The following is a 221,413-nucleotide window of genomic DNA, read 5'->3' on the forward strand; positions in this document are numbered from 1 at the left end:
GACGGCGAGACGATCGAGCTGGAGGCGCTGGACATCCTCCTGATGGGGATGACCACGGCGGTCGTCGACGTCGACGCCGTCGCTGCCGGGCTGGACGACGAGATGGACCCCAAGGAGATCCAACAGAAGGTGGAGGGACGGTATCCGATCACGCTCGCGGAGTACGCGGCGATCCACCAGTTCCTCGAAACCCGATAATGCGCGTCGCTATCCTCGGTTGTGGCTACGTCGGGATCGAACTGGGTCGACAGCTGACGAACGCGGGCCACGACGCCGTCGGCGTCCGCCGCTCGGACTCGGGCGTCGAGGCGATCGAGTCGGCCGGGTTCGCGGGTGTGCGAGCGGACGTGACCGACGAGGAGGCGCTGACAGCGGTGCCCGACGCCGAGGCCGTCGTCTTCGCGGCGAGTAGCGGCGGTCGCGGCGCCGAGGCCGCCCGCGAGGTGTACGTCGAGGGGCTGCAGACCGCCGTCGACCACTTCTGTGACCGCGAGGACGCGCCCGACCGGTTCGTGTACACGTCGAGCACCGGCGTATACGGCGACCACGACGGCGAGTGGGTCGACGAGGGGACGCCGATCGAACCGACGACGGCAAAGACCGAGGTACTGGCCGAAGCCGAGCGGATCGCCGTCGAGCGGCCCGCAGAGTACGGTGTCGACGGGACGGTCGCTCGGTACGCTGGACTGTACGGCCCGGACCGCTATCGACTGGAACGGTACGTCGAGGGACCGGTGACCGAGGGGTACCTGAACATGGTCCACCGCGACGACGCCGCCGGCGCGGTGGGCTACCTCCTCGAATCGGACCTGGCCCGCGGCGAGGCAGTCAACGTCGTCGACGACGAACCCGTCGCCAAGTGGGAGTTCGCGGACTGGCTGGCCGAGCAGTGTTGCGAGCCCGAGCCGCCCAAGCGAACGATCGAGGCTCGCCTCGCCGCCGAGGACCTCTCGGAGACCGTCGAGCGGCGACTGCGGACGAGCAAGCGCGTCTCGAACCAGCGGCTGCGCGGACTGGAGTACGAGTTCGCGTTCCCGACCTACCGGGAGGGGTATCGAGCGGCTGTCGACGGCTATCTCGCGGCCGACGACGGGACGACCTGAGTTCGAGCGAACGTGATCTTCGGCAGATATGTGTACAAGACACGACGTCTAAATCGACGTCAAAGCGGTTTTCGACGGTGAATTTCGGCATATCGGCGAGGAGTAAGACAGTGAGAAACTACTTGACCCTCGAAGGCGACAGCCCGGGTATGCCACACGCAGCCGCGGGTGGCGTCGGGGCGGTCGCGCCCGCGGACGCCGCCGCGGCGGTCGCCGAACAGGACCCGCTCGTCCTGGCGGCCGCCGTCGTCGGCTTGCTCGCTGTCCTGGTCGCGCTCTGGTGGGGGATCCGACGCCTGCGTCGGCCGCCGGGTGCCGAGTTCGTCGGCCACCTCGCCGGTCGTGACGAGGTCTCGGTCCTGATGCACCCTAATCCGGATCCCGACGCGATGGCCTCGGCGCTCGCCGTCGGCGAGTTCGCCGAAGCGGCCGACGTCGACGCCCATCTCCAGTACTCCGGCCAGATCCGCCACCAGGAGAACCGCGCCTTCGAGACCGTCCTCGACCTGGAGTTCGACCGCGTCGACACCGCTGGCGACCTCCTCGCCGACGACGTGGTCCTCGTCGACCACAACGAGCCCCGCGGGTTCGCCGGCGCCGACTCCGTCGACCCGTTCGCCGTCGTCGACCACCACCCCGGCGACGGCACCGGCTCGGCGTTCACCGACGTGCGCCCCGATCACGGCTCCTGCGCCAGCATCCTCGCCGAGTACCTCGAACAGCAAGGCTGGGAGCCCGTCACCCCCGAAGACGAGGAAGAGCACGGAGACGAGGACGAACGAGTCCTCCCCTCCGACACCGCTACCGGTTTGCTCTACGGTATCCAGTCCGACACCAAGCACCTCACGAAGGGCTGTTCCGCCGCAGAGTTCGAGGCGTCGGCCTACCTCTACGAGGGCATCGACGAGGACCGCCTCGACCGCATCGCCAACCCCCAGGTCGACGCGGAAGTGCTGGAGGTGAAGGCCCGCGCGATCAACGAACGCCACGTGCGCAACGCCTTCGCCGTCGCCGACGTGGGCGACGTCTCCAACGCCGACGCCATCCCCCAGGCCGCCGACGAGTTGAGTCAGCTGGAGGGCGTCACCGCCGTCGTCGTCATGGGCCAGAAAGACGATACGCTGCATCTCTCGGGCCGCTCCCGGGACGACCGGGTCCACATGGGCAAGACACTGCGCGCCGTCGTCGACGAGATCCCCATGGCCAACGCCGGCGGCCACGCCCGCATGGGCGGCGGTCAGCTCTCCGTCGAGCACATGGAAGGCCTGGGCCCCGGCGACGGTCTGGATCGGGAGGAGTTCGTCGACCGACTGTTCGACGCCATGGCCGGCGAGATCTAGCAATTTTTGTGAGGTCTCGATGTTCACTGGGCGGATCGACCGCGAGCGATAACGGACGACGAACGCCCTCGACTCGCTCGCTAACAGTATCGACGACCGCTGGGGACAGCAAGCGACGAACGCCCTCGACTCGCTCGCTAACAGTATCGACGACCGCTGGGGACAGCAAGCGACGAACGCCCTCGACTCGCTCGCTAACAGTATCGACGACCGCTGGGGACAGCAAGCGACGAACGCCCTCGACTCGCTCGCTAACAGTATCGACGACCGCTGGGGACAGCAAGCGACGAACGCCCTCGACTCGCTCGCTAACAGTATCGACGACCGCTGGGGACAGCAAGCGACGAACGCCCTCGACTCGCTCGCTAACAGTATCGACGACCGCTGGGGACAGCAAGCGACGAACGCCCTCGACTCGCTCGCGGTCGCTGAGCGACATATCCGCGCTCTCCGCACGGCCCACGCGGATAGCGGTCGCTCAGACGACTCCCGGCGCGAGCGTGTCTCGCCCGTTCAGTCCACCAGGAACCGCGACCGCACAGTACGGCACCGCGACCGCATCGCACAGCGACCGCAACCGGCCACAAGCCTCCCCAACCGATTCGCTCCTGTCGTCGCTCATCCCTCGCACGATGTCGTCGCGCGCACGAGAGCGCGCGACAGCGCGCGCCGAGGTCAGTAGTCACAAAGCGCGCCGATTTCGATGTGCCCGAACGCAGCCACTCAGCGGTCGGTCGCCTCGTCGAGCGCGTCGCTGGAGGCCGCGCGGACGGCCTCGGGGTCGAGGTCGGTCTCGCCCCAGGCGGGCAGTCGGTCGTCGGATTCGGGCGGTCGGACCGACTCGGCGTAGGCGTCGACCTGGCGGCGCTCGTCGGCCGAATCGTAGTCGAGGCCGTTGAACGCGGCGTCGGTGGCGTACTGGTCGACCAAGCGGCGGGCGGCCGTCCGGTACCGCTCGCGGAGGGCGTCGTAGTCGACGGCGACGCCGCCGTCGTCGAGCGCGGAGAAGAGGGCGGCGGCGACCTCGTCGGCCATGTCCGAGAGCCCGCCGCGGCCGCTGACGGCGCGGTGGTCGTGCTCGTGGATGCCCAGGTCGACCTGTGCGGTCCCCTCGAACCCCGCCGTTCGGAACGCGTCGCCGAGCGTCGCGACCTCCAGCCCCCAGCCGCGAGGCGGGCGGAGCTGGCGTATCAGGTCGCTCGTGGCGGCGAACTCGCCGGCGAGCGCGTAGCGGAAGGCGCCCAGGTAGTCGACCAGGGGGTCGTCGTGGCTCTCGGCGAGGGCAGCGACGGCGGGCTCGTAGAACAGCCGACAGAGACGACCGTAGAGTCGGCCGTTCTCGACGCGGGCGTAGTAGCCCTTGACGAACTCGTAGTCGCGGGCGAGCGGGAAGAGGAGACGAGGGACGTGCTGGGGGCCGTAGGTGGTCGCGTCGGCGTCGTGGACGGCGACGAGGTCGCTGCGGGCGGCGGCGACGCCGAGGGCGAGCCACACGTCTCGGCCCTTCCCGGCCTCGCCGTTGTGACCGTGCTCGCTCAGCAGGTCGCGAACGGTCGGCGCGTTACACCAGAGGATGTCGGCGTCGACGTCCAGCGAGTCGACCCACTCGCGGACGGCCTCTAGCTTCCCCTCGTCGGCTCGCAGCGCGACGAGGACCGACTCGGGGTCCACCGCGCCGAGCGTCGAGAGGACGCGCTCGGCGGCGAGGCTGGCGTGGTCGCGGTCGGTCAGCGGCACGACGACCGTCGCGCGGTCGACCGGCGCCTCGGGAGCCGCGCCGTCGAAATCGTGTAGCGTCGCCACCCGCTCCTGGACGTACTCCATCGAACCCGGCTAGTGACTCGACTCTCAAATACCCCGCCATTCCGGCGAACGTGAGGCCGATAGCCCCTCGCAGTCGTGCGGTCCAGGGCTACTCAAGCGCGGCCACCCCGTGGCAGCCGCCCCAGTCGATGAGCGACGAGGAGTGCGAGCAGGACGACGACGAGGCCGCCGGCGAACGCGCGGAAGATACCGTCGAACGGCACGCGGGCGTCTCGGAGGAACCCGACGGCGTAGGAGCCGCCGGCCTGGACGAACATCATCGTCCCCGAGTAGGCGGCGTAGGCGCTCGCCCGGTGTCGATCGGGCAGGGACCCGAGGAGATAGGTGTCCATGGCCGGGAACAGGCTGTGGATCACGTACCCGAGGACGAGGCTGACGGCGACCACCGGGACGAGACCCGAAACGACCGTGAGTACGAGGACGACGACGACGAACCCGGAGAGCAGCGCGAGGATGTACCGGAGGATGTCGAGGCGGTCGGCCAGCCGGCCCGACAGCGCCATCGCGGGAACGCCCGCGCCGAAGACGACCGAGAGAACCGTCCGAGCAGTCGACTCCGAGAGGGACTTCGTCTCCGCGAGGTAGGTCGGATAGAAGTTGAACACCCCTTGCCAGACGAAGCCCGTGGCGCCGAGCATGACGACGCCCGCGAGGATCAGCCGCCACTGCTCGCGGACCGCGACGAGGAGGTGGCGGTCCTCGGTCCCCGCCGCGGGCAGGTCGGTTCGCCAGGCCGCGACGGTGAATAGGACGGTGGCGACGGCGGTGATCGCAGCCATGATCTGGAAGGTCAGCGGCCACTGCCCGCGCGCGAGGACGGCGGTGACGAACAGCGGTGCGCCGACGGCCGCGAGCTGGGCGGCGGTCCCGTGGACGCCGAGGGCGGCGCCGACCCGCGACGGGAACAGCTCGCTGACCAGCGGGTTCGCGGCGATGAAGTACGCGCCGCCGGCCGCACCCATCAGGAGCGCGGCGGCCTGGAGCGCGCGAATACCGGGAGCGATACTCGCCAGCGCGGTCGCTCCGGTCAGCGTCGCGCCCGTCGCGAAGACGACGTAGTGGCGGGGGACCCGCGTGAGCAGGTAGCCCGTGGGGATGCGCGGGACGGCGCTGCCGACCCAGACGAGCGACGCGAGCAGACCGACGGCCGCGGCGTCGACGGTCAGCGCCGCTCGGAGCGGGTCCAGTAGCGGCGCGAAGACGACCCGGCCGAGGTTGACGACGAACACCATCGCACACAGCGACCCGAACAGCTGGCGGCGCGTCACACCACCGGATTCGTCCGCACCCCTTCAAGCGTTGCGAACTCGGCGGAGCCGTCCGGGTCTCGGCCGGATTTCGACAGCCCGCGTCGGGACCGGGTGTGTGGGATCTATGCATGGGGTTTTTCAGAGTCGGTGTCGTACTCCGGCTTATGAAATCGGTCCGGAAGGGGCTACGCTCGGGCGAGATCGAGAAAGACGTCTACGAGCGCCTCGCCTGTAGCGAGTGCGGCGAGGAGCTGGGGACCGAGAACGACCCCGACGAGCTCGGCACCGTCCGGGTCTGCCCGGAGTGTGGCAGCAAGTGGAAGAAGGTGGGCTGATCGCCGCATCGGCCTCGCCGTAGCACCACCGACAGTCGCCCTTCTGTGGCGTTCACTCGAAGACGGCGTCGAACGAATCGGCCCCGAGCGGCGGGTAGGTCCCCGCAGCGACGTTCTCCGCGACGTGGGTCGGTGACCCCATCCCGACCAGCGAACACGTCACGCCCGGCGCGCTCCGTGCGAAGTTGATGGCCTTCTGGGCGCTCGTCTCGCCCTCGACCCGCTCGGCCACGTCCGCGGGCAGGCCCGCCGCTGCGAGTCGACCTTGGGCCAGCGACGCGCTCGTGAAGACGTTCAGGCCCGCGTCGTGGGCGAACCACAGCGTCGACTGTGCGCCCCCCGAGCCCTCCTGGGCCTCGACGGTGAAGGCGTCGGCCATCACGACGTTGAACGGCAACTGCACCGCCCGGAAGTGCGTCGCCGCGGTTTCGGCCCGTTTGGCCGCCGCCCGCGCCCGCGAGACGATCTCGGCCAGCGAGAGGTAGCTGTCGTCGTCGGCCGGCACGCGTAGCGCCTCCCACGTCGCCACGCCGTACTGGCGGATGTCGCCCTCGGCGGCTCGCTCCTCCAGCCGGGCGAACGTGTCTTCGAGCTGGTCGTACACCGCCTCGGGAGAGCGCTCTGCGAGCTGGGTCTCGGGATTGTGGACGTAGTACAGGTCGATCGTGTCGAGGTCGAGATTCTCCAGCGAGCGGTCGAGCTGGTCGTCGACGTAGTCGGGCGCGATGCAGTGTTGGCCCGCCACGAGGTCGTCTGCGTCGGCGATCCCGGTGTCGACGTACTGCTCGCGGATCCACCGACCCGGGTTCTCGGGGCGCTCGCCGTCGAAGGGGACGAACCCGCCCTTCGTCGCGACGAGGACGGCTTCGCGGTCGACGTCGGCCGCTTCGATGGCCTCGCCGACGACGCGCTCGCTGCGCTGGTTGCGGTAGTTGATCGCCGTGTCGACGACGTTGACCCCCGATTCGAGCGCCTCGACGACCGCCTGGCGGTAGGCGTCGTCGGCTTCGTCGGTCGGGTCGCCGAGGTAGGTGCCGACGCCGACGCTGGAGACGACGCCCTCGCCGAACCGCCGGAAGTACGTGCGGGCGAACTCGTCGCCGAACTCCTCGCGGTAGGCCCACGTGGCGTCCCTGGTGACCATACCGGAGGTCGGGTCGCCGCGGATAAAAGCGTGCTATCTCGGCGAGGCTGTGCGCCAGCGGGCGACTTATGTCGGTCACCCTCGACGAGCGGGGTATGACAGAGCGGATCGAGCCGAGTCCCGAGAACCCGTGGTACTGGTCGGACGGCGACGGACCGACGCTGCTCCTCGGGGGGACAGACAAGGACAACCTCTTCCAGTGGACCGGCGACCGGCTGCACGAGCACCTCGACGACCTGGTCGACGCCGGCGGGAACTTCGTCCGCAACACGATGTCCGACCGCAAGGGCGCGGACGTGTCCCCGTTCGAGCGGAGCGACGGCGGCACGTACGACCTCGAACGGTGGAACGACGAGTACTGGGACCGTCTCGACGCGTTCCTCGACGCGACCGCCGAACGGGACGTCGTCGTCGAGTTGACGCTCTGGGACCAGCACGACCTCGCCGGCGACAGATGGGAGTCCCACGCCTGGAACCCGGTCAACAACGACACGCTCCCCGAGGGGTCGCTGCCTCCGACCGGCGGCGACCACTGGCAGGACCGCATCGCCTTCTTCCGCACCGTCGAGGAGGGCAACGACCCCGTGCTCGCTCACCAAGAGCGGTTCGTCGACCGGATCCTCGACCACACGCTCGACCACGGACACGTCCTCTACAACGTCACCAACGAGGGATGGGCGGGGATCGAGTGGGAACTGCACTGGGCCGAACACGTGCTGGAGCGGGCCGACGAGCGCGGCGTCGACGTCGAGGTCACCAACATGAACATGAGTCCCGAGGACTCCGTCCGGAAGGTCGTCGAGCACCCCGAGGCGTTCTCCTACGTCGAGGTCTCTCAGCACAACCAGCACTTCGCGGGCGCTGACGGGCAGAACCACTGGGACGACCTCCAGACCTGGCGGGCGGAGGTCGAGGACGCTCTCGGCCCGCGTCCGTTCAACAACGTGAAGATCTACGGTGGCTTCGACGGCGGCAAGGAGGCCGCTGGGGACGCCGACCAGGCGGTGCGGTGGTTCTGGCGGAACGTCCTCGGCGGGTGCGCCGCCTGTCGGTTCCACCGTCGGGTCGCCGAGGGCGACGAGGGGTGGGGGATCGGCGGGAGCGAACGAGCGCTGGCGCAGATCCGCTCGGTTCGCGCGGTCGAAGCGGTCGCCGATCTTCCCGCTCTGGTCCCGCGAGAGGATCTGCTGGGTGACGTCGCTCCCGACGAGGCGTACTGCGCCGCCGATCCGGGCGAGGCATACGTCGTGTACTTCCCCGACGGCGGCGAAGCCACGCTCGAACTTGAAGCGGGGCCGTACCGGCTCCGGACGCTCGACGCCGAGTCGGCCGCGTGGACGGACGAGGCGACGGTCGACGCGACCGGGAGCCGTTCGCTGGATCCTCCGAGCCGACCGAATCAGCTCGTGGTAGTGACCCGGGAATCGTAGTCGCCGAGGGGCGGACGGTTCGGGGGCCGGACTACGCCCCCTCGACGTGCTCGGCCATCCACGCGAACTGCTCGTCGACCATCCGCCGGCCGGCGTCGGTCAGCGCGTACTCGTCGTGGATGCCGGACTCCCGGAGTTCGAGATGGCCGTTGTCGACGAGCGTGTCCAGCGCGCCGTAGAACGACTTCGGTTCGATCCGCCCGTCGTAGTGGGATTCCAACCGCGATTTGAGCGCCTGGCCGTGGAGCGGTCCCTCGCCGGCGAGGATGATGCAGATATCCCGGCGACGGCCGCTCTGGAGCCACTTGGTCATGCTCCGACTGTGGCGGCGCCGCGGTTCGACTCTTGCGGTTCCCGGCGAGCGGCCGCGCCGGGGGCCGTCTGGACGACCGGCGATCGAAGCCTACGACTACCACCGGCCCTCAGACTCGACGATGACCGACTCGACCGCGACGAGCGAGGGGATCACCGCCCGCTACGAGGAGACCGAGACCGAGCGCCTGTTGACCTTCGAGCGCGACGGGGCGACAGCGGCCGTCGGCCAGAACGTCGAAGGCTACGCCATGTTGAAAGTCCGGCCGACCGCCGACGGCGACGAACTCGAACGCTACTACGGGTTCGACATGGCACTCGACCACGCCGCCGAACTGCTCGGCGTGGCCCAACACGACCTGCCGGTGCCCGAGGCGGCCGACGACATGGGGATGTAGGCCCGACGACCGAGGGGACCGACCCGCGGACGGCGACCGCACCCCGGCAAACGTATCGATACGTACACCATTCCAAAAGACATATACTGGACACACGAGCGGTAGTCGGTATGACAGGTAACCCCATTCGCACGCTCCTGCTGACGGCGGTCGGTCTGTTGGCAGTCCCGGTCGTCGCCGGTTGGAACTGGGTCGTCGGGGCTCGCGCGCCCGTAGTGCCGACCGGTCGCTCGCCGAGTGCAGAGAGCGACCCTCCCGCGGCCGACGGGTCGGCCGAGGCCCCGGCCGTGATCGAACACGAACGGTCCTGGCCCGACTACCTCCGTGGGTTCGACGCCCATCACGGTCCGGCGGGGTCGATCGACGCCGGCCCGGCCGAGGGGTCGCTGCTCCGTGGGCTCCGGCTGTGGGTCGGATCGCGGTTCCTGCGGGGGTACACCCTCGGAAACGACGTGTACGTCACCCCGCGGGCACCCACTGTCGTTCGAGTCCACCAGGCCGGACACACCCCGGAGTTCGGCGCCGCGTTCGACCCGCTGGCGGGCGACCGTCGCGAGAACGGCGGTCTGCCGGACGAGCCGCTACGGACCGCCGACGTGATGCTCCCGGGCGGGGGTCCACACGTCCTCCTCCGCCTGCGGGACCCACGCGGACTCGCCGGCGCCTACCGGGCCTGGCTCCACGACGGCCACCTCGAGCGGGTCGCCGAGTGAGAAGACAGGGTCGGGACACCACGATCGGCCGGTCACACGGTAGCACAGACCGCCAGCCCGCAAACCGATCGTGCGATCGGTTCACGAATTAACGCGCGACTTTTACCGGCTGGAGTTCCTACTGGTAGTCGATGAGCCACCCACGTGTCACCGGCGTCGGGTTGACCCACTTCGGGGAGCACTCCGAGCGGACGGGTCGGGACCTGTTCGCGGAGGCCGGACTGGCCGCGCTCGACGACGCGGGTGTCGACCCCGACGACGTCGAAGCGCTGTTCTACGGTAACTTCATGGGCGAGCTCGCCGAGCACCAGGGCCACCAGGCCCCGCTGATGGCCGAGGCCGTCGGCCTCGACGTTCCGGCGACACGCTACGAGGCCGCCTGCGCCTCCAGCGGCGCGGCCGTCCGCGAAGCGGTCAGACACCTGCGGTCGGGCGAGGCCGACGTGATCCTCGTCGGCGGTGCCGAACGGATGACCAACATCGGCACCGCGGGCGCGACCGACGCCCTCTCGATCGCCGCCGACGACCTCTACGAGATCCGCGCGGGGATGACCTTCCCCGGCGCTTACGCGCTGATGGCCCGGGCGTACTTCCGGGAGTTCGGCGGGTCCCGCGAGGATCTCGCCGCCGTCGCCGTCAAGAACCACGACCACGCGCTGCCCAACGAGTACGCCCAGCTCCGCACGGAGATCACCGTCGAGGACGCACTGGGAGCGCCGATGGTCGCCGACCCGCTCGGGCTGTACGACGCGTGCCCGATCACCGACGGCGCCAGCGCCGTCGTCCTGACCAGCGCCGACTACGCCGCCGAACACGACCTCGACGCGCCGGTCGCGATCACCGGCACCGGTCAGGGCGGCGACAACCTCGCGCTCCACGACCGCGAGACTCTCGCGCGCTCTCCCGCCGCGAGCGAGGCCGCCGACGAAGCCTACGGAGACGCCGATATCGACTCCGACGACGTCGATATCGCCGAGGTCCACGACTGTTTCACTATCGCGGAAGTGCTCGCGATCGAGTCGCTAGGGCTCTACGAGCCCGGCGAGGGGATCGGCGCCGCACGGGACGGGAAGACCCACGCGACGGGTGAGACACCGGTCAACCTCTCGGGCGGCCTGAAGGCGAAGGGACACCCCGTCGGGGCGACCGGCGTCGCCCAGATCGTCTCGCTAGCGAAGGTGCTGACGGGCGAGTCCACGTGGTCCGACGACGTGAGCGACGCGAGCGTCGGCGTCGCGCACAACGCCGGCGGGACCGTCGCGAGCGCGACCGTCCACGTTCTGGAGGTCCGAGAATGAGCGACAACGCGAGAGACGGCGCCTTCGACGACTGGCTGGACGCGGTCGAGGACGGGGAGGGGTACTACGTCGAGTGCGAGAACGGCCACGGCTGGCTCCCGCCGCGGCGGGTGTGTCCCGACTGCGGGAGCCGCGACCTCACCGAGACGCCGCTGGCCGAGGCGGGCGAGGTGGCGACCTATACCGAGGTGTCGGTCGCGACGCCGCAGTTCAGCGCCGACACGCCCTACGTCACCGCGATCGTCGACTACGGTCCCGTCCGCGTCACCGGTCTACTCCGCGGCGTCGACCCCGACGAGGTCGAGGTCGGGATGCCGGTCGGGATCGAGGCGGGCGAACGGGAGACCACCGGCGACCGCGCGGTCGTCTTCCGGCCGCGATAGCGGTCGGTCGCGGTGCGGCGGTGGTCGCCGTCGGTCAGGCGTTCGACTCGACGGGTTCGCCGCGGACCACGTCGAGGAACTCGGCGGGATGTTCGACGTGCGGGAGGAGTTCGGAGTCGCCGATCGAGACGAGTTCCACGTCTGCGGCCTCGGCGAGTTCGCGGCCGGTCGACAGCGGCGGCATCTCCGTTTCCGTACCCCAGACGAGCGTGATCGGGACGTTCAGGTCCCCGAGGAGTTCCGGCAGGTCGATGTCCGGGTCGAGGTGGCCGCTGACGAACGAGGCTGGCGCGAACCGCGCGCCCGGCTGGTGGGCGCTCTCCCACTCGTAGCGGACCGTCTCCTCGTTGAGCTTCGACGTGTCGTGGTAGCCGTGGTCGTCGTGGAAGTAGCGGATCGAGCGCTCGCTGGCGATCCCGTTGTAGATCGCCTGTCCGACGACGGGCGTGCGGATCAGCGAGCGGAGCCAGACGCGCTGGCCCGGAACCGTGTCGGCGGTGGGGCAGACCAGGACGAGCCGCGAGACGTCCACGTCGCGGGCGGCGTCGGCGGCGTACGCGCCGGTCAGCGACGACGCGACGACGACGGCGTCTTCGCTCGTGTCGGTGAGGAAGTCGCGGACGAAGGTCGTGTACAGCGACGCCGAGTAGGTCAGCGGCGGGCGATCCGAGCGCCCGAAGCCCGGCAGATCCGGCGCGACGACGTGGTAGTCCTCGGCGAGGGTCTCGAAGACCATGCGCCACTCGTTGCTGGTCGCCGCGGCGTTGATGCCGTGGAGGAGCACGAGGTCCTGGTCGTCGGGGTCGCCGGCCTCGGTGTAGGCCACGTCGAACCCGCGCCAGCGGTAGGTGCCGGCGTCGCCCGCGAGCGGCGGGCCGAGTTCCCCGACCCGCCGATCGAGCACCCGGTTGGTCACGGCCGCCGCGCCGACTGCACCGAGCGTCGCACCGACGACTGTTCGTAGTTTCATATCCGTCCGTTGGGGCCTCGGCCGCTTATAAGTGATGTTCAGCGGACAGCCCGCCCGACGTGTCAGTCCCGCTCGCGCCGTTCGGCCACGCAGTCGGCGAGCGGTTCGAGCAGCTCCTCGGCGACCGCGTAGGGGTCGGTCTCGCGGCGCACCACCGCGTCGACGTGTTCGTCGAGCCCGCCGCGGGCGTCGATCTCCGCGGCGAGCAACTCGCGGACGTCCTCGCGGAGGAGCGTCCGGATCTCCTCGGCGTAGCGCGTCCGAGCCGTCGCCGCCAGTTGACCCGACTCGACCAGATACGTCCGGTGGTCGTCCATCGCCGCGATCAGGTCGTCGATCCCCTCGCCGCGGTCGGCGACCGTCTCGACGATCGGCGGGTCCCAGGGCTCGGCGGCCGGGCCGTCACCCCCGTCCACGGTCCCCGACGCCGGAGCGGAGTCGCCGCCCGCGTCGACGCTGGGCTCGGCGAAGCCGTGGTGGCCACCGACCTCGACGTCGCCGTCACGTAACTGGAGCATCTCCCGGAGTTCGCTGACGGTGCGGTCGGCGCCGTCGAGGTCGGCCTTGTTGACGACGAACAGGTCGGCGATCTCCAGGATACCCGCTTTGAGCATCTGTACGTCGTCGCCGCTGCCGGGCGGGACCAGCACGACCACCGTGTCCGCCGTCCGGACGACGTCGACCTCGTTCTGCCCCGCCCCCACGGTCTCGACGATGACCTTGTCCTTGCCGAAGGCGTCCAGCGCCTTCACCGCGTCCGTCGTCGCCGTCGAGAGCCCGCCGAGCGTCCCGCGGGCGGACATCGACCGGAAGAACACGTCCATGTCGCCGACGTTCGATGCCATGCGGATCCGGTCGCCCAGCACCGCGCCGCCGGTGAAGGGCGAGGCGGGGTCGATGGCGATGACGCCGACGGTGAGGCCGGCCTCGCGGTAAGTCGCCGCGAGCTTGTCGACCAGCGTCGACTTGCCCGCACCGGGGCTGCCGGTGATCCCGATCACGTCGGCGTCGCCGGTGTGGGCGTGCAACTGCGAGACCAGGTCCCGATAGCCGGGCGCGCGGTTCTCGATCTTCGTGATCGTCCGTGCCAGCGCCCGGTGGTTCCCGTCGAGGAGATCCGCGATCAGAGGGTCGAGGTCGTCGGCGGCTTCGGATACGCTATCGGAGTCCCCGCTCGTCATCGTCGCTCGGGCGCGTTCGCCCGGATGTACTCGACCATCTCGTCCATCGACGCGCCGGGGCCGAAGATCTCGGCGACGCCCGCCTCCCGCAGCCGACCTTCGTCGTCGTCCGGGATGATCCCGCCGACCAGTACCAGCGTGTCCTCGCGGGCGCCGTACTCCTCGAGTCCGTCCGTGATCTTCGGGACGAGCGTGTTGTGCGCGCCCGAGAGGATAGAGATGCCGAGCACGTCCACGTCCTCCTGGACCGCCGCCTGGACGACCTCGTCGGGCGAGCGGTGCAAGCCCGAGTAGATGACCTCGAACCCCGCGTCCCGAAGCGCCCGCGCGATGACGTGTGCGCCCCGGTCGTGTCCGTCGAGTCCGACCTTGGCGACGAGACAGCGGATCTGCCGTTGGCCCTGTTCTGCGCTCATGCCCCTTCGTTGGACCGATTCCCGTTTCACGTTTGCGGTGATTTTTGCGTGAGCCACGGGAGCGAACGCTCGAGAACACCAGCGTGGGGCCACCCGCGATTTCGAAGCGGGTATACCGACGGCGTCCAGAGATCCGGTATGGCAGTCGCCGACTCCCTGCAGTCGCGGGCGCGGGCGAACCCGCGCCGGGTCACCGCCGTCCTCTCGGTGATCGGATACGTGCTCGTCCTCGGTGCGTTCACACCGTACGCGCCGTTCCCGAAGATTAGCGACGATCTGGTCATCTTCCTCGGAGACGCCATCGCCGTCGTCAACTCGCTGGCGCTGGTCTCGATCCTCGTCGGGGTCCGCTACATCAAGCGCGGCGAGGTCGCGAAACACCGACGGGCGATGCTGACGGCCTTTTCGCTGATCATGATCTTCCTCGTGATGTACCTGCTGAAGGTCGGCGGGGGCTTCGAGAAGTCGATCCTCGCCGAGGGCGCCGTCTACTACGCCTACCTCGTGATGCTCGCGGTCCACATCGTCCTGTCGGCGGTGGCCGTCCCGGTCGTCCTCTACGCCGTCGTCCTCGGGCTGACCCACAGCCCCAGCGAGTTGCGCGACACGTCTCACGCCCGCGTCGGCCGGATCGCCGTCGCCGCGTGGTCGCTGAGCCTCTTCCTCGGCATCGTCACCTACGTCATGCTCAACCACGTCTACGGCTGGGTTCCTCGCGGTCACGAGGCGGCGCTCCTGCTCGCGGTCGGGCCGTCGCTCCGTTCGCTCCGATCCGTCGCTGGCGATTCCGGCGAGTGGAGCGACTGATCCGCTCGCGGTTCGCACACGCGCCCCGCAGCGTTTTCCCCTCGGACGTGCTATCGTACACCATGGCAGAGGACGCCGACCGACCGACGGTGGACCCGATGGGCGACGCCGGGGAACGGGGGTCAGCGCCACACGCCGGATCGGGCGAACGGTCCGGCGGTCACGGCCGCTGTGACTTCTGTCGGCTCCCGATCCCGGGGCAACCGGTCACCGCCGAGCACGGCGACCAGTCGTACGACTACTGCTGTGTGGCCTGTCGGGACGCCGCCAGCGACGCCGACAGGGTGTCCACGCAGTACCACGGATTCAGACGGGTCCCCACGGGTGTGGACCCGCTCGACGAGAGCCTCCCGCAGGGGATCCCACGCAACTCGTTCGTCCTCCTGACGGACCTGGCGGGCACGCGTACCGAGGCGATCCAGGCCGAACTGGTCTGGCGCGCGCTCCGACGGGGTGAACCCGCCGTGTTCGTCTCCTTCCTGGAGCCGCCGATGTCCGTCGTCCAGCAGTTCGTCACCCTGGACTGGAACGTCCTCCCCTATCTGGAGTCGGGACAGCTACAGATCCTCGACTGTTTCACCTACCGGCTCGAGAACCGCGAGCGGATGTACGAGCGGCTCAACGACTGGAACGCCTTCCTCTCGGAGACGGCCGCCGACGCGACCACGCAGGTGCGAGACCCCACGGAACTGGGCGAACTCCACAACCGCCTCGACGACGTCCTCGAAACCCGGGCGATGGAAGACCAGGGGGTCGTCGTCATCGACTCGCTGACCGAGTTCGGGTCGCTCGTCCAGCCGGTCCAGGCGTACGAATTCCTCAGAGACGTGCGCGCGGAAGTATGCAAGAGCCGGTTCGTCCCCATGTACGCCGGCGCGACCGTCACCGGTGCGAACCAGCAGTTCCCCCACGACCTGAACTACGTGGTCGACGGCATCGTCGAGCTGAATCTCGGCGAGGATCTCGTCGCGGGGTCGCTGACGAAGCAGATCCGGGTCCGCAAGATGAACGGCGTCCTCGCGGTCCCGAAGTGGACGCTCTACGAGTACACCGCCGGCGAAGGTATCGTCACCATCGAACGTCGCGAGGAGCTGCCGGACGAGAGCGCCGGACGGGGAGACGCTCGGCCCGACCAACCGAGCGGTGGACCGGCGGGCACCGGACGAGAGAGCGCCGGACAGCGGGCCTCGGGGCAGCGACCGGTCGAAGCCGGCGGGGACAGCGCGGGTGGCGCGTTCGGCCAGGGACCGCCCGTTGGGGGCGGCGCAGTCGACGACTCCGGGACCGGAGACGGCGCCGGGTCCGAGAGCGACGGCGCCGGGTGAGACGCCCGGCGCAGACGGGTCAGTCGGTCCGCGGGAGCACGAGCGCGCCGACGGCGACGAACACCGCGGCGAGCGCGACGAGGACGAGCAGGTAGCCCAGTTGCGGCGCGAGCGGGCCGGTCGGTGGGACCGCGCCGCCGTCGGTCGTCGCGCGGACGCCGCGGGCGAAGTACGTCAGCGGCGACAGCAACGTCGCCGGCTCGAACCAGCCGGGGAGGAGGTCCAGCGGGACGAACGTCTCCGAGAGGAACAGCAGGGGGAGCGCGATGGTGTTGCTCGTCGCGATGACGCCGTCCTGGGAGTCGGCAGTCGCGCCGATGATCGCGCCGATCCCGCAAAACAGCGCGACGCCGACGACGACGTAGGCGACGAGCAGACCGACCGAGGTCGCCGAGATCGGGATCGCGGCGCCGGTCAGTGCGACGACGAGCGCCAGCAACATGAGCGCGGCGAGTCCGATGACGACGACGTTGACGAGCGTCTGTGCGAGCAGCCACTCCGACCGCGTGAGCGGCGTCGTCGCGAGCTTCTCGAAGCGGTTGCCCTCGCGGTGGCGCGCCACCTCGCTGCCGACCCGCGACAGCGGCGTGAACAGTACGACGACGGCGAGATAGCCCGGGACGTAGTAGACCGCCGGCTCGGTGAACAGCCCGCCGCTGCCCGCCTGGGTCTGGACCAGCGCGCCGAAGATGACGACGATGAGCAGCGGGAAGAGGAACGTGAAGAAGACGGCCGTACGCCGCCGCAGGAACGACTGCCAACCCGCGCGGACCGACGCGGTCACTCGGCCGATCCGGCTCATCGGTCACCCTCCGCAGCGGCGCCGTCGGTGTCCGCCTGGGGCGCGTCGCCCGCGACCGACGCGCGCTTCCGCCGGCCGGCGTCGTAGGTGCCGCGTTCGTCGGCGAGTTCGAGGTAGACGTCTTCCAGGTCGGGCTCCGACCAGGTGAGGGCGTCGTAGCTGGCGCCCGCCGCCGCGAGTGCGTCGACCACGTCGCCGATAGCCTCGGGTGCCACGTCGGAGACGACGAGCGAGTCGCCCGCTCGCTGGGCGGGATAGCCGAGATCGAGCGCGGCGGGGTCGGCGGCCGTCTCGACGACGAGTCGGCTCTCGCCGCCGTACTCCGCGACCAGCGTGTCGGGGTCGTCGGCGGCGACGAGTCGCCCGTTCGCGAGTAGCCCGACGCGGTCGGCCAGCCGGTGGGCCTCGGCCATGTCGTGCGTGGTGAGGACGATGGTCGTCCCGCCGTCGGCGAGCGATTCGAGGAGGTCCCACAGCGCGCGGCGACCGGCGGGGTCGATACCGGTCGTGGGCTCGTCGAGAAAGAGGAGATCCGGGTCGTTGACCAGCGCCGAGCCGACGCAGGTCCGCCGTTGCTGGCCGCCCGAGAGGTTCTCGTACCAGGTGTCGGCGTCGTCGGCCAGCCCTACGTCCGAGAGGACCGCGTCGACGTCGCGGGCCTCGTCGTAGAGGCCGGCGTAGTAGTCGAGCAGTTCGCGAGCGGTGAGCCGTGCGGGTGGGTCGAACGCCTGTGGGAGCAGGCCGACGCGCTCGCGGTCCACGTCGCGGGGGTCGGCGCCGAACAGTTCGACCGAGCCCTCGGCGTCGGTCGTCCCGGTCAGCGCGCGGACGAGCGTCGTCTTGCCCGCGCCGTTGGGACCGACCAGCCCGAACACCTCCCCCGCGTCGACCGAGAGAGAGACGCCGGCGAGGGCCTCCATCTCCCCGTAGGACCGGCGCACGTCCTCGGCGACGAGCGTCGCTGTCATAGGCGAATCGACGGCAGCGCAGCGCAAAGGCGGTTCGGTTCCGGGGCGCGACTCGACGGCCGAGAGCGGACGAGGGCGGCGGCGTTCGAATGGAGGGCCGAACGGCGGCGGAGTGGAGGGCCGAACGGCAAGGGGAACTCGGGGGCAGTGGAGGGGTCGTCAGACCGCGCTGGGGGAGGGGTCCGGCGGCGTCTCGGCGCTCCCGTCGTCACCGCCGCGGCGACGGGCGGCGATCGTGAGCGCGCCGGTGCCGAGGCCGAGGAGGACGACGGCGAACGTCAGGACCTCGCCGAACAGCGGGATCTGTGCCAGCAGCTCGACGCCGACGACGCCCACGACCAGCGCGGCCCAGCGGTTGTCCGTGTCGGCCGCGTCGAGGACGCGCGACCCGACGAGGAACTCGCCGTAGACCAGCGCGATCCAGACCGCCAACGCGAAGACGGCGCCGCCGGCGAAGGCCATCGGCAGCCCGACGATAGTCAGCGCCACCGCCAGCAGGACGACCGGGACCGCGACCATCGTCGCCACGCCCGCGGCGACCGAACGGCCCGGCTGGTCGGTCACCGTCTCGACCATCTCGCCCGAGAAGTCGGGGAAGACGACCAGGAGGAGCGCGCCGACGACCAGCGCCGCCAGAGCGGTGACGAAGCTGACGAACGGAGCGGGAAGGATCTCGACAGCTCCGAGGTCGTCGAGGTCGCCGAGAGTGATACCCCACTGGAGGCCGTCGAATCCGAGGCTCTCGTCGTGGGTCACGGTTCCGGCCACCGCGGCGCCCTCGGCGCGGTCGAGCGTCTCGCCGTAGGCCACGTCACCGCGGACCGTCGCGCCTTCGTCCAGACGGACGGTCTCGGACCCGGTCACGTCGCCGTCGACCGTCCCGGCGACGGTGACCGTGCCGGCCGCGGCGTCCACGTCGCCCTCGACGACGCCGTCGGGGCCGACTTCGACGGCGCCCGCAGCCGCTTCGACGGTACCACCGACCCGGCCGTCGACGGTGACCGAGCCCGCGGCGGCCTCCACGTCGTCGGTCACCTCGCCGGTGATCCGGACCGACCCGGCCGCGGCGTCCACGTCGCCCTCGACGGTCCCGTGGACGACCACGTCACCGCTGACGACCTGCAGGTCAGAGATCGTCTCGTCGGGTCCGACGACCACGTCGGCGCCGACCGTCTGATCGGCGACCTGACCGGCTCCGGAGGCGGTCGTGGCCGCGGCCGGAGCGTCGTTCGCGAACGGTACTGCGACCGCCGCACCGGGGACCAGCGCGGCGGCGACGGCGAGCGCACACAGCAGCGCGACGAACCGCGTCGCGCCGGCGGGGAACTCGGTTTGACTCATGCATCTCGACGTAGACACCCCGACACCCTATACGACGGAGGCGAGTTTCCGACCCGGTAGTTCGGGGCAAGTTTTAAGTATCGATTATAATTCGGCGCGCACGTCGCGAACGACGGCGTCGATATCGAAGGTGTCGCGTTCCTTGTCGTAGACGACCTCGTCGCCGGCTTCGACGCGAAAGACGCCGTGGTCGCCCATCACGAGTTCGAAGCGGTCGATCTGAGCTTCCAGGCTCGTGAGGATCGCTTCCTGGGTGTCCAGCGCTCGCTCGCGGAAGCCGCAGGGGACACAGTAGGTCAGCGTGACTGTCGTCATGGGCCACCGTAGGCGGCTCTCGGCGATAAAGATGCGTGCGTGTCGGTTCGGGAGCGGTCGGTACAGGGTATGTACTGAGCGGTGTGGTTGGCGCGTGCTGTCGAGCGTGCCCGCCTCATGGCGGGCCGCTCGAAACAGTCGCGCGAGGGATGAGCACCGCACGCCGCAGGCGCGCGGAGCGCAATCGGCTGGGGAGGTGTGTGGCTGTCTGCGGTGCTGTGCGGAGCGGTTGGGGCCCCTGGCGGATTGAAAGGGCGAGGCGCGCTCGCGCCGTGAGTCGCCTGAGCGGGCACTATCCGCGCGGGTGGTGCGGAGAGCGCGGATATCCCGGTCAGCGACCGCGAGCGCGGCGAGGGCTTTCGTCGCTTGCTGTCGCGTGAGGTCGATCCGTTTCAAGACGAGCGCGTCGAGGGCTTTCGTCGCTTGCTGTCGTCAGAAAGTGCGGTCGCTGTCGCTCGACTTCGTTTCGCGACTCGTTCACCAGAAATCACTGCTCAACTCGCACGGAAACCGACCGGAACTACTCACTCCCGTCCGAACGGTCGCCAGACCAGCAGCGCCACGGTGGCGACGAAGACGACCGTCGAGAGGCCGTACGAGCCGGTCGAGACCGCCGCTGCGATGCCCGATCCGCTGCCGACGACGCCGGTGGCGATGGAGGCTAGCACCGGCCAGCTACAGGAGACACAGGAGAGCAAGCCGAGCACGCCCGTCACGGCCGACCCCGCGGCGTCGAGGACGGTGGCGTACACGAGGTACGCGAGAGTGAGATACCCGATCAGCTTGTAGGGGATCAACACGAGCGAAAGCCCCATGCCGTTGTAGGTGACGGCGGGCGCCCACCCAGGCGGCAGGCTCGTCAGCGCGACGCCGAGCCCGAGCGAGTCGTGGCCGGGGCCGACGAGCCCGCCGGTGTAGGCGAGGACGCCGAAGTAGCCGACGGCGAGGGCAGCGGCACCGGCGCGGTTACGGCCCGACGCGGACGCGACGTCGGTCCGCGCGACCGCCCAGATCGAGGCGTTGATCCAGACGAACGGGTAGACCCACAGGCGCACCCCGCTGGCCGAGAGCAACTCGGCCGAGCCGAGTGCGGCGTAGGCGAGCAGGAGGATGACCTCGGTGTTGAGGATCAACGCGCCCCACAGGAGCGTCTTGCGGGCGGGGCGAAACCGGTCTGTCAGGGAAGTGGTGTCGACGGTAGCCATGGGTCAGATCGCGAGTGCGTCGACGACGATTGCGATCAACAGCGTCCCGAGGTAGGCGTTAGAGGCGTGGAAGGCGCGGAACGCCGCCGACTCGGTGCGCTCGCGGTGCAGTCGGAGGACCGCCCAGAGGAAGACGCCGCCGAAGACGCAGGTCGTCGCCGCGTACACCCACCCCAGCGTCGTCAGCTCCGCCAGCGCGACCGCGCCGACAAGCGTCGCCGCCAGGTAGTAGAGGATGTGCTTGCGAGTGACCGCCTCGCCGCGGACGACGGGCATCATCGGGAACCCGCCTTTGGCGTAGTCTTCCTTGTACGCCAGCGCGAGATTGTAGAAGTGCGCCGGCGTCCAGAGGAAGATGACGCCCGCCAGCGCCGCACCGGGTAGGCCGACCTCACCGGTGACCGCGGCCCAACCGATCAGTGCCGGGAGCGCGCCGGCGAGGCCTCCGATGACCGTGTTCTGGACGGTGTTGGGTTTGAGCACGAGCGTGTAGACGACGCTGTAGAAGAGGATCGCCGAGAGGCCGAGCGCGGCCGCCAGGGGGTTCAGCTGGGCGAACACGGCCAGGGAGGCGACGGCCAGGGTCAGGCCGAACGCGACCGCCCGGCGGACCGGGATCTGGTGAGTCGCGATGGGGCGATCGGACGTGCGGTCCATCTTCTTGTCCTTCTCGCGTTCGAGGACGTGGTTGAAGGTTCCAGAGGCGCCGATGGCGAGGACGCCACCGCCCAGCGTCAGGACCACCGTCCCTACCGTCAGTTCCGGCGCCCCGGTCGAGGCCAGCGCCATCCCGGCGGCGGCGACGAGCGAGAGCAACCACATCAGCCGCGGCTTCATCAGCCGGAAGTACGCCGAGGCGGTGGCGGTCACGCGCGTCCGGAGCGGGAGGTCGGCGGGTGCCGTGGTCGGTTCGGCGGGCGCGGGCGCGTCGCTCTCGTCGGTGGCAGCCTCGTCTACCCCGGGTTCGACGGCCCATCCCTCCTCGGGTGCGTCGAGTGTCTCGGGCTCGAGTTCCCAGGCGAGTGCGACGACCAGAGCGGTGAACAGGACCATCCCGACGACCAGGTGGGCACCGGTCGGGAGCGCGGCCGCGCCGCCGGTGACGACGACCGCGCCGATGGCGACCTGCACGGGGAACAGGACGAGACCGAACGCGAGCGCCACGAGGACGCGCCCGCGGATCGCCGCGCGCTCGCGAACGGCAGCGACGGCCGTGGTGAGAGCGAGGACGCCCACGAGCAGGGCCGCGACGCGGTGACCCCAGGCGACGAGCAGTGCGGGGTCGGCGAGCGTGACCGGGCCGCGACAGACCGGCCACGACGAACACGCACGGGCGGCGTCGGCGACCGCCGCGGTGGCCCCGGCGGCGACGAGCAGGTAGACGCCCATCGCCGTCGCTGCGAGCAGGCTCGGGAACGACGGTCGGAGCGTGCGACTGAACATGAGGATCCGCTGTTACTCGCACTTTGGAGCGTTCGCACTTAGTGTTCGCGCTTCGCGACCGACGCGCGCCCGTGGACCACGGTCACGCTCCCACGGACCCCGCGAGACCGCGCCGAGAGGTCCGGACCGCGCCGGACCGTCCGAACGGGCCGGACACGCTCGGAAAGGGAGTCGTCGGGGGACGCTGGCGTCGTTCGAGCGCCGCGTCGGATTCAGCACGTTAATATGCGGACAATCCCAAGCCACGTTCAATGAAGGGTAAGCGCGTCGCACTCCTGACGCTGTTTGCGGCCGCCCTGGCAGCGGTGGCGATCGAGCCCGCCGCCGCCCAGTCGGCCGACACGACGACGGAACGGCTCATCTGGAACCTGAACAACCAGCTCATGTACATCGCCGTCCCGATCACCATCCTCGTGGAGGCGATCCTCTTCTACACGGTCTGGAAGTTCAGGAACAACGAGTCGCCGCTCCCGACCAAGGAGAACCGCCGCCTGGAGATCACCTGGACCGTCGCGACGGCCATCATCCTGCTGTTCGTCGGCGTCGCCTCCTACCAGGTGCTCGCCGACCCGTTCGTCACGGCCACGCCCGACACGGACCTCGATACCGTCACCGACGGCGAGGAGGAGGAGGCACTGGAGGTGCAGGTGACCGCCCAGAAGTACAACTGGCAGTTCTACTACCCCGAGTCGGACGTGACCAACGCCAACACGCTCGTTTTGCCGTCCGACAGACCGGTCCGGTTGAACATCACGTCGACCGACTGGCTGCACGCGTTCCACGTCCCCTCGATGGGCCTGAAACAGGACGCCTTCCCCGGCCAGTCGAACTACCTGATCACCGAGGCGACCGACACCGGTGAACACCAGCTCTACTGCGCCGAGTACTGCGGCGTCGGCCACTCCCAGATGCTCGGCACCGTCGAGGTCCGTAGCCAGGAGGACTTCGACAGCTGGCTCGCCGAGAACGGCGCCGCGGGCGATTCCGGCAACGCCACCGCCGGCAACGCGACCAGCGCGCTCGCGCCCTGACCCACGGAACGCCCCGTCGGGTTCGACACCGACCGTTCGCGACGCTCTCGATACCTTCCCGAACGCTTTCGAACCAGCCGCGCGCGCCGACTGGTGGGCTTTTCAGCCGGCCGCGCCTACGACCGCGCGATGGAGTATTTCGAAGATCTGACCGTCGGCGACACCGGCGAGTACGGCAGCTACGAGGTGACCGCCGCGGAGGTCACCGACTTCGCCGAGCGCTACGACCCCCAGCCGTTCCACACCGACCCCGAGGCGGCAGCTGACTCCCCGTTCGGCGGCCTGGTCGCCAGCGGCTGGCACACCGCCGCGATGACGATGCGACTGCTCGTCGAGGGGTTCCTCGCCGACGGGGCGACCCGCGGCGCACTGGGCGTCGACGAACTGCGCTGGCGCCGTCCCGTCAGGCCCGGCGACGAGCTCACCGTGAGGACCGAGGTCGTCGACACGGACGAGTGGGACGACGAATCGGGGGTCGTCTCGGTCCGGATCACGACCGAGGCCGACGGGGAGAGCGCCCTCTCGATGGTCGCGCTCGTGCTCTACGAACGGCGCACGTCGCCGTGACTCACGGCGAAGGGATCGGCGAGAACGGTCCGCAGGCCTGCCGAGTTCCGTTCAGTTACCGGCGACGAGCCCCGGCCCGGGTGCGCCCTCGCGTTCGGTGTAGGCGGCCAGGCGCCGTTCGCCGCGTTCGGTGATCCGGTAGACGACCTCCTCGGTCACTGGTTCGACGAGCCCGTCTTCGACCAGTCTGTCCATCCGCCGCTGGGCGTAGTCTGTCGGCATCCCGAGACGGTTCGCGACGAGCGCCAGGTACGTCGGCCGCTCCTCGACGAGGTGCTGAAGTATCGCTGCGTCCGCACGACGGAACCAGTCCGGATGCTGTGACATCGGTATCCCACCGTACCATGATACTTGTTCACACATAACGTTGTCGGCCACGGTGGCCGTGCCGGTGGTCGACGGTCGGTCACCGGGGGCTGGCTCGTCCGAGCGGGCCAACAGAGTCAAACGCGGGGAGTCCTCAGCGGTGGTAGAGCAGTGTCATCGAGCGTCGACGGTCGACCGACGGTTCTCGTCGTGGACGACGAGACGGAGGTAGCGGACGTGCTCGCGCTGAAGATCCGCGAGCGATACGAGACGCGGGTGGCGTACGGCGGGCGTGAGGCACTCGAATCGATGGACGAGACGGTCGACGCCGTCCTGCTGGACCGGCGGATGCCCGACGTCCACGGCGACGACGTGCTGGCGGAGATCCGTGACCGCGGGTACGACTGCGTCGTCGTGATGACGACCGCCGTCGACCCCCAGCTGAACATCCTGGAGATGGACTTCGACGACTACCTCTCCAAGCCCATCGAGACGGAGACGCTGCTGACCACGCTCGACCAGCAGCTCGACAGCCGGCGCTCGAGCGACCCGAAGCTGGAGGAGTTCTTCTCCGTCGTCTCGAAGCTCGAAGTGCTCGAATCGGAGCTGACACCCGCGGAGCTGGCCGACAGCGACGAGTACGAACGCCGCAAGCGCGAGGCCGAGGAACTCGGCCGCGAACTGCAGGAGTCACACCCGGACTTCGACGAGATCGTCGACACCTTCCGCGATATCGGCCGGAACTGAGTGGTGCGGCGAGCGCTCGGGTCCGGCGACTGCGACCTCGAACGGGGGCCCTACAACTCGTCGAGCGCCGTCCGTACCTCGTCCCAGCGGGGCTGGGTCGACGGGTCTTCGGCGGCCCAGGCGTACCGGACTCTCGTGTCGGCGTCGACCACGAAGACGGCGCGGTTGGACACGTCTCGGTGGCCGGCCAGCTCGTCGATGCGAACGCCGTAGCGCTCGCTGACGCCGCCGTCGCTGTCGGTCAACAGCGGAAACGGGATGTCGTACTCGCGGGCGAACGCCCGGTGGCTGAACGCGCTGTCCCGGGAGATCCCGAGGACCGTCACGTCCTCCCGCACGTCGAACCAGCCCAGGTTCTGGATCCCGCATAGCTCGTCGGTGCAGGCCGGGTGGAAATCGAACAGGTAGAACGCCAGGACGACGGGTCCCTCGCGGGTGTGTTCGGCGAGCATGTACTCGCGGACCACCTCGCCGTCCGTCCCGGGCAGGATGAAGTCGGGCGCCGCGTCTCCCGCTGTGAGCATCGTACTCCCCGGTTCGGAGTGGCGAGGCTTAAACGAACGGGGCGCGGACAAGCGATAGAGCTTTTCCCCGCCGGTCGATAGCGAACGAGTACGATGCTTCAGGGCGCGACGCTGGCGCAGGCAGGGATCGACGCGGCGGCTCTCAAACCCGCCGAGGTCGACGTCGAACGGGGCGCCGACCTCGCCGTGGACACGCTCGCGGTCGACTACGAGGGTCGCGAGCACCTGCCGTCGCCGGAGACGCTCTCGTCGCTGGCCGACGAGAAGACGGTCCGCGTCACCACGCCCGTCCGCGCCGACGGCTTCGACCCGCTCGGCGACCGCGACCTCGCCGAGTCGCTGCCCGAGTCGGTCCGACGGGTCCTCGTCGCCGGCCACTCCGCTTACCTCACGGAGGCCGAAGGTGAGCGAGCGGTCGCGCCCCGACTCCGCGAAGCAGCCGACCGCTCGCACGACCCGTGGGTCGGCACCGAGGGGATCGAGCGGATCGCGCTGGCCGTCGGCGGTACGCAGTTCGAACTGCTCGGGCCGGCCACCGACCGGCGCCTCCGCGCGCTCCGGGGAGCGGGCTACGAGGGCGAGATAGCCCTCTACGCCCCGACCGTCCTGACCGACGAGGAGGACGCCGTCCTCGACGCGCTGGGCGAGTACGCCGCCCGCCGCGCCCCCGTCCGCTCGGCGCTGCCCGACGACGCAGCCACCGACGCGGCCGCCGACGGGCGCGCCCGCGAGGTCCTGTCGCAGGCCGTCCGCGACTACGGCCTCGTCGGGGGCGCCGAGACGGTGGCCGACCGCGTCGACGAACTCCGCGAGGCGGGCGCCGACCGGATCGTCGGCTACCCCGCCCGCGGGCTCGACCCGTTCCTGTGACCCGCGTCGCCGTCGTCGGCGGCGGCGCTCTGGGAGTTACCGCCGCCCGCGACCTGGCCGCCCGCGGCGCCGACACCGTCCTCTACGAGCGCGACGACCTCGCGAGCGGCGCCTCCGGCCGCGCCGCCGGCATCGCCTACGACGCCTTCGCCGAGGACGTCGACGCTACCGTCGCCGCTCGCGCGGTCGAGCGGTTCCGGTCGCTGGCCAGCGAGGGCGCTATCGAGTTCGTCGAGCACCCGTACGTCTGGTTCGCCCGCGCCGGGGACGACCCCCGAGCCACCGCCGTCCGGGAGAGCGCACAGCGCATGCGCGCCAACGGCCGCGACGTGGAGACGCTCGACCCCGACGGATTCGCCGACCGGTTCCCGGCGCTCGCGAGCGTCGACGTGGCGACCGCGGCGCTCGCCCGCGACGCCGGCTACCTCGACCCCGCGACGTACGTCACCGCGATGGGCGAGCGCGCCGAGTCGGCCGGGGCGACCGTCGAGACGGGCACGCCCGTTCGACTCGCCGCCGACGGGACGGCCGTCGAGACGCCCGTGGGGACCGAACGGTTCGACGCCGTCCTCGTCGCCGCGGGCGCCCACACCAAGCGGCTGCTCGCCGGTATCGACACCCCGATTCCGATGAAACCCTACCGCGTGCAGGCGCTCGTCACCGAGCCACTCGACGACCACGAACGGGTTCCAACCTGCTACGACGCGACGGAGAGCCGCTACGCCCGCCCCCGCGAGGGCGGTCTGCTCGTCGGCGACGGCACCCAGGAGCGGGAGTTCGACCCCGACGACTACGACGAGGCCGCGGACGCCGAGTTCGAACGGGCGTCGCTGGCGTGGCTGTCCGAGGTCCGCTCGGAGCGGACGACCGACCCCGAAATCGCCCGCTCGTGGGCCGGCCTCTGTACCGCCACGCCGGACCGAGACCCGCTACTGGGAGAGGTCCGCGGCGGGCTGTACGTCGCGACCGGCTGGCACGGCCACGGTTTCATGCGCGCGCCGGCGCTGGGCGAGCGGGTCGCCGACGAGATCCTCGGTGGGGACGGGGTCGGCCCCTTCGACCCGACCCGCTTCGACGGCGACGAGGAGTTCTCGGTCGTCGAAGGGATGACCGTCGACGACTGAGACGGGGCCGCGACTGCGCGGCTACCGCTGGTCGTCGTTCGACTACTCCTCGTCGTCGGCGTCTTCGTCCTCGCTCTCGGACGCGTCGGCCTCGGCGTCCAGTTCGTCGGCGTCGGTCTCGTCGTGGACCTCGTCGACCTCGTCGGCTTCGAGCGCCTCGTCGACCTCGGAGTCGACGGGTTCGGCCTTCGGAACGCGCACTTCCAGCGTGCCGTTCTCACGCAGCGTCGCGGTGGCTGCATCGGCGTCGACGCGCGCCTCGGCGGGGAGTTCGACGTGGCCGTCCAGCGCCAGCCCGCGGCCGGGGTAGCGCATCTCGAAGCCCTCGTGGAATCCGCGGAACCGGTCGATACGGACCTCCACGAGCCCCGAGTCGAACTGCACCTGCACGTCCGACGACTGTGCGCCCGGTGCGTCGAACACCGCGAGGTAGGCGTCGTCGCTCTCCAGCAGGTCGACCGGGAGCGGGGTCCGTTCCTGGGCGCGGCCCATCGCCCGCCCGACGTTCTCCAGTACGGTGTTGCCCAGCGACTCGCCGATGTCACGCAACGTGTTCATATCCGTCGGTTAGTGCGGTACGGCCTTCAGGATTGTGCCCGCGGCCTCGGGACAGAAGAGAGTCGGCGACGGCCCGCGGACGCCCGCGGGCCGCTACAGTTCGATCGCTTCGAGGCAGTCGGTACCGCCACAGACCGGACAGGAAAGGTCGGAGACGCCGTGGTCGTCGGGCACGTCGTAGGTGTAGTGGTTCTCGAACATGTCGAGGAAACAGTCGTCGTCCGTACACTTGACCTCCTTCGTCGGTGGCATACCCGCCTGTTCGGACGGCCGACGGAAACTGTTTTCGACCACTCTCCGGCCCTCGTCCCGGCGGTTCCGAGAAGCCGAACCTTCATATCGAACGAGTGAGAGACGGGTGGTATGGGTTCGCGTGTTCTGGGCGTCGATTTCAGCGGTGCGGCGGACGCGGGGCGGTCGCTGTGGCTGACGGAGGCGCGGTCGACGGCGGACGGGTTGGTCGTCGACGACTGTTACAGCGCGGCCGACGAGTGGGGCGTCGACCGCGAGCGCGCCCACGCCGGCCTCGCCGAGCGGGCGACCGACTTCTCGGTCGTCGGGCTGGACTTCCCCTTTAGCCTCCCCCAGGCGTTGCTCGAGGAACACTGTGGCGGCGTCTGGACCGGCCTGGTCGAGTGGCTGACCGGCGACGGACCGGCGGATCCGGACAGCTTCGCTTCGACCTGTCGGTCGACCGCCCGCGCCCACACCGGGGACGGCACCGCGCAACTGCGTCGGGAGACCGACCTCCGGCGCGCGGCGCTGTGTCCATACGACTCGATCGTCCAGTACCAGACCTTCCACGGGATCCGCAACGTTCTCGCGAGGCTGGCCGACGACCCCGCGGCCACCGTCGCGCCGATGCAGTCGGATCCGGCACCCACCCGCGTGGTCGAGGTGTACCCCGCGGCCACCTTCGGCTGGCTCGGTCTCTACCGCGAGGGGTACAAGGGCGACCACCGCGACCGACGCGCGACCAACGTATCGGGTATCGAGGCCTGTAGCGTCGATATCGGCGACTTCCGCGACACCTACGAGGGGAGCCACGACGCGCTGGACAGCCTCGCCGCCGCGGTCTCGGCCGGTCGGGTGGGCGCCGACCCACCGCGCCACGGCCCCCGCGAAGAGGGCCACATCTACGTCTGAGCGGGCGACTCCCGCTCGCGCGACGGCACTCGGAGAGTCGGACGCCGCTCAGGCGTGTTTCGGTAGCGTGACGGTGAACACACAGCCGGTCGGGTCGTTGTCGGCCACTTCGATCTCGCCGCCGTACTGATCGACGAGCGTGTGGGCGAGGTACAGCCCGATGCCCGTCCCGGGGCTCTCGGGGCCCATCTCGCCCTTGCCGAAGATAGAGTCCTTCTGCGCGTCGGAGATCCCGGGACCGTTGTCGCCGAAACGGACGCTGACCTCGGTCGCCGACTCCGTCGCGGCGACGCTGACCCGCGGGTCGGTCGAGTCGTTGTGTCGGGCGGCGTTGCTCAGCAGGTTGCCGAACACCGACGAGAGCAGCTCGTTGGCCCTGACCGAGACCCGCGGGATCGGTCGATCGACCGCGATCGTCAGCTCGTCGTAGCGTCGGTCGGCCTTCTCGACTTCGTCGTCGAGGATCTGCCGGAGGTCGACCCCGGTCAGCGAGAACTCCGCGTCGCCGCCGATCGAGTCGACGAAGTCCCGGGCGATCGTCGTCAGTTCGTCGATGTGGTCGCAGGTCCCCTGGATGCGCTCGACGTACTCCCGCGCGTCCTCGTCGTCGACGTACCGGTCGATCCCGTCCGCCCAGGCCATCAGCAGCTGGATGTCGTTGTTGATATCGTGGCGGACCAGCCGGTTGATCACCGCGAGCTCGTCCGTCCGGTTCTCCAGTTCGCGCTCGCGGCGCTTCTGTCCGGTGATGTCGCGAGTGATGAGCTGGAAGGAGTCGGTCTCGCTGCCGACGCTGACCGGCGCGGCGACGTTGTGGAAGTGACGGACCCCGAAGCCGTCCTGGAACGTGACCGCCGACCCGGCCGTCAGCGCGCGCCGACCGTGTTCGATACGGCCGGCGGCGGTCTCCTTCGGGAGCACGTCCGAGAGGTGTTTGCCGACCAGCTCCGAGCGGGTCGTGTCGAACGACCGGGCGGCGGCCTCGTTGGCGGCCGCGATCGTCCCGTCGCGACCGACCTGCGTGATCTCGTCGGGCGTGTTGTTGACCAGCAGTTCGTACTTCTCGTTTGCCCGGCGCTGGGCGACGACGTTCTCGATGCGGTTGGCCAGCAGTTGCAACTGGCCCTCCTCGGCGATGTCGTCTTTCCGGAGGTAGTCGTCGACGCCCGCGCCGATCGCCCGGCTGGCCGTCCGTTCGTCGCCTTGCCCGGTGAGGAGGATGAACGGGAGCCCGTACTCCGCGTCGACGCGCTCGTACAGTTGTAGGCCGTTCAACCCGGGCATCTCGAAGTCGCTGACGACGCAGTCGACCGACCGGTCGGCGAGCGTCGAGAGCGCGTCCTCGCCGTCCTCGGCCTTCCACACCGAGATGTCCGCCGCCTCCCCCAACCGGTCGGAGACGATCGTGCGAAAGAAACCGCTGTCGTCGACGAGTAACACGTCGATCGACGACGTATCCATCATACGGACCCATTCGCGACCGGAGTGTTATAGCTGACTGCCGGATTTTCGCCCGCGATAATCGAAGGCGCTCGAGTCCCCCGACTCCGAGTGGGGCTCACCACCGAACCGGCGCCCTCGACCGCAAGCCCGGGATACTTGAGTCCGGAGCCGAACGCGGTCGTATGAGCGACGAGCACGGCGGGTTCGAGGGGGTCCGCGACAACCTCGACGGGAACCCGATGTGGCAACTGCTGGGGTACGCGACGGCGTACTGGCCGCGGTTGACCGTCGGGGTGTTGGCCTCGGTCCTGACGCGACTCGCGCGGCTGGTGCCGCCGATAATCGTCGGGACGGCCATCGACCGCGTCATCCGCAGCTCGGGCGAGCCCGGCCTGCTCACTACCGTCGGACTGCTACCCCAGGGGACCATCGAGGGGGAGGCCGCGCGGCTCGCGCTGCTCGAACGGCTGGTCGTCATCGCCGCGCTGGCCTATCTCGTGCGGTCGGTGACCCGGTTCGTCTCCCGGTACCTGTTGCAGTCGACCGCCCAGAAGGTCCAGCGGGACCTGCGCGACGACAGCTACGACCACATCCAGCGGCTGTCGATGGACTTCTTCGCGAACCACCAGACCGGCGGCATGATGTCGATCCTCAACAGCGACATCAACCGGTTAGAGGCGTTTCTCAACACCGAGTTCCGCCAGCTCATCAGGGTGGTCGCGACCGTCGGCGGCATCGGGGTCGTGCTCTACGTGGGCTACTCCGAGAAGCTCGCGCTGATCGCGCTGGCGCCGGTCCCGTTCATCGGGATCGCCTCGTGGTACTTCCTCAGCTGGATCGAGCCGCGGTACAAGTCGATCCGCGAGACGGTCTCGCGGCTCAACACTCGCCTGGAGAACAACCTCAGCGGCGCGCCGGTCATCAAGGCCTTCGACCGCTACGAGTTCGAACACGACCGGGTCGCCGACCAGAGCCAGACCTACCACGACGAGAAGGTCGGGGCGTTGCGCATCCGACGGGGCTTTTTCGCCGCCCTGCGGCTCGTGACGGGCGTCGTCTTCGTCGTCGCGCTGTACGTCGCCGGCCGCGACATCATCTCGGGGGCGCCCGGCGCGCTCTCGGCGGGGACCGTGGCTATCTTCTTCCTCTATCTCCGCCGGCTGTACTCCCCGATGCGCCGGGTCGGCAAGTCCGCCAACAAGTACCAGCTCGCCAAGTCCAGCGCCGAGCGGGTGTTCGGCCTGCTCGCCCAGGAGCCGACGGTCACCAGTCCGGAAGACCCCTACGAGCCGGCGTCGGTCGACGGCGCGGTCGCCTTCGAGGACGTGACCTTCGCCTACGACGACCAGCCGGTCGTCCGTGGCGTCGATCTCGACGTGGCGCCCGGCGACACGGTCGGCCTCGCGGGGCCGACCGGCGCGGGCAAGTCAACCCTCCTGAAGCTCGTCCCTCGCTTCCACGACCCCGACGAGGGGACCGTCCGGGTCGACGGGACGGACGTGCGCGAGTACGACCTCCAGACGCTGCGCGACCACGTCGCCGTCGTCGAACAGCAGCCCTATCTCTTCTCGGGGACCGTCGCCGAGAACGTCGCCTACGGTGACCGCGCGGTGCTCGACGGCGAGGGGGCGGACGAGGAGTCGGCCCGCCAGCGCGTCCGCGAGGCGGCCGACGCCGCCGAGGCGGGCGCGTTCATCGAGGATCTCCCGGATGGCTACGACACCCAGATCGGCGAGCGCGGCATCAAGCTCTCGGGCGGCCAGCGCCAGCGGGTCGCAATCGCCCGCGCGCTGCTGAACGACCCGGAGATCATCATCTTCGACGAGGCGACCTCCGACGTGGACACCGAGACCGAGGAGCGCATCCAGGAGAGCCTCGACCGACTCGTCGAGGACCGCACCGCGTTCGTCATCGCCCACCGGCTGTCGACCATCCGCGACGCCGACAGCATCGTCGTCATGGACGAGGGGGAAGTCGTCGAACGGGGGAGCCACGACGACCTGCTCGCCGACCGCGGCGACTACGCCGACCTCTGGTACGCCCAGGCCGACGAGGGGCCGGTCAGCGCCGACGACTGAGCGGGCGCGTGCGTCCCCGGTCGAGCGGCCGCCGGGACGTGGGAGCGCACCCATCACCAAACTAATATATCGGGCGGTTGAACCAGGGGGCATGTCAGACGGTCCCGAACCGCCGGCCTGGGTCGTCGAACAGCCGGGGCTGACCGCCGTGGCGCTGGTGAGCGTCGTCCTGGCGCTGTCGGTGCTCCTGCCGTACCTCCAGTTCGTCCTGTTCGGTGTCGTCCTCGCGTACATCCTCTATCCGCTCCAGCGACGCCTGGAGCAGTACGTCCGGCCGATGGCCGCGGCGATGGGCGTGGTCGTGGCCACGCTGGTCGTCGTCTTGCTCCCGCTGGTCTACGTCCTGACGATCGCCGTCCAGCAGTCGTTCGGGGTCGTCCGGGCGATCCGGCGCGGCGAGCTCGACGTGGAGACGGTCGAGCGGCTGTTCGAGTCGAACGGCTACGCGGTCGACCTGATCGCTCTATACGAGACCAACCAGGGCCGGATCGCCGCGGCCATCCGGGAGGTCACGAACGGCGCGGTCGACCTCGCCGGCAGCCTCCCGGGACTGTTCATCGGGCTGACGATCACGTTGTTCGTCCTGTTCGCGCTGCTGCGCGACGGCGAGCGCCTGCTCGCGTGGGTCGAGTGGGTGTTGCCGGTCCCCGACGAGGACCTGGCCGAACTCCGCGCCGGACTGGACGACCTCATGTGGGCCTCCGTCGTCGGGAACGTCGCCGTCGCGGCCATCCAGGCGGTGATGCTCGGCGTCGGCCTCTTCGTAGCCGGCGTCCCGGCGATCGTCTTCCTCACGGTCGCTACCTTCGTCCTGACACTGTTGCCGCTGGTCGGCGCGTTCGGCGTCTGGATCCCCGCGGCAGCGTATCTCGTCGCGGTCGGGCGCCCGCGGGCCGGCGCGGCGCTGGCCGTCTACGGCCTGTTCGTCACCTTCTCCGACTCGTATCTCCGCCCGGCGCTGATCGGCCAGACCGCCGCGTTCAACTCCGCGATCGTCATCGTCGGCATCTTCGGCGGGCTCGTCGCCTTCGGCGCCGTCGGGCTGTTTATCGGCCCGGTCGTCCTCGGCGGCGCGAAGCTCGCCCTGGACTGTTTCGCCAGCGAACACGCCGGGGAGTTGCCCGAGGAAGCGAGCGTCGAGCCCGCCGACAGCGAGACCGACGCCGCCGGGGGGAAGGCGGACGCAGGGTGAACACCGATCGCGGGACGTCCGCCGGCCACCGACGGGCAGTCGCGGAGAGCGAGCGAAAAACACTCTTTATACGCCTCGAGCGGGTATCGAGGGTCAATGACCCGAGACCCCGCGACGCTGGACGTGACCATCGTCGACGGGTACGTCGACGAGCCGGCCCACTTCGGCGTGCCGCCCTACATCTCGACGTACCCCCGGTACACCGCGGGGGCGCTCGTCGACGCCGGCGTACCCGAAGAACGGATCACCTACCACACCATCGACGGGCTGCGCGACGAGACGCGTCGCTGGACCGACGTTGCCGACGCCGATCTCATGATCTACGTCGGCGGCATGACCGTCCCCGGCAAGTACGTCGGCGGCACCCCAGCCGAACCCGACGAGGTCCGTCGACTCACCTGGGAGGCCGACGGGACAACCCTGCTGGGCGGGCCGATCCGCTTCGGCGTCGGCGAGGAGAACAAGGGCGCCGAGGAGACCGAGCGCGACGACCTGGACTACGACTTCGTCGCGAAAGGCGACGTGGAGGCCGCCGCTCACGACCTCGTCCGCGAGGGGCTCGAAGGCTTCTCCGACCGGATGCGTGACAACGAGGAGATCGAGCGCTGGGCGCGAGCCGGCGCGTTCGTCGTCGAGCATCATCCCAACCACCCCGACTACCTCATCGCCGAGATGGAGACCTCGCGGGGCTGTGCCTACCGCTGCTCCTTTTGCACGGAACCGCTGTACGGCGACCCCGCCTTCCGCACCGCCGAGTCCGTGGTCGACGAAGTCGACGCCCTCTCGGACCACGGCGTCCGGGATTTCCGACTCGGCCGTCAGGCCGACATCCTCGCGTTCGGCGGCGACGGCGAGGCGCCCAATCCCGACGCGCTCCGGGATCTGTACGGCGGCATCCGCGAGGTCGCGCCGGATCTTCGGACGTTACACCTCGACAACATGAACCCGGTGACGATCACGGACTACCCGGAGAAGTCGCGGGAGGGCATCCGGGTCATCGCCGAGCACAACACGCCCGGCGACACGGCCGCGTTCGGCCTGGAGTCGGCCGACCCCGTCGTTCAGGAGGAGAACAACCTCCTGGTCACCGCCGAGGAGTGTCTCGAAGCGGTCCGGATCGTCAACGAGGAGGCCGGCTGGCGGCCCGGCGGCGACCGCGACTCGGCGCCCAACTTCGGGTCGGACGCCTCGCGGCGCCTGCCGAAGCTCCTGCCGGGGATCAACCTCGTCCACGGCCTCGAGGGCGAGCGCTCGGAGACCTTCGAGCACAACAGGCGGTTCCTGCGGGACGTGCTGGAGGAGGGTCTGATGCTCCGCCGGGTGAACATCCGGCAGGTGATGGCCTTCGAGGGGACGGAGATGAGCGACACCGGCGCGGAGATCGCTCGCGACCACAAGCAGCAGTTCAAGCAGTACAAGCGGGAGGTCCGCGAGGAGGTCGACAACGCGATGCTCCAGCGGGTGGCGCCGCCCGGGACGGTGCTCCCCGACGTGCACCTGGAGTACCATCAGGACGGCAAGACGTTCGGGCGCCAGCTGGGCACCTACGCACTGCTCGTCGCGGTGCCGGGCGAGCGCGAACTCGGTCGAACCGTCGACGTGGCGGTCACCGACCACGGCTACCGCTCTGTGACCGGCGTGCCCTACCCGCTCGACCTGAACGCGGCGTCGATGGACGAACTGACCGCGGTCCCCGGGATCGGGAAGCAGACGGCGGGCAACGTCGTCGTCGACCGCCCGTACGACGCCGTCGACGCCGTCGACACCGACGCGGACCTCCGGTCGTTCGCGACCGTCGACGGCGAGGCACCGACCGCGATCCCGGGCCTCGGCGACCGAGGGGGCGGCCCCGGAGCCGGAGCCGGAGATCGCGAGGAAGCGCCCGAAGCGAGCGACTGACGGCGACCGCGGTCGACCGCGCACGGACGCGGCTGGCGGTCCGGGAGGCGGATCGGACGGTGGTGCCTGCACCAGCGAACAGAAAGTTCTTGCCCGCCCCGGTCGCTACCTGCACCAATGAGTGACGTCGAGGTGAGCGTCGTCCTCCCGGCCTACAACGAGGAGGCCACCATCGAGCGGACCGTCGAGGTCACGCTGGAGACGCTCGCCTCGTTTCTCCCCGCCGGCGCCTTCGAGGTGATCGTGGCAGAGGACGGCTGTGACGACCGAACGCCGGAGATCGCGACGCGACTGGCCGACGAGGACGACCGGGTCCGCCACGTCCACAGCGACGAGCGACTGGGGCGGGGCGGCGCGCTGGAGTACGCGTTCGAACGCGCCGCGGGGACGACGCTGGTCTACTTCGATACGGACCTGGCGACGGACATGAAACATCTGGAGGAGCTGGTCGAGAGCGTCCGGTCGGGCGAGTCCGACGTGGCGACGGGCTCGCGGTGGATGCCCGAGAACCAGGCCGACCGGCCGACCAAGCGCGCCGTCTCCAGTCTCGGCTACAACACGCTGGTCCGCCTCTTTCTGCGCTCGGACATGCAAGACCACCAGTGCGGGTTCAAGGCTATCTCCCGGGAGACGTTCGACGCCTTGCGCGGGGAGGTCGAGGACGAACACTGGTTCTGGGACACCGAAGTGCTCGTCCTCGCCCAGCGGGGCGGGTACAGCGTCCGGGAGTTCCCCGTCGACTGGGAACCGAAGGGCGACACGAAGGTCGATCTGGTCCGGGACGTGTTCGGCATGGGCAGCCAGATCCTCCGGACGTGGTGGCAGCTGTCGGTGAGTCCGCGGATCTCCCGGCGCGTGAGCATGGCCGCGGGGTCGCTGCTGGTGATGCTCGCGCTGGTCGTCGCGGTCGGGGTCGTCTTCGACCTGCAGGCGGTGTTCGACGCGATGAGCGGTGCAGACCCGGTACTGGTGGTCGCCTCCGGCGCCGTCTACCTCGCTTCGTGGCCGCTGCGAGGGCTGCGCTACCGGGACATCCTCGACCGGCTGGGGTATCCCAGCGACACGTGGTTCATGACCGGCGCGGTGTTCATCAGCCAGACGGGCAACCTCGTCTTCCCGGCGCGGCTGGGCGACGGCGTGCGGGCCTACGTCGTGAAAGCGAGACGGGACGTGCCCTATCCGAGCGGGTTCGCGTCGCTGGCCGTCGAACGCGTCTTCGACCTGCTCGCAATCACGGTGCTGGGCGGCACGGTGCTGGTGGGGCTCGTGGCGACCGACGGGACTGAACAGATCGCCGAGGCGATCGCGGCGGAGATCCCGCCCGTGCAGATCGGCGGCGAGACCATCGACGCGGGGGCGGCCGCCCGGACGGCGCTGCGCGTCGCGGCCGCCGTCGGCGGCGCGGCCGTCCTCGGTGTCCTCGGTATCCTCGCCAGCGCCCGCCTGGGGGACGACTACGTCCACCGGGCGGTCGGAGCTGTCAGCAACGACTCCTACGCCGACTACGTGGCCGGCGTCATCGAACAGTTCGTCGGCGACGTGCAGGCGGTCGTGGGCGACCGCGGCGCCTTCCTGCGGGTAGGCGTCGGCAGCCTCGTCATCTGGGTCGTCGACGTGGCGACGGCGCTGGTCGTCTTCGCCGCGTTCCCCGGCATCACGCTGACCCCCGCGTTGGTCGCCACGGCCTTCTTCGCGGTGAGCGTGGGGAACCTCGCGAAAGTGCTTCCCCTCTCGCCCGGCGGGATCGGCCTCTACGAGGGCGCGTTCACGCTCATCGTCTTCGGGCTCACGAACGTCGCGGCGCCGGTCGCGTTCGCCATCTCCATCGTCGACCACGTCGTCAAGAACGCCGTCACCATCCTCGGCGGCCTCGCCTCGATGGCCTGGCTCAACGTCTCACTGACCACCGCCGTCGAGGAGAGCCGCGAGGCCAGCGAGGTCGAGGCCGCCGCCGCGACCGAGGACTGACCAGCGAGCGCGCACTGCTCAGTACGGGTCCGTCACGAACGGCCCGAACGCCCCGGCGACGGCGTGGACCAGCGCCGACTCGCGATCGATGGTCCCCCCCGTGAACACGCCCGCCGCACCCGCTCGCTCCTTGAGCCTCTCCGTGTCGAGTCGGTCGTCCAGCACCGGCCCCAGTTCCTCGCCCGACCGGACCCGCTCGGCGACGTCGTCGGGGAGTCGTAGCGCGGGCCCGCCACCCCGTTGGAGGGTCTCGCCGTCGGTGACCGCAGCCCACATGACCAGATACAGCCCCGGTCGCTCGTCGAGCGTGGCGACCCCGCCCTCGATCCCGACCCCGTAGTCGGCGCCGGGGTCGGCTTCGAGCGCGCGGGCCGCACGGTTCTCCGCGCCGGTTAGCGTCTCCGTCCGGCCCCGCGGCTGTTCGGGGACGCCCGAGTCGACGGCGACGGCCACCACTTCGGCCCCGTCTTCGAACGACTGTCCCGCGACCCGTTCCGTCGCCCCGGCCTTCACCGGATTCTCGCTCCCGACCGCGACGCGTGTCATACCCCGATCCAGCCCAGGGACCCGCTTGCCCGTTTCGTTCCGAACCGGATACCGCCATATAAATGCGAGATAGTGACGTGTGGAACACGTTCACACACTGCCCGAAACCCCGTCTGCGTGCCGTTTCGTCGAGGGAGGCATCCCGGTAGCGAAAGATTTATAATAATAACTCCGCATGATCGTTCCACCACCGAGCGAGTCCGGGATTCTCCGTCGCGTTCTACCCGGATCGACACGCCCCCAGCAATGAGCGACTCTCGACTCAGAACCCAGCGAACAGACGTACAGGAAGACGAATCGACCGAGGAGCGGACCGACGAGGCCTGCCCGGAGTGTTCCGGCCACCTCGTGATGGACGAGGAGCGCGGGGAGACGGTCTGCGAGGAGTGCGGCCTCGTCGTCGAGACCGACGAGATCGACCGCGGTCCCGAGTGGCGGGCCTTCGACGCCAGCGAGAAAGACGAGAAGTCCCGCGTCGGCGCGCCGACGACGAACATGATGCACGACAAGGGCCTCTCGACCAACATCGACTGGCGCGACAAGGACGCCTACGGCAACTCGCTGTCCTCGAACCAGCGCCAGAAGATGCAGCGCCTGCGCAAGTGGAACGAACGGTTCCGCACGCGGGACTCCAAGGAGCGCAACCTCAAGCAGGCGCTGGGCGAGATCGACCGCATGGCTTCGGCCCTGGGCCTGCCCGAGAACGTCCGCGAGACCGCCTCCGTCATCTATCGGCGCGCGCTCGACGAGAACCTCCTGCCCGGCCGCTCCATCGAGGGCGTCTCGACGGCCGCCGTCTACGCCGCCGCCCGGCAGGCCGGCGTCCCGCGCAGCCTCGACGAGATCAACGAGGTCTCCCGCGTCGAGAAGTCCGAGATCGCCCGCACCTACCGCTACGTCATCCGCGAACTCGGCCTCGAAGTCGCGCCTGCGGACCCCGAGAGCTACGTGCCTCGCTTCGCCTCCTCGCTCGAACTCTCCGACGAGGCCGAACACCGCGCCCGCAAACTCCTTCAGAACGCCAAGGAACAGGGCGTCCACTCCGGGAAATCGCCCGTCGGCCTCGCGGCCGCCGCGGTGTACGCCGCCGCCCTGCTGACCAACGAGAAGACCACCCAGGCCGCCGTGAGCGAGGTCGCCGACATCTCCGAGGTCACCATCCGCAACCGCTACCACGAACTGCTCGAAGCCGAGCAGGGTCTCCCCGCGGTCTGACTGGACTCGCGCTTTCGCTCCCGTCGGCCCGCGATTCACCTGCGACCGCACCTCCCGAACCCGTCCGCCAGCCGCGTCTGTGACCGGTCGAAGCGCCATCGATAATCAGGCCTGATAACCGCGGGAGTACGTTTAATTCGGTCGCTGCCACCGATCGGCGTATGGCTTCCGATTCCGGTGACCTCGGCACCGAGGCACTCGACGTCCACTCCGGGGCAGGGGACATGACCGTCGACGAGCTGGGGACGGCGATCGACGAGCTGTTGCGAGCCTCCGAGAGCGTCTCCCAGAGCTCCCAGCAGATCAGCGACCTCGCCAACGAACAGTCCGAGAACATGCGCGAGGTCGCCGGCGAGGTGTCGAACCTCAGCGCGACCGTCGAGGAGGTCGCCTCCAGCGCGAGTCAGGTCCGGCAGGTCAGCACCGAGGCCCGGGAGCTGGCCGACGACGGCCGCGACATGGCCGACGACGCGATCGACGCCATGGAGTCGGTCGACGAAGCCAACAACGAGGTGTCCGACGACGTGCGCCAGCTCCGGGATCGCATCGACGAGATCGACGAGATCGTCGAGGTGATCAACGACATCGCCGACCAGACGAACATGCTCGCGCTGAACGCGAGCATCGAAGCGGCCCGCGCCGGCGAGGCGGGCGAGGGGTTCGCCGTCGTCGCCGACGAGGTCAAGAGCCTCGCCGAGGAGTCCCAGCAGAACGCCACCGAGATCGAACAGCTCGTCTCGAACATCAAGGACGACACCGAGAGCACCGTCGAGAGCATCGAGCACGCCAACCAGCAGGTCGAGGAGGGCATCGAGCAGGTCGACGACACCGTCGACGTGCTCAGGGACATCGACGCGGCCGTCGAGGAGGCCGCCCAAGGCGCACAAGAGGTCGCCAGCGCCACCGACGAGCAGGCCGCCTCCACCGAAGAGGTCGCCTCGATGGTCGACTCGACCGCCGAGAGCGCCGAGAAGGTCGCCGGCGAGATCGAGCGCATCGCCGCCGCCAACCAGCAACAGACGGCCCAGATCAACGAGATACAGAGTCTCATCGACGATCTCCAGCGCTAGCGCAACTGCGGTCGACGGGGGCCGGGAACCCGGCGACCCCGCGACGTCCGATCCGGTCGCTTTTTTCCGCCGCTCGCGGTAGGGAGCGACATGGCAATCGACTTCTCGTCGTTCGTCCTCGCGGCCGCGACCGCGGATCTCTCGGACGAGCCCGCCGCGCGCGACCACGCCGACGCCGTCGAGTTCCGTCTCGACCTCGCGACCGACCCGCTGGACGCGCTGGCGGGCTACGACGGCGAGTCCCCGCTGATAGCGACCAATCGACCGACCTGTGAGGGCGGTGAGGCGGCCGACGACGCGGCGCGCCTGGACGCGCTGGAAGTCGCGGCCGAACACGACGCCGTCGGGGCGATCGACGTGGAACTGGCCGCCCTGGAGCGCGGCGACGCCGCGGCGGTCGCCGACCACGCCCGCGACCACGGGACGGCGGTGATCGTCTCGACGCACGACTTCGAGGGGACGCCCCACCGCGACGCGATGGCGGAGACGCTCTCCGAGGCGAGTCGCCTGGGTGACGTGGCGAAACTGGCGGTGACGGCCGAGGGCGCCGGGGACGTGCTAGACCTGCTCGGCGCGACGTGGACAGCGACCACCGCCGGCGAGACCGTCGCGACGATGGCGATGGGCGAGGCCGGCCGTCACTCCCGGGCGGTCGCGCCGCTGTACGGGTCGAAAATCGGCTACGCGCCGGTCGACCCCGCCGACGCGACCGCACCCGGCCAGTACGACCTGGCGACGCTGGCGACGCTCGTCGATCGGCTGGGCGGCGAGTAGGCGACTGTGCGGTGGGCGGGCGATCCGCCGGTGCGTACGCAACTCGAACGCTTACGAGCCCGCCCGGCCTATCGGGGACCGGCAAGATGGGGATCGATGGCGTCGCCTGGAACGGTGCCGTGGGCTGCGTGGCCATCGTCTCGCTAGTGCTCGCCGCGCAAGTGGCCGTCGGGAAGCTGGTCGCGCTCGCGACGTACTACGGCGTCTCCGAGACGGTCGTCGGACTCACCGTCCTGTCGGTCGGCACGAGCCTCCCCGAACTCGCCTCGCACGTCGTCGCATCGTCGCGGATCCTCCTGGGCGTAGGGGACCCGCGGGTGCTCTCGGCGACCGTCCTCGGCGGCAACATCGGGTCGGACGTCGTCCAGCAGACGCTCGTGGTCGGGCTGGTCGTGCTGGCCGTCGGCGGATTCCGGTTCTCCGGTCGGTTCCTGCGTCGCGGGTATCTCCCGATGATCGGGACGACCTTGCTCACGCTGGTCCTCGCGTGGGACGGGATGCTCACGCGAGTCGACGGGCTCGTGCTCGTCGCGTTATTTCTGGCGTACACGTCGTTTCTCTACCGAACGCGAAGCGAGATCGTCCAGGAAGGGAGCGACGCGAACCCCTCGACGGCACCGACGCGGGACGCTGCCGTCGCGTTCGTATCGCTGGCCGTCGTCGTCGTCGCCGCGCACGTTCTCTTCGAATCGGTCGGCTTCTTCGTCGAACGGACCGGGCTCGAGGGGTCGCTGATCGGGGTGGTCGTCCTCGGTGTCGGTGCGGCCTCCCCCGAGATGACGACCGCCATCGTGGGCCTTCGCGAGGGCGCCGAAGGGATCTCGCTCGGGACGCTCATCGGAAGCAACATCACGAACCCGCTGCTCGGGATCGGGCTGGGGTCGCTGCTGTCGACCTATCACGTCCCGCGGCCACTGGTCTACTGGGACCTCCCGATGGAGACGGTGACCGCGGCGATCCTCCTGGCGTATCTACTGACCAAAGACGACGTCGGCGGTGCCCTCGGCGGCGTCGCCGACCGACTCGGGTTCGACGCGACCGGGGCGCGACTGCGAGCAGTCGAGGAGCGCTACCTGGGACGGGTCGGCGCCGCACTCCTGATCGCGCTGTATTTCGGCTACCTGTTCGTCCGTGTCTCCTACTTCGTCGACGATTTCTGACTCGCCCGGTGGCCGACTACCCGAAACGAGACGCGGCCCCGGTTCACCGGACCACGAGCAGACCGAGCGGGGCGAGCAACAGCGACAGGAGGAAGGCGGCGAAGTACGCCGGTCGGTCGACGATCTCGGTCTGAACCGCCTCTACGAGGGCGCTGTAGCGCGGATACCAGAGCAACGCGAGGAGCGAAACGATCGTTCCCGCGGCCAGCACCGCGAGGACGATGCGGACGCCGACCTGGCTGTCGAGCGCGACCGCGACGAGTAGCGTGTCGACGAGCGTCCCGACGTTCGCCCCGAGGACGAACGGCATGATCTCCGTCCGCTTGATGTGGCCCCGGTTGTACAGCGGGACGACCACCCCGAGCGAGAAGGCGACGCTCGTCGTCAGCCCCGTGACGAGGACGCCGAGTCCGAACGAGACCCACTTGTCGTTGAGCCTGGTGATGTAGCGCCGTCGCAGCCGCTCTTTGTCGAGACTGTCGAGGATCCCGTCGAACAGTCGGAGGCTGACGAATATCAGTGCCAGGGCGCCCAAAAACGCCACTCCCGGGCCGAGGTGGACGACTGCGGTGTCGGCGAGCGTCGAGACGACGTCGGGGACGTTCGGCTCGGGGCCGGTTACCTCGCCGCCGCCGGTGTCGGGCCGGTCGACCAGCGGGACGAAGACGGACCCCAGCGCCAGCACCGGCAGATAGATCGAGTGAGTGAGCAGGAACGTTAACAGGCCCAGACGCATCGAATCCCGGACCGACTCGATCTCCTCGTTGAGGTAGTCGGCGGCGCCGACGAAGACGACGACGGCCGCGCCGCCGAGTCGCGACCCGACGATCATCAGATAGAGGTGTGACGGGCCGACGAGCCCCGAATCGAACAGCGAGAGCGATAGCGCTGCCACCACCGACCCGTTCGCCAGCACGTACGAGGCGAACCAGCTGAGGCCCAGCGCCGAGGGGTTCCCGACGACGACCGACCGGAGCGTTCGTCTGAGCACGGGCCTGAGCGCGTCGGTGGCCGCCCCCAGCAGTCGGATCGCGACGAGGAACAGACAGAGCGTGACGACGACCCGGACGACCAGTCCGATCGACCGACCGGAGCGTCGCTCCCGCTTGGTCTCCCGGCTCATTGTCTTCCGACCAACGGTACGGCCACGCGGGGGATAGCGTTCACGAGATCCGGGGGAGACGGCGAGTACACCGCACGAGATCGGCAACTACGCCGCACGACTGCGCGGGGTGCCGTCCGAACGCGGTCGACCGACGGGACGTTCCGGTCGGGCCGATCGGCCGCGATCCGGCCTCGGAGGCCCGATCACGGCCGGAGTCGGAAGGTTGAAACCGTGTGACGACCCAACTCGCACAACCAACAGTGAGTACACGGAACCGAACGCGGCCGCTGCTGGCAGTCCTGCTCGCGTTTCTCTATCCCGGGCTCGGCCACGTCTACCTGCGCGAGTGGCTCCGCGCGCTCGTCTGGTTCTTCCTCAACGTGACGAGTTTCACTCTGCTGATGCCTCCCGACGCCGTCCCCGAGTCGTTCGGCTGGTCGGAACTGGTCGCGGCCGCCGAGAACGTCTCGCCGGAAGCCGCGCTGGCGCTCGCCGCGATCACCGTCTTCAGCATGGTCGACGCCTACTGGATGGCCAAACGCCAGAACACCGAGGTCGAAGTCGAGGCGGGCACGACCTGCCCCAACTGCGGCCGCGACGTCGACCAGGACCTCGAGTTCTGTCACTGGTGTACCGAACGGCTCAAGCCCGAGTCAGCGTCCGACTCGGAAGAGAGCGCCGACGACTCCGGCGCGAACGCCTGAACGGTATCGGCCGACCGCGAGTACCGCCGGCCGCTCACCCCGTCGGCGTCCGCTCGTTCGTCGGCCCGCTGACGAGTTCGTCGTAGAGCGTGACCAGTTGCTCGCCGACGGCCTCGAGCGTGAACCGCTCGGTCGTCGCCGCCGCGCCCGCGCCGATCCGCTCGCGTTCTCCCTCGTCCTCGCAGAGTTCGGTGATCGCGTCGACGAACTCGTCGGTCGTCTCGACCTTGCGGCAGTCCTCGCCGTCGTCGAGCCACTCGTAGGTCGGAATCGCCCGGACGACCGGCGGCACGCCGCAGTGCATCGCCTCCAAAAGCGCCATCCCCTCGTTCTCGTTGCGCGAGGGCCAGAAGAACACGTCGCCCGCCGCGGGCGCCCCCCGCGGGTCCTCGATGTAGCCGGTGAACGTGCAGTTGTCGGGCGAGTTCTCGACGAGGTGTCGGGTCTCGCGAGGCTGGAGGAACCTGTCGACCGTCCCGCCCGTCGGGTTGAGGTAGCCGAACCAGGCGAAGTCGTACTGCGGAAGCCGGCGGGCGACCTCGACGAACGTGTCCAGACCTTTGCGCTTGATCACGTGACCGAACATGAACACGACCGGCGGGTCCAGATCGTAGCGGTCGAGGTACTCCTCGCGCAACTCGGGGTCGTCCCAGCCGGCGAAGCGCTCGCCGTCGAAGCCGTTCGAGACGACCGTCGCCGGCGTATCCGTGTACTCGGCGATCACCTCGCGGTTGTGTTCGGAGGGACAGACGAGGTGGTCGGCCTGGTCGTAGGCGTAGGCGAGGAACGGCTTCAACGGCCGGGCGAGCGCGTTCGAGAAGACGAAGCTGTCCCGGAAGTCCGCGGCCGTGTTGTGGGTGTGAAAGAGGACCGGAATCCGCCGCCGGCGGGCGCGCTTGGCGTAGTAGATCGAGCGTGGGCCGGCGTTGTTGAGGTGCAGGAGGTCACAGTCCAGCGTCGGCTCGGTGGTGTAGTCGATGCCGCGGTCGTCGAGGATCGCCCGCTGGTTGTTGACCGACTGTGCGAACCCGCCGGTGACGACGCCTTCGCCCTCGAAGTAGTGGCTGACTTTCATGTGAAATCCCCGTGAAACCGCGCGGCGACCGCCTTACTTTTCGATGATGCTCTCTTCGATGGCCTCGCCGAAGTGGCGGGCCTTGTCGCCGTAGCAGACGCGGACCTCGTCGCCCTCGGCCAGATCGGTGACCGCCTTCCGGCCGTCGGCGGTGGCGACTTTGATCGTCTCGGCGTTCTGCAGCAGCGTCTCGATGCGGTCGACGCCGTCGTCGGTCTCGACTTTCGCGCTGACCCGGAACATCGGCCGCTTCTCTATCTTGACGCGGCCGACGATGGCCTCGCGGGTGCGGCCCTCGGTGTCGACGACCTGCACCTCGTCGCCGCTCCGGAGTTCGGAGAGGTACTTCGTACCGCCGTCGGGCGTACGGACGTAAGCGTGGACCGCGCCGGCGTTGACGCGGAACGGCCGCGAGGCGACGTACGGCGACTCGGCGGTCTCGGCGTGGACGAAAAAGAGGCCGCGGCTCATCGAGCCGACGAGCATCCCCTCGTCGTGTTCCATCAGGTTGCCCGTGTCGATGCAGACGCGGTCGGCGGAGCCGGTCCGTTCGATCTCGGTGATCTCGGCGGTCGTGAGATCCAGCTGTTCGCGGCTCATCTCGTCGCGGACCTCGACGGTCTCGCGGATCTCGTCGACGTTGTCCGTGTCCAGCAGCACGGAGTCGGCGCCGATCTCCAGGGTCTCGTAGGCGGTACGGGCCTCCTCGGCCGTGGTGACGCCCGCGACGAGGTTCGTCTCGTCGCCGATACGCGCGATGAGGTTTTCCAGGGGGATGATCTGCCAGTTCTCGCCGACGACGATGGTGTAGTCGGCGGCGGTGGCGACTTCCTCGGCGAACTCCTCGTAGCGCTCGTCGAAGATGCGGACGTAGCCGGCGCTGGCCTTGCCGTCTTGGCGGAGTACGGACAGATCCGCCGATCCAGACAGGTCGCCGGGGATGTCCATCGAGCCGTCGCCCTCGCCGTCTTTGCCGACGACGGCCGCGTCCGGCTCTTCGGTCTCGTCGCCCTCGGCGTCCATCACGTGCACGTCGCCGTTGGTGAACGCCGCGATATTGACGGCGCCCAGGTCGCGGACCCGGGCCACGTCGGACTCGTCGACGAGGACCCAGTCGACGCCCGCCTCCAGCCCCGCCGTGATCCGGCGCTTGCGCGCCTCCCAGTCGCCGACCTCGTCGTCGGCCTTCAGCCACACTTGCCGTGTCATGTATCCACGCTCGCCCCCGTCCGATTTGAACGTGGCGGAAGCGGCGCTACTCGGCGGATAGTCGAACGACACCGGGACCCGTCACCCGGCGGAATCGATCACGCCGTCGACCAACACGACGACGCCCTGCAGCCCGATCACGAACCCGACGAACAGGGCGGCGATCCACAGCGCGACCGCGCCGAGAACGGCGTCGCCCCCGCCGGACACACTCGCCCAGGCGAAGACGGTTCCGAGACCAGCGATCGCCGCTCCGACGGTGAGACGACCGGCGGCGCGTATCCGGAGGAGGATCGACTCGGCCACGTCCATGCGGACGGGCTGGTCAGTGACACTGAAAAATCGTTCCGTTCTCGTCGGTCGCGACGCGGACCGCACCGGTGTGGGCGCCGCGTCACCCGCGCGACGCCTCACCGGGCGGTGCTCGCACCCCCTTCGTCCGCGGCTTCCTCGGTCGAGCGCTCCCCGCACTCGACGCAGACGTAGTCGTCCCCCCGCTTGACGACCGCCGCACCGCACTCGCACTCGATACGAGCGTTCCGGCCCGCTCGCGGAAATCGTGACATACGGTATCGTGTTACACTCCGACAAACATAATCATTTGCCATTTATAATCGACGAAGCGAGCGGGCGTTCGGTTCGGAACGCCTGTGGGGTCCAACGGTGCGCGAAGGCCGGCGAGCCGGAGCGGATAGCGGCGACGAACGACTCAGGCCACCTGCCAGCCGCCGTCGACGTGGAGGAGTTCGCCGGTCGTGTAGCCGGCGGCGTCGCTGGCGAGGTAGCAGACCGCGGTCGCCACGTCGTCGGGGACGCCCGCCCGGTCCATCGGAATCGACTTCAGAAAGCCGCTCTCGCCGCCGCCGGCCGCCGACCGTTTGGCTTCCTCGGTCCACCCGTCGAGGAACTCGGTGGCGATCTGGCCGGGTGCGACGGCGTTGACGCGGATCCCCGACTCGGCCAGCTCCAGCGCGGCGCCGCGGGTGAGCATCCGGACGGCGCCCTTGCTCGCGTCGTAGCCAACCTGGCCGTGCTGGGCCAGCGAGGAGCTGATCGAGGCGGTGTTGACGACCGCGCCGGGCTCGTCGCGGTCGAGCATGTCCGTCGCGGCGACCTGCGTACCGAGGAAGACACCGCGGACGTTGACGCCGAGCATGGCGTCCAGGTCCGCCGCGTCGAGGTCGGTGATCGACCCGCCGCGGAACAGCCCGGCGTTGTTGACCATCACGTCGACGCCGCCCAGCTCGCGGGCGGCCGCGACGACGCTCTCGACCTCGCTCCGGTCGCTCACGTCGGTCTCGACGAACTCGGCCTCGCCCCACGAGTCCTCGATAGCCTCGTCGGTCGGCGTCTCGGTACTCAGGTCCTTGGGCTCGCGGCGCACGTCGGCGACGACCACGGTCGCGCCGGCCTCGGCGAATTCGAGCGCCGTAGCGCGGCCGATACCGGAGCTTCCGCCCGTGACGATCACCACTTCGTCGCTGAAGTCGAAGGTCGCAGTTCCCATGGACCGAGTATCGACCGAGAGCGGCAAAACCGCACCGGCGGGAGTGGCGCCGGAGAGCGGCGACCGTCCGTCTCGGGGGTCGCGGCCGCACCGACCTGCGAGAATCGCCACAAGGCTCTTTCGGGAGGCGTCCCCACGGTCGAGTATGCAGGAGGCCTGGATACAGCTCCAGTGTCCGGAATGCGACGAACAGTGGGAAGCCAACCCCGCCGACCTTCACGAACCCGACGAGGCGTTCGTCTGCAAGGACTGCGGGGAAGAGCGACCGCTCTCGGAGTTCGCCAAGACCGCCCGCGACTTCGAGATATTGGAGGAGTTCCACGGGGAGTAGGGCGAAATTTTCGCCCGAACGAAAAGCGACAGTTATCGACCCGCCGAACTGCGACGGGATGCCCGAACTCGACGCGGTGGTGTTCGACCTCGACAGCACGCTCTGCGTCTCGACGCAGTCCGACGCGGAGATCCACGAGGCGATCTTCGAGCGCACGGGGATCTCGAAGTTCTTCGAACCGGCCGACCTCCACGCGGTCGACTGGTCGGCGCTGCCCGAGCCCGACTCCGAGCGCGAGCACTACGAGTACATGTATCGTGCCGTCGCGAAGGAGGTCGGCGCCGACCCGGATCACGCCCCAGCACTGGCGGACGCGACGGTCGAGGTGATCGACCCGTCCGCGGTGGCGTTCCGAGAGGGTGCAGCGGACGCGCTCGCTTACGCTCGCGACCGGTGCGACCTCACCCTGCTCACGAACGGCAGCGAGGACTCCCAGCTCCCGAAGGTCGACCGACTCGGCGTCGGCGACTGCTTCGAGACGGTCGTCTGCTGCGGGCCGGGCACCGGGATCGAGTCCAAGCCACACCCCGAACCGTTCGAGCGGGCCCTCGACGCGCTCGGGACGGCGCCCGAGCGGACGGCTTACGTCGGCGACCGCCACGACGGCGACGTGGTCGGCGCCCACGTCGCGGGGATGCAGTCGGTGTGGGTCCCGACGGGCGTCCCGGGCGAGGACTACCCCGAAGACCCCGACCCCGCGCCGACCCACCGACTCGACTCGATGACCGAGCTACCGAGCGTGCTCTGAGACGGTCCGGGTCCCGTCGCTTCCCCCGACTAGTTCGAACCGGACCGCGAGCGCCGGCGGCCCCTCGAAGACGAACCGGTAGTCGCCCGCGGGAAGCGGCTCGCAGACGACGAACTTCCCGGTCGAGAACCCGCCCGCGCTCGCGCGGAACGACCACGCGAGACCCTGTCCCGGATCGTGGACGAGCGCGGTCGCGTTGAACCCCGCCCGTTCCTCGGGGAACAGCGTGACCGTTTTCCAGGCACCGCCGGCCCGCCGCTGGAGCGCGTAGCGGTTCCGGGTGTCCGTGGTCCGCCGGTCGTCCGCGACGTTCGTCAGTTCGAACGCGATCGGCTCGCCCCGTTCGACGACCGACCGGTTCGCGGTCAGTTCGAAGCCGCCCGCGCTCGCCGGGAGCGCACCTGGGGATCCGACGCCCGGCGTCGTTTCGTTCCCCGAACACGCCGACAGCGTCTCGACGGGCGGCGAGTTAGCCGCCTCGGCGCCGGCGAACGGTCCGCCAGCGAGACACGCCGGGAGCACGACCATCGCGAGCAGGGCGAGCAGCGCCAGCGAGCGAGTGCCGCGGTCCATACGTCGACGGAACGGCGCCGCCCACCTGAAAGGGTCCCGGGCTGAAAGCGCGATTTACGCGCCCCGCGGCTTCAAGGGGGCGTCGTCCCGGCGGATATCGTGCCCGAGGAGGCGACGGAGTCGTGAGCATCTTCCCGCTGCGGTCGGAGCCCGACGTGGACGACCGGGAGCCGAAACTGGTGGACCTCGCGGAGGCCGACGCCGAGGCGGTGTTCGACGCGCTCGGGTCCGAGACCGCCCGCTCGCCGTTGCTCGAACTCCACGAGGAGCCGCGACCGGCCTCGAACTCGCCGAGGCGGTCGACACGACGGTCCAGAACGTCCAGTACCACCTGACGAAGCTCGTCGCGGCCGACCTCGTCGAGGCGGTCGACACGTGGTACTCCGACAGCGGGTCGGAGATGACCGTCTACGCGCCCGCCGACGAGTCGCTCGTGCCGTTCGCCGGCGAGGAGCCCGAGTCGTCGCTGCGCCGGCTGGTCGAGCGACTGGTGGGCGTGGTAGGGGTGCTGGCTGTCGGTGGGGTCGCCGTCGCGCTCGCCGTGAGCGGGCGTGGCGGACCGGAACGAGTGTCCGGCAACGCGACGACGGATCTGAGTGCGCCGGTCGCGGACTCGGTCGGAGCGGGAACCGACCCGGTCGTCGCCGCGAGCGCTTTCGTCGCCGGTGGACTCGTCGCGCTCGCTGCGCTGTTCGTCGTCGAAGGGCCGTAGAACCGCGTGGTCGAACGCGGCCGAACCGCTCAGGCCTCGACGGGGAGGCCCGCGCGCTCGGCGGCCTCGTCGGCCGAAGCGTCGTCGTGGAGGACGGCGGCGATGGCGCGGGTGATGGCTTCGGGGTCGTCGTGCTGGAAGATCGACCGACCCATCGAGACGCCGTCCGCGCCTGCGTCGACCGCGCCGCGGACCATCGAGAGGGTTTCCCGGTCCGTGCCCTTCGAGCCGCCGGCGATGACGACCGGGAGGGCGGTCGACTCGACGACACGGCCGAAGGTGTCCGCGCTCCCGCTGTAGGCGGTCTTGACCACGTCGGCGCCCAGTTCCTCGGCGAGCCGGACGGCGTGACCCAGGTCCTCAGCGAACAGCTCGGGGTCGTCGTCGCGTACGTCGTGGCCGCGGGCGTAGGCCATCGCGAGCGTTGGCAGGCCGTAGCGCTCGGCCACGCTGGTGACTTCGGCGAGCTGGGATATCTGGTCGGGCTCGTGTTCGCTGCCGACGTTGATGTGGAATGAGACGGCGTCGGCGCCGGCGCGGATCGCGTCTTCGACGGTACCGGTCGTGCGCTTGTCGCTCTCGTCGGGACCGATGCTCGTCGAGCCGTTGAGGTGGGCGATGTACCCCGCGTCGTTCTTGTTGGGGTGGACGCGGTCGGCGACGCCGCGCTGGGTGAGCACGGCGTCGGCGCCGCCGCGCGTGACGGCGTCGACCGTCGATTCGATGTCGACGAGGCCTTTGACGGCCCCCAGTGTGATCCCGTGGTCCATCGGGACGATCAGGTGCCGGCCCGCTGTCCCGATGCGGGCCAGGCGCGCGTCTTTCCCTGCGGTCATGTTGTGTGAGGGTGTGGCAAGTACGGTTATGTGCGTTCCGGTTGCGGACGGTACTGCGAGTCGGACGGATCAGTCCGAGCGCTCGGCGGCGGCCAGCTCCCCGCCCGCGAGCGCGCCCCCCTTGAGTTCGCGGGCCTTCGATTCGAGCCGTTCGGCCGTCTCGGCGACCGACCGGTCGCTCTCGGCCCCCTCGGCGACGATGTCGACCAGCGCCGACCCGACGATGATCCCGTCGGCACCGGCGGAGACGATGCGCTCGGCGTGTTCACCGGTCTTGATACCGAAGCCGACGGCCTTGGGCACGTCCCAGTCGTCGACCCGAGCCAGCGACTCCTCGGTCTGGTCGGAGACGTCGTCGCGCGCGCCGGTCACGCCGAGTCGCGCCTGCACGTAGACGTACCCCGAGACGTTCTCCTGCATCCGCTCTAAGCGTTCGCCCTTCGTCGTCGGCGCGATGATGAACACCAGATCCTGGCCGAACTCGTCGCAGGCCGCTCGGAGCGGTCCGGCCTCCTCGGCGGGGAGGTCGACGACGACGAACCCCTCGATACCGACCTCGTCCGCTCGCTGCGCGAACGCGCGCGGTCCCGTCTCGCCGGTCTCGGGGTGTGTGTACTGGGCGATCAGGTTGTAGTAGGTCATGCACACGAGCGGCACCTCCACGTCCAGCTCCTCGACGAACTCGAAGTACCGGTCGGGCGTCATCCCGCCCTCCAGCGAGCGGACGACCGCTTCCTGAATCGTCGACCCCTCGGCGATCGGTTCCGAGAAGGGCAGACCGAGTTCGATCACGTCCGCGCCGCCGCGTTCGAGGGCTTCGACGTACTCGAGGGACTCCTCGTAGGTCGGGTCGCCCGCGGCGACGTAGGGGACGAACGCCGGCTCGTCGGCGAAGACGCGTTCGAGCGCCATCTACATCCCCCCTCCACCCGCCGCGTCGCGAAGCACCGACATGTCCGGCGCCACGTCGAGGTCGCGCTTCTCGGTCTCTTCCAGGACGGTTTCGAGGTCCTTGTCGCCGCGACCGGAGACGTTGACCACCACGAGGTCGCCCAGTTCCTCGTGGTGCTGTTCGAGGTAGCCGAACGCGTGGGCGGTCTCCAGCGCCGGGATGACGCCCTCGTCCTGGGAGAGCCGGTGGAACGCTTCGAGGGCGGTGTCGTCGTCGACGTTGACCGCGTCGACCCGGTCCTGGTCGACGAGGTGGGCGAGTTCGGGACCGACGCCCGCGTAGTCCAGCCCCGCCGAAACCGAATGGGACTCCATGATCTGTCCGTGCGAGTCCTGCAGGAGCTTCGTGCGCGCGCCGTGGAGGACACCCTCTTCGCCGGTCGACAGCGACGCGGAGTTGGGCGCGACGCCTTCCTCCTCGTCCACGGAGAGCGACGAGCCGCCCGCCTCGACGGCGTACAGTCCGACCTCGTCGTCGCCGACGAAGTGGTGGAAGGTCCCCATCGTGTTCGACCCGCCGCCGGCGCACGCCAGCACCGAGTCCGGCAGGCGCCCGGCCTTCTCCCGGACCTGCTCGCGGGCCTCCTCGGAGATGACGGACTGGAAGTCCCGGACCATCCGCGGGAAGGGTGCGGGACCCACCACGCTCCCGATGACGTAGTGGGTGGTCTCGACGGTGGTGGCCCAGTCGCGCATCGTCTCGGAGATGGCTTCTTTGAGCGTCCCGCGGCCGGTCGTCACCGGCGTGATCTCGGCGCCGTTGATCTTCATCCGGAAGACGTTGGGCCGCTGGCGCCGGATGTCCGTCTCGCCCATGTAGACCTCACAGGGCATGTCCAGATGCGCGGCGGCCATCGCCGTCGCCGTCCCGTGCTGGCCGGCGCCCGTCTCCGCGACGATCCGCTCTTTGCCCATGTACTTCGCCAGTAGCACCTGTCCGAGGGCGTTGTTGAGCTTGTGCGCGCCGCCGTGGAGCAGGTCCTCGCGCTTGAGGTACACCTCGGTGTCGTACCGGTCCGAGAGCGCGTCGGCTCGCTGGAGCGGCAGGGGCCGCCCGCCGAAGTCCGCCAGTCGACGCCTGAACTCGTCCATGAATCCGTCTTCGTTGTCGAGAACGTACCGCTCGTAGGCGTCGGTCAACTCTTCGATCGCCGGCATCAACGACTCCGGCACGAACTGTCCGCCGTACTCGCCGAACATCTTGTCTGTGCTCATTGGTGTGTCTCCGTCTCCGCGTCCGCTGTCGCGTCCGATTCCGCCGCCACGAGCCGTCGGGTGTTGGCTTCCACGTCGCCGCCGCCCGCGGCGTCCATGATCGCCGATCCCACCAGCAGGGCGTCGGCGCCCGCCGCGCGCATCGCCAGTGCGTCGTTCGTCGTCGCTATGCCGCTCTCCGCAATCAGGGTGACGTTTTCCGACACGTCGGAGGCGACCGCCTCGAACGTCCCGAGGTCGACCTCGAGCTTCGCCAGGTCGCGGTTGTTCACCCCGACGATCCCGGCACCCGCGTCGAGCGCCCGCTCGACCCCCCCAGCGGTGTGGGCCTCGACGAGCACCTGGAAGCCCCGCTCACGCGCCGCCGAGAGCAGGTCTGCCAGGTCGTCGGTCCCGTCCTCGTCGAGAAAGCGGACGATCAGCAAGAGGACGTCCGCCTCGGCGGCGTCGAGTTGGGCCTCGCGCACGACGAAGTCCTTCCGAAGCACCGGCACGTCGACCGCCGCGCGGATCCGTTCGAGCGCGTCGGTCGACCCGCCGAAGTGCTCGGGCTCGGTCAGCACCGACAGCGCCGCCGCGCCGCCCGCGACCATCGACTCGGCCAGTTCGACCGGGTCGTCGTCGCGCTCGCCCTCCGTCGTCGGACTCGTCGGCTTGACCTCTGCTATCAGTGGGACGCGCCCGTCGGCCTCGGCGGCCTCGAACGCCTCCGGCAGCGAGCGAGCGTCCACCCCGACGCGCTCGCCGCCCTCGCGCTCGCGTGCCGTCGCGCGCTCTCTGGCCGCGTCGAGTATCGACCGCACTTTCGGTGCGATATCTTCACCAGTACTCATTACTGTCCACTAACGGACAGAGTTGTACATAAGGTTTGCGTCACAGTGGCGCGGTCGACCGGTGGTGTGACGGGGCCACGCCGCTTCCGCGACCGGAAGGTTCTCCGCGCGACACGCCGATCCGGGAGACAACCATGACAGATCCCGACGGCTACCTCGGCGACGAGGACCGACGCGCTGTCGCGGGCCGGGCGACCGCGGACGACCCGGTGCCGGTCGTGCTCGCGACGGACATCGGCACCGACGTGGACGACACGTGGGCGCTCGCACAGCTCCTGCGGACGCCCCAGCTCGACTGTCGACTCGTGTTGACCGAGACCGGCGACCCGACCTATCGCGCCAGCGTCGCCGCGAAACTGCTGGAGCGAGCCGACCGGACCGACGTGCCGATCGGTCTCGGCCCCGACGGCCGCGAGATGGACGCGGCCGAGCGAAATCAGGCGCCGTGGGTCGACGAGTACGACCTCGACGGCTATCCCGGGACCGTCCGCGACGGTGGCGTCGAGGCGTTCACCGAGGTAGTGAACCGGGCGGACGACCCCGTCACCGTCGTCTCCATCGGTCCGACGCCGACGCTCGCGACGGTCGTCGAGCGCCACCCCGAGATCGCACGGGAGTGTCGGTTCGTCGGGATGCACGGCAGTTTCTACGAGGGCTACGACGGCGGCGAGCCCGACGCCGAGACGAACGTCCGCGTCGACCCTCCGGCGTTCCGGACCGTCCTCGCGGCGCCCTGGCGCGACGTGCTCCTGACGCCGCTGGACACCTGCGGGCACGTGACTCTGGACGGCGGGCGCTACCACCGCGTCTGGTCGGCGACCGACGACCCGCTCGTCCGGGGCGTCGTCGAGAACAACTGCGTCTTCGCCACGCGCGTGTCGTGGATGCCCTACGACGACTTCACTCGTCGCTCCTCGACGCTGTTCGACTGTGTCGCCGTCTACCTGGCACACGACGAGTCGCTCGTCGAGACCGAGTCGCTGCGGTTCGACGTGACCGACGACGGAGTCACCGAGCCCAGTTCCGACGGGGAGTTCGAAGCCCGGGTCGCCCTCGAGTGGGGCGACCGTGACGCCTTCGAGGCGTCCCTGGCCGAGCGACTGCTGACGAGGTAGTCGCCGTCGCCGTCGGCACGTTCACGACCGGTGTGGCATCTCGATCGCCCGGTCCCTGGAGCGACGATCTCGTCAGAAGAAGCTCCCGAGGACGACCATGTAGAGGATCACGGTCGCGGCGTAGGTGACTCCCAGCGCGACGACGGCCTTGGCGTGGAACAGCCACAGGTCGTCGCGTTCGGTCTCCAGGGCGGCCTCGTAGCGTTCCCGCTCGGCCGGCGTCGGATCGTGGCGCTCGCCGACGTGGAGGTCCCGCGCGTGTTCGCTCCGGAACGGGTGCCCGCAGTGGGGACAGGTCGCCGCGGGCTCTTCGTCGGCCGGCACCGTGGTGTCGCGGCTCGGACGAAAGGTGGGCGCGCGATCGACACGCCGTGACGCGGTCGTCTCGGTGTGTCTGGTCTCGCTGGCCATGGTCTCAGACGAACGGCGGCGGTCCGTACGGTTGTGTGATAATCCATAGGGACGTCATCGTGTAAAAGACCATCACCACCACGGAGGGGTACTGGCTCCGGATGGCCGCCAACACGCCGGGGAACAGCTCGAAGGCCAGCGAATGCGCGACCCAGATAGCCAGCACGTGCCCGACGAGGACGAAGAGTAGTTTCGCGGAGCCGAACCAGCCCGGCAGGACGAGCGCGAGCGGCGCGGCCGGCGGGGCGAACGGGCTCGTCACGACGGCGGCGAGTGCGGGCACGAGCCCGAGGAAGTAGCCGAGGAAGTGCGCGAGGTGGTAGCCGGCGGCGATGGGCAACAGCGCGGGCGCGAACCACCGCTCGATGGCCCGGGCGGTGACGTAGGTGTCGGCGGTCTCCCGCACCCGCCGCGCTGCCAGCCGGTAGACGCCGAGAAAGAGGCCGAACCCGACGAGGAGGGCGCCAGCGTAGACGGCGAGTGCAGGGACGCCCGCTTCGACGACAGGTTCGACCGCGGCCGCCCACGTCGGCGTCGCGACGAGCCCGTCGTAGGTCGTCACCCACAGCAGCGCGACGACGAACGCGACCTCACCGGGCCGGTCCGGCAGAGGATCCTCCGTCGGCGCAGTCCCCGGGATCCGAAGCGAAAGCGAGCCGTCGGCGCCGTACTGGATCGGTGCGAGCCGTCCGTAGGCGGCGAAGACGCGGCTGATCGGGTCGACCCGGTCGAACCACGCCGTCCCCACGAGCAGCGATCCGGCGACGGCCACCAGCGTGTACGTCAGGACGACCCCGGCGAGCAGTCGCGGGTTCTCCCCGACCGGACTGACGACCTCCAGCCAGACGAGCGCGAGCAGGCCGACGACAGCCGGCCAGACGCCCCACGACACCGGGACAGAGACGCCGGCGACGAGCGGGTCGGCCTCGCCTTCCGCACCGCCGTCACGTGCAGCGTCGCCGTCGCCGCCAGCGCGTCGACGCTCGCGGATCCACCGGAGCGCCGAAAGCGGCGCGCGCCAGGGGTTCAGCGCCGGCCAAGAGTTGCCGACGAGATACGTCGTGGCAGTGTAGCCCGCCCACCAGCCGACCCAGACGACCAACAGCGCGAAGTTTCGGACGCCCTCCTGAGGACCGACGAACCCGGTCACCAGCACGATCAGAAGGACGCTCACCGAAAGTGCGCGGACGAGCGGACCCATCGCCCGACGGAGTCGCGTCGGCGTCGGGACGACCAAGCGCCACCAGTTCACCCCGCGCATCGCGTCGTGGTCCGTGAGCAGCGTCGTAAAGAGGAAGGAACCGCCGACGACGACACCACCGGTGAGGACCGTCAGCCACGTCGGGACCGTCGCCGAGGCGACCGACCCGCCCAGCGACCCCGAGTGCGCGGCGGCGCGACCGGCGAGCGCGAGGAGCGCGACGGCCGCCGCGACGAACTCACCCAGCGCTCGTTCGCCCCGACTCGGTCGGTTTCCCGTCATGCGTTGCCCACCCTTCCGACCCGAGCCTGTTAATTACTACCGTGGATCGGGCGTTCGATCGGAGACCGGACGGCGACTGCTGGGGCCGCGGTTCGTCGCGCGACTCCGCTGGCTCTCGCACAGGAGAACGCGGCGCTTTTTGCGGTCGACGCCCAAGGGCAGTCATGGCCGAGAGCGACGAAGGCGGCTACAACCGGAAGTGGGCGGCACTGGCGGTGTTGCCCTTCCTCCTGCTCGGACTGGCGGACGTGGTCCTCCTGCTCTGGTGGGGGATCAACCCGCTGTGGGGCTTCATGATCCTCCCGCCCATCCTCTTCATGAGCGTGCTCGCCTGGATCGCCTTCCGCTCGGGCTTCGTCGGCGATCGCGTCGCCGACGACGAACCCGCGCCCGGGGACCTCGACTACGACTGACCGTCCCGATCCGCCGGCCGCCCGTTTCGGGCCGGCCGCGCGGCTTCGCCCGCGAGAACGATATCACGGTCGTCGGTAGGCGGTCGAAAGCGCCGCCGCTCGCAGAGCGAGCGTCGCCGGCCGAAGGCGGCCGGTCTACGCGAACAGGTCGTCGACGGCGCCGCGCGCGGCGAGGGCGGCGTCGTCGGCGACGCGGTCGGGGTCGCCCGACGCGTCGGGCGCGTTGAGATACACGTCGACCTCCAGGATCCCGTCCTCGAACGTGACGGTCACGTCGAGGTCGTCGACCGCCGACCGGTCGAATCGCGAGAAGACGACGCGATCGGCGGCCTCGGCCGCGGTCTCGACGACTTCCTCGTCGGATGGGTCGTCGGACGCGGCGTCGGCGCCCCCGTCGGCCGCCGCGTCGTCGGTCGGCATCTACGCGCCGCCGGCGCCCGGACCGCCCGGACCGCCCATGCCGCCGCCCTGAAGCATGTTCTGGAGCTCCGTCTGGAGTTCCTCGAACTGCTCCTGGACGCGCTCTTCCTGCTTTTCCAGCGTCTCGACGCGCACTTCGAGGCTGTCGACCTTCTCGTCGAGGTCGTCGTTGGCCTCGTCGTACTCGGTCTGGACGAGCAGCTCACCGACGCGGCGGTACATGCCCGCATCCTCGTCGATGTCCTCGAGCTCGTCGAGGGCCGTCTGGGCCTCCTGGAGCTGTGTCTCGGCCTGCTGTTTCTGCGCGGCGACCTGCTGGGCCTTCTCCTGCAGATCCTGCAGTTCCTCGAGTTTCTCCTGTGCTTCAGGCGGCAGATTACCCTGCATACATCTCCGTGGGTGACCCGTGGTGAAAAACCCCCGCTTTCCGGTCGGGCCGGGGTCGACCGCCGGCGCGGCCGACCCCCGCCCGACCGACCGTCGCCGGTCACCGCACCGGCGCGGCCGTCAGTTGCTTCGACCGTCGACTTCGGTGACGTGGTCGAGCCACTTCTCGACGGTCGGCTGGCCCCAGTAGCGGACCGTGTCCGAGCGGTCGTCGTAGTCGACGACGCCCGCCGCGTCGAGCCGCGGGAGATGTGTCTCCACGAGTTCGGTCGCGAACTCGTCGTGGCTGCGTCCACGGGGCTCCCCCAGTCCCACCGGCTCGCTGGCCGCGAGCAGCATCGCTAGTTCGTCCACCGTCGCCGTGCTCACGTCGCCCTCCATGAAGAACTGACACACCTCGCGGCGCCGCCAGTCCGAGAGCGCTTCGAACACCGTGTCGATGAACGGCCGATCCCCCTCCAGGTCGTCGACCGCAGGCTTCGTGCGACCGCGTCCTCCGTCAGTTGACCCGCTCCGTTCACTCATACCCGTCACCCTACTAATGCCCACTCTGCATAAAGAATATCCGCCCTAGAAGCCTAGGTCACCTGTCGTTCGGTTCACTTGTTGGTATAACTGTATGTATCCTGGGTTGACTGGTCGGTAGTCAGGGGCCCGGTCACTGGGAGTCGAACATCGCTTCGAGGACCCGGCGGTGTCCCTTGCGCAGGTGCTGGAGGAACGTCGTCGAAGCGATGTCGAGCGACTCGGCGAGCGTCTCGGAGTCCGCGTCGCGGGGCCACTCGTAGTAGCCGTTGTAGTAGGCGGTCTTGAGGACCGCCCGCTGGCGGTCGGTCAGCCTGGCGCCGACGTCACCGTGGCCTGGCCACCAGGGGGCATCGGTTCGGTGGCGCTCGCGTTTGGCGGCCAGGCTCACGTCGGGGAACCGCGCGTCCATCGCCTCGGTGACCCGCCGTACGTCCAGATCCGCCGGGGCCTCGACGAGCATGTGACCGACGCCGTCCTCGACGATGCCGCGCTTGCCGCGCGCGCCGGCGTCGGCGAGGTACCGGAAGACGGAGTCGGTCAGCGTCATCTCGAGGTGTGGACCGTCCTCGTGGTCGAGTTCGCGGATGTCCTCGGCGTTGGACAGCTCGCGGGCGGCCGCCGCACCGACCGCCGGGTCGGCCCCCTCGACGGTGAGGTAGCTGACGACGCGGTCGTCGCCGGTCCGGACCGCGTGGTCGATCTCGAACCGGCAGTCGTGCTCGCGGCTGGCCGCGAACAGCGGCGTCTCGCCGCGGACCTCGAACTCCAGTTCGAGGACGGAGTCCGACTCGAGGAGCCGCCGGTACTGGGCCGCCGCCAGGGCGAAGCCGACCGCCTCGCCGAGCGTTTCGAAGCCCGACAGCTCCCGCTTGCTGAAGGCGTTCGGACGCTCGGCGTACACTGCGAGGAGGCCGTGAGTAGTCGACCCGTGACGGCACCGCGACCATCGACCCGAAGCCGCTCTCGACCGCGGCCTCGCGCCAGGGCTCGAAGACCGGGTCGCTCGTCACGTCGTGGACGACCTGCACCTCGCCGGTACGGTAGGCCTCCCCGGCCGGGCCGCCGCCCCGGTCGTCGGCCGCCACCGTGACCGTGATCTCCTCGAGGTAGTCGGCGGCGATCCCGGCCCAGTGGGTCGGCGTCACCTCCCGCCCGGAGGTCTCTCGCTGGCCGATCCAGGCGAACTCGTAGTACTCCGAGCCGGCCAGCCGCTCGCAGACGCTCTCCCTGATCGCCTCGCTGGTCGTCGCGCCCGTCAGCGCCCGGACGCTCTCCTGGACGAGCTCCTGGATCTCCGCGAGCGACTCCAGCTCGCCGCGCTGGCGCTCCAGCTCGGTGATATCCCGGGCGATACTGACGGTCCCCTGTACCTCGTCGTCGGGGCCGTAATACGGCGCGAACGTCAACTGGACGGTCGTCTCGACCGGGTCGCCGGCCACCGTCTCCTCGACGACCCGGGCGCGTTCGGTGTCCAGCACCGCGCGGCGGTGGGATTCGAGACGCCCCGCGAACCGGTCGTCGAACACCGCCTCCGGTGTCGACCCGACGATCGAGTCCCGGTCGTCGTCCATGGTCTCGACCATCGCCTCGTTGACGACCCGGTAGCGGCCGTCGACGTCCTGCATCGCGATCGGGTCGGCGCTGCTCTCGATGACCGCGCGCAGCTCCTGCTCGCGAGCCTGGAGCTGCGCCTCCCGTCGCGTGCGGTCGGTGATGTCGATGGCGACGGCGATCGCACCGGCCGGTGCCGCGTCGTCGGCGCCACCTCCCGCGAGCTCGGACTCCGAGAGCGGCTCGAAACACGCCTTGTACGTCCGGTCGTCGATCGTGGCCGTCGCCGCCGCCGTCTCCCCGTCGAGCGCCCGATGGAATCCGTCGACCAGGTCCGGACACACCGGCTCGAACGCGTCGACGGGCTCGCCGAGGAACTCAGACCGGTCGCAGACGAGCGCGTCGAAGTCCAGCCCCTGACAGTGGTCGATCCGACCCTCGGCGTCGACGACGACCATCATCACCGGCAGGTCCTCCACGATAGTCGAGAGCCGCTCGCGGTTGGCCGCCAGCGCCTCCCGGTGGCGCTCGCGCTCGGTCACGTCGCGGACGACGTTGACGACCGCGACCACTTCGCCGTCGCGCTCGATCGGCGCCAACCGGTTCTCGACGTACCCCATCCCATCGTCGAGTCGGACGTGCGAGGTGATCGTGTGGCTTTCGACCTCGCCCGCGAACAGGTCACGCAGCGCCCGCATCCCCTCGTGGAAGATCTCCCCGTCGACGATCCCGTGCTCGCGCAGGCAATCCACGTCGTACCCCTCGACGCGCTCGGTCGGGATCCCGGTAAAGCGCTCGAACCCGTCGCTGGCCGCCCGGATCGTGTACGAGCGGTCGACGACGTACACCGCGTCGGCGGCGGCGTCGACGCTGGCTTCGTAGAGCGCCCGCTCCGTCTCGAAGGGGTCCGCGGAGCCCGACAGCGACACCACGACGGCCGTCACCGTTCCCTCGCGCTCGACCGGACGGACGGCGACTGTCACCTCCCGCCCGCTCGCCCGCAGCGGCCCGCGCCCGATCGTCCGCGCACCCGTTTCGATCGCCCGCTCGAGAGGGTCGCTCGGGCAATCGACCACCGTCGCGATCGACGAGCCCCGTGGGTCCCCTTCGACCCGCCCGGCGAACGGCTCGTTCCAGACCTGGACGGTTCCGTCGAGGTCGCAGACGGCCGCCGGGTCCTCGACGGCGTCCAGCAGTTCGGCGACGACGGGGTCGGCCACCGACTCGCGACCGTCCACTCGCTCGCTCACGCTGGCCCCACCCACCCGTGCTCGGTACCCATGGTTACTGGGAGTACGATACGCATCGAGCGGTATAACTTGTGGGCCTGAGCCGGCTCGCCGGCATCACTCCGCACCGCGAGCAGCGCCGCAGTCCTCGGCGACCGACACCAGCGACAGCCAGGTGTTACAGCCGGCCCGCAGCGCCACCAGGTCGGCGGCGCGCACCGTCACTGTTAGCGTCGCGCCGTCGCGTTCGAGGCTAGCGGTGGTGCGGTCGCCCTCGATGTCCCCGACTTCGACGGCGACGGCCCGCTCGACGCGGCGGGCGCGCTCGGCGTCGGGATAGTCACAGTCGAAAACGGCCTCGTGGTCCACGGCTGCGCGCTACTTGACGTCGACTTCTTTGATGTCGCGGCTGCGCTCTTTCAGGAGCACGCGGTGGCCGCAGTACGGACAGCGGACGCCACCGTACTCGTCCAGTTCGACGTCGCGCTTACAGCGGGAACACTTGTAGCTCATTCGTCGTCGTCGGCCAGCGCCGCGCGGATGGACCGGGTGACCGTCCGGCCGCCGGGGGTCGTCGGGCTGTACGCGCCACCGGTGAAGGTGTGACCGCAGTAGCCGCATTCCCAGATACCGGTTCCCTGGCGGTCGACGCGGTCCTCGCCGCAGCTCGGGCACTCGTGGTCGTCGTTCATCTCGCCCTCGATCTCGGCGACGCGGCGGCGGGCGACGCGGCCGTACCGCGCGCCGAACCGTCCCGCGCTCCCGGTTCGTCCCTGCTGTTCAGCCATAGTATCGTACCGTCCGGCAGTTGGCCGTATAAACCCTGCGAGTCGCGCTCGATTCGGCGGCGTCCGGCACCGCCCGCGCGTCAGTCCTGCAAGTCCGCTTCCCGCAGCGCCTCGTTCAGGTCCTCCCGGACCACTTCGCCGAGGTCGCGCTCGCGGGCCGTCGTCACGACGCGGTTCTCCTGGACGGAGGACCCGTCGCGGATGAGCAAGCGGACGTTGCCGTTCTCGCCGGCGCGGGTGGCCTTCGCGCGGACGCCCGAGCGGGAGCCCGAGCCGCCGGCGTCGATGGGACCGGGGATGATCTTCTTGACGTGGGGGTGACCGGCGACGGTCTGGATGGCGCGCTGGCCCGCCCGCCCGCCGACGAGCGTCGAGTGTGACCCGCCGATCTTCTCGCGGGGCGGCGTCTCGACGACCTCCAGCGGCGCCTCACCCCGCCGCGAGAGGACGGACTCGACGGGGTCCTCGTCGTCGCCGACCCGGTAGAAGTCGTGGTGTAGCTGGCCCCGCACCGCCCGCAGCACCTCTCGGTCGCCGGTCGCGTACACCTCCTCGGGGCGCTTGCGTCGCACCTCGTCGGCGACGAGGCCGGCGAAGTTCCGCAGTTCGATCACGCCCGTCTCCTCGCCGTCCTCGGGCGTGGTCGTCACCTCGCGGACGCCGGCGACCTCCTCGTCGGAGAGGGTCGTCACGCGGGCGCGGTCGCGGTCGAGTTCCAGCACGACGGCGTCGGCGTTGTCGGAGCGACAGACCAGGCAGTAGTCGCCCGGTCGCTCCAGCGACGAGCCACAGCGCCGACACTCCATGTATCCCCGATTTCCCGTCGAGCGGCAAAAGGAGCGCGGAAGCGTGGCTCTGTGCGGAGGTGTGACAGGCCGAAGGGTCGGCCGCGACGGACTCAGAGGGCGTCGGGGTCGCACTTCAGGTACTCGCGCAACACGACCGTGGCGTAACTGCCCTTGGGCAGCGTGAACTCGAAGCCGAGCGCGTCGTCGTCGCCCCGAGCCACGGCCAGATCCGTCCGCACGAGGATCGCCCGTCGGGTCCCGGTCGACTCGAACTCGCCGGGGAGCTCGAAGTCCGCGGGCTCCAGATCCAGGGCGTCCAGCACGGCGCGCTCGATCTCGCCCATCTCGCCGTCGGCCAGTTCCGTCTCGGTGCCGACCAGCGGCGCGGTGACGAACGCCCGGCCCCGTTCGCAGTGGCGGCGGACCGTCGAGACCCGGTCCTCTGTCACGCGCTGGGTGCGGTCGGTGTCCGGCAGCGCGACGCCCTCGGGCGCCTCCGAATCGGCGAAACACACCACGTCGCCGGCGACGGGCTCGTGGAACGGGAGCCCCCGCTCCAGGCGCTCGGAGAGCATCCGGTTGAACGCGAACGACTGAGCGGCGTTGACGAACAGCCGCTGGAGATTGGAAGGGACCGCTTCGAGCGCTGCGCGGTAGTCCTCGTCGCCGAGGTCAACGTCACTGCGCTCGCCCCCGCCCCCTCGCTCCGCCTGGCGCTCGACGAGCCGATGACACATCGACCGCTCGAAACCCAGTCGCTTCGGCAGCCTATCGAGCGCCCCTGCCCAGTCTTCGGTCTCGTCGACGTACGCCCGGGCCTCACGCGTCGACTCGGGCTCGCGCTCGGCGGGGTTGCCGACGTAGGCCAGCACCGCGCCCTTCCAGTTTCCGCGGAGGATTTCGAGGCCGACCTCGTGGGTGACCGGGCGCTTGCTGCCGAAGCGCTGCTGGCCGAAGAAGTTGGGGACGCCGACGGTCACGGGGTCGTCGGCCGTGGTCGTGGCGTCCGACTCCTCGGATTCCGTCGCGTCGTCGCCGTTCGCGAACGCCCGCAGGTCCGCGGTGGTCGCGTCTGCGTGCTCGGCGGCGTCGGCTTCGACTCCCCGAACGGTGATCCCGAAGGCGTTGCCCGCCAAGTCACCGAACAGGACGGGGCGACCGGTCCGGCCGAGCAGTTCGATATCTGCGTCGCGGATCTCGACCGCTCGCAGCTCCTCGGGGTCGGCCTTCTCGACGGAGAACAGCTGCGTCGTGACGGCGTGTTTGTCCTTCGTTCCCGCCCAGGAGACCCGTTCGCGGGAGATACCGAGGCGGTCTGAGAGTTCCGAGGCGAAGTCGTTGGTGTCCCAGCTCCGCAGCGTGACCCGCGCGAGCACGTTCGGGTAGGCGCCCGGGTCGGCGTCGAGCGGGTCGGGGTCGAACGCCTCGACCTCGGTGACTCGGAAGTCCTCGGGCGACTCGCGGAGGTGGCCGCCCACGCCGGGCGCGTCGCTGACGTAGTAGTCCATCCCGACCGCCCGCTCGACGGGGTGTGCCTCGCGCATCTGTTGATCGTGTTCCGTCGTCGCGGTACCTGTATCTGCCTGATCGGAGCGACGAGTCGGCCGAAACGGAACTCCGCCCGCGGCCGCGAACTCGACCGCAGCCGCGAACTCGACCGTAGCCGCGAACAGCGTGAAAGCCCCCGCGCGCTGCGGTCGATGGCCTTGCTGCGCTCCTCGCTCGTTGCACTCACTGCGGTGCTCGCTGCGTCCGTCTTCCCGCAGCGCGCGGCCCCTTTCATTCCCACCCGTTCGGCTGATCGGACAGTCTATGCGGGCGGGAATGAAAGGGGCGACCGTCTCGACGAACCCCGACGAAGCAAGCACTGGAGCGAGTGTAACGAGCGAAGCGCGCAGCGAGTCGCGGGAGTCGAGACGGTCGGGGCTTTCACGCTGTTTGCGGTTCCAGTCCACTCCGCGGTCGTGGTCGAGTCACTCTCGGTTCGCTGGCGGTCGTGGACACTCCGCTCACACTCGGACGAAACGAACAGGTGGCCGGCGCCGAAACGAACGGACAGATGCAGGTCACGCGAGCCGGCGTCGACGTCGAGACGCGCGCACCGACGGGCCAGACGAACGTCTACGTGCTCGGCTCTGACCCGGCACTCATCGTCGACCCCGCCACACGGAGCGACGAACTCGACGCCCTCGCGGCCGAACGCGGTGTCGGTCACGTCGCGGTCACGCACCACCACCCAGACCACGTCGGTGCGGTCGCCGACTACGCCGACGCCCACGACGCGACCGTCTGGGCGCGAACCGGCCGCGCGGACGCCTTCGAGGCCGCGACAGGGGTCGGACCGGACCGGACGTTCGCCGAGGGGACGACGATCGAGACGGGTGACGGCGCAGTCCGCGTCGTCGACACGCCGGGACACGCGCCCGAACACGTCGCGTTCGCGGCCACCGATGGCGCCGAGTCGGTCCTCGTCGGCGGTGACCTCGCCGTCGCCGAGGGAAGCGTCGTCGTCGGCGCACCCGGGGGTGACGTGCGCGCCTATCTCACCTCGCTCCGGCGCGTCTACGCGCGCAGTCCCGACCGTCTCCTGCCTGGACACGGTCCGACGGTCGAAGGGGTGGCCGTCCGCGAGACCGCCGCGCGGCTGCTCGCCCACCGACTCGACCGGGAGCGCCGGATCCACGAGGCCGTCCGGGACGGCGCGGAGACCGTCCCGGACACCACGACCGCCGCCTACGAGACGGATCTCTCGGAGGTCCGCGACCTCGCCGAGGCGACCGTCCGCGCCCACCTCGAGAAGCTCGCGGTCGAGGGGTCGGTCCGGTGGGACGGCGAGCGAGCGGCGCCCGCGGAGTGAGCGGACGGACTCGTCATCGGACCGCTCGCGACGCGTTTTTGCCCGTCGACCCGGTAATCCGTCCATGGAGAGTCTCGAAGCCGAGCGCGAGCGAGCCGAGGCGCTGGACGTGGCCGAGCTGGCCGACGCCATCGAGGCCATCGGCTTCGAGTGCACCCGCTGTGGCGCCTGCTGCAAAGCGGTCGACGGCTGCGAAGGTGAAGACGCGGACGAAGAGAAGAGAGCGGATACTGGCGGCGAGGGTCACGACCACACCGCGACCGTCTTCCCCGACGAAGTGCGGGAGTTACAGGCGACCGAGGACTACGACTGGCGGGACGTGGCGCGACCGATGCCCTACGGACTCGTGGAGGGCGAAGATGGGCCCCAGGGCGAGACGTTCGAGTGGGCGCTCCAGACGGACGACTGCGGCGACTGCACGTTCTACGCGGAGGACGACGACGGCGTCGGCGCCTGCACGGTCCACGGCGACCGCCCGCTGGTCTGTCGGACCTACCCGTTCAGCGTCGCGCTGGGCGGGACGAGCCAGCCGATGGGTGAGGCCGTCGACGAGGAAGGGATGGTCCGCGCCCACGAGTGCGAGGGACTCGGTCGAGACATCTCTCGCGAGGAGGCCGAGGAACTGGCGCGGGCGCTCAAGGAGCGAGCGATCCGAGAACTGGACGAGGCGGTCGCGGTTCGGGACAGGTATCGGCCGGTCGAGCGGGACTCCGGCGAGGTAGTCGTCTTCGATTCGGAGGGCCCGAAGCGACCGGACGGGTCACGGGTCGAGTGAGCGCGAGATCGCTCCGAACCGGGCTCCGAACAGCCTTTCTCGGGGATCGGGCTGGCATACTTTCATAAAACAGGGGGTCTATGACCCACTCGGAGGTCTACATCGTGGAAATCTCAGATAAGCTGCTGTGTCTGTTCAGTGCGGACGTGTCGGACGACGGCGACCGGTACGTCGTAGAGGTGCCGAAACGGGAGATCGAGACGGGTGGGGTCGAGCCGGGGGAGACCTACCGCGTCGCGCTCATCTCCTCGGAGGTGGACCGAACCGAAGACACGGACGAGGACGACGTCCCCTCGGAACCCCAGCCGCCGGTCGAGCCCGGCGAGATCCGCTACGTCGAGATCGAGGACATCGGCAAACAGGGCGACGGCATCGCGCGCGTCGAGCGCGGGTACGTCATCATCGTCCCCGGTGCCGACGTGGGCGAGCGCGTCAAGGTCGAAGTCACCGAAGTCAAGTCCAACTTCGCCGTCGGCGAGATCATCGACGAAGACCTGTGAGTTCTCCGGGGGCCACCCGCCCTCTCGCATCCCGCCGCGACAGCGACGGCCGTCGCGACCCCGACGCTGGTACGGCCGGTTAACCAACGGCACCAACTACCCCACAGCGGCGCGCCGTAGGCCCACGTTACGACCACACATGAGCGGGGTAATCGCAAGAAGGGAGCGGGTTTTACCGATCGTACCAAACCCGCTTTAGGGGAACGGTACCTGCCTCGAAGTATGAGCGCGACCACCGCGAGCGCGACGGGCGAACGACGCACCCTCACCGAGAAGCAGCACCGGATCCTGGAGTACCTCCGGGACAACGCCGATACCCAGACGTACTTCAAATCGCGGCTCATCGGCGACGAACTCGACCTGTCGGCCAAGGAGGTCGGGTCGAACATGACCACCATCCAGAACAGCGACACCGACCTCGACGTGGAGAAGTGGGGCTACTCCTCGTCGACCACCTGGAAGGTCACCGCCTGAGCGAACGCACTCTCGCGCTTTTTCACGCCCGCCAGCCGTCGCTGGCGGGTCGACACGCTCACGGACGACGCTTCGGTTCAGGGGTCGTAGGAGACGATATCGTCGGCGTCGGCGGCTAGCTCGGCGGCCTCCGGGCCGAAGGAGTCGGCGTGCTGGACGAGCAACAGGAGCAGCGCCTCCGGGCGTTCGAGCCGGTAGCCGTCCTCGCGGGAGAGCAGGCCGGCCTCCTCCAGCTGGCTGGCGTACTTGCTGACGGTGGGCGCGGAGACGCCCAGCCGTTCGGCGAGAGCGGTCCCCGACGCCTCGGGGTCGCGCAGGAGCGCGATGACCATCCCGCGCGGCGTCTCGCGCCGGAGGTACCCCAGCGCTACCCGTTCGAATTCGGAGAAGCGGCCGGCGGGAAAGTACCGTCGGTACTCGCCGTCCTCGCGGCTCTCGACGGCGCCGTCCCGTTCCAGCCGACGAAGGTGGTGCTGGGTCTCCCCCGTACCCAGTTGCAAGTCGTCACGGATCTTCGAGAAGTGTGCGCCGGGTGTCGCGGCGACGTACCCGACAAGTGCGTCGGGCGCGTCGCTGTCGCTCTCCTTCGCGAATCCGACGAGCGGACTGGTCGCCCCCAGCGCAGCGAAGCGACGGAGCGTCGCTCGCTTGCTCTCGTCGACGTCCCCCTCTCGCGCCATTATGGGTCTTTTGGCGGTGGGGTGGTAAAACGGCTTCGGCTTCTCTAATCTGCGACCGCCTGGGCCCCGGTAGACGCTCTACCGCCCGAATTCCGCCGAACTGGTCACTGACGGTTACCTATCAGGTGACGAAATGGTACGTATCGTGCTCGGAAGCGATCGGCGCCCGAAGCGGGAGGGCGCGGGCGCCGAAACCAGACGACAGGGTCGGCTTACTCGGTCTCGGTCTCCGGTTCGCGCTCGGTGTCGGCGCTGCTGGCGCTGGCATCGCCGCTCCCGTTACCGCCGGGACCGCCCACCGGGCTCCCCGAAGGGTCCATCTCGGAGTCCATCTCCTCGATGACCTCGTCGGGGTCGCGGATGTTCGTCGCGTCTTTGCCCTCCTTGATCGCCTGGGCCTCCTGTTCCATCTCCTCGACGTCGACCTCGGCCTCCTGGTCGATCTGGCCGAGGATTTCCTCGATGTCGTCGAGGCCGATGAGTTCGCGCGTCTCGGCGTCGAAGTCGAGTGAGTCGAGCTCGCTCTCGCCGTCGACGTTCGCCATGTCGTTGACGTCGCTGCCCGAGAGGTGCTTGCCGTAGCGACCCACCAGCGAGGTGAGCTCCTGGGGCATGACGAACGTCGTCGACTCGCCCTGACCGATGTTTTCGAGGGTCTCCATCCCCTTGTCGATGATGGCGCGCTCGCCCATCGACTCGGCAGATTTCGCCCGCAGCACGGTCGAAATCGCGTCACCCTGCGCTTCGAGGATCTGCGATTGCTTCTTCCCCTGGGCGCGGACGATGTCGGACTGCTTCTCACCCTGGGCCTGCTCGATGGCAGAGCGCCGTTCACCCTGCGCTTCGAGGATCATGGCGCGGCGTTTGCGCTCCGCGGAGGTCTGTTGCTCCATGGCCTGCTGGACGTCCTTCGAGGGGTTGACCTCGCGGACCTCGACGCTCTCGACGCGGATGCCCCACTCGTCGGTAGGCTCGTCGAGTTCCTTGCGGATCTTCGCGTTGATCTCCTGGCGCTTGTTGAGCGTGTCGTCGAGTTCCATGTCGCCCAGCACGGCCCGCAGCGTCGTCTGGGCGAGGTTCGAGACGGCCTTCTTGTAGTTGTCCACTTCGAGAAAGGCCTTCTTGGCGTCCATGACCTTGATGTAGACGACGGCGTCGGCGGTCACCGGCGAGTTGTCGCGGGTGATCGCTTCTTGACGGGGCACGTCCAGGGTCTGGGTCCGCATGTCGAAGGCGTAGGTCTTCGAGACGAACGGCGGCACGAAGTTGATACCGGGTTCGAGCAGTTTCCGGTACTCGCCGAAGACCGTCAGCGCCCGCTTCTCGTAGGCGTTGACGATCTCCACCATCTGGTACACCATCACGACCGCGAGCAGCAACAGGATCACCGCTACGATCGGAAGGGCTCCTCCGAGGCTCTGCAACACTGGTACGGGGATCATGCGATCAGACTTCGTACCACCCCGTCAAAAGTGTTGGGTCAGCGACCACAGATGCCAGGCCGCGGTCCGGCGATCGCGAACAGCGAGGTCGACCGTCAGCGCGGGCCGACCGAGAACGCCCCGCCGGCTCAGGCCGGGTCGGTCTCGAACTCGCGTTCGTCGTCGGCGTCGGGCTCGTCGCCAGCCGAGTCGTCTCCGCTGGCGGAACGGCTCGAATCGCGTTGCCGTTCCCGCTCGAGTTCGCGGTCGATCTCGTCGATCCCGCCAGTGAGCGGTTCGACGGTGACGACGTTGCCGCCGCCGGGGTCGACGACCATCACTTCGGTCCCCTCCTCGATCTCGCCGTCGACGCTCCGGGCGCGGTAGTAGGGGTTGAATCCCCCCTCGTCGAGTTTGACTTCGCCGCCGGTCTCGGTGATCCGCTCGGTGACGCGACCGGTCTCCCCGCGCAGCGAGTCCGAGTCACTGGTCTGGGGACCGCCTTTGCCGCCGTAGAAGTCGAACTGGCGGTAGACGTAGAAGGTGCCCGCGCCCGCCGCCAGCACTAGCGCGGCGAGGATGAGCGGCGCGAGTACGCCCAGTCCCGGCGGGAGCAACAGCCCGACCAGCCCGGCGACCAGCAGCGCCACCCCGAGGACCATGAAGTGCGCCCCGGGGGCGAACGCTTCCGCGATGGTCAGCGCCGCGCCCGCGAGGAGGAGGAACAGCGGGAGGTTCGCTCCGATCCACGTCAGGACCGAAGTCTGCCCGATCCACTCGATCATACCGAAGATTCGGTCGCCTTCGGGAAAACACTTCGCCTCGGACCGGTCTCGGCGGTCGAGCGCCGGAATTCGGTCAGAACCGCACGAACACCGCGTAGACGACGGCCGTCACCGCGGCGACGCCGAGCGTGACCGCGCCGATGGTCTCCGGAGTCAGCTGCGTGACGACGCTGGCGAACACCAGCAAGACCAACAGAGCGCCGACGGCGACGAACACCGCGCTCTCCAGGCTGGGCGTGTCCGACTCGACCGGCAGGTCCGGCGTCACCGACCCGGCGACGTTACCGCCCTCGCCCTCGTCCCGACCGTCGCTTTCGGACTCGGACTCGGACTCGGACTCCGTCCCGCCGAACGCGACGGTCGGACCGTCGTCGCCCTCGCCGACGGTCACGTCCCATTCCTCGCCCTCGGCGTCGAGCGTGTCCGCTTCGTCCACGTCACCGGTGTCGTCGCCCACCTCGTCGACGGAGAAGCGCCACTCCTCCTCGTCGTCGCCGGCCTCGTCTGCCATATCGCTCCGTAACGGCCGGCCACCAATAGGACTTGTCGTCGCTCGACGCCCCGGACGCCGTTTGTGTAGTTTCGGTTATAGACTCGTCGTTCGCAAACGTTTTTTCAGCCTGGAAGTACGTCTTCGGGGTATGCGAACCTGCCCTCCAGCAGGGCGGTGGCCGCCTCGGCGCGGTTCACTGTCCGCACCACCGCGGTACGGAATCGGACGCGAGTCGACCGGGCGCGAAGCGATTCGCGCCCGGACCGAGCGCCGGCGAGGTGACGATCGGTGAGCGACCCGGCCGTCGTCGCCGACGGGCTGACCAAGCGCTACGGCGAGGAACTGGCCGTCTCGGACCTGTCGCTGACGATCCCGTCCGGCGACGTGTACGGCTTCCTCGGGCCGAACGGCGCCGGCAAGACGACGACGATGCGGATGCTGACCGGACTCACCGAACCGACCCGCGGGACCGCGACGGTCGCGGGCGCCGCCGCCGACGACCGCCCGGTGCTGACGGAGCGGATCGGCTACCTGCCCGCCGATCCCCCGGTGTTCGACGAGTTGACCGGCCGCGAGCACCTGCGATACGTGGCGCGACTGCACGAACTCCCGCCGGAAGCGGCCGGCGAGCGGATCGACGACATGCTCGCGCGGTTCGACCTGGCCGGGGACGCCGACCGCCGGATCGGCACCTACTCCACGGGGATGCAGAAGAAGGTCGGTGCCATCGCGGCGCTACTGGGCGACCCCGAGGTGGTCTTCCTCGACGAACCGACGAGCGGGCTGGACCCCCGGGCCGCGCGGACGATGCGCGACACCGTCGCCGCGGTCGCCGAGCGCGACGTGACCGTCTTCCTCTCCTCGCACGTCCTCTCGGTCGTCGACGAACTCGCCGACGCCGTCGGCGTCATCGACGACGGCGAGCTCGTCGCCGAAGGCGCCACCGAGGAGCTGAAACGCCGGGCCCGCGACGACGGCGAGGCGGACCTCGAAACCGCCTTCCTCGACATCACGGAGGATGCCGATGTCCCCGACAAACGAGTCGAGGCCTGAGTCGACGCGGGCGACGGGGAGCCGGACCGCGTCGCCGAGCCGTCGCGGGCGGTTCCCGTCGCCGACGGTCAGCGCGACCGTCGCGCGAGTCGAGTTGCGGCGGATGTTCCGCCGGATCCGCGCCCAGGACGTGTGGCTGGCGCTGGTCGTGCTGGGGTCGCTGGCCGTCCTCGCGGTGCTCCCCGTCGCGTTCGACGCGGCGAGCGCCTGGGGTACGACGCTGGCGAGCGGTGACGCCGCCCCCGCCTCGACCGTCTCCCTGCTCGTCGCCAGCGGCTGGGTGTTCGTCCTCGCGATGGGCGTCGTCGCGGGCGTCGGCTCCTACGGCGAGATCGACGAGCCCGCCGGGATGTTGACCGTCCGACCGCCGAAGGACGTCGCGGGCGGCCTGCTCCTGATGAACGCCGTCGGCTACGTCCCGTACGTGGTCGTCCCGTTCGGCGTCGGGTTCGCCGGCCTGGCCGCCGGCGCGGGGACGCCGCTGGTGCTGGTCGGCGGGGCCACCGCGACGGCCGCGCTGCTGGCGAGTGCGATGGCCATCGGCTATCCCGTCGGGCTGGCGCTGAAAGGCGCCGTCCGCCGGTCGAAGTGGCTCTCGCGGCTCAAGCCCGCGATCGGCACGGTCGTCGCGGTCGCGTACTTCTGGGTGATGTTCGCCGGCCACCTCCCGGCGCTCGTCGACGCCCTCTCGCCCGTACTGGACGGCCCGCCGCTGACCTGGCTCGGCGACCTCGCGCTGGTCACCACGCCGGGCGCCGACGCCTCCGCGGTCGGCGCCGCGGCCGCGCTCGGTCTCACCGTCGCCGTCGTCCCCGTCGGCGTCCTCGCGACGGTCCGTGGGGCCGAGTTCGCGTGGTTCACCGACGAGCAGCGCGACGGTGGTGACGAGGCCGAACCCGACGGGGCGTCGGGTTCCGGGTCCGGCACGGTCACCCCGACGGGGTCGACCCGGCTCGGCGACGCCTTCGGCCTCGTCTGTCGTCGACGGGGCACCGCTGGCGTCGCGGCGACGACGCTCGTCCGGGCCTACCGGGCACCGCTGCAGTTGCTGTTCGCCGCGGTGCCGCTGGTGTTCGCGCTCCCGATGGTCGAAGGGGCGTTGGCGACCGGAACGGTCCCGTCGTACGCGCCGTGGTTCGCGATGCTGTACGGCGCGTGGGCGGCCGGCGTCGCCGCGCCGCTCAACCTCCTCGGCAACCAGGGAGCGACCCTCCCCGGCCTCCTGACCTCGCGCGCGAGCGGCCGCGAAGTCGTCCACGGGCACGTCCTCGCCGTCGTCGCGCCGGTCGCTCCCGTCGCAGCGGTGCTCTCGGGCGCGGCGGCCCACGCGACCGGCCGTTCGCCCCCTGAGGCCGTCGGCTTCGCGGGACTCGCGCTCGTCGTCGTCGCAGGCGGCGCGGTCGTCGCGGCCGCGCTCGGCGCGCGGTTCCCCCGGTTCGACGGTATCGACGTGACCGCCGACCGGACGGCGACGCCGCCGAGCAAGGCCGCCTTCGCGCTGTACTCGATCCTCGCCGCCCTCGGCGTCAGCGCCGCCGGCGTCCTCACCGACGAACTCTACCGGGTCGTGATCCACTCCCTGCTCGCCCCCCGGCTCCCCTTCGGCCTCTCGCTGTCGGTCGCGGGCCTCGAACGGGTCGCGCTGGGCGTCGCCGTCGTCCTCGCCGCGGCCGTCCCGGCGGCGTACGTGCTCGCGGTGCGACGAGTGAGCGACTACCACATCGAATAAGAATCGAGCGGCGAAAACGGAGGGGGCGCCTGGCGCTCGCTACCGGATCTTCGTCCCGGGTTCGGCGTCGCCGTGGGTCGTCAGCAGGTCGGCCTCCTCGCCCGCAGCGAGCACCATGCCGTTGGACTCGACGCCGAACAGCTCCGCCTTCTCCATGTTCGCCAGCAGGACGACCTTCGTCCCCGGGAGTTCGTCGAGGTCGTGTAGCTGTTTGATCCCGGCGACGACCTGTCGGGTCTCGACGCCGATGTCCACTTCGAGGCGAGCGAGCTTGTCCGAGTCCTCGATGGGTTCTGCGGACTCGACCCGCCCGACGCGGATGTCGATCTCCTCGAAGTCGTCGAAGCCGATGCGGTCCTCGGCGAGGGCCTCTACGTCCATACTCCCCTCGTCGCCCTCGGCGGCCTCGTCGGTTTCGGTTCCGTCGTCACCCTCGGCGTCGTCCTCCTCGGCCGCCGCGACTTCCTCGACGCGCTCGTCGAGCTTCCGGTTCAGTTCTTCGACCCGGTCCTCGTCGATCTTCTCGAACAGCTCGGTCGGCTCGCCGAAGTCGGCGGGCGGCGCTTCGAGCGCGGCGTCGAGCGTCGCGTCGGCGACCGATCCCTCCGCTTCGAGCTGGTCCCAGAGCCGCTGAGCGGTGTCGGGCGTCGCCGGGTAGACGAGGACGGCGACGGCCTTGGCGATCTGGACGCAGTCGCGGACGACCGGCGCGGCCTCGTCGTCGTCTAAGTTCCAGGGCTCGTGGCGCTGGATGTACTCGTTGCCGAAGCCCGCCAGCCTGACGGCGGCCTGCGTCGCCTTCCGCACCGAGTAGTCGTTGATGGCCGCCTCGAACTCCGCGATGGCCTCCTCGATGCGCTCGCGGACCTCGCTCGACACGTCCACGTCGGGCGTGCCGCCGAGGTTGCGCTCGGCAAAGAGGAGCGAGCGGTAGGCGAAGTTACCGACGTTGCCGACGAGTTCGCCGTTGACCCGCTCGCGGAAGCGGTCCCAGGAGAAGTCGATCTCGTCCTGGAAGCCGCCGACGGTGGTCAGGTAGTACCGCAGCGTGTCGGGGTGGAACCCCTCGTCGAGGAACTCCCGGGCCCAGATCGCTCGATTGCGGCTCGTCGAGAACGCGTCGCCGTCGAGGTTCATGAACCCGCTGGCGACCACGGCGCGGGGTTCGTTGAAGTCTGCGCCGCGCAGCATCGCCGGCCAGAAGACGGTGTGGTGCTGGATGATGTCCTGACCGATGATGTGGACGATCTCCCCGCCCTCGGGGTGGTCGTCGGTGCCGTGGTTCTTCCAGACGGCCTCCCAGTCGTACTCCTCGGCCCCGACGCGCTCGGTGTACTGTTTCGTCGAAGAGACGTACTCGATGGGCGCGTCGACCCAGACGTACAGGACGAGGTCCTGCCCGCCGTCGTCGCCTGGGTAGTCGACGCCCCAGTCCAGATCGCGAGTGATACAGAGGTCTTCGAGTTCGCCCTCGATCCACTCGCGGGGCTGGTTGCGGGCGTTGTCGGTGCCTTCGAGGCGGTCGATGAACCCCTGCAGGTACTCCTGGAAGTCCGCGAGGCGCAGGAACTCGTGCTCGCGGGCGCGGTACTCGGCGGGGTTGCCGGTGATGGCGCTGACCGGGTCCTCGATCTCGCCGGGTTCGAGGTGCCGTTGACAGCCGTCGTCGCACTCGTCGCCGCGGGCGTTCGCCCCGCAGTAGGGGCAGGTCCCCTCGACGAAGCGGTCGGGCAGCCACTGGTCGGCGTCGGGGTCGTAGGCGACCTGGATCTCCTTCTCGTGGACGTGGCCGCCGTCGATCCACGACTCGACGAACGACTTCGTCATCGCCTGGTTCGTCTCGTCGTGGGTGTGGCCGTAGTTGTCGAACTCGACGTCGAAGCGGGGGAACGTCTCCTCGTACTGCTCGTGGTAGCCCAGCGCCAGCTCCTCGGGGTCGACGCCCTGCTCGGCGGCCCCGACGGCGATGGGGGTGCCGTGCATGTCCGACCCGCAGACGAAAGCGGTCTCCTGGCCGAGCGTCCGCAGCGCTCGCGAGAGCACGTCGCCGCCGACGTAGGTGCGCAGGTGGGCGATGTGCAGGTCGCCGTTGGCGTAGGGCAACCCGCAAGTCACGACCGCGGGCTCGTCGGTGGGGAAGTCGTCGTGGCTCATACTACTCGATACCTCCAGTCGGCTCTTTAACGCGGTGATTCGCTGTCATCGTTCGATCGCGTGGTTCGGGGCTCGCTCGCTGGTGGAGTGACGGTGCGGTCGGATGCCGGCTTTCCCCGTCCCACCGCCCAGACCGTCCGGCCTGGTCGGGATATGAGCCCGCGTCGGTGCGATGGGTCCACCCGGCGCTAAAAGGAGGTTCGCATACGCATACGGCGGGTGGACGGGACTGCCATCTCACTCGTGTCTGTGGCGCCTCGTCGTATAAATGTTGCCGCCCACGGATCAGTCGTCGACCGAGACGCCGCCGAACAGCGCGAAGCCGGTGACGACGAGGTCGACCTCGTCGTGTTCCTCCGCGCGGCGGGGCCGTTCGTCCTCGGCGGCGCCGAACAGCGGGAAGACGTCGACGCGGACGTTCCACTCCCGGGGGACGATCAGGTCGACGCCGCCGAACAGCGCACTGGCGTTGATCGTCGCGGGTGGATGCTCGACGACGGCGTCACGCAGGTCGAGTTCGACGCCGCCGAACGCGGCGGTCAGATCGGCGCCGTGGAACGCCTGCGAGGTCGAGCGCTCGTCCCGGCCGCCGAAGACGGCCACCGAGGTGAGAAAGTCCGACTCGCGGGCGACGGCGCGGGCGCGGTACTGGCCGACGATCAGCGAGAGCCCGAACAGGACGAGCAGGACGGGCCACAGCGAGAAGACGGTCTCGGCGGCGAGGTAGTCCAGCGCGACCAGCTGCCAGCCGCCGGCGACGAGTACGACCATCAGGGGACCGACGAGGTTGCGGAAGCCGCTCGCGACGATAGCGAACAGGCCGACCAGCACGAACAGCGACGGCGCGTAGACGAGCAGTCGGCCGGTGTCGTAGACGCCGGTCGTGCGAGCGAGCAGGACGAGGCCCAGCAGCGCGACGACGACGCCGACGACGATCTGGGACGTGATACGTCTGTATTCCATACCATCGGTACGACGGGTGACACGATAAAGCCAACCGAGCGCGTGGCTATCACGCAGCCACGTGGTGGGATGGCGACGAGGAGGGAGCAAGCGGGCCGGGGTCGCGGTCACTCCCAGGTGACCTTCACGAGGAAGGCGAGCGCGAGCAGTTCGAGGACGTTGAGCGCCATCATGCCGCGCTGGGCGACCGGAGCGGCGCCGCTGACCCAGCCGTGGAAGGTGCCGTGGAAAAAGAGGAGGTAGACCGCGAGGAGGTTCTCCGCGAGGAGGAAGGCACCGAAGACGAGGAGACCGAGCGTGTGGCTGGCGCCGTAGGCGCGGTAGTTGCGTCCCCAGACCGCGGTCAGCCCGACGAGGAGCACGACGTTGGCGACCACGGCCAGGCGGGCGGCCTCGAACCACAGGCTCATTGCTGAGTCACCTCTTTGCGACGCGCCCGCATATAGGCTGTCCAAATTGTCTCCGGACTCCGCGGGCCGGCCGGTCGTCGGGTCGCTCGCGGTCCCGTGGCCGGCGGTCCGTCGGTCGATAGGCCGTTCGGCGAGTCGGCCGTCGGCGGGTCTCTCGGTCGGCTCTCTGTCGGTCGTTGAGTCATGAATCGTCCTCCAGAACGGTTCCCAGGACCTCCTCGACGGTGTCCCAGTTGGCGCGACACTGCTCGGTGGGCAGGTAGACGGCGCCGTAGTCGTCGCCGCTGGACTCGACGACGTTGTTGTCTTCGAGCACCTCCAAGTGGTGGCGGACGGTGGTGTAGTCCAGGTCCAGGTCCTCGGCGAGCTGGTTTGCGTTGCGCGGTCGCTCGTCTATCGCACGGAGGATGCGCGCCCGGTTCTCACCCCCACGGGTGCTGGCGAACACGTACCACAGCACCCCTTCCATTACCCCGAAGGTGACCCGGACCCCTTGTAAGCGCACCGGCGGCGGCGAACTGCGGCGACGGAGCCGGTCCGCGATACCCTCGTGCGGAGCCAGCGCGACTCAGAGGCTCGCGACGCCGCCGCGGACGACGACGATCCAGACGAGGAACCGACCGACGCTACCGACGAAGGTGGCGGCGGCGAACTTCAGGTAGTCGTCTTCGAGGACGGAGAAGGCGTACACGGAGAGGGTGTCGGGGAACGCGGGGACCGACAGCGCCAGCGCGAGGCCGGCGTAGCCGTACTTCTTGGAGAGCTGGACGACTTTCGTCTGGGACCACTCGATGACGTCGAACCGCGAGCGCCGCAGCGCCCGGATGACGGGCCCGGACTCCTTGGCCTCCTGGCCGATGTGGAACGCGAAGACGCTGCCGCCGGCCTTCCCGATGCTGGCGACGAGGACGACGAGCGCCAGGTTCGCCCACAGCGGCAGGCCGAGCCGGAGCTGATCGGCCAGCGGCAGGACGATCTCGGAAGGCAACGGGAGGATGAAGGTGATCAGAAAGGAGTAGACGAGGACGATGAGCAGGCCCGGGGGGCCGGTCGCGGTGCAGACGGCCTCGACGAGCGTCCCGGAGGGGTCGCTACAGGTACTGCCCAACAGGAGCGCGGGGACCTCGACGGGGAACACGACCGGCGGTAACGCGCGGGGTATCGTAAACTTTCATATTTGCCCTACGTAGGTCGGCGTCCGTCGAGGCTCAGTACCAGTCAAGGTCCGCGACGAACGAGCGCAGCATCGAGCGAGTGACGTGGGGCATGCAGACGACGCGCATCTCGTCGGCGCCGGTCTTCGAGACGCGCCAGCCCCGCGAGCGCAGTTCCTCCGTCATCGGCACCGACAGGTCGGCGGCCACCAGCGGCAGGTCCGGCTCGACCACGTCGTGACCGCGCGCGGCGAGCTGGTCGGCCAGCCACTCGGCGTTGTCCATCGACCGGTCGTACTGCTCGCGGTACCCCTCCGGCCACAGCGCTTCCATCGCCGCGACGGCGCTGGCGACGCCCGCGCCGCTGCGAGTGCCCGTCAGCGTCACCTGCGACGTCGACTCAAGGTAGGGGGTCCGGATGGCGAGTTCGTCCAGCAGCGACCGGTCTCGGACCAGCAGCCCACCGGCCGGGATGGCGGCCTGGCCCATCTTGTGCGGGTCGATCGTCAGCGTGTCTACGTCGGCGTTCTGGAAGTTCCACGCGTGGTCGGTGAAGGGGAGGACGAACCCGCCCCAGGCGGCGTCGACGTGACAGAGCGCGTCGACCGAGTGGGCGAGGTCGGCGATCTCCGGAATCGGGTCGACGTAGCCGTATTCGGTCGAACCGCCGACGCCGACGACGCAGACGGTGTCCTCGTCGACGAGTTCGGCCATCGCCTCGGGGTCGGCCCGGTGGTCGGTCGTCGGCGCGGTGCGGTACTCCACGCCGAGCACGTCCGCGGCCTTGGTAAAGGAGAAGTGCGCGCTCGCGGGGGCGACGACGTTGGGGTCGTCGGTGTCGGCGCGGTTGCGCGCGATCCGGACGGCCTGGATGTTGGCCTCCGTGCCGCCGCTAGCGACGTACCCCTCGGGGTCCGGGTGGCCGGTCACCTCGCCCAGCAGGTCGACGGCGCGTTCTTCGAGGATAGCGACGCTCTGGTAAGTGCCGGGGTCGCCGGGGTTCGTCGCGAGGAATCGTTCGGCCGCCTCCCGAGCCGCGGGGTGGGGTTCGGTACACATCGACGACAGGACGCGCTCGAAATCCTGCGGCTCGGCCAGCTGCATACCCCATCGCAGGGGAGCGACTCGTTTAGCTCCTGCGGTGTCGGAACCGTCGTTCAGGGACCCGAGGCGGCCACGTCGTCGAGGTACGCCGTCAGGTCGTCCACCACCGTCGGGTCGTAGGTCACGACGCCGGTGAACACCCCGGCCGCGCTCTCCTCGGCGATCATCGCGCACTTGTCGTCGTCTTCCCCGGCGCCGTCGAATGCGACGACCCAGAAGTCGCTGATCTCCCCGGCCTCGTCGCGGTGGATGTCGACGCCGTCGATCGGCGGTGGCTCCCAGTCGGGGTCGCCGTAGACCGCGACGGAGAGGTCCGTCCGCCCCGCGAGCCGCGCGTACGTCGAGACCTGCTCCTCGAACGCCGACAGCGACTGGAAGGTCACGTAGAGGGCGCCCCGACCAGCTCGCCAGGCGCGGTCCTCGATCTCGCGAGCAGTCGCCACCATCCGGCCCCTGTCGTCCATCTCGAAGGACGCCCCCGAGAGCAGCGCGACCAGGTCGCGGTACGCGGACGCCGCGGCGGTCGCGTCCCAGGGTGGCGCTCCGGAGCGGTCCCGCAGGTCGTCGAACCCCGCCGCCGAGATGGCGCCGAGGTACTCGTCGCCCCGTCTGACCACGAGATACCCCGACGATTTCGGGACGGGCAGCGGCTCGTGACGCAGTTCGACGTCGAACCGGTCGAGGACCCCGGTCAGGTCGTCGTACGGTTCCGGGCCGAAAGTCGTGACCGTCTTCGGCGGGCCGAGCGCGCGGTCGCGCAACGCCCGCAGCGGCGGCTCGCCGTCAGCCGCCATCGTCCGCTCCCGCGTCGTCGGCCGCAGCGAGCAGTCTCCCGAGGTCGACGGGCGCCTCGCTCGTATCGGCGGCCAGCGCCGCGTCGAGCACCGTCTCCCCTACCCGCGAGAGCCCTTCGCACGTAACCCGGCCCCCGTCCGGGTCGTAGTCGACCAGTCCGGCCGCGTCCAGTGCCGGCAGGTGAACGTGGTGGAGCCCTGCCCGCACGTCGTCACGGGCGACCGTCCGGTCGGGCCCCGGCCCGGCTTCGACCCACCCCGTCACCAGATCCGCGAGCGTCTCGAGCGACGCCGACTCGTGCTCTCGGAGGTAGTACAGGACGACCCGTCGCTCCGGATCGGCCAGCGTCCCGAACACGCGAGATTGGTCTCCTCCGTCGCCAAACATCATGATTAAACGTACCTCTCTGGAATCAAGAATCTGTCGGGAACGTCGATTTCAGCCCGAATCGCGGACTCACGCGGCGGTTCTGACGCTCACTGGTCGGTGATCCGACCGCGACGTCGGGATCGAGCGACCGGTGGCTCCACCGGCGACGACCGGCACGGATGCCGGGTGCCATCCCATCGGGCGCCACGTCGAGCGAGCAGTCCCTGGACGGACAGGCGGCGATCGTGACCCGTGACCGGCGGGAGTCCCGGGACCGGCGAGGCGACCGCCCTCGCGCTGGCCGAGGGCGGCGCCGACGTGGGCGAGGACGACGTGGCCGTCACCACCATCGACCCCGCCGAGGTCCGCAGCGAGTTCGCCAGCGAGAGCGGCGAGTCCTTCGAGGAGCGCTTCGAGAAGGGTGAAGCCTCGGAGCCGACCGAGATCGCCGACGCCGTCCGCTTCGCCGCCGAGCAGGACCCCTCGATGGTGTCGGAGATGGACCTGTACCGGCGGGACAAGCTCACCTTCTTCTGAGACGGACTGGTGCGAGCGGTTACCGGGTCGACCGCACGTAGTCCTGCGGTCGAGCCCGGAGTGTCTCACAGCGATCCGTTCGAGTCAAACCCGACCGCACGCGCATCCCTCTCGATCCTCGACACCACGACGGTCCCACGGGGTCTCACCGTGGTCGCCGTGGACGGTGACGACCCGGTCGCGCCGCGCGGGCCCCGCGGCCCCGGGACCGCAGCGTGTTCCGATGGCCGATCCTCGCCCACGATGGAATACATCAACCTTTATAATATTCAGTAATGTATTTACAAAAGTACGTCAATAAATAGATAACAAGAACGGGTCGCAGTCGGGTGGACCGGAGTGGGACAGTCATTCGATGAAACGGCGGCGTGTGCTTTCGGTGCTCGGGGCGAGCGCCCTCGGCTGCTACGGAGTCGGCTCGGCAGCGGCCGACGATGCGGGACGGGCGGACAGGGAAGTCACCGAATACGACGGCGACGGGAGCATCGAGAGTCCGGAGGAGTTGGGCGAGGCGGTCGCGACCGACGCCCTCTGGGGCGCGAGGACCGATGTGTCGTTCACGGGCGCGTACAGTCACGCCGAGGTGTTCTCCGACGAGGAGTCCCTGCAGGGGTTCCCGACGGACTCTTCCGCGGCCGTGGGTCCGTGACCGTCTTCGGCCCCGGAAACGGAAACGGAAAGTAGGCGTTTGGAGAACGCGCGCGGTTCGCAGCTCGGGACCCGTCACATCGAACGAAGGCAACTCAGCATGAGTCGACTATCACGGTTGGCCGGGACCGCACTCGTGGTCGCCCTCGCCGTCCTGTTCGTGGCGGTGGGACCAGTGGCGAGTGTCGAACGTGCAGCGACGGGGGCCGGGCCGACGGCCGGACGGGCGGTCGTGGACGGGGGCGTCCAGTCGGGGGTGCCGTCGACGAACGTCACGCGGCGACTGACCGTCGACGTGGACGAGGGGTCGGACACGGCGACGCTGTCGGTACTGGTCGCGTACCCGGCCCGGTCGTCGGCGGAAGCGGACGCGGCGGGCAACGACAGCCAGGATCCGCAGTGGTTCGACGGCGAACGGCGGATTCGCGAGATCTTCAATCGAACTGCCGACGACGACGGCCAACTCACGTCAGTCTCGCGGTCGGTTCGCCACGAGCCCGAGTCGTGGGTCGGGGCCGGCGACCCGACGCCGACCCACGGCTGGGTGCTCCTCCGGTACGAGGCGGCGTGGGAGGGGTACGTCCGGCCGGGCGAGGACCTCGTGGTCGGCTCGACGTACTCCCGGACGCTCGCGAACAGCACCGCGGGCGACCGGTGGGACCTCCGCCTCGTGCTCCCCGGTGAGTGGGAGCCCTCGGTCGTCGGCGGCGATCCGGTCGTCGAGCCGGCCGGACAGACCGAACGGCGGTACCAGTGGACGGTTTCGGGCAACGCGACGGGTCGATTACTGGTCGTCGAGTCCCCCGTCCCCACGGCGACGACCGCCGCCGACGGCGCGCTGGGGCCGGCCGGCGGAGTCGTCGTCACGACGGTTTCGGTGGGGGTCGCGCTCGCCCGCCGCCGGTCGCGGCGGGGCTGACGCGGGGGTTCGGAAGAACGGTGGGACGACGCCTGGTTTCAGCGCACGTCGTCGAGCAGCAGCTTCTGCTCGACGCGCTTGACCCCGTGTTGCACGTCGCGGACGGCGTCGACGTTCGCGGAGATGGAGGTGACGCCCTCGTCGACGAGGGGGTCGACCGTCTCAAAGAAGTCTCTGACGAGCATCAGCGACGTCGGGCCGGTGGAACGAAGGCCTGGCCGACGCGCCGGGCGCCCCGAGAGCAGGACCGCGCTCTCCGCGGGAACTCCCGTGTCTGTCGGTCACGACCAGGGACGCTCCCGGGGACGTATCGCACCCTCGCGCCGCCGCTCGCGCCGTCGAGTCCACGGCCGGCCCACCGCGCCGTCGATACCGATGCTATCGGACGTATTTTTCGAAGACGGTCGCCTCGACGCGTCGGAGGTGTTTACCGACGGTCGCGCCCTCGACGTCCAGCGTGTCGGCGATGTCTTCGTGGGTGGCCTGCCGGGGCGTCTCGTAGTATCCAAGGTCCAGCGCCGTCTCCAGCACCTCGCGCTGGCGGTCGGTCAGGTCCGCGAACACGCCCGCGGCGTCGGGCCGGTACGGGCCGGTCGAGAGGAGTTCCACGTCGATCTCCTCGGGCAGGTCGAGCGCTCCGCCGGCGAGGTCCGCCTCCTGGCCGACGATAGTGACACGCTGGCCCCCGTCTCCCGTGTACTCGATGGGCATCTCGACGACGAAGGACTCGCTTTCGGTGTGGGACAGCAGTTGCGTAGTCAGCGACGTGGCCTCGACACGACTGTAGCAGTAGCCGGTCTCCACCCCGGAGACGGCGAACTCGCGGACGGTCGGTTCGGCGGCCATGATCTCGCGGTACCGGTCCAGGTCACCCTCTATCTCCGCGAGCATCACCAGCGAACCGTCGGGCATGGACTTGACGACGTGAATGGCGCGCCGATGGACGGTCTCGTCCTCGGCCAGTGCCGCCTCGACGGGGTGGAGCGCCGCCGGATCGGGATACAGCAAGATCCTGAGGTACCGCATCGACCGGAGATCCGTCGGCCGTAATAAAACCGGTTGGGATACGTCGGAATAGGGCTTTGGTTCTTGCTGGTCACCCCACCGTATGAGCGAGACGGCAGGCGGGCCCCCGACGCCCGACGGGGTACCAGTGCTGGGAAACGGGTGGGCGTTCGCACGCGATCCGGTGGGGGCGCTGTCCTCCTGGGGGAACCTCGGCGACATCGTCCGCATCGAGATGCCCGGCCGGGAGATGTACGTGGTCTACGCCCCGTCGGCGATCGCTCGGGTCCTCCGAGACGACCACGACCGGTTCACCATCGGCCCTGCACAGCGGGAACTGTTCAGCGGCGTCGAGGACCACGCCGTGACGACCACCGCGGGTGAGCGCTGGGAGCGGCTCCGTCGGGAGCTGGCCCCCGCGTTCTCTCGCGAGCGCGTGCGGACATACGGGGACCGAATGGTCGCGGCGACCGAACGGTACGCCGAGACGTGGGACGTGGGCGAGCGGCTCGATCTCACGACCGAGATGCGCCGGCTGGCGGTGACGATTCTCGGGGATGCACTGCTTGCCACCGACCTCCGGGGCCAGACGGACAGGGCGATGGCCGCGGCCGACGCGCTCGTCGCCCGCGCGAACTTTCGTCGGCCGGGACTCGCGTTGCCAGGGTGGGTGCCGACGCCGACCGACTGGCGGTTCGACCGGGCGGTCGGCGCGCTCGACGACCAGGTCGAGGCGCTGCTCGCCGACCGACGAGGGAGCGACGCGAACGACGCCTGTGCCGTGTTGCTGGCCGCTCACGAACGGGGCGCCCTCTCGATGGCGGAAGTGCGACACAACGTCGTCGCCTTCCTGCTGGCCGGACACGAGTCACCGGCGGCGGCCCTCTCGCTCGCGCTGTGGCTCCTCGACGAACATCCCGAGGCCGCGACCGCCGTCCGAGACGAGTACGACGCCGTGGCCGACGGCGACGGTCTCGACGGGGCTGATTTCGCCGCACTCCCGGAGACGCGAGCCGTCGTCCGCGAGACGCTCCGTCTCTACCCACCGACGACCGGGGTCAACAGACAGGCCGGGGAACCGGTGACGCTGGCGGGGTACGACCTGCCCGCCGGGTCGCAGATCCTCATGCCACAGCGCCCCGTCCACCGCGACGAGCGGTTCTGGGACGACCCAGGCAGCTTCGACCCTGGCCGATGGTCGCGGGACGTGGAGCGTCCGGATTTCGCGTACTTCCCGTTCAGCGGCGGTCCACGGCGGTGCATCGGAGATGAGTTCGCCCGGCGAGAGCTCGTGCTCGCACTGGCGACTCTCGTCGGTCGCGTCGAGATGGAGGTACACATGGACGGCCCGCTGGCGTTCACGCCGTCGATACAGCTTCGCCCGACCACCGATATCCACGCGACGGTTCGGCCCCGCCCGTGAGTCGATCGGTCGGCCTCGCGCGTCGGGCGACGGGTCAGTCCCGCACCGAATCCAACAGCAGCTTCTGCTCGACGCGTTTGACCTCGTGTTGCACGTCGCGGACGGCGTCGATGTTGGCGGAGATGGAGGTGACCCCCTCGTTGACGAGGTGGTCGACCATCTCGGGTTTCGAGGCGGCCTGGCCGCAGATGCTCGTGGCCACGTCGTGTTCGCGGCAGGTCTCGATGGTCTCGCTGATGAGCTTCAGCACCGATGGGTGGAGCTCGTCGAAGATATCGGCCACGCGGCCGTTGTTGCGGTCGACGGCGAGGGTGTACTGGGTGAGGTCGTTCGTGCCAAAGGAGACGAAGTCGATGCCCGCGTCGGCCATCGACTCGACGCCCAGCGCGGCGGCGGGCGTCTCGATCATCACGCCCCAGTCGCGTTTGTCGGGGTCGATGCCCGCCTCTTCCATGAGTCGGCGGGCCCGGAGCACGTCCTCGGCGTCGTTGACGAGCGGGAACATGATCTCGACGTTGTCGTAGCCCAGCTCGAACAGCCGGCGGAAGGCGGCCAGTTCGTGGGCGAACAGGTCGGGGCGGTCGAGGCTGCGGCGGATGCCCCGATAGCCGAGCATCGGGTTGTGTTCGGCGGGCTCGTCGGCGCCGCCCTCGAGCTGGCGGAACTCGTCGGTGGGCGCGTCGAGCGTGCGCACGCGAACGGGCCGGGGGTAGAACTCCTCGGCGACGCCCCGCACCCCGTCGACGATCTCGGAGACGTACTCGTCGGCGCTGTGGTCTTCGATGTAGCGCTCGGGCGTCTTGTTCGTCGAGAGGATCATGTGCTCCATCCGCAGGAGGCCGACGCCGTCGGCGCCGGTCGCCGCGGCGCGTTCGGCCGCGTCGGGGATGGAGACGTTGACCTTGACCTCCGTCGCGGTCATCGGCTTGACGGGCGCCTGCGGGCGGACCTCCTCGACGGGCTCGCGCTCGTCGCCGCCGGTGGCGTCGCCCTGTTCGACGGTGCCCTTGTCGCCGTCGATGGTGACGACCTGGCCGTCGTGGAGCGTCTCGGAGCCCTGTTCGGTGCCGACGATGGCGGGGACGCCGAGTTCGCGGGAGACGATGGCGGCGTGACTGGTCATGCCGCCCTCGTCGGTGACGATGCCGGCCGCGCGCTTCATCGCCGGGACCATGTCCGGGGTGGTCATCTCGGCGACGATGATGTCGCCCTCCTCGACCTTGTCGAGGTGGTCGAGCTTCCGGACGATCCGTGCCGGGCCGGAGACGCGACCGGGGCTGGCGCCGATGCCGGAGAAGACGACGTTACCGTCGCCGCTCGACCCGCCCGACTCGGCGCTCGCACCGCCGTCGGCGACGCCCGCCACGTCGCCGACGCCGTTGGAAGCGCCCTCGACCTCGCCGGCGTCCTCGTCGATGGTCGTGATGGGGCGCGATTGCAGGACGTACAGCTCGCCGTCGGCGATGGCCCATTCGACGTCCTGAGGGTCGCCGTAGTACGATTCGATCTCGTCGCCGAGGCCGACCAGGCGGTCCAGTTCCGCCTCCGAGAGGACCTGCTCGTCGCGCTTGTCGTCGGGGACCGGGCGCTCGATGGTCTCGCCGGTCTCCTCGTCGCGGACGTGCATGACCTTCTTCGTGGCGACGGTCGCGTCGCGCAGCTGGCCAGTCCCGCGGTCGAGGACGTACTTGTCGGGGGAGACGGCGCCCGAGACGACCGCTTCGCCCAGGCCCCAGGCGGACTCGACGATCGCCTGCGGGGCGCCCGTGGTGGGGTGGCTCGTGAACATGACGCCGCTCTTGTCGGCGTCGACCATCAGCTGGACGACGACGGCGATGTTGACCACGTCGTGAGAGAAGCCCTGTTCCTGTCGGTAGTAGATAGCGCGCTGCGTAAAGAGGGAGGCCCAGCAGTCCCGTACCTTGTCGAGCAGGCCCGAGCGGGTGACGTTGAGGAACGTCTCCTGTTGGCCGGCGAACGAGGCGTCCGGGAGGTCCTCCGCCGTCGCCGACGAGCGGACCGCCACGGAGGCGTCGCCGTCCTCGACGGAGTCGTAGGCTTCGAGGATCTCCGCGCGGATGTCGTCGGGCATCTCCGTCTCCTGGATGAGCTCCTGGGCGCGTTCGGCGGCCCGCGCGAGCGCCTGGGAGTCGTCGACGGAGACGTCGACGGCCTCGAACAGCTCCTCGTCGATACCGGTCTCCTCGATGAACGACCGGTACGTCTCGGCCGTCACGACGAACCCGGGGGGCACCGGCAGACCCGCCGATGTCAGCTCCCCCAGGGATGCGCCTTTGCCTCCGACCGAGTCGAAGTCCTCGGCCGTAACGTCGTCCAGCCAGAGTAATGCCATGACCGTATCCACAGTGTCGCCGAGGACGCTCAAGAAGTTTCCGGCCCCGTCGCCGATAAAAACCTTGCGCTAGAGGCGGTAACAGCGCCGGTATCCGGAATATTGTTTCGATTCCGAGTACCCGAGACGCGGTCTCACGGGTTGCCGTCACACGCCGTCGGTCGCCCGGCCGTCGGTCGCCCGGCCGTCGGTCGCTCCGCCGTCGGTCGCTCCGCCGTCGATCGGTCCGATGGACCGGGTCAGGCCTCGATGATGTCGTCCTCGTCGGACTCGGGGATCGTCAGATCGCCGTCGAGCGTCGTGACCGCCCGCCCGCCGACGCGGGGCGCCGTCGCGCCCTCCTCGCCCTCACGGGTATCGACCAGTACCCGTCCCGGGCGGTCGAGGAAGTGGCCCTGTTCGAACACCAGCGGGTCCTCGGTGTCCAGCGCGGCCTGATAGCGCAGATAGGCGCCCACCGCGCCGCTGGCGGTTCCCGTGACCGGGTCCTCGGGGATGCCCGCCAGCGGTGCGAACGACCGCCCGTGCAGGGTCGCCTCGCCTTCGAGCGTGTCGAACGTAAAGGCGTAGAGTCCTTCGGTGTCCGTCTCCTCGCAGAGCGTCTCGACGGCGTCCAGGTCGGGCTCGACCGCCGAGAGCTGTTCGAAGTAGCCCACCGGGACGACGAGGAAGGGCAGGCCGGTCGAGGCGCGGGCGATCGGCAGGTCCTCGCCGACTTCCGACAGCGCAGGGGTGTCGAGGCCGAGCGCGTCGGCGACCTCGTCGAGCGATACGTCGACCTCGCGGATCTCCGGCGGCGACTGCGTGAGCCAGACGGTACCGTCGGCCTCGACTTCGACGTCGAGGGTGCCGACTTCGGTCTCGACGGTGTGGGTGCCGTCGGCGACCTCGTCGCGGTCGGACAGCGACGCGACCGCTGCGACCGTGGCGTGTCCACAGAGGTCGACCTCGCGCTCGGGCGTGAAGTAGCGCAGCCGGTAGTCGGCCTCGTCGCTCGACCCGACGAACGCCGTCTCGCTCGCGCCGAGTTCCGACGCGATGGCGGCCATCTGGTCGTCGGCGAGGTCGGCCGCCTCGGGGACGACCCCCGCCGGGTTGCCGGCCATCGGTTCCGTCGTGAACGCGTCGACGAGCTGGACGCGGCGCGTGTCGGTCATGTGTATCCCGTTGCCTACCTGCACAATAAGATGCCGGGTGAACGGAGCGCGACTGTGCCGACGGCACTGCGACCGCGACCGTACCGTGTGACTGGTGGTGGCGCAAACAGCGTGAAAGCCCCCGCTGGCTCCGGTCGAGGGGCTCGCTGCGCTCCTCGGGCTCCGCCCTGTGGTGCTTGCGTCTCCCGTCTTCCCGGAGCCAGCGGCCCCTTTCATTCCCACCCGCACAGACGGGTCACCAGCCGACATGGGTGGGAATGAAAGGGGCGGCCGTCTGCACGAACCCCGGCGATGTAAGCACCGCAGGGAGTGCAACGACCGAGGAGCACAGCGAGCCGCGGGAGTGCAGACGGCCGGGGCTTTCACGCTGTTCGCAGTCTATGAGTCACGTCCGCGGTCGGCGGTCGCGGTCTCGGATTCACCCGCAGCCCCGGCGATACGAATCCTCACCCAAACCCAATCAGATCGGGTCGAGTTCGCCGGAATCGTCGGTGATGAGGTCGCTGATCTCGTCCTCGCGGGTGTCGGCCTGTTGCTGGATGTTGGACTTGGCGTCGACGGCCTGGTCCTGGAGGGCGTCGATGCGGTCGACCCGTGTGACGTTCGAGAGCAGCACCGCCACGGAGAGCGTGTCCGCGCGCTCGCGGGGGTCGTCGCCGGCCAGGACTTCGACGCTGTCGGTCTCGCGTTCGAGCCACTCGCGAGCGCGACGCATGCCCTTCTGGGAGAACTCCGAGGGCGGCCCGGAGACGACGATCAGCGAGCGCTCGGCCGAATCGATCTCGGCGGGGATCGTCAAGCGGGACTTGACCGCCTTCCGGACGAGGCCGTGGACCTTCATCGTGAGGTCGCTCTCGTCGTGGCCCTCGTCGTGGCCGTTGGTGAACCGGCTGATGAGCCCCTTCTCCTCCCGGGTGCCCGATTCGAGGCTGGAAGAGGCGAAGGCGATAGAGCTGACGCCGCCGGTGGCCAGCGTGCGTTTGACGTCCGAGGAGTCCATCGCGGCCTCGGAGATCTGCGAGCCGTCGAGTTCCCCCGCTGCGAGCAGGGTGACGACGCGGCGGGCGATCTCCTCGTTGGTGCGGTCGTAGCCCATCTCGACGGAGTCGCCGTGCTGGCGCCAGGTGTCGTTGTCGAACAGGATGAGGTTCTCGGTGGCCTCGGTGAACGACGTGAGCGAGCGGGCGGCGTTGAACGCGGGCCGGCCACCCTCGTCGGCGCTGGGGAGGACGCCCAGGCCGTACACCGGCTCGGCGTAGCGGTCGCTCAGGGTCTCGGCGAGGACGGGCGCGCCGCCGGAGCCGGTCCCGCCGCCGAGGCCGGCGACGACGAGGAAGCCGTCGATGTCGTGGATCGGGACGCCGTCCATGGCGCGCTCGATCTCGTGGTGGTCCTGCCGGGCGATGATCGCACCGACTTCCGGGTCGGCGCCCGCGCCGCGACCCTTGACGCGCTGGTCGGTCTGGCCGATGAGGATACGGTTGTCGCGGGGCACGTAGTCGAGCTTCGCGAGGTCGATCTCCGCGGAGTTGACCGCGAGCGCGAAGCGACACAGCGACCGCCCTGTGTCGGACTCGAACGCGAGCAGTTTGTCCACGACCTTCCCCCCGGCGTTACCGAAGCCGATCACGGCGAGATTCATGTACGCCCGTCCGGCGTCGGTTTCGTTAACTATGAGCCGCTTTCTCGCGCCGCCGCGACCGCAACGTCGGCTTACTCCCGTCGACGGACCGCCGGAGGGGAGGCGGATCCGACGGTACGAACAGGGAACCCGCAACCGACGGGCGACCACATGACTGAACCCGACGACAGGCCGTCGCCGACCGGACCGGACACCTCGTCACGACACTCGTCGGCCACCCACGCAGACGTTTCAGCGCGCCCGTCCCAGCTCGGACCGTCGCTCGCTCTCACCGACCGGTACGCGCACCCCAGCGACAGCGCGCCGACTCGGCGCTCAGCGACGACGCCCGCGTCGCCCGCGTCCGTCGTCCCGGACGTACCGGAGCGCACCGTAGAGCGCCTCGACGTCGACCCTCCCGTCGGTCTCCCTCAGTCGCTCCCGGAACTTGGTCGGAGTCATGATCAATGTTAACGTAGTCCGTAGCCAGTCATAAGCGTTCCGTCGACGGGGGCGCACAGCCGTCGGACGATCACTCACGACAGGTCAGGCGCCTCGACGGCGGATCACCACCGCCGCGAGGAGACAGAGGCAGCCGAGGGCCAGCGGAACGAGGGAATTGGTCCGCCAGTTACAGCCGTCGTACCACGACAGCGCCAGCGACGGGAGCTCGACGCCGAGGAGTCTGACTCCCCGAGGGTCGACGCCGACCGCCTCGTAGACGGCGCCGTCGACCCCCGGGCAGGCCCGCTGGGTCGAACCGCCGACTCTCGCCGTCAGCGCACAGAGGGCGACACCGACGACCGCGAGCGCGTACTCGGTACGGTCGGAGACGTTCACGCCCACGTATCCGCGCCTCGGACACGTATTCGTGGCGGCGAGCCGAACGCGAGGAGCCGATCAGTCGGCGACGGCTTCTTCGGAGCCCGTCGCCGCGTTGGGGTCTTGGACCCACAGGTCGCCGAACATCTCGTCTTGGGTGAGCCGGACGTGGCCGCGGTGGGCCAGAAAGAGCAGACCGAGGAACGTGAGCACGCGCGAGCCGCCGGTGTCGGATATCTCGCGGTAGAGCACTTCGTCGCGGCCTTTGTCGTACTGCTCGCGTAGCGCGTCGTGGACGTCGTCGATGATCTCGTCGACGTGTTCCTCGTGGGCGGTGTCGGTCACGTCGGCGGCGCTGGGCTCCTCGTCCATCCGGAAGTCGTCGCCGCTGCGGTAGTCGAGTTCCTGCGTGCCCCGGTCGAAGCCGCCCGGCGAGTCGCTGGTGTCGTACTCCCGGGACTCTTTCCACCAGTTGTCCCGCTCGGCCTCCCGCAGATCGCGGACGAGTTCGTCCAGCGTCTGGGGCATCCCGCGGGCGCGTCGCCGTTCGAGCCGGCGGTCCATCTCCGACTCCAGCGCGGCGAAGGGATCGGGCCCCTCGAAGCCGTCGTCGGCCATCTCGCCGCCCTGTTCCCAGGGCTCCTCCCACGGTTCTTCCTCCTCGTCGCTCCCGTCGTCGAGCATCGCGTCGCTCTTCATCCGCAGGAGGACGCTCGCGTAGAAGAGCGCTCGACCCGAGGTCCGGAGGTCACCCTCGTCGAGGCGATCGAGGAACTTGTCCGTCACGGCGACGATGTCGATGTCCCACGGGTCGATCTCGCCGTCCTCCGCGAGGTTGACGAGGACCTCGACCGGTTCCTCGTCGTCCTCGTCGGCGCTCTCGGCGGTCGAAGCGGCCGCATCCGCCTCGGCGTCGACCGTCGGGTCGGGCTGACCGTCGACGGATGGGTCACCGGTGACGAACTCGCTGGCGTCCGCGTCACCCGGCTCCTCTCCGGTTTCGCTGTCGCCGAACAGGTCCTCGGCATCCTCGCCAGGCGGCGTCCGATCCTCGTGACCGGCGATGTTCAGGGGGATGTCGTCGTCGCCGTCTCGCGGGTCGTCGCTTCGCTCGCGGGTCGCTTCGCTCCCCGCTCGCGTCTCCGAGGCGCTTCGCGCCTCGCCCTCCTCCCCGCTCGACTTTTTCGAGTCGCTTCGCGACTCGCTAGTCATCCGCGGGCACCCCCTCCGAACTCAGGTCGATGCCCGTCACCGCGGAGATGTTGTCGCCCTGCATCGTCACGCCGATGGCCCGCTCGGAGCGTTCGAGCATCGCCGAGCGGTGGGAGACGACGACGAACTGCGCCTTCCCCGCGAGTTCGTCGACCATCTCGCCGACCAGGTCGGCGTTCTTGGCGTCGAGGAAGGCGTCGACCTCGTCGAGCGCGTAGAACGGCGCGGGGTTGTGGCGCTGGATGGCGAAAATAAAGGCCAGCGCGGTCAGGGACTTCTCGCCGCCGGACATCGCCGCCAGCCGCTGGATCGGCTTGTCCGCCGGCTGGGCCTTCATCGTCAGGCCGCCCTCGAAGGGGTCCTCGTCGTCCTCCAGGTGGAGCTGGCCGCTCCCGTTGGAGAGGCGCTCGAAGATGTCCCGGAACTGCTCGTCGATGGCGTCGTACGCCTCCATGAACGTCTCTTTCTTGTTCTGCTCGTAGCGGTCGATCCGGTCGCGGATACCCTCCGCCTCCTCGACGAGGGTCCCTTTCTTGTCCTGCAGATCGTCGAGTTCGTCCTCGACGCGGTCGTACTCCTCGATCGCGAGCATGTTGACAGGTTCGAGCGCCTCCATCTCACCCTCCAGGCGGGCGATCTCCGACTCGACCTCGTCGTGGTCGGGGATCTCTTCGGGGTCGTAGTCGCCGACCGCGGCTTCGAGCTCGTCGACCTCCCATTCTAACCGGTCGGCCTCGTCGCGCCGTTCGTCGAGGTCGCTCTCGACCGCGCCGACCGCTTCTTTCTTTTCGTCGCGCTCGGCGCGCGCTTCCTTGAGGTCTCCCTTGAGGTCGTCGCGCTCGTCTTTCAGATCGGCCAGCTCCGATTCGAGTTCGGCGACGGCTTCCTCTTTCTCCGCCAGCACCGCTTCCTTCTCGGCGATCTCGCTCTCGAAGCCCTCGATGCGCTCCTGGTGTTTCGCCTTGCGGTTCTGCGCGCTCTCGATCTTCTCCTGGAGGTCGTCGATGGCGTCCTCGGCGTACTCCTTCTCCAGCTGGAGCTCGTTCAGCTCGCCGTCCAGGTCGTCTATCTGGGCCTCCAGGTCGTCGATCGCGGCGGTGATCTCGTCGGCGCGACTCGTGAGATCCGGCAGCTCCGAGTCCGCGACCTCGCTCTCCAGGTCGTCGATCTCGGACTCCAGGTCGTCGATCTCGGCCGTCTTCGCCTCGATGTCGGCCTCGATGTCGTCCATGTCTTGCGAGACTTCGTCGCGCTCGCCCTCGATCTCCTCGAGGCGCTCCTCGAGGTCGGAGATCTTCTCGCGGACCTCCGCGCGCTCGGTCTCGCGCCGTTCGATGTCCGTCTCGATGTCGCGGACCTGCTCGGCGGCCTCGCTCTCCTTGTCGCGGGCGTCGTCGAGGCGGCCTTCCACGTCACGCAGGTCCTCGCGAACGGACTGGCGCTCGTCCTCCAGGTCGTTGATGTTCGCGGCGATCCGTTCGAGCTGCCCCTGGCCGCCCGAGAAGGAGTAGCGAGTGCCCTTCGAGGAGCCACCGGTCATGGCGCCGGACTTCTCGACCAGGTCGCCTTCGAGCGTGACCATCCGGAAGTCGCCCATCAGGTCGCGAGCGGTGTCCATGTCGTCGACGACGAGCGTGTCGCCGAGGACGTACGAGAACACGCCCGCGTAGTCGCGGTCGAAGTCGACGAGGTTGGCCGCGAAGTCGACGACGCCGTCGTGGCTCGGCTGGCTCGGGAGCGAGCGGTTCTGCATCTGCGTGATCGGCAGGAACGTCGCCCGACCCGCACCCCGCGATTTCAGGTAGTCGATACACCGCTGGCCGATCCCGTCGTCGTCGACGACGACGTGGGCCAGGCGGCCCCCGGCGGCTGTCTCGCAGGCCACCGCGTACTCGGGGTCGACGCCGCCGAGCTGTCCGACCGTCCCGTGGACGCCGTCGATGCCGCCGTTCAGGATGGTCGTCACCGCGCGTCCGTACGAGGAGTCGCCGTCCTGGCCGGCCTTCGCTTCGAGTTCGGCGTACTCCTGCTGTTTGGCCGTGAGTTCGTCCTCGATGTCGTCCAGGTCGTCCTGCAGCGCCCGGCGCTCCTCTTTGAGGTCCGAGACCACCTCGGCGATGGTCGACTGATTCTTCCGGGCCTTGTCCAGTTCGCCCTCCAGGTCGTCGATTTCGGCCTCGATCTCGGGGATCCGCTCTTCGAGGTCCCCGATTTCGGACTCGGTCTCCCGTTGCTCGTTCGAGCGCCGCCGAGCCTCGTCGAGCAGGCGGTCCTGCTCGCGCTGGAGGTCGTTCTTCTCCGATTTCAGCGCCTCCAGGGCCTCGCGTTTCTCTTCGAGTTCGTCTTTGACCTCCTCGAACTCCTCGCCGACCTCGTCGATACGGGCCTGTACCTCTTCGAGTTCGGACTCCTTCTCCTGTACGTCGGCCTTCAGCGAGGATTTCGAGACCTTGGTCTCTCGGATGTCCGATTCCAGGTCGTCGATGGTCTCCTGCTTGCGGTCGATCTCGACGAACGCCTGGCGGCGCTCGTTCTCGGCGTCGTCGATGGTCTCCTCGGCCGACGCGATCTTGTCCTCCAGGCGGGAGATGTCGCCTTTGACCTCCTCCATCTCGCGTTTGATCGCGAGCTGTTCGTCCTCGCCTTTGCGCTCGATCTCGGCGTTGAGCTCGTCGAGTTCCTCGTCCAGCCGCACCACACGGCCCTGCCGTTCGTCGAGTTCCAGTTGGAGATCCTCGAGTTCGGCTTCGAGTTCCGCGACGGCGTCGGTGGCCGCGGCGAGTTCCTCGCGCTTGTCTTCCAGCTCGGCGGCCTTGCGGTAGCTCTCGTACTCGCCTTTCTCCTCGCGCAGGTCTTGGTACTCCAGGGCGGTCTCCCGTTCCTCCGAGAGCTGGTCGAGGCGGGTCTCCTTCTCCTCGATGCGGAGTTGCGCCTCCTCGATGCGCTCCTCGACCACGTCGAGTTCCTCGAAGGCCGATTCTTTCTTCTGGTCGAACTCGGCGACGCCGGCGATCTCGTCGATGATTTCGCGGCGGGCGCCGGGGGTCATGTTGATGATCTCGGTCACGTCGCCCTGCATGACGACGTTGTAGCCCTCGGGCGTGACGCCCGCCTGGGCGAGCAGGTCGCGGATGTCCGAGAGGTTGACCGAGCGACCGTTGATGTAGTAGTACGAATAGTAGTTGTCGTCGGTCTCCTTGACGCGGCGTCGGATGGAGATCTCGTCGACATCGCCGACGTTCTCGGTGCCGGCGGCGGTGACGACCTGCGACCGCGAGAGCGTGCCGTCTCCGTTGTCGAGGATGACCTCGACGCTGGCTTCGCGTTCGCCGCCGGTGTCGGCGTCGTCGTCGGCGTGACCGGGGTTGTAGATGAGGTCCGTCAGTTTCTCGGCGCGGATGCCGGACGTGCGCGCCAGCCCCAGCGCGAAGAGGACGGCGTCGATTATGTTGGACTTACCGGAGCCGTTGGGGCCGCTGACGGTGGTGAAATCCTCGTAGAAGGGGATGCGAGTCTTCCGGCCGAAACTCTTGAAGTTGTCGAGTACGAGCTCTTTGATGTGCATGGTGCTCGCGATGGAGCGGGCCTAGGCGATGATGATGTCGCCGGGGCCGCTCTCCGTGCTATCCGCTTCGTCGTTATCCTCGGTGTTAGTCCTATCGGCCTCGGCTTCGTCTGGAGATTCCGACGATTCGGCGGGCTCGTCGGGAGTGAACCCGATGTCCTCGTCGACCGCGTTCTCCAGCTCCCGAAGGCGGACCTTGCACTCGACGAGTTCGTCCGTCAGCCCCTCGACGGACGCCTCGAGTTCCTTGACGCGTGATTCGAGCTCCTCGACTCGGTTACCGCACATATCACTACGAGTGGTTTCCCCCGTGATAAACCTACGTCAGACATTCGCACCGAGCGTGATAGGTACGGCCTACCCGTGGCGGTTGCGTCGCCGCCCCGGACCGGCCAGCGGACGGCCGCTCCGTCGCGGACCGGTCGACGGGTCGCGTCCGTTCCCGACCTCGACACGAAACCTCGGTCGTCGGTCCGCTCTCCATCCGACGAGCGCCCGAGCGACGCGTACGGATCGGAAGCTGCTCGTACCGGAGACCGCCGTTCGGTGACGGTATCGACCCGGATGGGTCACGACACGGAACCCGAGCCGACCTGCAACTGGATGTAAAGAATTTTCAAACAGTGTTTTGAATCGACATTATAGCCCGGAAAATAGCCGCCCTGGCTGTCGTGGCACTGGTCCTCCTGTCGGGATGCAACGCCTTCGGCGGGTCGGGGACTGCGAGTCCTTCGACGCCGGGAGCGACCGACGCCGCGACGGATACCGAGGCACAGCCCGATGGAGACACCGCCGCTCGGACCCAGACGGTCGAGGATGGGATGACGACGGCCACCGCAGGGTCGACCACCACGGTGACGGGGACACCAAACCCGACGGCTACGGCGACACCGACCGCATCGGCTACGCCGACGGCGACCGCCACGGCGACCGCGACGCCGACGGCCACACAGACCCCTACCCCAACCGCGACGCCCACCTCGACGCCCACGGCAACACCGACACCGACGCCGCCGCCGGGGCTCGAACCGCTCTCGACCATGGACCTGCCTCCCGGCGTGTACACGGAGAACGTCCACACCGACGACGTCGGGATCGCTTACCGGAACAGGCTCGACGAGATCTCGTACGTCGTCGACGCCGAAGTGAGAAATTCGAGCGCGAGTCACCTCACGACGCGAACCGAGAACGACAGCTGGGCGACGCACATGCACTTCGGCCGCGACACGGGGACGCCGATAACCGTGTACCGCACCGACGAAGGGTTGGGATTCCTGGCCCACTCCGGCTCCGGCGCCACGGTCACGATATACGGGACCGGGCCGACCGGAGCGAGAATGTTGGGTGAGTCGGTAGTCGATCGCCCACGTCGCGTCGTCTCCTCGTACATCGACGCAGCCGAGTGGGAACCGCTCGGCGTCCGGGAGACGGACGGCGGCAAGCGGGTGGTGCTAAGCGCCGCGTCGGTCGGTGACGAGACGGCCCACTGGGAGATCGAGACGATCCGATCTATCGACGGTTCGATCGACGTGAACGGCCAGGGGCTGATCACCAACGGCTCGTTCACGTTCACCGTCGAGCAGGACGGCGAGACGGAGACTCGGACGTTCACCGTCGAGACCGAACGGCGCTCCGATGGGTTCGTAACCGAACCGTCCTGGCTCTCCGAGTCATCGCGTGCCGAGGCGAGCGCCGAAGCGGCCGACAAACTGCTCGCAGTGGACCTCACCGACGGACCCGCACTGGACCCCGGGACGACCCTGCACGTCAACACGTCCGACGAGTTGCAGAATCTCGGCTCGGTGACCTTCGACGAGCGTGTCGGGCCGGGACAGACGTTTTACGTCTACCGGACAGCGGATAACGGAACGACCACGTATCACACCGCCGTCGGTAAGCGACCGACGCTGCCCGAGAACGCGACGGCGTTCACCCAGAGCGTCTTCGTCTCGGCGAGAGTGGGCGACACCGGTTTCGAAGCCGGGGTCGAGATATCCGGGGACTCCGAAACGGAAGCGGCCGCGGAGGTCGCGCCTCCGGACCGGACGGGAGCGGCGGACCTGCCGGACCGCTCGCCGACGGAATCGGACGGGCGCATCCTGCTCGGCCTCGCGGCGCTCGCACCGGTCGGGTTGGCCGCGCGACGACTCGATCGGGACTGACGCGCCGAACCGTCCCACTGCGAACGGGCGTCTGGCTCACTCCCCACCGCCACGGCGACGGAACGCACCGAGCCCGCCCAGTCCGCCCAGTCCGCCCAGCGCCGCGACGATACCCAGGCCCGGGCCGTCCGCGGCGGACGCCGTCGGCCGGTCGGTGGCCGATCCGTCGGTCGACCTCGCCGTCGCGGTCTCGGTCCCGCTGGCGTCGCGCGTCGGGCTGGCGGCGGTGGCCTCGGTCGCGTCCACGCTCGGCCGCACCTGTACTTCGGTCGTCGCCGTGCCCGTCCGGCCATCCCCGTCGATCGCGGTCAGGGTGACGGTGTACCCGCCCCGTTCGGCGTAGGTGTGGGACGGTCGCGGTTCGGCGGCCGTCTCGCCGTCGCCGAACGCCCAGGTGTAGGCGACGATATCGCCCAGCGGTGCGCTCGAGTCGCTCGCGTCGAACTCGACGAGGTCGCCGGCCGCGGGCTCTGTGGGGCTGTACTCGACGACGGGTTCGGGCGGGGCGCCCTCGCCGCCGTCGCTCTCGCCGACGTTGCCGCCGAAGCCGTCGATCGGCTCGCCGGCAATGCTCGCGCGGTGGAATTCGACCATGTCGTCGATCGCCGGGGTCGGCGTGTGGCCCTCGCCCTCGTAGATCTTGAACGCGGCCGACACGTCCCGGTCTTCGTAGACCGACTCGCAGAACGGGAGCCGGTCCCGTTGCATGTTCGGCCCGTACACGTCCAGAGCGACCGCTTGCTGGGTCTCGCTCCAGGCGTCGTCGTACGGGAGGGTGTCGTTGGTGTCGAGCGCGCCCATGTAGAGGAACTGGTTCACCTCGCGGAAGGCGTCGAGATCGAAGGGGGCGCCGGTGAGGTCCTCGACGTCGGCGACGCCGATCTGGTAGTTCAGCGTGTGGCCCTTCGCCTCGGAGAGGGGGAGGACGGCCATGCCGTTGATACCGCCGGCGGTGACGGAGACCACTTCCTCGGGCTGGAGCGCGGCGAAGCGGTTGACGAAGTTGCCCGAGGCGGAGAAGCCGTTGAGCAGCATTCCGTCGTCGGCGACGGGGTAGGACTCCTCGCGGAGCCGCTCGCGTGCGTGTTCGATCATGTTGACGAGCTGGCGGTCGACGCGCTCGAGCGGGCCGTCGTCGATGCGCATCGTCTCCGTGTCGAGCTGGTGGACGTAGTGGCGCCAGTCGACGGGGTCGGACTCCGGGCGCGGGAACGCCGGGACGAGGAAGGGAACGGCCAGTCGCTCGCTCAGCTCCCGGCCGCTGCCGCCGTTCCACTCGCCCTCGGCGAGCTTCCGGGCGCGGTCGACGTGTATCGCGAGGTCGTCGCTCGACGTGCCGGTGTTGTTCGGCTCGACGAGAACCGGCCCGCCGGCCTCGCGTTCGGTCGACTGCGGCGCGGAGAGGAAGTACGGGTAGTTGAAGCCGGCGTCGGGGTCGGCGTCGACGCGCGTGACGGGGAGCCCGTCGACGAAGGTCACGTCGTCGGCGACGGTGATCTCGGCCTTGTCCATCGCCAGCGCCTCCCCGTCGCCGGGGTAGACGCTGACTTCGAGGAGCAGGTCCTCGGTCAGGAGCGTGTCGAACGTGACCGCGTGGTCGGTGTAGCTGCCGGCCGGGAGCTCCCGCCGGGCATAGATCGTCTCGTGGCCGTCGGTCGCGACGGTGATCGTGACGTCTCTCGGGGCGGTCAGTTCGGCGATCACGACCCCCCGGCCGTCGGTCGTCTGGTCCTCGAACGAGAGGGTCACGTCCGCCGGGCTCGCTCCGACGGTACCGCCGGCGAGGCCTCCGGCGCCGACGCCCAGCGCCCCGACGGCCGCCCGGTGTAACACGTCGCGGCGACTCCTCGTCGACCGGCGGCGCGACGGCCCGTCGCGACCGCCGGCGTCGTCTCCGTCGTTCATACGACCGTCTCCCCGAACGGGTGCAATCAAGCTTCGGGTCGAAGTACCAACGTTGAATCTCGGGCTCCGGAGCGCTATATAGCGGTCAGTGGCGCGCTCGGGGTGGCGCGGTCGGCCGCAGGGCGAGCGCGAGCGCTGGTCGTTAGCCTTTAGCCCCGCGGTACCGAACCGCGGGTAATGACCGCACAAGCCGTCGAGACGGGGGACCTCGCGACCGTCATCGGACTGGAGGTCCACGTCCAGCTGGAGACGGACACGAAGATCTTCTGTGGCTGCTCGACCGACGTGGGCGACGACGAGCCCAACACCCACACCTGCCCGACCTGCCTGGGCCTGCCCGGCGCGCTCCCGGTCGTCAACGAAGGAGCGGTGGAGGCCGCCGTCAAGGTCGGCAAGGCCATCGACGCCGACATCCCCGAGGAGACGACCTTCCACCGGAAGAACTACTACTACCCCGACCTCCCCAAGAACTTCCAGATCACCCAGTACGACGCGCCGCTGTGTGCCGAAGGGGAACTCGAATTCTCCGTCGAAGGGGAGCGCCGGTCGGTCGAGATCCGCCGCGCCCACCTGGAGGAGGACCCCGGCAGCCTCCAGCACAAGGGCGGCTCCATCGACACCGCCGACTACACGCTCGTCGACTACAACCGCGCGGGCACGCCGCTGATGGAGATCGTGACCAAGCCGGACTTCCGGTCGCCGAGCGAGGTGCGCTCGTTCCTCGCGAAACTCACCGAGGTCCTCGAATACCTGGGCATCTTCGACGCCACCCGCGACGGCTCGTTGCGTGTGGACGCCAACCTCTCGATCGTCGACATGAGCGACGTGGACGCCGACGAGATCGACGCGTCGGTCCTCGAGGAGGCCGACCCGAACCGCACGGAGGTCAAGAACATCTCCAGCCACAAGGGCGCGGAGAAAGCCCTGGCCTACGAGGAGACCCGCCAGCGCAACGCCATCCAGCGCGGCCGCGTCGTCGAACAGGAGACCCGCCACTGGGACGAATCGAAGGGCGTCACCCTCTCGATGCGCTCGAAGGAGGAGGAGAAAGATTACCGGTACTTCCGCGAGGCCGACATCCCGCCGCTGCAAGTGAGCGACTGGAAGGCGAAACTCGATATCCCGGAACTGCCCGACGCCCGCCGCGAGCGCTTCCAGGCGGAGTACGGGCTCAACGACGAAGCCGCGGACAAGCTCACCTCGACGAAGGAGGTCGCCGACTTCTTCGAGGACGTGGCCGAGCGGTTCGACCCCGGCCTGGCCGCGACGTGGGTGGCCGACGAGCTCCTCGGTGAGCTGAACTACCGCGACATGGCGATTACGGACGTATCGGACCGGTTCGACGAGATCGAACGGCTCGTCGAACTCGTCGCCGACGACGAGATCACGACCAAGAACGCCCGCGAGACGGTCCTCCGAGACATGCTCGACGAGGGGGACGCGCCCGACGAGATCGTCGACCGGGAGGACCTGGGCAAGACCAGCGGCGACGAAGTGCAGGCGGCGGTCGCGGACGCTATCGAGGAGAACCCCGACGCCGTGGAAGACTACCACGACGGCGACGACGGCGCCATCAACTTCCTCGTCGGGCAGGTCATGGGCAAGACCGGCGGCTCGGCGGACCCCGGCGACGTGAACCAGCTGCTGCGGGAAGAACTGGACGGCTAAGCCCGGTACGCGCGGTAGTCCCGGGCCGATATTTTGGGGGCGTTTCTATGCGCTCCAGTTCCGCGGTGGCGCGCGCTGGCTCGCGTCTCGTCGCGAGCGGTAGACGTGCGAGGGACGACCGAGCGAGTGGAACGAGTGAGAGAGTCGGCTGGGGAAGGACGTGGTTGCGGTGTGGAGTCGTGGGGCGGGACTTTCAACCGCCCCGTTCGATTTTGACCGACCCTGACGACCGATACTGAATTGATCGAACTCGACCACCGACAGCCGGAAAGCTCCGAGCCGTTCGAGGCGCGCGCCCCGGCGTTCAGTCCATCGCCGATTCCTCGCCGTCGACGGTGTCGCCCGTGCCATCGGTGGGTGCCGTCGGTTTCTCGTCGTCCAGCACGCCTTCCTGCCAGCCGCCGCGGTGGAACCAGAGGACGCCGACGGCGAACGAGGCGACGGCGGAGGCGGCCATCGCCCACCAGAGGCCGTTCACGTCGACGGGCGCGACCGAGACGGGGTCCAGTGCGACGGCGTAGGCCAGATAGACCGCGACGGGGACGCGGAAGACCCACCGCGAGAGCAGCGAGAGGACGAACGCGACGCTCGTCTGACCGGCGCCCCGGAACCCGCCCTGGACGACCATCAGGCCACCGAAGAAGGCCCAGAACGGAGCGATGATGCGCAACAGGGTGACGCCGGCGTCGATCACGGCCTGCTCGCCGATGAACACGCCCATCGCGATCGCGGGGAACGCGTAGACGAGGCCACCGGCGGCGAAGAGGACGGCCATCGCGCCGGCGGTGGCTTTCCAGGTCACGTCGGTAGCGCGGTCGGGCTGGTCGGCGCCGAGGTTCTGGCCGACGCCGGTCGCCGCGGCCTGCCCGACGGCGCCCGAAACGGTCCAGGAGACGGACATCAGGCGGATGCCGATGCCGTAGGCGGCGGTCGCGACCGCGCCGAAGCGGGCCACGAGCGCGGCGAAGGTCACCGCCGCGAGCGAGCGGGTCAGCCCGTCGAACGTGGCGGGGTAGCCAACGCCGACGAGTCGGCGGAGGATGCCCCAGTCGGGGGAGAGGTCGCCGACGCGCAGGCGGATGCCCCAGCCGCCGTCGACCAGGATGTAGAGGCCGATGACGGCCGCGACGCCCCGCGAGATGAACGTCGCGATGGCGGCGCCCTGGGCGCCGAGGCCGAGGAAGGGCCCCCAGTCGAGGATGAACACGGGGTCGATGACGATGTTGAGGCCGGCGCTGGCGGCGACGAGCCACATCGCCGTCCGGGTGTCGCCGGCGGCCCGCAGCGACGAGCGGAAGACGAAAAAGAGGAAGGTGAAGGGGATCGCGAGGAAGACGAACTCGATGTAGGCGACGGCGGCGTCGAAGACCCTCCCCTCGGCGCCGATCAGGGCGACCAGCGGGCGGCGGACGAGGAAGCCGAAGGCGGCCAACACCGCGGCGACGGCGACGGCCAGCAGGACCGACTGGGCGACGGTGCGCTGGGCGCGCCGTTCCTCGTCGGCGCCGATGTGCTGGGAGACGACGGCGTTGGTGGCGGCGGTCAGCCCCATCGCGACGGAGATAAAGAGGTAGGCGGTCGGGAACATCAGCGAGACGGCGGCGACGGCCTCGGCGCTGACGCGGCCCACCCAGAACATGTCCGCGAGATTGTACGCGGTCTGGAGGAGGTTGCCGGCGACGAGCGGCCAGGCGAGGCTAAAGAGTCGCGGGGTCACCGGCCCGGACGTCATGTCGACGCGGCTCTCCGACGGCACTGTCCACGCTCCGGACCGCCCGACCGTAAACGTGTCCGTCCCGCTCGGCCCGCGGGGGCCGACGCTTTCGACGCGCGTATCAGAACGTCCTTTGTCGTCCGGTCCCGAGCATCGATAATGGCTATCGGACAGGCGCTCGCGGCGGCCGCCGTCGGGGGGTACGGGTCGGGGGACCTCGGCGCGGTCGTCGCCCACGCGGGGACGACCCACGCCGGGACGCCCCACTGGCTCCTCGGCGCGGTCACGCTCCTCGGGATCGCCGCCGTGATCGCCGGCTGGCGCACGGTACGCGAGGGCGAGCGCAGCGACCGGTTCGGCGCGGGCCTGCTCTCGGCCGGCGCGATACTCGTCATCGCGGGGACGATCGGGCTCGTCGAGGTCCAGATCGCACCGGCAGCGACGCCGGACTGGACGCGGCTGTTCCCCGCGATAAACGCCGTTTCAGCCATCGTCGTCGCGCTGGGCAGTCTCGTCGTCGTCCGCTGGAAGTGGCCCGAGCGCCCCCGATACGTCGGCCTCGGGCTCCTGCTGGCGGCGTGGATCGCCTACCCGACGCTACTACCCCAGGAGGGGCTGACGAACCCGCTGGGCTATCTGCTGGCCGCGGCCGTGCCCGCCGCCGTCCTTTACGTCTTCTACCGCGACGCCGGCCCGTCGTTCCCGGGGGTACTCACCGCGCGGGTCCCCGGGGTCGTCGCGGTCGTCACCTTCGGGCTGTTCGGCGTCTTCTACCTCTTTTCGGCGGGGACGCTCTCGGTCAACCCCGACCTGACCGCCGACATGGTGGGCCAGGGCTTCGTCACCCCCTACCAGGTCGCCTCGCCGCTCGTGTACTGGCCGGCGCTGGAGTTTTACTTCCCGGCGATCCCCCTGTCGGGGTACGTCTCGCTGGGGTCGCTGTTGCTGGTGGCCATCCTCGGCGGGCTGGTCGCGAGTAACGCCGCGCTGGCCGCGCGACAGCTCACGACCGCCGGGAGCCTCGACTCCCCGCAGGCGATCGTCGGGACCATCACGACCGCCGGCGCGACCGCCTGCGGTTGCTGTGCCCCCGCGGTCTACGGCGCGGCCGGCGCCCTCTTCGGCGCGGCCGCCACGCCCGTCTACTGGGCCTTCATGGACCCCTCGTCGCCGGTCGGCGGGCTCTTCTTCGCCGCGAGCGTCCTCATCTTGACCGGGAGTGCGGTCCGCGCGAGTCACGAACCGGCCTGTCAGATCCCGTCGGTCGACCGGCCCAGCGGCGAGCCCAACGCCAGCGACTGAACCGAGGCGGGTTCGAGCCCCGAGGTCAGTCCGCCGGGGCGCTCGCGGTCGGAGCCGTGTCGGCTTCGGCGCCGGCCGGAAGCGTGACCGTAACGACGGTCCCGATCGGGTCCCTGTCGTCGAACGCGAGGCGTCCGCCAAGTCGAGTCACGCCCCAGTTGACTGCCCAGAGACCGAGTCCGCTGCCGTGTTCGAGCGGCGACTCCTCGCCGGACTCGATAGCCGCTCGCTCGTGGTCGGGGAGCCCGGCACCGTTGTCCGCCACGGAGATCCGAACGGCGCGCTCGTTGGGGACGGCGCGTGCACTCACGGTGACGACCGGCGTCGGCGCGTCGTTGTGCTCGACGGCGTTCTCGACGAGGTTGTCGAGGACCTGCGAGAGAAGCGTCTCGTCGGCGGCGACCGTGAGCGAGTCCGGGGCGTCGACCGAAAGCGTCGCCGTCGGGTCCGTCGCGCAGTAGCCGTCGACGACGCGCTCGGCGACGGGCCCGACGGCGAGCGACGGGTCAGTGTTTAGCGATCGTGCCATCATCTCCTCGACTTCGTGAGCGCGGTCGCCCAGATCGGCGAGGTCGTCGGCGGTGTCGAGGATCGACTCCGCCATGTCGGTGTGGTCGCCGTCGCGTTCTGCGATGATCGACGCCCGGCCGATGATCGTCGAGAGCTCGTTACGGAGGTTGTGCCGGACGACGCGGTTGAGCACGCTCAGCCGCTGACCGCGGACCCGCTCGCCGGTCACGTCACGCAACACGACGGCCTCGCCGGGAGAGCGACCGTACCGATCGGTCACCGCCGAGACGGTCGCCTCGAACCGTCGAGTCCGCCCGTCGACGTCGAGGGTCACCGCTCCCGGTTCGGCGAGGGTCGCGCGGTCGACGCCGACGACGGCGGCGAGACGAGCGCCGACCGGTTCGGAGCCGCCGCCGAACGTCTCGACCGCCGTCTCGTTGGCACGGACGACCCGTCCCCGGCGGTCGACGACGAACACCGGCTCGTCGAGTTCCGAGAGCACCGTCCGCGGTCCGAGCGTCCCCGCGGCAGGGGCTGCGTCGTCGAGGCCGCCCCGCGTCACCGCGAAGGCGGCGGCACCGGCGCTGAGAACGTATCCGACGGTGGTGAATCCCACGAGCGTCTCCGCGGGGACCGTCCCACTCATCCCCGGCGTGAGGAAGTGCCCGACCCAGGGCCACGCGGGGACAAAGGACAACGCGACGGCCAGGCGCCTGTCGAGGTGTTCGTACCGGGCGACCGTCACCGCCAGCAGCGCGATGCCCCCGAGCATCACCGCGCTCGCGAAGTAGAGGCCGGCCTGCTCGAAGGTCGTCGCCAGCGCGACGACGGCGGGGAAGCGCGGCGTCCCCGTGATGCCACCTCCGTTCATCGCCCCCGCGGTCGAGGGGGCCAGAATGGCCACCGTCCCGCCGGCGACGCCCAGGGCCACCGGCGTCGCGAACGCGACGCGACGGGCCCGGGAGGCCAGGTGCGGGAGACCGTAGTACTCGACGACGAACCACCCGAACGCGACCGGGATAGCGAGATAGGCGACGAGCCACACGACCGACAGTCCGGTCGGGTCCCCGGCCGCCAGCGAGTCGGCGACCGCCAGCGTCCCGACGACGCCGACGAGCGCAGCGAACGGCCGTAACGCTCGCGTCCCGTCGCTCCGGTACACCGAAGCCGCGGTGGCGAGCAGCGCGGTCCCCGCCGCGGCCATCGTCAGGCGCAACGCGTCCACGGCTATCACTCCGACCACCGCCCGTGGCCCCCTCGCGAGACCGGTCCCGCGAGCGGCCCGTCCGTTCGACGCATGGACGTGTCGACGCGGATCGGCCACATAGGCGTTGTTCAAATTCCGTTGTGGATCCGGGCAAAAAGACCTCGAGAAGGCTCGAAGCGCGCACTCTCGGACCGTCGTCCGCTTGTCACATCGCGGCGGCAACCACGCGGCACCATGGCCTCGCGGGCACGGCCATCGCCCCGCTCTCGACATCCCCGGCCGTTATATCCGCTCGAATAAAAATGTCGGCATGGACGAATTTCTGCTGACGGGGGAGCCCGCGAGTCTCGGTGTGCAGTTCGCGGGCCAGGTGGACGACTCCGACCGGACGCTGGCGGACGTGGCTCCGGAGTCGCTGGACCCGTCGCCCGCGGTCAGGGCGTACGTTCGGGAGTGTGAACCGCTCGTCGCCGAGCACGCGCCCGGAATCCTGGACGAACTCGACGCCGTCGCCGACGAAGCAGACGTCGAGCGCGAGGGGGTCAGGGCCGTGGCGCTCGCGGCCGACGCCGACCCGGGCTGTTCGCTCGTCGGCGTCCCCGGCGAGCACACCGGGACGGGGAGCGCGCTGTTCGCCCGCAATCACGACTTCTACCCCTCGTTCCGGCGCTACTCGAAGCTGTACCGGACGGAGCCGGCCAACGAACTGGCGAGCGTCGGCTGCGCTCACGGGTTCGCCGGCCGGCTGGACGGGGTCAACGAGGCGGGACTCGCCGTCGGCTTCGCCGGCGTCCCGACCGGCGAGTACGAGCCGGGCGTGATGTGGCCCCTGGCCGTCCGGACGGTGCTCGACACCTGCGAGACCGTCGCTGGGGCGATCGAATACCTCGAATCGGTCCCGCAGGCGCGAAACGTGAACTTCCTCGTGGCGGACGAAGACGGCGACGTGGCGGTCGTCGAGTCCCGGTGGGGTCGAGACCCGGTGGCCGGGCGGCGACCGAGCCCTCGTCGCGACCAACCAGTTCGAGTCGGCCGCGATGCTCGCCCACCAGTCGATCGACCGGACACCCGCCGATTGCTCGCGGTATCGCGCCGTCGAGGCGTGGGCCGCCGAGCGCGAGGGCTCGGTCGGTCCCGCGGACCTGCGGTCGCTCGTCGGCGACCCCGAGGCGGGCGTCGCGTGGAGACTCGACGAAGCAGGCGACGACCCTCGGTCGACCATCTGGTCCTGGGTGGTCGACACCGGCGCCGACAGCGTGTCGTTCGCGCGTGACTCGCCCGCCGACGTACCGTACGAGTCGGTCACGGTGCCCGAGCGCGGCGACGACTGACACGGCACCAGAGTGGGTCCTCCGCACGTGCCCACGCGCGACGCACCCGCTCGCAGACGCACACACGCGCTCTCGGCCGCGGGCGCTCGATCGCACGCACACGCCCGCTGTCGCCCGATTTCGCCCGAAACCTTTAGGGCGAGGACCCACCTATCGTCGCCCATGATCGCAGCCCGCGGAGCCGGAGGTGGCGCCCGGTGGAACTGATAATCACGGAGAAGAACAACGCCGCGCGACGCATCGCGGAGATCCTGAGCAACGGCGAGGCGACGACGACCCAGCGCAACGGCGTCAACGTCTACGAGTGGGGGCTGACGACCTGCGTCGGCCTGTCGGGCCACGTCGTCGGCGTCGACTTCCCCGAGGAGTACGGCGACTGGCGCGACGTGGAGCCGGTCGAGCTGATCGACGCCGACATCGTCAAGTCGCCCACTCAGGAGAACATCGTCCGCACGCTGCGCCAGCTCGCCCGCGAGGCCGACGAGGCGACGATCGCGACCGACTACGACCGCGAGGGGGAACTCATCGGCAAGGAGGCCTACGAGCTGATCCGCGAGGAGACCGACGCGCCCGTCAAGCGGGTGCGCTTCTCGTCGATCACCGAGCGCGAGGTGAAAAGCGCATTCGACGAGCCCGACGACATCGACTTCGACCTGGCCGCCGCGGGGGAGGCTCGCCAGGTCATCGACCTCGTCTGGGGCGCCGCGCTCACCCGGTTCCTCTCGCTCTCCGCGCGGCAACTCGGCCATGACTTCATCTCCGTCGGGCGGGTGCAGTCGCCGACGCTGAAACTCATCGTCGACCGCGAACGGGAGATCCAGGCGTTCGACCCCGAGGACTACTGGGAACTGTTCACCGACCTCGCCAAAGAGGGCGAGACCTTCGAGGCGCAGTACTTCTACGACGACGACGGCAGCGAGGCCGAGCGTATCTGGGACGAGGACGACGCGAACGACGCCCACGAACGGTTGCGCGAGGCCACGAGCGCCGAGGTCACGTCGGTCCGCCGGCGCACCCGCACGGACAACCCGCCCGCGCCGTTCAACACGACCGCCTTCATCTCCGCCGCGGGCTCGCTCGGCTACTCGGCCCAGCGCGCGATGTCCATCGCCGAGGAGCTGTACACGACGGGCTACATCACCTACCCCCGGACGGACAACACGGTCTACCCCGAGGACCTGGATCCCGAGGAGCTGCTCGACGAGTTCACGATGACCCACGAGTTCGGCGACGACGCCGAGTCGCTGCTGGAACGCGACGAGATCGAACCCACCGAGGGCGACGACGAGACGACCGACCACCCGCCGATCCACCCCACCGGCGCGGTGCCCGACCGCGACGAACTCGACGAGGACGAGTGGGAGGTGTACGAACTCGTCGTCCGCCGCTTTTTCGCGACGGTCGCCGAGGCCGCGACGTGGGAGCATCTGCGCGTCGTCGCCGCCGCCAGCGACTGCCAGCTGAAAGCCACCGGCAAGCGCCTGCTCGAAGCCGGCTACCACGACGTCTACCCCTACTCCTCGGCCAGCGAGTCGTTCCTCCCGGCGGTCGAGGAGGGCGACGCCCTCGACGTGACCGACGTGGAACTGGAAGCCAAACAGACCCAGCCGCCCCGTCGCTACGGCCAGTCGCGGCTCATCCAGCAGATGGAGGACATGGGCATCGGGACGAAGGCCACCCGCCACAACGTCATCGAGAAGCTCTACGACCGCGGGTACATCGAGTCGGACCCGCCGCGGCCGACGTCACTGGCGGAGGCGGTCGTCGAGGCCGCCGAGGAGTTCGCCGACCTGGTCGTCAGCGAGGACATGACCGCCCAGCTGGAGGCCGACATGTCCGCCATCGCCAACGGCGAGGCGACGCTCGACGACGTGACCGCGGAGTCGAGGGAGATGCTCGACAGGGTGTTCGAGGAGCTTCGCGACTCCCGCGAAGAGATCGGCGACCACCTCCAGGAGTCGCTGAAGGCCGACCGCCGCCTCGGCCCCTGTCCGGAGAGCGACCACGACCTGCTCGTCAGGCAGAGCCGCCAGGGGTCGTACTTCGTCGGCTGCGACGGCTTCCCCGAGTGTCGCTACACGCTCCCGCTACCGAGCACCGGCGAGCCGCTCGTCCTCGAAGAGACCTGCGAGGACCACGGCCTGAACCACGTGAAGATGCTCGCCGGCCGAGACACGTTCGTCCACGGCTGTCCCCAGTGCAAGGCCGACGAGGCCGACGACACCGAGGACGAGGTCATCGGGCTCTGTCCCGACTGCGGCGACGAACACGAGGGCAACCTCGCGATCAAGCAGCTGCGTTCGGGCTCGCGACTCGTCGGCTGTACCCGTTACCCCGACTGCGACTACTCGCTGCCCCTGCCCCGACGGGGCGACATCAAGATCACCGACGACTACTGCGAGGAGCACGACCTGCCCGAACTCGTCGTCCACAGCGGCGACGACCCGTGGGAACTGGGCTGTCCCATCTGCAACTACAAGGAGTACCAGGCCCGCCAGGCCGTCGACGACCTCGAGGATCTGGACGGCGTCGGCCCGGCGACCGCCGAACGGCTGGAGACGGCCGGGGTCGAGGAACCGAACGACCTCCGCGAGGTCGACCCCGACCGCCTCGCCACGGAGATCCAGGGCGTCAGCGCCAGCCAGATCCGCGACTGGATCGCCCAGCTGCCCGAGGTCGACCCCGGCGAGGACGACGACCCCGACGACGGGTCCGAGGAGGGCGACCGCGACCTCGTCGAGAGCGCCAGTCCCGCCGACGAACCGGCCGAGAGCGACTAACACACACGTTTCTACGGGTCACCCGCCCCACTCGCGCCCGGTGGCTGTCCTCGACCGCACCTCGTGAACCATCGGCCGCACTTCAGAAGCCGACGTGACTCGTCGAACTCGGCCCGCCCTCGCCCTCGTCGATCTGCCCCTCGTGTTCGAACTCGTACTCCTCGTCGACGAGGAACACGTCGCCGTCGTCGACGGCCACCTCCACGTCGGGTAGCGTCGTTCCGGCGGCTTCGCCGTTGTCGCACTCGCCCGAACACGCGTCAGGAACCACCTTTTTCGCCTCGGGTTTCCTCGGTCGCCGGAGGCGACCTGCGGGAACCACTCGGCCAAAAATCTGGCCCAAAAAAGCCGGACGACTCGCTCGTTTCACTCGCTCGCGTCCGGTGAGTGTCCTCGACCGCACCTCAAAACCCGACGTGACTGGTCGAACTCGGCCCGCCCTCGCCGTCGTCGATGCCGCCCTCGTGTTCGAACGTGTACTCGTCGTCCCCGAGGAAAATCTCGCCGTCCGCGACGGTCACCTCCACATCCGGGAGTGTCGTCCCCTCCGCTTCCCCGTTGTCGCAGTCGCCCGAGCAGGCGTCGAACATCGACCCGTGTTTGGGGCAGACGATCTCGCCGTCGCGCATGGGGACGCCGCGGCCGGTGTCGAAGCGCTGGGCCTCGTGCGTGCAGCGGTTGATCCACGCCGCGACGCCGCCCTCGTCGTCGACCGGCGCGCCGCCGTCGGCCGCCACCTCGTCGTCGCAGGGCACCACGATTATCTCCTCGTCCATGTCGAAGGAGTTGGTCGCCGTGAACAGGAACGAACCCTCCTCGCGCACCGCCTCGACCGTCGTCAGTCGCGCACCCTCTGGCATCACCCGTGGATTGGACAGCGACGAGTTAGGTCTGGCGGCGGAGATCCGACGATCCCTCCACGTCGGCGCGCGCTGTCGCGCGCTTTCATGCGCGCGACGTAGCCGTGCGAGGGATGAGCACCGCACGCCGCAGGCGCGCGGAGCGCAATCGGCTGGGGAGGTTCGTGGCCGTCTGCGGTGCTGTGCGGGGCGGGTGCGGTTCCTGGCGGACTGAACGGGCGAGGCACGCTCGCGTTCACTTCAGTCGCTCGGCGACCGCGAGCGGGGCGAGGGCGTTCAGCGCTTGCCGTCGAGTGCGGTAGTGGCTTCAGTTAGCGAGCGCGCCGAAGGCGTTCAGCGCACACCGTCCCCGCCGGTCACACCGGATCCTCCTCCCCCACAGCCTCCTCGACGATCGCGATCTCCTCGTCGGTCAGCCCGTACAGTTCGTAGACGATCTCGTCGATCAGGTCGTCGGTGCGTTCGATCTTCGCCTCCAGTTCCTCCGCGCGGGCCATCGTCTCGCGATAGCTCGCCAGCCCCTCCTCGACATCGGCGACCCGGGGGAGCGTCAGCGCGCGCAGGCGGTCGACCAGCGAGTTGGTCTTCGTCGCCGTCTCCCGGAATTCAGCGAACCCTCCGGCCTCGTCGACCGCGACGGGCACGAACGCCTCGATCAGGTCCGCCTCCGTTTCGGAGAGGTCGGTGATCTGAGGGAACTGGGACCACATCGATCCACAGTTCAGCCACGAAGTGCCGCTTGAGCCGAATCGAAGAATTTCACCGGAGAGAACCAATTTCAAGAAGTTCTAAGTATGCTGCAACAAGACACTACCCTCATCTCACGATGTCGGATCAGTCTCGTATTTTCAGAGTTGCCTGCGCGAACGAGAAGGCGAAGACCAATCTCCAACGAACCGTGAAAGACGGGGTCAGTGAGGAGATCTATCAGCCACACACGAGTGTAGATGGACTCGAGGGAACAGTATCGATCTGGGGAATTCCAAATCCGAGTTCCACGTGGGACGATCTCGACGCCGGCGATTACATTTTGTTCTATACCGGTGCTGAAGACGAGGATGGTGTTCGGAAGTACAGCTACGGTGGCCGAGTGCTCGCGAAAGAGGAGAATCCCGAACTCCGTCAGGAACTCTGGGAAGTCTACACCCGTGTCTGGGGAAGTGAGGGAAAGGAATCCGACGATCCCTGGGATTACATCATTTACTTCTCCGAGACGTTTCCGCTCGACATTCCGAGCGAGGAACTCCACGGGTTCGACGGCCTGACCAAGACGTACATCCAGCAGTCGTTCGTTTCCTACGGCGACGACGGTCACGACACCATCCGTGAGAAGTTCGGGTCCGTCGACAAATATATCGAAGCGCGGCGGACAGACGCAGGTCGGAATAAAACCGACAACAGCGACTCTGCGACGAGTCCCGACTTTGGAGACAAACTCACTCTATCTCCTGTCGATATCGAACTCCCCTCAGATCTGTTCTTCAAAAACCCGGAACGCTTGGAAAGTCAGATCGAAGCCGCGCTGAACTCGGGGAAGCACGTGATCTTCACTGGCCCACCGGGAACCGGAAAAAGCCGGTTGGCGCGCTCCGTGTGCGAGCAGGTTCAGGACTTTACAGAAGTCGATGGTTACACATTCACGACGGCAACTGCCGAATGGAGCACGTTCGATACGATCGGGGGATACGCTCCGACAGGAAACGGCGAAGAGCTGTCGTTCGACCCGCGACTCTTCCTCCGCTGTTTCCGAGATCAGGAAGGCACTGCTCAGAACAAGTGGCTAGTCATCGACGAACTGAACCGAGCAGATATCGACAAGGCGTTCGGTCAGCTATTTTCTGTTCTCTCGAAAGACTCCGTCGAGCTGCCATACGAACGAGAGAACCGTGTGCGAATCGAGTGGATAGACGAAGAAACGCCGGACAGCACGGTCGAACGAGTGGTTAAAAACAGAGACCGATTTCCCGTTACCCCCTCGTGGCGGTTGATCGCGACGATGAACACGTACGACAAGACATCGCTCTACGAGATGAGCTACGCGTTCATGCGACGGTTCGCTTTCGTGCGAGTCAGCGCGCCGAGTATCCCGGAATCAGACAGTGATATCGAGGATCTGATGCATCAGTACGCGGACTCCTGGGAGATGGACGTCGAAGACCGAGACCGGCCTCGACTCATCAGTATCGGGCGGATCTGGCGGAAGATGAACCACGCTATCGACGACCGTGCTATCGGGCCAGCAATCGTCAAAGACATGCTCGAATACACGAGCCAAAACGAACACATCCACCTAACGGACCGTCTGACCCAGGCGATTATCAGTTTCATCTTCCCGCAACTCGAAGGAGTCCCGAAGCGTGAACAGATCGTCGAACAGATCGCCTCCGTCGATCAGGTCGACGAGCGAGAACTCGACGATGCTGCGAGAGATATGCTCCAAGTGACCTTCCTCAGTAATGAATAGGGAAGCACTCCTGAACAGCCTCACGCAGGATATCCTCGCGTACGCGATGCACGGTGCATTTCCCGAGCAAGCAGTCGCCCGGTCGATCAAACCGGACGCGCTCGACCAGCGCTTCGAAGACTACGAACTGCTTCTGGATCTGCACTTTATTCTCCAAGACGAAGTCCTTGATTTCGTCCGAGCGCTGCCGAAACGACTCCGTAACGTACGGACCGAGACGGAGACGGTAGCGCGGACCCGTAGAGGCGGCGTAGACGGCCACGTCGATTGGAGTGCGACGGTAAAGAAGCGATATACCGAGAGCCCTCGCGACGCATCACTGTTCGTCTGTACGAATCGGTCCGAAGACTACGATATCTCCGAAAACGTCGTGCTGAAACACCTGCTCTCGGTGATCCACACGACCGTCGTAGAGGCTGAAGAGTACCTCCGTGGCGAGTACGAGTGGGTGACCGAGACGTGGAAGGGGAGCGAAGCGCTGATAGACGAACTAAGGCGGGTCGTGGAACGGAACGTCCACGTGCGACGCATTCGAAGCCCGGAGGTATACGAACCGACCGAGCAGATGCTAACGACGGCGGAGGGCTCTCGACAGGCGATCTACCGAGAGGCAGCCGAACTTCTCCGTAATCGAGCGTCACTCTTCGCCGGGGACGAGGACGCACTTCACGACCTCCTCGACCGGACAGCCATTACTCCCGACGACGACCACGCGCTTTTCGAACTATTCGTCCTGTTTCGGTTCGTCGCCACTATCGAAGACATTCAGGACAGCGACTTCCAGTTCAAGACGATCGCGACGGGAAGACAGGAGATCGCCAGGCTAGAGGGTAAGAAAGACATCGTCCTCTATCACGACAACTCCGCAGCGGATCGGGATCTGTCGTTCGTCTCTGACGTTCCAGATGCAGAGGAGCGGCTGCTGTCCCGGACCGAGAAAGTCCAGACGGTTGCACGAAACGTCGCGAACAGTTACTTCACCGACCGTAGCTTCAAGAACCACACCGGCCGACCGGACGTGATCGTGATGGAGGTCATCGACGAGGACGCCAACAGGAACGAGTACCTCATCGCCGAGGTGAAAAATAGCCGGCGGACAGATACGATTCGCGAAGGGATCAAGGAAACCGCAGAGTACCTGGCTTTTCTCCGTGTCAACGACGAATTCGTCTTCGGAAAATCTACATCAGAAGAGTACTTCGGGACTGGCTGGAACGGACTGCTCGTCACGCAGGACTTAGATGAGAAAACCGCGTCACTCGACGAGCAGGCGGGCAACGAGATCAAGATCCTTCAGGCGTCGGAACTCGAATCGCGCCTCGGTGACGTTCTGGAGAATATCGTCTGATTCGAACGGAATACCAGATCTACAGTGTGATTTGAGATAGCAAACGCTCTCGGCTACTCCCATCCGAAGCCGTTTTACGGTCCGGCGAGGTGACTGAGAGTATGCAGAGGCCGTGGGACGACTGGGACCACATCCTGAAGGTCGACCCGGACAAGGATCTCGTCGACGGCGAGACGTACGCCGACGTCGTCACCTGTGGCACGGACGCCATCGAGGTGGGCGGGACGACGGGCGTCACCGAGGAGAAGATGGCAGACGTGGTCGAGGCCTGCGCCGAGTACGACGTGCCGCTGTACGTCGAGCCCTCGAACCCCGCCAACGTCGTCTACCGCGGCGGCGTCGACGGCTACCTCGTGCCCGCGGTGCTCAACGCCGGCGACATCGCGTGGCTCTCCGGCGTCCAGAAGGAGTGGGTCCGCATCGACGACGACATCGACTGGGAGCGCACGTTCACCGAGGGCTACATCGTGCTCAACCCCGACTCCGCCGCGGCGACGCTCACCCAGTCCGACTGCGACCTCGATCCGTCGGACGTGGCCGCCTACGCCGAGGTGGGCGAACGGATGCTCGGCCAGGAGATCGTCTACGCCGAGTACTCCGGCACGTTCGGCGACCCCGAGATCGTCGCCGCCGCGGCCGACGCGCTCGACGACGCGACGCTGTTCTACGGCGGCGGTATCCACGACTACGAGTCGGCCAACACCATGGCCGACCACGCCGACACCGTCGTCGTCGGCGATCTGGTCCACGACGAAGGCGTCGACGCAGTCGTCGAGACCGTCGAGGGCGCGAAAGACGCCAAAGCGGCGACCATCTCCGAGTAGCTCACCGGCCACCGCTCGCTCGCTTCCGACGACCGACACCGGCTAGCGCCGCCACAAGGTTCAACTGGGCCCGGTCCTGCGCTCCAGATGGTGTGATACCATGTGCCACGAATACACTGCGCGCGGCTGGGACCGCGAGCCCGCCGAGCCCGAGACCGAATCGGACGACGAGCTGCCGGAGTTCGCCAACGAAGCGGGGAGTGAGGACACGGAGGTCCTCACCGACGGCGGCGACGAGTCGTAACCCATCGCGATCGTTTCGAGCGTGCGACGCCGCCACCGACCGGTATGCTTTTCGGTGGGGTGAGACGGGCTGACCCGGAAGGACTGTCCTTAAGTCGAGGCCCCCAGAAGCCACGCACATGGACGACCGCACCTACACGGCCGCGGCCGAGCCGGGCGAGACCGTTACGGTCGCCGGCTGGGTCCACGAGATCCGCGACCTCGGTGGCATCGCCTTCCTCATCCTCCGGGACACGACCGGGAAGATCCAGGTCAAATTCGAGAAAGACGAGATGGACGACGACCTCGTCGAGACCGGCCTGGGCGTCCACCGCGAATCGGTCGTCGCCGTCACCGGCGACGTCGAAGAGGAACCGCGCGCCCCGACCGGCGTCGAGGTCACGCCCGACAGCCTCGACGTGGTCGCCGAGGCCGACCCCGAACTCCCCTTGGACCCCTCGGGGAAAGTCGACGCCGACCTCTCGACGCGACTGGACAACCGCACCCTCGACCTGCGCAAGGACGAGGTCCAGGCCATCTTCGCCATCCGCGCGGAGGTCCTCCGTTCGGTGCGCGAGGCGTTCCGGAACCTCGACGCGACGGAGATCAACACGCCGAAGATCGTCGCCACCGGCACCGAGGGTGGGACGGAGCTGTTCCCGATCACCTACTTCGGCCAGGAAGCGTTCATGAACCAGAGCCCGCAGCTGTTCAAGCAGCTGATGGTCGGTTCCGGCCTCGAACGCGTCTTCGAGATCGGTCCGATCTTCCGCGCCGAGGAACACAACACGCCGCGGCACCTCAACGAGGCGACTTCGATCGACTTCGAGTCGGCCTTCTACGACCACACCGAGGCGATGGACGCCTGCGAGACGGTCGTCAAGGCCGCCTACGAGGGCGTCGCCGAGAACTGTCAGGACGAACTCGAAGCGCTCGGCCTCCAGGACGAATTCGAGGCACCGGAGGGCGAGTTCCCGCGGCTCACCTACGAAGAAGCCATCGAGCGGATCAACGCGACCGGCGAGCTCGACGAGCAACTCGTCTGGGGCGACGACCTCCCGACCGAGGGCGAGCACGCCCTCGGCCAGGACGTCGGCGAGCACTACTTCATCACCGACTGGCCCTCCGAGATCAAGCCGTTCTACATCAAGGACCACGACGACGACGAGCAGCTCTCGACGGGCTTCGACATGATGCACCCGACGATGGAGCTGGTCTCCGGTGGCCAGCGTGAACACCGCTACGACCACCTCGTCGACGGGTTCGAACAGCAGGGCCTCGACCCCGAGCAGTTCGACTACTACACGAAGATGTTCAAGTACGGCATGCCGCCCCACGCCGGGTGGGGTCTCGGTGGCGAGCGGCTCGTCATGACGATGCTCGGCCTGGGCAACATCCGCGAGGCCGTTCTCTTCCCGCGAGACAGGCAACGGCTCTCGCCGTAGGCGAGAACGTCCCTGTCGAGCGGGAGCTCGGAAGTCGCAGCCCGCACAGGAGCATCGCGACGAGCAGGAACGTCTTCCGGCGTTCTGCCGAGCGAAGCGAGGCAGAATCCGTCACGAGCGAAGCGAAGTGACGGCATTCCCGCGAGATCGCCAGCGTTTGTCGCCGTAGGGGGCGAGGTCGCGCAGCGACCTCGGATACGCGAACGGCGAACGAAGTGAGCCGTGAGCGGCGACAAACCTGGGAGCCAGCGAGACGAACACAGTGAGTCTCGCAGGATCGCCAGCGCCTCTCTCCGTAGCGCCGCTCGATCTCGCCGCGGTCCGAAACCACCAACGGCTGTCGCCGCGAACACGCAGCCGTCAACGTTTTTCAGTGCCACTCCCCAAGCCAGCCCGTGGAGTGGACGGCCTACACGTTCGAGTGCGCGGACGGGCGGGCCCGGGAGGCGCTGGTGGGCTGGTTCGACGACCGCCACCCGATGGACCCACCAGACGACGGAGACTGCGTCCACGGCGACCTCGTCGACGGAGAGGGGGCCGAGCGGCCGGCGGACCTGGCGTGGGTCGGCGAGTACTGTTACGCCCTGACCGACGACCCCGTGCCCGGTCTGCTCGTCGAGAGCGCCGACCGGTGGGAACGGGCGGCCGTCGGGACCTTCGACTCGGAGACGGAGACCTGCACGGAGGCGGTGCTCTACGGCTCGGGCGGCGACGACCGCCCGACCGAGACCGCCCGCTACGAGGGCGAGGACGGCCTCGCCGGACAGGACATGCTCTACCGATTCGCGATGGTCCACCGGTTCCGCTTTCGCGCGTTCGCCCACGCGCCGCCGGCGCCGATGCTCACCGAGATCTTCGGTGCGTTCGACGCCGTCGCCGGCATGGGCTGGGAGAGCGACCTGCTGGCGGAGTTCGAAGCCGAGACCGGCGTCGAACCCACCGCCCGCGGCGTCGAGTTCCTGGCCGACGACCCCGTCCTCGACGACGGGGAGTTCCACGAGACCGCCGAAGAAGAGTGACCGGTGGGGCCGACGGTGACCGGCAGGCAGACGAGAGGCGGTCAGACGGTCGCGGTGCGGTCAGTCGTCGGCCGGCGCGGCACGGCTCTCGGTCTCCGTCGTGAGCCCCGAGCCCGCGACGACGTCCTGATTCGCGGCGACCCAGCGCAACAGGAGGAACGCGAAGATGTACTTCGCACCGATGTCGAGCAGGGAGTATCCCCAGGAGGTGAGGCCGACCGACTCGACGAGCGCGAGCCCCTCGACGCCGACGGCCCAGATGATCGGGTAGCCCAGCCACAGCACGACGGTCAGGGCCCGCAGCGTCCCGAATATCTCGCCGGTACCCGCGGCGGCCGCCGACCGCGGCCACTCGACGAGTACCGCGTAGAGGACGACGACGAAGAAGGCGCAGCTGATCCCGTAGAACACCCAGCGGAGCGCGTACGACGACGTCACCAGCGCGGCGGCCAGTCCGGTGATACACATCCCGATGTCGGCCGCGACGACCGTGAACAGGCTCCCGAGGTCGGCGTCGGCGAGGAGCCCGAGCGCGAGCAGGATCATCGGCGTCGAGAGCGCCCACGTCAGGTACCGGCCCCACTGGCTCAACACCTCCTCGCCGGCCAGGGCGTGGCCCGCAGGCATCTCGATGAAGCCGACGGTCAGCCCCGAGACCAGCGCCGTGTAGCTCGATATCGAGACCAGCGGGATCAGCAACGTCGCACCCCACACGAGTTTCGCCCGCGGCTCCTCGACGTTGCGCCCCATATAGACGAACAGCAGTATCGACAGCCCTGCCAGCGCGATGTTCGCCCACAGCGACGAGGACAGCAACACGTCGTTGTTTATCTCCTGAAACACCTCGGACTGCGTGGCCTGCAACACGGCCCCACCAGGTGTGGTCGGTGACATACGTCCGGCAGTTCGGGCCCTGTGGTATTGTACCTCGTGCCAAACTATGCAGGGATCGACCCGTGGAACCACCCGGACGACCGCGCGAGCCACGCGTCGGCCGCGGGAACGCCCGTGACCCCGCAGGTCGTTCGTGTCGCTCGCGTAGACTACTCCCCGACCGCACCGACCGCCTGCGACCGCATCTGCGCCCATCTTTTTCCAGCGGGGGTTTCCTCGGTCGCTTCGCTCCCTGCGGGAACCCCGCGGCAAAAACATGGGTGAAAAAGCGGGACCTCACTCCGTTCGGTCCCGCGAGCCGCTCGCTCCGCTCGCGGATGCTCTGTCTCCAGTTACTCCCCGACCGCACCGACCGCCTGCGACCGCATCTCGCCCATCATGCTGCCACCTTTTTCCCGGGTGGCTTTCCTCGCTCCTTCCAGTCGCTGCGGGAACCCACCCGGCAAAAACGTGGGCGAAAAAGCGGGACCTCACTGCGTTCGGCTCCGTGAACCGCTCGCTTCGCTCGCGGACCCTCGACAGCTACTCCCCGACCGCACCGACCGCCTGCGACCGCATCTCGCCCGTCATCTGGATGCCGTTGGCGTCGATGCGGCGGACGATCCGCCGGGCCTGCGAGCGAGAGAGGTACTTGTCCTCGGCGGCCGCGCGGGCGACGACGCCGAAACTGCTCGTGACCGCGCCGCCCAGGCCCTCGGCGAGGCGACGGACGCGGCGGTCCTCGGAGACGACGGCGACGGCGTAGCGGTCGTTCGGGTCGACGTGGGCGACGACGCCGGCGAGCATCGCCGCCTCGTGGGTGCCCTCGTCGATACCGACGACTTCCACGGCTTGCTCGTGGGCGGCGTCGGGGACGGCCGTCGACACGTCCGTCTCGTCGAGAAACGACTCCAGCGCGCTCCGGGCGGGCTCGGTCGTCACCTGCCGCTCGACGACCCTCGGGACGACCAGTCGACCGTCGAGACTCTCCAGCAGGTCGAGCTCACCCACCTGACCGAGCGCGTAGAGACTCGTCGGCCCGACGTAGATGCGTCCCATCAGAGCTCCTGGGCGGTGTAAGCGTCGTCGCTCAAGTCCTCGGCGGCCAGCTGGGTGGTGAGGTTGCGCTCGTGGGCGATCTCCAGCCACTCGCCCAGCGAGACGCCGGCGATCCGGGCGGCCTCCGCGACGGAGGCGTCGCCCGTCTGGTAGCGCTCGACCGCGCGGCGAACGCGCAACTCGGCCAGCCCCTCGCGCAGGGCCTTGCGGATCGTCGTGCTACGGTCCTCGTCTAGCAGTTCGGCGACCGCGTCCAGTTCCTCCTTCTCGTCGGTCGGGAGCCGCGCACTGACTGACGGCATACTCGAGACGATGTCTGACAGCGGATACAATAATTCTGTGGGTCGCGACCGTCGAGCCGACACACCGGCGTCTGCGGAGCCGGGGAAGGTAGATACAAATGCCGGGCCGACATCGATCCGATATGGCACGCGACGCGACCGACGTCGTCGACCCCGACGACGAGGAGGAGAGCCCGCTCGTCGGCGTCGCGACGGGAGCCGTCACTTTCCTGACGCTCGGGGTGGCGTTCGCGCTCATGTTCCTCGGCGTCGACTACTTCTGGGTTGCGTTTCCGGTCGGCTTCGGCGGCGGCATGCCGCTCGCGATCGCGCTGGCGAAGTACTACGAGTCCGAACGCGAGGCCGACCGCGGTCGCGAGCGGGAAGGCGGACATCGTGACCGCGGCCGCAGTGACGAGGCCGACGCGGCGCTGGCGGAACTCCGGGATCGCTACGCTCGCGGCGAACTCGGCGACGAGGAGTTCGAAGCCCGCGTCGAGCGCCTGCTGGAGACCGAATCCGTCGACGACGCCGAGACGTTCCTCGGGGTGTCCGAGGGCGACCGCTCGACGGAGCGCGAGCGGGCGTGAGCGCCGGGGCCGCTCGGAGACCGGAGCGCTCGGAGGACGAAACTGATTACAGGCGCCGTGCCGACGAGCGAGTATGACAGCGGTGGCACGAGCGTTCGTTCCCGGCCACGTGACGGGCTTTTTCACCGTCGACAGGGCCGAGGACCCGACGAAAGCGGGGTCGCGCGGTGCGGGGCTGGCGCTCTCGGAGGGCGTGACCGTGACGGTCCGGCCCGCCGAGACGGTCGCGGTGACGCTGAACGACGCGGTCGTCGAGATCGAGGCGGTCGGACGCGTGCTCGACGCCCTGGAGGCGACCGTCGCGGTCGACGCGGTGACGGACCTGCCGGTCGGCTCGGGCTTCGGCGTCTCCGGCGCGACGGCGCTGGGGGCGGCGCTGGCGACGAACGAGCTACTCGACCGGCGACTCTCGACGTACGAACTCGCGACGATCGCCCACGGCGCCGAGGTCCAGGCCGGCACCGGCCTGGGCGACGTAGTCGGACAACTGCACGGCGGCGTCCCGATACGGCTGGAGCCGGGGAGCCCACAGCACAACAAGATGGACGCGGTGCCGGCCCGCTCGCGCGTGGAGTTCCAGACGTTCGGCGAGCTATCGACGAGCGAGGTGATCGGCGGCGACACCGAGGCCATCTCTGCGGCCGGCGAGCGGGCGCTGTCGCGGCTCGTCCAGGAGCCGACGCTGGAACGGCTCCTGGCGTCGTCCCGACAGTTCTCCCGCGAGGCGGGTCTGGTCACCGACCGGGTGTACGAGGTCGTGACCGACGTGGCCGAGGCCGGCGGTGAGGCGACGATGGGGATGCTGGGGCAGACGGTCGTCGCGCTCGACACCGGCCTCAGCGACGCCGGCTACGACCCGACGAGCTGTCAGATCGACCCGACCGGAGCCACCGTAGTCGCGCCACCGAACGACCGGACGCTGCCGGAGTGACACTCCCTACCGCCCGCCAGCGGCGGACCGTAGTATTCGGGTATTCGTTTTTCGACCGTGGCATCCAAGGGTTCGTCCGGGCCGACGATGCGCATCGTATCGGTCCCACCTCTCCAACCCCGGCTTCGCGCTTTCCACCCCACCCGCCCGCTCCCGTCCGGAGCGGGCCCCCGTCACCACCCACGCATGCGAAAACGCGAATCACTCTACCTGCACGCGCTGTTCGCGCTCCTCCGACAGGAGTTCGACGAGGAGCGCGACGCGGATACCGGTCCGGTCGACGAGTACGACCGCATCGGGGTCACACCGACGGCGGTCCACCGCTCGAAGGCCGCACACGAACGAGCGCTGTTCGCGCTCTCGGCGGAGCTGAGCGCGACCGCCGCGTCGGCGATAGACGAGACAGACCACCCCCGTATCGACGCCGGGGGTTCGAACCAGTATGCGCGGTAACCGGCGACGCTGGGGTTCGCCTCCGGTGTCCCCGCTCGCGTCCAGCGGCACAAGGTACTTGCCGCTATACCCGTGGGGTCCCCGATAAGATGGCCCCACCCGCCGACCGACCGACCGAGCTCGAGTTCCGGGTGACCAGTTCCGACTACCCGTTCGTCAGCGGCTCGGAACGCGGTTCCTGCCGGTGGATACTCCGGGAACTCCTGCCGCGGTCGGACGGCGAGTATCTGGAGTTCTTCGAGGTCCGCGACGCCGCTCCCGCCACCGTCGAGCGGATCACCGACGCCGAACCCGTCGAGGAGCGGCTGGTCGACCGCCACACCGACAACGGTGTCGTCGTCTGTCACGTCGAAGACCACACGACTTGTGTCGCGACGACGCTGGCCGACGAAGGGGCGTTCCTCCGGGACCTCTGGGCCGAGGACGGCGACGGCCGCGTCGTCGCCGAAGTTCTCCCGTCACGCGACGCGGGGACCGTCGTCGACGCGCTCGACGACGCGCACCCGTCGGTCGACCTGGTCGCCAAACGCGACCGTCCTCGGGAGGGGCCGCTCTTCCTCCGCCATCGGGTCCAGGACGTACTCGCCAGAGAACTCACGGACCGACAGCTGGAAGTGCTGGTGACCGCCTACCGGGTCGGCTACTTCCAGCGGCCTCGAGAGACGACCGGTGCCGAAGTCGCCGACGCTCTCTCGATCTCGCCGTCGACGTTCTCCCAGCACCTCCGAGCCGCACAGCGCAAGCTCCTCGCCGCCCTCTTCGAGGAGTGCGGTCCCGCCGCCGGCCACCGGATCGACGCGGAGTGAACGGCCGCCCCGCCGGCGTCTCGGACGGACGGTGCTCGGACCCACCCGGAAACGTCGGCTTTTCGGCGCTCGCCCGCGAGCAACCGGTATGACCGACGCCGACGGTGACGTCGACATCCCCGAGAGCCACCCGCGCTACGAGTCGCTGCTCACCCGCCACCGTATCGAGGCGGGCGTCGAGGCCGGTATCACCTCCCGCCAGGGGCTCGTCGCCCAGGGCCGCGGCGAGGCCTTCGATTACCTGCTCGGCGAGCGGACGCTCCCCTCGGCCGACGCCGCCGAACGAGCCGCCGCCGCCCACCTCCTCCTGGCCGACCACCCCGTCCTCTCGGTCAACGGCAACGTCGCCGCCTTGGTCCCCGGCGAGGTCGTCGACCTGGCCGAGGCGACCGGATCCGATATTGAGGTGAACCTCTTCAACCGCACCGACGAGCGCATGGAGCGGATCGCCGACCACCTCCGCGAGCACGGCGCCGGCGAGGTGAAGGGCCTCACTGCCGACGGGACCATTCCGGGACTGGACCACGAGCGGGCGAAGGTCGACGCCGACGGCATCGGCGACGCCGACGTGGTCCTCGTCCCGCTTGAGGACGGCGACCGCGCCGAGGCGCTGGGCGAGCTGGGAAAAGTCGAGATCGTGATCGACCTCAACCCGATGTCTCGGTCGGCCCGCGCCGCCGACGTGCCGATCGTCGACAACGTCGTCCGCGCGGTCCCGGCGATCACCGACCACGCCCGCGACCTGGCCGACGCCGACCGCGGGCGGCTCGAATCGGTCCTCGCCGCGTTCGACGCCGACGAGGCGCTTTCGGTCGCCGAGCGGGCGATCCGTGAAGGTGGCGACGACGAGAACGGGACGTGAGGCCGCCGTCCGCGTCCGTCCGCGACCGACGGTGGCGAACGCTCAGGCCAGCGGTTCGTCTAGTCCTTCGTTCACCCGGTCTTCGAGCGTACCCGACCGAACGAGGTCGGCGACGGTGGCCATCTCCTCGGCGAGCGGGCGGTCGTCTTCGAGGGGAGGAACGCGCTCGCGGACGGCCTCGTAGGCGGCGCCGCTGCCGCGTCCGGGGGCGAGGTCGTCGTCGACGAACTCCGCGGCCTGAGCGGCGCAACAGAGTTCGATCCCGAGGACCCGGGCGACGCGGTCGGCGGTCTCTCGGGCGCCCCACGCGGCGGTGGCGCTCATGCTGACGTGGTCTTCCTGGTTGCCGCTGACGGGCGTGTTGTCCGTCGCGGGGCGGCCCGCGGCGCGGCACTCGTCGACGAGCGCGGCCGCGGTGTACTGGGCGATCATGTAGCCCGACCGGACGCCGGGTCGGCTCGTGAGGAAGGGCGGAAGGTGTGGTTCCTGGGTGTTGGGGTTGAGCAGACGGTCGACCCGACGCTCGCTGATGGCGGCCAGGTCCGTCAGGGCCGCGGTGAGGTAGTCCAGGCGGTGGGCCAGTGGCGCGCCGTGGAAGTTCCCACCCGAGAGGACCGCGGCGTGGTCGGTGCCGCTGGCGCGGGCGGCCCCGGCCGTGGCCCCGTCGTCGGTCCGACCGGCGATCGAATCGCGACGGAAGACGAGTGGGTTGTCGGTGGCGCTGTTGAGTTCCGTCTCGACCGCCCCCCGGAGGTGGCCGAGGGCGTCGCGGACGGCGCCGTGGACCTGCGGGAGACAGCGCGTCGAGTAGGCGTCCTGGACGCGGTCGCAGTTGCGGTGGGAGTCGACGATCTCCGAGCCGGCGGTCAGCCGCCGGAGGTTCGCCGCACTCGCGGCCTGGCCCTCGTGAGGGCGAACCGCCTGGATCGCCGGGTGGCTCGGCACCGTCGAACTCAGCGTCACCTCCGTGGTCAGCGCGCCCGCCGCGTCCGCGGCCCGGACCAGCCGTTCGGTGTCGACGACTAGCAGGGCACCGAGTCCGACCGTCAGCTGGGTGCCGTTGACGAGCGCCAGCCCCTCCTTGGCCCCCAGCGTCAGCGGCTCCAGCCCCGCGAGGGCCAGCGCCGCCTCGCCGTCGAGACGCTCACCGCCGTCCGCGGTCCGGACGTCGTCGGCGTTCCCGTCGACCCGGGCCGCCCCTTCGCCGATCAGGACGAGACTCGCGTGCGCCAGCGGCGCGAGGTCGCCGCTGGCGCCGAGGCTCCCGGTTCGCGGGACGACTGGGTGGACGCCCTCGTTCAGCATCGTCACCAAGTGGTCGACGACGACCTCGCGGACGCCCGAGTACCCGGCGAGGAGGGCGTTGACCCGGGCGAGCAGCATCGCGCGGACCGCTTCCGTGGGAAGGGGGTCGCCGCTGCCGGCGCTGTGGCTCCGCAGGAGGTTGGTCTGGAGCTGTGCGACCTCTTGGCGGGGGATTCGCTCGTCGACGAGTTCGCCGAAGCCCGTGTTCACGCCGTAGACGGCCTCGTCGCTCTCGACCACGTCTGCCACACGCTCGCGGGCGGCGCGGACGGCCTCGCGGGCGTCGTCGGCGACGGCGACCTCGGCACCGCCGCGGGCGACCGCGACCACGTCCTCCGGGGTCAGCGACTCGCCGTCGAGGACGACCGTCGACTCAGCCACCGGACTCACCTCCCGACGCGCCGGCGCGACCCTCGCCGCGATGGCCGCTGACAGCGCGGTCGGTCTCCTGCCGCGTCATGCGACGGCTTGGTGTGTGGCGGACAAAAGCGCGGCGGCGGGGGTCGGGCCGGCGACGGATCGGCCGAACCGGGTCGACCGAGCCGGGTCGGGACCGGACTACGGCGCAGCGACGGTGACGTTCCTCTCGGTCCCGCTGGCGGTCGCGTTCGCGACGAACGAGTCGGGGCCACCGAAGACGACGACCGTCTCTTCGCCGATCCGTGTCGACCGGAGGCTGGTCGCGTTTCGCGATTCGAGGTCCGTTTCGAGGTCGTCGACGGCGGCGGCGAGTTCGTCGGCCTCGGTGGTCGAGTCCATGCGCAGGACCCAGGCGACGCGCGGTTCGACGCCGATCCCGAACCGGACGATCCTGTCCGTTCCCCAGCCGGCCGCCGCGGTCGCGGCACGGTCCGCGGACAGGCCGGTCCGCAGCCAGGCGCGCAGTCGGATCTCGCCCGCCCGTTCCACGTCGGGCGCGTCGGCGCCGTCGACGCTCACGTCGAGGCTTCGCGGCGGTTCGGCGTCCGGCGCGAGCCCGTGGAGAACCTGCTCGGCCGTTCGTGGCGGCGGTCGGTACACGGCCGAGACGTTCGCCGGCGAGTCGATCCGGCCCTCGACGTACCGGGCGGCGAACAGTGACTCGGCCGCCAGTGGACGGAACGCCTCGCCGGCGTGGTCGTAGAGACACTCGCGCATCTCCAGCGGCGTGCGTCCGTTCCAGCGCTTCTCGTAGCGCTGGGCGTACTGTTCGGTGACGTAGACGGGGACGCCCTCCTCGATCCCGCCGACGATCCTGCCGTCGAAGGCGGCCGCTTCGAACTCCGCTATCTCCCACTGGAACGAGTGGACGTACTCGTGGACGAGGATCAGCTCGACCGTCTCCGCCGAGAGGTTTCCGAGCGTGATCGTCACGCGGTCGGCGCCCCCGGACGCGGGGAAGAACGTCCCCACGCAGCCGGATTCCGACCCACGACCGGACTCGTAACCGAGCGCGCGCTGGGCCAGTGACGGCTCGATCGTATCGAAATCGTACGCCCCCTCGTCGGTGACGACGACCTCGGGGGGCTGTTTGTCGATGCCGAGCAGCCGCTCGACGCGCCGGAAGACGACCGTGGCGTTGACCGGCAGGTCGCCGCCGGTGACGGTCACGCGCTCGCTCTCGCCCACGCCGCCGGGCTCGCTCGATTCGACTTCGGTTCCGGTCGGCGACGGCTCCCCGTCCCCGGAGGAGGCGGTCGGCGACACTCCGGGCTCCGACTCGGTCGCGGTCGGTGTCGCTCCCGGCCCCACGTCCGTCGGGGCCGATGTCGAGTCCGGCGTCGTACTCGCGCCGAAGGGCGCTCCGCACCCGGCGAGGACGAGGAGACACGCGCACAGCAGCGTCGGAAGGGGTCGTCGGGTAGCCATATCGCCGGATAGGATTGTGGTGTGAAAATACTGTCGGAGCTACAGTTTCGGCTACGGGACGGTGACCGTCACGTCGCCGTCGGAGCCGGTGGCCTCCCCGCCCGCCGCGAACGACTCGGTGCCGGCGAAGACGACGACGGTCTCGTCGCCGACGCGGGCCGTTTCGACGCTCGTCGCGTCGCGCGACTCCAGCGTCGTCCCCAGATCGGCGGCTGCCGCGGCGAGTTCGTCGGCGTCGCTCTCGGAGTCCGCGCGCAGGACCCAGGCGACGCTCGTCTCGTCGCCGCGCTGGAAGGTGAGGAGCTCGTCGGCGCCCCACCCGGTCGCGGCGGTCTCGACGCGATCGGCCTGGAGCCCGGTGTAGAGCCACGACCGGAGTCGGAGTTCGCCCGCCCGCTCGCGAGCGTCACCGATCCAGCGACCGCGCTGTCGGACCGACACCGAGAGGTTCGCGACCGGTTCGGTCCCGGGAGCGAGCCCGTGGATCACCTGTTCGGTCGTTCGGGGCGGCGCCCGGTACACCGCCGAGAGGTTCGCCGGCGTGTCGAGCCGCTGCTCGAAGTGCAGCCCGCCGAAGTAGTAGCGGCCGGCGAGCCCGCGAGTGCCGTCGTCGATGCGGTCGTAGATGCACTCGCGGATGCCCAGCGGCGTCGTCCCGTTCCAGCGCTTGTCGTAGCGATCGGCGTAGCGGTCGGCGACGTAGACGGCGCTGCCCTCCGAGAGCGCGTGGTCGACGGCGTACCGTTCGACCTCGCCGACCCGGTCGAACCCTGCGACGGCGTCCTGGACGATGTGGACGAACTCGTGGGCGAGGACGAGTTCGACCGCGTCGGCCGAGAGGTCGCCGGGCGCGACGGTAACGGTGTCGGTACTCGCGAAGGCGGGATAGAACTGACCGCACTGCGAGACCGCCCCGTCGCCGCTGCGGTAGCCAAGCGCCTCGGTGGTCGGAGTGAGTTCCCGTGAGGAGAAGTCGATCGGCCCGTCGTCGCTCACCCGGACGGTCGGCGCCGGCGCGTCGACACCCATCAGTCGCTCGACCCGCTGGTACACCTCGGTCGCGTTCACCGGAAGCTCCCCACCGCTGACGACCACCCGATCGCTCTCACCGACGCCCGCTGGCTCGCTGCTCGCCGGTGGCGTCGAGGTGGGGGTCGGTGTCGGCGCGGGGGTCGGAGTGGCGGTCGGCGTCGAGGTGGGGGTCGGTGTCGGCGTGGCCGTCGCAGTCGGTGACGGCGATACCGTCGGCGTTGGCGACGGGCTCGGCGTCGGTGTGGCAGTCGGCGTCGGTGCGGTCGCGGGCGTCGCGGTCGGCGATGCCGGCCCGTTCGCGGGCGTCGTTCCGTCGTCGGTCGGCGCGGGCGTCGACCCGCCACCGAGGAGCGTCGAGCACCCGGCGAAGACGAGGAGCGCTGCGAGGAGGACGGTCGCTGTCGAGCGGCGGAGACCCATCGTCGTATCGTTCGGCTGTCACCCATAAATACTACCGGTCGGGGGGACGGCCGCCCCCTCACTCGGTCCGCGCGGCCTCGGCGAGGTCGACGGCGAGGGCGGCCGCTTCGGTCGCCGTCTCGCCGAAGACGTACGCGACGGGTTCGATGCCGAAGGCTCCCTCGTGATAGGCGACCCGAGGGACGCCGCCGCGCTCGCGGAACCCCTCGCGCAGACGCTCGTCGCGCCCCTCGTAGTCGGCGCCGAACTCGAAGGGGTCGATCCCGCGCTCGCGGGCGGCGTCGAGCAGCGCCTCGGAGGTCGCGAGATTGAGCGCGCCCCGTACGTCGGGGTCGACGGCCGTCGCGGCGCGGATCGTCTCGGCGACGCGCTGGGAGGCGCCGAACTCCGGGTCAGCGGGGAGCACGACCCTGCCGTTGACCGCCTGGAGGCGCCCGGGGACGGCGGCCACGTCGGTCGCGTCGGCGGCGTCGGGGACCGCCGTCCCGACGTTCGTGCCGACGTTGGGGACGTGCTCGGCCATCCCCGGTTCGGTGGCGATCCGACGGGCGGCCCGCCGGACGGCGGCCAGCGCCTCGCGCTCGGCGAGGACGGCGTCGTCGGTTCCGCGGACACACAGGTCACATCCCATCCCCTCCAGCGCGGGCATCTCCTCCTCGTGGACGGCGCAGATGGGACCGCGGTCCTCGAAGACGCGAACGAGGTCGAGCAGTTCCGAGAGCGCCTCGTAGCCGTCCATCGAGCCGTCGGCGAACCCCTCGGCGATAGCCTCGACGGTCGTGACCATCCGCTTGTCCTCGGCGAAGCGGTCCTCGACGCTCACGTCGCCCCGGAGGTACTTGCTCACCGCCGCCTGGGTCAACCCGAGGCGGTCGGCGATCTCCTTCTGGGTGAACCCGCGGTCGTGCAACGACGTCGCCAGCATCGCCCGCGCGGTCGGGAGGAACCGCTCGACCACGATCTCGCTGGGCAACCGCAGTGACATGGGCCCGCTTGCCCCGGCCGCCGTATAAGCGCGTTGTAAAACGGCCATCTCGGGCGGCCGCCGGAGCGGCGAGCGCGTGCGGTCGACCGTCGGGTTCTACGGCCGAGGGATACCGAAAGTCGTTTTACCACTGACTGGTAACACTGGTTAATATGAGCCAGGAAGGCTTCGACAAGTTCAGCGACGTGGGCGAGGCGGAAGTCACGCGAGCGATCGGCCAGGAGTGGACCGAGGAGTTCATGGACTTCTCCGACAGCGACGTGATCGTCGTCGGCGGCGGCCCCTCGGGCCTGATGGCGGCCAAAGAGCTGTCCGAGCGGGGCGTCCAGGTGATGGTCGTCGAGAAGAACAACTACCTCGGCGGCGGCTTCTGGCTCGGTGGCTTCCTGATGAACAAGGTCACCGTGCGCGACCCGGCCCAGCAGGTCCTCGACGAACTCGACGTCGACCACAAGCAGTCCAAGGATTCGGAGGGGCTGTACGTCGCCAACGGCCCCGAGGCCTGTTCCGGCCTCATCAAGGCCGCCTGCGACGCGGGCGCGAAGATGCAGAACATGACGGAGTTCACCGACATCGTCATCCGCGAGGACCACCGCGTCGGCGGTATCGTCATGAACTGGACGCCGGTCCACGCGCTCCCGCGCGAGATCACCTGCGTCGACCCGATCGCCGTCGAGGCGGATCTGGTCATCGACGCCACCGGCCACGACGCGATGGCCGTCAAGAAGCTCGACGAGCGCGGCGTGCTGAACGCGCCGGGTATCGGCGAGGAGAACAGCGGGATGGACCAGACCGGCGACGACACCTACGGCGCCCCCGGCCACGACTCCCCCGGCCACGACTCGATGTGGGTCGGCGAGAGCGAAGACGCGGTCGTCGAGCACACCGGCCTCGCCCACGACGGGCTCGTCGTCACCGGCATGGCCACCGCGACGACCTACGGTCTGCCGCGCATGGGCCCGACGTTCGGCGCCATGCTCGTCTCCGGCAAGCGCGCCGCCCAGGTCGCCCTCGACGAACTGGAGGTCGACGCCGACCCCGTCGACCTGACGAGCCGCGACGCCGCGGCGTCCGCCGACGACTGAGGACCCACTTCACGTTCTGATCGGGTCGCTCCGACGCCGTTCGCGACCCCTGACCTTTTCTCGCAGTGGCCCGGACACTGTTCAGTGACAGACGAACCGGAGTACTGTCTCCTCTGCGGCGAAGAACTCCAGACAGACCTCGCCGCCACGAACAGCCGGCAGTGCTGTCTCAACGCGACGCCGATCGCGGGCACCTGTCCGGAACACGGACCGGTCGGGCCACATTACGCGACGACCGAGCCGGACTGACGGGGCCACCGCCGACGGGAGCCGTCGGAACACAAGGGATTTACTGCGACCCGTCAACGATCGGACAAAGTGCGACGGAGAACGATCCTGGCCGGACTCGGGACCGCGGCGGTGGGGTCGCTGGCGGGCTGTTCGGGGGGATGTTCGCCCACGGGCGGGGACCGTACCGCCTCCGAGGACGACGCGGCGACCGGCTGGCGACAGGCCGGGGGCGGTCCCCGCCACCGTGGTCGGGTCGACGCCGAGGAGCGGCCGCCGGCGGATCCCTCGGCGACGACGCTGGGTCTCGGGCCGGTGACCGACGGGGAGGACACGCGCCACTCGCCCGCGACCGCGCCGGTCGTCGCGGACGGGCGGGTGTTCGTCGCGAAGGGGACGGGGAGCGAGTGGGTCGACGACCCGCCCGGCGGGGTGTACGCGCTCGACCCCGACAGGGACGACCCGGTCTGGTCGGTGGCGGTTCCCTCGGGCGTGACCGGGCCGCCGGTCGCGGTCGGCGACACCGTCGTCGTCGGTGCCCGCGACGAGTCGCTGACCGCCTACGACGCCGAGACTGGCGAGCAGCGCTGGCGCGTCGACCTCGGCGGGGTCCCGGGTACGCCCGTGGTCGCCGGCGACCGCGTGTACGTCGGCACCGACGCCGGCCGGCTCGCGGCGGTCCACCCGGATCGTGCCGGGCGGTGCGCCAGCCGGTCGCTGGTGTCGGCGGCGGCCAGGCTCACGAAGGGCGGGCGGCCGATCCCGGTGGCGCCGGCCGTCGACGGCGAGACGGCGTATCTCCTCGTCGACGGGCGGGCCGAGAACGTCTACAGCGAGCGGACGGCCGAACTGGTGGCGCTCGACCTCTCCTCGGGGGGCGAACGGTGGCGCTACACGGCGGAGACGGCGGACCCGCTCGCCGCGCCGACGGTCGCCGACGGCGTCGTCTACGTCTCGCTGGGGGGTGCGGTCCACGCGGTCGACGCGAGCGAGGGGACCCGCGAGTGGCGCTTCGCGACCGGCTTCGACCGGCCGAGCCGGCCGGCCGTCGGCGACGGGAGCGTCTACGTGAGCGCGAAGAACGTCTACGCGCTGGACGCCGCGACGGGTGCCGAGCGGTGGCGCTACGTCAACACGTACGCCGATCGGGGGACGGACCGGGTGCCGCGACAGGACGCGTCGGTCGTCGCCGGCGACCGGGTGTACGTCGGCCTGGGCGCGCTGGACGCCGAGACGGGCGAGCGCGTCTGGGGACAGCTCGGCAACCGCGCGGACTCGTCGTACTTCTGGGGTGACGACCGCGAGGGGAACGCGGCGCCCGCCGGCCCGGCGGTGGCGGGCGAGTCGATGGTCGCGACGCTGCGGTCCGGACGGGTGGTGTGGTTCGAATGAACCGGCGGGCGTACCTCGCGACCGGGGCGAGCGCCGCGGCACTGGTCGCCGGCTGTTCGCTCGGCGACGCGGGGGTCGACCGCACCTGCTCGGTCGACCCGACGCGCAACCCCGGCACCGCGGGCTGGCCGACCGCGACGGGCGACTGGCGGAACACGCGGTCGGTCCTTCGGGCGGCGATGCCGGAGCCGCCGCTGTCGGTCGGGTGGACCCACGCGGTCGGCGGCCACATCGGCATCCCCGCGCCGACGGTCGCCGACGGCACCGTCTACACGACCGACATGGACGCGACGCTGTACGCGGTCGGGGCCGAGGAGGGGCAGACGCGCTGGAGCGCATCGGTAGCCGATCCGGGCCTGCCGGTCGTCGCGGGCGACGCGGTAGCGCTGGGTGCGGACGACGGCCATTTCGGGGCCGTCGAGCGAGCCGACGGGCGCGAACGCTGGACGGCGGCGCTTCCCACCGCCGGCCGGTTCCCCTACAGGCGACCGACCGTGGCGGCCGGGGCAGTGGTCGTGCCGACGCGACTCGGGCTGGCGGCGTTCGACCGCGCGAGCGGCGAGGTGCGGTGGCGCTACCGGACCGGGCTGTCGACCGCGTCCCATCCCGTGGTGGCCGACGGGACCGTCTACGTGGGCGGCGCGGACGCGTACGTCCACGCGGTCGACGCCGCGACCGGCGAGCGGCGATGGTGGACCGAAACGGCGGCATCGGTCGAGACGCCCGTCGCGGTCGCTGGCGGCGCGGCCTACGCCGGGACGGTCGAGGGGACGGTGCTGTCCCTGGACGCGGCGAGCGGCGAGGTGCGGTGGCGCCGCGAGGTCGACGACCGCCCCGAGCGACTGGCCGTCGACGGCGGCCACGTCTACGTCGGCACCGCCGGGGGACTGGTCGCCCTGCGGGCCGACTCGGGCGAGCGCTGCTGGCGCTACGGCGGCTTCACTCCCTCCTACGCCGGCGGGCTGGCGGCGAGTCCCGACCGGGTGTTCGCGACGGACACCGGCTCCGACGGCGATATTCCGCGGACGCTCGTCGCGCTCGACCCGTCGAGCGGCGAGGTCGCGTGGCGCTTCTACGGGGCGGCCGACCGACTCAGCAGCGGCCCTGCCGTCGTCGACGGGGCGATATACGTCGGCGGCGTGGTCGAGGGCACGCTCTCGCTGATCGAGCTCTCCTGAGTCGGAGGGGTGACTCCGAGCGGGCGGTCATCCCCGGACCGACTCCGAGCGGGCGGTCACCATCGGACCGGCCGGACGCCTCAGGCCGGCTTCCCGAACGCAAAGAGCGTCATCGGGGTCTGGCCGTCGGCGTGGGGCGCGAGGTAGTCGGCGACCTCGGTGTCGAAGAAGGTGAACCCGCGCCCGCCCAGCGATCGATGGGCGTAGGTCGCGAGATACAGCCGCCCCAGAACGATCCCGGCCTCCAGTTGCGCGAGCCGATACCCCCGGTTGCCGAACTCCGAGACGACGGCGTCCACGTCGGCGACGAGATAGACGTTCACGGCGGCGTCGCCGACCACGTCCTGGCCGAGCGCGAGGTGGCCCGCTCTCTTCCGGTCGGTCTCGCGGACCCACTCCAGTTCGTCGGCGCCGGGGTGGTACTCGTAGACGCCCGAGTCGACCCCGTCGACTGCGTGGACGAGGCAGTAACAGTCGACGAGCCCGCGCAGGTCGCCGGCGAAGGCGTCGGCGGGGACGCCCCGGAGCGCTCGGTCCATGACGGTCGCGAATTTCCGGGCGCTGATGGGCTCGTGGCTGTACTCGCGACAGGAGCCACGACGTTCGATCGTGTTCCCGGTCGGGCGAGCGGAAGCAGTCTCGGCGTCGACGGGGTCGAGGGCGGTCCGCTCGCCGTCGTCCGCCGGCCGGGCACCCAGCGACGTGTCGGCGACCTCGTGGGCGAAGACCGAGCGCCAGGTGTCGGCGGCCTCGCCGTCGGCCAGTCGACTCCCTCGCCAGGCGTCGACGATCAGCGGGTAGTCGACGGGGTCCTCGGAGAGCGGGCGCTCGTCGGGGTCGATCGGGTCCACCTCGGGCGTCTCCGCGGCGTCGGAGACCGGCGAGCCCGACCCGACGGGGGCGAGCGCCAGCGGGGCCTCGTCGTCGGGGTCGAGCCCGAGCAACTCGACGACCGGATCGTCGGCGAAGCCCGCCACCACTTCGGCGCGGTGGCCGCCGCCGTGGGCGACCGCGAGCAGGTTCGCGAGGATCGTCCCGGCGTCCCAGAAGGCGTGGCGATAGGTCCGGTCGCGATACTTCCAGGCGTTGCGCCACCACTGAGAGGTGGCGACGAACGTGACCGGCGCGTCGGCGACGCCCGTCGAATCTCCTTCCTCGTCCCGGTCGCCCGCAGCCGCTGCGAGGACTCCCCGGTAGTCGCCCTCGCGAAGCACGTCGAACGCGCCGGAGTCGGGGTCGAAGTGGTAGACCCCGGGCGAGAACGCGCCGCAGTCGCCCGCGACGGCGTAGATATCGACGTGATACAGCGCGCCCGTACAGGCGGCGGCGCGATACCGGTAGCGCTCGCCGCCGGTCTCCGGCTCTTTCGTGATCCCCGCGGCGTACTGGCAGAGCGTCCCGATGTCGGGGTCGTCCTCAGTATCGTGTGCGGCGGCGGGCGGCGCGGCGCCGTCGGTCGCGACCGCCGCGAGCGCGGGCGTCTCCGGCGGGTCGGGGTCGTCGTCGGGCGAGACACGGGGCAGGCCCTCGTAGAGTTTGTACGGGCGAGGGCGGTTGGACTCGTCGAGTTCGAACTCCATCTCGCGGAGGCGCTCGGGGGAGTAGCTGGTCCGCTCGTGGTACTCGCGGGCGTCGACCATGCCGGCGGTTCGACCGGGCGAATCTAACCGTTTGGGGTGGCACGGGAGGCGCCCACGGGCCCCGAGTGGTCGCCGAGACAACACTATCGGTCGGGCGATCGAAGGGGGCGTATGGAACCAGACACGACGGTCGCGCTCGCCTGCCAGGGCGGGGGGAGCCACACGGCGTTCGCGGGCGGCGCGCTGGCCGAGCTGTTCGAGGGACTGCCGGCGGGGTACGCCGTCGAGGGGCTGAGCGGGACCTCGGGGGGAGCGATCACGGCCGCGGCGGCGTGGGACGCGCTCCGTGCGGACGGCCCGACGGCGGTCCCCGAACGAGTGGCCGATCTCTGGGCGGACGTCGCGGTGGATTCGGTGACCGAACGGACGGTCAACGACCTGGGCGTGTGGACGGTCGAACTCGCGGCGGCGGGCGCGCCGCTCCCGTCGGTGAGCCCGTACGCGAACCCGGCGGCGTGGGCCGGCCGGGCGCAGTTGCGCGCGCTCGTCGAGCGCCACGTCGAGTTCGGCCGGCGGGTCGAGCCGGGGGACCCGCGGCTGTTCGTCAGCGCCGTCGACGTGCTCGACGGTCGGTTCCGGACGTTCGACGAGCGCGCGGTGACGCCCGAGGTGTTGCTGGCGTCGGCAGCGGCGCCGCAGGTGTTTCCGGCGGTCGACCTCGACGGCGTCCCCCACTGGGACGGGCTGTTCGCGCAGAACCCACCGATCGAGCCCTTCCTCGTCGAACCGGACGACGTGGCGGACAAGCCCGACGAGATCTGGGTGGTCCGCGTCAACCCCGCCCGTCGCGAGAGCGAACCGCGGAGCGAGCGGGCGATCGCCGACCGCCGGGACGAGCTGGCGGCCGACATCTCGCTGACCGAGCAGATCGACTTCGTCGAGCAGGTCACCGAGTGGGTCGAGGCGGAGTGGCTCCCGCGTTCGGCGTACAAACCGGTGACCGTCCGACAGCTCGTCCTCTCGAAGCCGCTGTCGCTGGCCTCGCGGGTCGACCGCGACCCCGACCTGATCGACGACCTGTTCGAGCGGGGGCGGGCCGCCGCCGTCGACCTGCTGGGCGAACTGGACTGAACGAGTCGGGCGAGCGCCGCTCGGACGGCCGCCGGTCGCTCAGTGGACCGACCAGATCCCGCGGGTACGGTCGAGCCAGGCGCCGACGACGACGTGCGGGACGGCGACGCAGGCGACGAAGACGCTGTAGACGGCCACCCAGCCGACGGCGCTGGCCGGCGGTTCGGGCAGCCAGACGACCAGACCGGCGAGGACGGCCAGCGCGCCGACCCACGGGAGTGCGCCGTCGCGGGCGACTCGTCGGAGAGCGTCGCCCAGGGTCGCGTCGGGGGCGTCGTCGGTCATGCGAGCGACCTGTCGGGTCGCGTACCAGCAGGGAAAGTAGACGCCGACGGCGACGACCGGCGGGACGAGGGCGAAGTAGGCGATCAGCAGTCCCACCTCGGCTGTCTCGGCGCGCCAGGCCGACGGTTCGGCGGTCGACCGCGTGGCCCCGAGGTAGGCGACGACGAGACCGGCGTAACAGCCGCCGACGAACGCCCGACGGACGGGATCGAACAGCGGGCCGATCGCGGGGTCGCTCGCGAAGAAGCCCGCCATCGCGTAGGCGACGGCGCTGAACACGCCCGGCGCGGCCAGGTACGGGACGACCATCACCGCGCCGCCCCGTACCGCTGCGCCGACGACTCGCGCCCGCCAGGTCCCGAGCCCCTCGTCCGAACGGACGCGTCGACGGACGGCGATCCCGCCGTGGCCGGCCTTGAGGACCGTAATCGCGACGGCGACGACCAGCCCCGCAACGGGTGCGACCGCGAACAGCCACAGCGCCGCGGCCAGCAAGCCGACGTACGCGGCGAGATATCGGGCCTGCAGCGACTCCCCGCGACCGCGGAGGTTGGCGACGTGTTCGAAGCCGCCGTGGTAGAGGCTGACCGTCCCCATCAGGCCCAGATACACCGCAGCCTGCGCTTCCAGCGGGACGCCCACGCCGGCGTAGCTGACGACCGCGAACGCGACCGTCAGCCCGAGGAAGACGGCTCGCGACGCCCGCAGCAGGCGCCCGGTCGGTCCCGTCCGTTCGGCTCCCGGTAGCGAGAGCCCTGGGTCGGCGTACGCCATCGGCGGATGTGGGGGTCTGTCAGGGCTTAAAAACCGGCCGGCGTTCCAGCGGGCTGGGAACGCGGACGGGGCGTGATGGTCGGGCGGTCCTCGGTCCCGGGTATGGCACGGGAGTCGACCGGGGACGCGACCGCTCGCGACTCGGGACCGACGCGGGAGACGACCCCCGACGGGCCGGACCTGTCGGACGAACCGCTGGCGTGCGAGCGCGTCACCGTCGTCGGCGGCGGGTTCGGCGGGCTGGCGACCGCGCCGCTGCTGGCCGAACTCGGCGCCGACGTGACCGTCGTCGAGCAGAACGAACGGCTCGGCGGCGTGGCCAACCGGATCGAGGTCGAGGGCTTCACCTTCGATACCGGGCCGTCGTGGTACCTGATGCCCGGCGTCTTCGAGCGGTACTTCGAGCACTTGGACCGCTCGCCCGCCGACTACTACGACCTCGACCGGCTGGATCCGCACTACCGCGTCTTCTGGAAGGACGGCGATCGGGTCGACGTGCCCGACGACCCCGCGGCGGTGGCCGACATCTTCGAGTCCTACGAAGAGGGGGCGGGCGCGGCCTTCCGCGAGTACCTCGACGAGGCCGCGTTCACCTACGAGGTCGGGATGGACCGGTTCGTCTACGAGGACCGCCCGCGCTTCCGGGACTTCCTCGACCCCGACGTGGCGAAATCCGCACGGGGTATCGCGCTGCTGGGTTCGATGGCCGACCACGCCGCCGACTACTTCGACGACCCGAAGCTCCGTCAGCTCGTCCAGTACACGCTGGTCTTCCTCGGCGGCGCACCACACAACACCCCCGCGTTGTACAACCTCATGGCTCACGTCGACTTCGAACTCGGGGTGTTCTATCCCGAGGGCGGGATCTACAGCGTCGTCGAGGCGCTGGTCGAACTCGGCCGCGAGCGCGGCGTCGAGTTCGAGACGGAGACGGCCGTGACGGCCCTCGAGGAACGGTCGCGCGGACTGCGTGTCGAGACCGACGCCGGCGCCCACCGGGCGGATCGGGTGGTCTGCGGCGCCAACCCGGCCCACGTCCAGCGCGACCTCCTCGGTCCCGAGTACGGCCGCGACGACGACTACTGGGCCGACCGGACCTACGCCCCGTCGGCGTACATGCTGTATCTCGGCGTCGAGGGCGAACTGCCGGAACTCGACCACCACACGCTCGTCCTCCCGACCGACTGGGACGACCACTTCGAGCGGATCTTCGACGACCCGGCCTGGCCCGAGGACCCCGCCTACTACGTGAACGTCCCCTCCCGAACGGACGAGACGATCGCGCCCGAGGGCCACGAGACGGTGGTCGTCCTCGTCCCGATCGCGGCGGGGCTGGACGACTCGCTCGAGCGACGCGAGCGGTTCCGCGAGCAGGTCCTCGGCGACATCGCGGCCCACACCGGGGTAGACCTCCGCGACCGGATCGCCGTCGAACGGGTGGCCTGCGTCTCCGAGTTCGCCGAGTGGGTCGACGCCCCGCAGGGGACCGCGCTCGGGCTGGCACACACGCTCCGCCAGACCGGGCCGCTACGGCCCTCTCACCGTGGCGATCCGGACGGGCTGTACTACGTCGGCAGCTACACGACGCCGGGGGTCGGCGTCCCGATGTGTCTCATCAGCGCCGAGCACACCGCTGCGGCGGTCCGCGAGGACGCGACCGAGCCGGGGCGGATGCCGCCGCTGTGGTGAGCGGGGGCGTCCCGTCGCCGGTCACGCCGGTTCGATCACGAGCATCTCGGTCGCGCCGGGCTGAAACTCGTAGGGCACCGCCCCGAACTCGACCGCGTGGCCGTCGGCCCGGAGCGCGTCGGCGACGGGCTCGACGAACGCCGAGCGGGTCCGGTCCAGCGAGTGCAGCGGAAACACGCGCACCTCCTCGCGTGCGACGCGAGCGAGATCGCGCAGTGCGGCCTCGTGGAACTCCCGGTCGAGCCGGTCGTCGTAGACGAACAGCAGGTTCGCCGCGAGCGCGAGGTCGACGCTGTCGTCCGCGAGCGGGAGATCCGGCAGCGCGCCCGCGACGTACCGCTCCGGACGGGTCGCGTAGTCGGCGAGGAAGCGCTCGGCCGCCGCGCGGAGGTACCGCCCTCGGGCCTCGACGTCGCCGTAAAAGTCCCAGACGAACAGGTCCCGTTTCTCGCGGAGCTGATCGAGGTTGTACTCGATCGCCGTGTCGAGTCGCGGTTCGAGGGCGTCGGGCGGCGAGCCGTAGAGGGGATCCGTGGCGACCACGCGCTCGGCGAGTTCCGCCGCCGTCGCCGTGAACGCACCCGCACCCCCACCGCAGTCGAGTAGCGCCCGCCCTGCGATGTCCTCGGCGCGCAAGTCGAACATCCGCCGGTACTCCGCGAACGTCCGACCGATCGTCAGGAAGTCCGCCTCGACATCGAACGTTGTCTCCCCCATAGTCGTACGCTATTGTATTAGCGTGTACAATAGTGTATTGATTTTCGGACATAGACCCCGGATCCATCTCGCAAGCAGATGGACAGACGGCCTATGCCAAGCGGGTGCGTACCGCGATACATGCCCGAGACTGCGGCCAGAGAGCGGGACTACGTCGGCTGTCCGGCACCGGCGTGCAACCGCAAGGACAGGCGCAGCGTCATCAGGGAACACCTCGCGGAGATGGACGACCAGCGCCACGAGCGATTCGACGGTAGCGAGGTATAGCGGTCGCGCGAGCGCGTGTCGGTCGCGAGCCGCAACGCGTTTTACCCGGTGGTACCACGCGTTCGTATGGTCGAGGCAGTCACGCTCTACCGTGCGCCCACCACCGAGGCCGACGCCGACGCGGTCGCCGGGTGGCTCCGCGAGCGCGTCGACGCCGACGTGCGGGTGCGCGACCGCTTTTGCTCGGTCTTCGGCGCCGAAGACGGCGGCGAGTCCGAGGACCTCGCCGAGTCGTTCGCCGAGGCGCGGGTGCTCTCGCCGTACGAACGCGAGACCGGCAATACGATGGTCGGGATCGTCCGATACGAGGAGCGAGCTATCGAGAGCCCCGAACGCGGCGGCGGCGTCATCTACGACGGGCTGCAAGTACAGGAGATCCTGAACGGTCTGGTTCCGGACGGCGAGCGCGGGCTCGGTCACCTGCACGTCCCACTGCTGGACCGCGTCGTCGGCACCTGGGGCGACCACGACGGTCGCTGGCACAAGCGGGTGAACGTCCTCGGCCAGCCCGGCCTCGTGTCGGTCCCGGGCCTCTACGAGGCCCCCGCCAAGCCAGAGCAGTACTACAAGGAACAGCAGAAACACGCGCTGCTGTCGGGCGGGGCACCTCCGCGAGAGGTGCTGGAAAACGAGGTCGACGGGGAGTTCCTGGTGGAGTCCGACCCTCGGACCTCCGAAGCGCTGCGGGGCTACGTCCTCCAGTGCTACCACTATTTGGAGACCGGCGAGAGCTTCTGCGACGAGGAGGACTGCCGGCTGGCGAATCCACACCGTCAGCCCGGAGTGATTCGGGCACAGCTCCGCGAGCCCGAATTCTGTCCCGAACACGCCGAGCGGTATCGACAGTAGAGCGACCGAGAGTCGGAGCGTAGGCGTCGTCTACGCCAGCGCGATCCCGGCACCGACGGCGATACTCGTCAGCGCCAGGCCGGCGAGCGCGACCGTCGACAGCCGGTCGCGGTGTTCGTCGGTCTCGTCGGTGTCGAACCCGCCGCGACCGGTCAGGACGCCGACGCCGACGGCGACCGCCGAGAGGCCGCCGGCGAGCGCCAGCGTCGTCCAGAGTTCGAATCCGTGCTGTGCGACTTCCCGTGCGGCCGTCCCGGCGAGCAGCACACCGGTGGCTATCGGGGCCGCGCCTGTCGTCTTGGTGGAGGGCATCGTTCGGAATTCAATCGCGATTCACAAAAGTGCGGCGACGTGAGAGCCCTTCGGTTCGCTCGCTACCGAAGCCTCGACCGCACCCGACCGCACTCGACGGCGCGCGTCGAACGCTGCCATCCGACACGCACAAGGCGCCCGCCCGTGCACCGCCGACCGTGACAGACCGGAACTGGGGTGCGCTGGCGGTGTTCGCCACGGGCGCCCTCCTCGGCGTCGCGATCGTGGTCAACTACGCCGTCAACAGGCCCGGCACCTTCGGCCTGAACTACCGCGTCTACCACGTCGCCGCCGAGACCGCACTCACCGGCGGTGACTTCTACGCCGTCACGCCGGCCGACAGCGGCTACCACTACGTCTACCCGCCCGCCGCCGTCCTCGCCTTCCTCCCCTCGGCGCTCGCCGAGTCGTGGATCCCCGGCTTCCTCGCGATCACCGCCGTCTCCGCCAGCGCGAGCGCCCTGGCCACGCGCCTGCTCACGGGCTACGTCGAGTCACTTGGCTACGCCGTGAGCCGGCTCGAACGGGGTCTGCTGTTCGCGTTCCTGCTCGCGTCGGCGTCCTCGGCGCCCTCGCTGGGCTACGGGCAGGTGAACCACGTCCTCGCCCTCGCGCTGGTCGCCGGGTTCGTCTGGCTCGCCCGCGACCGGGAGACCAGGGCGGGCGTCGCGCTCGCGGTCCCGGCGTTCGTGAAAGTCTTCCCCGCGGTCGTCGGCCTGTGGCTGCTCCGCCGGCGCGCCTGGCGCGCCATCGCGGCCGCGGTCGGGACCGCCGTCGGCCTGTTCGGACTGGGACTGGCCGTCTTCGACGTCGACACCACGCGGACGTACGTCACCGCCGCCCTGCTCCCCCAGCGCGAGACGGCCGATTTCGTCGGCGGGCTGGCGCCCGGCCGGAGCTACGTCACCCTCCGCCGGCCGCTGTCGGTCCTGTTCCCGACCGTCGACCCGATCTGGTACGCCGTCGGCGCGGCGGCGATCCTCGCGCCCGTCCTCGCCGCGCTGTACTACCGCCCGCGGACCGTCACCGACCGCCACGTCGCCGTCCACGGGACGCTGGTCGCGACGGTGCTCGCCTTTCCGTCGCTGCTACTGTACTACGCCTACACGGCGTTCTCGCTGGTCGTCCTCCTCTACGACCTCCCCGCGGGCCGGGGTCGACAGCTGTTCGTCGCCGGCGCGCTGCTGGCCAACGTCTCGCTGTCGTACGGCAACCTCCGGGAGACCGTCCGGGCGCTCCCGCTCGACCCCGCGACGAGGCAGGCGATACTCGACGCCGCGCTCCCGGTGCTTCGCCTCGGCACGCCGGTGCTGTGGGGGAGCCTGCTCACCCTCGCCGGCTGTCTCGTCTACCGCGTCGAGTCGGGGGCGCTGTCGGTCCCCGCGCCGCTCCGCGCGGTGCTCGACAGCGAGTAGCCCCAGCACCGGTCGCTCACGGCCGCTCGCCCCAGGCCAGCCCCAGAAACCCCAGCCCGAACTCGTCGAAACCGTGGTCGGAGCACCTCGAGAAGACGGCGTCGCGGGCGGTCGCAACCCGTCGCTCCAGACTCTCGACGGGCGAGACGCGTCCGTCGCCGGGCGCAGCCAGTCGGACGAACGCGCGGAATCCCAGATTCAGCGGCGCGGCCACCCGCCGCTCGGAGCGGCCGGCGTTGAGCAGGGCGATCCGCCCGTCCGGACCGAGCGCCTCGATCCACCGCTCGACGGCCGGCCGCGGGTCGGCGAACATCCCGACGACGAAGGTCGCGAGCACCGCGTCGACGGGACCGTCGACCGGGGGCCGCCGCGCGTCGGCCTGCACGAGGTGGACGTTCTCCCAGCCCGCGCGGTCGACCCGCTCGCTCGCCCGCCGGAGCATGCCGCGGGTCACGTCGACGCCGACGACCCGCCCCTCCGGGCCGACGCGCTCGCGCAACTGCGAGAAGTTCGCGCCGGTGCCACAGCCCATCTCGACGACGGTGTCGCCCGCCTCGAGTCCGAGCCGGTCGGCCGCCCGGTCGCGCCAGGAGTCGACGCCCGGCGCGGTCGCCAGCCAGTCGTAGGCGGTCGCCCAGCGGCCGTAGAACGCCTGGGTCGCGCGGGCGTCGTTCGTCATTACAGTTCCCTGACGACGCGGGCGGCGGCCGGGCCGTCGGTCCCCAGCACGTAGACGATCGGTTCGACGCCGAACCCGCCGGTCTGGTAGAGCACGTCGGCGTCGGGCGAGTCGGCGAGCGCGTCCGCGACCGCATCGGTCAGGTCGGCCTCGGCGTCGAACTCGACGGCGACGTAGTCCGCCTCGGTGAGCGTCTCGACGATGTCGGCGTCGTAGCGGACGTTCAACGCCGCTCGGGCGTCGCTCCCGCCCGCCCGCGCCGCGAGCAGCACGCTCGCGACGTGCTCGCTGACGCCGAACTCCGGGTCGCCCGGGACGGCCGTCGTCCCCTCCAGGTCGAGGATCCGGCCCGGCACCGCCGCCACGTCCTCGATACCCTCGGCCTCCGGGAGGCACTCGACGAGGTTCGAGCCGACCGCGGGCACGAGTTCGGGGAACTCGTCGGTGTTCTCCAGGATACGCACGCCCCGCCGCAGCGAGGCGAGGACCTGCTCGGCCGCGCGAACGGTGCTCTCGGGGTCGTGGATCGCGAAGCGGTCGTCGCCGTACTCGGCGAGGCCGGGCATCTCCGCCTCGTGGAGCTGGGCGAGCAGGTCCCCCTGCTCCAGCTGGCGGACGAACACCTCCGCCTCGACGAGCGCCTGGACGGGGCTCATCTCGCCGCTGGCCAGCCCCTCCGCGAGGCGCTCGACGAGTTCGCGCAGCCGGCGGTCCGAGAGCAGGCGGTCGTTGCGCTCGACCTCGCCGTGGACGTACTTCGAGACGGCGCTCTGGCTGATGCCCAGCAGCTCCGCGACCTCACTCTGGGTCAGTCCGCGCTCGCGCAGCGCCTCGGCGAGCATCGACCGGAACGTCGGCAGGAACTCGTCGACGACGACCTCCTCGACGAACTTCATCGGTCGGTCACCGCCGTTGTCGACGGCATCTCACTGGTCCCCGCCGAACTCGCGGTCGCCCTGAATCTTCGACGCCTGGGGCCCGGACTGGTCCTGGTACTTCGAACCGCGGCCGCTCCCGTACGGTCGTTCCGCTCTGGACGTGAGTTCGGTGAAGATGAGTTGGGAGATGCGCATATCCGGCGTCAACGCGACGGGCGCAGTACCGAGATTCGAGAGTTCGAGGGTGATCTGCCCCCGGTATCCGGGGTCGATGATCCCCGCTGTGGCGTGGATGACGATGGCGAGTCGGCCCATCGACGAGCGGCCCTGTACGTGGGCGATGAGGTCCGGCGGAATCTCGACGCGCTCGTAGGTGGTTCCGAGTACGAAATCACCCGGGTGGAGGATGAACTCCCCGTCCTCGTCGACGACGGTCTCCTCGACGTACTCGTCGACCTCGCGCTCGCTCGTCGGGTGGATGCAGGGGATGTTGGCGTGCTGGAACTCCAGAAAGGTCCGGCCTAACCGCAGGTCGACGCTGGCGGGCTGGATCTGGAGGTCCGGGTCGTCGAGCGGCTCGACCACTAGATCTCCCGTCTCCAGGCGTCGCAGAATATCGGCGTCCGACAGTATCATACAGAGGTCTGACCCCCCTCGGGGTAAAACATCACGATTGGCGGCGGTGGGCGCGTCGAGATTTCGACGGCCCACCGTGTTCGGCGTTACACCGGACTCAGCGCGCGGACCCGCCGCGGCCACTCGCTCAGCGAGACGTAGTAGCCGGCGAACAGCGAGTACACGACGACGGCGGGGCCCAGGAAGTTCCGCCAGCCGGCCACCCAGATGCCCATCGCGGTGACGACGACCGCGGCCAGCGGCGTCGCCCACAGCGCGAGCAGGTCCCACTCCTCGCGCCGTATCGCCGCCCGGATCCCCAGGGCGGCGAGGACCAGCAGGGGCGTGAGCGTCGTGACGGCCCGGACCGTGTGACCCGACGACCAGCCGGGCATCACCGGCGAGAAGAACCACAGCCCGCGCAGGACGGCGATAGCGACGACGTGTTCGGCGTTGGCGACGAAGAAGTCGAGGACGCCGCTGGCCGCGGCGGGGTCGTAGCCGTAGACGACTCGCTCCGGCGTGACGATTATCCCCTCGCGCCAGTGGTACAGCATCGACCCCTTCGCCCAGCCGAACTGCAGGCGATAGGCGATGGCCGCGGCGAGGACGCCGACGATGCCGAGGTTGACCTTCGCCGGGAACCCGAGATCCAGCCGGCGGTCGCTGGTCGCCGGCAGCAGGTCGTAGAGCAGGTACGCGCCGACGATGGGCAGGCCGTTCGGTCGGACCAGCGCGACGAAGCCAAGCGATCCGAGCGCGAGCAGGCGGTTGCGGGTCGTCGGCGTCGTGTGGTAGTGCGCCAGGCGCCACAGTGCGAGGGCGAGCGCGAACGTGAGCATGAACTCCGACTGCGGACGGACGACCCACCGGTACACCTCCCACTGGAGGGCGAGCGCGACGCCGGCGACGATGCCCGCCGACCGACCGGCCAGGTGGCGACCGGTGGCGTAGACGAGGACGCAGGCGAGCGCCGAGAGCACGACCTGGACGCCGACCCAGCCGTGGACCCACTCGCCGGTCGCTCGCAGCCAGCCGCAGTAGGGCAGCCAGTAGCCGGAGTACGCGAGCGCCCGGGTCCCGAACAGGGTCCCGGCGGAAAAGTCGTTGCACCACGCCACGTAGCGGGTCGCGTCGCGGACGACGTGGGTTCCGATGCGAGCCCACACCCAGCCCCGGAGGGCGAGTGCGATCAGGAAGATCAGCGCGGCGTCGCGCGTACTCGCCTCGTCGGGGAGGGGCTCGGCGAGGACGTCGCGGACGCTGGAGCGGCGGAGGACCATCGATAGGGTGGCTGACACGACCCTCCCTTGAAAACCTTCTTCATGCTATCGCAGTGTCCGATCGGGGCGGGCGGGACGGGAGCGAAACGCGGTCTCGGGGCCGCCTATCCGTCCGCGAGTTCGTAGACGAACCGCTCGACGCGAGCGGGCGTGGCTTCGGCCGGGCCGCTCTCGGCGACGGCGTAGGGGCCGACCACCACGCCGGTGAACCCGCCCGCGACCTCCGTCGAGAGGTACTTCGGGCGCGCCTCGGCGACGACTTCGCCGTCGACGCGGAACTCGTAGGTCTCCGCCGTCGCGTCGACGCCGAGGGTCACTCGCTCGCCGACCGGCCCGCGGGCGAGCACGTCGGTCGCGTCGCCGATCGTGACGCGGACGACGGCCACCGATCCGTCCGCACCGTCGCTACGCTGGACCCCGACCTCGTAGTGGTGCCCCTCGTCCATGACGAGCGCCAGCCCCGCCTCCTCGCCGGGGTCGGGGTCGAACGCCAGGTCGGCGCGGATCCGGCAGTCGAAGTTCGTCTGCCGACGGGCGAGGAACGTCGTCCCGGGTTCGTCCAGCGACTCGGGACCGCCGCGGAGGACGAGCCCGTCGTCGGTGAACGCGTAGCGGTCCCGGTCGGGCGTCCGCCGGTAGCACCACTCGTGGCTTCGTCCCTCGGAAAAGTCGGTGTCGGTGTGCTCGACCGGGTCCGACCCGGCGCTCGCAGGGGTGGCCTCGCCCGGCAGCGCGGCCGCGTCGATCTCGGACGGGAGCGCCCCGTCCGCGACGACGGGCCAGCCCTCGTCCCAGGACACCGGCGCGAGGAACGTCTCGCGACCCAGATGGTGCCACCCGGGGAAGCCGCCGCGCGGGCGGGTGCCCAGGCAGACCAGCCACCAGTTCCCGTCGGCGTCGGTCACGAGGTCGGCGTGGCCCGTCGCGTGCACGTCGCGGTAGAAGTCGTCGCGATGGGTAAGGATCGGGTTGTCGGGATGGGACTCGAAGGGGCCCGTCGGGTCGTCGCTCCGGCCGACCATCACGGAGTGGCCGGTGCTGGTCCCGCCCTCGGCGACGACGAGGTAGTACGTTCCGTCGCGCTCGTAGAGGTGCGGCGCCTCGGCGTGGGGGTCCTCGTGGCCAGTCCAGACGGTGCGCTGTTCGCCCAGTTCGCCCGTCTCGGGGTCGATCTCGGCCTGCTCGATCCCGCGGTCGGTGTCGGTCGTGAAGTAGGTGAAATAGCAGGTGTCCTCGTCCCAGAACAGGTCGGGGTCGATGCCGGGCGCGTCGACGGAGACGGGGTCGGACCACTCGCCCGCCGGATCGTCGGCGGTGACGACGAAGTGGCCGCCGCCGCTCGTGTTCGTCGACGTGACGTAGAACGTGCCGTCGTGGTGGCGCAGGGTGGGCGCGAAGATCCCGCCGGATATCCGCGCCTCGCGGGTGTCGAGTTGCGACTCGCGCGTGAGCGCGTGGCCGATCGGTTCCCAGTCGGTCAGGGTCTCGCTCCGGTAGAGCGGCAGGCCGGGGAAGTACTCGAAGGAACTCGTCGCCAGGTAGAACGTCTCGTCGACCCGACATATCGAGGGGTCGGGGTGAAAACCGGGGAGGACGGGATTCGATGGCATGACACACCGCTCGACGCGGCGGGTGGTAACTCCTGCGGACCCTCGTCGGTGCCGGGTCGTCATTGGCGCCTGACCGCCGCCACCGAACGGTCGCCCAGCGGGGGATGGAAAGGCAGATACGGCGCCCGGTCGTCCGGGGAGCCATGAAACAGGCCATCGTCGCCCGCGCCGACCTGGGGATGGGCGAGGGGAAGCTCGCAGCGCAAGTCGCCCACGCGTCGCTCATGGCCTTCGAGGACGCCGACCGCCGAGCCGCCAACGAGTGGAAGGGCAGCGGCCAGAAGAAGGTCGTCCTCCAAGCGAACGGCGAGTCACAGCTGTTCGAACTTGCCGACGAGGCCGAGCGCGAGGGGCTGCCCCACGCCGTGGTTCGGGACGCCGGCCACACCCAGTTGGAACCCGGGACCGCCAGCGCGCTGGCCGTCGGACCCGCCCGCGACGACCTCGTCGACAAGGTCACCGGCGACCTCTCGCTGTACTGACCCGGTTCGACGGACTCGAACCTCGCCGGCAACTCGCGTCTATTCCTCCCGTGGCCGCGGCCATCCCGCACGCGAAGCTGAAATTACCTCCCCGTGGCGGCAACTTCGCTTAACACGGCAGCCGGTCTGGATCCGCGTATGGTAAAGTGGATGGCCGTCGCGTACGGAATCGTCGGATCGCTCGTAATCGGGCTCCTCGGCGGGCTGGGCCTCCCGTTCACCGACGCGACGCTCCCGACGGTCGGAGCGGGGTTGACCGGCCTCATCGCGGGCGCGATAGCCGGATACGCCGCCCGGGAAGGACTGGGTAGCGGCGCGCTCCACGGGTTCCTGGCGACGACGATCGGGGGCATCATCGTCGCGCTGGTCCTGCTGTTCGCCGGGACCCTCGTGGCCGGTATCTTCGGGTTCAGCGCCGGTGTCGTCGCGCTGATCTGGGTCGCCGCGACCGGGATCCCCGGTGCGGTCGGTGGCGCGATCGGCGGCGCCGTCGCACCCGAAGCCGAAGCCGCCGGCCAGCCCGTCGCCTGACGATCCCAACCGCTCGCTCGACCCGGAGTAATCCGAGCGTATCGAGTCGGATCGACAGATCACGGTCCGGTTCGGGGGAGAGCGCCGCAGTTCGCCGATCGTTCGCCGTCCGTTCGCCGGAGCCGATGCCACCAGTTAAGCCCGCGTAGCCGAGAGAGAGGGTATCGCCATGACCGTGCGACCCGTCGCGACGCAACGCAGTTCCGACCGACCGCCGACCGGCGGTCCGACCCCGACCACCGATCCGACCTCGACTGCCGATCCGACCTCGACAGGCCCGCAAACGCCGCCTCGAGACGGTAGCGGAGGGCCGCTCTGATGTACGAGACGACCGCCGTCGCTCGACTCACCGGTGCGGTCTCCCTGCTGGTCGCGCTCGCGGTCTGGGGGCTCGGATCCGCGCTCGCCGCCGGCGGGACGACCGCGTCGACGTGGGCGCTGGGGCTCGCCGTCATGTTCCCCGTCAGTGCGCTCGCGCTCGGATACGCCGGCGGCCGCGCCCCGCCGAGGACCGGGTCGGAGTACGCCCTCGGGCTCGTCGTCGCCGTCGCGGCCGCCTCCGTCGCGTACCTCGCCGCACTCGCGGTCGGCCTCCCGCTGGTCGCCCCCCTCGTCGGGGCGAACCCGCTCTGGCTCCTCGTCGCCGCCGCCGGCTTCGGCCTGCTCGCGGCGGCGCTCGCGGTCGTCGACGCCCGATACGTCCGGCGCCCGCCCACCGCGACCCGCCTCGAAGCGCGATACCTCGACGACCCCGTCGGCGACGACTGACCGGCCCGGCCGAGACCCCGGACCGCGACCGACGCGACCTCGGCCCACGGCAGCCGCGGTCCGGTCGCGACCGCTACTCTGTGGAAAGGCCTATATATAGCAACTCCTAACTGGAGGTTAGTCACGACGACTCAGTGACGCACACTATGCAGGATCAGAACCAGCAGGCGTACGACCGCGGGACGTCGATCTTCTCGCCGGACGGACGCCTCTATCAGGTCGAGTACGCCCGGGAAGCGATCAAGCGCGGCACCGCCAGTGTCGGCGTTCGCACCGCCGACGGCGTGGTACTCGCGGCGGACCGACAGGTACGCTCGCCGCTCGTCGAGGAGGAGAGCATCGAGAAACTCCACCGCATCGACGACCACATCGCGGTCGCGAGCGCGGGCCACGTCGCCGACGCGCGCCAGCTCGTCGACTTCGCACGCGAGCAGGCGCAGGTCAACAAGCTGCGCTACGACGAGCCGATCGGCGTCGAGTCGCTGGCCAAGGAGGTCACCGACTACATCCAGCGCTACACCCAGAGCGGCGGCGTCCGCCCGTTCGGCGTGGCGCTGGCCATCGGCGGCGTCGACCCCGACGGGACGCCGAAGCTCTTCGAGACGGACCCTTCGGGGACCCCCTACGAGTGGAAGGCGACCGCCATCGGCGGGAACCGCGAGGCGCTCCAGAGCTTCCTCGAAGACGAGTACCGACCGGAGATGGACCTCGATTCGGGGGTCGCCCTCGCGCTGGAGACCATCGCACAGGGCGAGGACGACGAGGCGGTCGACCCCCAGGCCGCCGAAGTGACCGTGATCGACACCGAGACCCACCGGGTCCGCTCGCTCGACCCCGATGAGATCGCGAGCCACCTCGACGAACTCGACGGCGGTGAGACCGATGAGTAGATTCACCGACCCGCTGACCGGCGCCGACGCCGTCGGCGACCCGACCGCGCCCGAGCTCACCGACGGGTTCGGCGAGGCGGGCGAACCCGGCGGCGCGAACGCGGGAGACCGCGACGAGGGTACGGTCAACAAGACCGGGACGACCACGGTCGGGATCGCGACCGACGACGGCGTCGTCGTCGCGACGGACCGGCGCGCCTCCCTCGGTGGGCGGTTCGTCTCGAACAAGTCGGTCCAGAAGGTCGAGCAGGTCCACCCGACCGGCGTGCTGACGCTCGTCGGGAGCGTCGGCGGCGCCCAGTCGTTCATCCGGACGCTCCGTTCGGAGGCAGACCTCTACGAGGTGCGCAAAGGTGAGTCGATCAGCATCGGTGCGCTCGCGACGCTGGCGGGCAACTTCGCCCGCGGCGGGCCCTTCTTCGCCATCAACCCGATCCTCGCCGGCGTCGACGAGGAGGGCAGTCACGTCTACAGTATCGACCCCGCCGGCGGCGTCATGGCCGACGACTACACGGTGACGGGCTCGGGCATGCAACTCGCCTACGGGACCATCGAGGGCGAGTACGACGAGGCGATGAGCATGGCCGACGCTCGCGACCTGGCCGTGCGAGCGGTCGAGGCCGCCAGCGAGCGCGACACCGGCTCGGGCAACGGTGTCTACGTCGCGGAGGTCACCGGCGACGGCGTCGACATCGAGGGCTTCGACGACACCGACGCGGCGCTGGCCGAGCGGTAGCGTCGAACGCGTTCGGATCCGGATTCGATTCCGAGAAAGGCGCGAACGGCCGCGGCGGCTCAGCTGTTGAGGAAGTAGACCTGTTTTCTGGCGTCGTGGAAGCTGTAGCGCGAACCCACGAGGCCGGACTCTTCGAGGCGGTTGAGGGCGTAGCGGACGGTTCGGTCGGGCAACAGCGACTCCTCGGCCAGCTGGCCCTGCGAGAGCGGGGCGTCCGTCTCCAGTACTTTCGCGACCAGTTTCGCGCTCGGAGGGAGCTCGCGGAGCCGCTCGCGGAACTCCGCTTCACCCAGTGCCTCCTCCGCCGCCGGCTCGTCTATCGTCGTGCTCATACTGCTCCGTCTCGCGAGAGCACTGGTAAAAGTTGGCTATATGGATGACCAAATAGTCCAAACCATATAAGGTCCCCTAGTATTTTCGCCCGTTCGTCGAACGCGTCGCCGGTAGGCGGCGGTTTCGGCCGGATCCGCGATCCGAAAGGCGGCCGCTACCGTGGCGGGGTACACCTTTTCGATGCCGCGGACCGACGGTCCGATATGTCGTCGATCCCCGAACCGTACCACGAACTGTTCGAGAAGGAGACCTACGCGCACTTCGCGACGCTGACCCCGGAGGGAGTCCCGCACGTCACGCCGGTCTGGATCGACTACGACCTCGAAGCCGACCGGGTACTGGTGAACACGGCGCGCGGGCGCCGCAAGGAGCGCAACGTCCGGGCGGACCCTCGCGTCGGTGTGAGCATGGTCGACCCGGACGACGCCTACCGCTACTGTTCGGTGGTCGGGGAGGTGACGGCGCTGACCGACGAGGGCGCCGAGGACCACATCGACGACCTGGCGGCCCGCTACTTCGGCGTCGACGAGTACCCCAGCTACGACGAGGACCCGGGTCCCAGAGTGATCGTCGAGATCCGACCGGACGAGGTGTTCACGGCCTGAAAACCGCCGCCGTCGAGCGGACGGCCGTCGGAGGGACCGGGATCGGTCGACCCGGTCGTCCCCGAGCGTTTTCAGTACTCTTTTGCCCCCCGAGGGGGCAAATCCGGTATCGTGAAGGGTCAGGAGTGGTACCAGCAGGAAACTGTCGTCGAGTCCTACGAGGACAAACGGTTCTCCCGTGGTGGGGGTCGGCTCACCGACCGACTGGAGAAGAAAGCGGTCGGTGAGGCGCTCGCGCCCGTCGCGGACCGGAAGATCCTCGAGATCGCCTGCGGCACCGGCCGCTTTTCGGTGATGCTCGCTCAGCAGGGCGCGGACGTGGTCGGGCTGGATATCTCGGCCCCGATGCTCGGCGAAGGCCGGCGGAAGGCCCGCCAGGCCGGCGTCGACGACCATCTGGAGTTCCTGCGCGGGGACGCGGCCCGCCTGCCGTTCCCCGACGATCACTTCGACTCCGTGTTCGCCATCCGGTTTTTCCACCTCGTGGACGAGCCAAAGCGGTACCTCCGCGAGCTCGCCCGGGTCTCCAGCGATCAGGTCGTCTTCGAGACGTACAACCGGTTCTCCGGTCGCTCGCTGTACAACTGGGCGCTCCCGATGGGGTCGCGGCTGTACTCCCGGCGCGAGGTCGACGGCATGCTCGCGGCCGCCGACCTGCGGCTGACCGACGAGACCCACGAGTTCGTCGTCCCCTTCGGCCTCTACCGGAAACTTCCGGGCGGCGTCGCGAAGGCGTTCCGCACGGTCGAGGAGGGGCTCGACCGCACGCCGCTGGGCGACAGCCTCGCCTCGATCTCCTACTGGTCGGCCACCGTCGAGTGAGACGAACGGTCCGGTCCGCGGTGGCTCTGCCCGCTCGGCGGCGTCTGACTCGGAGTCGCACGGCTCCGTTCGTCCCACGGCTTTTATACGCGTCGAGCTTGCTACGGACTGTATGCAGCTCTCGGTGGTGGTTCCGACGCTCGACGGCCGGGAGCAACTCGCCCGGACGCTCGACGCGCTGACCGGGCACGTCGCCGCGGCCGAAGTGGTGGTAGTCAACGGCCCGTCGACCGACGGGACGACCGGGATGGTCCGCGAACGCGACGACGTGGACGTACTCGTCGAAGTCGCCGACCGGACCGTCACGGCCGCGCGCAACGCCGGCATCGAACAGACCACCGGCGACGCCGTCGCGCTGGTCGACCAGGGCCTGGCCGTGACCGACGAGTGGTACGGCGCCCTGGTCGAGGGGCTGGCCGACGCCGACGTAGTCTCCGGCCCGGTCCACGAGCGACTTCGCGGGGGGATGACCACGGAAGAGGTCGAGTCCGACGCGCTGGCCGGCCGCGAGGTCACGTACTTCAACGGCGGCAACGTCGCCTTCTCGCGACCCGCGCTCGACGCGCTGGACGGCTTCGACGAGTACCTGGAGATCGGCAGCGCCCGCGACGGCGCCCACCGGCTGGCGAACCTCGACTACGCGGTGACCTGGCAGTCCGGGATGGGCGTCGCCCGCCAGGTCGGCGCCGACGGCGGCGGCCCGACGAGCGACCCCGGCTGGAAGTATCGCTCGCTCGCCTACCGACTCGTCAAGAACTACGGCGTGCGCCCGCGCGTGGCCGCGCGGATGGTAATCCACGCCGGCCGCGACGCCCTCGACTCGCTACGGGACGTGGCCCGCGGCGACGGCACGCCGTCGAACTGGCTCGGCACCGGCCGCGACGTGCTCTCCGGACTGGCGGTCGGATCGAAAGACGGCGCCTGGGCGCGCCTGCTCGACCGGTCGTCCCGTCGCAACCCCTACGGCCGCTCGGCCCGCTCGGACCGCGCCGTCGCCGTCTACGACAGTCGGTAGTCGTTCTCGACGCGAATAGAGGAGCCGCTTCACGGGAGTCACTACTGTTGACCCGCGGGTGCGAGCGCCTCGAAGACGCGGGCGGGGTTGTTCGAGAAGACCTTCGTCATGGCGTCCTCGGGGACGTCGAGGGTCAGTACTTCCATGACGGCGACGTTCGGGTGGGCGGCGGGCGAGCCGCTGCCGAAGCAGACCCGGTCGGGGTGTTCCATGATCGCCCGCTCCAGCGGGTCGCGGTAGCGGACGAAGCTCGTATCGAGGTACAGCGACGAGGCGTGGTCGAGCAGGTCGATGGCGCGCTCCATCAGCTCTCGGTCCAGTGGATGGCCGCCGAAGTGCGCGAGGACGACCGGGAAGTCGTATTCGAGGAGGGTGGCCTCGACGGCTTCCGGCGGGAACTCCCGACCGCCGTGGACGATGGTCGGCAGGCCCACGTCGGCCAGGCCTTCGAGCACTTCCTCGTCGGGGAGCCCGTCACGGGGAGGATTGAGCTTGAAGCCGACGAATCGGTCGTCGTAGGCGTACTGCTCGACGTCCTCGGGGGAGGTGTGGTCGTCCCCGCGACTGGCGGTGAGATTCCGGAGTTTCGCTGCGGTCGTGTCACCGGGGTCGCGAGCGCCGTTGATGCGGGCCACCGCGACGAACGGTCGGCCGACGCTCATCCGGGCGACGGCGTTGTTCGCCGGCAGGTAGTCGCCGTCGCGTCCGCTCGGGAACACCAGCGACCTGACGACGCCGGCCTGGTGCATCTCCCGTTCCAGCCGTTCGGGGTCGCCCAGCCCCTCGCGCTGGCGGCGGTCCTCGTCCGGCTCCAGCCGCGCGTGCACGTCGACCACCCGGAACCCGTGCTCCAGCTCCAGCATTCACCCTACCTTGTGTGGAGGTGGTTGAAACGGTTGTCGGAGCGAACGGGCGGTCGGACGAGCATTCGGGTCCGTGGCAGTCGGGTCAGTCGGTGAGGCGTCTGGTGAGTCGACCCAGTGCGAACCCGAGCGTCCCGGTGAGAGCGGCGTAGACGCCCGCGACGAGCAGGTAGACCGCGACGATGACCCACATATGACCCGCGAATATCCCCGGGCGAGAGTGCGGAACGACGTAGGCGGCGACGAGGACGAAATTCACCCCGAGACAGCTCGCCAGCCCGAACCGGTAGTAGCTGACGACCAGCCCGACCGAGAGCGCCGCGAGCCCTTCGACGGGGAACGACCCCGGGACCACGACGAACGGGACTCGGACTCCCAGGCTGAACGTGGGCGAGACGGTCGCGCTCCGGACCAGCAGGATGGCGGCCGCCGCGCAGGTCGTGGCGTTCCAGAGCCGGCGGCTGTGTCGCTCGTTGGTCTCGAACACCCAGGACGGGAGGCTCCGGGCGGTCACGCTTCGTGTAACTCCACCGACCGTTGTAGCTCTTCTGGGCGGTCGCGGCCGGGAACTCCCGACGGCAGTGGTCTCACGACACCCGACAGCGCCGCGACTGCCGCCCTCACCAACTTCCGGTGCCAGAACACGTCGCCCTCGTCAGGCGCTCAGTCATCCTATTTAAACCCTTCCCGGGAAATCGAGTGGTGACCCCTCACACACCGCTGGCGGTGGTTGTGGGGGGTGCTTGGAAAGTTTTATATAGAACCGCTAACGATGAATAGATGAACCTCAACCATGTCATCTGGCCAGCGACGCATGGGTGGACAGCCGATGTTCATCCTCAACGAGGACAGTGAACGCACGCAAGGGAAAGACGCCCAGAGCTCCAACATCACGGCCGGCAAGGCCGTCAGCGAGTCCGTACGGACCACACTCGGTCCGCGCGGCATGGACAAGATGCTCGTCTCCGACAGCGGCGACGTCGTCATCACGAACGACGGCGCGACCATCCTGGACGAGATGGACATCGAGCACCCGGCCGCCCAGATGATCTCCGAGGTCGCCGAGACCCAGGAGACCGAGGTCGGCGACGGGACGACCACCGCCGCGGTGCTCGCCGGCGAACTGCTCAGCCAGGCCGAGGACCTGCTCGACGACGACGTCCACCCGACGACCATCGTCGAGGGGTACTACGCGGCCCTCTCGATGGCCCACGAGGCCATCGACGAGATCAAGCTCGACGAGGAGCTCGACGACGACCTCCTCGAGACCGTCGCCCGCTCGTCGATGACCGGCAAGGGCACCGGCGACGTCTCCGCCGAGCGCCTCGCCGAGACCGTCGTCGACGCCGTCCGCCGCGTCGAGGACGACGCCGGCGTCGTCCGCGACAACATCACCGTCTACACCCAGACGGGCTCGTCGTCCTCGGCCACCCGTCTGGTCGACGGCGTCCTCATCGACGAGGAGCCGGTCCACGACAACATGCCGCGCTCGTTCGACGACCCGCAGATCGCCTTCGTCAACGACGACATCGAGGTCCGCGAGGCCTCCATCGACGCCGAGTACAACGTCTCCAGCGTCGACGATCTCAACACCGCCATCGAGGCCGAGGAGTCGGAACTGCGCGGCTACGCCGAGCACGTTCTCGACCTCGACGTCGACGTGCTGTTCGTCGACGGCGACGTCGCGGACCAGGTCGCCGCCATCCTCGCCAAGAACGACGTTGCCGCCTTCGAGGTCGGCGACGACGAGGGCGAGGAGCTCGCCCACGCCACCGGCCTCTCCCGCGCGGCGGGCGTCCAGGAGCTCGAAGCCGACGACCTGGGCTCTGCAGGTTCGCTCTCCGTCGAGAAGTTCGGTGACAACTACGTCACCTTCCTCGAGGACGGCGACGCGGGCCAGTCGGTCACCGTCTTCGCCCGCGGCGGCACCGAGCACGTCACCGACGAGCTCGAGCGCGTGCTCGGCGACGCGCTCGACGTCGTGACGGCCGCCCTCGACAAGGGCGGCGTCGTCCCCGGCGCCGGCGCCACCGAGATCGCCGTCGCCGACCACATCCGTAGCGAGGCCGCCAGCGTCGAGGGCCGCAAGCAGCTCGCCGTCGAGGCCTTCGCCGACGCCGTCGACGTCCTCCCGCGCACGCTCGCCGAGAACACGGGTATGGACCCCATCGACGCGCTCGTCGATCTGCGCGCCGAGTACGAGAGCGAGGGCATCGCCGGCATCATCTCCGAAGGCCAGACCGGCGTCATCGACGACCCCGTCGACCTGGGCGTCCTCGACCCCGTCGCCGTCAAGGACGAGGCCGTCGAGTCCGCCGCCGAGGCCGCCACGATGATCGTCCGCATCGACGACGTCATCTCCGCGAGCTAATCGGCCGATCCCCTACCACCGAAATTTTTCGCCGTCTCGACCGAGGAGCCGAGCGTCTCGCCCGTCCGTACGCGAGTCCCAATTTCTGCAGGTCCAGCTTCGACGGAGAGCCTACGTCGACCACGACGCGACCGAGGAGGAAGTCGAGCCGGTCGGACCGGAGATCGTCCCAGTGACGCGGTCGGGCCCGGCCACGGCCCGCGAAACCGAGGGCGGCCCTCGCCCGCTGCTCGCTCAGTCGTCTTCGTCGCTCGCCCAGCGCTCGGAGACGTCGTCCTTGGCGATCGTCCGGAGGCGCTGGACGCCGCCGAACTCGTCGATCACGGCGGCGACCACGTCGGGGACCCGATCCGCCCAGGTGTCGTCGGCGAGCATCCGGTCGCGGATGTCGCTGCCCTCCAGGCGGTCGCGGTCGAACATCGGGGAGTCGCGCACCTCGATGCCCCGTTCCTCGAACAGCTGCACCACGAGGGGGTTGTTCGAGTAGGCCACGTCGAAACTGGGGGACATGCTCTGGATGTGGCTGACCCAGACGGCGTTGCGGTCGATGTCCTCGATAGGGACGACGTATGTCGGGACGTCAACGTCCTGGACGGCCTTGCTCACCATCATCACGCGCTCGCCCGCGGTGAAGGGGTTGCGGACGGTGTGAGACACGTCCGCGCTCCCGATCCCGAGGACGAGTTCGTCCACCTCGTCGACGATGTGGTCGACCATCGCCCGGTGGCCGTCGTGGAACGGCTGGAAGCGCCCGATGTAGAACCCGCGCGTCATACGCCACCGTGTGCGGAGCGACCACATTAACCCCCGTCATCTACCCACGGCTCTAGCCGTGGGCTTGAGCGGTGGACTCCCCGTCTGCCGACAACGTGTCGTAGGTGGTGTACTCACCGTTCAGGGTGACTCGCCCGCCCGGACGGCGGGCCGTCTCCGGCCGACCGTCGGGGACGGACGGACGGTCGTCGCGCCTCGCGGCCGGCGGCCCCGAACCGGCGGCGACGCCCGCTCGACCGGCCCGCGTGGGAGTGCTAGACACGCCCTGTTTTTTCGGGACTGTTCGGTAGGAGCCGTGTACTCCGAGCCCACCGATACCACCCACGTCCGGCGATTTGAGCGTGTTATCGGGACGTGCTGTGGGAGAAAGTATATCAATAAACAGCCCTTGGCTTCTGATGTCAGAATCGTTTATATGAGTGAGAATATCGACACCGACGATCCGTCCGCCGACGACGCGGACGAGACCGAGGAGGTCGGCGTGGCCGACGAGACGCCGGACTCGACCCCCGACGAGCGGGGCGACGAGCCGGGGTCGCCGGGCGACGCCGAGAGCGGCGACGAGTCGGGCGTCGGCGAGTCCGGGGACGGCGGGTCCGCGGTCACCGTCGACGGCGACGACAGCCTGGGTAGCACCGTCGAGATCGACGCCGACGAGGCCGCCGTCGAGGACGCCGCCGAAGATCTGCTCGGCGGGCTCGACGTCGAGACCACCGCCGACATCGAGGTGCCCGACCGACTGGTCGACCAGGTCATCGGGCAGGACCACGCCCGCGACGTGGTGATGAAAGCGGCCAAACAGCGCCGTCACGTGATGATGATCGGCTCGCCCGGGACGGGCAAGTCGATGCTGGCCAAGGCGATGAGCCAGCTGCTCCCCAAAGAGGAGCTGCAGGACGTACTCGTCTACCACAACCCCGACGACGGCAACGAGCCGAAGATCCGCACCGTGCCGGCGGGGAAGGGCGAACAGATCGTGGACGCCCACAAGGAGGAGGCGCGCAAGCGCAACCAGATGCGGTCGTTCCTGATGTGGATCATCATCGCGATCATCATCGGGTACGCGCTGCTCATCCAGGGGTCGGTCCTGTTGGGCATCCTCGCGGCCGGGGTCGTCTACCTCGCGTTCCGCTACGGCTCGCGCGGCAACGACGCGATGATCCCGAACCTGCTGGTCAACAACGCCAACCAGCAGACCGCGCCGTTCGAGGACGCCACCGGCGCCCACGCGGGTGCGCTGCTGGGCGACGTCCGCCACGACCCGTTCCAGTCCGGCGGCATGGAGACGCCGAGCCACGACCGCGTCGAAGCCGGCGGCATCCACAAGGCCAACAAGGGCGTGCTGTTCGTCGACGAGATCAACACGCTCGACATCCGCTCCCAGCAGAAGCTGATGACGGCCATCCAGGAGGGCGAGTTCTCCATCACGGGCCAGTCCGAGCGCTCCTCGGGCGCGATGGTCCAGACCGAACCCGTCCCGACGGACTTCATCATGGTCGCCGCGGGGAACCTCGACGCCATGGAGAACATGCACCCCGCCCTGCGCTCGCGTATCAAGGGCTACGGGTACGAGGTGTACATGGACGACACTATCGAGGACGACGCCGAGATGCGGCGGAAGTACGCCCGCTTCGTCGCCCAGGAAGTCGAGAAAGACGGTCGTCTGCCCCACTTCGACGAGGAGGCCGTCGAAGAGGTCATCCTCGAGGCCCGTCGCCGTTCGGGCCGCAAGGGCCACCTCTCGCTGAAGCTCCGCGACCTCGGTGGGCTGGTCCGCGTCGCGGGCGACATCGCCCGCGCCGAGGACAAGGAGTTCACCGAACGGGGCGACGTGCTCCAGGCCAAGCGCCGGTCGCGCTCGATCGAGCAGCAGCTCGCGGACAACTACATCGAGCGCCGCAAGGACTACGAGCTCACCGTCAACGAGGGCGACGTGGTCGGTCGCGTCAACGGCCTCGCGGTCATGGGCGAGGACTCCGGGATCGTCCTCCCCGTCATGGCCGAGGTCACTCCCTCGCAGGGCGCCGGCGAAGTGATCGCCACCGGGCAACTGCAGGAGATGGCCGAGGAGGCCGTGCAGAACGTCTCGGCCATCATCAAGAAGTTCAGCGACGAGGACATCTCCGAGCAGGACGTCCACATCCAGTTCGTCCAGGCCGGCGAGGGCGGCGTCGACGGCGACTCCGCCTCTATCACGGTCGCGACCGCGGTCATCTCCGCGCTCGAAGACGTGCCCGTCGAGCAGAACCTCGCGATGACCGGCTCGCTGTCGGTCCGGGGCGACGTGCTCCCGGTCGGTGGCGTCACCCACAAGATCGAGGCCGCGGCCAAGTCCGGCCTCGACACGGTCATCATCCCCAAGGCGAACGAGCAGGACGTGATGATCGAAGACGAATTCAAAGACGAGATCGAGATCGTCCCCGTCCAGCACATCTCCGAGGTGCTGGAGGTCGCGCTGGCCGGCGAGCCCGAGAAGGACTCGCTGGTCGACCGCCTCAAGTCCATCACGGGCAAGGCGCTCGAGCAGCGCGAAGTCGGTCAGACCGGCGGCTCGCCGAGCCCGCAGTAGTCGCGGCACCTCGATCCGCACCGCGCCGTTCGAACCGCGAATTCGCTTTCTTCGGCTCCGAAACGACTTTCGACCGTCGAGTCTCAACTGAGGGTGTGACGCTACAGCCGGCCGTCGTCGGCGCGCCCCTCCAGACGTTGCCCGTCCCCGAGACGGATCTCGCGGGGTTCGCCTGGCTCGTCGCCGTCGTCCTGACTGGCTTTCTCATCCTCGCGCGGCTCTCCCAGGGCGTCGTCGACGGCGACGAGGGCGGCGACGAAGCCGACGGCCATAGAGAGGGCGACGATACGAACCCGAGACGGCCGCAGGCGCCGAGTCGGCCGGGGTTCGACGGTCGCGACCGCCGCCCGACGGACCGAACGACGGCCGACGGCGAGCACGATCCGGACGAAGACGCTCCGGGGTCGTCGTCGGTCGCGCACCCGCTGGCGCCCGACGGCGCACTGGAGTCGACCGAGGACGGGGGGCGGCCCGGAGCCGTCGATGGGGGCGTGGGGGAGCGACCGATCGAGCCCGCAGTCGCGCACAACGCCCGAGAGGACCCGGCGATGTCGCCCGGACTCCTGTTGCTGAACGTGGCGCTGACGCAGGGACTGTTCGGCGCGCTCCTCGCGGGCGGCGCCTGGTACTTCGGCGTCCCGCTGGACGTGCTGGGGGTCGGCGGCGACGCGCTCTCGACGGGACTGCCGGCGATCGCCGTCGGTGTCGGCTTCGGGGTCGTCCTCTGGGTCGGCAACGAACTCGCCTCGGGGCTGGCGGCGTCGTCGGGCGCCGACTACGACGAGGGACTGCGCGAGTTGCTCGCGCCGGAGGGCGTCCGCGGCTGGGGGCTACTCCTGGGGGCGACGCTACCGACCATCGCGGTCGTCGAGGAGTTCGTCTTCCGGGCGGCCGTGGTCGGCGCGGTGACACCGGTGGTGGGCACGTCACCGTGGGTCCTCGCGGTCGTCTCCTCGATCGCGTTCGCGCTCGGCCACGGCGCCCAGGGCCGCGTCGGCGTGCTCGTCACCGGCGGGCTGGGCATGGCGCTCGCGGCCGGGTTCGTCCTCACCGACAGCCTCCTCGTGGTGGTCGTCGCCCACTACCTCGTCAACGCGCTGGAGTTCCTCGCCCACGAAGGACTGGGGCTGCCCGACCCCGTCTGGTCGTGACCGATCGGTGAGCGGGCCAGGGTGAAGCCGCGTCCGCTCGCTTTTTTACCCCGTCTCACGGCCCTCTCGATGGTACCGAGCGTGTCATCTAACCGTTGTCGAGCGGTCGTTTCACGCCGCCAGGCGGCAGATCGTTCGCTCAGTACGCATGTCCACTTATCAGCTGTTTCGAGTGAACGAGTCGCGGAACGAAGTCGACCGATAGCAACCGCACTCGCTGGAGATAGCAGGCGATGAACGCCCTCGGCGCGCTCGCGGTCGCTGAACGAGATATTCTCGTTCACTGCGTTCACTCGAATAGTGCTCGCTCAGCCGACTTCGTTCGCTTCGCTCACCGCGAGCGCGTCTCGCCCGTTCAGTCCACCAGGAATTCCTTGCACAGCACCGAAGACGGCCACAACCCTCCCCAGCCGATTCGCTCGCTCCCTTCGGTCGCTCACTCATCCCTCGCACGGCGCCGGCTCGCGACCCTCGCAGTACTCGGGCACGCTCGCCAGCGCGCGCCACCGCAACTACTCACTACGTCACCTCTACCGAGCATCCGCACGCCGCAGGCGCGCGGTTCGACGCGGCGAGTGCGCGAAGCGCACGAGCCGCGCTTTTTCACCCATGTTTTTCGCTCGGGGGTTCCCGCAGCGACCGCAGGGAGCGAGGACACCCCCGAGCGAAAAAGATGGTCCCTAGAGCCCTTCGAGCGAGCGGAGGCGTTGCTCGACCTCCGCGGGGGCGGCGCTGGGACCGTCGCGAACGCGATGATCCGGGATCAGGAGCGGTGCGGGGTTGTCGGCCAGCGCCGACCGGGCGGTCCGGACGTCCTCCTCGTCGTCGGGGTCGCTGTCGGGCGTCATCCGGACGAGTTGCGCGACGCTCACCTGCTCGCCGTGGGGGATCTCCCGAACGGTCTCCAGCACCGCGCGTCGGTCGGTCGGGACCGTCAGCGCGACGGTCACGTCGGTGAAGTCGTCCTCGGCGCCGGCGAGGTACTCCTCGATCCGGTCGAGCAGCCCGTGGTCGGTCCCGGCGTTCTCGTCGGGCGCGTTCGGGAACGACAGCGAGAGTACCCGGCCCTGTGCCTCTCCGAACTGAACGTACCGGTCGAGGTACGACGACTCCCGCGCGTAGATCCCCGCCTCCTCGTTCATACCACCGTCTCCGTCCGGTCGGAACTTGAAGATTTGTTCCGCAGGCGGGGACGGCCAGTCGACGGTCGGTCCACACGTGGGTTCCGAGGGCGCCGATCACCCGGGCAGGTCGGCGTCGGCGTCGACGGTGTGGTCGGGTTCCGGCGGCAGTTCCCAGTCGGTCGTCAGTTCGAGCAGCTGGACGAGCATGTTGGCGGTCGCGCCCCAGACGGTGAACCCCCCGACGTGGAAGAAGTGCAGGCGGATCTCGCCGTAGTGGGGATGGTCGCGGCGCTCGCTCTCGTAGTTGTCGGCGTCGACGAGCCCGGCGACGGGAAGGACGGCCACTTCGGCGACTTCCTCGTCGTTCGGGAGATACTCGCGGTCGGCGACGCGAGCGACGAACGGACGGACGAGGTAATCGGTGATCGTCCGGATGTCGTCGAGACGCCCGACGATCTGAGCTTCCTCGGCGCGGAGGCCGACTTCCTCGCCGGCCTCTCGCAACGCGGTCGCGAGCAGGTCGGTGTCCTCGGGCTCGCGGCCGCCACCGGGGAAGCTCATCTGGCCGGGGTGGTCGCTGAGGTGGTCGGCGCGCTTGGTAAACAGGACGTGGTCGGCGCCGTCGCGGGTGACGACCGGCGCCAGGACCGCCGCCTCGCGCTCCTCGCCGGTGAGACGGTCGCTCCCGTCGGCTCGCGACCCGTCGGCCGGCAGGCCGACCGGGTCGCGCTCTCGCACCCGCGACAGGTCCATACGCGGAGCAACGGGGCGGGTGGTCTTAACTGACGGGTTACCTTCGAAGGAAGGACCCGACGCGGATCGAGCGCGAGCTCACACGTCGTCGAGTCGCTCGCGCAGCTCGGCGGTGTCGACGCCGGCCCAGCTTTCGAGGTCGTAACAGACTTCGACGAGCGCGTCGGCACGGTCGCCGTCGCCGGCCTTCGCGACTTCGACGGCCCGGGCGTCGAGCCGCTCTCGAGCGGCCGCCGCGGCGGTCTCGCGGTCGACCGACCGCGCCTCGACGTCCATGATGTGCGGGAGGTCCTCGGCGTGGTCGGGCAGCGTCGGGAAGGCCGTCGGTCCCGCGACGAGTAGCGTCGTTTCGTCGCGCTCGACCGGGACGAGGTGATAGCGCTCGACGGCCGCCTCGACGGCCGCGGCGACGGCGTCGGGGTCGGGCTCCTCGCCGCGCTTGTACGCCAACTCTTCGAGCGCGCGGTGGAGTTCCTCGCGGGTGAGCCCCCCGAAGAGGTCGACCACTCCCGCGAGTTCGTCGGCGACGAGACTCATACCCGGGGCCACGACGCCGGCCCATTTCAGCGTTCGCCTCCGCTCGTGTGACGGCGTTCGGTTCGGTGTGCGAGCTGAGCAGTGATCTCTGGTGAACGAGTCGCGAAACGAAGTCGAGCGACAGCGACCGCACTTTCTGACGACAGCAAGCGACGAAAGCCCTCGCCGCGCTCGCCTTGAAACGGATCGACCTCACGCGACAGCAAGCGACGAAAGCCCTCGACGCGCTCGTCTTGAAACGGATCGACCTCACGCGACAACAAGCGACGAAAGCCCTCGACGCGCTCGTCTTGAAACGGATCGACCTCACGCGACAGCAAGCGACGAAAGCCCTCGACGCGCTCGTCTTGAAACGGATCGACCTCACGCGACAGCAAGCGACGAAAGCCCTCGCCGCGCTCGCGGTCGCTGACCGGGATATCCGCGCTCTCCGCACCACCCGCGCGGATAGTGCCCGCTCAGGCGACTCACGGCGCGAGCGCGCCTCGCCCTTTCAATCCGCCAGGGGCCCCAACCGCTCCGCACAGCACCGTAGACAGCCACACACCTCCCCAGCCGATTGCGCTCCGCGCGCCTGCGGCGTGCGGTGCTCATCCCTCGCGCGGCTGTTTCGAGCGGTCCGCCAAGAGGCGGACACGCCCGACAGCACGCGCCACCGCAACCGCCGACCGCTCACTCCATTACCTCTACTGAGCATCCGCGCGCTGAAGGCGCGCGGTTCGACCGAGCGCGACCGGAGGGAGCGCTCGGCCTTTTTTACCCATCTTTTTTGCTCGGGGGTGCCCGCAGCGGCCTTCGGCCGCGAGGACACCCCCGAGTCAAAAAGATGGTTTTTGAGGGTCGCGCTCCAACGCTGTGACATGGCAACACACGAGGCCACGGTCGAGGGCGTCGGCGTCGGCGTCGGCGACGACGGCCCGGGCCACCCGGTCGTCCTCCTGCGCGTCCGCGAGGAACTGGTCCCCATCTTCGTCAGCGCCGACCAGGCCCAGTCGATGCAACACGCCCTGGACGGGACGCCCTTCGAGCGACCGCTCACCCACGATCTGTTCGTCGACATGGTCGCCGAGTTCGGCGCGGCTATCGATCGCATCCGCATCGACGACCTGGCCGACGGTACCTTCTACGCGAAGGTCGACACCGAGCAGTACGGCGACGAGGGGCGTTCGGAGATGGTCTTCGACGCTCGCCCCAGCGACGGCATCGCGCTCGCGCTCCGCGTCGATTGCCCGATCATCGTCTCCGACGAGGTGATCGACGAGGCCGGCCGCGACCCCGACGAACTCGGCTTCGTCGACGAGGAGGAGGCCCGCCGCGAACACGACATCGGCGAGGAAGGATTCGACTTCGGCGACGACGAGGACGACCCCGACTTCGGCGACGACGACCCGTTCTGAGACGGAGTATCGCGGGACAGTCCGGGATCGACGCACGCGGTCGTGCAGTCGACCCGGAAAGCGCTTGCAACAATCCGTATGAGGGGGTTTTCCGTCTCGAACCCCGAAGAGAGGTATGGGATCCGACGGCCTCATCGAACTCGACCAAGAGACGTGGGTCGTGCTGGCGAAGTACAACCTACTGTTGGCGACGCTGTTCGGTGTCCTCGCGCTCGTCTCGCGGACGATGCTCGACGGGAACCAGCCGATGCTCGTCGAGAACGGTGCCCTCGCCGTCCTCTTCGGCGCCGTCCAGACCTACGCCTGGCTGTCGGCGTGAGCGGGGCAGTACTCGGGACAGGGTCGCCCCTTCTGTAACAGTTATCGGCTCGCCGGTCGAACTCGGATCAGATGGACATCGCAGACCGGTACGCGCGCGTCGTGACCGAGCGGAGCCTGTTGGTCGTCGTCGTGTTGTTGCTCGCGACGGGCGCCGTGGGGGCCGGCGTGGGGTCGGTCGACACCGGTCTCACGATCGCGAGTTTCGCCAGCGACTCGACGGAGGCCCAGAAACTCGACTACGCCGAGACGAACTTCACGACCGCAGGCGAGAACACCACCGTCGCGCAGGTCGTCGTCCGCGGCGAGAACGTCCTCTCGAAGGCGTCGCTGGTCGAGACGCTACGCCTCCAGCGGACGTTCCGCGAGAACGCGACCGTCAACGCCTCGCTCGCGCCCGGCCAGTCGACCGCCGGGATCGAAAACCTCGTCGCGACGGCCGCGATCCGCGCCGAAGCCGCGAATGGGGGTGGCTCCGCTGCCGGTCGGGCCGGCACCCCGCCCGCGTCGCCGTCGCTCGACGCCCAGATCGAACAGCTAGAGGGGATGTCACCCGCGGAGGTCGAAGCGGTCGTCGCGCAGGTCCTCGACCCCGAGCGCCAGACCGCGGGGCCGGTCGACCCGTACACGCTACTGGCGACGAGCTACGAGGCGGGGGCGACGAGCGCCGACGGGCGGGTCACCTTCGTCTTCCAGAACGCGCCCGAGAGCGCCGACGGGCTACCCGAGTCGACGGTCGAAGGGCAACTGGCGATGGCGGCGCTGACCGACGAGGGGGTCACCTCGACCGACGCGTTCGTCTTCGGGCCGGCGGTCGTCGACGAGCGGTCGGGCCAGGCCACCGGCGAGAGCTTCGCGCTCATCTCGCCGGTCGCACTGCTGCTCATCCTGATCGTCCTCGGCGTCGCCTACCGCGACATCGTCGACGTGCTGCTCGGACTGGTCGGCGTCGCGCTCGTGCTCGTCTGGATGGGCGGGTTCATGGGCTGGGCGGGCATCGGCGTCACGCAGATCCTCATCGCCGTCCCGTTCCTGCTCATCGGCCTCTCGATCGACTACGCGTTGCACGTCGTGATGCGCTATCGGGAGGCCCAGGCCGACGATCCGGATCGGACGCCTCGGGAGGCGATGCGCGTCGGGCTGGCCGGCGTCGTCGTCGCCATCGGTGCGGCGACGTTCACGACGGCCGTCGGGTTCAGCGCCAACGCCGTCAGCCCGCTGCAGTCGATCCGGGAGTTCGGCATCACCAGCGCCGCGGGCATCGTCTCGGCGTTCGTCGTCTTCGGCGCGCTCTTGCCCGCACTCAAGCTGCTGACCGAGCGCGCGTTCGGTCGGGTGGGTCTGGCGCGCCAGCGACGCGCGTTCGGTCGCGAAGGTCGCGTCGGCGAGGTGCTGCGCGTCGGCGCGACCGTGGCCCGGCGCGCGCCCGTCGCGGTCGTCCTCGTCGCGCTGCTGGTCAGTGCCGGGGGCGGCTACGCCGCGACGAACATCGACACCTCCATCGACCAGGTCGACTTCCTGCCGCGGGACTCCCCCGAGTGGATGGACTCGGTGCCCGAACCGTTCCGGCCGGGCGACTACGCCGTCCGCGAGCAGGCGATCTACCTCAACGAGCAGTTCGTCCGCTCGCAGGACCGCTCGGAGGCGGTCTTCCTCGTCGAGGGACCGGTGACCGACCCCGACACGCTCGAACGGCTCGCCGCCGGCCGCGACCGGCTCGCGAACGCCACGACGCCGGTCACGCTGGCGAACGACGAACAGCGGGTCGCCGGGCCGCTGGAGACGATCCGGGCGGTCGCCGAGCGGAACGAGACGGTCGCCGCACAGTTGGACGCCAGCGACGGGAACGGCGACGGCGTGCCCGACCGCGACCTCGCCGCGCTGTACGACGCGGTGTACGCCGCCGCGCCGACGGAAGCCAGCGCCACCGTCTATCGCGAGGGCGGCGAGTACCGCGCGCTCCGGACGACCGTCGCGATCCGCGGCGGCGCCGACACCGGCGTCGTCACCGAGGAGATGCGCGCGGTCGCCGACACCGTCGAGTCGGGCAGCGCGCTGACGGTGACGGCGACGGGGACGCCGATCGTGCAGGAACTCGTCCAGCGGGGGCTGCTCCGGACGCTCGTCGAGGGATTCCTCATCACGCTGGGCGTCATCACGCTGTTCCTGACCGGCATCTTCCGGGCGCGCTACGGCGCGGCGTCGCTGGGGGCGGTGGTCGTCGTCCCGGTCGTGTTCGCGCTCGCGTGGCTCGTCGGGACGATGTACCTGCTGGGTATCTCGTTCAACACCGAGACGGCCATCATCGCCAGCATCGCCATCGGCCTGGGCGTCGACTACGCCATCCACGTCGGCGAGCGGTTCGTCCACGAACGGGAGACCGCCGGTTCGTCGGAAGCGGCGCTCGACCGCACCCTCCGGGGGACCGGCGGCGCCCTGCTGGCCAGCGCGGTCACGACCGCCAGCGGCTTCGGCGTCCTCCTGCTCGCCTTGGTCCCCTCGCTCCAGCGGTTCGGCCTCGTGACGAGCCTCGCAATCGCCTACTCGTTCGTCGCGAGCGTGCTCGTCCTCCCGAGTCTGCTCGTGCTCTGGGACCGCTACACCGAGGGGTCGGCGGACGTGGGTGAGGGCGAGGAAGCGGTCGCGGCCGCGGACTGAGCGGTTGCGGTGCGGTGGCGATGGCTGAGCGGTTGCGGTAGCATCCGGCGCGGAGCGCCGGTTCACCGGACGCGAGCGACCGTAGGGAGCGAGCCGTCCGGCAGTCTCGTGAGAGTAGCGAACGAGACCTCGTCAGAGCTTGCTCTGACGGTGTTTTTCCCCACGTTTTTGTGGTAGCGGGGGACCGGAGGTCCCTCGGACCATGCGAACGGCGCGAAGCGCCGTGAGCAGACGGAGGATCCCCGCAGCGCGCCGGAGGCGTGCGAGGGGCTCTCCGCCGCAAAAAGTGGGTTTTAGTCGTCAGCGATGACCCGGTCGTCGCTGGTGGCGACGAGGCGGTCGATGGCGTCGACCATCGCCTCGACCGAGGCGCGGGTGATGTCGGAGTCGCTGGCGGTGACGGTCACGTAGTCGTCGCCGCGGGACATCTCCACCTCGACGGTGACGATGGCGTCCGTGCCGCCGGTGATGGCGTCGACGTGGTAGGACTCGAGATGGGTATCGAACGAATGCCCGAGCGCCGCCTGGACGGCGTTGATCGCGGCGTCGACGGGGCCGGATCCGATCTCGGCCTCGGTGCGCTCCTCGCCGTCGACGACGAGGGTGACCGTCGCGGTCGGCGTCGCGCCGCCAGCGACGGTGGTGAGTTCGGTGATCTCGACCCGCCGGTCGTGCTCGCTGTCGGTCACGTCCTCGGCGATGGTCAACAGATCGGCGTCGGTGACGCGCTTGCCGCGGTCGCCGATCTCCTTGACGCGGGCGACGATCTGCGAGAGTTCCTCGTCGGTCACCTCGAAGTCCTTCTCCTCGAGGGCGGCCTGCACGCCGGCGCGGCCGGCGTGCTTGCCGAGGGCGAGCCGGCGCTCGCGGCCCACCTTCTCGGGCGGGTAGGGCTCGTACATCGCGTCGTCTTTGAGCGTGCCGTCGGTGTGGATGCCCGACTCATGGGTGAAAGTGTTCTGCCCGACGACCGCCTTGTTCGGCGGCAGCGGGATGCCCGTCGCGTTGGCGACGAGTTCGGCCAGGTCGTAGGCCTCGGTGAGTTCGAGCGTCTCGACGCCGTAGCCGTGCGAGAGGGCGATCGCCACCTCCTCGATTGCGACGTTGCCCGCCCGCTCGCCGATACCGTTGACGGTCCCGTGGACCACGTCGGCGCCGGCGGCGATCGAGGTCAGGGCGTTCATCACTGCCAGTCCGAGGTCGTCGTGGGTGTGAGCGCTCACCGGCCCGAGTTCGGACAGGCGCGAGACCGCTTCGAGGGCGCCGTCGGGGGTAGCGTGGCCCACCGTGTCGGCCCAGCAGATGCGGTCGGCGCCCGCGTCCAGGGAGGCGCCCAGGAGTTCTTCGAGGTAGTCGAGATCCGCCCGGGAGCCGTCCTCGCCGATGACCTCGACCCACAGGCCCTGGTCTTTGGCGTACTCGACGAGTTCGACGGTGTCGCGGACGTTGTCCTCGCGGGTCGTGCCCACCTTGTCGGTGATGTGGCGGTCGCTCGCGGGGACGACGAGGTTGATGCCGTCCACGTCACACTCCAGCGCGAGGTCGATATCGCGCTGGATGCCGCGACAGAAACTGGTGACCGTCGCGTCCAGATCGAGTTCGGCGACGCGGGAGATTGTCTCCCGTTCGCCGGGGCCGGTGCAGGCGCTGCCGGCCTCGATGAACCCGACGTCGGCGCGGTCGAGCGCGCGTGCGATCCGGGCCTTCTCGTCCGGCGTCAGGGAGATACCCGGGGCTTGCTCGCCGTCGCGCAGCGTCGTGTCGAGAAACTGTACGTCTCCGACGTCAGAGAGGTGAGTCGTCTCGGGATGGTCGCCGAATAGCGTGGTCCCTTCGCGCTCACCGGAGCCGTCACACATGACGGAGAATTTCGCGGCCAGCCGCCGTGAGGCGACTTCCTCTATCCTCCGTGTCGGTATAGTCCGACATCGTACTCCAAGGTGAAGCGAGCGCCCCTAATTAAACCGTCGGGTTCGGCGTCGAGGGCCGCGATCCGTGGGGGCGCCGGCGGTCGCGTCCGTCTCCGGCGGCCGCTCACTCCCCGTCGAGGTAGACTCGGTCGCCGGCTTCGACGCCGGCGGCGGCGCCGCCGGGGAGTTCGACGAACCGATCGGCCTTGGCGACGCCGGTGCCGCGCCACGGGCGGAGCGTCTTCACCTGGACGACCTCCTCGTCGCGCAGCCACACCACGTCCAGCGGCGTGCGGACGAACAGCATGTGTACGTCCCGGTAGCTCGTCCGGCCGAAGTCGAACACGAGGGCGTACCCCTCGGGCAGCGAGGACTTGCCCATCAGCCCCTTGACCTTCTGCAGTAGCGAGTCCGCCCGCTCTACGTCCGTCGCGAGGGTGCGGGCGTCGCCGTCGGCCGGCTCGTGGACGAGGCGCATGGCTCCATGCTGGTGAGAGGGGGACAAAACCGTTGCCCTCAGTCGTCGGTCGCGGCCGCCGAGGCGCGGCCGTCGGTCGCGAGCGTCGCGGTCCCGTCGCTCGCGCCGTCGGGCAGGCTGAAGCGATCGAGCGCTGCTCGGAGGTCGTCGGCGCGGTCGGCGACCGACCGCACGTCGGCCGTGACCGTCGAGACGGAGGCGGTCTGTTGCTCGGCCGCCGCGGCGACCGACTCGGCCTCCTCGCGAGTCTGTTCGCTGATGGTCGCCACCTCGTCGACGACGGCGACGACGTCCTGGGTCGTCTCGGCCTGCTGGTCGGTCGCCGCGCTGATCTCGCGGACGCTGTCGTCGAGTTCGTCCACGTCGGCGACGATCTCCTCGAAGTCCGCGAGCGCGCCCTCGATCGTGGCGACGCTGTCGCCCACCTCGCCGCGCATCTCCCGGACGGTCGCGGCCGTCTCGGCCGATTCGCGCCGGAGTTCCTCGACGAGGTCGCCCACCTCCTCTGCGGCGTCGCGGGTCTCCTCGGCCAGTCCCTTCACCTCGTCGGCGACGACCGCGAAGCCGTCGCCCGCGTCGCTCCCGCTCCCGCCCCCGTCGCCGCCGGCGCGGGCGGCCTCGATGCTCGCGTTCAGCGCCAGCATGTTCGTCTCCTCGGCGATCCCGTCGATGAACGAGACGATCTCGTCGACGTCGGCCATGCGGTCGGCCAACCCCTCGACGGCGTCGGCGGTCCGTTCGATCCGCCCCTCCAGATCGTCGAGTGCCGCGATGGCGTCGGTCGCGGCGTCACGCCCGGACCGGCCGCGCTCGGCGGTGGTCCCCGCGGTGTCGGCCACTTCGTCGGCCGAAGCGGCGATCTGTTCGACCGTCGCCGAGAGGTCGTTCAGCCGCTCTGCGACCGACCGGACCTGCTCGCTCTGGCGGGTCGCGCCCGCGGAGATTTCCCCGGTCGAGGTCGCGACCTCGTCGCTGGCCCGGTCGAGTTCGTCCATACTCGCGGCCACGTCGTCGCTGGCCGCCGAGACCTCGTCGGCGAACGCGCGCACGTCACCGACCGTCGCCCCCAGCGTCTCGACCAGCCGGTTGTAGTTCTCGCAGATCTCTCGGTACTGTGCGTCGTCGCCGGCGATGTCGTCGGCGTCGAGCCGTGCGGTCAGGTCGCCGTCGGCGGCGCGGTCGGCCGCGTCCCCGAACGCCGCGACCAGCGTCTCCAGCCGCTCGGAGCGCCGTTCCAGATCGGCGGTCATCGACTCCAGTTCGGCGGTGTGCTCGCGGAGGTTGTCGGCCATCCGCGAGAGCGACTCCCCGAAGGCGCCGGGCACCTGCTCGTCGAGGACGGGTGCGTCGAACTCCTGTTCGGCCAGCGCGTCCGCCTGCGCCGCGACGAGCTCGATGTGGGAACTCATCTCGGCGAACGAGCGCGTCAGACTCCCGACCTCCGAGGGGTCGTCGCTCCGTGGCACCGGCACGTCGACCTCGCCGTCGGCGATCCGGTCGGCCGCTGCCTCCAGTCGCCGGACGGGGACCACCACGTCCTCGCGCGTGATCCACACCGTGTTCGCGAGCGCCAGCGCCGCCCCGACGAACAGGACCGCACTCAGCGCCACCCTGGCGACCCCCGTCGTCACGAACGGGACGAGCGCCTGCGAGACCGATATCAGAAATTGAATCCCGGCCGCCGCGAGGACCGTCCGCTGGACCGACCGGTCGACCCCCATGGTCGTTATCCACCGTCGTATGAACTGTTTGTACCACGCCACAGCGCGATCGTACATGTGCGATCGGTCGATCAGCGGGCGTATAAAAGCGGCAACCAAGTTTCAGCATCTGAGAACGCGAGGTGGTCCGCCGCGGCGGTCACGAGGCCCGGTCGACGACCGCCGCTTCGAACTCGACGATCTCCGGGCTCGTGATCCCGACGCCGACGATGCCGTCGGCGCCGGTTCGGTACCGGGGCTCGGCTGCGCCGACCGCCGTCACGGTCACGTTCGCCGGCGCGCCGTCGCGAGTCACCCGGACGGTCATCTCGCCGTCGGCCACGCTGCCGCCCGTCGAGAGCGCGTAGCGGACCGGCGAATCGCCGGTCTCGGGCTCGAACTCGCTCGACCCGACCTCGTAGGAGCTATCGGGGTGCGGTCGCGGGTTCGGCCGCGGCGTCGCCCCGGGCGGCCGGTCGTCGAGGTCGATCTCGACGCCGTACGCCGAGCTATCGGCGTTCCTGACGGTGTGTGCCCTGAATTGTTCCGCGTAGACGTCCTCGACGACGGTACCGTCGTCCAGAGTCACGGTCACGTCGCGGACGACCAGCGCGTACTCGTCGACGGCCGACCGCGGGACCGAGAACGCGCCCAGCGACCGCGAGCCGTTCAGGTCCGCGAGGTCGACCGTCAGCCCGCCGTAGCGGAGACAGTCCAGATCGTGGTCCAGGTCGGGAGTGGGGGTCGGCGTCCCGAAGCCGCCGCCCGAGCCGAAGTCGCCGTCGCAGTGGTAGACGTTGGTCTCTGCGAACGCGACCGCCATCGTGGCGTTCGCCGACGCGACCCCCTCGGGGAGCTCGCCCGCGCGGACGACGTACTCGACGGTCGTGGTCTCGCCGCCGAGCGCCGGCGTCGGCGTCCCGCGGTCGGGCGTCGCGGTCGTCGGCGTGTCCGTCGTCGAGGGGCGGTCCGGCGCGGGCGTGTCGGTCGGTTCCGGCGTCTCCGCGTCGGCCCCGGGGCCACCGAGACAGCCCGCGAACGCGACGAACAGTGCCAGCCCGACCGCGACGATGCGCGCGTCCATGCCTGCCGATCGAGAGGGGACCGGCACAAATCTTCTGCTCGTGTCGACGGCTCGAAAATCTCTAACGGCTCGCCGCCCTGGCCGGACCATGGAGAAGACGCCTTCCGGCACGTCGGTCGGCGTGGACGACCCCTACGCGCACGTCGACCGGTGCGACCACTGCACCGACGGGGGCCGATGCCGGTTCGCCGTCGAACAGGGCGAGCGCGACCCCGAGTTCGCGAACGCGCGCAGCCGCGAGGAGTTCCGCTGTCCGGTCGTGGGTGCGCTCGACGAGGAGGGGCTGACCGGCCCCTGGGAGTGGGCCGACTGCCCGCACTTCCGCTGTCGCAACAGGGACCGGGAATGCGAACGCTGCGGCCTCGAAGAGCACCGAATGGCCCACGACGACGAGCGACCGCTGCTGGAGGAACACCACCTCTCGTATCGCTCGGGGTCCGGCGACGAGGACGATCCGAGCCACGAGATTTCCGTCTTCCTCTGTCGGTGGTGTCACGCGAAGGTTCACGACTCGTGGGCGAGCGTCGACGAGGACGCCAATCCCGACCCCGAAGCCATCGCGGAGCGCGAGGGGCGACGCTCCCGCGAGCAGTCCGAGCTCGGCTTCCAGTCCGCGGCCGACCGGTTCGACGTCGACGGGAGCCAGGCGGGTGTCGACGACGGCGGCGAGGGGGCGTCGGACGACGGCGCGGACCAGTTCGAGCGCTGACACGCGGAGCGCTTATTTCTCTGCCGCCACCAGTGTCGATAGGATGGCCCTCCGCGAGTACACCGACGACGAGTACGAACGGCTCCAGCGGAGCGAACGCGAACTCACCGGCAATCGCGAGCGGGCGGACGTGACGGACGTGGCCGTCGTCGACGACACGGCCACGCTCACCCTCGGGTTCGAGTGGACGTCCGAATCGGACTCGGTCAGTTACGACCTCGACGACGCCCGGGACGTGATGGAGCTGAAGGCGGTCGCGGCCGACGCGGGCTACGAGTACGACCAGCTGTTCCACCTCGAGGGCGAGACGATCCCGGTCGTCTACCTCGAGAACGGCTGGGTGCCGGCGGCAGCGCTCCCCGGCGGCGGCCCGGGCACCGCGGACGAACCTACCCAGCAGGGCCCTTCGCTCGTCGACAGCGCCTACCGCCGGCTCAGCGAGCGAGTGGACGACATCACGGCCCGGTCGGTCGTCCTCGGGGTCATCGTCACCAAGAAACTCCTCATCGTCTCCGCGCTCGTCTATCTCCTCGTCACCTGACCGTCGGTCGCCCGACCCCCGACAGCGACCACTCGGGACGGCGGTCCAACGCTCGCGACTCAGACCCCCTCGTCGTCCTCGACGGGAACGATCGGCGGCGGGTCGCTCACCCGCACCGACAGCGACGCCGCGGCCAGCCCGCCCAGCAGAACGACGAACCAGTAGTTCGACAGCCGGAAGAGGAAGACGGCGGCGGTCGCCGTCGGCAGGTCGACGGGCGCGATCGCGGCGGTCACGCCCGCCAGTGCCACCTCGAACCCACCGAGGCCGCCGGGGAGCGGTACGACGTTCAGCAGAGTGACGACCGGGACGACGAACACGACCATCGCGTAGGGCACGGGCTCGCCGATGGCGTGGAAGCTCGTGTACATCGGCAGGAGAAAGCAACACCAGCCGACGACGGCGAGCGCGACGGCCGTTCCGACTCGGCGCCGGTCACCCGTCAGGTCGTCGACCGCACCGGCGAACCGCTCGACTGCGTCCTCGATCGGTTCCGGTGCGAGCGCCGTCTCGGCTCGGGCCGAGACGCGTCCGACGGTCCGGCGGAGACCGGCGGCTACCCCGAGCGCGATGCGTTCGAGGGTCGCCCGTCGGTAGGCCGCGAGGGAGGTGAGCGCGAGGACGACGGCGGTCACCGCGACCATCGCGACGAGGACGGTGCGGAGCACCGTCCCGCTCGGGCCGCGCCGGGTCGCGACCAGCAGCGCCAGCCCGGCGACCGCGAGGACGAGCGACGCGACGACGTTGAGGAAGGCGAACACCGACGCCGCGGCCAGCGTCGATTCGTAGGGCGCCGCCGTCTCGCGGCTGAGCGTGTACGACATGAGGACGGGCCCGCCGCTCTGGCCCATCGGCAGCACCTGTTTGAGGAACTCGCCGCTCAGGTACGCCGAGCGGTAACGCCGGCCGCGAACGGAGTGGCCGGTGCTCGCCAGCAGGCGCCGCACCGCCTCGCTCCAGGCCGCGAGGGCGGCGACGACACCGAGGAACCCGACCGACAGCACCGCGAGATCCGCCGACGCCAGCTCCGCCAGTACCGCCTCGGGTCCCACCGCCCAGAGGAAGCCACCGACGGCCAGGAGCGCGACCGCGAACCCGGCTATCAGGCGGGCGCGACGTGACACGAGGGGAACGGACGTGACCGACCGGTAAAAATCGTCCGGCGGGAGCCGGCGTCGGGAGCGAGCGGCCGAGTGTCGCAACCGACACTGGCCGGCCAGTCCTGCGCGTTCCGGACGGCTTTTACCGGCCGGCGAGTTACGGGCCCCTAATGACCCGCATCGACGTGATCGACAACCACGGCCAGTTCACACACCTGGAGCAGCGCGCGCTCCGGGACATGGGCGTGGACGTGGAGATCGTGGACAACGAGACGCCGCCAGAGGGGATCGACGCCGACGGCCTCGTCCTCTCGGGCGGCCCCTCGATCGACCGTATCGGCAACTGCCCCGACTACCTCGACCTCGATATCCCGGTGTTGGGCATCTGCCTGGGCCACCAGGTCATCGCGACGGAGCTCGGCGGCGAGGTCGGCGAGGGCGACTACGGTGGTTACGCCGACGTGACCGTCGACGTGCTCGACGACGCCGACCCCCTGATCGGGTCGCTCGCACCGAGCACGCGCGTCTGGGCCAGCCACGCCGACGAGGTCGTCCGCGTCCCCGACGGCTTCGCCCGCACCGCCGAGAGCGACGTCTGCGGCGTCGAGGCGATGAGCGACACCGACCGCGATCTGTACGGCGTCCAGTGGCACCCCGAGGTCGCCCACACCGAACGCGGCGAAGAGGTCTTCGAGAACTTCCTCGCGATCTGCGAGTGACCCCGCGGGCGAGCCTGCCGGGAGCCGCCGGTCGCGGGACGCCGGCGTGCCATGTCGTCGCACGGACGTGTGTTTCTGTCGAGAATATCGGCCCGCAAGCGCCTGATCGGGGCGCTGACGGGCGTCTGACGGAACTCCCACGTTTGAAGTGATCGTACGGTCATTGATGGATCAGGTTAGCCATGACGACAACTCAGGGCAATCTCGCGAGCCTGTCGCGGTTCGTCTTCCGCGCGCCCAGCTGGTACTCCAGCATCGGCTTCGCCCTGCTCATCGCGGCGGTGGCCGGCGTCGCGGCGTTCGACTCCCGGTTCGTCTTCGAGGACGCCTGGGAGGGGCTGTTCTACATCGGCGTCCCGACCGTCGCGGCGAGCGTGTTCACGCCGTACGTCGACCGCAAACTCGGCGGCCAGCTCTCGCGCAACCAGGCGTCGCTACTGGCGCTTGCCTGCGAGCTCATCACGATCGCCGTGTTGACCGCCGCGGCGTTCGTCGCGTTCGTGACGCCGCTGGGCCAGGAGTTCGTCGTCGACGCCCTGCTGGTCGCGCTGGCGTCGATCTTCGCCCTGCGGCTGTTCGTCATCATGGCCGTCTCGCGCCAGCGACTCCCCGTCGCGTCCGCCGCCGCCAGCATCCAGACCGTCTCCGCAGCGCTGTTGCTGTTCGTCTACAGCGGCACGATGCGGTACATGGAGTTCGGCGGCGGGCCGATCGCCCGCGCGTTCCTCTTTCGCCCCGACGAGGCGCCCGCGCGCATCGCCGAGATGCAGTACGTCGACCCCGGCAAGTTCGGCCTGCTCGCGCTCATCTGCGTCGTCTACGCCGCCTGCGTCTGGCTCTTCCTCACCGTCATCGACCAGCCCTGGAAGCGCAGTCTCGGCGTCAGCGTCCTCGACTTCGTTCGCGGGTTCATCGGTCACGTCGCCGAGGGGAGCCGCGAACTGGAGGCGTTCTTCGAGGACATCGGCGAGGACGCCATCGTGCCCGTCTCCGTGCTCTCGGTCCGCCGGTCGGGGGGCGGCGAGAAGGCGCGGTTCGTCCTCCCGATGCTCCACCCCGGCCCGATGGGCGACATCGGCGGCGGCAACCTCCCCCGGCGGATCGCCGAGCAGGCCGACGGGCTGGCGTTCCCGCCCCACGCGACCGCCGGCCACGACTTCAACCTCGTCACCGAGCGCGAGGTCGAGACCGTCATCGGCACGGCCGAGACCGCCTACCGGCGCATCGAGTACGACGCGACGGCGACTGAGTCCGTGCGAGTCGAACAGGGCGAGGCCACCCTGACCGGCCAGGCCTTCGGCGACAGCGCCTTCCTCGCGTCGACGTTCGCGCCGGGGTTCGCCGACGACGTGGAGTACGCCGTCGGCCTCTCGGCGGTCGCCGAGGCCCGCACCGGCGACCTGTCGGAGGTGATGCTCGCCGACGCTCACAACTGTAACAACGGCCTGGCCGGCGAGGACCTCGGCCACGTGGTCCCCGGCAGCCAGCGCTCGTTCGACATGATCGACGGCGCCGGCGAGGTCGGCTCCCGGCTCGCCGCCGCGACGCGCAAGCCATTCGAGTGCGGCGTCGCCTGGGACGAGACCGACTGGGAGCCCGAGGAGGGGATCGGCCCGCTGGGCATCCGCGTCGCCGTCTTCTCGGTCGACGGCCAGCAGACCGCCTACGTCTTCGTCGACGGCAACAACATGGTCCCCGGCCTGCGCGATCGGATCGTCGACGCCGTCGACGCCGTCGACCGCGTCGAAGTGCTCACCACCGACACCCACGTCGTCAACACGATGGAGGCCGAAAATCAGGTCGGCGACGTCCTCCCCGAGGCGGAGGTCGTCTCGGCCATCGAGGACCTGGTCGACGAAGCGAAGGCCGACCTCGAACCCGTCGAGGCTGGTATGGAGACCGAGAGCGCCGAGGTGACCGTCTTCGGGAACGACCGCACGGAGATGCTCGCCTCGACGGCCAACGCCGCCGTCTCGATGGGCGCGCCGCTGGCCGGCGCCATCATCACCGCCGCGCTGTCGATGTCGGCGTTCATCTTCCTCGTCGCGCGGCTCTGAGCGGACGCAGCAAGCCCTCGCGATGGTGTCCGCTCCGCCGTCAGCGCTCGCGACTCCGCAGGCGAGACCGAAACGACGAACACGGAGTCGGCCGTAGTCGCCGGCGTGAGCCGTTCGCTGACAGACGTCGCTCCCGCCGCCCTCGTCCCGGCCGCCTGGGTCCTGACGCTGGGCGCCCACGTCTCGCCGCTCGTGTCGCGTCACGTGCTGTTGATCGGCCTCTCGGTGATGACGGTCATCCTCGGGGCCTTCGCCGTCGTCGCCCGGGAGAAGATGACCGGTCCGGTCCTCGCGGTCTGGCAGGGGGTGATCGTCGTCGGATTCGTGATCACCCTCGTCGGCGCCGTCGACCTGGCGCTCACGCCCGACGCCGACCCCGCCCTCGCGGTGACGCTGTACGGCTGGATGGCCGTCCCGGCGCTGGCCTACGTCGCGACCGCCGCCGAGATGGAGCCGCCGTTCAACCGGATCTACCTCGGCGGTGCTATCCTCGCACTGGCCGGCGCGGCCACCTACGGGCTGGCCGGCTCCGGCGTGGACGCCGCCGTCGGCATCGCCGCCGTCGGCCTCGGCCAGACCGCCGGTATCGTCACCGCCGTCTACCAGAACCCCGGCACCGGCGGTTGAGCGCGAGTGGCGGTGCGAGCTTCCGGCGTCCGAACGCTTTTGCGACTCACTCGCGCCACACGAGTATGCGGATCCTGTACGTCGACTGCGACTCACTCAGACCGGATCATCTCGGCTGTTACGGCTACCACCGCGACACCTCGCCGACGATCGACCGGATCGCCGCCGAGGGCCGCCGGTTCACCAACTACTACGTCTCCGACGCGCCGTGTCTCCCCTCGCGGACGGCGTTTTTTACCGGCCGCTTCGGCCGTCACACCGGCGTCGTCAACCACTCGGGGGTCAACGCCGACGTACGCCACCGCGGCAGCGCCCGCGGCACCTCGACCGACGGTCGCTACCGCACGCTCCCGCGCGAACTCCTGAACCGGGGACACACGACCGCCCTGGTCAGCCCGTTCCCACAGCGCCACGGCGCCTTCCACGTCCTCGACGGGTTCGAGACGTGGCACGACACCGGCGGCGGCGGCGCCGAGCGCGCCGAGGTCGTCGCGCCTTACGCCGAGTCGTGGCTCGACGACCACGCGACCGACGAGGACTGGTACCTCCACGTCAACTTCTGGGACCCCCACACCCCCTACGACACCCCCCAGGAGTACGGTAACCCCTTCGAAGACGATCCCGCGCCGGCGTGGCTCACCGACGAGCGCATCGCCGAGCAGTACGAGAGCTACGGCCCACACAGCGCCCGCGACCTCCACCACGGCTACCTCTACGGCCGCGGCCCCCAGAAGCTGGAACGAACGCCGGACGAGATCGCCGACCGCGAGGACTTCCGTCGCTGGGTCGACGGCTACGACGTGGGCGTCCGCTACATGGACGACTACATCGGCGGGCTCGTCGACCGGCTGAAAGCGGCTGGCGTCTACGAGGAGACGCTGGTCGTGATCTCCGCCGACCACGGCGAGAACCTCGGCGAACGCAACGTCTACGGCGACCACCAGACCGCCGACGACAAGACCTGCCGCGTCCCGCTGATCGTTTCCGGTCCCGACGTGGAGCCGGGCGTCGACGACGACCTCCACTACCACCTCGACTTCGCGGCGACGCTCGTCGACCTCGTGGGCGGCGAGGTCCCCGCGGGGTGGGACGGCGAGTCGTTCCTCCGCGCGCTGGTCGACGGCGAGTCCGACGGGCGAGAGTACCTCGTCACCAGCCAGGGCGCCTGGGCCTGCCAGCGCGGCGTCCGCTTCGACGACTGGCTGCTCGTTCGCACCTACCACGACGGCTGGAAGGCGTTCGACCCCGTCGAACTCTACGACCTCGACGTCGACCCCCACGAGACCGAGAACCTCGCGCGCGACCGCCCCGAAGTTGCCGAGCGCGGCATGGCCCTGCTGGAGCAGTGGCTCGCCCAGCGAGGGATCGACGCCGCTACCGGCCGAAACGGTGGGAACCCGGACGCGCCGCGGGCGCTCGCCGACCCGCTCCTCGAGGAGATGCGGGAAGGCGGGCCGACCTACCTGCGCGACGCGACGGACAGCTACGCCGAGCGCCTGCGCGAGACCGGCCGCGAGGGCCACGCCGACGAGATCGAGCGCCGCGACGGCGTCGTCGAGCAGTCGCCCGCCGAGTACCTGCGGTAGGGGCCCCTCGCCGCCCGGACCGACACCTGGCCGCTCGGACCGGCTCCGCGTCGGCCCAACCAGTTGGTGTGGCTGGCTTTGACGGTCCGGTGCGCAGATCCGATATGACGGCCGGAACGCTGACGATAAACTGGCTGCCGGTCGGCCTGCTCGCCGGCGCGGCGGTCGGGCTAGTCGCGACGCTTGCCATGGACCTACCGATGAACCGTCTCCCGGAGGGCCCGACCGCCCCGCGGGTGGCCGCCGGGACGCTCTCGGACGCGTCGCTCGAATCGGCTCCCGACGGCGTCGCGACCGCCGCCCACTACGGCGCCGGCGTCGGGACCGGCGTCCTCTTCCTCGCCGCCGTGAGCGCCGCTCGGTGGCTGCTCGACGGGACCGCCCTCGCCGTCGTCGCGGCCGCCGCCGCACTCGGCGTCCTGATGAACTGGTTTTTCTCGTTCGTCGTCGTCCCGACCTACGGCCGGGTACCCGACGACCGGGTCGGTCGCGTGCGCCGCGACTGGGCGCTGTCGGCCGCCGCGTACCTCGTGGTCGCGAGCGCGCTCGTCGCCGGTGGGTTCGCTACTCTCTGAGAACCGCGCCCGACCGATCGACCGTTTCAGCGGCGCTCTCGGTCGTCCATGGCCGTCCGGAGTCGTTCGATCCGTCGTTCGGTCGGCGGATGCGTCCCGAGCAGCCGGCGGTAGATCAGCCGTCGCGTCCGGTCGAAAAAGCGGTGTTCCTCCCACGGCGGCGGGACGATCGAGAAGGCGGCGGCCGAGGACGCCCGCAGGTCTCGGTCGGGACGGTGACGGAGTTCGGCGTCGAGCGTCTCCAGCGCCGTCGCGAGCGCAACGGGGTCGCCCGTCATCGCCGCGGCGCCGTCGTCGGCCGCGTACTCCCGGGCGCGAGCGACGACCGCCGTACAGACTCTGCTGATCGCCGCCACGAACCCCGCGAACAGCGTCACGACCGGGTTGAGACCGTACCGCCTGAACACGCGGTGGGCTCGCGCCCGCGGGAACGACAGCGCCGTCAGCACCGCGGCGTCGTAGTTGGCGACGTGCGATAGCTCGTGGGCCAGGACGGCGTCGAGTTGCGCCTCGTCGAGCGCGTCGACCAGCCCCGTCGAGACGACCAGCGTCGACCGCGAGGGCAGGTATCCGACCGCCGCGGCGGTCGGCGTCGGCGACTCGGCGAGCCGCACGTCGGGCGCCGGCACGTCGGCCTGCGCGGCCAGCCGGGCGACGCGCCGCTCCAGCGTCCGCAGGCGCTCGTCGTCGACGGCGTCGGCGACCGCTTCGAGGTCGTCGAGGACGGCGGCGCTCGACAGCTCGTCCCGCGCGGTCACGACGAGGTGGAAGCCGGCGGTGACCGCCCCGCCCGCCCAGGCGAAGGCCGGCAGCAGCGTCGCCCACCGGTACGCGCCGGCCAGGACGGACACGCCGACGAGCCCGCCGGCCGCCGCCGCGACGACGACCGCCGAGCCGACGAGACCGAGACGGTCGGCGGCCGCCCGCAGCGTCCGCGCAGTCTCCAGGGTAACGACGCGCGCGACGGCGATCCAGCCGACCGAGCCGTGGGCCACGTCGTCGGCGTCGGCGTCGAAGTCGGTCGCGCTCCAGCCGCCGCCCTCCTCGCGGTCGCGCGCGACCGCCAGCAGCGCCAGTGGGTACGCCGACGCGATCAGCACCACGAGCACGAGGACGAACGTCCACCGAGGGAGCCCCGACCGGACGATCGCTCGATAGGTGACGAACAGCGACGCGATCACGACCGCACCCGACGCGTACAGCCTGACGAGCGCCGTCCCGTCCGCGTCGACGGGGTCGCCCCGCGCCCCGCGGTAGACCGACAGCGCCGCCAGCCCGACGAGCGCGCAGACGCAGACCGCGAGCGTGACCCGCGTCGCCGGGTCGGCGACGACCGGCCGCAGAAACGTCTCCGCGGCGGCAAGCACGCTGTAGGCGACGACCGCGAACACGACGACTTCCAGCGCGACCGCGACCAGGGCCACGACCGCGAGCACCGCGACCACCGCGACCATCCGCGACGTTACCCGGAACCGTGATCGGAACGTCGTGGAGGGCATCGTCGGAGGTTGTATCGGCTGTCACTTCAACGGCCGGGGCCGAGTCGGACCGCGTAGCGGCGACTGGTCGAGTTCGCGTCGACGGAAACGCCGAGGAGGAGATTTGAACTCCTGAGTCCTTGCGGAGACCTGCTCTCGAAGCAGGCGCCTTGGCCAGGCTAGGCTACCTCGGCTCACTTCCCGCTACACGCAGGTCGACTTTATCCGTTACGGTTCGTCCCGCTCGCGTCGGGGAGTCGGCGAGCGTGAGCAGGCGGACGGTCGCCGGGGCTTGCGCGACTCCGAGGGCCTCGCGAGATCGACTGTCTGCCGGTTCCGCCGTTTCCACTCGCACCACCGCGCTGGCCACCCTTTCGCCGTTCACCACTCCCACCGCCACCGACGGTACCGACCAACTGCAGGACCGCCACCACCACGCCGAAGACGCCCAAGCCCGCGACCGTCAGGAACACGACCTGAGCCACCGTGTCCTGGATCGACCCGCCGCTGCTCGCCGCCAGCACTCCACCGCGCACGACCGCCGACTCGCTCCCCGCCGACGCCACGACCGACTGTGCGGTCGCCGCCTCGCCGCCCACGGTCCCGCCTGCCAGCAACGCCAGCGACGCGTTCATCATTCCGGCCCCTCGGTCAGTGGCGTCTCCGTTCGCTGTAGATCCCGAGGCGGACGTGTTGCCGACTGCCTGACCGCAGGGGGGCTCGTAGCTACGAGCGTCGAACCCCTCACGATTCTATTTCCCAGACTGTCACACGACGGACGCGTCCCGGAACTTCTGGTGGAAGTAGCCGTCGAGTTCACTCGCTTCGGTGAGAGCTAACACGACCACGTACGGCCGATGGGTCGGTCGCGCGACGATGAGGTGTCGTGCGGGCATGTCTGTCGTCGACAGCTCGTCGAAGAGGTTCTCCATCGTCAGGTCGACACGGAGAATCGCCTCGTATATCGTTCCCTTGTCGGCACTCGTCGGCGACGCGTGCGCTTCGAAACTCGCCTCGTCGTCGTCCACGTCGGTGATGAACGTCGACGCGATGCCCCAAGAGTCCTCGCCGGCCGCGTCGTAGGCGCCGTCGGCTATCTCGGGGACCCAGTCGACGGCGTCGAAGAAGGCGAGCACCGCATCGTCGACGCGCTCGACGGCGTCGAATGCCCAGCACTCCTCAGGATCGGGCGGCGTGATCGTCCGCTCGCACGTGCCGTCGTCGGAGAAGTCCGCGCGAACGACGTTCCCCCTCACGAAGTCCGACATATTTTTTGCCTGGCTCGGGGCAAAGTCGTCGTACCGCACCCACCGCGGCCCTTCGTCTTCGTTGAACCAGAGCATTACTTGCTCTTCCGGGTGGATACGAATGATCCGAAACTCCGGTGCATCGTCTGGAACGTCGACGGCGTCACCGGCCGAAGCAGCCGACCGATTCGCGCTCGCTGGCGCGGTTGGCGACGGACCACCTTCCGCTCTCGGTGGGGACGTGTCGCCGGTCTCGAGTCGGTCTGCAACCAGTGGTTGCTGGTCGAGCGAGACGGCGTCGGCCAGCCCGATCCCCGAAACGCGGTACGCGAGCGGTGGCCGCTGGGCCATCTTGTAGTAGAGATCCCGCATCTGACAGGAGAGTTGCCGACAGACGCGTCGACGAAACTGGTCGTCACACGGGATATCGAGCGTCTCCGGGAGCAACTGGATCTTGACGTCGTAGTCTTCGAGGCGGTCGCCTCGCGATTCCATGACGGGACCGTCTTCCGACTGGTAGACCACCAGCGGTGCCGAGGTCTCGGTGACGGCGGAAACGCCGGGGGAGAACCTGACGCGGTACACGATCGATTCGATGGCACTGGGCGGGCAATCGATTGGCGGGTCCTGCACCGCGTCGTAGAACGGCCGAAAGTGCTCGGCGAACGCGTCCTCGGAGCGGTCTTTCAGGCAGTCGATGGCGTCTCTGAGGTACTCCGGGTCTTTCTGGGTCGGGACGAACTCGGCGTCAGTCTCCCAGTGGACTTCGTAGAGCGCGCGACGGTGGAGTCGCTGCACGTGCTCGACTGTCGCGTCGTCACACTCTCCCTGTGGTGGAAACCGCTCTTGCAGGTGGCGTTCGATCGTGCCGTCCCAGCTCACCAACACGTGATGCGTTTCGTCGGCGTGGTCGACGAGCTGTACCAGTGCACCGTCCTCCCCCGTGTCTTCGATCGAAGCGCGCAACATGTAGTATCTCCCTACCGTTGAGTCGTGTATCCGGAGTCCTCGGTCGTGACGATTGGCGACCCGTGGATTCCCCATTGGTTTCCAGGCCGCGGTGGGTGCCGAGGAACACGTTCCCATCCCACTTGGTATCCGCTTCACCTGTAGATAGTTTCACATTACGTATTCTACGTAATATGTATTTTGAAATGAATTCTCTCGGGCCGGAATCCGACAACCCCCTCGACGGCAGAATCACTCGTCTGGCCGACTGATCAGGCCATCTGCCAACGTCGTGGGTTTCCCGTAGCCTTCAATGTCCACGTCGGCCGGTGGCTCTTCGCCCATGTTGCGGTAAATATCCCGGGTCTGGCAGATGAGGTTGTTCACGCAGAGGTCGCGGAAGTCCTCTGGGTAGTCGAACTCACGATTTATTTCTCTAATAGGGGCCATCACGAGTGTCATTCTGGTAGTGTTTGGGGGGCATTCGAATTCCGCCCCGGATTTATTCGTCTCACCATCCTCCCGATAGTATAGACGGACATCTGGATCAACGTGCGGGATCGACAACTCTTCGTCGTAGCAAAATGACTTCATTACCATAACTACATTTCCGCAGATATTCTCTTCATTTTTGAACTCGTCTGTGTGAACGAGGGCCTTGTAGAAATCACGGAACTGTTCGGTAAACTCCTGGATTGGCAGATTCTCTAGTGCTTCAATTGCTCGCGGTATCTCTTCGGGGTTCCACGCGGCTGAGAGTACGTCGCAGTCGGTTTCCCGGTGGACATGATACTTTGCACGAGCTTCCACCTGTTGAAAAATCCGCTCCTGCTCGTCGGTTCGATTCTCCGATCCTAATGGGTAGTCGTTTTGACGGTGTGTCTCGATCGACCCGTCCGGTTTGATTTCGACGCGATGGAGTGAGCCTGAGTTGTCGATGACTTCGACGACGATACAGTCTTCTTGCCGTTCGTAGAGTTCAGCTTTCACGGTTAGTGTTGATTACAGCCATCAGCTCAGTTGATGGCTCTGAAATGGGCACATCTGAGTGAACGGTACCCCGGATATAGCTCGGATTGATCTTATTGGTCTGGCCGACTGATCAGGCCGTCTGCCAACGTCATGGATTTTCCGTGTCCCTCCATATCGACATCCGTTGGTGGCTCTTCGCCCATGTTGCGGTAGATGTCCCGGATCTGGCAGATGAGGTTGTTCACGCATAGATCGCGGAAATCTTCGGGGTACTCAATCTCACGGTTGACCGCTTCTATGAGGGTAGGCAGGGTACCATCTTGGTGGTGTCAGACGGGCAGTCTGTGGAACCGCCAACAGTATTGGTTTCTCCATTTTGACGGTAGGTCACCCCGACCTCTGAATTTACGTGTGTGATTTCCAGTTGTTCGTTGTAACAGTATGCTTTAGTGACGAAAATGACGTTACCGGTGAAACTGTACTTCTCTTTGGCGACATCCGGATCCAGTAGAATGTCGTAGAAATCACGGAACTGCTCGGCGAATTCGTCGATCGGGAGATTCTCCAGCGCTTCGATACCCTCGACAATCTTGTCAGGGGCCCACATCGGTGGGAGGGTGTCGTATTCGGTCGCTTGATGAGCGTGAAATTTCGCGCGGGCCTAGACCTGCTGGAGGATTCGTTGTTGTTCGTCAGTGAGTTCCTCAGATTCGAACGGGTAATCATTATAACGGTGCATACCGATAGATCCATCGGGATACACTTCGACTCGGTGAAGCGACCCACTATTGTCCACTACTTCGATCACAACCCGGTCTTCCTGCCGTTCGTACAGTTCAGCTTGCATAATTCTGTTTCAATTCTCTGTTGCAGTGCTTAATATCATAACGACACTCATTCGAACTATCCATCGTCTTCAGTTTCCAGGTCTGTATTTTCGTGTTCTTCCCCGTGCGGATTTGGAGGTTTGCTAATATTTTCATCGTTGTCGTCGGCACCAGATTTGGTCTCCTCTCCACCACCTTCGGCCGAATCCAGATAGGACTCTTCGATGTGTTTCTTCCGTTCTGAAGCCCAGTCAACAGCTTCTCCTACGTGCTCCTCACCATCCTTTTTATCCCAGACATGTTCTACCGCGGCCTCTGCTGCAGCGTCAGTCCCGCCTTTTTTAACACCACTCGAGAGAGCGCGGACTGGATCGTCTTTGATCGATTCCGCCCCAGCTTTCACAATTCCAGAGATACCGCCGCTCTTTGCTCCGGATTTCAAGTGCTCTTCGGGACCAGATTCGTCTCCGACGTCATTCCGGTCGAGATCACCTAACTTTCCATAGAGCGCCTTATCTAATTCGTCGTTCGCAGAGAGGGTATCGATGAGTTCGTGTTTCCGCTCGCGGTCCAGTTCCATCCATTCTCCGCTGTCCATCTTTTCGACATCCCCAAGAGAGAAATTCTCAGCCTCATCGTCAATTTCTCCGATCCCTTCGGGCCCCTTCTCACCAGCTCTGGAAACATCCGCGTCATCTGCTTCACCACTGCCCAACGCGTCCGAAACTGTATTGGAGACGACCTCCGGCGACTCCTTGACGAACTCGACGGCACCGCCGATGCTGGCGTACTCGCCGAGCGGTTTCTCCGTCCGTTCGTCGAGTTCGTGGGAGGCCTTCTCGTTCACCGGAGCGACCGAACCCCTCTCGATTCCGCCGAGGACCCCGCCAACCACTGTCACCTCGGGATCGCCGCCGAAGCAACACCCCCTAACACGTCCCCCGAGATGACACCGCTCGCTGTCTTTTTCGCACCCTCCGAGACGTAGTCTTCGGCGTCGGGGCCGCCGTAGGCGTCGATGGACTCCGCGATGATCTCTTCGCCGCCCTCGTCCTTGACGAAGTCGACGACATCTTTGATCTCGTCCGTCTCCATCGCCTCCAGCGAGGACCGACCGTATCCTTCCACACGGTCCCAGGTCATCTCGTTCTTGCCGTACCCGCCTCCGATTTCTGGGTCCGCTTGGTCCACGTCGCTCCAGTCCATCTCGATATCGCGCAGGTCGATGCCGTCGGTCCCGCCGATGGACGAGGGAGATGGCTCGTCGGTCTCACCGCCTCCGGTCGAACCGAGTCCGACCGCCGCTCCCAGGCCCCCAGTTCCGTCTGGCATCCCGACCCTGTCGAGACCTGGCTCGGCGTCTCCCCTACCCCGTCCGATCGGAGAGAGACCATCGGGACAGCGACCGTCCCCGAGGAACTACGCTTTCTCACCAATGGCGACCTACGAGGGACTCGTAGGGTTAGTCACCAACGATGGATCTATGGTTTGACGCGTTCTGATAAGCCAGAGAACGGTTCCCTGCCGATCAATTGCTGTCCCACGAACGCGATCGGCACTTCGCAGACGATGGATCGTCACCGTGCTTACTGCTTGACGCTCTCTTCCTGGAAGTCCCGGTGGAAATTGTCGACACGCTCGCTCGCTTCTGTGAACGCCAGCACGGCGACGTAGGGTTCGTCGACTGGTCGGACGACCATAATATCTTGTGCCGGGTCCTCAGACGTTCCAAGTTCCTCGAAAAGACCCTCCAGGCTCCGCTCCGCCCGGAGGAACTCGTAGAACACCTCGTCTTTGTCAGCAGTGGCTGGTGAGACTCTGACCTCTACTCGGTGAGGGTCGTCTTCGGGGTCCGCTTCGAGCGAGGTCCCAATGCCCCACTGGTCCGCGCCCGGGGCGTGTTCGAACGCGCCGTGGACGATGTTGGGTACCCACGCTACGTTCGCGTAGAACGTCAGCGTCGTATCGGCTTTCAGCTTCGCGACTTCGATCTCCCAACAGTCCTCGGGTGCTGGCGGTTCCAGTGTCGCTTCGCTCGAACCGCCGCCCACCAGCGTCGCGAACACCAGATTTCCCGGGACGAACTGCTCGAACGATCGGAGTTGGTTGGACTCCACCGTATCCATCCGCACCCACAACCGAGCGTTAGCCTCGACGTCGACCCACAGCATCGCGTCGTAGTCGGGACAGACGCGGATGATTCGATACGTGCCGGCCGCCGTTTCGGAGCCGTCAGTTGCTTCCGTCCCGGTGGCATCGGCGCCGGCTGTGGATCGTTCGTCGTCAGATCCGTCGGCTGGGGAGGTACCGTTGGTATCGTCGTCCTGTTCGGCAGGCTGGCCGGACGCGGGTGGTCGCGGCTGGTCGTCGTCCTTGCGATAGCCGCGATACTGGCGGACGTACCTGGGTAGGACTGGGAGATCCCAGTCAGGCCACTCGCCTTCGACGAGTTGCGTCGCACGCTCTTTGAGGTCGTCGTCGAGGACGACTTCGGAAATGTCGATGGCTTCGACGTCGACGCTGGCGACCTCGCGGGCGATCTCATGAACCCGGTCGCGGCCAACTTCTGCGAGCATGTCCGCAGAGATGTACGGTTCTGGCTCGTCGGGCCCGAGGTTTTCGAGCGCTTCTTTCCCCCCCTCTTCGATGCGTTCGAACGTCTCTTGGTCGATTTCCAGTAAGACGTGGTCGACGGTGGCGTCTTTTTGCGCCTGCGAGAGGTCGAGGTCGTCCGGCACCCAGTCGTCGAGCGAATAGCCGTGTTCGGGGTCGTCGTCGGCCATCAGGGAGTGCCAGCGCTTGAATTCGCGCCCGCGCAATCGTCGGAAAATTTTTTCACCCTCGTACAGTGGCGCGTCCTCGTCGCGGATTGCGTCAAAGCGGCGAAGCAGGGCGTGACCAAATTCGGTAGGCTCACCGGTTCGACGGACGTGGGCGATGATCCCCTGAACACGAGCGTGTCCTAGATCGTTATAGATATTCGATATCAGATGTTCTGCCGTTTTCTTGCCTTTATGCACCCCTTCATCGGAAATCTGTCGGTATTTCTCTTCGCCTTTTGTGTTGTACTGCTCGTACCCGTATTCACCGACCAGCGAATATGCAATTAAATACAAATCGATATCGTCATCTGAAATGTCTGCAATATCGTGTTGCCGAAGAAGGTTTGCCACGGCAGGGGCGACTCGGCGTTTGAAGTGACTCATTCGGCGTTGCTTTCGCTCGAATTCGTCGAGGTCACCGTCATCGGAGAGGCTATTTGCTATGGAACGAGCATGATGCGCGACGAGATCTTCATCTATGAACTCGGAAAAGTCCGTATGGACCAATCGATATGGATGATAATACATCGTTTTAATTAAACATCTGCACCGAGTTTACGTAGGTCGGATTTGAGTTCCTCTTCCCATGCTTCTTTGGTTTCGCTGTCATCGATCCATCCCCTCTCACCTTCACCGGTTTGGTTTCTGCCCATCTCCTCTTTAGGTGAGTTTTTATACCAATCTTCGATACAATCTTTTGCTACATCATCAACTTCCACGCGATCGTGATCATCGGCAACTTTTTGAAGTGTTTTTGCCGTGTGTTGGTGTCCTTCGACTGTTAATTGATCAGGATTTTTGAGTGCGTCTTTGAACGTGGATTGTCCGTCGCCATCTGTGAGCTTGACACCAGATTCGTCCTCCCTCCCGGAGATAGTCCCAATGGCTCCACCGGGAACTTGATACTCGTCATCACCCATTACGACACCTTCCTCGGGATCAAACCTGTCGTCGCACATCCCGTTTTTCTTGACGGTACGGATCGCATCCGAAATGACGATTTCGTCTTTGTCGACGGTTTTTTCCACAACCATTCCAGTCCCCCACTCGGTGGCGTATCCTTCCGCGGTAGATTTCGAGGCGGACGTGTTACTGACTGCCTGATTGCGCGGGAGTTCGTAGCTCTCGGCATCGAAATCTTCGAGGACCTGCCGTGCCATGTCACCGGTGCGGTGAGTGAGTCCTCGCTGGAGATCCAGCGTGATCTCGCCGGTTTCCTCGTCGACGCTGGCGGCGTCTATTTTCTCGTGGTTCTCTTCGATAAACCTGTGACTCGCCTGCTGATACACGTCGAGGGCTTCTTCGGCTTCATCCGATAGCTCCATTCCCTTACCGAAGTCGTGCTCTTCATAGGGCGTATATCCCTCCATACCGCCCGATTGCACTGGTATTGCCCCGCTTGGCTTTTCATCGATATCGTGGTGTTCTCGGACCATCTTTTCCCAGAGCTGTCCCCCGGGATGACTGCTCCCGTCGGATTTCCAGACCTCGTGTGCTAACTGCATGTCCTTGGCCGTGAGTTCCCCGTCTATCTCGATGTACCCGTCGTCGTCCAGTGCGAGTCGTCGACCCTCGTCTGTATCCACGGTCCTCAGAGCCATCTCGCTATCGTCTGGGTCGAGTGTGCGGATCTGTTGGTCCAGCTTCTTCCGTTCCGCTTCCGCAAGTGCCGGATACGTCGTTTCACTCACCACCTCCTTTTGGGTATGTTCATTTGTGGGCAGCTCGACAGTGTCGCTGAATTCGATGTTGGTGAGTGCCTCGTGACGGCCACCCTCACCGACCACCGAAGGATTGTCGAAACCATCACCGTTACCCCCGGAATCAATACCCATCGCGATGCTACCGCTATCGAGCACTGACGACCGTTCGTCGTCGCCGAATCGCCCGCCGACGAGCCCACCACTTAGCCCGACACGATCGGCGAGCGTTCCCGGCATCGATTGGCCGCTACTGGTCCCCCGGCTTGTCGCGTCTCCTCGTCTTTCCGCCCCACTGCCACCCCCGCCACCACCGTCACCGACCGAACTGAACAACTGCAGGACCGCCACCACCAGCACGCCGAAGACACCGAATCCGGACACCATCAGGAACATCATCTCCGCGATCATTCCCTGAATCGACCCGCCGGGATCGGCAGCCAACGCCCCGCCGCGAACGACGCCCAACTCGCTCCCCGAACCGGGTTGGGTCTGGGACTGGTCGACGACTGCCCGGGCGGTGGCAGCCTCGCCGCCGACCGTCCCACCAGCCAGCAGTCCAAGCGAGGCGTTCAGCATCCCCGCGATGAGCACGCCCGCGACCAGCAACACGACCGCCAACTGGAAGGCGATCTCCGCGATCTGCCGGGCGTACTTGAGCGGGCCGATGTCGACGAGCCAGAACGAGAGCAACAGCGGGAACAGCGCGTAGATCGACACCAGGACGAACTGCCGCAGCGCCAGCGCCAGCTGTCCCAGTAGCAGCGAGAGGAGAAGGAGTATCGAGACGAGGCCGCCGGTCAGCGCCGCCCGGAGGACCGACGAGAGCGACTCCGTCGGGGACCCCAGGTTCACCGTCACGTCGAGCGAGGCCAGGTCGGCCAGCAAGTAGTCCTGCAGGGCGTTGACCAGTTCGAACGCCCACGCGAACAGGCCCCTGGCGAACAGCGTCCCGTCGCCCGGCGGGTTCACGACGTAGATGAGGACGATAGCGACGAACGTCCGCTCGGTGAACCGGTGCAGGTCCGTCGCGGACGACCGCGGGAACAGCTGGCCGAGCGCGAGCTGCGACAGCGCGAGCTGCGACAGCGCCATCACGGCGAGCAACGCGAAGAACAGCCCGGTCGAAAGCTGATACACGCCCTCGACGGACGCGAGCATGTCCGGGTCGAGCGTGAGCGCCTCCCGTAGCACGGCCGCGTAGATGTCGAGGAGCACGTCGAGTCCCCGCCTGGCCGCGTCGAGATACACCGACGCGTACCACGTGAAGGCCTCCTTCACGTAGCCCGCGATATCGATATCGAGGAGACCGCCGAACTGGAGGAGGACCGAGGACGGGCTCATCTCTCCCCCTCCGCGACCGTCGACGGTCGGGCCGAGCGGTCGTGCCCGGCGAGCGTGGTCTCGCACATCGTCAGGTCGCCCCCCGCACGACCGCGAGGACGCTGACAGCCAGCGCCGTGCCGATCGTCCCGAGGAACGTCACGAGGTCCGAGAGCGCGCTCCTGAACCGGTCCCCGTCGACGGTCGCGGGACCGCTCCCGTCGTCGAACGAGAGGTCCGCCCCGGACGCGTCGCCGGGCGTCCCCCCGTCGAGGTCTGCGATGACGACGCCGATGGAGAGGACCGCAGTGAGCACGATCCCGGCCAGGAGGAGATGGGCCGTGACGGAGAACAGTTGCTCGGCCAGCGCTTTCGCGTGTTCGGCCGGCCCGACGTCGACGACCCAGAGAGCCATCAACAGCGGGAAGACGGCGTACACCACGTAGACGAGGTACATCCGGACGGCGAGGACGAACAGCAGCCCGAGGCCGAACAGCAGGAGCACCACGACGACGGGCGTGAGCGCGAGCGAGACGAACAGTGACCCGCTGTCGAAGAGTCGCGCGACTAGCTCGGCACCCAGGCGCATCCGGAAGGGATACCGATAGAACTCACCGGCGATCGCGTTCGTGAGCGCGACGGCGAAGCCGATCAGTTCCCGGGAGACGAGGACCGCGACGAATCCGAGGAGCACGCGGCGTAGCCAGCGCTGGACGCCCGCACCTTCGCTCTGCGGTCGCAGCTCGGCGGTCAGCAACTGGCCGAACGTCGCGACCAGAACGATCGCGAGATAGAGGCCGAGCGTCGTCCACCACGTCCCGTTCAGCGCCGCCACGTACGTCGGATTCCTGAAAAAGAGGAACCACTCGAGGCCGACGCTAAAGACGGCGTCGAGCGATCCGAGGACGGCCCGGAGAACCTGTTCGAGGGACCACTCGATAGCGGACCGAAACGCTCCGAAGATATCGATCCCCGGTATCTGGAGCGGCGCGACCCCGACGGGTATCGCGACGGCCGTGCGACCAGATCCGCGGGGAGCGGGCGGCTGTCGCGGGACCGCTGGAGCGTCGCCGAGACACCGACTGCGGGCGAGAGCCGCGCGGACGACGCGGCGTAGCCGGTCACGCCCCACGTTCGCTCACCCCGGTACCGAGCGCGTCTCGCAGACGGGCCAGCGCGTGGCCTTCGGACGGAACGGCGTAGAGAGCGACGAACGGGCGCTCCATGACGTTCACGAATACGAGGTGGACGGGTGCTACCGCGACCGTGTCGGTCCCGTCGTACCAGCGTTCGAGCGACTGCGCTCCCGCTCGCAACGCTTCCCAGCGGTCGAGGCCCTCGACCCACTGTGGAATCGTCTGTAGCTCACAGACCGGATCGCCGGACGAGTCCCGCCGGAGACTGACACCGACCCCGGTGTTCGAATCCCGGGCGAGCCACGTGTCGACGACCGGCCCCGGCGGCGCGCCGTGGGTAACGAACGCGAGCGTCGTCTCTCGGACCGTCGACACGGACCGGAGCGCCCAGGGTTCACCGCCGTCGGCTGCCGGTTCGAGCGTCGCTTCGACTACCGCCCCGGGCGAGAGCGACCCCGTCAGCGGCACCTGTTCGTCGTCCCCCGGACAGGTCCACCGAGGGACACCGGCGTCCACGTCTCGGAGGAGCGCGGTCCGTTCCCCGTCGAATCCGAAGACCCGGAACTGGCCGTGACGAGCGTCGCCGTCTCCGTCGGTATCTCCGTCTCTCATGCGTGAGTCGTGCTCGACCGCAGTCGGTTCGCTCGCGCCGGGACGGGGGCGCCCCGTCTCCGACCGCTCGTCCCGACAGATCGTTCAGTCCAGCTGGCCACGTTCGCTCCGCGGACCTCGGGGAGGCGGTCCCGTCGACTCGTGCGCGGGGACGTCGTCGGGGTCGACGATCTCGTTGTCCACGAGGAACCGCCACGCGTCCAGGTCGCCGTCGACGACGTGGTGTTCGAAGTCGTTCGACAGGACGCGCATCCGTAGCTTCCCGATGCCGGTGACGTAGAGCAGCGACTCGGAGTAGCTGGCGGAGTTCCCCGCCTGTGCCTGGAGCACGAAGTTGCGCTCCCGCTCGGTGAATCCGAGCGCCTCACACGCCTCCTCGCTGAGGTCCTGGTGGCGCATCAGCGCGCGGATGTCGCACTGGTCGTAGATCTCCTTGGCCTTCTCGCTGTGCATGAACTCGTCGACGGTCTGACTGATGAGCGTCAGCCCGCTCCCGTAGTGGCGGCTGTGACGGACGAAGAGGTTCAGCATATCCAGCGACTGGTCGTGGCCGAGCATGTAGTGCGCTTCGTCGATGACGACGATCATGTTGCCGTCGTTGTTCTTCGCACGCTGGAAGAGCCAGTCCAGAACGATGTGCATCAACAGCCCTTCGTTCCGTCCGTCCGCGACGTTCGACAGGTCGAACTGAACGACGCGTTCGTTGAGCCTGACGTTCGTCTCACCGTTGAGGTTGGCCCGCTGTCCGCCCTGCTGGAAGTCTTCGAGCCCCAGCAAGACGCTCTGGGCGTACTCTGCGATCCGCTTTTGACTCTCCGCTGACCGGCGTTGATCCCGGGACGCCGAGAGCGAAGCCAGAACTGACTCGCTTTCGGGTGGAGGGTCGATGAACTCCTCCGGTGAGAGCCCGTCGGCCAGGTTCCGGAGCACGTCCAGGACGTCGTCGAGGGTCGGGCTCTCGTTACCGTGCGTCTCCGGGTCCTTCGTGATCCCGTACCGAAGGTACGCCAGCCGGATCGCACGGCGGAGGACCCCCTCCTCTTCTTTGTTGAGTTCGCGCCTGCCCTCGAAATGCGACTCGAACATCCCCATGACGCTGCGGATCTTCTCGTCGTAGGGGTTGCTGTCGGTCGCCTCTAGATTGTCGGCCGCCTTGATCTCCAGCGGATTGATGATAGTGCTACTGTTGATCGTCACTTTCTGGCCGTCGACCGCGTCGACGATATCGCCGAACCCTCCCACGGGGTCGATGATGAGCACTTCGGCGTCGGGGTCGATCATCAGCCGTCGCCACATCGCCAGCTTCGCGAGGTAGGACTTCCCCGACCCGATCTTGCCGGTGATGAGCATGTTGTGGCCCGACCGCTGGAAGCGGTCGACGACGACAGGGCTGTTCGTCGCCGAGTGGAAGCCGAGCAACACGCCCGACGGTTCGACGACGGTCGGGTCGGTGAACGGGAACGCCGTCGCCAGCGCCCGCTGGTCCATCACCTGTGTTTTCCGTATGGGGTCGTCGGCTAGCGGTGCGATGGCTCGCTGTGACTGGCGCTGTCTGTCGAACAGCGTCGCCAACCTCGCGTTCGACTGGGCGAGGTGTTGTTTGAGTTCCTGGGTCCCCTCGTCGAGGGCGTCTTCGTCTTGCGCGACGACCTCGAAGTACAGGCCGAAGTCGAAGAGTTTCGCCGACCCCGCGGTCAGCTCGTCCCGGAGGCGATTGATGTGTTCGAGTTTCTTCTCCTCTTCGAGTGTGTTGACCTTCCCTTTCTCCCGTTTCTCCTGGAGTTTCGTCGACAGCCGTGTGGCACGGACGTTGAGTTTCTGTTTCATCGTCTGGCTGTCCCGGGGCCAGATCTGCTGGGACACCCGCACCTCGGCGCCTTTCGTCGAGAGTCCGGTGGTAAAGAGCGTATCGAGCCACCCGTTCGCGACTCGACTCGGATAGTCCGAGATGATCAGCACGCGCGCAAGTTTCTCGTTCCTGTTCCCCCCGAGACGCTTGATGTAACTTTTCGATTCGACGATCCGGTTCGGGGCGACGCTGAGACGTGTCGATTCGCTCCTGTCGTCGGCGTCCGGAACTGCCCCGGTGGTCGCCCGTTGGTCCATCGACCGCTCGTATTCGATCTCCTCGAGTTCGTCCCGGAGCGCCTCCCCCGAGACGTCTTCGCCCCTCCGTTGTAGCCGTCGCACGGCCTCGCTTACGAACTCGTTTTCGGCGTCTCGAACCCCTTCGGCCGTGCCGTCAGACGCCGACGCCCGAGTGCCCGACACCCCCTCCGATCGGCCGACGGTATCCGCGATCCGTCGTCGGATCGCTCCGGGGGACGCGTTCAGAAAGATCGGTGTCGAACCGAGTATCATAAAGACGGACACGAGCAGCACCAGCGACGGGAGCGCGCCGTAGGTCTCGACGAACTCCCCCATTCCGAACAGGTCGTAAATGCCTCTGACGAACGACGCCTGAAGCGGCCACGCGACCGCCTCACTCATTCGCGACCCCTCCGGTCGACGCCGACGGATCGTAGTAGCTGCGCGACGACCGTCTGTCGAAGCCGGGGCGAACCGGTTGCTGGTTGTTGTAGTAGTGATAGAGGACGCTCAGGACCTCGTCTCGGTCCCGGAGCCGTTCGGCCTGGATGTCCAGTCGCTGAAGCGAACCCTGAATTCGACCGAGTCGCGCGTTCAGTTCGCGAACACATTGCGTTCGAGTTACGTCCGCCCCGTCGTCGCCACCGAGGAACTCCATCACCGACGCCAACGGCGGGAATCGGTCGGCCAGGTCCGTCAGAACCCCTCCCGAATCTGCCTGTAATTCCTGTATCATGTCTACCGAGACGGGTGCGACGACGTAGAACCGCCGCTGTTTCATGTCGTTTTTCGTGATGAACTCGTCGAGCCAGCGAGGGTAGATGCTCCGACCGACGTCTATCAACTCGCTGGCGGCGCGCGCGTCCTCTTTTCGCTCGCGGATCTCGTCCAGCCGCTGGACGTGGTCGGAAATGTCGAACCGAGTCGGATACGAGACGATCTGGATCGGGAAATCGAGCGCCCCCAGAAACGCCGACTGGTACGTCTCCGCGATCTGGCTCTTCTTCTCGGCCGTGTGGATCGACCAGCTCCTGGGCTCGACTCGGAGTATCGCGACGTACTTCTGTTCGTCGACGACCACCATCCCAGCGCCGTCGACGCCTTCGGGGACCCAGTCGTCGTCCGCTTCCAGGACGAATTCGAAGTTCAGCATGTCCTGCGTATAGTTCGGAACTTCGAACACGCCCCGTTCGGTCGGGTCCGTGGCCTGTGCCGGCGGCCGAGTGTCCCGATGCGCATCCGGGTCCCCTTTCGGCGACTCGGGACTCCCGTCGTCTGCGGACCCGACGCTCTCGTCGGACCGCGCGTCGTCTCCCCCGACGGTGTCCTCCGCGTCGGCGTCACCCCCGAACGACGGCGTCACACCGACGAAGGCGCCGTCGGTCTCGTTCCCCGCTTGCCCCCTCGTCTGGCCGTCCTCGTCCGATTCCCCTCGGTCCTCGTCCTGCTGTGTGCTATCTCTTCGGTCCGGCATAGTTCGATCCCGTTGCAGGTCCCGCTCGGTGTTCCGCTCCGTGCTACGTTCGGTCGTCGTCCGCTTCGGAGGCGACCAGCGTTTCCGCGTACGCGACATCGTCGCCGGGGGACTCCTGTCGGATCTGCTCGTGCGTGTGGATCCGGTCTCGATACGTGACTGGGCCCCTGTTTCGCTCCGCCGGCTTGAGATAGTACACCGACGGCATCAATCGCCGCCGAGCGGCCGCCGGAGCCCATTCGACCGGCGTTTGCCCTTCCGGCGTTCGGACCGCGACGACGACGACACCGACAGCGGCCACCCCGATCAGCAACAGCGACCACACGAACGATATCTCCTCGATGTAGAGCGTCGGCAACACCAGCACCATCGGTACCGACCCCAACACGACGAGTTCGTCGAACGTCAGCCCCAGCATCACGGTCGTCCTGAGGATTTTCCCCGGCACCCTCGCGGTTTTCATCGTCTCTACCACATCGATATATATTCTCTCTAATATTTCTTTGGATGTCGAACGGACGAACTCTCTCGAAGTGCATTTCACGGCGACTTACGAGCTCGCTGTCGTTCGTGCGAGCGGCCGACGGGAGGACAGCCGCGCCTTCCGAAAGAACGGCGTTTCACGAACGTACGGGGCGAACGGCCACGCTTTTCCCCGCAGAGTCTCCGACGTAGCCCGCGTCGATTCGGCCGAACTGCGGTCGGGTGCGGTCCCGCTGTCGGCCGGTGAATCGGTACCCGGCCGAACTGACCGCGGCGGTGGTCGGATCGGCGCTCTCGTCCCCCGCTGCCGGCCACGGCTTTCGCGGCGCCGCCGACCGCACCGTCAGAGCCCACCATCGGTCGAGTCAAAAGTCGTCGTCGTAGTACTCTTTATCTTCGGTTGTCAACAACTTCCCCGGCAGCTCCTCGTCGATGTCGGCGTAGGGTTCGGGCGGTTCTTCACCGACGTGACGGTAGATATCACGGATCTTCGCCATCATGTGCTCGACGAGGAACACCTGAAAGCCGTCGGGAAACTCGTAGTCACCCTCCCGGAACTCCATGGGCGGCAACGTGATCGTGAATTTCTTCGCTGGATATCCCGGTGACGTGTCGTACTTCGACATCCGCGAGTCTCGGTGGGTCGTCTGGACCTCACCGTCTTTCCGATACTGGATGATCGGCGTCGGCACGAACTCGATGTCGTTGTCCTCGTCGACGATGTATGGCTGAGTGATGATCTGCGCAGTCTCTTCGGTCACGTCCTCGAATCGTTCCGGCGCAGTCACCATCTCGTAGCACGTCTCGAACTGCTCGGCAAAGTCGTCGACGTGCATGGTTTGCAGCGCTTCGATCCCGCGTTCGACCTCTTCGGGAATCCACTCCGGATTCACGATCTCCGCCTCGGGGAACTCCCGCTGGGCAGCCAGTTTCGCCCGCGCTTCGACCTGCGTCATGATCCGTTGTTGTTCGAACGTCCGCCCCTCGCGATATTTCGGGTAATCATCCGCGTAATGTTTTTTAATTTCACCGTCCCACCCGACGTGTACTACGTGACCAATCTGTCTTCCATCAAATATTTCCACACCAACTTCTGTATCGTTCTGGCCGAGAATTTCTACTTCCATAATAGGTCCTTTCTGCTTAGTTTTCGCGCTATCACTCGTTTCATTCTGTACCACGGGTTAGTCGTCGTTTCTTTGTTTGAATTCACTATCATCCATAGTCCCATCACGAGTGTCCGCCCCACCACTCTCACCGAGACTGAAGTCGAGGTCGTACCACTCTTCGCGCATTTCGCTGGTGAACGAGTCGACGGTGGCTCGCCCGGCTTCGCCCAGACTCCCGGTCTCCCGGAGTTTTCGCGTGAAACTCGCCGCGCCACTCCCCGCCAGCCCTTTCGCGGCGCCGCCGACCGCCCCGCTGACCGCGCCGACGCCCGCACCGACCACAGTCCCGACCGGGCCGGCGACCGTCCCGGCCGCACCGCCCGACACCGCGCCGGTGATCGCGCCTTTGACCGCGTCGCCGGCTGCCGACTCCAGGTGCTTGTTTTCGGTATTCCCGCCGGCCTGCTCGTAAATCTGCTGGAGGTCGTCCACCTGCTCGTCCGACCACTCGTCGGACAGCGCGTCCTCGAAGTCGTCGGCGGAGTCGGCCTCCGACAGCGAGATGTCCTGCTGGTCCGGCGTCGGCTGACTCGACGGTGTCGACACTTTGTCGTCGGTCGCTGGCGTCGCGTCGCCGCTGGGCCCGCTGGACGACTCCGATTCGCCGCCCGACCCACCGGCCGTGCAAGCGGTCGATTTCACCCTCCCACCGAAGCGCGACGCGACTACCGACATTGCTCACCGCGTCCCGTCGTCCAGCCACCAGGAATCGCTCGTTCGGGTGTCATCCTGTCGTCGATTGGCGCTCCATCCAGCCCTCGTCGCCGACAATATGCAACTTCCCGATACCCTCGACACGGTACTCCTCGGGCGGGTCCTCACCCATGTTGAGGTAGATATCCCGGATTTGAGCCATGACGTGCGAGACGACGACGTCTTCCATCTGATCTTCGTAGACGAAGTCCTCAGCCAACTCCACTTTGGGGAGATGGAGCACTAGCGTTTCCTCTGTGGGCCAGGACGGATACGACCCCACGACACGATCCTGGCCGGTCTCGAGCTGGTACTCGACGACGAGATCCGCGACATCAACCAGTTGGTCGTCGCTGAACCGGAGTGGCTTGTTGACGACCGCCGTCGGCTCGTCCATCTCCGGATCCTGAACGTACTCTTTGGGGTCCTGGATCGCTTCGTAGAACTCCCTGAACTCCTCGTGGAACGCTTCGACGTCGTAGGAGGCCAGCGAGCGTAATCCCGCTTCGACGTGGGCCGGATCCCACATCGGATGGAGGATCTCTGCGTCCGGGAACTCCTGTTGCGCCGCGTACTTAGCTCGTTCTTCGACCTGGGTCATGATCCGCTGCTCGTCCGGTGTGCGATTCTCGGGCTGAAGAGGATAATTCTCGGTAGAGTGCTTATGAATTGTCCCACCCCAATTAATTGATATAGAGTGGCGGTTGTTGTTCTCGTCGAAGACTTCAACGCCACAGCCTTGATCATCTTGGCCGAGAATATTGGCTTCCATTGTTAATCGAACCTCGTTCCGTCGTCAACAGCATCTCCTGAGTCGGTGGCGGTCTGGTAGGACTCCCGCCCCAGCGTCTCGACCTTCTCGAGTCCGGTCTGTGTGAGGTCAGCGCCAGCTTTGAGCGTGTCCGCGGCCCCTTCGCGGACGCTTCCCTGCTGAATCGCCCGCTTGCCAGTATAGGCGACGGTCCCCGCCATGCCAACGGTGGCGAGGGCACCTGCGACCGGCAACGAACCCAGACCCGCCGCCGCTACGGCCGCCCCGCCGACTGCGCCGCCCGCCGGACCCATCATCTCCGAGAGTAGTTTCCGACCGCTACTCTTGTCGATGCTCCGGTCGGCCACGTTCGCGTCCCACATCGCCTCCATCATCGTCTCGTTCGCGTCGTCGTAGCCGTGGTTGTTCATGAAGTCTTCCTTGTCTTCGGCCGCCTCGAAGGGGTTGACGTCCTCGGACGCGTAGCGCTGGCGGCTCTGATCAGGGTCCGGGTCGCGGCCACCAGCGAACGCCGCAGTGTCGGGCTGGCTCCCGTCTTCGTACTGCGAGATCGCCGTTTGATCCGGCTCCGACGCTCGCTCCCCGCGCCGCTGAAGCCGGCGACCGGCCCGCTCGTCCCCGGCGTGTCCCGTCCGTACTCGTCGATGCCGGGATTATCGAGCCGGTCACCACTGGTGGTGTCGGGCAACTCCCGCGAGTCCGTACCGGACTGGCTCCGTGTCGCCTCGCCGGCCGAGCCGGATCTGGAACTGGCCGTCCCACCGGCCGGCTCGGGACTCCCGGCCGCTGTCCCCGAGTTCGACCCGCTGGACTTGCCACCGCTCCCGCTCCCGCGACCGACCACCTGCTTGCCCTTGCCGACCGCACCGCCGATGCCGCTCTTGATCGCGCCGCCCACGCCGCCGACGCCCGACATCGACGCCGCCACTGTCATTGCTCACCGTGTCGCGTTACCCAGTCGAAAAAGGTCGCTCGTTCGAGAGTCATCCAGATGTCGTCGGTTGGGCCTCCATCCACCCCTCGTCGCCGACGATGTGCAATTTCCCGATCCCTTCGACGCGATACTCCTCGGGCGGATCCTCGCCCATGTTGAGGTAGATGTCCCTGATCTGTGCCATGACGTGCGAGACGACGACGTCTTCCATCTGGTCTTCGTAGACAAAGTCCTCGGCCAACTCGACTTTCGGCAGGTGGAGCACCAGCGTTTCTTCGTCCGGCCAGGATGGATACGAGCCGGCGACCCGGTCTTGTCCGTTCTCCCGCTGGTACTCGACGACGAGATCTGCAACGTCCACGACTCGGTCCTCGCTGAACCGTATCGTCTTGTTGACTACCGCCGTCGCCTCGTCCATCTCCGGATCCTGGACGTACTCTTTGGGGGCCTGAATCGCTTTGTAAAACTCCCTGAACTCCTCGTGGAACGCTTCGACATCGTAGGAGGACAGCGAGCGTAATCCCGCTTCGACGTGATCGGGGTCCCACATCGGGTAGAGGATATCCGCGTCTGGGAACTCCTGCTGGGCCGCGTATTTAGCCCGTTCTTCGACCTGAGTCATGATCCGCTGCTCGTCCGGTGTGCGGTCCGCTGGATTATGTGAGTATGCTTCTTGTTGATGTTCTCTAACACCGCCATCCCAGTTTAGCGCAAGCCAGTGACGGTTTGTTCGCTCATCAAAGACATTAATGCCGATTCCTTGCTCTCCATCTGCACCCGTGATTTCTGTTTCCATCGTTATTTGATGTTGTCATTCGAGGAATCAGTGCTAAAGCCGCTCGACTCCTCAGATCCGCTGACCGTTTCGTATGACTGCCGACCCAACGTCTCGACCTTCTCGAGTCCGGTCTGTGTGAGGTTAGCGCCAGCTTTGAGCGTGTCCGCGGCCCCTTCGCGGACGCTTCCCTGCTGAATCGCCCGCTTACCAGTGTAGGCGACGGTCCCCGCCATGCCAACGGTGGCGAGGGCACCTGCGACCGGCAACGAACCCAGACCCGCCGCCGCTACGGCCGCCCCGCCGACTGCGCCACCCGCCGGACCCATCATCTCCGAGAGTAGTTTCCGACCGCTACTCTTGTCGATGCTCCGGTCGGCCACGTTCGCGTCCCACATCGCCTCCATCATCGTCTCGTTCGCGTCGTCGTAGCCGTGGTTGTTCATGAAGTCTTCCTTGTCTTCGGCCGCCTCGAAGGGGTTGACGTCCTCGGACGCGTAGCGCTGGCGGCTCCGGTCGGGGTCCGGATCGCGGCCGCCAGCGAACGCCGCAGTGTCGGGCTGGCTCCCGTCTTCGTACTGGGGGATCGCGGTTTGAGCCGGGGTGGACCCCGACGCGCCGTTGGGCGACTCCTCGCCCCGACTGGCCGCAGGAGTGTCCCGAGACGGAGTGCCGGTTTCGGGCGGGACGGTCGGTCCGCTCGTCCCGGTGGGCGACGGCGACGTGACGCTATCGCGGACGCCGTCGAGACTCCCGACCGACGGGTTCTCCGGCGTGTCCGCCCCGCCGTGGTTCAACGGGTCGGCGGAATCGCGGTCGGGCGTGGTTCCGCCACCGGCGTCCTCGCCGCCCGCGGCGGCCCCACCGGCGGCGGCTCCCGCGGCCGACCCGGAACTGCCACCGGAGCCGGACCCGCTTCCGATTCGCTTGCCGAGCGCGCCCTTCCCCTTGCTCGCGACGCTGCTGCTCGCGCGCTTCACCGCGCTGCCGACGCCGCCGACGCCCGACAGCGACGCGGCCATCGACATCACGAGGGCGCCGCCGAACAGGACCGCGACGACCGCGACGGTCTGGGTTATCGCGTTCCGGACCGTGTCCGTCAGGCTCGCCGACGCGCCGAGCGTCCCCCCCTCGGCGGCGCCGGCTCCGAGTGACGCGTTCGCGGCGGCCGTCGCGGCTTCGCCACCGCCGCCGCCCATGGCGATCTGGACGGACACCGCCATAATCCCGGCGACGACGACCCCCGCGACGAGCATCAGTCCCGCGGCTTTGAACACCAGCGCCGACAGCTGCTTGCCGTACTTCAGCGGCCCGACGTCGACCACCCACATCGCGATCAGCAACGGGTACAGCGCGAAGGCCACGTACACCAGGATCTCGCGCACGACCAGCAGCATGAGAAACCCGATGAGGACCATCAGTATCGAGATCGAGGAGAACAGCCCGATCACGACGACGACGACGAGACCCGCGATGCCGCTCCCGGCCGACGCCAGCGAGATGGTCCCGAAACAGGAGTCCGGACCGCTGAAACAGCTGGCGTTGCTCAGTAGGGCGTTCTGGATCGAGTTGACCACCGTCACCGCCCAGGCGATCAGCCCCTTCGAGAACAGTCCGGAGTCGCCCGGCGGGTTGACGACCACCAGCGAGACCGTCGCGGCGAAGCCCCGCCCGGCGAACCGGTAGGGGTCGACCCGCTCGGACTCCGGGAACAGCTGGACCATCCCCAGCACCCCCATCGCGAGGATCGACAACAGCGCGAAGTAGATGGTCATCGAGAGCTCCCAGATCGGCTGGAGGTCGCTCATCGGGTCGAGCCCGATCTCCAGGAACGCGCCGACCAGCTCGACGACGCTGCTGATCAGGACCTGGAGGAGGGTGTTGATCCCCTCCAGGAGTTTCTCGAACGCCCACTCGAAGACCGCTTTCAGCGGCCCGAGAACGTCTATCTGCATCCGTCGACACACCCCGTTTCTCCCCGGAGCCCCGAGTCGACGATGGAGTCGCTCCCGGGACTGTGCGTGGCGTTCACTCGACACTCGTCTCGGACGGTCGCCCCGGGACTGCGGCGTAGACCGGCGGACGACTGCCTCCGTGGGGCACGGGTTCCCCGTTCGCCCGAGCGAACGGGGACTCCGCCGACCACCTCGGCCCGACCGGGACACCGCCGCTGGCGCCCATCTCTCCATGGGCCCGCGTCGAGCGGTCGACGGCGTCTGGTAGGGTCCGTGCTGGTCATCTGTCAGAGTTCGAGTTCGATCGTTCTGAGCCAGAAGTAAATGAGGACGACCGGTGACGCGAAGACGCCGGCGAAGACGAGGTCCTGGGCGTGTCGGAGGACGGCCGTCTCCGGCAGGAACGTCCGTGATTCGGTCGCCCGACCGTGAAAGACGGCGCCGGGATTTCGCCAGGAGTCACGCTGGGCGGTCACCCGAACGAAACTGCCCGTGAGTTCGGTCTCGACCACGCCGTTCGTGTCGGTCGTCGCTTGGGAGTCGCCGAGGCCGAACAGTGACAGGTCCACGCCCGAGAGCGGCGCGCCCGTCTCCGGGTCGGTCACGGTGACTCTGATCCCGTCGGAGCCAACCGCTTCGATGTCGATCGCCGGCCGAACGTAGGGGACCTCCGAGTCCACGTCGACCGTGATCGAGTTTCCGTGGATCGTCTCCAGTTCGGTCGCGGGCGAGGCGGCTCGTCTGACCACGATAGTCCCGTAGAACAGGGGTCGGCGCTGTTCGAACGCGAAGTTCGAGCCCAGCGACGCGGTTCGCATCTCGCCCAGATAGGACTCGTGGCCGACGACCTCCGGGTCCGTCTCGGCGCCGTCCGACGACCGTATCACCGGTCCCGGACGCCCGCCCGAGGAGTCGACCGCGGGACCCGGTACGTCGGGGACGAGCGACGCCCGAAGGACGTTCTTCGGGCGATCGTTCACCGAGGTTCCGTCTTTCGAGACTCTGTAGGTCCGGCTGTACTGTCGGTGCGTGAACACCTGCCAGGACCCTGCGATTCGGTGCTCGCTCCCGAACCGGACCGACGACAGCAGGGGGCGGCTGCGGAGATCCGACCGGGAAACCGACTCCCCCGACCGCGCCCCGTCGAACGACAGCACGACGGCTTGCGTTTCCTCGCCCGTGTTGACGACGGTCTGGTCCACGTCGATTCCCCCGCTGTCCGTGACCTGGACGTCCCGCCGATCGGTCGCGATGGTGGTGAACGTCCGGTTGGCTTCCCTGAAGGAGACGACGTCCCAGTCACCTGCGGACTTGGTCTCCGACCCGTCCCCGGTGTCGGGGTCCCAGTCCCCCCGAGTCACGTTCACCGTCCGGACGACGGTGAAATTCCCCTTCAGAGTGAGCGTGCGCTCACCGTGAATCCCGGAGAGGTCGTATTCGAACGTCTCGCTTCCGGGGTTCGAGCGCCCGGTGTAGTTCTCTTTCGCGAGCGGCTCCCGCCTCCCGTCGAGTTCCAGCGTCCGCGTCTCGACGAACGTGCGACTGTAGGAGTAACACGTCCGCTCCCCGTCGACGTATTCGGTCTCGTTGTCGCTGTCGACGTCCGCCTCCGAGAACGACGTATCGGTACACTCCCCGTCGTCGTACGGCGTGTGCGGGACGAAGAGATAGTCCGCGAAGTACCGGATCTGTCCCCGGGCGGCGATGTAGTACGGGTAGTTGCCGCCGGTCAATCGTGGTTTCGCGCCGCTGTCGAATCCCATAAACGTCGCGTGGGCCTGCTTGAATCGGCGACCGGACCTCGGCGAGCTATGGGGAAACACCAGCGAGGAACCGACCCGGCGGCTCAGTGACGCGTGCTGGTCGGCCCGGTACTCCTGGAACCGGCCCGTGGTCGTCGAAAACCCCATGTCGGCGACTTCGGCGTATCTCGCCGGATCGATGGTACCCCTGTTCGGGTCGGGTTCCTCGGGCATGTCCGGGTCCCGGTCGGCGTCGTCGGAGTAGTACAGTCGCTCCGGGCCACCGGGGATATCGGGCGCACTCGTGGGGAGCGCCCCGACGACCACGACGGGCGTGACGACTAAGACGGCGAGAACTCCGACGGCGGACCACTTGTATCCGGATGATCGACGCATCGGCGAGTGTGGAAAGCGGGGATCCGTTGCCCGACTCACGCGGTCAGACCGAGGAGCGACCCCAGGAACCGCACTGCCACCTGGATCACGCCCACGCCGGCGACTGCGACGAACGAGTTCCGGATGCGCTTTTTCCCTTTTTGTGTCGACTCCGTGTCCGTTCCTGCGGTCATGTACTCGAAGAGCCCGTACGCACCGTTCGGAACGGCCACGGCGAAGATGACCACCGAGAGGAAGTCCGCGATCTGCCTGATCTGGTTCGTGAGTTCATCTTCCGCCGACGTGTCGTCCTCGCTGTCCCCGCTGTCCCCGCTGTCCCCGCTGTCCTGTGCAGCGGCGGCTCCCGTCAGCACGAAGAGGGCGACCGCTGCGATCAACACGTACTGTAACCACGTTCTGCCCCTGCCCGACCCCTGTTTTGCAGCGAACATACGTCACTGACCGATCGTTGCGTGTCTAATTTAAAATTGTTGTCTTGTGTTCGCCGAGTGAATGTCACGCCAGCCGCCACGAACGGCGTCGGCCGACCGTCGCGGCTGTGCCCGACGGATCCGGGACCAGTCTCAGTCACCGAGGGGGAGTGTCCGATCGCAGGGCCCTCCGGACGGGTCGACGAGCCCGTGTTCGACCGCAGCAGAGAGGTTCGCGACGGGGACGGTTTCGATTTCACCCCGTGTCCGCCGCTGGCCCGGTGGGACCAGCAACGTGGCGCGCCCTGTCGTTACGGCGGCGTCCACTTTCGCACCGAGCCGCCGCACTCGTTCGATAGATCCGTCCTCGTCGAGCCGACCGGTCGCGGCGACGCTCCCGTTCAGCCGACACTCCGTCCGGAGGGCGACGAAACCGAGTGCGACCGGCAGTCCGCCGCTCTCCCCGGAGAGGTACTGCCACGCGTCCGGGACGATGGGTTCGACGTAGTACCCGCCCGCCCCGCCGTCACCGGCGACGAGCCCCCTCGCGCTCCGGAGCGAACGCTGGAACCCCCGCCCGTAGTCGAGTTCGGTCACGTCGACGTGGATGCCGCTCGCCGGAACACGAGTCACGGAGATGTGAACCAACCTCCCGGCGGCGGATTCCGTATCGTACGCGAGTAGCGGAACGATCGCCGTCCGGTTCAGGGCACGGGTCGAAGCGGTGACGCTGCTCACCTCCCGCAGGTCTCGGACGTCGGTCGCCACCCCCTCCACGTCCCGTTCGACGGAACCGACCCGGTGGTCGACAGCGGCCGTCCAGCTCGCGTTCGCCACCACGAGGAGAGCGAGGAGGTATCCGAGACGGTTCCGGTCCACGTTCGCCACGGAACTTTCCCGACGAGCAACAAATGCGTTTTGGGAAGCGGCTCGGTCCTGGCCCGAGACCTCGTACCTCCCGCCGGTCTGCACTGAACGGAGTTCACCCGGTCGCAGCTGGTCGCTCGAACCACCCGGTCGTTCCCCGTCAGCGGACGGAACCGGACTCGACGCGGAACCGCCTGTGAACGAGATACGCCACACCTGTGACCTCGGCCAAACCGGGTGGGGTCACCGCCGAAGCGACGACGTAGATCCAGACCAACTGTGCCCGGTCGCTGTCGCCCGACCACACCGTACTCCCGTCCCGATAGAGGAGGACTGGCAGGGTCAGCCGGCAACCGACGTATCCGACTCCCAACCCGACCGCGACGAGGAAGAGTCGAGCGGAGCCGTTGTTCGTCGCGAGCAGAAGCGTCCCGAGGGCACCCAGCCCTGTCACTGCGAGCGCGGCCAGTAGCGTGACGATCAGCCGCCCGTCACTTGGATCGGTGGCGCCGGACCGTCCCGAGCGGTCGTCGGGCGAAGGGGGACGACCGGCGGAGTGCTCCGGCGCGGCGGAGATTCCGAACCCCGTCGGCTGGACGCCGATCTCCCAGGCTTCGTCGCGGTCGAGACCGCTCTCGCCCTCGTCGCGCCCGCTCATAGCACCGTGATTGCACCCAGGTGATCGAGGCCGACGACCAGAAACAGGAACGCGTACGCGACGCCGCGCCGTTCCCTACTGGTCGACGCCGCCCGGTTCGCGTACCCGAGGACCGCGCTCGTGCACAGAAAGAACAGGCCGAGCGCGCCGTAGAAGCCGATTACGACGCTGATACCGGCGAACGCCCCGACTGCTACGAGTCCGGCCAGCAGCTCGGACGCGTACGGTCGCCGATCTCGGTCACGGCCGGACGACCGATGCGACGCTGTCGACGACAACGGCGCGTCGACCTGTCGCCGCCGTTCGCGCGACGGGCGCTCACGTTTCCCGCGTTCCTCGCCCATCACTCGTGCGACGGGATACTTCGGACGGGTTGAAAAAACGACGGGATAGCCGCGGCGTCACCGACTCGGGCGCGCTCGCGCGATTCGAATCCGGGCCGGCACCAGCGGTCGTCGAGAGCGGCGGTTCCCGCCGGAGACGGTGGAGAGACCACGCGTCTCGCCCTCCGTGCGGAACCTGACACGGCCGCGGCGTCAGACCCAACGCCTAACTTGTCGGCGAACTCACGGGAGTCCATGGACGTAAGCGAAGCGAACGCGGAGTGCGACCGGGTCCTCGACGAGATCGGTTCGGCCGTCATCGCCGACCGGGAGTTCCTCGAGACGGTGCTCCTGGGATTCGTCGGCCGCGGCCACGTCCTCATGGAGGACGTGCCGGGGACCGGGAAGACGCTCACCGCCCGCAGCATGGCCACCGCGCTCGGCCTCGACTTTTCCCGCGTGCAGTTCACCCCCGATCTGCTCCCCGCCGACATCACCGGCACCCACGTGTTCAACGAGCGCGAACGCGAGTTCGAGTTCAACGAGGGCCCCCTCTTTGCCAACGTCGTGCTGGCCGACGAGATCAACCGCGCGCCGCCCAAGACCCAGTCCGCCCTCCTCGAAGCGATGGAGGAGGAACAGGTCACCGTCGACGGCGACACCTACGAACTCCCGTCGCCCTTCTTCGTCCTCGCGACGCAGAACCCCGTCGAGATGGAGGGCACCTTCGAACTCCCCGAGGCGCAGGTCGACCGCTTCCTCGTCAAGTCCTCGATCGGCTACCCCGACGAGGCCGGCGAGGAGGAACTACTGCACCGCCGGCTGGGCCGCAGCGAGCAGAGTCCCTCGGTCTCGCCCGTGCTGGACCAGGACCTGGTGACCGACCTGCGCGACGCGCCCGAGTCCGTCCGCGTCGACGACGACCTGGTGACCTACGTCTCGGCTATCGCCCGCGCGACCCGTCAGGATCGGCGCGTCGAGGTCGGCGTCTCTCCCCGTGGGACCCAGCGCCTGCTGGAGGCGACCCGCGCCCGCGCCGCCATGGTCGGCCGCGAGTACGTCACGCCCGACGACGTGAAACGCGTCGCCCAGCCCGTGATGGCCCACCGGGTCGTCCTCACACCCGACGCCCGCGTCGACGAGGTGCGGAAGTCGACCGTCGTCGACGCCGTGCTCGACGAGGTGCCCGTCCCGACTGTCTAATCGGTCTGTCTATTTCGTAACGTATTTTCGAGATTGCCTTATCGGCTTAGATGATGCCACCATCGCGACGACGACTGCTGCGACGCGCCGGGGCGGCGCTCCTGGCCGCGTCGGCGAGTGGGTGCCTGGACAGTGGTAGCGATCCGACCGCGAGCGACCCGTCGGCCGGCGAGCCCGACGACGCCACCAGCCCCACGCCGACGGCCACGTCCGCGCCGGGAGAACTGACGTCGACGCCGACGGCCGGTTCGGTGGGAGCCGAGACCGCGACGACGCCGACGGCGTCGTCGTTCGAGACGACGAACGAGAGCTACGGGAAGTGGTTACCGACCCCCGCGGCCGCGGGGATATTCAGACGGGAGGACTACATCTTCACGTCGGTCGCACCGGGGCCGCTGCTGGCCAACCGAGACCGCGTCAGCGAATCGCTCGTCTCGCGTGCCGAGTTCGACTCGTTCGTCCCGGGCGTCGATTCGAGCGAGGACATCACCGCCGGAACGCGCGTTCTCAAGGGCTGGACCGTCGTCGAGACGACCTACGACCGCGACGGGGCCGTCGCGACTGCCGAGGAACGCGGGTACACGCGGGACGAGCCCCACCGCGGGTTCGCGATTCGCTCGAACGACAGCGGTGCGACGCTGGCGTTCGGAGACGGTGTCATCGTCGTCTCGGGCGTCTCCGGGACGGCCTACGAGGGCGAGAAGCGACCGCGGATCGAGGCGGTGATCGACGCTGGAACCGGCAACGCACCCCGGTACGGGGAGGACGTCGACGGCTGTGGACGCCTGCTCGACGCGCTCGGGCCCGCCCACCTCGCGACGGGCGCCCCTCACCGGCGCGGCGCGAGCTTCGAGGGCGCCGTCGCCGTCGGGAAGTCCGCCCGGCTCGGTCCCGAGCGGACGCTGCTTCGCGCGCCGGTCGTGTTCGCCGAGGGCGCCGTCGACCGGGAGGCCGTCGGCGAGTGGGCCGCGAACGCCGGACTGTTCGACGACGCCGAGCCGACGACGGCGGTCGACGGCCGCACGGTCGTCGCTCGCGCGCTCGTGCCGACCGAGTCGTTCACCGGCTTCACCAGCACGCTCCCCGCCCACGGATCGGAGCGAACGGCGACCCCCGAGTGATCACTCCTCCGTCCCTTCGTCGGTCACCTCGTTCCCTTCGGAGCCGCCGCGGTCGGAGTAGCGCTGGCGACCGACCGACTCGGCGGGCATCATGTTGAGCATCCCCTGGCGTAGCTCCTCGTCGGACTCGAACGACTGGTCGCCCGCGCCGGCGAACAGGTTCCGGATGGCGATCGGGTCGGCGCTGGTGCGACCGATCTCCCGGTCGCCGTACTCGGAGACGAGTTCCCCCGCAGTCACCGGGTAGGACACCGCCTCGAAGACCGACTCGATCGACCCGAACTCGACGCCCTGGTCGTGATCCTCGTCGCTCTCGGACATACCCGTGTTCCGATCGGCCCGCGCAACTGCCTTGACCTTGCACACGAACGGGTGCGAGCCGTCGTGCCGAGCGCTCCGGACCGGTCGCCGTCAGAACGATGCCTCGGCGAAGACGGTCTCGACGGCGACGTACGCCACGGCGGCGACGACCAAGACGCCTGCCCACAGCGGACTGTACCAGTGGACCAGCCCGCCGAGGGCCGCCAGGAGACCGATCCCCGCGAGCGTCGCGACGACTGCCGGGCGAGTAGCGGGTACCATGGTGTCACCCAACTGGTTCGACTGGAGGGCTGGAAACTCTTGTGGTGCGGCGAGTCGGGAGCGCGGGTGTGCCCGGCTCAGGGTTCCAGCGCGTACAGCAACAGCGCGCTGCCGACCAGCAGGAAGACGAGGACGCCGGGCGTGAGCGTGGCGGTCGAGAACAGGAAGACGCCCAGCGCGATACCGCCGGCGACCAGCGTCGTGAGCGTGGCGCCGCCGAGGTGGACGAGGATCGCCCGCTGGACGGGCGCGTCGCGACCCAGGTGGTCGGCGAGGCCGACGACCTGCTCGGCGGTCGTCCAGGTGACGACCGTGGCGGCGGTCACGAGCAACAGGACGGCCGGCGGGGCGCCGCGGGCCCCGGCGTTGAGGACGCCGGCGAAGATCAGGCCGCTGCCGGCGGTCACGAGCGAGCGGGAGGCCCGGTCGGTCCCGAAGCCGACGACGGCGAGTCCGGCCGCGGCGACGGCGAACGAGACGAGGTTGACCGCGAGTCCGAGGACGGCGACGACGCCCGGCGCGAGCGCGATCAACACCGACTCGCGGGCGGGGCGACGGACGACGCTCACGCCGACCACCGCCGTTGAGCGGCGTCGATGGCCGTCTCCAGCGGGTTCGTGGTGTCCCAGTCGACGACGCGGACGCCTGCGCGGCGCAGCCGGGAGATCCGCATCGCCCGCTCGATGGCCGCCAGCCGCTGGCCGGTCGAGGCGCTCGCGGTCACGTCGGGGCTGAGGACCGTGACCGGGAACCCGCGGGCGTGTAGCTGGCGGACGATGTCGACGGCGTCGTCGTCGGCCAGCGGCGAACAGAGGACGAGCTGGGCGTCGCTGGGGAGCTCTCGGCGGAGCCGACGCTCGGCGAACTCGCCGTAGAACGTGCCCTCGGGTCGGTTCCCGTCGAAGGCGGGGTGGCGTTCGAGCAGGCTGCGGGCGCGGGCGGCCTGGGTGGCGCCGCCGCGGGGTTCGAGCCAGCAGCGCTCGGGCGAGAGGGCGGCCAGTCCCACCGAATCGCCGGCGCCGACGAGCGAGGCGACGACCACGTCCGCAGCGGCGATCCCGTGGTCGACCGCCGAGGGGGCGTCGACGCGTGGGGCGACGTACGCCTCCGCACGGGCGTCGACGAGGACGACCACCGTCGCGGCGTGTTCCTCGCGGAAGAGGAGGGTCGCGAACTCCCCCGAGCGGGCGACTCGGTTCCAGTCGATCCGCGAGAGGGGGTCCCCGCGCTGGTACTCCCGTACCGAGTGGAGTTCGACGCCGCTGCCGCCGGTGTCGGTGACGACGCGGCCCACCCGGCGAGCGGTCTGGGGGTGGACCGGGATCTCCTCGTCGGCGCTCAGGTCGAGCGCGCAGGACAGCACGGTTTCGCCCTCTCCCCGGACGTGCCGTTCGCGTTCCAGCGCGCCGCTGAAGTCGCGGGCGACGACGTGGACCGAGTCGAAGGGGTGGTCACCTCGCACCGCCTCGACGGTGTAGGAGAAGCGCACGGTCTCGCCGGCCCGGAGCGCGGTCGCGAACCGGGGCGAGCCGTCGACGACGCGGACGGCGGGCGGGACGCCGTCGACGAGGCGCAGGTCCGGCAGGAGGTCGTCGCTCTCGTTGGTGACGCGGACGGTCACGGTGACGGACTCGCCGGGTTCGGGGTCGGTCGCGGAGAGGTCGCGCTCGACGGCCAGCGCGACGGGCGGGGGCGAGGAGAGGTAGACGTAGCCGGCGGCGCCGACGACGGTCGCGGCGGCGACCATCAGCGACGGCGGAACCGCCGAGTGGCCCGCCCAGATACCGACGCCGACGGCGAGCAGTCCCAGCCCGGTCAGCCCCGTCCAGCGGTTCGTCCGTCGGTCGACCTGGCGACGCCGTCGGTCGGTCGTCCGGACCGTCGCGGGACGGGACTCGTCGGTCGTCGCCGCTTCCCAGTCGGCGGCGTCGAGGCCGGGCGCGAGGGCGGCCAGCTCGGCCAGCACGCGGTCGGTATCGGTCGAGAGCTTCGTCCGGCGGCCGACGAGCGACCGGACCTGGTCGCCCGTCGCGGAGACCGCCGACTCCGCCGAGAGGAATCGTGCGGCGACGGGGTCGTCGGTCCACGTCCCCGCGGTGACGGCCTCGCGGGCGTCGGCCTCGGAGATCCGTTCGGCCTGGGCGTAGATCGAGGTCGCCGCGCGCCGGAGGCGCTCGGTCGCGTCGCGGCGGGCGTCGATCCGCGTCCGGCTCAGCCCGTGGATCGCGCCGGCGAGCGTGTCGTCGAACGCCGACCCGGGGACGGTGACGGACTCGCGGTACTCCACGTCGGCCGTCTCGGCCGTCTCGTAGTCGGTGAACAGCCGCCGGACGAGCGCGATCAGCCCCGTCAGTATCGCCGAGACGGAGAGCCCGGCGACCACGCCGTTCCCGAACGGGAGCGCGGGCACCACGTCGAAGCCGACGACCGCCGCCAGCCCCGCCACGACGACGACCAAACCGAGGGCCGTCCTGGCCGGGTTGTCGCGCACCGACGGCGCCTGGAAGTCGATATCGCCCGTCACCCCCGTGTCGACGGTCTCCATGGTCCGCCCCATGGCCTGGCCCTGCTGGAGCCGCTGGTCGGTGACGGTCCCGGGGTCCCGGTCCACGTCGTCGGGACTCACGTCCGATCACCCGACTCGGCGGGCGCGTCGACCTCGCTGCCCGTGCCGTCGGCCACCGGTGACCCGCCGTCGGACTCGGCGGCCGCCGCCGCGACCGAATCGGCGTCGACGCCCTCGTGCGCCGCCTGGATCGCCCGCAGCGTCTCGACCGCGTGCCGTTCGTGGTCGGCGGTGACCGGCTCCGAGCCGTAGCGGGCCCGCTCGAAGAGGTCGGTCAGCTCGGCGACGCGGGCCTCGTCCATCCCGGCGGCGGTCGCGGCGTCGGCGAACTCGCCGGGCGTGCTCGTCGCGGGGTCGGGCACGTCCAGCGCCGTCGTCATCTCGACCCAGGCCTCGTAGACGGCGTTCTCGGCGTCGCCCTCGTGGTCGTCGATGCGCTCGGCCGCGCGGGCCGCCGCGGCACCCACCGCCTCGCGGTCGGGCGCGTCGGGCTCGGGCGGCGGCGACGGGTCGACCGACGCGTCGACGCTGGCGCTGGCGTAGTAGATCAGCCCCAGCGCGGCGACCAGCGCGAACCCGACGACACCGAACGTCACCAGCGAGGGCAGGTCGCGCTCGTTGTCCGCCGCGCTCTCGTCGACGCTTCCCCTGTCACCGCCACCGCCGAGCGGGTCCCCGGTCGCGTTCGGCAGCGCCTGGTCGACCGCGGTCCCGTCGAGCGTGCCGGAAAGCAGCAACAGCAGTCCGAACAACCCGACGAACACTACGAGAGCGACGGCGATGCCCAGCGCCCGGTCGTAGCCCATCAACAGCGCCGACGGGATCGCCAGCGCGACCGCCGCCGCGACGAGGAGCGCCACCCAGTCGCCGGGGAGTCCCGGCGCGTCGGGCGCGCTCTGGTTGGTCGGCGTCGACTGACCCAGCGGTTCGTCGTCGACCCCGACCGATTCGCCCTCGCCCGAGCCCCGCTGGTTGCTCGACGTGGCCGAGAGCGTCGACGCCGTCAGCGCCAGTGCGACGACACACAACACCACCACCACGGCGGCGGCCGCTCGGTCTGCCATGACCTGACCAAACAGTCAGGAGGAACTTAAGGCTCCCGTCACGTCGATCGACCGACAACGGTCGGTCACTTCGGTTCGGTTACCGTCGGTCACGCCCGGTCTGCGGAGCCGTCGTCCGCGGAGCTGTCGTCCGTCGAGTCGGTATCCGCCGAGTCGTCGTCCGCCGGGATCGCCGGCTCCCCGTGACCGCCGCCGCCGGGCGTCTCGACCGTGACGGTCGTCCCGGCCGCCACCTCCCGGGTGACCTTCGCCGGGACGCGCTCGCCGTCGATCCGGTTGATTCCCGGCCGACCGTCCGCGCCACCAGCGGTCCCCCGCGGGGCGCGTCGACGCCGTTCGGTCAACAGCGAGACGGTCGCGTCGGTCTCGACCCGCACCTCTCGGACGAGACCGTCGCCGCCGCGGTATCGACCGTCACCGCCGCTGCCCTCGCGGAGCGCGTAGCGCTCGACCCGCAGCGGATACGCCGCTTCGAGCGCCTCGACCGGCGTGTTCAGCGTGTTCGTCATCCCGACCTGCACCCCCGAGAGCCCGTCGCTGTCCGGATTCGCACCGGCGCCGCCGCCGACGGTCTCGTAGTAGGCGAACTCGGCGTCGCCGACGACGAGGTTGTTCATCGTCCCCTGTCCCCCCGCAGGGACTCGACCGGGCGCCGCCTCGGCCAGCGCCGCGAAGACGACGTCGGTCACCCGCTGGCTCGTCTCCACGTTCCCGCCGACGACCGCCGCCGGCGGCTCGGGGTTCAACAGCGATCCCATCGGCGCGCCGACCGTGACCGGGTCGTAACACCCCTGGTTCGGCGGTATCTCGGGGTCAGTAATACACCTGATCACGAAGTATACAGCACTCTTGGCGACGGTCAGCGGGGCGTTGACGTTGCCGTCGGCCTGGTCCGCGGTGCCGGCGAAGTCCACGTCGACGGTCGCGCCGTCGAGGGTGACCGCGACCTCGATCGGAACGTCTTCGTCGGTGACGCCGTCTCCCTCGAGGGCGTCCGTCGCGCGGTAGGTCCCGTCGGGTAGCTCGCGGAGTTCGGCTTCGACGCGTTCGCGGGAGTAGTCGATCACGGCGTCGAACGCCGCGAGCAGGCGGTCGCCGTGGGCGGCGAGCAGGTCGCCGATCCGCTCGTCGGCGCGGTCGTTGGCGGCGATCTGCGCCCGCAGGTCCGCCCGGCGTTCGGCGGGGTCGCGGACGTTCGCGAGGACGAGCGACTCGATCTCGTCGTCGACCTCCCCGTCCGCGACCAGCCGGACCGGCGGGATTCGCAGCCCCTCCTGGTGGATGTCCCGAGCGCCGGCTGGCATGCTCCCCGGCGCCATCCCGCCCACGTCGGCGTGGTGCGCCCGCGAGACCGCGTAGCCGAGGATATCGTCGTCTCGTTCGTCGACGAGCGCGTCCGTCTCGGGCGCGATCGGCGAGACCAGCGTCACGTCCGGGAGGTGGGTCCCGCCTTCGAAGGGGTCGTTCAGCGCGAACACGTCGCCCGGTTCGGGGTCGCAGTCGAGCACCGCGTCGACCGCTTCTGGCATCGCACCCAGGTGGACCGGTATGTGTTCGGCCTGGGCGACCAGCCGCCCCTCGGCGTCGAAGATCGCCGTCGAGCAGTCCCGCCGCTCGGTGATGTTCGGCGAGTAGGCGCCGCGGATCAGCACCTGGCCCATCTCCTCGGCGACGCTTTCGAGTTGATTTCTGAGTATTTCGAGTTCGACCGGGTCGAGGGCTACCATCGGTCGTCACCTCCGTCGGCGTTGCGTCGGTTGGTGTCGTGGGCGGCTGCGAGCGGGCCGACGGGAACGAGTGTCGAAAGCCCCCGCTCGCTCCGGTCCCGGGACTCGCTGCGCGCCTCGGTCGCTCGCTTCGCTCGCTCCCTGCGGTGCTTACGTCGTCCGGGTTCCCGGAGCGAGCGGCCCCTTTCAGTCCGCCCGGACCGACCGCACAGCACCGCAGACGGCCACGCGCCTCCCCAACCGATTGCGCTTCTCGACTTGCGGTCTGCGATGCTCATCCCTCGCACGGCTACGTCGCGCGCACGAGAGCGCGCTCCAGCGCGCGCCACGCGGCTGGTCACTCCGTCGCGACTCATTCCTCACCCGCCTCCAGCACGAGCGTGCCCTGCTCGTCGGCGCGGGCGGTCCACTGCGGCGGGAGGACGACCGTGCTCTCACCCCCGGCGAAGACGGCCGGGCCGTCGACGGTCACGTCGAGCGGGACGCGAGCGCGGTCGTACACCGGTGCGCGGTAGAACCCCGACTCGAAGAAGACGTCCCGCTTGCCGACCAGCGGGTCGCCCTCGGGGTCGGCGGACAGTTCTGGCGGGTCGCCGGGGACCGTCGCGGTGACCCGACAGGTGATCAGGTCGACCGGTTCGTCCATGCGGTAGCCCCGGGCGCGCTCGTGGGTGTCGTGGAAACGCTCGCGTACGGTCTCGGGATCGAACGGGTCGGGGACGCCGACGGCGAGTTCGAAACTCTGGCCCGCGTAGCGGCACTCGGCCTCGCGCTCGACCGTCGCCGCCCCGGGATCGGCCGTCTCGGCGAGGGCGTCGTCGGCCAGTTCGTCGAAGACGGACTCGACCGCCCCGGCGTCGGTCTCGGCGAGGCCGGTGCGGTAGGTCCGGGTCGCGTCGTGGCGTTCGTCGGCGGCCAGCAGCCCCAGTGCCGAGAGGACGCCGTTACCGGGCGGGACGAGCACCGTCTCGATCCCCAGCCGGTCGGCCAGCGTCGCGGCGTGCATCGGCCCGGCACCGCCGAACGCCGCGAGGGCGAACGCTCGGGGGTCGTGCCCTCGCTCGACGGTCACGCCGCGGATCGCCCGCGCCATCGTGGCGTTGGCCACCCGGTAGACGCCCTGTGCGGCGTCGACGACCGTGTCCAGGCCGGCCGCGTCCGCGAGGGCCTCCATCACCGCTTCGGCGCGGTCGGCATCGAGTTCGAGCCCCTCGCCGAGCGTCGTGTCGGCACCGAGATACCCCAGCACGACCGCCGCGTCGGTGACCGTGGGTTCGTCGCCGCCCGTCCCGTAGCAGGCCGGGCCGGGCTCGGCGCCCGCGGATTCCGGTCCCACCCGAAGCGCACCCCCCTCGTCGACGCGGGCGATCGAGCCGCCGCCCGCGCCGACGGTGTGGACGTCGACCATCGGCACACCGACGGGGTGACCCGCGATCTCGGCGTCGGTCGTCCGTTCGGCGCTCCCGTCGCGAACGAGGCTCACGTCCGAGGAGGTGCCGCCCATGTCGAACGTCACGAGCCCGGTATCGTCCGCCCGTTCGAACCGCCCGGCGCCGACGACGCCCGCCGCCGGCCCCGACAGCAGCGTCGTGACCGCGCGCTCGCGCACCGTCCCGGCGTCGGCGATCCCGCCGTTGGACTGCATGACTCGCGGAGCCGGGATCCCCAGGTCCGCCGCCCGCTCGGTCAGTCGGGCGAGGTAGTCGTCGACCACGGGCGTCACGTACGCGTCGGCGACGGTCGTCGCCGTTCGCTCGTACTCGCGGAACTCGGCGAGCACCTCGTGGCTCGTCGACACCGGAACGGACAGTTCCTCCCGGAGAACCTCGGCCGCCCGCCGCTCGTCGTCCGGATGGGCGTAGGCGTGCAGGAACGAGACGGCGACGCTCTCGCAATGTCCGTCGAGAGAATCGGCGATCTCGCGGACTTCCTCGGGGTCGACCGGTGTCTCGATCCCCGCGGTAGTGGCGCGCTCGGTCACCTCGAACCGGCGCTCGGCCGGGACGAGCGGGGCGGGCTTGCGCGCCGAGAGGTCGTAGAGGTCCGGGCGGTCCTGACGACCGATCGCGACGGTATCGGCAAATCCTTCGGTCGCGACCAGCGCCGTCTCGGCGCCGTCCCCTTCGAGGACGGCGTTGACGGCGGCGGTCGTGGCGTGGCGAAACCCGACGACCGCGTCCGGGTCGACACCGGCAGCGTCGCAGGCCGCCTCGATCCCGTCGAGCACCCCGCGGGACTGGTCGTCGGTCGTCGGGACCTTCGCGGTCGTCAGGTCGCCGTCGACCACCACCGCCACGTCGGTGAAGGTGCCGCCCACGTCGACGCCCAGGCGAGCAGCAGTGGCGTGGCGTGCGTCGGCGGCGTCGCGGGCGGCGTCGTCGGCTGCGTCCATACCGACTCCAGCGGCGGCGCGCCGATAAGCCTGCCCCGTCCGGGCGGGTCGTGGACGCGCGTCCACCGGTCCCGCCGTCGAACCGTGGGTCCCCGGGAGGAGCCGTGCGTAGGTTTTTGCGGGTCGACTCCTCAGTGGGGAGCGTGCATCGACGTACCGTCGTCGTCGCGCTGCTGGTCGTCCTCGCCGGCTGCAACGCCTTCGGTGGCGCGAGCGGGACGGACCGTTCCGAGGCGGCGACGCTGACCCCCGTCGAGGTCCCGACCGCCGAGTCGCTGCGGACGGCGACGCCGACGCCGACGGAGTGTCTCGCCCCACGGGTCGCGGCCGACGACCGGACGCCCGCGCCGACGCCGGCCACGCCGGTCCCGCTCGCGACGACCGACGGGGCCGTGGCCGGCGGCGACATCGTCGCCGGCCACGGGGCGGCGCTGGACGATCTCAGTTTCTCCCTCCGGATGGACGGGACGCGGGTGCGAGCCATGCCGGGCGCCAGCGCGTTCACCTACGAGGGAGTCACGCTGGGCTTCCGGTCGGTTCGCGTGTTCGCCGTCGCCGGGACGATCTACCGGCTCCGACAGGTCGAG

At 69.0% G+C, this 221,413-nt stretch carries 221 protein-coding genes, 1 tRNA gene and 4 pseudogenes (2 of these 226 only partly in view); 92 read left to right on the top strand and 134 right to left on the bottom strand.

Annotated features, from left to right (window positions below; genetic code table 11):
* From I7X12_RS04650 to I7X12_RS04660, 3 genes are all read left to right on the top strand, one after another.
* Positions 1 to 198, top strand: the end of a protein-coding gene (locus tag I7X12_RS04650) for a DUF5791 family protein (RefSeq protein ID WP_198062702.1). The gene continues 225 nt to the left of window position 1, outside the view; 198 of the gene's 423 nt are visible here — the last part of the coding sequence; its start codon lies off the left edge, out of view; the stop codon is at positions 196 to 198.
* A complete protein-coding gene (locus tag I7X12_RS04655; RefSeq protein ID WP_198062703.1) occupies positions 198 to 1,103 on the top strand; it encodes an SDR family oxidoreductase in 906 nt (301 codons plus the stop codon). The genes I7X12_RS04650 and I7X12_RS04655 overlap by 1 nt, the downstream gene beginning before the upstream one ends.
* A gap of 149 nt (positions 1,104 to 1,252) precedes the next feature.
* A complete protein-coding gene (locus I7X12_RS04660; protein ID WP_198062704.1) occupies positions 1,253 to 2,443 on the top strand; it encodes a DHH family phosphoesterase in 1,191 nt (396 codons plus the stop codon).
* A gap of 723 nt (positions 2,444 to 3,166) precedes the next feature.
* On the opposite strand, the gene I7X12_RS04665 is transcribed toward I7X12_RS04660, so the two are convergent.
* Together I7X12_RS04665 and I7X12_RS04670 are read right to left on the bottom strand one after the other, a co-directional pair.
* The gene (locus I7X12_RS04665; protein ID WP_198062705.1) at positions 3,167 to 4,267 is read right to left on the bottom strand and encodes a glycosyltransferase family protein; all 1,101 of its coding nucleotides are present in this window, start codon (positions 4,265 to 4,267) and stop codon (positions 3,167 to 3,169) included.
* Between the two features lie 92 nt (positions 4,268 to 4,359).
* Entirely contained in the window at positions 4,360 to 5,535 is a 1,176-nt protein-coding gene (locus I7X12_RS04670) for an MFS transporter (RefSeq protein WP_198062706.1), read from the bottom strand.
* Positions 5,536 to 5,681: 146 nt separating this feature from the next.
* Between I7X12_RS04670 and I7X12_RS04675 the strand changes: the two genes are divergently transcribed.
* Positions 5,682 to 5,852, top strand: a complete 171-nt coding sequence (locus I7X12_RS04675) for an HVO_0758 family zinc finger protein (RefSeq protein WP_198062707.1) — start codon at positions 5,682 to 5,684, stop codon at positions 5,850 to 5,852.
* 52 nt (positions 5,853 to 5,904) lie between these two features.
* Here the strand turns inward: I7X12_RS04675 and I7X12_RS04680 are convergent, their stop codons facing one another.
* Positions 5,905 to 6,996 (bottom strand): aldo/keto reductase, encoded by a 1,092-nt coding sequence (locus tag I7X12_RS04680; RefSeq protein WP_198062708.1) that lies wholly within the window; start codon positions 6,994 to 6,996, stop codon positions 5,905 to 5,907.
* A 95-nt stretch (positions 6,997 to 7,091) separates the two neighbouring features.
* Here I7X12_RS04680 and I7X12_RS04685 point away from each other — a divergent pair, with 95 nt between their 5' ends.
* Positions 7,092 to 8,426, top strand: coding sequence for a DUF6298 domain-containing protein (locus I7X12_RS04685; protein WP_198062709.1), 1,335 nt, complete (start codon positions 7,092 to 7,094; stop codon positions 8,424 to 8,426).
* A gap of 31 nt (positions 8,427 to 8,457) precedes the next feature.
* On the opposite strand, the gene I7X12_RS04690 is transcribed toward I7X12_RS04685, so the two are convergent.
* The gene (locus I7X12_RS04690) at positions 8,458 to 8,739 is read right to left on the bottom strand and encodes a PadR family transcriptional regulator (protein WP_198062710.1); all 282 of its coding nucleotides are present in this window, start codon (positions 8,737 to 8,739) and stop codon (positions 8,458 to 8,460) included.
* A gap of 121 nt (positions 8,740 to 8,860) precedes the next feature.
* Between I7X12_RS04690 and I7X12_RS04695 the strand changes: the two genes are divergently transcribed.
* From I7X12_RS04695 to I7X12_RS04710, 4 genes are all read left to right on the top strand, one after another.
* Positions 8,861 to 9,136, top strand: coding sequence for a DUF7111 family protein (locus tag I7X12_RS04695; RefSeq protein WP_198062711.1), 276 nt, complete (start codon positions 8,861 to 8,863; stop codon positions 9,134 to 9,136).
* A gap of 110 nt (positions 9,137 to 9,246) precedes the next feature.
* On the top strand, positions 9,247 to 9,849 hold the full coding sequence (locus I7X12_RS04700; RefSeq protein WP_198062712.1) for a hypothetical protein: 603 nt from the start codon (positions 9,247 to 9,249) through the stop codon (positions 9,847 to 9,849).
* A 131-nt stretch (positions 9,850 to 9,980) separates the two neighbouring features.
* Positions 9,981 to 11,147, top strand: a complete 1,167-nt coding sequence (locus I7X12_RS04705; protein WP_198062713.1) for a thiolase domain-containing protein — start codon at positions 9,981 to 9,983, stop codon at positions 11,145 to 11,147.
* The gene (locus I7X12_RS04710; RefSeq protein ID WP_198062714.1) at positions 11,144 to 11,530 is read left to right on the top strand and encodes a Zn-ribbon domain-containing OB-fold protein; all 387 of its coding nucleotides are present in this window, start codon (positions 11,144 to 11,146) and stop codon (positions 11,528 to 11,530) included. The genes I7X12_RS04705 and I7X12_RS04710 overlap by 4 nt, the downstream gene beginning before the upstream one ends.
* Before the next feature lie 34 nt (positions 11,531 to 11,564).
* On the opposite strand, the gene I7X12_RS04715 is transcribed toward I7X12_RS04710, so the two are convergent.
* The 3 genes from I7X12_RS04715 to I7X12_RS04725 form a co-directional block, all read right to left on the bottom strand.
* Positions 11,565 to 12,500, bottom strand: coding sequence for an alpha/beta fold hydrolase (locus I7X12_RS04715; RefSeq protein WP_198062715.1), 936 nt, complete (start codon positions 12,498 to 12,500; stop codon positions 11,565 to 11,567).
* A 62-nt stretch (positions 12,501 to 12,562) separates the two neighbouring features.
* Entirely contained in the window at positions 12,563 to 13,681 is a 1,119-nt protein-coding gene (gene meaB / locus I7X12_RS04720; protein WP_198062716.1) for a methylmalonyl Co-A mutase-associated GTPase MeaB, read from the bottom strand.
* Positions 13,678 to 14,097: a cobalamin B12-binding domain-containing protein gene (locus tag I7X12_RS04725; RefSeq protein ID WP_198062717.1), complete on the bottom strand. Its 420-nt coding sequence runs from the start codon at positions 14,095 to 14,097 to the stop codon at positions 13,678 to 13,680. The genes meaB and I7X12_RS04725 overlap by 4 nt, the downstream gene beginning before the upstream one ends.
* A 138-nt stretch (positions 14,098 to 14,235) precedes the next feature.
* Here I7X12_RS04725 and I7X12_RS04730 point away from each other — a divergent pair, with 138 nt between their 5' ends.
* Both I7X12_RS04730 and I7X12_RS04735 read left to right on the top strand, forming a co-directional pair.
* Entirely contained in the window at positions 14,236 to 14,904 is a 669-nt protein-coding gene (locus I7X12_RS04730; RefSeq protein ID WP_198062718.1) for a DUF420 domain-containing protein, read from the top strand.
* A 62-nt stretch (positions 14,905 to 14,966) separates the two neighbouring features.
* Positions 14,967 to 16,229 carry an ATPase domain-containing protein gene (locus tag I7X12_RS04735; RefSeq protein ID WP_232343033.1) on the top strand — a complete coding sequence of 421 codons (1,263 nt, stop codon included), beginning with the start codon at positions 14,967 to 14,969 and terminating at the stop codon, positions 16,227 to 16,229.
* A 19-nt stretch (positions 16,230 to 16,248) separates the two neighbouring features.
* Here I7X12_RS04735 and I7X12_RS04740 read toward each other — a convergent pair whose 3' ends face one another.
* The 6 genes from I7X12_RS04740 to I7X12_RS04765 all read right to left on the bottom strand — a co-directional run bounded on the left by I7X12_RS04740 (position 16,249) and on the right by I7X12_RS04765 (position 22,303).
* Positions 16,249 to 17,031, bottom strand: coding sequence for an ABC transporter permease (locus I7X12_RS04740; protein ID WP_198062719.1), 783 nt, complete (start codon positions 17,029 to 17,031; stop codon positions 16,249 to 16,251).
* Positions 17,028 to 17,999: an ABC transporter ATP-binding protein gene (locus I7X12_RS04745; protein WP_198062720.1), complete on the bottom strand. Its 972-nt coding sequence runs from the start codon at positions 17,997 to 17,999 to the stop codon at positions 17,028 to 17,030. The genes I7X12_RS04740 and I7X12_RS04745 overlap by 4 nt, the downstream gene beginning before the upstream one ends.
* 159 nt (positions 18,000 to 18,158) lie before the next feature.
* Positions 18,159 to 19,340, bottom strand: a complete 1,182-nt coding sequence (locus I7X12_RS04750; protein ID WP_198062721.1) for a bactofilin family protein — start codon at positions 19,338 to 19,340, stop codon at positions 18,159 to 18,161.
* 84 nt (positions 19,341 to 19,424) lie between these two features.
* Entirely contained in the window at positions 19,425 to 19,655 is a 231-nt protein-coding gene (locus I7X12_RS04755) for an Rdx family protein (RefSeq protein WP_198062722.1), read from the bottom strand.
* Between the two features lie 524 nt (positions 19,656 to 20,179).
* A complete protein-coding gene (locus I7X12_RS04760; RefSeq protein WP_198062723.1) occupies positions 20,180 to 20,860 on the bottom strand; it encodes a DUF7546 family protein in 681 nt (226 codons plus the stop codon).
* A gap of 3 nt (positions 20,861 to 20,863) precedes the next feature.
* A complete protein-coding gene (locus tag I7X12_RS04765) occupies positions 20,864 to 22,303 on the bottom strand; it encodes a heme o synthase (protein WP_198062724.1) in 1,440 nt (479 codons plus the stop codon).
* A 251-nt stretch (positions 22,304 to 22,554) separates the two neighbouring features.
* Between I7X12_RS04765 and coxB the strand changes: the two genes are divergently transcribed.
* Complete coding sequence (gene coxB, locus I7X12_RS04770) at positions 22,555 to 23,334, top strand: cytochrome c oxidase subunit II (protein WP_198062725.1); 780 nt, start codon at positions 22,555 to 22,557, stop codon at positions 23,332 to 23,334.
* Between the two features lie 129 nt (positions 23,335 to 23,463).
* The gene (locus I7X12_RS04775) at positions 23,464 to 23,901 is read left to right on the top strand and encodes a MaoC family dehydratase (protein ID WP_198062726.1); all 438 of its coding nucleotides are present in this window, start codon (positions 23,464 to 23,466) and stop codon (positions 23,899 to 23,901) included.
* Between the two features lie 51 nt (positions 23,902 to 23,952).
* Here I7X12_RS04775 and I7X12_RS04780 read toward each other — a convergent pair whose 3' ends face one another.
* Positions 23,953 to 24,228 carry a hypothetical protein gene (locus tag I7X12_RS04780; RefSeq protein ID WP_198062727.1) on the bottom strand — a complete coding sequence of 92 codons (276 nt, stop codon included), beginning with the start codon at positions 24,226 to 24,228 and terminating at the stop codon, positions 23,953 to 23,955.
* 150 nt (positions 24,229 to 24,378) lie between these two features.
* Here I7X12_RS04780 and I7X12_RS04785 point away from each other — a divergent pair, with 150 nt between their 5' ends.
* Positions 24,379 to 24,954, top strand: a complete 576-nt coding sequence (locus I7X12_RS04785) for a response regulator transcription factor (RefSeq protein WP_198062728.1) — start codon at positions 24,379 to 24,381, stop codon at positions 24,952 to 24,954.
* Between the two features lie 50 nt (positions 24,955 to 25,004).
* Here I7X12_RS04785 and I7X12_RS04790 read toward each other — a convergent pair whose 3' ends face one another.
* Positions 25,005 to 25,478, bottom strand: coding sequence for a redoxin domain-containing protein (locus tag I7X12_RS04790; protein ID WP_198062729.1), 474 nt, complete (start codon positions 25,476 to 25,478; stop codon positions 25,005 to 25,007).
* Between the two features lie 93 nt (positions 25,479 to 25,571).
* Between I7X12_RS04790 and I7X12_RS04795 the strand changes: the two genes are divergently transcribed.
* Both I7X12_RS04795 and I7X12_RS04800 read left to right on the top strand, forming a co-directional pair.
* Positions 25,572 to 26,348: a DUF7388 family protein gene (locus I7X12_RS04795; protein WP_198062730.1), complete on the top strand. Its 777-nt coding sequence runs from the start codon at positions 25,572 to 25,574 to the stop codon at positions 26,346 to 26,348.
* Positions 26,345 to 27,472: an NAD(P)/FAD-dependent oxidoreductase gene (locus tag I7X12_RS04800; protein ID WP_198062731.1), complete on the top strand. Its 1,128-nt coding sequence runs from the start codon at positions 26,345 to 26,347 to the stop codon at positions 27,470 to 27,472. The genes I7X12_RS04795 and I7X12_RS04800 overlap by 4 nt, the downstream gene beginning before the upstream one ends.
* A 42-nt stretch (positions 27,473 to 27,514) precedes the next feature.
* Here the strand turns inward: I7X12_RS04800 and I7X12_RS04805 are convergent, their stop codons facing one another.
* The gene (locus I7X12_RS04805; protein ID WP_198062732.1) at positions 27,515 to 28,030 is read right to left on the bottom strand and encodes an Hsp20/alpha crystallin family protein; all 516 of its coding nucleotides are present in this window, start codon (positions 28,028 to 28,030) and stop codon (positions 27,515 to 27,517) included.
* A 93-nt stretch (positions 28,031 to 28,123) separates the two neighbouring features.
* Complete coding sequence (locus I7X12_RS04810; protein ID WP_198062733.1) at positions 28,124 to 28,282, bottom strand: DUF7559 family protein; 159 nt, start codon at positions 28,280 to 28,282, stop codon at positions 28,124 to 28,126.
* A 111-nt stretch (positions 28,283 to 28,393) separates the two neighbouring features.
* On the opposite strand from I7X12_RS04810, the gene I7X12_RS04815 reads away from it, so the two are divergent.
* Positions 28,394 to 29,176, top strand: a complete 783-nt coding sequence (locus tag I7X12_RS04815) for a DUF429 domain-containing protein (protein ID WP_198062734.1) — start codon at positions 28,394 to 28,396, stop codon at positions 29,174 to 29,176.
* A 48-nt stretch (positions 29,177 to 29,224) separates the two neighbouring features.
* On the opposite strand, the gene I7X12_RS04820 is transcribed toward I7X12_RS04815, so the two are convergent.
* Positions 29,225 to 30,640, bottom strand: coding sequence for a sensor histidine kinase (locus I7X12_RS04820; RefSeq protein ID WP_232343043.1), 1,416 nt, complete (start codon positions 30,638 to 30,640; stop codon positions 29,225 to 29,227).
* Between the two features lie 161 nt (positions 30,641 to 30,801).
* Here I7X12_RS04820 and I7X12_RS04825 point away from each other — a divergent pair, with 161 nt between their 5' ends.
* The 4 genes from I7X12_RS04825 (at position 30,802) to I7X12_RS04840 (ending at position 37,756) form a co-directional block, all read left to right on the top strand.
* On the top strand, positions 30,802 to 32,697 hold the full coding sequence (locus I7X12_RS04825) for an ABC transporter ATP-binding protein (protein ID WP_198062735.1): 1,896 nt from the start codon (positions 30,802 to 30,804) through the stop codon (positions 32,695 to 32,697).
* A gap of 91 nt (positions 32,698 to 32,788) precedes the next feature.
* Positions 32,789 to 33,889, top strand: a complete 1,101-nt coding sequence (locus I7X12_RS04830) for an AI-2E family transporter (protein ID WP_198062736.1) — start codon at positions 32,789 to 32,791, stop codon at positions 33,887 to 33,889.
* A gap of 96 nt (positions 33,890 to 33,985) precedes the next feature.
* Entirely contained in the window at positions 33,986 to 35,788 is a 1,803-nt protein-coding gene (locus I7X12_RS04835) for a radical SAM protein (RefSeq protein WP_198062737.1), read from the top strand.
* A 117-nt stretch (positions 35,789 to 35,905) separates the two neighbouring features.
* Positions 35,906 to 37,756, top strand: a complete 1,851-nt coding sequence (locus I7X12_RS04840) for a lysylphosphatidylglycerol synthase domain-containing protein (RefSeq protein WP_198062738.1) — start codon at positions 35,906 to 35,908, stop codon at positions 37,754 to 37,756.
* An 18-nt stretch (positions 37,757 to 37,774) separates the two neighbouring features.
* Here I7X12_RS04840 and yjjX read toward each other — a convergent pair whose 3' ends face one another.
* Positions 37,775 to 38,302 (bottom strand): inosine/xanthosine triphosphatase, encoded by a 528-nt coding sequence (gene yjjX, locus I7X12_RS04845; protein WP_198062739.1) that lies wholly within the window; start codon positions 38,300 to 38,302, stop codon positions 37,775 to 37,777.
* Positions 38,303 to 38,548: 246 nt separating this feature from the next.
* Here yjjX and I7X12_RS04850 point away from each other — a divergent pair, with 246 nt between their 5' ends.
* From I7X12_RS04850 to I7X12_RS04865, 4 genes are all read left to right on the top strand, one after another.
* Positions 38,549 to 39,517 (top strand): transcription initiation factor IIB, encoded by a 969-nt coding sequence (locus I7X12_RS04850; protein WP_198062740.1) that lies wholly within the window; start codon positions 38,549 to 38,551, stop codon positions 39,515 to 39,517.
* A 161-nt stretch (positions 39,518 to 39,678) separates the two neighbouring features.
* Entirely contained in the window at positions 39,679 to 40,587 is a 909-nt protein-coding gene (locus tag I7X12_RS04855) for a methyl-accepting chemotaxis protein (RefSeq protein WP_198062741.1), read from the top strand.
* Positions 40,588 to 40,677: 90 nt separating this feature from the next.
* The gene (locus I7X12_RS04860) at positions 40,678 to 41,361 is read left to right on the top strand and encodes a type I 3-dehydroquinate dehydratase (RefSeq protein ID WP_394355625.1); all 684 of its coding nucleotides are present in this window, start codon (positions 40,678 to 40,680) and stop codon (positions 41,359 to 41,361) included.
* Positions 41,362 to 41,447: 86 nt separating this feature from the next.
* Positions 41,448 to 42,521 carry a sodium:calcium antiporter gene (locus I7X12_RS04865; RefSeq protein ID WP_198062742.1) on the top strand — a complete coding sequence of 358 codons (1,074 nt, stop codon included), beginning with the start codon at positions 41,448 to 41,450 and terminating at the stop codon, positions 42,519 to 42,521.
* 43 nt (positions 42,522 to 42,564) lie between these two features.
* Here the strand turns inward: I7X12_RS04865 and I7X12_RS04870 are convergent, their stop codons facing one another.
* A complete protein-coding gene (locus I7X12_RS04870) occupies positions 42,565 to 43,644 on the bottom strand; it encodes a Na/Pi cotransporter family protein (protein WP_198062743.1) in 1,080 nt (359 codons plus the stop codon).
* Between the two features lie 242 nt (positions 43,645 to 43,886).
* On the opposite strand from I7X12_RS04870, the gene I7X12_RS04875 reads away from it, so the two are divergent.
* A complete protein-coding gene (locus I7X12_RS04875; RefSeq protein WP_198062744.1) occupies positions 43,887 to 44,330 on the top strand; it encodes a zinc ribbon domain-containing protein in 444 nt (147 codons plus the stop codon).
* Between the two features lie 34 nt (positions 44,331 to 44,364).
* On the opposite strand, the gene I7X12_RS04880 is transcribed toward I7X12_RS04875, so the two are convergent.
* The 5 genes from I7X12_RS04880 to I7X12_RS04900 form a co-directional block, all read right to left on the bottom strand.
* Complete coding sequence (locus I7X12_RS04880) at positions 44,365 to 45,405, bottom strand: glycosyltransferase family 4 protein (protein WP_198062745.1); 1,041 nt, start codon at positions 45,403 to 45,405, stop codon at positions 44,365 to 44,367.
* A 33-nt stretch (positions 45,406 to 45,438) separates the two neighbouring features.
* Positions 45,439 to 46,614, bottom strand: a complete 1,176-nt coding sequence (locus tag I7X12_RS04885) for a 3-dehydroquinate synthase II (RefSeq protein WP_198062746.1) — start codon at positions 46,612 to 46,614, stop codon at positions 45,439 to 45,441.
* Between the two features lie 81 nt (positions 46,615 to 46,695).
* Positions 46,696 to 46,926 carry a hypothetical protein gene (locus I7X12_RS04890; protein ID WP_198062747.1) on the bottom strand — a complete coding sequence of 77 codons (231 nt, stop codon included), beginning with the start codon at positions 46,924 to 46,926 and terminating at the stop codon, positions 46,696 to 46,698.
* Positions 46,927 to 47,024: 98 nt separating this feature from the next.
* Complete coding sequence (locus I7X12_RS04895) at positions 47,025 to 47,180, bottom strand: hypothetical protein (RefSeq protein ID WP_198062748.1); 156 nt, start codon at positions 47,178 to 47,180, stop codon at positions 47,025 to 47,027.
* A 143-nt stretch (positions 47,181 to 47,323) separates the two neighbouring features.
* On the bottom strand, positions 47,324 to 48,121 hold the full coding sequence (locus tag I7X12_RS04900; protein WP_198062749.1) for an SDR family NAD(P)-dependent oxidoreductase: 798 nt from the start codon (positions 48,119 to 48,121) through the stop codon (positions 47,324 to 47,326).
* 145 nt (positions 48,122 to 48,266) lie between these two features.
* Here I7X12_RS04900 and I7X12_RS04905 point away from each other — a divergent pair, with 145 nt between their 5' ends.
* On the top strand, positions 48,267 to 48,452 hold the full coding sequence (locus I7X12_RS04905) for a DUF7836 family putative zinc-binding protein (protein ID WP_198062750.1): 186 nt from the start codon (positions 48,267 to 48,269) through the stop codon (positions 48,450 to 48,452).
* A gap of 58 nt (positions 48,453 to 48,510) precedes the next feature.
* Positions 48,511 to 49,200: an HAD family hydrolase gene (locus I7X12_RS04910; RefSeq protein WP_198062751.1), complete on the top strand. Its 690-nt coding sequence runs from the start codon at positions 48,511 to 48,513 to the stop codon at positions 49,198 to 49,200.
* On the opposite strand, the gene I7X12_RS04915 is transcribed toward I7X12_RS04910, so the two are convergent.
* Positions 49,183 to 49,773, bottom strand: a complete 591-nt coding sequence (locus I7X12_RS04915; RefSeq protein ID WP_198062752.1) for a hypothetical protein — start codon at positions 49,771 to 49,773, stop codon at positions 49,183 to 49,185. The genes I7X12_RS04910 and I7X12_RS04915 overlap by 18 nt on opposite strands.
* Here I7X12_RS04915 and I7X12_RS20770 point away from each other — a divergent pair.
* Together I7X12_RS20770 and I7X12_RS20545 are read left to right on the top strand one after the other, a co-directional pair.
* Positions 49,760 to 50,089: pseudogene (locus I7X12_RS20770) on the top strand (hypothetical protein); the annotation flags it as partial. The gene I7X12_RS04915 and the pseudogene I7X12_RS20770 sit on opposite strands and share 14 nt — an antisense overlap.
* Before the next feature lie 84 nt (positions 50,090 to 50,173).
* Positions 50,174 to 50,485 carry a hypothetical protein gene (locus I7X12_RS20545; protein WP_232343047.1) on the top strand — a complete coding sequence of 104 codons (312 nt, stop codon included), beginning with the start codon at positions 50,174 to 50,176 and terminating at the stop codon, positions 50,483 to 50,485.
* A 29-nt stretch (positions 50,486 to 50,514) separates the two neighbouring features.
* Here the strand turns inward: I7X12_RS20545 and I7X12_RS04925 are convergent, their stop codons facing one another.
* The 4 genes from I7X12_RS04925 to trpC form a co-directional block, all read right to left on the bottom strand.
* On the bottom strand, positions 50,515 to 51,321 hold the full coding sequence (locus I7X12_RS04925; protein ID WP_198062753.1) for a 2-amino-3,7-dideoxy-D-threo-hept-6-ulosonate synthase: 807 nt from the start codon (positions 51,319 to 51,321) through the stop codon (positions 50,515 to 50,517).
* Between the two features lie 69 nt (positions 51,322 to 51,390).
* Positions 51,391 to 52,233, bottom strand: coding sequence for a tryptophan synthase subunit alpha (gene trpA, locus I7X12_RS04930; protein ID WP_198062754.1), 843 nt, complete (start codon positions 52,231 to 52,233; stop codon positions 51,391 to 51,393).
* Entirely contained in the window at positions 52,234 to 53,487 is a 1,254-nt protein-coding gene (gene trpB / locus I7X12_RS04935; RefSeq protein ID WP_198062755.1) for a tryptophan synthase subunit beta, read from the bottom strand. It lies immediately after the preceding gene.
* Positions 53,484 to 54,320 (bottom strand): indole-3-glycerol phosphate synthase, encoded by an 837-nt coding sequence (gene trpC, locus I7X12_RS04940; protein WP_198062756.1) that lies wholly within the window; start codon positions 54,318 to 54,320, stop codon positions 53,484 to 53,486. The genes trpB and trpC overlap by 4 nt, the downstream gene beginning before the upstream one ends.
* A gap of 134 nt (positions 54,321 to 54,454) precedes the next feature.
* On the opposite strand from trpC, the gene I7X12_RS04945 reads away from it, so the two are divergent.
* Positions 54,455 to 55,435, top strand: a complete 981-nt coding sequence (locus I7X12_RS04945; protein WP_198062757.1) for a nucleoside hydrolase — start codon at positions 54,455 to 54,457, stop codon at positions 55,433 to 55,435.
* 72 nt (positions 55,436 to 55,507) lie between these two features.
* Here I7X12_RS04945 and I7X12_RS04950 read toward each other — a convergent pair whose 3' ends face one another.
* Together I7X12_RS04950 and I7X12_RS04955 are read right to left on the bottom strand one after the other, a co-directional pair.
* The gene (locus tag I7X12_RS04950) at positions 55,508 to 55,759 is read right to left on the bottom strand and encodes a DUF7410 domain-containing protein (protein WP_198062758.1); all 252 of its coding nucleotides are present in this window, start codon (positions 55,757 to 55,759) and stop codon (positions 55,508 to 55,510) included.
* Between the two features lie 91 nt (positions 55,760 to 55,850).
* Positions 55,851 to 57,329, bottom strand: a complete 1,479-nt coding sequence (locus tag I7X12_RS04955; protein ID WP_232343048.1) for a hypothetical protein — start codon at positions 57,327 to 57,329, stop codon at positions 55,851 to 55,853.
* Between the two features lie 164 nt (positions 57,330 to 57,493).
* On the opposite strand from I7X12_RS04955, the gene I7X12_RS04960 reads away from it, so the two are divergent.
* Entirely contained in the window at positions 57,494 to 57,742 is a 249-nt protein-coding gene (locus I7X12_RS04960) for a hypothetical protein (protein WP_198062759.1), read from the top strand.
* Between the two features lie 135 nt (positions 57,743 to 57,877).
* On the opposite strand, the gene I7X12_RS04965 is transcribed toward I7X12_RS04960, so the two are convergent.
* The 10 genes and pseudogenes from I7X12_RS04965 to truD form a co-directional block, all read right to left on the bottom strand.
* Positions 57,878 to 58,162 (bottom strand): DUF3194 domain-containing protein, encoded by a 285-nt coding sequence (locus tag I7X12_RS04965; RefSeq protein ID WP_198062760.1) that lies wholly within the window; start codon positions 58,160 to 58,162, stop codon positions 57,878 to 57,880.
* The gene (locus tag I7X12_RS04970; protein WP_198062761.1) at positions 58,163 to 58,549 is read right to left on the bottom strand and encodes a prefoldin subunit beta; all 387 of its coding nucleotides are present in this window, start codon (positions 58,547 to 58,549) and stop codon (positions 58,163 to 58,165) included.
* 120 nt (positions 58,550 to 58,669) lie between these two features.
* The gene (locus tag I7X12_RS04975) at positions 58,670 to 59,074 is read right to left on the bottom strand and encodes a DUF7344 domain-containing protein (RefSeq protein ID WP_198062762.1); all 405 of its coding nucleotides are present in this window, start codon (positions 59,072 to 59,074) and stop codon (positions 58,670 to 58,672) included.
* 133 nt (positions 59,075 to 59,207) lie between these two features.
* Entirely contained in the window at positions 59,208 to 59,978 is a 771-nt protein-coding gene (locus I7X12_RS04980; protein WP_198062763.1) for a bacterio-opsin activator domain-containing protein, read from the bottom strand.
* 466 nt (positions 59,979 to 60,444) lie between these two features.
* Positions 60,445 to 61,893 (bottom strand): annotated as a pseudogene (locus I7X12_RS20845) (PAS domain-containing protein); the annotation flags it as partial.
* Positions 61,894 to 61,974: 81 nt separating this feature from the next.
* Complete coding sequence (locus I7X12_RS04990; RefSeq protein WP_198062764.1) at positions 61,975 to 62,226, bottom strand: KEOPS complex subunit Pcc1; 252 nt, start codon at positions 62,224 to 62,226, stop codon at positions 61,975 to 61,977.
* Between the two features lie 9 nt (positions 62,227 to 62,235).
* Positions 62,236 to 62,370, bottom strand: coding sequence for a DNA-directed RNA polymerase subunit P (locus I7X12_RS04995; protein ID WP_006885794.1), 135 nt, complete (start codon positions 62,368 to 62,370; stop codon positions 62,236 to 62,238).
* The gene (locus I7X12_RS05000; protein ID WP_198062765.1) at positions 62,367 to 62,645 is read right to left on the bottom strand and encodes a 50S ribosomal protein L37ae; all 279 of its coding nucleotides are present in this window, start codon (positions 62,643 to 62,645) and stop codon (positions 62,367 to 62,369) included. Before I7X12_RS05000 ends, I7X12_RS04995 begins: the two co-directional genes overlap by 4 nt.
* Positions 62,646 to 62,725: 80 nt before the next feature.
* The gene (locus tag I7X12_RS05005; protein WP_198062766.1) at positions 62,726 to 63,451 is read right to left on the bottom strand and encodes a DUF2103 domain-containing protein; all 726 of its coding nucleotides are present in this window, start codon (positions 63,449 to 63,451) and stop codon (positions 62,726 to 62,728) included.
* Between the two features lie 92 nt (positions 63,452 to 63,543).
* The gene (gene truD / locus I7X12_RS05010; RefSeq protein ID WP_198062767.1) at positions 63,544 to 64,977 is read right to left on the bottom strand and encodes a tRNA pseudouridine(13) synthase TruD; all 1,434 of its coding nucleotides are present in this window, start codon (positions 64,975 to 64,977) and stop codon (positions 63,544 to 63,546) included.
* A 515-nt stretch (positions 64,978 to 65,492) separates the two neighbouring features.
* Between truD and I7X12_RS05015 the strand changes: the two genes are divergently transcribed.
* The 4 genes from I7X12_RS05015 (at position 65,493) to I7X12_RS05030 (ending at position 68,039) form a co-directional block, all read left to right on the top strand.
* Positions 65,493 to 66,290, top strand: coding sequence for an MBL fold metallo-hydrolase (locus tag I7X12_RS05015; protein WP_198063788.1), 798 nt, complete (start codon positions 65,493 to 65,495; stop codon positions 66,288 to 66,290).
* A gap of 64 nt (positions 66,291 to 66,354) precedes the next feature.
* Positions 66,355 to 67,065: a YkgJ family cysteine cluster protein gene (locus tag I7X12_RS05020; RefSeq protein ID WP_198062768.1), complete on the top strand. Its 711-nt coding sequence runs from the start codon at positions 66,355 to 66,357 to the stop codon at positions 67,063 to 67,065.
* Between the two features lie 104 nt (positions 67,066 to 67,169).
* Positions 67,170 to 67,565 (top strand): TRAM domain-containing protein, encoded by a 396-nt coding sequence (locus I7X12_RS05025; RefSeq protein WP_198062769.1) that lies wholly within the window; start codon positions 67,170 to 67,172, stop codon positions 67,563 to 67,565.
* A 222-nt stretch (positions 67,566 to 67,787) separates the two neighbouring features.
* Positions 67,788 to 68,039 (top strand): DUF7123 family protein, encoded by a 252-nt coding sequence (locus I7X12_RS05030; protein WP_198062770.1) that lies wholly within the window; start codon positions 67,788 to 67,790, stop codon positions 68,037 to 68,039.
* A gap of 77 nt (positions 68,040 to 68,116) precedes the next feature.
* Here I7X12_RS05030 and I7X12_RS05035 read toward each other — a convergent pair whose 3' ends face one another.
* The 4 genes from I7X12_RS05035 to I7X12_RS05050 form a co-directional block, all read right to left on the bottom strand.
* Positions 68,117 to 68,719: a winged helix-turn-helix transcriptional regulator gene (locus I7X12_RS05035; protein ID WP_198062771.1), complete on the bottom strand. Its 603-nt coding sequence runs from the start codon at positions 68,717 to 68,719 to the stop codon at positions 68,117 to 68,119.
* A 212-nt stretch (positions 68,720 to 68,931) separates the two neighbouring features.
* On the bottom strand, positions 68,932 to 70,161 hold the full coding sequence (locus tag I7X12_RS05040; RefSeq protein WP_198062772.1) for an SPFH domain-containing protein: 1,230 nt from the start codon (positions 70,159 to 70,161) through the stop codon (positions 68,932 to 68,934).
* Between the two features lie 128 nt (positions 70,162 to 70,289).
* Complete coding sequence (locus I7X12_RS05045) at positions 70,290 to 70,925, bottom strand: NfeD family protein (protein WP_198062773.1); 636 nt, start codon at positions 70,923 to 70,925, stop codon at positions 70,290 to 70,292.
* A gap of 73 nt (positions 70,926 to 70,998) precedes the next feature.
* On the bottom strand, positions 70,999 to 71,436 hold the full coding sequence (locus I7X12_RS05050; protein ID WP_198062774.1) for a DUF7312 domain-containing protein: 438 nt from the start codon (positions 71,434 to 71,436) through the stop codon (positions 70,999 to 71,001).
* 270 nt (positions 71,437 to 71,706) lie between these two features.
* Between I7X12_RS05050 and I7X12_RS05055 the strand changes: the two genes are divergently transcribed.
* Together I7X12_RS05055 and I7X12_RS05060 are read left to right on the top strand one after the other, a co-directional pair.
* Positions 71,707 to 72,471 carry an ABC transporter ATP-binding protein gene (locus tag I7X12_RS05055; protein ID WP_198062775.1) on the top strand — a complete coding sequence of 255 codons (765 nt, stop codon included), beginning with the start codon at positions 71,707 to 71,709 and terminating at the stop codon, positions 72,469 to 72,471.
* Positions 72,443 to 74,200, top strand: a complete 1,758-nt coding sequence (locus I7X12_RS05060; RefSeq protein ID WP_198062776.1) for a hypothetical protein — start codon at positions 72,443 to 72,445, stop codon at positions 74,198 to 74,200. The genes I7X12_RS05055 and I7X12_RS05060 overlap by 29 nt, the downstream gene beginning before the upstream one ends.
* 39 nt (positions 74,201 to 74,239) lie before the next feature.
* Here I7X12_RS05060 and metG read toward each other — a convergent pair whose 3' ends face one another.
* The 8 genes from metG to I7X12_RS05100 all read right to left on the bottom strand — a co-directional run bounded on the left by metG (position 74,240) and on the right by I7X12_RS05100 (position 81,170).
* A complete protein-coding gene (gene metG, locus I7X12_RS05065) occupies positions 74,240 to 76,354 on the bottom strand; it encodes a methionine--tRNA ligase (RefSeq protein WP_198062777.1) in 2,115 nt (704 codons plus the stop codon).
* A 285-nt stretch (positions 76,355 to 76,639) separates the two neighbouring features.
* The gene (locus I7X12_RS05070; protein WP_198062778.1) at positions 76,640 to 77,317 is read right to left on the bottom strand and encodes a LiaF transmembrane domain-containing protein; all 678 of its coding nucleotides are present in this window, start codon (positions 77,315 to 77,317) and stop codon (positions 76,640 to 76,642) included.
* Between the two features lie 107 nt (positions 77,318 to 77,424).
* Positions 77,425 to 77,727 (bottom strand): hypothetical protein, encoded by a 303-nt coding sequence (locus tag I7X12_RS05075; RefSeq protein WP_198062779.1) that lies wholly within the window; start codon positions 77,725 to 77,727, stop codon positions 77,425 to 77,427.
* 181 nt (positions 77,728 to 77,908) lie between these two features.
* Positions 77,909 to 78,196, bottom strand: a complete 288-nt coding sequence (locus tag I7X12_RS05080) for an ArsR/SmtB family transcription factor (RefSeq protein WP_198062780.1) — start codon at positions 78,194 to 78,196, stop codon at positions 77,909 to 77,911.
* A 99-nt stretch (positions 78,197 to 78,295) separates the two neighbouring features.
* A complete protein-coding gene (locus I7X12_RS05085; RefSeq protein WP_198062781.1) occupies positions 78,296 to 78,865 on the bottom strand; it encodes a YqaA family protein in 570 nt (189 codons plus the stop codon).
* Positions 78,866 to 78,935: 70 nt separating this feature from the next.
* Entirely contained in the window at positions 78,936 to 79,985 is a 1,050-nt protein-coding gene (gene mfnA / locus I7X12_RS05090) for a tyrosine decarboxylase MfnA (RefSeq protein WP_198062782.1), read from the bottom strand.
* Positions 79,986 to 80,038: 53 nt separating this feature from the next.
* Positions 80,039 to 80,779: a DICT sensory domain-containing protein gene (locus I7X12_RS05095; protein ID WP_198062783.1), complete on the bottom strand. Its 741-nt coding sequence runs from the start codon at positions 80,777 to 80,779 to the stop codon at positions 80,039 to 80,041.
* The gene (locus tag I7X12_RS05100) at positions 80,769 to 81,170 is read right to left on the bottom strand and encodes a DUF7344 domain-containing protein (RefSeq protein ID WP_198062784.1); all 402 of its coding nucleotides are present in this window, start codon (positions 81,168 to 81,170) and stop codon (positions 80,769 to 80,771) included. Before I7X12_RS05100 ends, I7X12_RS05095 begins: the two co-directional genes overlap by 11 nt.
* 231 nt (positions 81,171 to 81,401) lie before the next feature.
* Here I7X12_RS05100 and I7X12_RS05105 point away from each other — a divergent pair, with 231 nt between their 5' ends.
* The 3 genes from I7X12_RS05105 (at position 81,402) to I7X12_RS05115 (ending at position 83,253) form a co-directional block, all read left to right on the top strand.
* Positions 81,402 to 81,686, top strand: a complete 285-nt coding sequence (locus I7X12_RS05105) for a hypothetical protein (RefSeq protein WP_198062785.1) — start codon at positions 81,402 to 81,404, stop codon at positions 81,684 to 81,686.
* A gap of 355 nt (positions 81,687 to 82,041) precedes the next feature.
* A complete protein-coding gene (locus tag I7X12_RS05110; RefSeq protein ID WP_198062786.1) occupies positions 82,042 to 82,335 on the top strand; it encodes a hypothetical protein in 294 nt (97 codons plus the stop codon).
* A 99-nt stretch (positions 82,336 to 82,434) separates the two neighbouring features.
* Positions 82,435 to 83,253: a hypothetical protein gene (locus tag I7X12_RS05115; protein WP_198062787.1), complete on the top strand. Its 819-nt coding sequence runs from the start codon at positions 82,435 to 82,437 to the stop codon at positions 83,251 to 83,253.
* Positions 83,254 to 83,291: 38 nt separating this feature from the next.
* On the opposite strand, the gene I7X12_RS05120 is transcribed toward I7X12_RS05115, so the two are convergent.
* Both I7X12_RS05120 and I7X12_RS05125 read right to left on the bottom strand, forming a co-directional pair.
* Positions 83,292 to 83,438: a hypothetical protein gene (locus tag I7X12_RS05120; RefSeq protein ID WP_198063951.1), complete on the bottom strand. Its 147-nt coding sequence runs from the start codon at positions 83,436 to 83,438 to the stop codon at positions 83,292 to 83,294.
* 193 nt (positions 83,439 to 83,631) lie between these two features.
* Positions 83,632 to 84,279, bottom strand: a complete 648-nt coding sequence (locus I7X12_RS05125) for a helix-turn-helix domain-containing protein (RefSeq protein ID WP_198062788.1) — start codon at positions 84,277 to 84,279, stop codon at positions 83,632 to 83,634.
* 82 nt (positions 84,280 to 84,361) lie between these two features.
* On the opposite strand from I7X12_RS05125, the gene I7X12_RS05130 reads away from it, so the two are divergent.
* Positions 84,362 to 85,681: a cytochrome P450 gene (locus I7X12_RS05130; RefSeq protein ID WP_198062789.1), complete on the top strand. Its 1,320-nt coding sequence runs from the start codon at positions 84,362 to 84,364 to the stop codon at positions 85,679 to 85,681.
* A gap of 34 nt (positions 85,682 to 85,715) precedes the next feature.
* Here the strand turns inward: I7X12_RS05130 and ppsA are convergent, their stop codons facing one another.
* The 9 genes from ppsA to I7X12_RS05170 form a co-directional block, all read right to left on the bottom strand.
* Positions 85,716 to 88,034, bottom strand: a complete 2,319-nt coding sequence (gene ppsA / locus I7X12_RS05135; RefSeq protein WP_198062790.1) for a phosphoenolpyruvate synthase — start codon at positions 88,032 to 88,034, stop codon at positions 85,716 to 85,718.
* A 239-nt stretch (positions 88,035 to 88,273) separates the two neighbouring features.
* Entirely contained in the window at positions 88,274 to 89,191 is a 918-nt protein-coding gene (locus I7X12_RS05140; RefSeq protein WP_198062791.1) for a PhzF family phenazine biosynthesis protein, read from the bottom strand.
* Positions 89,192 to 89,651: 460 nt separating this feature from the next.
* Positions 89,652 to 90,833: a tubulin/FtsZ family protein gene (locus I7X12_RS05145; RefSeq protein WP_198062792.1), complete on the bottom strand. Its 1,182-nt coding sequence runs from the start codon at positions 90,831 to 90,833 to the stop codon at positions 89,652 to 89,654.
* A gap of 315 nt (positions 90,834 to 91,148) precedes the next feature.
* The gene (locus tag I7X12_RS20665; protein WP_269750353.1) at positions 91,149 to 91,274 is read right to left on the bottom strand and encodes a hypothetical protein; all 126 of its coding nucleotides are present in this window, start codon (positions 91,272 to 91,274) and stop codon (positions 91,149 to 91,151) included.
* 84 nt (positions 91,275 to 91,358) lie between these two features.
* Positions 91,359 to 91,652, bottom strand: coding sequence for a hypothetical protein (locus tag I7X12_RS05150; protein ID WP_198062793.1), 294 nt, complete (start codon positions 91,650 to 91,652; stop codon positions 91,359 to 91,361).
* 60 nt (positions 91,653 to 91,712) lie between these two features.
* Positions 91,713 to 92,846 carry a segregation and condensation protein A gene (locus I7X12_RS05155; protein ID WP_198062794.1) on the bottom strand — a complete coding sequence of 378 codons (1,134 nt, stop codon included), beginning with the start codon at positions 92,844 to 92,846 and terminating at the stop codon, positions 91,713 to 91,715.
* Positions 92,839 to 96,411, bottom strand: coding sequence for a chromosome segregation protein SMC (smc, locus tag I7X12_RS05160; protein WP_198062795.1), 3,573 nt, complete (start codon positions 96,409 to 96,411; stop codon positions 92,839 to 92,841). Before smc ends, I7X12_RS05155 begins: the two co-directional genes overlap by 8 nt.
* A 21-nt stretch (positions 96,412 to 96,432) precedes the next feature.
* Entirely contained in the window at positions 96,433 to 96,699 is a 267-nt protein-coding gene (locus I7X12_RS05165) for a DUF7518 family protein (protein ID WP_198062796.1), read from the bottom strand.
* A gap of 328 nt (positions 96,700 to 97,027) precedes the next feature.
* The gene (locus I7X12_RS05170) at positions 97,028 to 97,453 is read right to left on the bottom strand and encodes a hypothetical protein (protein WP_198062797.1); all 426 of its coding nucleotides are present in this window, start codon (positions 97,451 to 97,453) and stop codon (positions 97,028 to 97,030) included.
* Between I7X12_RS05170 and I7X12_RS05175 the strand changes: the two genes are divergently transcribed.
* A complete protein-coding gene (locus I7X12_RS05175) occupies positions 97,452 to 98,573 on the top strand; it encodes a hypothetical protein (RefSeq protein WP_198062798.1) in 1,122 nt (373 codons plus the stop codon). The genes I7X12_RS05170 and I7X12_RS05175 overlap by 2 nt on opposite strands.
* Positions 98,574 to 98,609: 36 nt before the next feature.
* Here the strand turns inward: I7X12_RS05175 and I7X12_RS05180 are convergent, their stop codons facing one another.
* The gene (locus I7X12_RS05180; protein ID WP_198062799.1) at positions 98,610 to 100,478 is read right to left on the bottom strand and encodes a PKD domain-containing protein; all 1,869 of its coding nucleotides are present in this window, start codon (positions 100,476 to 100,478) and stop codon (positions 98,610 to 98,612) included.
* Positions 100,479 to 100,655: 177 nt separating this feature from the next.
* Between I7X12_RS05180 and gatB the strand changes: the two genes are divergently transcribed.
* Positions 100,656 to 102,146: an Asp-tRNA(Asn)/Glu-tRNA(Gln) amidotransferase subunit GatB gene (gene gatB, locus I7X12_RS05185; RefSeq protein WP_198062800.1), complete on the top strand. Its 1,491-nt coding sequence runs from the start codon at positions 100,656 to 100,658 to the stop codon at positions 102,144 to 102,146.
* Between the two features lie 304 nt (positions 102,147 to 102,450).
* Here gatB and I7X12_RS05190 read toward each other — a convergent pair whose 3' ends face one another.
* Positions 102,451 to 103,902 carry an MATE family efflux transporter gene (locus I7X12_RS05190; RefSeq protein ID WP_232343052.1) on the bottom strand — a complete coding sequence of 484 codons (1,452 nt, stop codon included), beginning with the start codon at positions 103,900 to 103,902 and terminating at the stop codon, positions 102,451 to 102,453.
* Positions 103,903 to 104,019: 117 nt separating this feature from the next.
* On the opposite strand from I7X12_RS05190, the gene I7X12_RS05195 reads away from it, so the two are divergent.
* Positions 104,020 to 105,162: a hypothetical protein gene (locus I7X12_RS05195; RefSeq protein ID WP_198062801.1), complete on the top strand. Its 1,143-nt coding sequence runs from the start codon at positions 104,020 to 104,022 to the stop codon at positions 105,160 to 105,162.
* 25 nt (positions 105,163 to 105,187) lie between these two features.
* Here the strand turns inward: I7X12_RS05195 and I7X12_RS05200 are convergent, their stop codons facing one another.
* Positions 105,188 to 106,897 carry a sensor histidine kinase gene (locus I7X12_RS05200; RefSeq protein ID WP_198062802.1) on the bottom strand — a complete coding sequence of 570 codons (1,710 nt, stop codon included), beginning with the start codon at positions 106,895 to 106,897 and terminating at the stop codon, positions 105,188 to 105,190.
* A gap of 292 nt (positions 106,898 to 107,189) precedes the next feature.
* Between I7X12_RS05200 and I7X12_RS20850 the strand changes: the two are divergent.
* From I7X12_RS20850 to I7X12_RS05210, 3 genes and pseudogenes are all read left to right on the top strand, one after another.
* A pseudogene (locus I7X12_RS20850) lies at positions 107,190 to 107,795 on the top strand (C45 family autoproteolytic acyltransferase/hydolase); the annotation flags it as partial.
* Between the two features lie 121 nt (positions 107,796 to 107,916).
* Entirely contained in the window at positions 107,917 to 108,210 is a 294-nt protein-coding gene (locus I7X12_RS20560) for a hypothetical protein (protein WP_232343054.1), read from the top strand.
* Between the two features lie 197 nt (positions 108,211 to 108,407).
* A complete protein-coding gene (locus tag I7X12_RS05210; protein ID WP_198062804.1) occupies positions 108,408 to 110,990 on the top strand; it encodes a DNA topoisomerase I in 2,583 nt (860 codons plus the stop codon).
* Positions 110,991 to 111,072: 82 nt separating this feature from the next.
* On the opposite strand, the gene I7X12_RS05215 is transcribed toward I7X12_RS05210, so the two are convergent.
* The 3 genes and pseudogenes from I7X12_RS05215 to I7X12_RS05225 form a co-directional block, all read right to left on the bottom strand.
* A complete protein-coding gene (locus I7X12_RS05215) occupies positions 111,073 to 111,261 on the bottom strand; it encodes a Rieske (2Fe-2S) domain-containing protein (protein WP_198062805.1) in 189 nt (62 codons plus the stop codon).
* Positions 111,262 to 111,394: 133 nt separating this feature from the next.
* Complete coding sequence (locus I7X12_RS05220; RefSeq protein ID WP_198062806.1) at positions 111,395 to 111,850, bottom strand: Rieske (2Fe-2S) protein; 456 nt, start codon at positions 111,848 to 111,850, stop codon at positions 111,395 to 111,397.
* 356 nt (positions 111,851 to 112,206) lie between these two features.
* Positions 112,207 to 112,542: pseudogene (locus tag I7X12_RS05225) on the bottom strand (restriction endonuclease); the annotation flags it as partial.
* Between the two features lie 206 nt (positions 112,543 to 112,748).
* Here I7X12_RS05225 and I7X12_RS05230 point away from each other — a divergent pair.
* From I7X12_RS05230 to I7X12_RS05255, 6 genes are all read left to right on the top strand, one after another.
* Complete coding sequence (locus I7X12_RS05230) at positions 112,749 to 114,314, top strand: AAA family ATPase (protein WP_198062808.1); 1,566 nt, start codon at positions 112,749 to 112,751, stop codon at positions 114,312 to 114,314.
* Positions 114,307 to 115,662: a hypothetical protein gene (locus I7X12_RS05235; protein ID WP_198062809.1), complete on the top strand. Its 1,356-nt coding sequence runs from the start codon at positions 114,307 to 114,309 to the stop codon at positions 115,660 to 115,662. Before I7X12_RS05230 ends, I7X12_RS05235 begins: the two co-directional genes overlap by 8 nt.
* Positions 115,663 to 115,763: 101 nt before the next feature.
* Positions 115,764 to 116,486: a phosphoglycerol geranylgeranyltransferase gene (locus I7X12_RS05240; RefSeq protein WP_198062810.1), complete on the top strand. Its 723-nt coding sequence runs from the start codon at positions 115,764 to 115,766 to the stop codon at positions 116,484 to 116,486.
* A 100-nt stretch (positions 116,487 to 116,586) separates the two neighbouring features.
* Entirely contained in the window at positions 116,587 to 116,730 is a 144-nt protein-coding gene (locus I7X12_RS05245; RefSeq protein ID WP_198062811.1) for a hypothetical protein, read from the top strand.
* 118 nt (positions 116,731 to 116,848) lie between these two features.
* Positions 116,849 to 118,153, top strand: coding sequence for an aspartate--tRNA(Asn) ligase (aspS, locus tag I7X12_RS05250; RefSeq protein WP_198062812.1), 1,305 nt, complete (start codon positions 116,849 to 116,851; stop codon positions 118,151 to 118,153).
* Between the two features lie 395 nt (positions 118,154 to 118,548).
* Positions 118,549 to 119,172 (top strand): hypothetical protein, encoded by a 624-nt coding sequence (locus I7X12_RS05255; protein WP_198062813.1) that lies wholly within the window; start codon positions 118,549 to 118,551, stop codon positions 119,170 to 119,172.
* Between the two features lie 60 nt (positions 119,173 to 119,232).
* Here I7X12_RS05255 and I7X12_RS05260 read toward each other — a convergent pair whose 3' ends face one another.
* From I7X12_RS05260 to I7X12_RS05270, 3 genes are all read right to left on the bottom strand, one after another.
* Positions 119,233 to 120,066, bottom strand: coding sequence for a bacteriorhodopsin (locus tag I7X12_RS05260; RefSeq protein WP_198062814.1), 834 nt, complete (start codon positions 120,064 to 120,066; stop codon positions 119,233 to 119,235).
* Positions 120,067 to 120,588: 522 nt separating this feature from the next.
* Positions 120,589 to 121,104 carry a hypothetical protein gene (locus I7X12_RS05265; RefSeq protein WP_198062815.1) on the bottom strand — a complete coding sequence of 172 codons (516 nt, stop codon included), beginning with the start codon at positions 121,102 to 121,104 and terminating at the stop codon, positions 120,589 to 120,591.
* Positions 121,104 to 121,406 carry a UPF0175 family protein gene (locus I7X12_RS05270; protein WP_198062816.1) on the bottom strand — a complete coding sequence of 101 codons (303 nt, stop codon included), beginning with the start codon at positions 121,404 to 121,406 and terminating at the stop codon, positions 121,104 to 121,106. Before I7X12_RS05270 ends, I7X12_RS05265 begins: the two co-directional genes overlap by 1 nt.
* A gap of 122 nt (positions 121,407 to 121,528) precedes the next feature.
* Here I7X12_RS05270 and I7X12_RS05275 point away from each other — a divergent pair, with 122 nt between their 5' ends.
* From I7X12_RS05275 to I7X12_RS05295, 5 genes are all read left to right on the top strand, one after another.
* The gene (locus I7X12_RS05275; protein WP_232343058.1) at positions 121,529 to 121,975 is read left to right on the top strand and encodes an SHOCT domain-containing protein; all 447 of its coding nucleotides are present in this window, start codon (positions 121,529 to 121,531) and stop codon (positions 121,973 to 121,975) included.
* A 73-nt stretch (positions 121,976 to 122,048) separates the two neighbouring features.
* Positions 122,049 to 122,906, top strand: coding sequence for a pantoate kinase (locus I7X12_RS05280; protein WP_198062817.1), 858 nt, complete (start codon positions 122,049 to 122,051; stop codon positions 122,904 to 122,906).
* A 186-nt stretch (positions 122,907 to 123,092) separates the two neighbouring features.
* Entirely contained in the window at positions 123,093 to 123,359 is a 267-nt protein-coding gene (locus tag I7X12_RS05285; protein ID WP_198062818.1) for a UPF0058 family protein, read from the top strand.
* Between the two features lie 89 nt (positions 123,360 to 123,448).
* Complete coding sequence (locus I7X12_RS05290; RefSeq protein ID WP_198062819.1) at positions 123,449 to 124,165, top strand: helix-turn-helix domain-containing protein; 717 nt, start codon at positions 123,449 to 123,451, stop codon at positions 124,163 to 124,165.
* Between the two features lie 88 nt (positions 124,166 to 124,253).
* Positions 124,254 to 125,027 carry a 4-phosphopantoate--beta-alanine ligase gene (locus I7X12_RS05295; RefSeq protein ID WP_198062820.1) on the top strand — a complete coding sequence of 258 codons (774 nt, stop codon included), beginning with the start codon at positions 124,254 to 124,256 and terminating at the stop codon, positions 125,025 to 125,027.
* 42 nt (positions 125,028 to 125,069) lie between these two features.
* Here the strand turns inward: I7X12_RS05295 and hutH are convergent, their stop codons facing one another.
* From hutH to I7X12_RS05320, 5 genes are all read right to left on the bottom strand, one after another.
* The gene (gene hutH / locus I7X12_RS05300; protein WP_198062821.1) at positions 125,070 to 126,713 is read right to left on the bottom strand and encodes a histidine ammonia-lyase; all 1,644 of its coding nucleotides are present in this window, start codon (positions 126,711 to 126,713) and stop codon (positions 125,070 to 125,072) included.
* A 177-nt stretch (positions 126,714 to 126,890) separates the two neighbouring features.
* Complete coding sequence (locus tag I7X12_RS05305; RefSeq protein ID WP_198062822.1) at positions 126,891 to 128,180, bottom strand: hypothetical protein; 1,290 nt, start codon at positions 128,178 to 128,180, stop codon at positions 126,891 to 126,893.
* A 51-nt stretch (positions 128,181 to 128,231) separates the two neighbouring features.
* A complete protein-coding gene (locus I7X12_RS05310; protein ID WP_198062823.1) occupies positions 128,232 to 129,248 on the bottom strand; it encodes a hypothetical protein in 1,017 nt (338 codons plus the stop codon).
* 37 nt (positions 129,249 to 129,285) lie between these two features.
* Complete coding sequence (locus tag I7X12_RS05315) at positions 129,286 to 129,573, bottom strand: hypothetical protein (protein WP_198062824.1); 288 nt, start codon at positions 129,571 to 129,573, stop codon at positions 129,286 to 129,288.
* 117 nt (positions 129,574 to 129,690) lie between these two features.
* Positions 129,691 to 130,617 carry a thiamine-phosphate synthase family protein gene (locus tag I7X12_RS05320; protein WP_198062825.1) on the bottom strand — a complete coding sequence of 309 codons (927 nt, stop codon included), beginning with the start codon at positions 130,615 to 130,617 and terminating at the stop codon, positions 129,691 to 129,693.
* A 152-nt stretch (positions 130,618 to 130,769) separates the two neighbouring features.
* On the opposite strand from I7X12_RS05320, the gene I7X12_RS05325 reads away from it, so the two are divergent.
* The 4 genes from I7X12_RS05325 (at position 130,770) to I7X12_RS05340 (ending at position 134,500) form a co-directional block, all read left to right on the top strand.
* Positions 130,770 to 131,702, top strand: a complete 933-nt coding sequence (locus I7X12_RS05325; protein WP_198062826.1) for a sulfide-dependent adenosine diphosphate thiazole synthase — start codon at positions 130,770 to 130,772, stop codon at positions 131,700 to 131,702.
* A gap of 84 nt (positions 131,703 to 131,786) precedes the next feature.
* Positions 131,787 to 131,951 (top strand): hypothetical protein, encoded by a 165-nt coding sequence (locus tag I7X12_RS05330; RefSeq protein ID WP_198062827.1) that lies wholly within the window; start codon positions 131,787 to 131,789, stop codon positions 131,949 to 131,951.
* 69 nt (positions 131,952 to 132,020) lie between these two features.
* Positions 132,021 to 133,322, top strand: a complete 1,302-nt coding sequence (locus tag I7X12_RS05335; protein WP_198062828.1) for an outer membrane protein assembly factor BamB family protein — start codon at positions 132,021 to 132,023, stop codon at positions 133,320 to 133,322.
* Complete coding sequence (locus I7X12_RS05340) at positions 133,319 to 134,500, top strand: outer membrane protein assembly factor BamB family protein (protein WP_198062829.1); 1,182 nt, start codon at positions 133,319 to 133,321, stop codon at positions 134,498 to 134,500. Before I7X12_RS05335 ends, I7X12_RS05340 begins: the two co-directional genes overlap by 4 nt.
* Positions 134,501 to 134,580: 80 nt before the next feature.
* Here I7X12_RS05340 and I7X12_RS05345 read toward each other — a convergent pair whose 3' ends face one another.
* Positions 134,581 to 136,140 (bottom strand): SagB/ThcOx family dehydrogenase, encoded by a 1,560-nt coding sequence (locus I7X12_RS05345; protein ID WP_198062830.1) that lies wholly within the window; start codon positions 136,138 to 136,140, stop codon positions 134,581 to 134,583.
* 111 nt (positions 136,141 to 136,251) lie between these two features.
* Between I7X12_RS05345 and I7X12_RS05350 the strand changes: the two genes are divergently transcribed.
* Positions 136,252 to 137,211, top strand: coding sequence for a patatin-like phospholipase family protein (locus I7X12_RS05350; protein ID WP_198062831.1), 960 nt, complete (start codon positions 136,252 to 136,254; stop codon positions 137,209 to 137,211).
* Between the two features lie 39 nt (positions 137,212 to 137,250).
* Here I7X12_RS05350 and I7X12_RS05355 read toward each other — a convergent pair whose 3' ends face one another.
* A complete protein-coding gene (locus I7X12_RS05355) occupies positions 137,251 to 138,270 on the bottom strand; it encodes a Brp/Blh family beta-carotene 15,15'-dioxygenase (protein ID WP_198062832.1) in 1,020 nt (339 codons plus the stop codon).
* A gap of 102 nt (positions 138,271 to 138,372) precedes the next feature.
* Here I7X12_RS05355 and I7X12_RS05360 point away from each other — a divergent pair, with 102 nt between their 5' ends.
* A complete protein-coding gene (locus tag I7X12_RS05360; protein ID WP_198062833.1) occupies positions 138,373 to 139,959 on the top strand; it encodes a phytoene desaturase family protein in 1,587 nt (528 codons plus the stop codon).
* A 21-nt stretch (positions 139,960 to 139,980) separates the two neighbouring features.
* On the opposite strand, the gene I7X12_RS05365 is transcribed toward I7X12_RS05360, so the two are convergent.
* On the bottom strand, positions 139,981 to 140,676 hold the full coding sequence (locus I7X12_RS05365; protein WP_198062834.1) for a class I SAM-dependent methyltransferase: 696 nt from the start codon (positions 140,674 to 140,676) through the stop codon (positions 139,981 to 139,983).
* Positions 140,677 to 140,796: 120 nt separating this feature from the next.
* On the opposite strand from I7X12_RS05365, the gene I7X12_RS05370 reads away from it, so the two are divergent.
* Complete coding sequence (locus I7X12_RS05370) at positions 140,797 to 140,943, top strand: hypothetical protein (protein WP_198062835.1); 147 nt, start codon at positions 140,797 to 140,799, stop codon at positions 140,941 to 140,943.
* Between the two features lie 66 nt (positions 140,944 to 141,009).
* Complete coding sequence (locus I7X12_RS05375; RefSeq protein WP_198062836.1) at positions 141,010 to 141,792, top strand: DUF7001 family protein; 783 nt, start codon at positions 141,010 to 141,012, stop codon at positions 141,790 to 141,792.
* Between the two features lie 30 nt (positions 141,793 to 141,822).
* Here the strand turns inward: I7X12_RS05375 and I7X12_RS05380 are convergent, their stop codons facing one another.
* Complete coding sequence (locus I7X12_RS05380) at positions 141,823 to 142,104, bottom strand: hypothetical protein (protein ID WP_232343060.1); 282 nt, start codon at positions 142,102 to 142,104, stop codon at positions 141,823 to 141,825.
* Positions 142,105 to 142,262: 158 nt separating this feature from the next.
* On the opposite strand from I7X12_RS05380, the gene I7X12_RS05385 reads away from it, so the two are divergent.
* Complete coding sequence (locus I7X12_RS05385; RefSeq protein ID WP_198062837.1) at positions 142,263 to 143,519, top strand: glycosyltransferase family 87 protein; 1,257 nt, start codon at positions 142,263 to 142,265, stop codon at positions 143,517 to 143,519.
* A 16-nt stretch (positions 143,520 to 143,535) separates the two neighbouring features.
* Here I7X12_RS05385 and I7X12_RS05390 read toward each other — a convergent pair whose 3' ends face one another.
* From I7X12_RS05390 to I7X12_RS05410, 5 genes are all read right to left on the bottom strand, one after another.
* Entirely contained in the window at positions 143,536 to 144,198 is a 663-nt protein-coding gene (locus I7X12_RS05390) for a class I SAM-dependent methyltransferase (RefSeq protein ID WP_198062838.1), read from the bottom strand.
* Positions 144,198 to 145,094, bottom strand: a complete 897-nt coding sequence (locus I7X12_RS05395) for a thiamine-phosphate synthase family protein (RefSeq protein ID WP_198062839.1) — start codon at positions 145,092 to 145,094, stop codon at positions 144,198 to 144,200. Before I7X12_RS05395 ends, I7X12_RS05390 begins: the two co-directional genes overlap by 1 nt.
* Positions 145,095 to 145,124: 30 nt before the next feature.
* Positions 145,125 to 145,712 carry a dCTP deaminase gene (gene dcd, locus I7X12_RS05400; protein ID WP_198062840.1) on the bottom strand — a complete coding sequence of 196 codons (588 nt, stop codon included), beginning with the start codon at positions 145,710 to 145,712 and terminating at the stop codon, positions 145,125 to 145,127.
* An 86-nt stretch (positions 145,713 to 145,798) separates the two neighbouring features.
* Complete coding sequence (locus I7X12_RS05405) at positions 145,799 to 146,974, bottom strand: glycosyltransferase family 39 protein (protein WP_198062841.1); 1,176 nt, start codon at positions 146,972 to 146,974, stop codon at positions 145,799 to 145,801.
* Positions 146,975 to 147,078: 104 nt separating this feature from the next.
* On the bottom strand, positions 147,079 to 148,584 hold the full coding sequence (locus I7X12_RS05410) for a glycoside hydrolase family 43 protein (RefSeq protein ID WP_198062842.1): 1,506 nt from the start codon (positions 148,582 to 148,584) through the stop codon (positions 147,079 to 147,081).
* Between the two features lie 143 nt (positions 148,585 to 148,727).
* Between I7X12_RS05410 and pth2 the strand changes: the two genes are divergently transcribed.
* From pth2 to psmB, 5 genes are all read left to right on the top strand, one after another.
* Complete coding sequence (gene pth2 / locus I7X12_RS05415) at positions 148,728 to 149,066, top strand: peptidyl-tRNA hydrolase Pth2 (protein ID WP_198062843.1); 339 nt, start codon at positions 148,728 to 148,730, stop codon at positions 149,064 to 149,066.
* A 138-nt stretch (positions 149,067 to 149,204) separates the two neighbouring features.
* Positions 149,205 to 149,597: a DUF5518 domain-containing protein gene (locus I7X12_RS05420; RefSeq protein WP_232343062.1), complete on the top strand. Its 393-nt coding sequence runs from the start codon at positions 149,205 to 149,207 to the stop codon at positions 149,595 to 149,597.
* Positions 149,598 to 149,915: 318 nt separating this feature from the next.
* Positions 149,916 to 150,365 (top strand): hypothetical protein, encoded by a 450-nt coding sequence (locus I7X12_RS05425; protein ID WP_198062844.1) that lies wholly within the window; start codon positions 149,916 to 149,918, stop codon positions 150,363 to 150,365.
* Positions 150,366 to 150,511: 146 nt separating this feature from the next.
* Positions 150,512 to 151,255 carry an archaeal proteasome endopeptidase complex subunit alpha gene (gene psmA / locus I7X12_RS05430; protein WP_198062845.1) on the top strand — a complete coding sequence of 248 codons (744 nt, stop codon included), beginning with the start codon at positions 150,512 to 150,514 and terminating at the stop codon, positions 151,253 to 151,255.
* Positions 151,248 to 151,991 carry an archaeal proteasome endopeptidase complex subunit beta gene (gene psmB, locus I7X12_RS05435; RefSeq protein ID WP_198062846.1) on the top strand — a complete coding sequence of 248 codons (744 nt, stop codon included), beginning with the start codon at positions 151,248 to 151,250 and terminating at the stop codon, positions 151,989 to 151,991. The genes psmA and psmB overlap by 8 nt, the downstream gene beginning before the upstream one ends.
* A gap of 59 nt (positions 151,992 to 152,050) precedes the next feature.
* On the opposite strand, the gene I7X12_RS05440 is transcribed toward psmB, so the two are convergent.
* Entirely contained in the window at positions 152,051 to 152,323 is a 273-nt protein-coding gene (locus tag I7X12_RS05440) for a MarR family transcriptional regulator (protein WP_006885878.1), read from the bottom strand.
* 204 nt (positions 152,324 to 152,527) lie between these two features.
* Between I7X12_RS05440 and I7X12_RS05445 the strand changes: the two genes are divergently transcribed.
* The 3 genes from I7X12_RS05445 (at position 152,528) to I7X12_RS05455 (ending at position 154,766) form a co-directional block, all read left to right on the top strand.
* On the top strand, positions 152,528 to 152,929 hold the full coding sequence (locus tag I7X12_RS05445; protein ID WP_198062847.1) for a pyridoxamine 5'-phosphate oxidase family protein: 402 nt from the start codon (positions 152,528 to 152,530) through the stop codon (positions 152,927 to 152,929).
* 111 nt (positions 152,930 to 153,040) lie between these two features.
* Positions 153,041 to 153,751, top strand: coding sequence for a class I SAM-dependent methyltransferase (locus tag I7X12_RS05450; protein ID WP_198062848.1), 711 nt, complete (start codon positions 153,041 to 153,043; stop codon positions 153,749 to 153,751).
* Positions 153,752 to 153,863: 112 nt separating this feature from the next.
* Positions 153,864 to 154,766 (top strand): glycosyltransferase family 2 protein, encoded by a 903-nt coding sequence (locus I7X12_RS05455; RefSeq protein ID WP_198062849.1) that lies wholly within the window; start codon positions 153,864 to 153,866, stop codon positions 154,764 to 154,766.
* 41 nt (positions 154,767 to 154,807) lie between these two features.
* On the opposite strand, the gene I7X12_RS05460 is transcribed toward I7X12_RS05455, so the two are convergent.
* Both I7X12_RS05460 and I7X12_RS05465 read right to left on the bottom strand, forming a co-directional pair.
* Positions 154,808 to 155,629 (bottom strand): amidohydrolase family protein, encoded by an 822-nt coding sequence (locus I7X12_RS05460; protein ID WP_198062850.1) that lies wholly within the window; start codon positions 155,627 to 155,629, stop codon positions 154,808 to 154,810.
* Positions 155,630 to 155,714: 85 nt separating this feature from the next.
* The gene (locus I7X12_RS05465) at positions 155,715 to 156,143 is read right to left on the bottom strand and encodes a hypothetical protein (RefSeq protein WP_198062851.1); all 429 of its coding nucleotides are present in this window, start codon (positions 156,141 to 156,143) and stop codon (positions 155,715 to 155,717) included.
* A 300-nt stretch (positions 156,144 to 156,443) separates the two neighbouring features.
* Here I7X12_RS05465 and thsA point away from each other — a divergent pair, with 300 nt between their 5' ends.
* Positions 156,444 to 158,000 carry a thermosome subunit alpha gene (gene thsA, locus I7X12_RS05470; RefSeq protein WP_198062852.1) on the top strand — a complete coding sequence of 519 codons (1,557 nt, stop codon included), beginning with the start codon at positions 156,444 to 156,446 and terminating at the stop codon, positions 157,998 to 158,000.
* Between the two features lie 234 nt (positions 158,001 to 158,234).
* Here thsA and I7X12_RS05475 read toward each other — a convergent pair whose 3' ends face one another.
* The gene (locus I7X12_RS05475) at positions 158,235 to 158,774 is read right to left on the bottom strand and encodes a nicotinamide-nucleotide adenylyltransferase (RefSeq protein ID WP_198062853.1); all 540 of its coding nucleotides are present in this window, start codon (positions 158,772 to 158,774) and stop codon (positions 158,235 to 158,237) included.
* 415 nt (positions 158,775 to 159,189) lie between these two features.
* Between I7X12_RS05475 and lonB the strand changes: the two genes are divergently transcribed.
* Together lonB and I7X12_RS20565 are read left to right on the top strand one after the other, a co-directional pair.
* Positions 159,190 to 161,343 carry an ATP-dependent protease LonB gene (gene lonB / locus I7X12_RS05480; protein WP_198062854.1) on the top strand — a complete coding sequence of 718 codons (2,154 nt, stop codon included), beginning with the start codon at positions 159,190 to 159,192 and terminating at the stop codon, positions 161,341 to 161,343.
* A gap of 95 nt (positions 161,344 to 161,438) precedes the next feature.
* Positions 161,439 to 162,494, top strand: a complete 1,056-nt coding sequence (locus tag I7X12_RS20565) for a CPBP family intramembrane glutamic endopeptidase (protein ID WP_232343064.1) — start codon at positions 161,439 to 161,441, stop codon at positions 162,492 to 162,494.
* A 680-nt stretch (positions 162,495 to 163,174) separates the two neighbouring features.
* Here I7X12_RS20565 and I7X12_RS05490 read toward each other — a convergent pair.
* The 4 genes from I7X12_RS05490 to I7X12_RS05505 form a co-directional block, all read right to left on the bottom strand.
* On the bottom strand, positions 163,175 to 163,636 hold the full coding sequence (locus tag I7X12_RS05490) for an MGMT family protein (protein WP_198062855.1): 462 nt from the start codon (positions 163,634 to 163,636) through the stop codon (positions 163,175 to 163,177).
* A 96-nt stretch (positions 163,637 to 163,732) separates the two neighbouring features.
* Positions 163,733 to 164,371: an NUDIX hydrolase gene (locus I7X12_RS05495; RefSeq protein WP_232343066.1), complete on the bottom strand. Its 639-nt coding sequence runs from the start codon at positions 164,369 to 164,371 to the stop codon at positions 163,733 to 163,735.
* Between the two features lie 78 nt (positions 164,372 to 164,449).
* Entirely contained in the window at positions 164,450 to 164,908 is a 459-nt protein-coding gene (locus I7X12_RS05500) for a DUF7109 family protein (protein WP_198062856.1), read from the bottom strand.
* 26 nt (positions 164,909 to 164,934) lie between these two features.
* Positions 164,935 to 165,285: a hypothetical protein gene (locus tag I7X12_RS05505; RefSeq protein WP_198062857.1), complete on the bottom strand. Its 351-nt coding sequence runs from the start codon at positions 165,283 to 165,285 to the stop codon at positions 164,935 to 164,937.
* 483 nt (positions 165,286 to 165,768) lie between these two features.
* Here I7X12_RS05505 and I7X12_RS05510 point away from each other — a divergent pair, with 483 nt between their 5' ends.
* The 3 genes from I7X12_RS05510 (at position 165,769) to I7X12_RS05520 (ending at position 169,281) form a co-directional block, all read left to right on the top strand.
* On the top strand, positions 165,769 to 166,305 hold the full coding sequence (locus I7X12_RS05510) for a bifunctional nuclease family protein (RefSeq protein ID WP_198062858.1): 537 nt from the start codon (positions 165,769 to 165,771) through the stop codon (positions 166,303 to 166,305).
* Between the two features lie 115 nt (positions 166,306 to 166,420).
* Positions 166,421 to 166,624 (top strand): hypothetical protein, encoded by a 204-nt coding sequence (locus I7X12_RS05515; RefSeq protein ID WP_198062859.1) that lies wholly within the window; start codon positions 166,421 to 166,423, stop codon positions 166,622 to 166,624.
* Between the two features lie 71 nt (positions 166,625 to 166,695).
* Positions 166,696 to 169,281 (top strand): efflux RND transporter permease subunit, encoded by a 2,586-nt coding sequence (locus tag I7X12_RS05520; protein ID WP_198062860.1) that lies wholly within the window; start codon positions 166,696 to 166,698, stop codon positions 169,279 to 169,281.
* 293 nt (positions 169,282 to 169,574) lie between these two features.
* On the opposite strand, the gene I7X12_RS05525 is transcribed toward I7X12_RS05520, so the two are convergent.
* The 4 genes from I7X12_RS05525 to I7X12_RS05540 form a co-directional block, all read right to left on the bottom strand.
* Positions 169,575 to 171,140, bottom strand: a complete 1,566-nt coding sequence (locus tag I7X12_RS05525; protein WP_198062861.1) for a (R)-citramalate synthase — start codon at positions 171,138 to 171,140, stop codon at positions 169,575 to 169,577.
* Positions 171,141 to 171,315: 175 nt separating this feature from the next.
* Positions 171,316 to 171,669 carry a DUF192 domain-containing protein gene (locus tag I7X12_RS05530; protein ID WP_198062862.1) on the bottom strand — a complete coding sequence of 118 codons (354 nt, stop codon included), beginning with the start codon at positions 171,667 to 171,669 and terminating at the stop codon, positions 171,316 to 171,318.
* Positions 171,670 to 171,707: 38 nt separating this feature from the next.
* A complete protein-coding gene (locus I7X12_RS05535) occupies positions 171,708 to 173,447 on the bottom strand; it encodes a methyl-accepting chemotaxis protein (protein ID WP_232343067.1) in 1,740 nt (579 codons plus the stop codon).
* Between the two features lie 82 nt (positions 173,448 to 173,529).
* Entirely contained in the window at positions 173,530 to 174,453 is a 924-nt protein-coding gene (locus I7X12_RS05540) for a hypothetical protein (protein ID WP_198062863.1), read from the bottom strand.
* A gap of 88 nt (positions 174,454 to 174,541) precedes the next feature.
* On the opposite strand from I7X12_RS05540, the gene I7X12_RS05545 reads away from it, so the two are divergent.
* A complete protein-coding gene (locus I7X12_RS05545; protein ID WP_198062864.1) occupies positions 174,542 to 175,162 on the top strand; it encodes a DUF7097 family protein in 621 nt (206 codons plus the stop codon).
* Between the two features lie 43 nt (positions 175,163 to 175,205).
* Positions 175,206 to 175,703 carry a hypothetical protein gene (locus tag I7X12_RS05550; protein WP_198062865.1) on the top strand — a complete coding sequence of 166 codons (498 nt, stop codon included), beginning with the start codon at positions 175,206 to 175,208 and terminating at the stop codon, positions 175,701 to 175,703.
* Positions 175,704 to 175,762: 59 nt separating this feature from the next.
* On the opposite strand, the gene I7X12_RS05555 is transcribed toward I7X12_RS05550, so the two are convergent.
* On the bottom strand, positions 175,763 to 176,827 hold the full coding sequence (locus I7X12_RS05555; RefSeq protein ID WP_198062866.1) for a lysylphosphatidylglycerol synthase transmembrane domain-containing protein: 1,065 nt from the start codon (positions 176,825 to 176,827) through the stop codon (positions 175,763 to 175,765).
* A gap of 146 nt (positions 176,828 to 176,973) precedes the next feature.
* Between I7X12_RS05555 and I7X12_RS05560 the strand changes: the two genes are divergently transcribed.
* The 5 genes from I7X12_RS05560 (at position 176,974) to I7X12_RS05580 (ending at position 182,367) form a co-directional block, all read left to right on the top strand.
* Positions 176,974 to 177,522: a GMP synthase subunit A gene (locus tag I7X12_RS05560; RefSeq protein ID WP_198062867.1), complete on the top strand. Its 549-nt coding sequence runs from the start codon at positions 176,974 to 176,976 to the stop codon at positions 177,520 to 177,522.
* A gap of 182 nt (positions 177,523 to 177,704) precedes the next feature.
* A complete protein-coding gene (locus tag I7X12_RS05565; RefSeq protein WP_198062868.1) occupies positions 177,705 to 179,579 on the top strand; it encodes a DUF2070 family protein in 1,875 nt (624 codons plus the stop codon).
* A gap of 105 nt (positions 179,580 to 179,684) precedes the next feature.
* Positions 179,685 to 180,206, top strand: coding sequence for a hypothetical protein (locus I7X12_RS05570; protein WP_198062869.1), 522 nt, complete (start codon positions 179,685 to 179,687; stop codon positions 180,204 to 180,206).
* Positions 180,207 to 180,271: 65 nt separating this feature from the next.
* Positions 180,272 to 181,792: a sulfatase family protein gene (locus I7X12_RS05575; RefSeq protein ID WP_198062870.1), complete on the top strand. Its 1,521-nt coding sequence runs from the start codon at positions 180,272 to 180,274 to the stop codon at positions 181,790 to 181,792.
* Positions 181,793 to 181,896: 104 nt separating this feature from the next.
* Positions 181,897 to 182,367: a hypothetical protein gene (locus I7X12_RS05580; RefSeq protein ID WP_198062871.1), complete on the top strand. Its 471-nt coding sequence runs from the start codon at positions 181,897 to 181,899 to the stop codon at positions 182,365 to 182,367.
* A gap of 26 nt (positions 182,368 to 182,393) precedes the next feature.
* On the opposite strand, the gene I7X12_RS05585 is transcribed toward I7X12_RS05580, so the two are convergent.
* The 26 genes from I7X12_RS05585 to I7X12_RS05710 form a co-directional block, all read right to left on the bottom strand.
* Positions 182,394 to 183,866, bottom strand: coding sequence for a M48 family metallopeptidase (locus I7X12_RS05585; protein WP_198062872.1), 1,473 nt, complete (start codon positions 183,864 to 183,866; stop codon positions 182,394 to 182,396).
* A gap of 88 nt (positions 183,867 to 183,954) precedes the next feature.
* Positions 183,955 to 184,039 (bottom strand) — tRNA-Ser (locus tag I7X12_RS05590).
* A gap of 27 nt (positions 184,040 to 184,066) precedes the next feature.
* Complete coding sequence (locus tag I7X12_RS05595; protein ID WP_198062873.1) at positions 184,067 to 184,480, bottom strand: hypothetical protein; 414 nt, start codon at positions 184,478 to 184,480, stop codon at positions 184,067 to 184,069.
* Between the two features lie 132 nt (positions 184,481 to 184,612).
* Positions 184,613 to 186,061 (bottom strand): hypothetical protein, encoded by a 1,449-nt coding sequence (locus I7X12_RS05600; protein WP_198062874.1) that lies wholly within the window; start codon positions 186,059 to 186,061, stop codon positions 184,613 to 184,615.
* 231 nt (positions 186,062 to 186,292) lie between these two features.
* Positions 186,293 to 187,030 carry a hypothetical protein gene (locus I7X12_RS05605; RefSeq protein ID WP_198062875.1) on the bottom strand — a complete coding sequence of 246 codons (738 nt, stop codon included), beginning with the start codon at positions 187,028 to 187,030 and terminating at the stop codon, positions 186,293 to 186,295.
* Between the two features lie 277 nt (positions 187,031 to 187,307).
* Positions 187,308 to 187,619, bottom strand: coding sequence for a hypothetical protein (locus tag I7X12_RS05610; RefSeq protein WP_198062876.1), 312 nt, complete (start codon positions 187,617 to 187,619; stop codon positions 187,308 to 187,310).
* A 296-nt stretch (positions 187,620 to 187,915) separates the two neighbouring features.
* Positions 187,916 to 188,734: a hypothetical protein gene (locus tag I7X12_RS05615; protein ID WP_198062877.1), complete on the bottom strand. Its 819-nt coding sequence runs from the start codon at positions 188,732 to 188,734 to the stop codon at positions 187,916 to 187,918.
* 2 nt (positions 188,735 to 188,736) lie between these two features.
* Positions 188,737 to 189,171 (bottom strand): hypothetical protein, encoded by a 435-nt coding sequence (locus tag I7X12_RS05620; RefSeq protein ID WP_198062878.1) that lies wholly within the window; start codon positions 189,169 to 189,171, stop codon positions 188,737 to 188,739.
* 254 nt (positions 189,172 to 189,425) lie between these two features.
* On the bottom strand, positions 189,426 to 191,168 hold the full coding sequence (locus I7X12_RS05625; RefSeq protein WP_198062879.1) for a hypothetical protein: 1,743 nt from the start codon (positions 191,166 to 191,168) through the stop codon (positions 189,426 to 189,428).
* A 29-nt stretch (positions 191,169 to 191,197) separates the two neighbouring features.
* Entirely contained in the window at positions 191,198 to 193,705 is a 2,508-nt protein-coding gene (locus I7X12_RS05630) for a hypothetical protein (protein ID WP_198062880.1), read from the bottom strand.
* Positions 193,706 to 193,775: 70 nt separating this feature from the next.
* Positions 193,776 to 194,816, bottom strand: coding sequence for a hypothetical protein (locus tag I7X12_RS05635; protein ID WP_198062881.1), 1,041 nt, complete (start codon positions 194,814 to 194,816; stop codon positions 193,776 to 193,778).
* On the bottom strand, positions 194,806 to 195,432 hold the full coding sequence (locus I7X12_RS05640; RefSeq protein WP_198062882.1) for a hypothetical protein: 627 nt from the start codon (positions 195,430 to 195,432) through the stop codon (positions 194,806 to 194,808). The genes I7X12_RS05635 and I7X12_RS05640 overlap by 11 nt, the downstream gene beginning before the upstream one ends.
* A gap of 84 nt (positions 195,433 to 195,516) precedes the next feature.
* Entirely contained in the window at positions 195,517 to 197,922 is a 2,406-nt protein-coding gene (locus I7X12_RS05645) for a VirB4 family type IV secretion system protein (protein ID WP_232343068.1), read from the bottom strand.
* Positions 197,915 to 198,994 carry an ICP22 family protein gene (locus I7X12_RS05650; protein ID WP_198062883.1) on the bottom strand — a complete coding sequence of 360 codons (1,080 nt, stop codon included), beginning with the start codon at positions 198,992 to 198,994 and terminating at the stop codon, positions 197,915 to 197,917. The genes I7X12_RS05645 and I7X12_RS05650 overlap by 8 nt, the downstream gene beginning before the upstream one ends.
* Positions 198,995 to 199,037: 43 nt before the next feature.
* Entirely contained in the window at positions 199,038 to 199,469 is a 432-nt protein-coding gene (locus I7X12_RS05655; protein ID WP_198062884.1) for a hypothetical protein, read from the bottom strand.
* A gap of 373 nt (positions 199,470 to 199,842) precedes the next feature.
* Positions 199,843 to 200,604, bottom strand: coding sequence for a hypothetical protein (locus I7X12_RS05660; RefSeq protein ID WP_198062885.1), 762 nt, complete (start codon positions 200,602 to 200,604; stop codon positions 199,843 to 199,845).
* A 57-nt stretch (positions 200,605 to 200,661) separates the two neighbouring features.
* Entirely contained in the window at positions 200,662 to 201,321 is a 660-nt protein-coding gene (locus I7X12_RS05665) for a hypothetical protein (protein ID WP_198062886.1), read from the bottom strand.
* 49 nt (positions 201,322 to 201,370) lie between these two features.
* Positions 201,371 to 202,111 (bottom strand): hypothetical protein, encoded by a 741-nt coding sequence (locus I7X12_RS05670; RefSeq protein ID WP_198062887.1) that lies wholly within the window; start codon positions 202,109 to 202,111, stop codon positions 201,371 to 201,373.
* Between the two features lie 2 nt (positions 202,112 to 202,113).
* Positions 202,114 to 202,521 carry a hypothetical protein gene (locus I7X12_RS05675; protein WP_198062888.1) on the bottom strand — a complete coding sequence of 136 codons (408 nt, stop codon included), beginning with the start codon at positions 202,519 to 202,521 and terminating at the stop codon, positions 202,114 to 202,116.
* Between the two features lie 573 nt (positions 202,522 to 203,094).
* Positions 203,095 to 203,841, bottom strand: a complete 747-nt coding sequence (locus tag I7X12_RS05680) for a hypothetical protein (protein ID WP_232343069.1) — start codon at positions 203,839 to 203,841, stop codon at positions 203,095 to 203,097.
* A gap of 2 nt (positions 203,842 to 203,843) precedes the next feature.
* Positions 203,844 to 205,775 carry a hypothetical protein gene (locus I7X12_RS05685; protein WP_198062889.1) on the bottom strand — a complete coding sequence of 644 codons (1,932 nt, stop codon included), beginning with the start codon at positions 205,773 to 205,775 and terminating at the stop codon, positions 203,844 to 203,846.
* A gap of 287 nt (positions 205,776 to 206,062) precedes the next feature.
* Entirely contained in the window at positions 206,063 to 207,952 is a 1,890-nt protein-coding gene (locus I7X12_RS05690; protein ID WP_198062890.1) for an Ig-like domain-containing protein, read from the bottom strand.
* The gene (locus tag I7X12_RS05695; protein WP_198062891.1) at positions 207,949 to 208,344 is read right to left on the bottom strand and encodes a hypothetical protein; all 396 of its coding nucleotides are present in this window, start codon (positions 208,342 to 208,344) and stop codon (positions 207,949 to 207,951) included. Before I7X12_RS05695 ends, I7X12_RS05690 begins: the two co-directional genes overlap by 4 nt.
* 132 nt (positions 208,345 to 208,476) lie before the next feature.
* The gene (locus I7X12_RS05700; protein ID WP_198062892.1) at positions 208,477 to 209,295 is read right to left on the bottom strand and encodes a hypothetical protein; all 819 of its coding nucleotides are present in this window, start codon (positions 209,293 to 209,295) and stop codon (positions 208,477 to 208,479) included.
* Positions 209,296 to 209,350: 55 nt separating this feature from the next.
* Positions 209,351 to 209,848 carry a hypothetical protein gene (locus I7X12_RS05705; RefSeq protein ID WP_198062893.1) on the bottom strand — a complete coding sequence of 166 codons (498 nt, stop codon included), beginning with the start codon at positions 209,846 to 209,848 and terminating at the stop codon, positions 209,351 to 209,353.
* A complete protein-coding gene (locus I7X12_RS05710; protein WP_198062894.1) occupies positions 209,845 to 210,192 on the bottom strand; it encodes a hypothetical protein in 348 nt (115 codons plus the stop codon). The genes I7X12_RS05705 and I7X12_RS05710 overlap by 4 nt, the downstream gene beginning before the upstream one ends.
* Before the next feature lie 234 nt (positions 210,193 to 210,426).
* On the opposite strand from I7X12_RS05710, the gene I7X12_RS05715 reads away from it, so the two are divergent.
* Positions 210,427 to 211,374, top strand: a complete 948-nt coding sequence (locus I7X12_RS05715; protein ID WP_198062895.1) for an AAA family ATPase — start codon at positions 210,427 to 210,429, stop codon at positions 211,372 to 211,374.
* Between the two features lie 53 nt (positions 211,375 to 211,427).
* Positions 211,428 to 212,495 (top strand): hypothetical protein, encoded by a 1,068-nt coding sequence (locus I7X12_RS05720; protein ID WP_198062896.1) that lies wholly within the window; start codon positions 211,428 to 211,430, stop codon positions 212,493 to 212,495.
* On the opposite strand, the gene I7X12_RS05725 is transcribed toward I7X12_RS05720, so the two are convergent.
* From I7X12_RS05725 to I7X12_RS05755, 7 genes are all read right to left on the bottom strand, one after another.
* The gene (locus tag I7X12_RS05725) at positions 212,496 to 212,816 is read right to left on the bottom strand and encodes a DUF5789 family protein (protein ID WP_198062897.1); all 321 of its coding nucleotides are present in this window, start codon (positions 212,814 to 212,816) and stop codon (positions 212,496 to 212,498) included.
* Positions 212,817 to 212,906: 90 nt separating this feature from the next.
* Positions 212,907 to 213,077 carry a hypothetical protein gene (locus I7X12_RS05730; protein ID WP_198062898.1) on the bottom strand — a complete coding sequence of 57 codons (171 nt, stop codon included), beginning with the start codon at positions 213,075 to 213,077 and terminating at the stop codon, positions 212,907 to 212,909.
* A gap of 77 nt (positions 213,078 to 213,154) precedes the next feature.
* The gene (locus I7X12_RS05735; protein WP_198062899.1) at positions 213,155 to 213,646 is read right to left on the bottom strand and encodes a DUF7519 family protein; all 492 of its coding nucleotides are present in this window, start codon (positions 213,644 to 213,646) and stop codon (positions 213,155 to 213,157) included.
* Positions 213,643 to 215,703: a DUF58 domain-containing protein gene (locus tag I7X12_RS05740; protein WP_198062900.1), complete on the bottom strand. Its 2,061-nt coding sequence runs from the start codon at positions 215,701 to 215,703 to the stop codon at positions 213,643 to 213,645. The genes I7X12_RS05735 and I7X12_RS05740 overlap by 4 nt, the downstream gene beginning before the upstream one ends.
* A complete protein-coding gene (locus I7X12_RS05745) occupies positions 215,700 to 216,707 on the bottom strand; it encodes a DUF4129 domain-containing protein (RefSeq protein ID WP_198062901.1) in 1,008 nt (335 codons plus the stop codon). The genes I7X12_RS05740 and I7X12_RS05745 overlap by 4 nt, the downstream gene beginning before the upstream one ends.
* An 89-nt stretch (positions 216,708 to 216,796) precedes the next feature.
* Positions 216,797 to 218,434: a hydantoinase B/oxoprolinase family protein gene (locus I7X12_RS05750; RefSeq protein WP_198062902.1), complete on the bottom strand. Its 1,638-nt coding sequence runs from the start codon at positions 218,432 to 218,434 to the stop codon at positions 216,797 to 216,799.
* Positions 218,435 to 218,786: 352 nt separating this feature from the next.
* On the bottom strand, positions 218,787 to 220,826 hold the full coding sequence (locus tag I7X12_RS05755) for a hydantoinase/oxoprolinase family protein (protein WP_198062903.1): 2,040 nt from the start codon (positions 220,824 to 220,826) through the stop codon (positions 218,787 to 218,789).
* A gap of 143 nt (positions 220,827 to 220,969) precedes the next feature.
* Between I7X12_RS05755 and I7X12_RS05760 the strand changes: the two genes are divergently transcribed.
* Positions 220,970 to 221,413: the beginning of a hypothetical protein gene (locus tag I7X12_RS05760; RefSeq protein ID WP_198062904.1), read on the top strand. The gene runs 579 nt beyond the window's last position; the window shows 444 of its 1,023 coding nt (coding positions 1-444); it begins with the start codon at positions 220,970 to 220,972; its stop codon lies off the right edge, out of view.

This window comes from Halosimplex litoreum, assembly GCF_016065055.1.
GTDB lineage: Archaea > Halobacteriota > Halobacteria > Halobacteriales > Haloarculaceae > Halosimplex > Halosimplex litoreum.

What these genes read in the sequence shown, in the direction of transcription:
- I7X12_RS04655 (WP_198062703.1), top strand. Translation starts at nt 198, where the DNA reads ATGCGCGTCGCTATCCTCGGTTGTGGCTACGTCGGGATCGAACTGGGT.
- I7X12_RS04660 (WP_198062704.1), top strand. Translation starts at nt 1,253, where the DNA reads ATGCCACACGCAGCCGCGGGTGGCGTCGGGGCGGTCGCGCCCGCGGAC.
- I7X12_RS04665 (WP_198062705.1), bottom strand. Translation starts at nt 4,267, where the DNA reads ATGGAGTACGTCCAGGAGCGGGTGGCGACGCTACACGATTTCGACGGC.
- I7X12_RS04675 (WP_198062707.1), top strand. Translation starts at nt 5,682, where the DNA reads ATGAAATCGGTCCGGAAGGGGCTACGCTCGGGCGAGATCGAGAAAGAC.
- I7X12_RS04680 (WP_198062708.1), bottom strand. Translation starts at nt 6,996, where the DNA reads ATGGTCACCAGGGACGCCACGTGGGCCTACCGCGAGGAGTTCGGCGAC.
- I7X12_RS04685 (WP_198062709.1), top strand. Translation starts at nt 7,092, where the DNA reads ATGACAGAGCGGATCGAGCCGAGTCCCGAGAACCCGTGGTACTGGTCG.
- I7X12_RS04690 (WP_198062710.1), bottom strand. Translation starts at nt 8,739, where the DNA reads ATGACCAAGTGGCTCCAGAGCGGCCGTCGCCGGGATATCTGCATCATC.
- I7X12_RS04695 (WP_198062711.1), top strand. Translation starts at nt 8,861, where the DNA reads ATGACCGACTCGACCGCGACGAGCGAGGGGATCACCGCCCGCTACGAG.
- I7X12_RS04700 (WP_198062712.1), top strand. Translation starts at nt 9,247, where the DNA reads ATGACAGGTAACCCCATTCGCACGCTCCTGCTGACGGCGGTCGGTCTG.
- I7X12_RS04705 (WP_198062713.1), top strand. Translation starts at nt 9,981, where the DNA reads ATGAGCCACCCACGTGTCACCGGCGTCGGGTTGACCCACTTCGGGGAG.
- I7X12_RS04710 (WP_198062714.1), top strand. Translation starts at nt 11,144, where the DNA reads ATGAGCGACAACGCGAGAGACGGCGCCTTCGACGACTGGCTGGACGCG.
- I7X12_RS04715 (WP_198062715.1), bottom strand. Translation starts at nt 12,500, where the DNA reads ATGAAACTACGAACAGTCGTCGGTGCGACGCTCGGTGCAGTCGGCGCG.
- meaB (WP_198062716.1), bottom strand. Translation starts at nt 13,681, where the DNA reads ATGACGAGCGGGGACTCCGATAGCGTATCCGAAGCCGCCGACGACCTC.
- I7X12_RS04725 (WP_198062717.1), bottom strand. Translation starts at nt 14,097, where the DNA reads ATGAGCGCAGAACAGGGCCAACGGCAGATCCGCTGTCTCGTCGCCAAG.
- I7X12_RS04730 (WP_198062718.1), top strand. Translation starts at nt 14,236, where the DNA reads ATGGCAGTCGCCGACTCCCTGCAGTCGCGGGCGCGGGCGAACCCGCGC.
- I7X12_RS04735 (WP_232343033.1), top strand. Translation starts at nt 14,967, where the DNA reads ATGGCAGAGGACGCCGACCGACCGACGGTGGACCCGATGGGCGACGCC.
- I7X12_RS04740 (WP_198062719.1), bottom strand. Translation starts at nt 17,031, where the DNA reads ATGAGCCGGATCGGCCGAGTGACCGCGTCGGTCCGCGCGGGTTGGCAG.
- I7X12_RS04745 (WP_198062720.1), bottom strand. Translation starts at nt 17,999, where the DNA reads ATGACAGCGACGCTCGTCGCCGAGGACGTGCGCCGGTCCTACGGGGAG.
- I7X12_RS04750 (WP_198062721.1), bottom strand. Translation starts at nt 19,340, where the DNA reads ATGAGTCAAACCGAGTTCCCCGCCGGCGCGACGCGGTTCGTCGCGCTG.
- I7X12_RS04755 (WP_198062722.1), bottom strand. Translation starts at nt 19,655, where the DNA reads ATGACGACAGTCACGCTGACCTACTGTGTCCCCTGCGGCTTCCGCGAG.
- I7X12_RS04760 (WP_198062723.1), bottom strand. Translation starts at nt 20,860, where the DNA reads ATGGCTACCGTCGACACCACTTCCCTGACAGACCGGTTTCGCCCCGCC.
- I7X12_RS04765 (WP_198062724.1), bottom strand. Translation starts at nt 22,303, where the DNA reads ATGTTCAGTCGCACGCTCCGACCGTCGTTCCCGAGCCTGCTCGCAGCG.
- coxB (WP_198062725.1), top strand. Translation starts at nt 22,555, where the DNA reads ATGAAGGGTAAGCGCGTCGCACTCCTGACGCTGTTTGCGGCCGCCCTG.
- I7X12_RS04775 (WP_198062726.1), top strand. Translation starts at nt 23,464, where the DNA reads ATGGAGTATTTCGAAGATCTGACCGTCGGCGACACCGGCGAGTACGGC.
- I7X12_RS04780 (WP_198062727.1), bottom strand. Translation starts at nt 24,228, where the DNA reads ATGTCACAGCATCCGGACTGGTTCCGTCGTGCGGACGCAGCGATACTT.
- I7X12_RS04790 (WP_198062729.1), bottom strand. Translation starts at nt 25,478, where the DNA reads ATGCTCACAGCGGGAGACGCGGCGCCCGACTTCATCCTGCCCGGGACG.
- I7X12_RS04795 (WP_198062730.1), top strand. Translation starts at nt 25,572, where the DNA reads ATGCTTCAGGGCGCGACGCTGGCGCAGGCAGGGATCGACGCGGCGGCT.
- I7X12_RS04805 (WP_198062732.1), bottom strand. Translation starts at nt 28,030, where the DNA reads ATGAACACGTTGCGTGACATCGGCGAGTCGCTGGGCAACACCGTACTG.
- I7X12_RS04810 (WP_198062733.1), bottom strand. Translation starts at nt 28,282, where the DNA reads ATGCCACCGACGAAGGAGGTCAAGTGTACGGACGACGACTGTTTCCTC.
- I7X12_RS04815 (WP_198062734.1), top strand. Translation starts at nt 28,394, where the DNA reads ATGGGTTCGCGTGTTCTGGGCGTCGATTTCAGCGGTGCGGCGGACGCG.
- I7X12_RS04820 (WP_232343043.1), bottom strand. Translation starts at nt 30,640, where the DNA reads ATGATGGATACGTCGTCGATCGACGTGTTACTCGTCGACGACAGCGGT.
- I7X12_RS04825 (WP_198062735.1), top strand. Translation starts at nt 30,802, where the DNA reads ATGAGCGACGAGCACGGCGGGTTCGAGGGGGTCCGCGACAACCTCGAC.
- I7X12_RS04830 (WP_198062736.1), top strand. Translation starts at nt 32,789, where the DNA reads ATGTCAGACGGTCCCGAACCGCCGGCCTGGGTCGTCGAACAGCCGGGG.
- I7X12_RS04835 (WP_198062737.1), top strand. Translation starts at nt 33,986, where the DNA reads ATGACCCGAGACCCCGCGACGCTGGACGTGACCATCGTCGACGGGTAC.
- I7X12_RS04840 (WP_198062738.1), top strand. Translation starts at nt 35,906, where the DNA reads ATGAGTGACGTCGAGGTGAGCGTCGTCCTCCCGGCCTACAACGAGGAG.
- yjjX (WP_198062739.1), bottom strand. Translation starts at nt 38,302, where the DNA reads ATGACACGCGTCGCGGTCGGGAGCGAGAATCCGGTGAAGGCCGGGGCG.
- I7X12_RS04850 (WP_198062740.1), top strand. Translation starts at nt 38,549, where the DNA reads ATGAGCGACTCTCGACTCAGAACCCAGCGAACAGACGTACAGGAAGAC.
- I7X12_RS04855 (WP_198062741.1), top strand. Translation starts at nt 39,679, where the DNA reads ATGGCTTCCGATTCCGGTGACCTCGGCACCGAGGCACTCGACGTCCAC.
- I7X12_RS04860 (WP_394355625.1), top strand. Translation starts at nt 40,678, where the DNA reads ATGGCAATCGACTTCTCGTCGTTCGTCCTCGCGGCCGCGACCGCGGAT.
- I7X12_RS04865 (WP_198062742.1), top strand. Translation starts at nt 41,448, where the DNA reads ATGGGGATCGATGGCGTCGCCTGGAACGGTGCCGTGGGCTGCGTGGCC.
- I7X12_RS04870 (WP_198062743.1), bottom strand. Translation starts at nt 43,644, where the DNA reads ATGAGCCGGGAGACCAAGCGGGAGCGACGCTCCGGTCGGTCGATCGGA.
- I7X12_RS04880 (WP_198062745.1), bottom strand. Translation starts at nt 45,405, where the DNA reads ATGAAAGTCAGCCACTACTTCGAGGGCGAAGGCGTCGTCACCGGCGGG.
- I7X12_RS04885 (WP_198062746.1), bottom strand. Translation starts at nt 46,614, where the DNA reads ATGACACGGCAAGTGTGGCTGAAGGCCGACGACGAGGTCGGCGACTGG.
- I7X12_RS04890 (WP_198062747.1), bottom strand. Translation starts at nt 46,926, where the DNA reads ATGGACGTGGCCGAGTCGATCCTCCTCCGGATACGCGCCGCCGGTCGT.
- I7X12_RS04895 (WP_198062748.1), bottom strand. Translation starts at nt 47,180, where the DNA reads ATGTCACGATTTCCGCGAGCGGGCCGGAACGCTCGTATCGAGTGCGAG.
- I7X12_RS04900 (WP_198062749.1), bottom strand. Translation starts at nt 48,121, where the DNA reads ATGGGAACTGCGACCTTCGACTTCAGCGACGAAGTGGTGATCGTCACG.
- I7X12_RS04905 (WP_198062750.1), top strand. Translation starts at nt 48,267, where the DNA reads ATGCAGGAGGCCTGGATACAGCTCCAGTGTCCGGAATGCGACGAACAG.
- I7X12_RS04910 (WP_198062751.1), top strand. Translation starts at nt 48,511, where the DNA reads ATGCCCGAACTCGACGCGGTGGTGTTCGACCTCGACAGCACGCTCTGC.
- I7X12_RS04915 (WP_198062752.1), bottom strand. Translation starts at nt 49,773, where the DNA reads ATGGACCGCGGCACTCGCTCGCTGGCGCTGCTCGCCCTGCTCGCGATG.
- I7X12_RS20545 (WP_232343047.1), top strand. Translation starts at nt 50,174, where the DNA reads ATGACCGTCTACGCGCCCGCCGACGAGTCGCTCGTGCCGTTCGCCGGC.
- I7X12_RS04925 (WP_198062753.1), bottom strand. Translation starts at nt 51,321, where the DNA reads ATGACCGCAGGGAAAGACGCGCGCCTGGCCCGCATCGGGACAGCGGGC.
- trpA (WP_198062754.1), bottom strand. Translation starts at nt 52,233, where the DNA reads ATGGCGCTCGAACGCGTCTTCGCCGACGAGCCGGCGTTCGTCCCCTAC.
- trpB (WP_198062755.1), bottom strand. Translation starts at nt 53,487, where the DNA reads ATGAGCACAGACAAGATGTTCGGCGAGTACGGCGGACAGTTCGTGCCG.
- trpC (WP_198062756.1), bottom strand. Translation starts at nt 54,320, where the DNA reads ATGAGTACTGGTGAAGATATCGCACCGAAAGTGCGGTCGATACTCGAC.
- I7X12_RS04945 (WP_198062757.1), top strand. Translation starts at nt 54,455, where the DNA reads ATGACAGATCCCGACGGCTACCTCGGCGACGAGGACCGACGCGCTGTC.
- I7X12_RS04955 (WP_232343048.1), bottom strand. Translation starts at nt 57,329, where the DNA reads ATGACGGGAAACCGACCGAGTCGGGGCGAACGAGCGCTGGGTGAGTTC.
- I7X12_RS04960 (WP_198062759.1), top strand. Translation starts at nt 57,494, where the DNA reads ATGGCCGAGAGCGACGAAGGCGGCTACAACCGGAAGTGGGCGGCACTG.
- I7X12_RS04965 (WP_198062760.1), bottom strand. Translation starts at nt 58,162, where the DNA reads ATGCCGACCGACGACGCGGCGGCCGACGGGGGCGCCGACGCCGCGTCC.
- I7X12_RS04970 (WP_198062761.1), bottom strand. Translation starts at nt 58,549, where the DNA reads ATGCAGGGTAATCTGCCGCCTGAAGCACAGGAGAAACTCGAGGAACTG.
- I7X12_RS04975 (WP_198062762.1), bottom strand. Translation starts at nt 59,074, where the DNA reads ATGAGTGAACGGAGCGGGTCAACTGACGGAGGACGCGGTCGCACGAAG.
- I7X12_RS04995 (WP_006885794.1), bottom strand. Translation starts at nt 62,370, where the DNA reads ATGAGCTACAAGTGTTCCCGCTGTAAGCGCGACGTCGAACTGGACGAG.
- I7X12_RS05000 (WP_198062765.1), bottom strand. Translation starts at nt 62,645, where the DNA reads ATGGCTGAACAGCAGGGACGAACCGGGAGCGCGGGACGGTTCGGCGCG.
- I7X12_RS05005 (WP_198062766.1), bottom strand. Translation starts at nt 63,451, where the DNA reads ATGGAGTGTCGGCGCTGTGGCTCGTCGCTGGAGCGACCGGGCGACTAC.
- truD (WP_198062767.1), bottom strand. Translation starts at nt 64,977, where the DNA reads ATGCGCGAGGCACACCCCGTCGAGCGGGCGGTCGGGATGGACTACTAC.
- I7X12_RS05015 (WP_198063788.1), top strand. Translation starts at nt 65,493, where the DNA reads ATGCAGGTCACGCGAGCCGGCGTCGACGTCGAGACGCGCGCACCGACG.
- I7X12_RS05020 (WP_198062768.1), top strand. Translation starts at nt 66,355, where the DNA reads ATGGAGAGTCTCGAAGCCGAGCGCGAGCGAGCCGAGGCGCTGGACGTG.
- I7X12_RS05030 (WP_198062770.1), top strand. Translation starts at nt 67,788, where the DNA reads ATGAGCGCGACCACCGCGAGCGCGACGGGCGAACGACGCACCCTCACC.
- I7X12_RS05035 (WP_198062771.1), bottom strand. Translation starts at nt 68,719, where the DNA reads ATGGCGCGAGAGGGGGACGTCGACGAGAGCAAGCGAGCGACGCTCCGT.
- I7X12_RS05040 (WP_198062772.1), bottom strand. Translation starts at nt 70,161, where the DNA reads ATGATCCCCGTACCAGTGTTGCAGAGCCTCGGAGGAGCCCTTCCGATC.
- I7X12_RS05045 (WP_198062773.1), bottom strand. Translation starts at nt 70,925, where the DNA reads ATGATCGAGTGGATCGGGCAGACTTCGGTCCTGACGTGGATCGGAGCG.
- I7X12_RS05050 (WP_198062774.1), bottom strand. Translation starts at nt 71,436, where the DNA reads ATGGCAGACGAGGCCGGCGACGACGAGGAGGAGTGGCGCTTCTCCGTC.
- I7X12_RS05060 (WP_198062776.1), top strand. Translation starts at nt 72,443, where the DNA reads ATGTCCCCGACAAACGAGTCGAGGCCTGAGTCGACGCGGGCGACGGGG.
- metG (WP_198062777.1), bottom strand. Translation starts at nt 76,354, where the DNA reads ATGAGCCACGACGACTTCCCCACCGACGAGCCCGCGGTCGTGACTTGC.
- I7X12_RS05070 (WP_198062778.1), bottom strand. Translation starts at nt 77,317, where the DNA reads ATGGAATACAGACGTATCACGTCCCAGATCGTCGTCGGCGTCGTCGTC.
- I7X12_RS05075 (WP_198062779.1), bottom strand. Translation starts at nt 77,727, where the DNA reads ATGAGCCTGTGGTTCGAGGCCGCCCGCCTGGCCGTGGTCGCCAACGTC.
- I7X12_RS05080 (WP_198062780.1), bottom strand. Translation starts at nt 78,196, where the DNA reads ATGGAAGGGGTGCTGTGGTACGTGTTCGCCAGCACCCGTGGGGGTGAG.
- mfnA (WP_198062782.1), bottom strand. Translation starts at nt 79,985, where the DNA reads ATGCAGCTGGCCGAGCCGCAGGATTTCGAGCGCGTCCTGTCGTCGATG.
- I7X12_RS05095 (WP_198062783.1), bottom strand. Translation starts at nt 80,779, where the DNA reads ATGGCGGCTGACGGCGAGCCGCCGCTGCGGGCGTTGCGCGACCGCGCG.
- I7X12_RS05100 (WP_198062784.1), bottom strand. Translation starts at nt 81,170, where the DNA reads ATGATGTTTGGCGACGGAGGAGACCAATCTCGCGTGTTCGGGACGCTG.
- I7X12_RS05110 (WP_198062786.1), top strand. Translation starts at nt 82,042, where the DNA reads ATGAAACGGCGGCGTGTGCTTTCGGTGCTCGGGGCGAGCGCCCTCGGC.
- I7X12_RS05115 (WP_198062787.1), top strand. Translation starts at nt 82,435, where the DNA reads ATGAGTCGACTATCACGGTTGGCCGGGACCGCACTCGTGGTCGCCCTC.
- I7X12_RS05120 (WP_198063951.1), bottom strand. Translation starts at nt 83,438, where the DNA reads ATGCTCGTCAGAGACTTCTTTGAGACGGTCGACCCCCTCGTCGACGAG.
- I7X12_RS05125 (WP_198062788.1), bottom strand. Translation starts at nt 84,279, where the DNA reads ATGCGGTACCTCAGGATCTTGCTGTATCCCGATCCGGCGGCGCTCCAC.
- I7X12_RS05130 (WP_198062789.1), top strand. Translation starts at nt 84,362, where the DNA reads ATGAGCGAGACGGCAGGCGGGCCCCCGACGCCCGACGGGGTACCAGTG.
- ppsA (WP_198062790.1), bottom strand. Translation starts at nt 88,034, where the DNA reads ATGGCATTACTCTGGCTGGACGACGTTACGGCCGAGGACTTCGACTCG.
- I7X12_RS05140 (WP_198062791.1), bottom strand. Translation starts at nt 89,191, where the DNA reads ATGACCGACACGCGCCGCGTCCAGCTCGTCGACGCGTTCACGACGGAA.
- I7X12_RS05145 (WP_198062792.1), bottom strand. Translation starts at nt 90,833, where the DNA reads ATGAATCTCGCCGTGATCGGCTTCGGTAACGCCGGGGGGAAGGTCGTG.
- I7X12_RS20665 (WP_269750353.1), bottom strand. Translation starts at nt 91,274, where the DNA reads ATGACTCCGACCAAGTTCCGGGAGCGACTGAGGGAGACCGACGGGAGG.
- I7X12_RS05155 (WP_198062794.1), bottom strand. Translation starts at nt 92,846, where the DNA reads ATGACTAGCGAGTCGCGAAGCGACTCGAAAAAGTCGAGCGGGGAGGAG.
- smc (WP_198062795.1), bottom strand. Translation starts at nt 96,411, where the DNA reads ATGCACATCAAAGAGCTCGTACTCGACAACTTCAAGAGTTTCGGCCGG.
- I7X12_RS05165 (WP_198062796.1), bottom strand. Translation starts at nt 96,699, where the DNA reads ATGTGCGGTAACCGAGTCGAGGAGCTCGAATCACGCGTCAAGGAACTC.
- I7X12_RS05175 (WP_198062798.1), top strand. Translation starts at nt 97,452, where the DNA reads ATGGACCTGCCTCCCGGCGTGTACACGGAGAACGTCCACACCGACGAC.
- I7X12_RS05170 (WP_198062797.1), bottom strand. Translation starts at nt 97,453, where the DNA reads ATGGTCGAGAGCGGTTCGAGCCCCGGCGGCGGCGTCGGTGTCGGTGTT.
- I7X12_RS05180 (WP_198062799.1), bottom strand. Translation starts at nt 100,478, where the DNA reads ATGAACGACGGAGACGACGCCGGCGGTCGCGACGGGCCGTCGCGCCGC.
- gatB (WP_198062800.1), top strand. Translation starts at nt 100,656, where the DNA reads ATGACCGCACAAGCCGTCGAGACGGGGGACCTCGCGACCGTCATCGGA.
- I7X12_RS05195 (WP_198062801.1), top strand. Translation starts at nt 104,020, where the DNA reads ATGGCTATCGGACAGGCGCTCGCGGCGGCCGCCGTCGGGGGGTACGGG.
- I7X12_RS20560 (WP_232343054.1), top strand. Translation starts at nt 107,917, where the DNA reads ATGCTCGCCCACCAGTCGATCGACCGGACACCCGCCGATTGCTCGCGG.
- I7X12_RS05220 (WP_198062806.1), bottom strand. Translation starts at nt 111,850, where the DNA reads ATGCCAGAGGGTGCGCGACTGACGACGGTCGAGGCGGTGCGCGAGGAG.
- I7X12_RS05235 (WP_198062809.1), top strand. Translation starts at nt 114,307, where the DNA reads ATGAATAGGGAAGCACTCCTGAACAGCCTCACGCAGGATATCCTCGCG.
- I7X12_RS05240 (WP_198062810.1), top strand. Translation starts at nt 115,764, where the DNA reads ATGCAGAGGCCGTGGGACGACTGGGACCACATCCTGAAGGTCGACCCG.
- I7X12_RS05245 (WP_198062811.1), top strand. Translation starts at nt 116,587, where the DNA reads ATGTGCCACGAATACACTGCGCGCGGCTGGGACCGCGAGCCCGCCGAG.
- aspS (WP_198062812.1), top strand. Translation starts at nt 116,849, where the DNA reads ATGGACGACCGCACCTACACGGCCGCGGCCGAGCCGGGCGAGACCGTT.
- I7X12_RS05260 (WP_198062814.1), bottom strand. Translation starts at nt 120,066, where the DNA reads ATGTCACCGACCACACCTGGTGGGGCCGTGTTGCAGGCCACGCAGTCC.
- I7X12_RS05265 (WP_198062815.1), bottom strand. Translation starts at nt 121,104, where the DNA reads ATGGGACGCATCTACGTCGGGCCGACGAGTCTCTACGCGCTCGGTCAG.
- I7X12_RS05270 (WP_198062816.1), bottom strand. Translation starts at nt 121,406, where the DNA reads ATGCCGTCAGTCAGTGCGCGGCTCCCGACCGACGAGAAGGAGGAACTG.
- I7X12_RS05275 (WP_232343058.1), top strand. Translation starts at nt 121,529, where the DNA reads ATGGCACGCGACGCGACCGACGTCGTCGACCCCGACGACGAGGAGGAG.
- I7X12_RS05280 (WP_198062817.1), top strand. Translation starts at nt 122,049, where the DNA reads ATGACAGCGGTGGCACGAGCGTTCGTTCCCGGCCACGTGACGGGCTTT.
- I7X12_RS05285 (WP_198062818.1), top strand. Translation starts at nt 123,093, where the DNA reads ATGCGAAAACGCGAATCACTCTACCTGCACGCGCTGTTCGCGCTCCTC.
- I7X12_RS05290 (WP_198062819.1), top strand. Translation starts at nt 123,449, where the DNA reads ATGGCCCCACCCGCCGACCGACCGACCGAGCTCGAGTTCCGGGTGACC.
- I7X12_RS05295 (WP_198062820.1), top strand. Translation starts at nt 124,254, where the DNA reads ATGACCGACGCCGACGGTGACGTCGACATCCCCGAGAGCCACCCGCGC.
- I7X12_RS05305 (WP_198062822.1), bottom strand. Translation starts at nt 128,180, where the DNA reads ATGGCTACCCGACGACCCCTTCCGACGCTGCTGTGCGCGTGTCTCCTC.
- I7X12_RS05320 (WP_198062825.1), bottom strand. Translation starts at nt 130,617, where the DNA reads ATGTCACTGCGGTTGCCCAGCGAGATCGTGGTCGAGCGGTTCCTCCCG.
- I7X12_RS05325 (WP_198062826.1), top strand. Translation starts at nt 130,770, where the DNA reads ATGAGCCAGGAAGGCTTCGACAAGTTCAGCGACGTGGGCGAGGCGGAA.
- I7X12_RS05340 (WP_198062829.1), top strand. Translation starts at nt 133,319, where the DNA reads ATGAACCGGCGGGCGTACCTCGCGACCGGGGCGAGCGCCGCGGCACTG.
- I7X12_RS05345 (WP_198062830.1), bottom strand. Translation starts at nt 136,140, where the DNA reads ATGGTCGACGCCCGCGAGTACCACGAGCGGACCAGCTACTCCCCCGAG.
- I7X12_RS05350 (WP_198062831.1), top strand. Translation starts at nt 136,252, where the DNA reads ATGGAACCAGACACGACGGTCGCGCTCGCCTGCCAGGGCGGGGGGAGC.
- I7X12_RS05355 (WP_198062832.1), bottom strand. Translation starts at nt 138,270, where the DNA reads ATGGCGTACGCCGACCCAGGGCTCTCGCTACCGGGAGCCGAACGGACG.
- I7X12_RS05360 (WP_198062833.1), top strand. Translation starts at nt 138,373, where the DNA reads ATGGCACGGGAGTCGACCGGGGACGCGACCGCTCGCGACTCGGGACCG.
- I7X12_RS05365 (WP_198062834.1), bottom strand. Translation starts at nt 140,676, where the DNA reads ATGGGGGAGACAACGTTCGATGTCGAGGCGGACTTCCTGACGATCGGT.
- I7X12_RS05370 (WP_198062835.1), top strand. Translation starts at nt 140,797, where the DNA reads ATGCCCGAGACTGCGGCCAGAGAGCGGGACTACGTCGGCTGTCCGGCA.
- I7X12_RS05375 (WP_198062836.1), top strand. Translation starts at nt 141,010, where the DNA reads ATGGTCGAGGCAGTCACGCTCTACCGTGCGCCCACCACCGAGGCCGAC.
- I7X12_RS05380 (WP_232343060.1), bottom strand. Translation starts at nt 142,104, where the DNA reads ATGCCCTCCACCAAGACGACAGGCGCGGCCCCGATAGCCACCGGTGTG.
- I7X12_RS05390 (WP_198062838.1), bottom strand. Translation starts at nt 144,198, where the DNA reads ATGACGAACGACGCCCGCGCGACCCAGGCGTTCTACGGCCGCTGGGCG.
- I7X12_RS05395 (WP_198062839.1), bottom strand. Translation starts at nt 145,094, where the DNA reads ATGAAGTTCGTCGAGGAGGTCGTCGTCGACGAGTTCCTGCCGACGTTC.
- dcd (WP_198062840.1), bottom strand. Translation starts at nt 145,712, where the DNA reads ATGATACTGTCGGACGCCGATATTCTGCGACGCCTGGAGACGGGAGAT.
- I7X12_RS05405 (WP_198062841.1), bottom strand. Translation starts at nt 146,974, where the DNA reads ATGGTCCTCCGCCGCTCCAGCGTCCGCGACGTCCTCGCCGAGCCCCTC.
- I7X12_RS05410 (WP_198062842.1), bottom strand. Translation starts at nt 148,584, where the DNA reads ATGCCATCGAATCCCGTCCTCCCCGGTTTTCACCCCGACCCCTCGATA.
- pth2 (WP_198062843.1), top strand. Translation starts at nt 148,728, where the DNA reads ATGAAACAGGCCATCGTCGCCCGCGCCGACCTGGGGATGGGCGAGGGG.
- I7X12_RS05420 (WP_232343062.1), top strand. Translation starts at nt 149,205, where the DNA reads ATGGTAAAGTGGATGGCCGTCGCGTACGGAATCGTCGGATCGCTCGTA.
- I7X12_RS05425 (WP_198062844.1), top strand. Translation starts at nt 149,916, where the DNA reads ATGTACGAGACGACCGCCGTCGCTCGACTCACCGGTGCGGTCTCCCTG.
- psmA (WP_198062845.1), top strand. Translation starts at nt 150,512, where the DNA reads ATGCAGGATCAGAACCAGCAGGCGTACGACCGCGGGACGTCGATCTTC.
- psmB (WP_198062846.1), top strand. Translation starts at nt 151,248, where the DNA reads ATGAGTAGATTCACCGACCCGCTGACCGGCGCCGACGCCGTCGGCGAC.
- I7X12_RS05440 (WP_006885878.1), bottom strand. Translation starts at nt 152,323, where the DNA reads ATGAGCACGACGATAGACGAGCCGGCGGCGGAGGAGGCACTGGGTGAA.
- I7X12_RS05445 (WP_198062847.1), top strand. Translation starts at nt 152,528, where the DNA reads ATGTCGTCGATCCCCGAACCGTACCACGAACTGTTCGAGAAGGAGACC.
- I7X12_RS05455 (WP_198062849.1), top strand. Translation starts at nt 153,864, where the DNA reads ATGCAGCTCTCGGTGGTGGTTCCGACGCTCGACGGCCGGGAGCAACTC.
- I7X12_RS05460 (WP_198062850.1), bottom strand. Translation starts at nt 155,629, where the DNA reads ATGCTGGAGCTGGAGCACGGGTTCCGGGTGGTCGACGTGCACGCGCGG.
- thsA (WP_198062852.1), top strand. Translation starts at nt 156,444, where the DNA reads ATGGGTGGACAGCCGATGTTCATCCTCAACGAGGACAGTGAACGCACG.
- I7X12_RS05475 (WP_198062853.1), bottom strand. Translation starts at nt 158,774, where the DNA reads ATGACGCGCGGGTTCTACATCGGGCGCTTCCAGCCGTTCCACGACGGC.
- lonB (WP_198062854.1), top strand. Translation starts at nt 159,190, where the DNA reads ATGAGTGAGAATATCGACACCGACGATCCGTCCGCCGACGACGCGGAC.
- I7X12_RS05490 (WP_198062855.1), bottom strand. Translation starts at nt 163,636, where the DNA reads ATGAACGAGGAGGCGGGGATCTACGCGCGGGAGTCGTCGTACCTCGAC.
- I7X12_RS05495 (WP_232343066.1), bottom strand. Translation starts at nt 164,371, where the DNA reads ATGGACCTGTCGCGGGTGCGAGAGCGCGACCCGGTCGGCCTGCCGGCC.
- I7X12_RS05500 (WP_198062856.1), bottom strand. Translation starts at nt 164,908, where the DNA reads ATGAGTCTCGTCGCCGACGAACTCGCGGGAGTGGTCGACCTCTTCGGG.
- I7X12_RS05510 (WP_198062858.1), top strand. Translation starts at nt 165,769, where the DNA reads ATGGCAACACACGAGGCCACGGTCGAGGGCGTCGGCGTCGGCGTCGGC.
- I7X12_RS05515 (WP_198062859.1), top strand. Translation starts at nt 166,421, where the DNA reads ATGGGATCCGACGGCCTCATCGAACTCGACCAAGAGACGTGGGTCGTG.
- I7X12_RS05520 (WP_198062860.1), top strand. Translation starts at nt 166,696, where the DNA reads ATGGACATCGCAGACCGGTACGCGCGCGTCGTGACCGAGCGGAGCCTG.
- I7X12_RS05525 (WP_198062861.1), bottom strand. Translation starts at nt 171,140, where the DNA reads ATGTGTGACGGCTCCGGTGAGCGCGAAGGGACCACGCTATTCGGCGAC.
- I7X12_RS05530 (WP_198062862.1), bottom strand. Translation starts at nt 171,669, where the DNA reads ATGCGCCTCGTCCACGAGCCGGCCGACGGCGACGCCCGCACCCTCGCG.
- I7X12_RS05535 (WP_232343067.1), bottom strand. Translation starts at nt 173,447, where the DNA reads ATGTACGATCGCGCTGTGGCGTGGTACAAACAGTTCATACGACGGTGG.
- I7X12_RS05540 (WP_198062863.1), bottom strand. Translation starts at nt 174,453, where the DNA reads ATGGACGCGCGCATCGTCGCGGTCGGGCTGGCACTGTTCGTCGCGTTC.
- I7X12_RS05545 (WP_198062864.1), top strand. Translation starts at nt 174,542, where the DNA reads ATGGAGAAGACGCCTTCCGGCACGTCGGTCGGCGTGGACGACCCCTAC.
- I7X12_RS05550 (WP_198062865.1), top strand. Translation starts at nt 175,206, where the DNA reads ATGGCCCTCCGCGAGTACACCGACGACGAGTACGAACGGCTCCAGCGG.
- I7X12_RS05560 (WP_198062867.1), top strand. Translation starts at nt 176,974, where the DNA reads ATGACCCGCATCGACGTGATCGACAACCACGGCCAGTTCACACACCTG.
- I7X12_RS05565 (WP_198062868.1), top strand. Translation starts at nt 177,705, where the DNA reads ATGACGACAACTCAGGGCAATCTCGCGAGCCTGTCGCGGTTCGTCTTC.
- I7X12_RS05575 (WP_198062870.1), top strand. Translation starts at nt 180,272, where the DNA reads ATGCGGATCCTGTACGTCGACTGCGACTCACTCAGACCGGATCATCTC.
- I7X12_RS05580 (WP_198062871.1), top strand. Translation starts at nt 181,897, where the DNA reads ATGACGGCCGGAACGCTGACGATAAACTGGCTGCCGGTCGGCCTGCTC.
- I7X12_RS05585 (WP_198062872.1), bottom strand. Translation starts at nt 183,866, where the DNA reads ATGCCCTCCACGACGTTCCGATCACGGTTCCGGGTAACGTCGCGGATG.
- I7X12_RS05595 (WP_198062873.1), bottom strand. Translation starts at nt 184,480, where the DNA reads ATGAACGCGTCGCTGGCGTTGCTGGCAGGCGGGACCGTGGGCGGCGAG.
- I7X12_RS05600 (WP_198062874.1), bottom strand. Translation starts at nt 186,061, where the DNA reads ATGTTGCGCGCTTCGATCGAAGACACGGGGGAGGACGGTGCACTGGTA.
- I7X12_RS05610 (WP_198062876.1), bottom strand. Translation starts at nt 187,619, where the DNA reads ATGTGGGCCCCTGACAAGATTGTCGAGGGTATCGAAGCGCTGGAGAAT.
- I7X12_RS05620 (WP_198062878.1), bottom strand. Translation starts at nt 189,171, where the DNA reads ATGCCAGACGGAACTGGGGGCCTGGGAGCGGCGGTCGGACTCGGTTCG.
- I7X12_RS05630 (WP_198062880.1), bottom strand. Translation starts at nt 193,705, where the DNA reads ATGAGCCCGTCCTCGGTCCTCCTCCAGTTCGGCGGTCTCCTCGATATC.
- I7X12_RS05640 (WP_198062882.1), bottom strand. Translation starts at nt 195,432, where the DNA reads ATGAGAGACGGAGATACCGACGGAGACGGCGACGCTCGTCACGGCCAG.
- I7X12_RS05645 (WP_232343068.1), bottom strand. Translation starts at nt 197,922, where the DNA reads ATGAGTGAGGCGGTCGCGTGGCCGCTTCAGGCGTCGTTCGTCAGAGGC.
- I7X12_RS05650 (WP_198062883.1), bottom strand. Translation starts at nt 198,994, where the DNA reads ATGCCGGACCGAAGAGATAGCACACAGCAGGACGAGGACCGAGGGGAA.
- I7X12_RS05660 (WP_198062885.1), bottom strand. Translation starts at nt 200,604, where the DNA reads ATGGAAGTAGAAATTCTCGGCCAGAACGATACAGAAGTTGGTGTGGAA.
- I7X12_RS05665 (WP_198062886.1), bottom strand. Translation starts at nt 201,321, where the DNA reads ATGTCGGTAGTCGCGTCGCGCTTCGGTGGGAGGGTGAAATCGACCGCT.
- I7X12_RS05670 (WP_198062887.1), bottom strand. Translation starts at nt 202,111, where the DNA reads ATGGAAGCCAATATTCTCGGCCAAGATGATCAAGGCTGTGGCGTTGAA.
- I7X12_RS05675 (WP_198062888.1), bottom strand. Translation starts at nt 202,521, where the DNA reads ATGAACAACCACGGCTACGACGACGCGAACGAGACGATGATGGAGGCG.
- I7X12_RS05680 (WP_232343069.1), bottom strand. Translation starts at nt 203,841, where the DNA reads ATGGAAACAGAAATCACGGGTGCAGATGGAGAGCAAGGAATCGGCATT.
- I7X12_RS05685 (WP_198062889.1), bottom strand. Translation starts at nt 205,775, where the DNA reads ATGCAGATAGACGTTCTCGGGCCGCTGAAAGCGGTCTTCGAGTGGGCG.
- I7X12_RS05695 (WP_198062891.1), bottom strand. Translation starts at nt 208,344, where the DNA reads ATGTTCGCTGCAAAACAGGGGTCGGGCAGGGGCAGAACGTGGTTACAG.
- I7X12_RS05705 (WP_198062893.1), bottom strand. Translation starts at nt 209,848, where the DNA reads ATGAGCGGGCGCGACGAGGGCGAGAGCGGTCTCGACCGCGACGAAGCC.
- I7X12_RS05710 (WP_198062894.1), bottom strand. Translation starts at nt 210,192, where the DNA reads ATGGGCGAGGAACGCGGGAAACGTGAGCGCCCGTCGCGCGAACGGCGG.
- I7X12_RS05715 (WP_198062895.1), top strand. Translation starts at nt 210,427, where the DNA reads ATGGACGTAAGCGAAGCGAACGCGGAGTGCGACCGGGTCCTCGACGAG.
- I7X12_RS05720 (WP_198062896.1), top strand. Translation starts at nt 211,428, where the DNA reads ATGCCACCATCGCGACGACGACTGCTGCGACGCGCCGGGGCGGCGCTC.
- I7X12_RS05725 (WP_198062897.1), bottom strand. Translation starts at nt 212,816, where the DNA reads ATGTCCGAGAGCGACGAGGATCACGACCAGGGCGTCGAGTTCGGGTCG.
- I7X12_RS05730 (WP_198062898.1), bottom strand. Translation starts at nt 213,077, where the DNA reads ATGGTACCCGCTACTCGCCCGGCAGTCGTCGCGACGCTCGCGGGGATC.
- I7X12_RS05745 (WP_198062901.1), bottom strand. Translation starts at nt 216,707, where the DNA reads ATGGCAGACCGAGCGGCCGCCGCCGTGGTGGTGGTGTTGTGTGTCGTC.
- I7X12_RS05750 (WP_198062902.1), bottom strand. Translation starts at nt 218,434, where the DNA reads ATGGTAGCCCTCGACCCGGTCGAACTCGAAATACTCAGAAATCAACTC.
- I7X12_RS05755 (WP_198062903.1), bottom strand. Translation starts at nt 220,826, where the DNA reads ATGGACGCAGCCGACGACGCCGCCCGCGACGCCGCCGACGCACGCCAC.